Source organism: Candidatus Pelagibacter sp. PS_16, assembly GCF_059417965.1.
This window is the reverse complement of record NZ_CM182074.1, coordinates 114,762-345,447: the sequence shown is the minus strand read 5'-3', so window position 1 is coordinate 345,447 and position 230,686 is coordinate 114,762. Positions and strand designations below refer to the sequence as shown.

Annotated in this window: 239 protein-coding genes, 4 tRNA genes, 3 rRNA genes and 1 riboswitch (2 of these 247 only partly in view); of the genes, 90 read left to right on the top strand and 156 right to left on the bottom strand. The window is 28.0% G+C overall.

Annotation, left to right across the window (positions count from 1 at the left end; translation table 11 throughout):
- A protein-coding gene (locus AC5SL0_RS01815) for a homocysteine S-methyltransferase family protein (RefSeq protein ID WP_494618531.1) crosses the window boundary here: on the top strand, nucleotides 1-405 show its 3' portion. Its footprint begins 504 nt before the window's first position; only the last 405 of its 909 coding nucleotides appear in the window; its start codon lies off the left edge, out of view; the stop codon is at nucleotides 403-405.
- On the opposite strand, the gene AC5SL0_RS01810 is transcribed toward AC5SL0_RS01815, so the two are convergent.
- Nucleotides 398-1,285 (bottom strand): DMT family transporter, encoded by an 888-nt coding sequence (locus AC5SL0_RS01810; RefSeq protein WP_494618530.1) that lies wholly within the window; start codon nucleotides 1,283-1,285, stop codon nucleotides 398-400. The two genes, AC5SL0_RS01815 and AC5SL0_RS01810, sit on opposite strands and share 8 nt — an antisense overlap.
- The gene (locus tag AC5SL0_RS01805; RefSeq protein ID WP_494618528.1) at nucleotides 1,282-1,761 is read right to left on the bottom strand and encodes a YbaK/EbsC family protein; all 480 of its coding nucleotides are present in this window, start codon (nucleotides 1,759-1,761) and stop codon (nucleotides 1,282-1,284) included. Before AC5SL0_RS01805 ends, AC5SL0_RS01810 begins: the two co-directional genes overlap by 4 nt.
- 146 nt (nucleotides 1,762-1,907) lie before the next feature.
- On the opposite strand from AC5SL0_RS01805, the gene glnA reads away from it, so the two are divergent.
- A complete protein-coding gene (gene glnA, locus AC5SL0_RS01800) occupies nucleotides 1,908-3,314 on the top strand; it encodes a type I glutamate--ammonia ligase (protein WP_494618526.1) in 1,407 nt (468 codons plus the stop codon).
- Between the two features lie 6 nt (nucleotides 3,315-3,320).
- On the opposite strand, the gene AC5SL0_RS01795 is transcribed toward glnA, so the two are convergent.
- The 9 genes from AC5SL0_RS01795 to AC5SL0_RS01755 are packed head-to-tail and all read right to left on the bottom strand — an operon-like array spanning nucleotide 3,321 to nucleotide 9,714.
- A complete protein-coding gene (locus tag AC5SL0_RS01795; RefSeq protein WP_006997167.1) occupies nucleotides 3,321-3,491 on the bottom strand; it encodes a hypothetical protein in 171 nt (56 codons plus the stop codon).
- A gap of 58 nt (nucleotides 3,492-3,549) precedes the next feature.
- Nucleotides 3,550-3,882, bottom strand: a complete 333-nt coding sequence (locus AC5SL0_RS01790) for a HesB/IscA family protein (protein WP_020169243.1) — start codon at nucleotides 3,880-3,882, stop codon at nucleotides 3,550-3,552.
- On the bottom strand, nucleotides 3,882-4,178 hold the full coding sequence (locus tag AC5SL0_RS01785; RefSeq protein WP_494617416.1) for an iron-sulfur cluster assembly protein: 297 nt from the start codon (nucleotides 4,176-4,178) through the stop codon (nucleotides 3,882-3,884). The genes AC5SL0_RS01790 and AC5SL0_RS01785 overlap by 1 nt, the downstream gene beginning before the upstream one ends.
- 3 nt (nucleotides 4,179-4,181) lie before the next feature.
- Entirely contained in the window at nucleotides 4,182-4,652 is a 471-nt protein-coding gene (gene sufU, locus AC5SL0_RS01780; protein WP_006997170.1) for a Fe-S cluster assembly sulfur transfer protein SufU, read from the bottom strand.
- Nucleotides 4,652-5,869 carry an aminotransferase class V-fold PLP-dependent enzyme gene (locus AC5SL0_RS01775; RefSeq protein WP_494618525.1) on the bottom strand — a complete coding sequence of 406 codons (1,218 nt, stop codon included), beginning with the start codon at nucleotides 5,867-5,869 and terminating at the stop codon, nucleotides 4,652-4,654. The genes sufU and AC5SL0_RS01775 overlap by 1 nt, the downstream gene beginning before the upstream one ends.
- Complete coding sequence (locus AC5SL0_RS01770) at nucleotides 5,866-7,110, bottom strand: SufB/SufD family protein (RefSeq protein WP_494618524.1); 1,245 nt, start codon at nucleotides 7,108-7,110, stop codon at nucleotides 5,866-5,868. Before AC5SL0_RS01770 ends, AC5SL0_RS01775 begins: the two co-directional genes overlap by 4 nt.
- Nucleotides 7,111-7,845 (bottom strand): Fe-S cluster assembly ATPase SufC, encoded by a 735-nt coding sequence (sufC, locus tag AC5SL0_RS01765; RefSeq protein ID WP_011281907.1) that lies wholly within the window; start codon nucleotides 7,843-7,845, stop codon nucleotides 7,111-7,113.
- Entirely contained in the window at nucleotides 7,845-9,287 is a 1,443-nt protein-coding gene (gene sufB, locus AC5SL0_RS01760) for a Fe-S cluster assembly protein SufB (protein WP_011281906.1), read from the bottom strand. Before sufB ends, sufC begins: the two co-directional genes overlap by 1 nt.
- Nucleotide 9,288: 1 nt before the next feature.
- The gene (locus tag AC5SL0_RS01755; protein ID WP_006997175.1) at nucleotides 9,289-9,714 is read right to left on the bottom strand and encodes an RrF2 family transcriptional regulator; all 426 of its coding nucleotides are present in this window, start codon (nucleotides 9,712-9,714) and stop codon (nucleotides 9,289-9,291) included.
- A gap of 136 nt (nucleotides 9,715-9,850) precedes the next feature.
- On the opposite strand from AC5SL0_RS01755, the gene AC5SL0_RS01750 reads away from it, so the two are divergent.
- Nucleotides 9,851-10,507, top strand: a complete 657-nt coding sequence (locus tag AC5SL0_RS01750; protein ID WP_011281905.1) for an alpha/beta hydrolase — start codon at nucleotides 9,851-9,853, stop codon at nucleotides 10,505-10,507.
- Between the two features lie 2 nt (nucleotides 10,508-10,509).
- Here AC5SL0_RS01750 and AC5SL0_RS01745 read toward each other — a convergent pair whose 3' ends face one another.
- Entirely contained in the window at nucleotides 10,510-11,637 is a 1,128-nt protein-coding gene (locus AC5SL0_RS01745) for an anhydro-N-acetylmuramic acid kinase (RefSeq protein WP_494618522.1), read from the bottom strand.
- 44 nt (nucleotides 11,638-11,681) lie between these two features.
- Between AC5SL0_RS01745 and tyrS the strand changes: the two genes are divergently transcribed.
- Nucleotides 11,682-12,911 (top strand): tyrosine--tRNA ligase, encoded by a 1,230-nt coding sequence (tyrS, locus tag AC5SL0_RS01740; RefSeq protein ID WP_494618520.1) that lies wholly within the window; start codon nucleotides 11,682-11,684, stop codon nucleotides 12,909-12,911.
- Here tyrS and AC5SL0_RS01735 read toward each other — a convergent pair.
- The 3 genes from AC5SL0_RS01735 to AC5SL0_RS01725 are packed head-to-tail and all read right to left on the bottom strand — an operon-like array spanning nucleotide 12,908 to nucleotide 18,528.
- Nucleotides 12,908-15,100 (bottom strand): RNA polymerase beta'' subunit family protein, encoded by a 2,193-nt coding sequence (locus AC5SL0_RS01735; RefSeq protein WP_494618519.1) that lies wholly within the window; start codon nucleotides 15,098-15,100, stop codon nucleotides 12,908-12,910. The two genes, tyrS and AC5SL0_RS01735, sit on opposite strands and share 4 nt — an antisense overlap.
- Nucleotides 15,100-16,149, bottom strand: a complete 1,050-nt coding sequence (prfB, locus tag AC5SL0_RS01730) for a peptide chain release factor 2 (RefSeq protein WP_102029566.1) — start codon at nucleotides 16,147-16,149, stop codon at nucleotides 15,100-15,102. Before prfB ends, AC5SL0_RS01735 begins: the two co-directional genes overlap by 1 nt.
- A 45-nt stretch (nucleotides 16,150-16,194) precedes the next feature.
- Nucleotides 16,195-18,528, bottom strand: coding sequence for a penicillin-binding protein 1A (locus AC5SL0_RS01725; RefSeq protein ID WP_494618517.1), 2,334 nt, complete (start codon nucleotides 18,526-18,528; stop codon nucleotides 16,195-16,197).
- A gap of 102 nt (nucleotides 18,529-18,630) precedes the next feature.
- Here AC5SL0_RS01725 and AC5SL0_RS01720 point away from each other — a divergent pair, with 102 nt between their 5' ends.
- Entirely contained in the window at nucleotides 18,631-20,490 is a 1,860-nt protein-coding gene (locus AC5SL0_RS01720) for an Rne/Rng family ribonuclease (RefSeq protein ID WP_018413966.1), read from the top strand.
- On the opposite strand, the gene AC5SL0_RS01715 is transcribed toward AC5SL0_RS01720, so the two are convergent.
- Both AC5SL0_RS01715 and thiS read right to left on the bottom strand, forming a co-directional pair.
- Nucleotides 20,487-21,260, bottom strand: coding sequence for a thiazole synthase (locus tag AC5SL0_RS01715; RefSeq protein ID WP_006997183.1), 774 nt, complete (start codon nucleotides 21,258-21,260; stop codon nucleotides 20,487-20,489). The two genes, AC5SL0_RS01720 and AC5SL0_RS01715, sit on opposite strands and share 4 nt — an antisense overlap.
- A 2-nt stretch (nucleotides 21,261-21,262) precedes the next feature.
- Nucleotides 21,263-21,481, bottom strand: coding sequence for a sulfur carrier protein ThiS (gene thiS, locus AC5SL0_RS01710; protein WP_494618515.1), 219 nt, complete (start codon nucleotides 21,479-21,481; stop codon nucleotides 21,263-21,265).
- A gap of 16 nt (nucleotides 21,482-21,497) precedes the next feature.
- Between thiS and aroQ the strand changes: the two genes are divergently transcribed.
- The 3 genes from aroQ to accC are packed head-to-tail and all read left to right on the top strand — an operon-like array spanning nucleotide 21,498 to nucleotide 23,697.
- On the top strand, nucleotides 21,498-21,938 hold the full coding sequence (gene aroQ, locus AC5SL0_RS01705) for a type II 3-dehydroquinate dehydratase (protein ID WP_494618514.1): 441 nt from the start codon (nucleotides 21,498-21,500) through the stop codon (nucleotides 21,936-21,938).
- Nucleotides 21,935-22,360, top strand: coding sequence for an acetyl-CoA carboxylase biotin carboxyl carrier protein (locus AC5SL0_RS01700; protein ID WP_006997186.1), 426 nt, complete (start codon nucleotides 21,935-21,937; stop codon nucleotides 22,358-22,360). Before aroQ ends, AC5SL0_RS01700 begins: the two co-directional genes overlap by 4 nt.
- Nucleotides 22,360-23,697 carry an acetyl-CoA carboxylase biotin carboxylase subunit gene (accC, locus tag AC5SL0_RS01695; protein ID WP_271487288.1) on the top strand — a complete coding sequence of 446 codons (1,338 nt, stop codon included), beginning with the start codon at nucleotides 22,360-22,362 and terminating at the stop codon, nucleotides 23,695-23,697. Before AC5SL0_RS01700 ends, accC begins: the two co-directional genes overlap by 1 nt.
- Here accC and AC5SL0_RS01690 read toward each other — a convergent pair.
- The gene (locus tag AC5SL0_RS01690) at nucleotides 23,694-24,101 is read right to left on the bottom strand and encodes a DUF2155 domain-containing protein (RefSeq protein ID WP_494618512.1); all 408 of its coding nucleotides are present in this window, start codon (nucleotides 24,099-24,101) and stop codon (nucleotides 23,694-23,696) included. The genes accC and AC5SL0_RS01690 overlap by 4 nt on opposite strands.
- Nucleotides 24,061-24,420, bottom strand: coding sequence for an NADH-ubiquinone oxidoreductase subunit NDUFA12 family protein (locus AC5SL0_RS01685; protein WP_494618511.1), 360 nt, complete (start codon nucleotides 24,418-24,420; stop codon nucleotides 24,061-24,063). Before AC5SL0_RS01685 ends, AC5SL0_RS01690 begins: the two co-directional genes overlap by 41 nt.
- A 115-nt stretch (nucleotides 24,421-24,535) precedes the next feature.
- Here AC5SL0_RS01685 and AC5SL0_RS01680 point away from each other — a divergent pair, with 115 nt between their 5' ends.
- On the top strand, nucleotides 24,536-25,357 hold the full coding sequence (locus AC5SL0_RS01680; protein ID WP_006997190.1) for a TSCPD domain-containing protein: 822 nt from the start codon (nucleotides 24,536-24,538) through the stop codon (nucleotides 25,355-25,357).
- A 2-nt stretch (nucleotides 25,358-25,359) separates the two neighbouring features.
- On the opposite strand, the gene aspS is transcribed toward AC5SL0_RS01680, so the two are convergent.
- From aspS to AC5SL0_RS01665, 3 genes are read right to left on the bottom strand one after another with little or no spacing between them, the layout of a single operon-like run.
- The gene (gene aspS, locus AC5SL0_RS01675; RefSeq protein WP_494618510.1) at nucleotides 25,360-27,144 is read right to left on the bottom strand and encodes an aspartate--tRNA ligase; all 1,785 of its coding nucleotides are present in this window, start codon (nucleotides 27,142-27,144) and stop codon (nucleotides 25,360-25,362) included.
- On the bottom strand, nucleotides 27,145-27,807 hold the full coding sequence (locus AC5SL0_RS01670; RefSeq protein WP_011281890.1) for a P-loop NTPase family protein: 663 nt from the start codon (nucleotides 27,805-27,807) through the stop codon (nucleotides 27,145-27,147).
- On the bottom strand, nucleotides 27,804-28,883 hold the full coding sequence (locus tag AC5SL0_RS01665) for a hypothetical protein (protein WP_494618508.1): 1,080 nt from the start codon (nucleotides 28,881-28,883) through the stop codon (nucleotides 27,804-27,806). Before AC5SL0_RS01665 ends, AC5SL0_RS01670 begins: the two co-directional genes overlap by 4 nt.
- Nucleotides 28,884-28,894: 11 nt before the next feature.
- Here AC5SL0_RS01665 and purM point away from each other — a divergent pair, with 11 nt between their 5' ends.
- A complete protein-coding gene (gene purM / locus AC5SL0_RS01660) occupies nucleotides 28,895-29,923 on the top strand; it encodes a phosphoribosylformylglycinamidine cyclo-ligase (protein WP_006997194.1) in 1,029 nt (342 codons plus the stop codon).
- Nucleotides 29,901-30,479, top strand: a complete 579-nt coding sequence (gene purN / locus AC5SL0_RS01655; RefSeq protein ID WP_006997195.1) for a phosphoribosylglycinamide formyltransferase — start codon at nucleotides 29,901-29,903, stop codon at nucleotides 30,477-30,479. The genes purM and purN overlap by 23 nt, the downstream gene beginning before the upstream one ends.
- Here purN and ndk read toward each other — a convergent pair.
- Both ndk and AC5SL0_RS01645 read right to left on the bottom strand, forming a co-directional pair.
- On the bottom strand, nucleotides 30,476-30,886 hold the full coding sequence (ndk, locus tag AC5SL0_RS01650) for a nucleoside-diphosphate kinase (protein WP_006997196.1): 411 nt from the start codon (nucleotides 30,884-30,886) through the stop codon (nucleotides 30,476-30,478). The two genes, purN and ndk, sit on opposite strands and share 4 nt — an antisense overlap.
- Nucleotides 30,879-32,336 carry a leucyl aminopeptidase gene (locus AC5SL0_RS01645; RefSeq protein ID WP_018413962.1) on the bottom strand — a complete coding sequence of 486 codons (1,458 nt, stop codon included), beginning with the start codon at nucleotides 32,334-32,336 and terminating at the stop codon, nucleotides 30,879-30,881. Before AC5SL0_RS01645 ends, ndk begins: the two co-directional genes overlap by 8 nt.
- A 61-nt stretch (nucleotides 32,337-32,397) precedes the next feature.
- Here AC5SL0_RS01645 and AC5SL0_RS01640 point away from each other — a divergent pair, with 61 nt between their 5' ends.
- From AC5SL0_RS01640 to rsmA, 7 genes are all read left to right on the top strand, one after another.
- The gene (locus AC5SL0_RS01640; protein WP_494618507.1) at nucleotides 32,398-33,534 is read left to right on the top strand and encodes an LptF/LptG family permease; all 1,137 of its coding nucleotides are present in this window, start codon (nucleotides 32,398-32,400) and stop codon (nucleotides 33,532-33,534) included.
- Entirely contained in the window at nucleotides 33,531-34,604 is a 1,074-nt protein-coding gene (locus AC5SL0_RS01635; RefSeq protein ID WP_494618505.1) for an LptF/LptG family permease, read from the top strand. Before AC5SL0_RS01640 ends, AC5SL0_RS01635 begins: the two co-directional genes overlap by 4 nt.
- Nucleotides 34,594-35,664 (top strand): putative LPS assembly protein LptD, encoded by a 1,071-nt coding sequence (locus AC5SL0_RS01630; RefSeq protein ID WP_494618504.1) that lies wholly within the window; start codon nucleotides 34,594-34,596, stop codon nucleotides 35,662-35,664. The genes AC5SL0_RS01635 and AC5SL0_RS01630 overlap by 11 nt, the downstream gene beginning before the upstream one ends.
- A 116-nt stretch (nucleotides 35,665-35,780) precedes the next feature.
- A complete protein-coding gene (locus tag AC5SL0_RS01625) occupies nucleotides 35,781-37,037 on the top strand; it encodes an LPS-assembly protein LptD (RefSeq protein WP_494618502.1) in 1,257 nt (418 codons plus the stop codon).
- A 6-nt stretch (nucleotides 37,038-37,043) separates the two neighbouring features.
- Nucleotides 37,044-37,961 (top strand): peptidylprolyl isomerase, encoded by a 918-nt coding sequence (locus AC5SL0_RS01620; protein WP_494574216.1) that lies wholly within the window; start codon nucleotides 37,044-37,046, stop codon nucleotides 37,959-37,961.
- The gene (locus tag AC5SL0_RS01615) at nucleotides 37,954-38,916 is read left to right on the top strand and encodes a 4-hydroxythreonine-4-phosphate dehydrogenase PdxA (protein WP_494618501.1); all 963 of its coding nucleotides are present in this window, start codon (nucleotides 37,954-37,956) and stop codon (nucleotides 38,914-38,916) included. The genes AC5SL0_RS01620 and AC5SL0_RS01615 overlap by 8 nt, the downstream gene beginning before the upstream one ends.
- A complete protein-coding gene (gene rsmA / locus AC5SL0_RS01610; protein ID WP_494618499.1) occupies nucleotides 38,917-39,705 on the top strand; it encodes a 16S rRNA (adenine(1518)-N(6)/adenine(1519)-N(6))-dimethyltransferase RsmA in 789 nt (262 codons plus the stop codon).
- Here the strand turns inward: rsmA and gmk are convergent.
- Genes gmk through fabD form a run of 4 tightly spaced genes read right to left on the bottom strand, consistent with a single transcriptional unit; the run spans nucleotide 39,694 to nucleotide 42,284 of the window.
- Nucleotides 39,694-40,326, bottom strand: coding sequence for a guanylate kinase (gmk, locus tag AC5SL0_RS01605; RefSeq protein WP_271726309.1), 633 nt, complete (start codon nucleotides 40,324-40,326; stop codon nucleotides 39,694-39,696). The two genes, rsmA and gmk, sit on opposite strands and share 12 nt — an antisense overlap.
- Before the next feature lie 7 nt (nucleotides 40,327-40,333).
- Nucleotides 40,334-40,573, bottom strand: coding sequence for an acyl carrier protein (locus AC5SL0_RS01600; protein ID WP_006997205.1), 240 nt, complete (start codon nucleotides 40,571-40,573; stop codon nucleotides 40,334-40,336).
- A gap of 48 nt (nucleotides 40,574-40,621) precedes the next feature.
- Nucleotides 40,622-41,359, bottom strand: a complete 738-nt coding sequence (gene fabG / locus AC5SL0_RS01595) for a 3-oxoacyl-[acyl-carrier-protein] reductase (protein WP_494618498.1) — start codon at nucleotides 41,357-41,359, stop codon at nucleotides 40,622-40,624.
- The gene (gene fabD, locus AC5SL0_RS01590) at nucleotides 41,352-42,284 is read right to left on the bottom strand and encodes an ACP S-malonyltransferase (RefSeq protein WP_494618497.1); all 933 of its coding nucleotides are present in this window, start codon (nucleotides 42,282-42,284) and stop codon (nucleotides 41,352-41,354) included. Before fabD ends, fabG begins: the two co-directional genes overlap by 8 nt.
- An 86-nt stretch (nucleotides 42,285-42,370) precedes the next feature.
- On the opposite strand from fabD, the gene rpsF reads away from it, so the two are divergent.
- From rpsF to AC5SL0_RS01535, 11 genes are all read left to right on the top strand, one after another.
- Nucleotides 42,371-42,736 carry a 30S ribosomal protein S6 gene (rpsF, locus tag AC5SL0_RS01585; protein WP_006997208.1) on the top strand — a complete coding sequence of 122 codons (366 nt, stop codon included), beginning with the start codon at nucleotides 42,371-42,373 and terminating at the stop codon, nucleotides 42,734-42,736.
- A 2-nt stretch (nucleotides 42,737-42,738) separates the two neighbouring features.
- On the top strand, nucleotides 42,739-43,017 hold the full coding sequence (gene rpsR / locus AC5SL0_RS01580; RefSeq protein WP_494618496.1) for a 30S ribosomal protein S18: 279 nt from the start codon (nucleotides 42,739-42,741) through the stop codon (nucleotides 43,015-43,017).
- Nucleotides 43,018-43,476, top strand: a complete 459-nt coding sequence (gene rplI / locus AC5SL0_RS01575) for a 50S ribosomal protein L9 (protein ID WP_006997210.1) — start codon at nucleotides 43,018-43,020, stop codon at nucleotides 43,474-43,476. It abuts the gene before it with no gap.
- Between the two features lie 67 nt (nucleotides 43,477-43,543).
- The gene (locus AC5SL0_RS01570) at nucleotides 43,544-44,962 is read left to right on the top strand and encodes a replicative DNA helicase (RefSeq protein ID WP_006997211.1); all 1,419 of its coding nucleotides are present in this window, start codon (nucleotides 43,544-43,546) and stop codon (nucleotides 44,960-44,962) included.
- A 21-nt stretch (nucleotides 44,963-44,983) separates the two neighbouring features.
- Nucleotides 44,984-47,368 carry an efflux RND transporter permease subunit gene (locus tag AC5SL0_RS01565; RefSeq protein ID WP_494618494.1) on the top strand — a complete coding sequence of 795 codons (2,385 nt, stop codon included), beginning with the start codon at nucleotides 44,984-44,986 and terminating at the stop codon, nucleotides 47,366-47,368.
- 7 nt (nucleotides 47,369-47,375) lie between these two features.
- Nucleotides 47,376-47,921 (top strand): CvpA family protein, encoded by a 546-nt coding sequence (locus AC5SL0_RS01560; RefSeq protein ID WP_006997213.1) that lies wholly within the window; start codon nucleotides 47,376-47,378, stop codon nucleotides 47,919-47,921.
- Nucleotides 47,875-49,356 carry an amidophosphoribosyltransferase gene (purF, locus tag AC5SL0_RS01555; protein WP_494617390.1) on the top strand — a complete coding sequence of 494 codons (1,482 nt, stop codon included), beginning with the start codon at nucleotides 47,875-47,877 and terminating at the stop codon, nucleotides 49,354-49,356. The genes AC5SL0_RS01560 and purF overlap by 47 nt, the downstream gene beginning before the upstream one ends.
- An 81-nt stretch (nucleotides 49,357-49,437) precedes the next feature.
- Nucleotides 49,438-50,733, top strand: coding sequence for a glutamate--cysteine ligase (locus tag AC5SL0_RS01550; RefSeq protein ID WP_494574210.1), 1,296 nt, complete (start codon nucleotides 49,438-49,440; stop codon nucleotides 50,731-50,733).
- A complete protein-coding gene (gshB, locus tag AC5SL0_RS01545) occupies nucleotides 50,723-51,652 on the top strand; it encodes a glutathione synthase (RefSeq protein WP_494618493.1) in 930 nt (309 codons plus the stop codon). Before AC5SL0_RS01550 ends, gshB begins: the two co-directional genes overlap by 11 nt.
- Nucleotides 51,649-52,509, top strand: a complete 861-nt coding sequence (locus AC5SL0_RS01540; protein WP_011281877.1) for a DMT family transporter — start codon at nucleotides 51,649-51,651, stop codon at nucleotides 52,507-52,509. Before gshB ends, AC5SL0_RS01540 begins: the two co-directional genes overlap by 4 nt.
- A gap of 58 nt (nucleotides 52,510-52,567) precedes the next feature.
- Nucleotides 52,568-53,890 (top strand): MFS transporter, encoded by a 1,323-nt coding sequence (locus tag AC5SL0_RS01535; protein WP_494618491.1) that lies wholly within the window; start codon nucleotides 52,568-52,570, stop codon nucleotides 53,888-53,890.
- Nucleotides 53,891-53,914: 24 nt separating this feature from the next.
- Here the strand turns inward: AC5SL0_RS01535 and AC5SL0_RS01530 are convergent, their stop codons facing one another.
- Both AC5SL0_RS01530 and AC5SL0_RS01525 read right to left on the bottom strand, forming a co-directional pair.
- Nucleotides 53,915-55,096 carry a BaiN/RdsA family NAD(P)/FAD-dependent oxidoreductase gene (locus tag AC5SL0_RS01530; protein ID WP_494618489.1) on the bottom strand — a complete coding sequence of 394 codons (1,182 nt, stop codon included), beginning with the start codon at nucleotides 55,094-55,096 and terminating at the stop codon, nucleotides 53,915-53,917.
- Between the two features lie 16 nt (nucleotides 55,097-55,112).
- A complete protein-coding gene (locus tag AC5SL0_RS01525) occupies nucleotides 55,113-55,319 on the bottom strand; it encodes a SlyX family protein (RefSeq protein ID WP_027306671.1) in 207 nt (68 codons plus the stop codon).
- A gap of 90 nt (nucleotides 55,320-55,409) precedes the next feature.
- On the opposite strand from AC5SL0_RS01525, the gene AC5SL0_RS01520 reads away from it, so the two are divergent.
- From AC5SL0_RS01520 to AC5SL0_RS01490, 7 genes are all read left to right on the top strand, one after another.
- Nucleotides 55,410-55,895, top strand: coding sequence for a YajQ family cyclic di-GMP-binding protein (locus AC5SL0_RS01520; protein WP_011281874.1), 486 nt, complete (start codon nucleotides 55,410-55,412; stop codon nucleotides 55,893-55,895).
- A 278-nt stretch (nucleotides 55,896-56,173) separates the two neighbouring features.
- Entirely contained in the window at nucleotides 56,174-56,497 is a 324-nt protein-coding gene (locus AC5SL0_RS01515) for a hypothetical protein (protein WP_494618486.1), read from the top strand.
- A gap of 63 nt (nucleotides 56,498-56,560) precedes the next feature.
- Nucleotides 56,561-56,824 carry a hypothetical protein gene (locus AC5SL0_RS01510; RefSeq protein WP_494618485.1) on the top strand — a complete coding sequence of 88 codons (264 nt, stop codon included), beginning with the start codon at nucleotides 56,561-56,563 and terminating at the stop codon, nucleotides 56,822-56,824.
- A 7-nt stretch (nucleotides 56,825-56,831) separates the two neighbouring features.
- A complete protein-coding gene (locus AC5SL0_RS01505; protein ID WP_494618483.1) occupies nucleotides 56,832-57,230 on the top strand; it encodes a hypothetical protein in 399 nt (132 codons plus the stop codon).
- Between the two features lie 127 nt (nucleotides 57,231-57,357).
- Nucleotides 57,358-57,861: a hypothetical protein gene (locus tag AC5SL0_RS01500; RefSeq protein ID WP_494618482.1), complete on the top strand. Its 504-nt coding sequence runs from the start codon at nucleotides 57,358-57,360 to the stop codon at nucleotides 57,859-57,861.
- The gene (locus AC5SL0_RS01495) at nucleotides 57,858-58,136 is read left to right on the top strand and encodes a hypothetical protein (protein WP_494618480.1); all 279 of its coding nucleotides are present in this window, start codon (nucleotides 57,858-57,860) and stop codon (nucleotides 58,134-58,136) included. Before AC5SL0_RS01500 ends, AC5SL0_RS01495 begins: the two co-directional genes overlap by 4 nt.
- A 214-nt stretch (nucleotides 58,137-58,350) precedes the next feature.
- Nucleotides 58,351-58,578, top strand: a complete 228-nt coding sequence (locus AC5SL0_RS01490) for a hypothetical protein (RefSeq protein WP_271564172.1) — start codon at nucleotides 58,351-58,353, stop codon at nucleotides 58,576-58,578.
- Here the strand turns inward: AC5SL0_RS01490 and AC5SL0_RS01485 are convergent.
- Genes AC5SL0_RS01485 through AC5SL0_RS01460 form a run of 6 tightly spaced genes read right to left on the bottom strand, consistent with a single transcriptional unit; the run spans nucleotide 58,571 to nucleotide 64,780 of the window.
- Nucleotides 58,571-59,623 carry a threonine aldolase family protein gene (locus AC5SL0_RS01485; RefSeq protein ID WP_018413944.1) on the bottom strand — a complete coding sequence of 351 codons (1,053 nt, stop codon included), beginning with the start codon at nucleotides 59,621-59,623 and terminating at the stop codon, nucleotides 58,571-58,573. The two genes, AC5SL0_RS01490 and AC5SL0_RS01485, sit on opposite strands and share 8 nt — an antisense overlap.
- Before the next feature lie 2 nt (nucleotides 59,624-59,625).
- Nucleotides 59,626-60,738 (bottom strand): serine/threonine protein kinase, encoded by a 1,113-nt coding sequence (locus tag AC5SL0_RS01480; RefSeq protein ID WP_006997224.1) that lies wholly within the window; start codon nucleotides 60,736-60,738, stop codon nucleotides 59,626-59,628.
- A 3-nt stretch (nucleotides 60,739-60,741) separates the two neighbouring features.
- The gene (locus AC5SL0_RS01475; RefSeq protein WP_006997225.1) at nucleotides 60,742-61,959 is read right to left on the bottom strand and encodes an aminopeptidase P family protein; all 1,218 of its coding nucleotides are present in this window, start codon (nucleotides 61,957-61,959) and stop codon (nucleotides 60,742-60,744) included.
- Between the two features lie 6 nt (nucleotides 61,960-61,965).
- Nucleotides 61,966-62,871 (bottom strand): DMT family transporter, encoded by a 906-nt coding sequence (locus AC5SL0_RS01470; RefSeq protein WP_271564170.1) that lies wholly within the window; start codon nucleotides 62,869-62,871, stop codon nucleotides 61,966-61,968.
- Between the two features lie 48 nt (nucleotides 62,872-62,919).
- Nucleotides 62,920-64,167: a molybdopterin molybdotransferase MoeA gene (locus AC5SL0_RS01465; protein WP_494618479.1), complete on the bottom strand. Its 1,248-nt coding sequence runs from the start codon at nucleotides 64,165-64,167 to the stop codon at nucleotides 62,920-62,922.
- Nucleotides 64,160-64,780: a molybdenum cofactor guanylyltransferase gene (locus AC5SL0_RS01460; protein WP_020169193.1), complete on the bottom strand. Its 621-nt coding sequence runs from the start codon at nucleotides 64,778-64,780 to the stop codon at nucleotides 64,160-64,162. The genes AC5SL0_RS01465 and AC5SL0_RS01460 overlap by 8 nt, the downstream gene beginning before the upstream one ends.
- A 43-nt stretch (nucleotides 64,781-64,823) precedes the next feature.
- On the opposite strand from AC5SL0_RS01460, the gene AC5SL0_RS01455 reads away from it, so the two are divergent.
- Genes AC5SL0_RS01455 through AC5SL0_RS01430 form a run of 6 tightly spaced genes read left to right on the top strand, consistent with a single transcriptional unit; the run spans nucleotide 64,824 to nucleotide 72,438 of the window.
- Nucleotides 64,824-65,222, top strand: a complete 399-nt coding sequence (locus AC5SL0_RS01455; RefSeq protein ID WP_006997229.1) for an iron-sulfur cluster assembly scaffold protein — start codon at nucleotides 64,824-64,826, stop codon at nucleotides 65,220-65,222.
- Nucleotides 65,223-65,224: 2 nt separating this feature from the next.
- Entirely contained in the window at nucleotides 65,225-65,701 is a 477-nt protein-coding gene (locus tag AC5SL0_RS01450; RefSeq protein ID WP_020169192.1) for an HPP family protein, read from the top strand.
- A gap of 4 nt (nucleotides 65,702-65,705) precedes the next feature.
- Nucleotides 65,706-66,548, top strand: a complete 843-nt coding sequence (gene fdhD / locus AC5SL0_RS01445; RefSeq protein ID WP_271481414.1) for a formate dehydrogenase accessory sulfurtransferase FdhD — start codon at nucleotides 65,706-65,708, stop codon at nucleotides 66,546-66,548.
- Between the two features lie 3 nt (nucleotides 66,549-66,551).
- Nucleotides 66,552-68,210 (top strand): NADH-ubiquinone oxidoreductase-F iron-sulfur binding region domain-containing protein, encoded by a 1,659-nt coding sequence (locus AC5SL0_RS01440; RefSeq protein WP_494618476.1) that lies wholly within the window; start codon nucleotides 66,552-66,554, stop codon nucleotides 68,208-68,210.
- The gene (gene fdhF / locus AC5SL0_RS01435) at nucleotides 68,210-70,978 is read left to right on the top strand and encodes a formate dehydrogenase subunit alpha (RefSeq protein WP_271625994.1); all 2,769 of its coding nucleotides are present in this window, start codon (nucleotides 68,210-68,212) and stop codon (nucleotides 70,976-70,978) included. The genes AC5SL0_RS01440 and fdhF overlap by 1 nt, the downstream gene beginning before the upstream one ends.
- Before the next feature lie 8 nt (nucleotides 70,979-70,986).
- Entirely contained in the window at nucleotides 70,987-72,438 is a 1,452-nt protein-coding gene (locus tag AC5SL0_RS01430; protein WP_494618474.1) for a protein adenylyltransferase SelO, read from the top strand.
- A gap of 9 nt (nucleotides 72,439-72,447) precedes the next feature.
- Here AC5SL0_RS01430 and AC5SL0_RS01425 read toward each other — a convergent pair whose 3' ends face one another.
- From AC5SL0_RS01425 to AC5SL0_RS01415, 3 genes are read right to left on the bottom strand one after another with little or no spacing between them, the layout of a single operon-like run.
- Nucleotides 72,448-72,984, bottom strand: a complete 537-nt coding sequence (locus AC5SL0_RS01425) for a class I SAM-dependent methyltransferase (RefSeq protein WP_494618472.1) — start codon at nucleotides 72,982-72,984, stop codon at nucleotides 72,448-72,450.
- Between the two features lie 28 nt (nucleotides 72,985-73,012).
- Nucleotides 73,013-74,116: an NAD(P)/FAD-dependent oxidoreductase gene (locus AC5SL0_RS01420; RefSeq protein ID WP_011281860.1), complete on the bottom strand. Its 1,104-nt coding sequence runs from the start codon at nucleotides 74,114-74,116 to the stop codon at nucleotides 73,013-73,015.
- Between the two features lie 8 nt (nucleotides 74,117-74,124).
- The gene (locus AC5SL0_RS01415) at nucleotides 74,125-74,592 is read right to left on the bottom strand and encodes a TspO/MBR family protein (RefSeq protein ID WP_011281859.1); all 468 of its coding nucleotides are present in this window, start codon (nucleotides 74,590-74,592) and stop codon (nucleotides 74,125-74,127) included.
- A 21-nt stretch (nucleotides 74,593-74,613) separates the two neighbouring features.
- Here AC5SL0_RS01415 and AC5SL0_RS01410 point away from each other — a divergent pair, with 21 nt between their 5' ends.
- On the top strand, nucleotides 74,614-75,375 hold the full coding sequence (locus AC5SL0_RS01410) for an SDR family NAD(P)-dependent oxidoreductase (RefSeq protein WP_494618470.1): 762 nt from the start codon (nucleotides 74,614-74,616) through the stop codon (nucleotides 75,373-75,375).
- Here the strand turns inward: AC5SL0_RS01410 and AC5SL0_RS01405 are convergent.
- The 10 genes from AC5SL0_RS01405 to AC5SL0_RS01360 form a co-directional block, all read right to left on the bottom strand.
- Nucleotides 75,372-75,920, bottom strand: a complete 549-nt coding sequence (locus AC5SL0_RS01405) for a DUF3833 domain-containing protein (protein ID WP_020169186.1) — start codon at nucleotides 75,918-75,920, stop codon at nucleotides 75,372-75,374. The genes AC5SL0_RS01410 and AC5SL0_RS01405 overlap by 4 nt on opposite strands.
- Before the next feature lie 13 nt (nucleotides 75,921-75,933).
- Nucleotides 75,934-77,112: a class I SAM-dependent methyltransferase gene (locus AC5SL0_RS01400; protein WP_494618468.1), complete on the bottom strand. Its 1,179-nt coding sequence runs from the start codon at nucleotides 77,110-77,112 to the stop codon at nucleotides 75,934-75,936.
- Nucleotides 77,112-77,879 (bottom strand): DUF1365 domain-containing protein, encoded by a 768-nt coding sequence (locus AC5SL0_RS01395; RefSeq protein ID WP_027306685.1) that lies wholly within the window; start codon nucleotides 77,877-77,879, stop codon nucleotides 77,112-77,114. The genes AC5SL0_RS01400 and AC5SL0_RS01395 overlap by 1 nt, the downstream gene beginning before the upstream one ends.
- Complete coding sequence (locus AC5SL0_RS01390; RefSeq protein ID WP_027306686.1) at nucleotides 77,872-79,116, bottom strand: NAD(P)/FAD-dependent oxidoreductase; 1,245 nt, start codon at nucleotides 79,114-79,116, stop codon at nucleotides 77,872-77,874. The genes AC5SL0_RS01395 and AC5SL0_RS01390 overlap by 8 nt, the downstream gene beginning before the upstream one ends.
- A 12-nt stretch (nucleotides 79,117-79,128) precedes the next feature.
- The gene (gcvP, locus tag AC5SL0_RS01385; RefSeq protein ID WP_271626001.1) at nucleotides 79,129-81,987 is read right to left on the bottom strand and encodes an aminomethyl-transferring glycine dehydrogenase; all 2,859 of its coding nucleotides are present in this window, start codon (nucleotides 81,985-81,987) and stop codon (nucleotides 79,129-79,131) included.
- A complete protein-coding gene (gcvH, locus tag AC5SL0_RS01380; protein WP_006997244.1) occupies nucleotides 81,988-82,368 on the bottom strand; it encodes a glycine cleavage system protein GcvH in 381 nt (126 codons plus the stop codon).
- Nucleotides 82,365-83,471, bottom strand: coding sequence for a glycine cleavage system aminomethyltransferase GcvT (gene gcvT / locus AC5SL0_RS01375; protein ID WP_271479812.1), 1,107 nt, complete (start codon nucleotides 83,469-83,471; stop codon nucleotides 82,365-82,367). The genes gcvH and gcvT overlap by 4 nt, the downstream gene beginning before the upstream one ends.
- 77 nt (nucleotides 83,472-83,548) lie before the next feature.
- Nucleotides 83,549-83,638, bottom strand: a riboswitch (glycine riboswitch).
- A 24-nt stretch (nucleotides 83,639-83,662) separates the two neighbouring features.
- Nucleotides 83,663-84,544: a DMT family transporter gene (locus tag AC5SL0_RS01370; protein ID WP_011281851.1), complete on the bottom strand. Its 882-nt coding sequence runs from the start codon at nucleotides 84,542-84,544 to the stop codon at nucleotides 83,663-83,665.
- Nucleotides 84,531-85,484: a 5-oxoprolinase subunit C family protein gene (locus AC5SL0_RS01365; protein ID WP_494618465.1), complete on the bottom strand. Its 954-nt coding sequence runs from the start codon at nucleotides 85,482-85,484 to the stop codon at nucleotides 84,531-84,533. The genes AC5SL0_RS01370 and AC5SL0_RS01365 overlap by 14 nt, the downstream gene beginning before the upstream one ends.
- The gene (locus tag AC5SL0_RS01360) at nucleotides 85,477-86,163 is read right to left on the bottom strand and encodes a 5-oxoprolinase subunit B family protein (protein ID WP_020169181.1); all 687 of its coding nucleotides are present in this window, start codon (nucleotides 86,161-86,163) and stop codon (nucleotides 85,477-85,479) included. The genes AC5SL0_RS01365 and AC5SL0_RS01360 overlap by 8 nt, the downstream gene beginning before the upstream one ends.
- 27 nt (nucleotides 86,164-86,190) lie before the next feature.
- Between AC5SL0_RS01360 and AC5SL0_RS01355 the strand changes: the two genes are divergently transcribed.
- The 3 genes from AC5SL0_RS01355 to AC5SL0_RS01345 are packed head-to-tail and all read left to right on the top strand — an operon-like array spanning nucleotide 86,191 to nucleotide 88,249.
- A complete protein-coding gene (locus AC5SL0_RS01355) occupies nucleotides 86,191-86,964 on the top strand; it encodes a 5-oxoprolinase subunit PxpA (protein ID WP_494618463.1) in 774 nt (257 codons plus the stop codon).
- A gap of 3 nt (nucleotides 86,965-86,967) precedes the next feature.
- Complete coding sequence (locus tag AC5SL0_RS01350) at nucleotides 86,968-87,459, top strand: tetratricopeptide repeat protein (RefSeq protein WP_271615864.1); 492 nt, start codon at nucleotides 86,968-86,970, stop codon at nucleotides 87,457-87,459.
- Nucleotides 87,460-87,463: 4 nt separating this feature from the next.
- Nucleotides 87,464-88,249: a putative hydro-lyase gene (locus AC5SL0_RS01345; RefSeq protein ID WP_011281846.1), complete on the top strand. Its 786-nt coding sequence runs from the start codon at nucleotides 87,464-87,466 to the stop codon at nucleotides 88,247-88,249.
- On the opposite strand, the gene AC5SL0_RS01340 is transcribed toward AC5SL0_RS01345, so the two are convergent.
- Genes AC5SL0_RS01340 through AC5SL0_RS01325 form a run of 4 tightly spaced genes read right to left on the bottom strand, consistent with a single transcriptional unit; the run spans nucleotide 88,250 to nucleotide 91,545 of the window.
- Complete coding sequence (locus tag AC5SL0_RS01340) at nucleotides 88,250-88,957, bottom strand: ABC transporter ATP-binding protein (RefSeq protein WP_011281845.1); 708 nt, start codon at nucleotides 88,955-88,957, stop codon at nucleotides 88,250-88,252.
- Nucleotides 88,947-89,669, bottom strand: coding sequence for an ABC transporter ATP-binding protein (locus tag AC5SL0_RS01335; RefSeq protein ID WP_011281844.1), 723 nt, complete (start codon nucleotides 89,667-89,669; stop codon nucleotides 88,947-88,949). The genes AC5SL0_RS01340 and AC5SL0_RS01335 overlap by 11 nt, the downstream gene beginning before the upstream one ends.
- On the bottom strand, nucleotides 89,666-90,676 hold the full coding sequence (locus tag AC5SL0_RS01330; RefSeq protein ID WP_011281843.1) for a branched-chain amino acid ABC transporter permease: 1,011 nt from the start codon (nucleotides 90,674-90,676) through the stop codon (nucleotides 89,666-89,668). The genes AC5SL0_RS01335 and AC5SL0_RS01330 overlap by 4 nt, the downstream gene beginning before the upstream one ends.
- Nucleotides 90,677-90,678: 2 nt before the next feature.
- The gene (locus AC5SL0_RS01325) at nucleotides 90,679-91,545 is read right to left on the bottom strand and encodes a branched-chain amino acid ABC transporter permease (RefSeq protein WP_494618459.1); all 867 of its coding nucleotides are present in this window, start codon (nucleotides 91,543-91,545) and stop codon (nucleotides 90,679-90,681) included.
- A gap of 108 nt (nucleotides 91,546-91,653) precedes the next feature.
- Between AC5SL0_RS01325 and AC5SL0_RS01320 the strand changes: the two genes are divergently transcribed.
- Together AC5SL0_RS01320 and AC5SL0_RS01315 are read left to right on the top strand one after the other, a co-directional pair.
- Nucleotides 91,654-92,910 carry an ABC transporter substrate-binding protein gene (locus tag AC5SL0_RS01320; protein WP_271615865.1) on the top strand — a complete coding sequence of 419 codons (1,257 nt, stop codon included), beginning with the start codon at nucleotides 91,654-91,656 and terminating at the stop codon, nucleotides 92,908-92,910.
- A gap of 97 nt (nucleotides 92,911-93,007) precedes the next feature.
- Complete coding sequence (locus AC5SL0_RS01315) at nucleotides 93,008-93,622, top strand: YjbE family putative metal transport protein (protein ID WP_006997251.1); 615 nt, start codon at nucleotides 93,008-93,010, stop codon at nucleotides 93,620-93,622.
- A gap of 1 nt (nucleotide 93,623) precedes the next feature.
- Here AC5SL0_RS01315 and panB read toward each other — a convergent pair whose 3' ends face one another.
- Genes panB through AC5SL0_RS01270 form a run of 9 tightly spaced genes read right to left on the bottom strand, consistent with a single transcriptional unit; the run spans nucleotide 93,624 to nucleotide 100,931 of the window.
- Nucleotides 93,624-94,397 (bottom strand): 3-methyl-2-oxobutanoate hydroxymethyltransferase, encoded by a 774-nt coding sequence (panB, locus tag AC5SL0_RS01310; RefSeq protein WP_494618457.1) that lies wholly within the window; start codon nucleotides 94,395-94,397, stop codon nucleotides 93,624-93,626.
- A 3-nt stretch (nucleotides 94,398-94,400) separates the two neighbouring features.
- Nucleotides 94,401-94,820: a VOC family protein gene (locus AC5SL0_RS01305; protein ID WP_011281839.1), complete on the bottom strand. Its 420-nt coding sequence runs from the start codon at nucleotides 94,818-94,820 to the stop codon at nucleotides 94,401-94,403.
- Between the two features lie 26 nt (nucleotides 94,821-94,846).
- On the bottom strand, nucleotides 94,847-96,412 hold the full coding sequence (gene guaA / locus AC5SL0_RS01300) for a glutamine-hydrolyzing GMP synthase (RefSeq protein ID WP_006997254.1): 1,566 nt from the start codon (nucleotides 96,410-96,412) through the stop codon (nucleotides 94,847-94,849).
- The gene (locus AC5SL0_RS01295) at nucleotides 96,402-96,839 is read right to left on the bottom strand and encodes a tetratricopeptide repeat protein (protein WP_006997255.1); all 438 of its coding nucleotides are present in this window, start codon (nucleotides 96,837-96,839) and stop codon (nucleotides 96,402-96,404) included. Before AC5SL0_RS01295 ends, guaA begins: the two co-directional genes overlap by 11 nt.
- Nucleotides 96,839-97,915 (bottom strand): IMP dehydrogenase, encoded by a 1,077-nt coding sequence (gene guaB, locus AC5SL0_RS01290; RefSeq protein ID WP_006997256.1) that lies wholly within the window; start codon nucleotides 97,913-97,915, stop codon nucleotides 96,839-96,841. The genes AC5SL0_RS01295 and guaB overlap by 1 nt, the downstream gene beginning before the upstream one ends.
- A gap of 37 nt (nucleotides 97,916-97,952) precedes the next feature.
- The gene (locus AC5SL0_RS01285; RefSeq protein ID WP_006997257.1) at nucleotides 97,953-98,564 is read right to left on the bottom strand and encodes an RlmE family RNA methyltransferase; all 612 of its coding nucleotides are present in this window, start codon (nucleotides 98,562-98,564) and stop codon (nucleotides 97,953-97,955) included.
- Nucleotides 98,565-99,476, bottom strand: coding sequence for a glycosyltransferase (locus AC5SL0_RS01280; protein WP_494618455.1), 912 nt, complete (start codon nucleotides 99,474-99,476; stop codon nucleotides 98,565-98,567).
- Entirely contained in the window at nucleotides 99,477-100,280 is an 804-nt protein-coding gene (gene pssA, locus AC5SL0_RS01275) for a CDP-diacylglycerol--serine O-phosphatidyltransferase (protein ID WP_006997259.1), read from the bottom strand.
- A gap of 3 nt (nucleotides 100,281-100,283) precedes the next feature.
- Entirely contained in the window at nucleotides 100,284-100,931 is a 648-nt protein-coding gene (locus tag AC5SL0_RS01270) for a phosphatidylserine decarboxylase (protein WP_011281835.1), read from the bottom strand.
- Nucleotides 100,932-101,008: 77 nt separating this feature from the next.
- Between AC5SL0_RS01270 and AC5SL0_RS01265 the strand changes: the two genes are divergently transcribed.
- On the top strand, nucleotides 101,009-102,223 hold the full coding sequence (locus AC5SL0_RS01265) for an NADP-dependent isocitrate dehydrogenase (RefSeq protein WP_006997261.1): 1,215 nt from the start codon (nucleotides 101,009-101,011) through the stop codon (nucleotides 102,221-102,223).
- Here the strand turns inward: AC5SL0_RS01265 and alaS are convergent.
- The 6 genes from alaS to AC5SL0_RS01235 form a co-directional block, all read right to left on the bottom strand.
- The gene (gene alaS, locus AC5SL0_RS01260; protein ID WP_027306693.1) at nucleotides 102,216-104,885 is read right to left on the bottom strand and encodes an alanine--tRNA ligase; all 2,670 of its coding nucleotides are present in this window, start codon (nucleotides 104,883-104,885) and stop codon (nucleotides 102,216-102,218) included. The two genes, AC5SL0_RS01265 and alaS, sit on opposite strands and share 8 nt — an antisense overlap.
- Before the next feature lie 97 nt (nucleotides 104,886-104,982).
- A complete protein-coding gene (gene recA, locus AC5SL0_RS01255) occupies nucleotides 104,983-106,134 on the bottom strand; it encodes a recombinase RecA (protein ID WP_006997263.1) in 1,152 nt (383 codons plus the stop codon).
- A 104-nt stretch (nucleotides 106,135-106,238) separates the two neighbouring features.
- Nucleotides 106,239-107,537, bottom strand: coding sequence for a TolC family outer membrane protein (locus AC5SL0_RS01250; protein WP_018413917.1), 1,299 nt, complete (start codon nucleotides 107,535-107,537; stop codon nucleotides 106,239-106,241).
- Nucleotides 107,537-108,463: a uridine kinase gene (locus AC5SL0_RS01245; protein ID WP_494574190.1), complete on the bottom strand. Its 927-nt coding sequence runs from the start codon at nucleotides 108,461-108,463 to the stop codon at nucleotides 107,537-107,539. The genes AC5SL0_RS01250 and AC5SL0_RS01245 overlap by 1 nt, the downstream gene beginning before the upstream one ends.
- Nucleotides 108,464-108,470: 7 nt before the next feature.
- Complete coding sequence (locus AC5SL0_RS01240) at nucleotides 108,471-108,833, bottom strand: GFA family protein (protein ID WP_011281829.1); 363 nt, start codon at nucleotides 108,831-108,833, stop codon at nucleotides 108,471-108,473.
- Complete coding sequence (locus AC5SL0_RS01235; protein ID WP_011281828.1) at nucleotides 108,834-109,403, bottom strand: SOUL family heme-binding protein; 570 nt, start codon at nucleotides 109,401-109,403, stop codon at nucleotides 108,834-108,836.
- A 165-nt stretch (nucleotides 109,404-109,568) separates the two neighbouring features.
- Here AC5SL0_RS01235 and AC5SL0_RS01230 point away from each other — a divergent pair, with 165 nt between their 5' ends.
- Nucleotides 109,569-109,964, top strand: a complete 396-nt coding sequence (locus tag AC5SL0_RS01230; RefSeq protein WP_494618452.1) for a LexA family protein — start codon at nucleotides 109,569-109,571, stop codon at nucleotides 109,962-109,964.
- Nucleotides 109,942-111,222, top strand: coding sequence for a Y-family DNA polymerase (locus AC5SL0_RS01225; RefSeq protein WP_011281827.1), 1,281 nt, complete (start codon nucleotides 109,942-109,944; stop codon nucleotides 111,220-111,222). The genes AC5SL0_RS01230 and AC5SL0_RS01225 overlap by 23 nt, the downstream gene beginning before the upstream one ends.
- On the opposite strand, the gene AC5SL0_RS01220 is transcribed toward AC5SL0_RS01225, so the two are convergent.
- A complete protein-coding gene (locus tag AC5SL0_RS01220) occupies nucleotides 111,215-112,087 on the bottom strand; it encodes a glycosyltransferase family 2 protein (protein ID WP_027306695.1) in 873 nt (290 codons plus the stop codon). The genes AC5SL0_RS01225 and AC5SL0_RS01220 overlap by 8 nt on opposite strands.
- Entirely contained in the window at nucleotides 112,084-113,406 is a 1,323-nt protein-coding gene (locus tag AC5SL0_RS01215; protein WP_034391627.1) for a glycosyltransferase family 39 protein, read from the bottom strand. Before AC5SL0_RS01215 ends, AC5SL0_RS01220 begins: the two co-directional genes overlap by 4 nt.
- A gap of 78 nt (nucleotides 113,407-113,484) precedes the next feature.
- Here AC5SL0_RS01215 and AC5SL0_RS01210 point away from each other — a divergent pair, with 78 nt between their 5' ends.
- Complete coding sequence (locus AC5SL0_RS01210; RefSeq protein ID WP_011281824.1) at nucleotides 113,485-114,027, top strand: TraR/DksA family transcriptional regulator; 543 nt, start codon at nucleotides 113,485-113,487, stop codon at nucleotides 114,025-114,027.
- A 33-nt stretch (nucleotides 114,028-114,060) separates the two neighbouring features.
- Here AC5SL0_RS01210 and AC5SL0_RS01205 read toward each other — a convergent pair whose 3' ends face one another.
- The 5 genes from AC5SL0_RS01205 to AC5SL0_RS01185 all read right to left on the bottom strand — a co-directional run bounded on the left by AC5SL0_RS01205 (nucleotide 114,061) and on the right by AC5SL0_RS01185 (nucleotide 117,654).
- Nucleotides 114,061-114,834, bottom strand: coding sequence for an MOSC domain-containing protein (locus tag AC5SL0_RS01205; protein WP_011281823.1), 774 nt, complete (start codon nucleotides 114,832-114,834; stop codon nucleotides 114,061-114,063).
- Nucleotides 114,835-114,842: 8 nt separating this feature from the next.
- Nucleotides 114,843-115,469: a glutathione S-transferase family protein gene (locus AC5SL0_RS01200; RefSeq protein WP_011281822.1), complete on the bottom strand. Its 627-nt coding sequence runs from the start codon at nucleotides 115,467-115,469 to the stop codon at nucleotides 114,843-114,845.
- Nucleotides 115,466-116,482: an NAD(P)/FAD-dependent oxidoreductase gene (locus AC5SL0_RS01195; RefSeq protein ID WP_006997277.1), complete on the bottom strand. Its 1,017-nt coding sequence runs from the start codon at nucleotides 116,480-116,482 to the stop codon at nucleotides 115,466-115,468. Before AC5SL0_RS01195 ends, AC5SL0_RS01200 begins: the two co-directional genes overlap by 4 nt.
- Entirely contained in the window at nucleotides 116,483-116,803 is a 321-nt protein-coding gene (locus tag AC5SL0_RS01190) for a 2Fe-2S iron-sulfur cluster-binding protein (protein WP_011281820.1), read from the bottom strand. It lies immediately after the preceding gene.
- 83 nt (nucleotides 116,804-116,886) lie between these two features.
- Nucleotides 116,887-117,654 (bottom strand): bacteriorhodopsin-like, encoded by a 768-nt coding sequence (locus AC5SL0_RS01185; RefSeq protein ID WP_011281819.1) that lies wholly within the window; start codon nucleotides 117,652-117,654, stop codon nucleotides 116,887-116,889.
- Nucleotides 117,655-117,870: 216 nt separating this feature from the next.
- On the opposite strand from AC5SL0_RS01185, the gene AC5SL0_RS01180 reads away from it, so the two are divergent.
- Nucleotides 117,871-119,766 carry a propionyl-CoA synthetase gene (locus tag AC5SL0_RS01180; RefSeq protein WP_494618448.1) on the top strand — a complete coding sequence of 632 codons (1,896 nt, stop codon included), beginning with the start codon at nucleotides 117,871-117,873 and terminating at the stop codon, nucleotides 119,764-119,766.
- Nucleotides 119,766-120,098 carry a DMT family transporter gene (locus AC5SL0_RS01175; protein WP_494618447.1) on the top strand — a complete coding sequence of 111 codons (333 nt, stop codon included), beginning with the start codon at nucleotides 119,766-119,768 and terminating at the stop codon, nucleotides 120,096-120,098. Before AC5SL0_RS01180 ends, AC5SL0_RS01175 begins: the two co-directional genes overlap by 1 nt.
- Here AC5SL0_RS01175 and AC5SL0_RS01170 read toward each other — a convergent pair.
- The gene (locus AC5SL0_RS01170; protein ID WP_006997282.1) at nucleotides 120,095-121,399 is read right to left on the bottom strand and encodes a dihydroorotase; all 1,305 of its coding nucleotides are present in this window, start codon (nucleotides 121,397-121,399) and stop codon (nucleotides 120,095-120,097) included. The two genes, AC5SL0_RS01175 and AC5SL0_RS01170, sit on opposite strands and share 4 nt — an antisense overlap.
- Before the next feature lie 43 nt (nucleotides 121,400-121,442).
- On the opposite strand from AC5SL0_RS01170, the gene ygfZ reads away from it, so the two are divergent.
- Genes ygfZ through nadC form a run of 3 tightly spaced genes read left to right on the top strand, consistent with a single transcriptional unit; the run spans nucleotide 121,443 to nucleotide 124,210 of the window.
- Nucleotides 121,443-122,330 (top strand): CAF17-like 4Fe-4S cluster assembly/insertion protein YgfZ, encoded by an 888-nt coding sequence (gene ygfZ / locus AC5SL0_RS01165; protein WP_494618445.1) that lies wholly within the window; start codon nucleotides 121,443-121,445, stop codon nucleotides 122,328-122,330.
- A gap of 51 nt (nucleotides 122,331-122,381) precedes the next feature.
- Entirely contained in the window at nucleotides 122,382-123,371 is a 990-nt protein-coding gene (gene nadA, locus AC5SL0_RS01160) for a quinolinate synthase NadA (RefSeq protein WP_006997284.1), read from the top strand.
- A 5-nt stretch (nucleotides 123,372-123,376) separates the two neighbouring features.
- A complete protein-coding gene (gene nadC, locus AC5SL0_RS01155; protein ID WP_494618443.1) occupies nucleotides 123,377-124,210 on the top strand; it encodes a carboxylating nicotinate-nucleotide diphosphorylase in 834 nt (277 codons plus the stop codon).
- Here the strand turns inward: nadC and ppdK are convergent.
- The 4 genes from ppdK to AC5SL0_RS01135 are packed head-to-tail and all read right to left on the bottom strand — an operon-like array spanning nucleotide 124,207 to nucleotide 130,616.
- A complete protein-coding gene (gene ppdK, locus AC5SL0_RS01150) occupies nucleotides 124,207-126,870 on the bottom strand; it encodes a pyruvate, phosphate dikinase (RefSeq protein WP_494618441.1) in 2,664 nt (887 codons plus the stop codon). The genes nadC and ppdK overlap by 4 nt on opposite strands.
- Nucleotides 126,867-128,936: a glycine--tRNA ligase subunit beta gene (gene glyS, locus AC5SL0_RS01145; protein ID WP_494618439.1), complete on the bottom strand. Its 2,070-nt coding sequence runs from the start codon at nucleotides 128,934-128,936 to the stop codon at nucleotides 126,867-126,869. Before glyS ends, ppdK begins: the two co-directional genes overlap by 4 nt.
- Entirely contained in the window at nucleotides 128,936-129,820 is an 885-nt protein-coding gene (locus AC5SL0_RS01140; RefSeq protein WP_271481051.1) for a glycine--tRNA ligase subunit alpha, read from the bottom strand. The genes glyS and AC5SL0_RS01140 overlap by 1 nt, the downstream gene beginning before the upstream one ends.
- Nucleotides 129,810-130,616: a S49 family peptidase gene (locus AC5SL0_RS01135; RefSeq protein WP_006997289.1), complete on the bottom strand. Its 807-nt coding sequence runs from the start codon at nucleotides 130,614-130,616 to the stop codon at nucleotides 129,810-129,812. The genes AC5SL0_RS01140 and AC5SL0_RS01135 overlap by 11 nt, the downstream gene beginning before the upstream one ends.
- A 112-nt stretch (nucleotides 130,617-130,728) precedes the next feature.
- Between AC5SL0_RS01135 and AC5SL0_RS01130 the strand changes: the two genes are divergently transcribed.
- Entirely contained in the window at nucleotides 130,729-131,742 is a 1,014-nt protein-coding gene (locus AC5SL0_RS01130) for a polyprenyl synthetase family protein (RefSeq protein ID WP_006997290.1), read from the top strand.
- Here the strand turns inward: AC5SL0_RS01130 and pdxH are convergent.
- A complete protein-coding gene (gene pdxH, locus AC5SL0_RS01125; RefSeq protein WP_494618437.1) occupies nucleotides 131,739-132,365 on the bottom strand; it encodes a pyridoxamine 5'-phosphate oxidase in 627 nt (208 codons plus the stop codon). The genes AC5SL0_RS01130 and pdxH overlap by 4 nt on opposite strands.
- 33 nt (nucleotides 132,366-132,398) lie before the next feature.
- Between pdxH and aroC the strand changes: the two genes are divergently transcribed.
- A complete protein-coding gene (aroC, locus tag AC5SL0_RS01120) occupies nucleotides 132,399-133,481 on the top strand; it encodes a chorismate synthase (RefSeq protein WP_006997292.1) in 1,083 nt (360 codons plus the stop codon).
- 11 nt (nucleotides 133,482-133,492) lie between these two features.
- On the opposite strand, the gene dxs is transcribed toward aroC, so the two are convergent.
- From dxs to AC5SL0_RS01105, 3 genes are read right to left on the bottom strand one after another with little or no spacing between them, the layout of a single operon-like run.
- A complete protein-coding gene (dxs, locus tag AC5SL0_RS01115) occupies nucleotides 133,493-135,406 on the bottom strand; it encodes a 1-deoxy-D-xylulose-5-phosphate synthase (RefSeq protein ID WP_018413892.1) in 1,914 nt (637 codons plus the stop codon).
- On the bottom strand, nucleotides 135,406-136,278 hold the full coding sequence (locus AC5SL0_RS01110; protein ID WP_494618435.1) for a polyprenyl synthetase family protein: 873 nt from the start codon (nucleotides 136,276-136,278) through the stop codon (nucleotides 135,406-135,408). The genes dxs and AC5SL0_RS01110 overlap by 1 nt, the downstream gene beginning before the upstream one ends.
- Nucleotides 136,268-136,513, bottom strand: a complete 246-nt coding sequence (locus tag AC5SL0_RS01105; protein WP_018413890.1) for a hypothetical protein — start codon at nucleotides 136,511-136,513, stop codon at nucleotides 136,268-136,270. Before AC5SL0_RS01105 ends, AC5SL0_RS01110 begins: the two co-directional genes overlap by 11 nt.
- A 20-nt stretch (nucleotides 136,514-136,533) precedes the next feature.
- On the opposite strand from AC5SL0_RS01105, the gene AC5SL0_RS01100 reads away from it, so the two are divergent.
- Nucleotides 136,534-137,466 carry an L-threonylcarbamoyladenylate synthase gene (locus tag AC5SL0_RS01100; protein ID WP_494618434.1) on the top strand — a complete coding sequence of 311 codons (933 nt, stop codon included), beginning with the start codon at nucleotides 136,534-136,536 and terminating at the stop codon, nucleotides 137,464-137,466.
- 16 nt (nucleotides 137,467-137,482) lie between these two features.
- On the opposite strand, the gene AC5SL0_RS01095 is transcribed toward AC5SL0_RS01100, so the two are convergent.
- Nucleotides 137,483-137,559, bottom strand: a tRNA-Arg gene (locus tag AC5SL0_RS01095).
- Nucleotides 137,560-137,582: 23 nt separating this feature from the next.
- On the opposite strand from AC5SL0_RS01095, the gene AC5SL0_RS01090 reads away from it, so the two are divergent.
- Both AC5SL0_RS01090 and rpoH read left to right on the top strand, forming a co-directional pair.
- Nucleotides 137,583-138,563: an RluA family pseudouridine synthase gene (locus tag AC5SL0_RS01090; protein ID WP_027306710.1), complete on the top strand. Its 981-nt coding sequence runs from the start codon at nucleotides 137,583-137,585 to the stop codon at nucleotides 138,561-138,563.
- 54 nt (nucleotides 138,564-138,617) lie between these two features.
- Complete coding sequence (gene rpoH / locus AC5SL0_RS01085; protein ID WP_494618433.1) at nucleotides 138,618-139,499, top strand: RNA polymerase sigma factor RpoH; 882 nt, start codon at nucleotides 138,618-138,620, stop codon at nucleotides 139,497-139,499.
- Here the strand turns inward: rpoH and AC5SL0_RS01080 are convergent.
- The 18 genes from AC5SL0_RS01080 to AC5SL0_RS00995 form a co-directional block, all read right to left on the bottom strand.
- Nucleotides 139,496-140,788, bottom strand: a complete 1,293-nt coding sequence (locus tag AC5SL0_RS01080; RefSeq protein ID WP_494618431.1) for an adenylosuccinate synthase — start codon at nucleotides 140,786-140,788, stop codon at nucleotides 139,496-139,498. The genes rpoH and AC5SL0_RS01080 overlap by 4 nt on opposite strands.
- Nucleotides 140,788-141,600 carry a bifunctional hydroxymethylpyrimidine kinase/phosphomethylpyrimidine kinase gene (gene thiD / locus AC5SL0_RS01075; RefSeq protein ID WP_494618430.1) on the bottom strand — a complete coding sequence of 271 codons (813 nt, stop codon included), beginning with the start codon at nucleotides 141,598-141,600 and terminating at the stop codon, nucleotides 140,788-140,790. Before thiD ends, AC5SL0_RS01080 begins: the two co-directional genes overlap by 1 nt.
- A 1-nt stretch (nucleotide 141,601) precedes the next feature.
- Complete coding sequence (glmM, locus tag AC5SL0_RS01070; RefSeq protein ID WP_494618429.1) at nucleotides 141,602-142,933, bottom strand: phosphoglucosamine mutase; 1,332 nt, start codon at nucleotides 142,931-142,933, stop codon at nucleotides 141,602-141,604.
- Complete coding sequence (gene folP / locus AC5SL0_RS01065; protein WP_494618428.1) at nucleotides 142,933-143,709, bottom strand: dihydropteroate synthase; 777 nt, start codon at nucleotides 143,707-143,709, stop codon at nucleotides 142,933-142,935. The genes glmM and folP overlap by 1 nt, the downstream gene beginning before the upstream one ends.
- A gap of 280 nt (nucleotides 143,710-143,989) precedes the next feature.
- Entirely contained in the window at nucleotides 143,990-145,876 is a 1,887-nt protein-coding gene (ftsH, locus tag AC5SL0_RS01060; protein ID WP_027306714.1) for an ATP-dependent zinc metalloprotease FtsH, read from the bottom strand.
- 51 nt (nucleotides 145,877-145,927) lie between these two features.
- Entirely contained in the window at nucleotides 145,928-146,983 is a 1,056-nt protein-coding gene (tilS, locus tag AC5SL0_RS01055; RefSeq protein ID WP_271481035.1) for a tRNA lysidine(34) synthetase TilS, read from the bottom strand.
- Nucleotides 146,943-147,917 (bottom strand): tol-pal system protein YbgF, encoded by a 975-nt coding sequence (ybgF, locus tag AC5SL0_RS01050; RefSeq protein ID WP_494618426.1) that lies wholly within the window; start codon nucleotides 147,915-147,917, stop codon nucleotides 146,943-146,945. Before ybgF ends, tilS begins: the two co-directional genes overlap by 41 nt.
- 86 nt (nucleotides 147,918-148,003) lie before the next feature.
- A complete protein-coding gene (gene pal, locus AC5SL0_RS01045) occupies nucleotides 148,004-148,546 on the bottom strand; it encodes a peptidoglycan-associated lipoprotein Pal (protein WP_494587440.1) in 543 nt (180 codons plus the stop codon).
- A 24-nt stretch (nucleotides 148,547-148,570) separates the two neighbouring features.
- Complete coding sequence (tolB, locus tag AC5SL0_RS01040; RefSeq protein WP_006997307.1) at nucleotides 148,571-149,911, bottom strand: Tol-Pal system beta propeller repeat protein TolB; 1,341 nt, start codon at nucleotides 149,909-149,911, stop codon at nucleotides 148,571-148,573.
- 2 nt (nucleotides 149,912-149,913) lie between these two features.
- Nucleotides 149,914-150,723, bottom strand: coding sequence for a cell envelope integrity protein TolA (gene tolA, locus AC5SL0_RS01035; protein WP_494618424.1), 810 nt, complete (start codon nucleotides 150,721-150,723; stop codon nucleotides 149,914-149,916).
- A 5-nt stretch (nucleotides 150,724-150,728) separates the two neighbouring features.
- Nucleotides 150,729-151,145: a protein TolR gene (tolR, locus tag AC5SL0_RS01030; RefSeq protein WP_006997309.1), complete on the bottom strand. Its 417-nt coding sequence runs from the start codon at nucleotides 151,143-151,145 to the stop codon at nucleotides 150,729-150,731.
- Between the two features lies 1 nt (nucleotide 151,146).
- Nucleotides 151,147-151,821 (bottom strand): protein TolQ, encoded by a 675-nt coding sequence (tolQ, locus tag AC5SL0_RS01025; protein WP_018413880.1) that lies wholly within the window; start codon nucleotides 151,819-151,821, stop codon nucleotides 151,147-151,149.
- A gap of 53 nt (nucleotides 151,822-151,874) precedes the next feature.
- Complete coding sequence (locus tag AC5SL0_RS01020; protein WP_020169141.1) at nucleotides 151,875-152,369, bottom strand: RuvC family protein; 495 nt, start codon at nucleotides 152,367-152,369, stop codon at nucleotides 151,875-151,877.
- Nucleotides 152,369-153,094: a YebC/PmpR family DNA-binding transcriptional regulator gene (locus AC5SL0_RS01015; RefSeq protein WP_020169140.1), complete on the bottom strand. Its 726-nt coding sequence runs from the start codon at nucleotides 153,092-153,094 to the stop codon at nucleotides 152,369-152,371. The genes AC5SL0_RS01020 and AC5SL0_RS01015 overlap by 1 nt, the downstream gene beginning before the upstream one ends.
- A 5-nt stretch (nucleotides 153,095-153,099) precedes the next feature.
- Nucleotides 153,100-153,906 carry a TIGR00282 family metallophosphoesterase gene (locus AC5SL0_RS01010; protein WP_006997313.1) on the bottom strand — a complete coding sequence of 269 codons (807 nt, stop codon included), beginning with the start codon at nucleotides 153,904-153,906 and terminating at the stop codon, nucleotides 153,100-153,102.
- A 100-nt stretch (nucleotides 153,907-154,006) separates the two neighbouring features.
- Nucleotides 154,007-154,450, bottom strand: coding sequence for a 5-formyltetrahydrofolate cyclo-ligase (locus AC5SL0_RS01005; protein ID WP_494618422.1), 444 nt, complete (start codon nucleotides 154,448-154,450; stop codon nucleotides 154,007-154,009).
- Between the two features lie 4 nt (nucleotides 154,451-154,454).
- Nucleotides 154,455-154,901 carry a cell division protein ZapA gene (locus tag AC5SL0_RS01000; protein ID WP_006997315.1) on the bottom strand — a complete coding sequence of 149 codons (447 nt, stop codon included), beginning with the start codon at nucleotides 154,899-154,901 and terminating at the stop codon, nucleotides 154,455-154,457.
- Nucleotides 154,889-155,212, bottom strand: coding sequence for a coiled-coil domain-containing protein (locus tag AC5SL0_RS00995; RefSeq protein WP_006997316.1), 324 nt, complete (start codon nucleotides 155,210-155,212; stop codon nucleotides 154,889-154,891). The genes AC5SL0_RS01000 and AC5SL0_RS00995 overlap by 13 nt, the downstream gene beginning before the upstream one ends.
- Nucleotides 155,213-155,265: 53 nt before the next feature.
- Here AC5SL0_RS00995 and tkt point away from each other — a divergent pair, with 53 nt between their 5' ends.
- From tkt to AC5SL0_RS00930, 13 genes are all read left to right on the top strand, one after another.
- Entirely contained in the window at nucleotides 155,266-157,224 is a 1,959-nt protein-coding gene (gene tkt, locus AC5SL0_RS00990) for a transketolase (protein WP_494618420.1), read from the top strand.
- A gap of 2 nt (nucleotides 157,225-157,226) precedes the next feature.
- Entirely contained in the window at nucleotides 157,227-158,234 is a 1,008-nt protein-coding gene (gene gap, locus AC5SL0_RS00985; protein ID WP_494618419.1) for a type I glyceraldehyde-3-phosphate dehydrogenase, read from the top strand.
- The gene (locus tag AC5SL0_RS00980) at nucleotides 158,234-159,412 is read left to right on the top strand and encodes a phosphoglycerate kinase (protein WP_494618417.1); all 1,179 of its coding nucleotides are present in this window, start codon (nucleotides 158,234-158,236) and stop codon (nucleotides 159,410-159,412) included. The genes gap and AC5SL0_RS00980 overlap by 1 nt, the downstream gene beginning before the upstream one ends.
- Nucleotide 159,413: 1 nt before the next feature.
- Nucleotides 159,414-160,424 (top strand): class I fructose-bisphosphate aldolase, encoded by a 1,011-nt coding sequence (locus tag AC5SL0_RS00975; RefSeq protein ID WP_494618416.1) that lies wholly within the window; start codon nucleotides 159,414-159,416, stop codon nucleotides 160,422-160,424.
- Complete coding sequence (gene thiE / locus AC5SL0_RS00970) at nucleotides 160,411-161,034, top strand: thiamine phosphate synthase (protein WP_494618415.1); 624 nt, start codon at nucleotides 160,411-160,413, stop codon at nucleotides 161,032-161,034. The genes AC5SL0_RS00975 and thiE overlap by 14 nt, the downstream gene beginning before the upstream one ends.
- Nucleotides 161,031-161,591, top strand: coding sequence for an elongation factor P (efp, locus tag AC5SL0_RS00965; protein WP_494618413.1), 561 nt, complete (start codon nucleotides 161,031-161,033; stop codon nucleotides 161,589-161,591). Before thiE ends, efp begins: the two co-directional genes overlap by 4 nt.
- A gap of 5 nt (nucleotides 161,592-161,596) precedes the next feature.
- Entirely contained in the window at nucleotides 161,597-162,337 is a 741-nt protein-coding gene (locus AC5SL0_RS00960; RefSeq protein ID WP_020169132.1) for an inositol monophosphatase family protein, read from the top strand.
- Between the two features lie 35 nt (nucleotides 162,338-162,372).
- Nucleotides 162,373-162,603, top strand: a complete 231-nt coding sequence (gene rpmE, locus AC5SL0_RS00955) for a 50S ribosomal protein L31 (protein WP_415300407.1) — start codon at nucleotides 162,373-162,375, stop codon at nucleotides 162,601-162,603.
- Nucleotides 162,604-163,191, top strand: coding sequence for a cell cycle transcriptional regulator TrcR (locus AC5SL0_RS00950; protein WP_494618411.1), 588 nt, complete (start codon nucleotides 162,604-162,606; stop codon nucleotides 163,189-163,191). It begins immediately after the preceding gene.
- Between the two features lie 51 nt (nucleotides 163,192-163,242).
- Nucleotides 163,243-163,437: a 30S ribosomal protein S21 gene (gene rpsU, locus AC5SL0_RS00945; RefSeq protein ID WP_006997326.1), complete on the top strand. Its 195-nt coding sequence runs from the start codon at nucleotides 163,243-163,245 to the stop codon at nucleotides 163,435-163,437.
- A gap of 6 nt (nucleotides 163,438-163,443) precedes the next feature.
- Nucleotides 163,444-163,520: transfer RNA gene (locus tag AC5SL0_RS00940), tRNA-Met, on the top strand.
- 178 nt (nucleotides 163,521-163,698) lie between these two features.
- Nucleotides 163,699-165,078 carry a hypothetical protein gene (locus AC5SL0_RS00935; RefSeq protein WP_494618409.1) on the top strand — a complete coding sequence of 460 codons (1,380 nt, stop codon included), beginning with the start codon at nucleotides 163,699-163,701 and terminating at the stop codon, nucleotides 165,076-165,078.
- Nucleotides 165,062-166,291 (top strand): DegT/DnrJ/EryC1/StrS family aminotransferase, encoded by a 1,230-nt coding sequence (locus AC5SL0_RS00930; protein WP_494618407.1) that lies wholly within the window; start codon nucleotides 165,062-165,064, stop codon nucleotides 166,289-166,291. Before AC5SL0_RS00935 ends, AC5SL0_RS00930 begins: the two co-directional genes overlap by 17 nt.
- Nucleotides 166,292-166,309: 18 nt before the next feature.
- Here AC5SL0_RS00930 and AC5SL0_RS00925 read toward each other — a convergent pair whose 3' ends face one another.
- The 20 genes from AC5SL0_RS00925 to AC5SL0_RS00830 all read right to left on the bottom strand — a co-directional run bounded on the left by AC5SL0_RS00925 (nucleotide 166,310) and on the right by AC5SL0_RS00830 (nucleotide 180,450).
- Entirely contained in the window at nucleotides 166,310-167,026 is a 717-nt protein-coding gene (locus tag AC5SL0_RS00925) for a methyltransferase (RefSeq protein WP_494618405.1), read from the bottom strand.
- Complete coding sequence (locus tag AC5SL0_RS00920; RefSeq protein WP_494618404.1) at nucleotides 167,026-167,703, bottom strand: SDR family NAD(P)-dependent oxidoreductase; 678 nt, start codon at nucleotides 167,701-167,703, stop codon at nucleotides 167,026-167,028. Before AC5SL0_RS00920 ends, AC5SL0_RS00925 begins: the two co-directional genes overlap by 1 nt.
- Nucleotides 167,704-167,706: 3 nt before the next feature.
- On the bottom strand, nucleotides 167,707-168,615 hold the full coding sequence (locus tag AC5SL0_RS00915) for a 3-oxoacyl-ACP synthase III family protein (RefSeq protein WP_494618402.1): 909 nt from the start codon (nucleotides 168,613-168,615) through the stop codon (nucleotides 167,707-167,709).
- Nucleotides 168,616-168,633: 18 nt separating this feature from the next.
- On the bottom strand, nucleotides 168,634-168,867 hold the full coding sequence (locus tag AC5SL0_RS00910; RefSeq protein ID WP_494618401.1) for an acyl carrier protein: 234 nt from the start codon (nucleotides 168,865-168,867) through the stop codon (nucleotides 168,634-168,636).
- Nucleotides 168,864-169,727 (bottom strand): phytanoyl-CoA dioxygenase family protein, encoded by an 864-nt coding sequence (locus AC5SL0_RS00905; protein WP_494618400.1) that lies wholly within the window; start codon nucleotides 169,725-169,727, stop codon nucleotides 168,864-168,866. The genes AC5SL0_RS00910 and AC5SL0_RS00905 overlap by 4 nt, the downstream gene beginning before the upstream one ends.
- Nucleotides 169,728-169,751: 24 nt before the next feature.
- Nucleotides 169,752-169,967, bottom strand: a complete 216-nt coding sequence (locus AC5SL0_RS00900) for an acyltransferase (protein ID WP_494618399.1) — start codon at nucleotides 169,965-169,967, stop codon at nucleotides 169,752-169,754.
- 23 nt (nucleotides 169,968-169,990) lie between these two features.
- Nucleotides 169,991-170,443, bottom strand: coding sequence for a hypothetical protein (locus AC5SL0_RS00895; protein ID WP_494618397.1), 453 nt, complete (start codon nucleotides 170,441-170,443; stop codon nucleotides 169,991-169,993).
- Nucleotide 170,444: 1 nt separating this feature from the next.
- Nucleotides 170,445-171,779, bottom strand: coding sequence for a hypothetical protein (locus tag AC5SL0_RS00890; RefSeq protein ID WP_494618396.1), 1,335 nt, complete (start codon nucleotides 171,777-171,779; stop codon nucleotides 170,445-170,447).
- Between the two features lie 8 nt (nucleotides 171,780-171,787).
- Complete coding sequence (locus tag AC5SL0_RS00885) at nucleotides 171,788-172,972, bottom strand: hypothetical protein (protein WP_494618394.1); 1,185 nt, start codon at nucleotides 172,970-172,972, stop codon at nucleotides 171,788-171,790.
- On the bottom strand, nucleotides 172,965-173,921 hold the full coding sequence (locus AC5SL0_RS00880) for a glycosyltransferase family 2 protein (RefSeq protein ID WP_494618393.1): 957 nt from the start codon (nucleotides 173,919-173,921) through the stop codon (nucleotides 172,965-172,967). The genes AC5SL0_RS00885 and AC5SL0_RS00880 overlap by 8 nt, the downstream gene beginning before the upstream one ends.
- Before the next feature lie 12 nt (nucleotides 173,922-173,933).
- A complete protein-coding gene (locus AC5SL0_RS00875) occupies nucleotides 173,934-174,632 on the bottom strand; it encodes a transaldolase family protein (RefSeq protein WP_494618391.1) in 699 nt (232 codons plus the stop codon).
- A 6-nt stretch (nucleotides 174,633-174,638) separates the two neighbouring features.
- Nucleotides 174,639-176,033: an NAD(P)(+) transhydrogenase (Re/Si-specific) subunit beta gene (locus tag AC5SL0_RS00870; protein ID WP_494618389.1), complete on the bottom strand. Its 1,395-nt coding sequence runs from the start codon at nucleotides 176,031-176,033 to the stop codon at nucleotides 174,639-174,641.
- A gap of 2 nt (nucleotides 176,034-176,035) precedes the next feature.
- Nucleotides 176,036-176,344 carry a proton-translocating transhydrogenase family protein gene (locus AC5SL0_RS00865; protein WP_494618388.1) on the bottom strand — a complete coding sequence of 103 codons (309 nt, stop codon included), beginning with the start codon at nucleotides 176,342-176,344 and terminating at the stop codon, nucleotides 176,036-176,038.
- Between the two features lie 4 nt (nucleotides 176,345-176,348).
- Nucleotides 176,349-177,437: a Re/Si-specific NAD(P)(+) transhydrogenase subunit alpha gene (locus AC5SL0_RS00860; protein WP_494618387.1), complete on the bottom strand. Its 1,089-nt coding sequence runs from the start codon at nucleotides 177,435-177,437 to the stop codon at nucleotides 176,349-176,351.
- Between the two features lie 9 nt (nucleotides 177,438-177,446).
- Complete coding sequence (locus tag AC5SL0_RS00855) at nucleotides 177,447-177,557, bottom strand: aa3-type cytochrome c oxidase subunit IV (protein ID WP_018413861.1); 111 nt, start codon at nucleotides 177,555-177,557, stop codon at nucleotides 177,447-177,449.
- Nucleotides 177,558-177,562: 5 nt separating this feature from the next.
- Nucleotides 177,563-177,688 carry a type B 50S ribosomal protein L36 gene (gene ykgO / locus AC5SL0_RS00850; protein WP_006997331.1) on the bottom strand — a complete coding sequence of 42 codons (126 nt, stop codon included), beginning with the start codon at nucleotides 177,686-177,688 and terminating at the stop codon, nucleotides 177,563-177,565.
- Nucleotides 177,685-178,572 (bottom strand): NAD-dependent epimerase/dehydratase family protein, encoded by an 888-nt coding sequence (locus AC5SL0_RS00845; protein ID WP_494618385.1) that lies wholly within the window; start codon nucleotides 178,570-178,572, stop codon nucleotides 177,685-177,687. The genes ykgO and AC5SL0_RS00845 overlap by 4 nt, the downstream gene beginning before the upstream one ends.
- A 12-nt stretch (nucleotides 178,573-178,584) precedes the next feature.
- Nucleotides 178,585-178,699 (bottom strand): 5S ribosomal RNA (gene rrf, locus AC5SL0_RS00840).
- Between the two features lie 42 nt (nucleotides 178,700-178,741).
- Entirely contained in the window at nucleotides 178,742-179,740 is a 999-nt protein-coding gene (locus AC5SL0_RS00835) for an NAD-dependent epimerase/dehydratase family protein (protein WP_494618383.1), read from the bottom strand.
- Nucleotides 179,741-179,745: 5 nt separating this feature from the next.
- A complete protein-coding gene (locus tag AC5SL0_RS00830; protein ID WP_494618381.1) occupies nucleotides 179,746-180,450 on the bottom strand; it encodes a glycosyltransferase family 2 protein in 705 nt (234 codons plus the stop codon).
- Nucleotides 180,451-180,516: 66 nt separating this feature from the next.
- Here AC5SL0_RS00830 and AC5SL0_RS00825 point away from each other — a divergent pair, with 66 nt between their 5' ends.
- A complete protein-coding gene (locus AC5SL0_RS00825; RefSeq protein ID WP_494618379.1) occupies nucleotides 180,517-181,902 on the top strand; it encodes a lipopolysaccharide biosynthesis protein in 1,386 nt (461 codons plus the stop codon).
- A complete protein-coding gene (locus AC5SL0_RS00820) occupies nucleotides 181,899-182,777 on the top strand; it encodes a glycosyltransferase family 2 protein (RefSeq protein ID WP_494618377.1) in 879 nt (292 codons plus the stop codon). Before AC5SL0_RS00825 ends, AC5SL0_RS00820 begins: the two co-directional genes overlap by 4 nt.
- Here AC5SL0_RS00820 and AC5SL0_RS00815 read toward each other — a convergent pair.
- From AC5SL0_RS00815 to AC5SL0_RS00790, 6 genes are all read right to left on the bottom strand, one after another.
- Nucleotides 182,774-183,736, bottom strand: coding sequence for a hypothetical protein (locus tag AC5SL0_RS00815; RefSeq protein ID WP_494618376.1), 963 nt, complete (start codon nucleotides 183,734-183,736; stop codon nucleotides 182,774-182,776). The two genes, AC5SL0_RS00820 and AC5SL0_RS00815, sit on opposite strands and share 4 nt — an antisense overlap.
- Nucleotides 183,717-184,094 carry a WecB/TagA/CpsF family glycosyltransferase gene (locus AC5SL0_RS00810; RefSeq protein WP_494618756.1) on the bottom strand — a complete coding sequence of 126 codons (378 nt, stop codon included), beginning with the start codon at nucleotides 184,092-184,094 and terminating at the stop codon, nucleotides 183,717-183,719. The genes AC5SL0_RS00815 and AC5SL0_RS00810 overlap by 20 nt, the downstream gene beginning before the upstream one ends.
- 80 nt (nucleotides 184,095-184,174) lie before the next feature.
- Nucleotides 184,175-185,140 carry a glycosyltransferase gene (locus AC5SL0_RS00805; RefSeq protein WP_494618374.1) on the bottom strand — a complete coding sequence of 322 codons (966 nt, stop codon included), beginning with the start codon at nucleotides 185,138-185,140 and terminating at the stop codon, nucleotides 184,175-184,177.
- On the bottom strand, nucleotides 185,118-185,948 hold the full coding sequence (locus AC5SL0_RS00800; protein WP_494618373.1) for an O-antigen ligase family protein: 831 nt from the start codon (nucleotides 185,946-185,948) through the stop codon (nucleotides 185,118-185,120). The genes AC5SL0_RS00805 and AC5SL0_RS00800 overlap by 23 nt, the downstream gene beginning before the upstream one ends.
- 518 nt (nucleotides 185,949-186,466) lie before the next feature.
- Nucleotides 186,467-187,558 carry a hypothetical protein gene (locus tag AC5SL0_RS00795; RefSeq protein ID WP_494618372.1) on the bottom strand — a complete coding sequence of 364 codons (1,092 nt, stop codon included), beginning with the start codon at nucleotides 187,556-187,558 and terminating at the stop codon, nucleotides 186,467-186,469.
- 160 nt (nucleotides 187,559-187,718) lie between these two features.
- Nucleotides 187,719-187,970: a hypothetical protein gene (locus tag AC5SL0_RS00790; protein WP_494618371.1), complete on the bottom strand. Its 252-nt coding sequence runs from the start codon at nucleotides 187,968-187,970 to the stop codon at nucleotides 187,719-187,721.
- A 156-nt stretch (nucleotides 187,971-188,126) separates the two neighbouring features.
- On the opposite strand from AC5SL0_RS00790, the gene AC5SL0_RS00785 reads away from it, so the two are divergent.
- Nucleotides 188,127-189,803, top strand: coding sequence for an LIC_10190 family membrane protein (locus tag AC5SL0_RS00785; protein ID WP_494618369.1), 1,677 nt, complete (start codon nucleotides 188,127-188,129; stop codon nucleotides 189,801-189,803).
- A 1-nt stretch (nucleotide 189,804) separates the two neighbouring features.
- Nucleotides 189,805-190,818 (top strand): MraY family glycosyltransferase, encoded by a 1,014-nt coding sequence (locus AC5SL0_RS00780; RefSeq protein ID WP_494618368.1) that lies wholly within the window; start codon nucleotides 189,805-189,807, stop codon nucleotides 190,816-190,818.
- Here the strand turns inward: AC5SL0_RS00780 and AC5SL0_RS00775 are convergent.
- The 3 genes from AC5SL0_RS00775 to gmd are packed head-to-tail and all read right to left on the bottom strand — an operon-like array spanning nucleotide 190,792 to nucleotide 194,068.
- Nucleotides 190,792-192,078, bottom strand: a complete 1,287-nt coding sequence (locus tag AC5SL0_RS00775) for an O-antigen ligase family protein (protein ID WP_494618367.1) — start codon at nucleotides 192,076-192,078, stop codon at nucleotides 190,792-190,794. The genes AC5SL0_RS00780 and AC5SL0_RS00775 overlap by 27 nt on opposite strands.
- A gap of 1 nt (nucleotide 192,079) precedes the next feature.
- Nucleotides 192,080-193,027, bottom strand: a complete 948-nt coding sequence (locus AC5SL0_RS00770) for an NAD-dependent epimerase/dehydratase family protein (protein ID WP_494618366.1) — start codon at nucleotides 193,025-193,027, stop codon at nucleotides 192,080-192,082.
- Nucleotides 193,028-194,068, bottom strand: a complete 1,041-nt coding sequence (gene gmd / locus AC5SL0_RS00765) for a GDP-mannose 4,6-dehydratase (RefSeq protein WP_494618365.1) — start codon at nucleotides 194,066-194,068, stop codon at nucleotides 193,028-193,030.
- 72 nt (nucleotides 194,069-194,140) lie between these two features.
- Between gmd and AC5SL0_RS00760 the strand changes: the two genes are divergently transcribed.
- Nucleotides 194,141-195,871, top strand: a complete 1,731-nt coding sequence (locus tag AC5SL0_RS00760) for a carbamoyltransferase family protein (protein WP_494618363.1) — start codon at nucleotides 194,141-194,143, stop codon at nucleotides 195,869-195,871.
- On the opposite strand, the gene AC5SL0_RS00755 is transcribed toward AC5SL0_RS00760, so the two are convergent.
- Nucleotides 195,868-196,992, bottom strand: a complete 1,125-nt coding sequence (locus AC5SL0_RS00755) for a glycosyltransferase (protein ID WP_494618362.1) — start codon at nucleotides 196,990-196,992, stop codon at nucleotides 195,868-195,870. The genes AC5SL0_RS00760 and AC5SL0_RS00755 overlap by 4 nt on opposite strands.
- A gap of 89 nt (nucleotides 196,993-197,081) precedes the next feature.
- On the opposite strand from AC5SL0_RS00755, the gene AC5SL0_RS00750 reads away from it, so the two are divergent.
- On the top strand, nucleotides 197,082-197,846 hold the full coding sequence (locus AC5SL0_RS00750; RefSeq protein WP_494618361.1) for a methyltransferase domain-containing protein: 765 nt from the start codon (nucleotides 197,082-197,084) through the stop codon (nucleotides 197,844-197,846).
- Between the two features lie 37 nt (nucleotides 197,847-197,883).
- Here the strand turns inward: AC5SL0_RS00750 and AC5SL0_RS00745 are convergent, their stop codons facing one another.
- The 12 genes from AC5SL0_RS00745 to AC5SL0_RS00690 all read right to left on the bottom strand — a co-directional run bounded on the left by AC5SL0_RS00745 (nucleotide 197,884) and on the right by AC5SL0_RS00690 (nucleotide 208,704).
- Nucleotides 197,884-199,731, bottom strand: a complete 1,848-nt coding sequence (locus tag AC5SL0_RS00745) for a DUF1420 family lipoprotein (protein ID WP_494618360.1) — start codon at nucleotides 199,729-199,731, stop codon at nucleotides 197,884-197,886.
- Between the two features lie 31 nt (nucleotides 199,732-199,762).
- On the bottom strand, nucleotides 199,763-200,446 hold the full coding sequence (locus AC5SL0_RS00740) for a methyltransferase domain-containing protein (RefSeq protein ID WP_494618359.1): 684 nt from the start codon (nucleotides 200,444-200,446) through the stop codon (nucleotides 199,763-199,765).
- Nucleotides 200,436-201,236 carry a glycosyltransferase family 2 protein gene (locus AC5SL0_RS00735; RefSeq protein ID WP_494618358.1) on the bottom strand — a complete coding sequence of 267 codons (801 nt, stop codon included), beginning with the start codon at nucleotides 201,234-201,236 and terminating at the stop codon, nucleotides 200,436-200,438. The genes AC5SL0_RS00740 and AC5SL0_RS00735 overlap by 11 nt, the downstream gene beginning before the upstream one ends.
- 8 nt (nucleotides 201,237-201,244) lie before the next feature.
- Entirely contained in the window at nucleotides 201,245-201,760 is a 516-nt protein-coding gene (locus AC5SL0_RS00730) for a glycosyltransferase (RefSeq protein ID WP_494618754.1), read from the bottom strand.
- The gene (locus tag AC5SL0_RS00725; RefSeq protein ID WP_494618357.1) at nucleotides 201,724-202,410 is read right to left on the bottom strand and encodes a glycosyltransferase family protein; all 687 of its coding nucleotides are present in this window, start codon (nucleotides 202,408-202,410) and stop codon (nucleotides 201,724-201,726) included. Before AC5SL0_RS00725 ends, AC5SL0_RS00730 begins: the two co-directional genes overlap by 37 nt.
- On the bottom strand, nucleotides 202,377-203,273 hold the full coding sequence (locus AC5SL0_RS00720; protein ID WP_494618356.1) for an SDR family oxidoreductase: 897 nt from the start codon (nucleotides 203,271-203,273) through the stop codon (nucleotides 202,377-202,379). Before AC5SL0_RS00720 ends, AC5SL0_RS00725 begins: the two co-directional genes overlap by 34 nt.
- Nucleotide 203,274: 1 nt before the next feature.
- Nucleotides 203,275-203,928 carry a hypothetical protein gene (locus AC5SL0_RS00715; RefSeq protein WP_494618752.1) on the bottom strand — a complete coding sequence of 218 codons (654 nt, stop codon included), beginning with the start codon at nucleotides 203,926-203,928 and terminating at the stop codon, nucleotides 203,275-203,277.
- Nucleotides 203,929-204,141: 213 nt separating this feature from the next.
- Entirely contained in the window at nucleotides 204,142-204,843 is a 702-nt protein-coding gene (locus AC5SL0_RS00710; protein ID WP_494618355.1) for a class I SAM-dependent methyltransferase, read from the bottom strand.
- A 2-nt stretch (nucleotides 204,844-204,845) separates the two neighbouring features.
- A complete protein-coding gene (locus tag AC5SL0_RS00705; protein ID WP_494618354.1) occupies nucleotides 204,846-206,483 on the bottom strand; it encodes a hypothetical protein in 1,638 nt (545 codons plus the stop codon).
- Nucleotides 206,467-207,381, bottom strand: coding sequence for a glycosyltransferase family 2 protein (locus AC5SL0_RS00700; RefSeq protein ID WP_494618353.1), 915 nt, complete (start codon nucleotides 207,379-207,381; stop codon nucleotides 206,467-206,469). The genes AC5SL0_RS00705 and AC5SL0_RS00700 overlap by 17 nt, the downstream gene beginning before the upstream one ends.
- Nucleotides 207,374-208,471, bottom strand: coding sequence for an ATP-binding cassette domain-containing protein (locus AC5SL0_RS00695; RefSeq protein WP_494618352.1), 1,098 nt, complete (start codon nucleotides 208,469-208,471; stop codon nucleotides 207,374-207,376). The genes AC5SL0_RS00700 and AC5SL0_RS00695 overlap by 8 nt, the downstream gene beginning before the upstream one ends.
- Complete coding sequence (locus tag AC5SL0_RS00690; RefSeq protein ID WP_494618351.1) at nucleotides 208,471-208,704, bottom strand: hypothetical protein; 234 nt, start codon at nucleotides 208,702-208,704, stop codon at nucleotides 208,471-208,473. Before AC5SL0_RS00690 ends, AC5SL0_RS00695 begins: the two co-directional genes overlap by 1 nt.
- A 516-nt stretch (nucleotides 208,705-209,220) precedes the next feature.
- On the opposite strand from AC5SL0_RS00690, the gene AC5SL0_RS00685 reads away from it, so the two are divergent.
- Nucleotides 209,221-209,814 carry a cytidylyltransferase domain-containing protein gene (locus AC5SL0_RS00685; protein ID WP_494618350.1) on the top strand — a complete coding sequence of 198 codons (594 nt, stop codon included), beginning with the start codon at nucleotides 209,221-209,223 and terminating at the stop codon, nucleotides 209,812-209,814.
- A gap of 358 nt (nucleotides 209,815-210,172) precedes the next feature.
- Here AC5SL0_RS00685 and AC5SL0_RS00680 read toward each other — a convergent pair whose 3' ends face one another.
- The gene (locus AC5SL0_RS00680; RefSeq protein WP_494618349.1) at nucleotides 210,173-211,039 is read right to left on the bottom strand and encodes a phytanoyl-CoA dioxygenase family protein; all 867 of its coding nucleotides are present in this window, start codon (nucleotides 211,037-211,039) and stop codon (nucleotides 210,173-210,175) included.
- A gap of 75 nt (nucleotides 211,040-211,114) precedes the next feature.
- Here AC5SL0_RS00680 and AC5SL0_RS00675 point away from each other — a divergent pair, with 75 nt between their 5' ends.
- On the top strand, nucleotides 211,115-212,164 hold the full coding sequence (locus AC5SL0_RS00675; protein ID WP_494618348.1) for an N-acetylneuraminate synthase family protein: 1,050 nt from the start codon (nucleotides 211,115-211,117) through the stop codon (nucleotides 212,162-212,164).
- 113 nt (nucleotides 212,165-212,277) lie between these two features.
- Here the strand turns inward: AC5SL0_RS00675 and AC5SL0_RS00670 are convergent, their stop codons facing one another.
- Together AC5SL0_RS00670 and AC5SL0_RS00665 are read right to left on the bottom strand one after the other, a co-directional pair.
- Complete coding sequence (locus AC5SL0_RS00670) at nucleotides 212,278-213,486, bottom strand: hypothetical protein (protein WP_494618347.1); 1,209 nt, start codon at nucleotides 213,484-213,486, stop codon at nucleotides 212,278-212,280.
- Nucleotides 213,487-214,064: 578 nt separating this feature from the next.
- On the bottom strand, nucleotides 214,065-215,093 hold the full coding sequence (locus tag AC5SL0_RS00665; protein WP_494618346.1) for an SDR family NAD(P)-dependent oxidoreductase: 1,029 nt from the start codon (nucleotides 215,091-215,093) through the stop codon (nucleotides 214,065-214,067).
- Nucleotides 215,094-215,236: 143 nt separating this feature from the next.
- Between AC5SL0_RS00665 and AC5SL0_RS00660 the strand changes: the two genes are divergently transcribed.
- Genes AC5SL0_RS00660 through AC5SL0_RS00650 form a run of 3 tightly spaced genes read left to right on the top strand, consistent with a single transcriptional unit; the run spans nucleotide 215,237 to nucleotide 218,365 of the window.
- Nucleotides 215,237-216,235 (top strand): glycosyltransferase, encoded by a 999-nt coding sequence (locus AC5SL0_RS00660; RefSeq protein ID WP_494618345.1) that lies wholly within the window; start codon nucleotides 215,237-215,239, stop codon nucleotides 216,233-216,235.
- Nucleotides 216,232-217,380 (top strand): DegT/DnrJ/EryC1/StrS family aminotransferase, encoded by a 1,149-nt coding sequence (locus tag AC5SL0_RS00655; protein ID WP_494618344.1) that lies wholly within the window; start codon nucleotides 216,232-216,234, stop codon nucleotides 217,378-217,380. The genes AC5SL0_RS00660 and AC5SL0_RS00655 overlap by 4 nt, the downstream gene beginning before the upstream one ends.
- Nucleotides 217,367-218,365, top strand: a complete 999-nt coding sequence (locus AC5SL0_RS00650) for an N-acetylneuraminate synthase family protein (protein ID WP_494618343.1) — start codon at nucleotides 217,367-217,369, stop codon at nucleotides 218,363-218,365. Before AC5SL0_RS00655 ends, AC5SL0_RS00650 begins: the two co-directional genes overlap by 14 nt.
- Nucleotides 218,366-218,415: 50 nt before the next feature.
- Here the strand turns inward: AC5SL0_RS00650 and AC5SL0_RS00645 are convergent, their stop codons facing one another.
- Entirely contained in the window at nucleotides 218,416-219,543 is a 1,128-nt protein-coding gene (locus AC5SL0_RS00645) for a GNAT family N-acetyltransferase (RefSeq protein WP_494618342.1), read from the bottom strand.
- 164 nt (nucleotides 219,544-219,707) lie between these two features.
- On the opposite strand from AC5SL0_RS00645, the gene AC5SL0_RS00640 reads away from it, so the two are divergent.
- Entirely contained in the window at nucleotides 219,708-220,373 is a 666-nt protein-coding gene (locus AC5SL0_RS00640) for an FkbM family methyltransferase (protein WP_494618341.1), read from the top strand.
- Nucleotides 220,374-220,688: 315 nt separating this feature from the next.
- Here the strand turns inward: AC5SL0_RS00640 and AC5SL0_RS00635 are convergent, their stop codons facing one another.
- The gene (locus tag AC5SL0_RS00635; RefSeq protein ID WP_494618340.1) at nucleotides 220,689-222,404 is read right to left on the bottom strand and encodes a hypothetical protein; all 1,716 of its coding nucleotides are present in this window, start codon (nucleotides 222,402-222,404) and stop codon (nucleotides 220,689-220,691) included.
- Between the two features lie 31 nt (nucleotides 222,405-222,435).
- Here AC5SL0_RS00635 and AC5SL0_RS00630 point away from each other — a divergent pair, with 31 nt between their 5' ends.
- Nucleotides 222,436-223,125 carry a glycosyltransferase family 2 protein gene (locus AC5SL0_RS00630; RefSeq protein ID WP_494618339.1) on the top strand — a complete coding sequence of 230 codons (690 nt, stop codon included), beginning with the start codon at nucleotides 222,436-222,438 and terminating at the stop codon, nucleotides 223,123-223,125.
- On the opposite strand, the gene AC5SL0_RS00625 is transcribed toward AC5SL0_RS00630, so the two are convergent.
- The gene (locus tag AC5SL0_RS00625) at nucleotides 223,112-224,146 is read right to left on the bottom strand and encodes an NAD-dependent epimerase/dehydratase family protein (protein ID WP_494618338.1); all 1,035 of its coding nucleotides are present in this window, start codon (nucleotides 224,144-224,146) and stop codon (nucleotides 223,112-223,114) included. The genes AC5SL0_RS00630 and AC5SL0_RS00625 overlap by 14 nt on opposite strands.
- The gene (locus AC5SL0_RS00620) at nucleotides 224,143-225,399 is read right to left on the bottom strand and encodes a class I SAM-dependent methyltransferase (protein WP_494618337.1); all 1,257 of its coding nucleotides are present in this window, start codon (nucleotides 225,397-225,399) and stop codon (nucleotides 224,143-224,145) included. The genes AC5SL0_RS00625 and AC5SL0_RS00620 overlap by 4 nt, the downstream gene beginning before the upstream one ends.
- Before the next feature lie 57 nt (nucleotides 225,400-225,456).
- On the opposite strand from AC5SL0_RS00620, the gene AC5SL0_RS00615 reads away from it, so the two are divergent.
- Nucleotides 225,457-226,563 carry an aminotransferase class V-fold PLP-dependent enzyme gene (locus AC5SL0_RS00615; RefSeq protein ID WP_494618336.1) on the top strand — a complete coding sequence of 369 codons (1,107 nt, stop codon included), beginning with the start codon at nucleotides 225,457-225,459 and terminating at the stop codon, nucleotides 226,561-226,563.
- 25 nt (nucleotides 226,564-226,588) lie between these two features.
- A complete protein-coding gene (locus AC5SL0_RS00610) occupies nucleotides 226,589-227,170 on the top strand; it encodes a GNAT family N-acetyltransferase (protein ID WP_494618335.1) in 582 nt (193 codons plus the stop codon).
- Nucleotides 227,171-227,503: 333 nt separating this feature from the next.
- Here the strand turns inward: AC5SL0_RS00610 and AC5SL0_RS00605 are convergent.
- The 4 genes from AC5SL0_RS00605 to AC5SL0_RS00590 all read right to left on the bottom strand — a co-directional run.
- Nucleotides 227,504-230,257, bottom strand: a 23S ribosomal RNA gene (locus tag AC5SL0_RS00605).
- Nucleotides 230,258-230,406: 149 nt separating this feature from the next.
- A tRNA-Ala gene (locus AC5SL0_RS00600) sits at nucleotides 230,407-230,482 on the bottom strand.
- A 9-nt stretch (nucleotides 230,483-230,491) separates the two neighbouring features.
- Nucleotides 230,492-230,568, bottom strand: a tRNA-Ile gene (locus AC5SL0_RS00595).
- 98 nt (nucleotides 230,569-230,666) lie between these two features.
- A 16S ribosomal RNA gene (locus tag AC5SL0_RS00590) occupies nucleotides 230,667-230,686 on the bottom strand (it continues 1,455 nt past the right edge of the window).
- The 16S and 23S rRNA genes sit together here with 2 tRNA genes alongside, the layout of an rRNA operon.

Here is a 230,686-nt window from a genome sequence, read left to right as displayed (position 1 = left end):
TACTTAATAGGTGCTCACATTTCTGAGGGAATAAATCTTCCAAGTGGAGAAAAAATATCAGATATTATTAACAATATTAATCATAATAATTTACTAGGATTAATTTTATCCTGTGTTTCTCCTGAAAACTTTTATGAAAATTTAGAAGAAGTAAAAAATTTAGGTGTTCCATTTGGATTTAAGCTTAATGCTTTTGTGACAACTAATCCTAAAGATGGTTATACTAATAGTTATAATGTCAGTAAAACTGGTAACCCAAATGAATTTTTGGGTCAAAGAAAAGATTTAACACCTGAATTGATGGCAAATTTTGTTAAAAAATTTAAAAATGCTGGTGCTACTATTTTAGGTGGATGTTGCGAAACGAGACCTTCTCATATTAAAGAAATGGTTCAGTTTAAGTAGTCTTTTTTTGATCTGCTTTTTTAACAAAGTAAATTCCAACAACGACTGCTAATAAAGATAATAAAATTTTAGATGTTATTATTTCTTTTAAAAAAATATAACTCAATATAGTACCGAATATTGGAATTAAGTAAGAGACTTGTGATTGAAATATAAGACCATTATCTTTTAGAATTTTAAATCTTAGCAACCAAGCAACACCTGTTGAAACCATTCCTAGATAAACTACTGATATTGTAGACTCAACGCTTGGAACCGAGTTCCATGGTTTTTCAATAAAATAAACAAATGGTATTAAGATTAGGACAGCCCAAATTAATATAGAGCCTGTTACATTTTCATTCTTTTTCTTACTAATTTTAAGAGTTAAAACTCCTCCAATAACATAACAAGTTGACCCAAGTAATATTAATAACGCAGAAATAAAATTACTATCATTTATTAATAGATTATCTGAAAACAAATAAATAATTCCTGAAAAACCAATTAGTATTCCAAAAGTTTTAACTAAATTGAACTTTTCATTTTTTGTATAAAAGTGACCCAATATTGTTGAACTCAAGGGTGTTGTTGACATTAAGATTGCTGCCAAATTACTTTGTACAGATTTCACACCATAAGCTATTAAGAAAAAAGGTAATACTAAATTGACAAAACCTATTATAGCAAACCAATACCAATCTTTGGAAAATGCTTCTATCTTAATTTTTTTATAAAAGCATAATAATAATACTGGAATTGCTCCAAAAAAAACTCTCAAGAATGCAATTGTAATTGGTCCAAAAGATTCTGTTGCAATTTTGATATTAAAAAAAGCTGATGCCCATATTAAAGCTAAAACTACTAATAATGTATAATCAATTAACCTAGGTTGTCTCATTCAATTATATCTTCAACATTTCCATTCGTAATTTTTTGAATATCGTTATAGTTTATTTTAAATACACAGTTTGGATGTCCTGCTGCTGCAAACAATTCATTAAACCTTTCTAAAGAATTGTCTATTATAATTTCAATTCTCTCTAAATGCCCAACAGGTGAGACACCCCCTATTGTATAGCCCGTTTGTGTCTTAACTTCTTCTGGTGATGCCATTGAAATGTCTTTTTTATCTTTAATTTTTTTTAATTTATTTAATGAACACCTCTTATCACCTGCCACTAAACATAGTATGAAGCCATTTTCTGATCTAAATAATAAGCTTTTGACAATTGCACCTACATCACAAGCTAAAGCTGTTGCTGCATCCAGTGCTGTTCTTGCTGAATTTTCTAAAACTATTACCTCTAAGGATTGGTCAAAGTTTTTAAGAATTTTTTCAGCTCTTTTAACAGGTTCTTTATCTAATAAGCTCATATTTCAACTAATAATTGATTGATAATTTAACAAATAATGTTGTAATTCATATGTAAAAAACGCATAGGTGATATTTATTATTCAAGCAATATTATTAAAGAAACATTTGTTATTAATCGACTACAAAATTTAAAAAAGGAGAAACTATGACTGCTGCCAATGTTCTAAAATTCATAAAGGAAAAAGAAGTTGAATTTGTTGATTTAAGATTTACTGACCCTCGAGGAAAACTTCAACATTTAACAATGGATCAAACTATCGTTGATGAAGAAATGTTAAATGAAGGTGTATTTTTTGATGGTTCATCTATTGCCGGTTGGAAGGCAATTAACGAGTCTGACATGATTTTAATACCTGATACTTCTAGAATGATTATGGACCCTTTTACATCTCATAATACTCTAATCCTTTTTTGTGATATTCTAGATGCTGTCAAAAGATCTCCTTATGAAAGAGACCCAAGAGGAACAGCTAAAAAGGCAGAAGCATATTTAAAGAAATCTGGCATTGGTGATAAAGCTTTTTTTGGTCCTGAACCTGAATTTTTTGTTTTTGATGATGTTAGAATTAATAATGATCCAAACAACACTGGTTTTAAAATAGATAGTAAAGAAGGTCCTTATAATTCTGGAACAGAGTATGCAAATGGAAATATGGGTCATAGACCTCCAGTAAAAGGTGGTTACTTTCCAGTCCCTCCAGTTGATAGTGAACAAGATATGAGAAGTGAATACTTAAAAAGTTTAAAAGAAGTAGGTATTAAAGTTGAAAAACATCACCATGAAGTAGCACCAAGTCAACATGAACTTGGTATGTACTTTGGAACTCTTGTTGATCAAGCTGATAATGTTCAATTATATAAATATGTAGTTCAAATGGTTACACATTCATTTGGAAAAACAGCAACTTTTATGCCAAAGCCGATTGCAGGAGATAACGGTTCAGGTATGCACATTCATCAATCAATTTGGAAAGACGACAAACCAGTTTTTTCTGGTGATGCTTATGCAGGGTTATCTGAAACAGCACTTCACTATATTGGTGGAATTTTAAAACATGCAAAAGCAATTAATGCTTTTTCAAATGCTACAACAAATAGTTATAAAAGATTAATTCCAGGTTTTGAAGCCCCTGTTCTGCTTGCTTACTCTGCAAGAAATAGATCTGCTTCATGTCGTATACCAATTTCATTAAGTAAAAATGGTGCAAGATGTGAAATAAGATTTCCTGATGCTTCAGGAAATCCATATTTAACTTTTGCTGCTATGCTTATGGCTGGTTTAGACGGAATTAAAAATAAAATACATCCAGGTGAATCTTTTGATAAAGATCTTTATGAATTACCTCCAGAAGAAGTTAAAAACATTCCAACTGTTTGTGGATCCTTAAGAGAAGCAATGGAAAGTTTAGATAAAGATAGAGAATTTTTAACTGAAGGTGGTGTATTTACTGATGATCAAATTGATGCTTACATTGCATTAAAATTTGAAGAGATACATAGATTTGAACACGCACCTCATCCTGTAGAGTTTGAGATGTATTACAGCAGCTAAAACTAATTACTGTCTAGTTGTTGCGATTGTATCTTTGTTAATTCCTTTTTTAACAACGTAATCCTGAGTGCCATTAGCACCAGTGTTTACTTCTTTTCTAAGAGTCTTGAAAAAAGTTCTTTCTTTCAGTGACTTTTCTAGAGATTTAACAAGATTTTTAAATTCAAATTTATTCATAACTATTTAATACCATAGATATGTGATATTTGCAATACTGATATGCGTTTAGGTAATGTTATACTTTAAATGACTCGCCACAACCACAACGTTCAGATTCATTGGGGTTATTGAATACGAATGATGATGAAAATTCTTCTTTTTTATAGTCCATTTCAGTGCCTAATAAGTACATAACAGCTGCAGCATCAACAAAAACCTTAACACCCTTATCTTCAATTATTTCATCTGAAGGATTTATTTCTTTTGCATATTCCATTACATAAGACATGCCAGCACAACCACCAGATTTAACTGCAACTCTAACACCAATTGAATTCGACTCAACTCCAGACATAATTTCTTTAATACGACTTGCAGCATTATCACTTAATTTAATGATAGGGTTCATTATAGATTTAACTCCAATTTAGCAGCTTCAGACATCATTGATTTTTCCCAAGGTGGTTCAAAAACTAAATCTAGATCAACCTCTTCAATGCCTTCTACTTGAATTGCACTATCCTTAACTTCCTGAGGTAAACTTTCTGCAACAGGACAATTTGGTGTAGTCAAGGTCATTATAATTTTAGCTTTAGACTCGTTTACTTTAACATCATAAATTAAACCTAATTCATAAATATTGACCGGTATCTCTGGGTCATAAATTTTTCTAATTTCAGCTATTACTTGTTCTCTTAAATCCATAATTTAATCTAATTTTTCAGTATTAATTTCTTCTTGAGTATTGTCAATTGCAGAAATTAAAGTATGCCATGATAAAGTCGCACATTTTACTCTCATTGGATATTGTTTTACTCCAGACAAGCACATTAATTTAGTTTTTTCATCTTCTTCTAGGTTTTTTGATTTTAATTCAGGATTCTCCTTAATCATACCTAAGAAGTCATTTACAATTTCTTTAACTTCTACTTCTTCTTTGCCTTTAATTAAATCAGTCATAATTGATGCTGAGGCCATTGAAATTGCACAGCCACTACCTTCAAATGAAATATCTTCTACTTTTTTATTTTCATCAAGTTTTAAAAATATATGTACATTATCACCACATAATGGATTCTTACCCATTGCATCTTTATTAAAATTTTCAGTTTTTCTTAAGTTGCGTGGATTTTTACCATGCTCTAAAATTATTTCTTGATAAAGTTCTTTTATATTCATTAGAGATTAAAAATTTTCTTACAGTTATTGATAGAATTATTAAGTTGATCTAAATCATCTTTTGTATTGTAAACACCTAATGAAGCACGTGCACTTGCAGGTATTCCTAATTTGTCATGTAGGATTTGACAACAATGATGACCTGCTCTAATAGCAACACCATCTTCATCCAATATTGTAGCTATGTCATGTGGATGAACACCTTCTATAGTAAAAGATAAAACTGCTGATCTATGTTTTGGGTTACCAATTAATTTAACTGAATTATTTTTTCTTAAAATTTCTTGACCATACTGGATTAATTCTTGCTCATGTTTAATCATGTTTTCAATTCCGATTTTTTCTAAAAATTTTATAGATTGATCAAATGCTATAACTTGTGCTGTAGCCATTGTTCCGGCTTCATATTTATTAGGTAAATCACCATATGAAATGGTATCTTTTTTTACATCTTGAATCATTCCACCGCCGCCTTGATAGGGTGGTAATTCCTCTAGCCACTTTTTCTTTGCATATAAAACACCAAGACCTGTTGGCCCGTACATTTTATGGCAAGAAATAGCATAAAAATCACAGTCTATGTCTTGCATATCAAGTTTTAAATGAGGAGCACCTTGGCATCCATCTACTAAAACCGCAATACCTTTTGAATGAGCAAGTTCTGTTATTTCTTTAACTGGTAAAACTGATCCCGTTACATTTGATAAGTGTGTAATAGCAATTAATTTTGTTTTTGATGTAATTTTTTTTTCAATGCTTTCTAAAGTAATCTCTCCATCATCATTAATTTCTGCAAACTCAATCTTTATACCTTTAGATTGTCGTAAAAAATGCCAGGGCACGTAATTAGAATGATGTTCAAGTTCTGTTATAAGTATTTCATCCCCTTCTTTTAAAAATTTTTGACCATAGGTATTAGCTACAAGATTAATTGCCTCAGTTGCACCTTTAGTGAATACTATTTCATTTTTATCTTTAGCATTAATATATTTTTGAACAGAAGATCTTGTATTTTCATAAAGATTGGTTGCAGCTACCGCTAAGTAATGAACGCTTCTACCTGTGTTTGAAAATTCATTTGTATAAAAATCATTAACTCTATCAATTACAGATTGTGGTTTTTGAGATGAGTTAGCACTATCAAGATATACAAGATCATTATTATGAACTTTATTATTAAATATTGGAAATTCTTTTTTAATATTTTCTATACTCACTCTACAACTCCCATCATCTCTTTGATTAAATTTTTGATTTCTAAATCAGTAATTGTTTCAACTGCATCCATTAGAAAACCATTAATCAATAATTCTTTTGATTGCTGATAACTTAGACCTCGAGACATTAGATAAAATATCGAGTCTTCGTCTAAGTTACCTGAAGTTGATCCATGCGAGCATTTTACATCATCTGCATAAATTTCAAGTTCAGGTTTACCATCAAATTCTGTATTTTCATTTAAAAGTAAAGCTTTACTAAGTTGGTACCCATTTGTTTTCTGTGCTTTTTGATCAACAAAAATTTTACCTTGAAAAATACCTTTAGAATTGTCATTTAAAACCGTTTTGATTAATTGATAGCTTTTTGTATTTTCTGCTAAATGATTTATATTCGTTTTAATTTCATGATGTTGTGAGTTTTTTAAATTTATCACACCATTAATAAATGCTGAACTGTATTGATCATTTAAATTACAATTTACTTCATTTTTGATAAATTTAGATCCTGTCGAAAAAATAAAATTTTCAGAGATGCTATTTTTTTCAAGATTAATATTATTATAAAAATATTTAATATTAGAATTGGTTTTATGATCAATTTTGTAACTTTTAAGGATTGCATCTTGAGCAATATCAAAATTTTGATTTATATTAATGAAATTATTTTGAGACTGATCATCGAATATAGTAACTAATTTCAAGTTACTATTTTTTTCTAACTTGATATCTGTTCTTAAATTGAGTGCAGTTGAATTAACATCCTCAGTAGTAATATTGTATAAAACTAAAGGTTTATTTAATGAATAATTCTCTTTAACGATAATACCAATATGTGCACTAACAAGAGCATGGTTTAAAGATACTAATGGATTAATTCCATTCGAATTGTTGCTTAAATCTAAATCATTATTAATTAAAACTTTAGTGTCATCCTCATACTTGATGTCTACTTTTGAAATAACTCCATTAATAAAAATAATCTTATTATGTTCAAACTTATTAATTAAAGATACTTGATCTTTAGGTTCGTAAGTTTTATCGTTATAAAAACTTAAATTTTTAATATTAGATGATATTATTTGATTTAAATCTGAAAATTTCCAATCTTCAATTCTTTTATTTGGAAAGCCTTTATCAATAAAATTGATTAAATTTTTTTTTCTAAACTCAATATTGTTTTCAGAAAATTTTAAATTTTCTGTCATCTTATTGAAATCTGATTTTAGTTGTTCAATCATTTAACTAAGAGTTTCGTAACCTTTACTTTCTAATTCCATTGCTAATTCAGATCCTCCAGATTTAACAATTTGACCATTAATTAGAACGTGAACAAAATCAGGTTTAATATAATCAAGTAATCTTTGATAGTGGGTAATAATTAAAAAAGAACTATCTTTACTTCTTAATGCATTCACACCCTCAGATACTATTTTTAAAGCATCAATATCAAGCCCAGAATCTGTTTCGTCTAAAATCGACAGCTTAGGATTAAGGATAGACATTTGAAGTATTTCATTTTTTTTCTTTTCTCCACCAGAAAATCCTACATTTAATTGTCTACTTAATATTTTTTCATCAAATTTTAATTCTCCGGCTTTTTGTTTAACTAATTTTAAGAATTCAATAGCATCTAATTCTTTTTCACCTTTAGCTTTTTTAATTGCATTTAAAGATGTTTTTAAGAATATATTGGTATTTACCCCTGGAATTTCTAATGGATATTGGAATGCTAAAAATATTCCTTTATGAGCTCTTTCTTCAATTTCTAATTCTAAAAGATTTTCATTAAAATACTTTACTTCACCAGTTACAGTGTATCCTTTTTTCCCTGAAAGAACATTTGATAGAGTGCTTTTTCCAGATCCATTAGGCCCCATAATTGCATGCACCTCTCCTGGTTTAATTTCTAAATTTAAACCTTTTAAAATTTCTTTATTATCAATATTCGCTTTAAGATCTTTAATTGTTAACATTAACCAACACTCCCTTCTAAACTGATTCCTACTAATTTTTGAGCTTCAACAGCAAATTCCATTGGTAATTGTTGCAGAACCTCTTTGCAAAAACCGTTAACAATTAAACTAACAGCCTCTTCTTGATTTAAACCTCTTTGATTGCAATAGAACAATTGTTCATCGCTAATTTTGGATGTTGTTGCTTCATGCTCAATATTTGAGCTAGAATTTTTATTCTTTATGTATGGAACAGTATGCGCTCCACACTTGTTACCCATCAAAAGAGAGTCACATTGAGTAAAATTCCTTGCATTATCAGCATTTTTTGAAATATCCACTAAGCCTCTATAAGTATTATCTGCAAATCCAGCTGAAATACCTTTTGATATTATTTTGCTTTTTGTATTTTTACCCAAATGAATCATTTTAGTACCTGTATCTGCTTTTTGATGATTATTTGTTATTGCTATTGAGTAAAATTCTCCTACAGAATTATCACCCATCAATATACAACTTGGATATTTCCATGTAATTGCTGAACCTGTTTCAACTTGTGTCCAAGATATTTTTGAATTTTTTCCTTTGCATAAACCTCTTTTAGTTACAAAATTATAAATTCCACCTTTTCCATCTTTGTCTCCTGGATACCAATTTTGTACTGTTGAATATTTTATTTCAGCATCATCTAGTGCAACTAATTCTACATTTGCTGCATGTAATTGATTTTCATCTCTCATTGGTGCTGTGCATCCTTCTAAATAACTTACATAACTTCCTTTATCAGCAATGATCAAAGTTCTTTCAAATTGACCTGTTTCTGTAGCATTAATTCTAAAATAAGTTGAGAGTTCCATCGGGCATCTTACACCTTCGGGAATATATACAAATGACCCATCGGTAAATACTGCTGAATTAAGTGTTGCAAAATAATGATCTGATATTGGAATTACAGACCCTAAATATTTTTTTACTAATTCAGGATGATCTTGTATAGCTTCAGACATAGAGCAAAAAATAATTCCTTTTTTATTTAACTCACCCTTAAAAGTGGTTGCAACAGAAACTGAATCAAATACAGCATCAACTGCTATTCCATTAAGTCTTGCTTGTTCTTGAAGAGGTATTCCAAGTTTATTATAAGTTTCTAATAATTTTGGATCTAACTCGTCTAAACTTTTTGGTTTGTCATCCATGCTTTTTGGTGCTGAATAATAATAAAGGTCTTGATAATCTATTTTCGGATATTTAGGTTTTTGCCAATTAGGTTCTTTTAATTGCTTTAATCTTTCAAAGGCTTTCAATCTCCAATCAAGCATCCATTGTGGTTCTTTTTTAATATTTGAAATAAACTTAATTACTTCTTCATTTAAACCCTTGGGTGCTCTAGTATTTTCAATATCAGTTGAAAATCCATATTTATAATCTTTTAATTTTTCTATTTCTTTTTCTCTTGCATCCATTTTAATTTCTACTTTCTGAAGAATTGCTTATAAGATCTTTTAAATTTTTTTGTTCGAAAAAATGATTGATATGAACTTCAAGTTCGTCCCATAAATTATGAGTGATGCATTTCGTAGTCTTACTATTGCATCCTTTTTTAGATTCCTTCTTGCATTGAACAGTTTTGACTTCTTCATCTACGGCACTAAGTATGTTTGCTAATTTAATTTCTTCTGGTTCTTTGTTTAAGATATAACCTCCATTAGTACCCCTAATACTTTTTACGATATTATATTTTTTTAACTTAGAAAAAATTTGTTCTAAAAAATCCAAAGAAATACCTTGTCTTAACGATATATCTCTTAAAGATACTGGATTAACACTATTGAACTTAGCAAGATCAGCTAAAGCCATTACTGCGTATCTACCTTTTGAAGTTAATTTCATATTATCCTTATTTAAGTGGGCTTTTTATACAAACCTGACTAAATTAGTCAAGTATACAATACATAAAAAAGATAACATATTGTCGCTTAGTTATGATATGTGTATTTTTTTTTGAGAATAATAATCAATATCATTTATGGACAATAAAATAGTTGAAGTTTTTATACCTGGGCCTGCTGGAAGAATGGAGGCCAAGTATTACAAAAGTGAAAAAATTACATCACCAATAGCGTTAGTATTACAACCTCATCCTCAATATGGAGGAACAATGAATAATAAAGTTGTAGTTGATACATTTCATACTTTTATGGAAAATGGATTTTCTGTATGTAGAGTAAATTTTAGAGGTGTTGGAAAAAGTGATGGTGAGTTTGATAATGGTCAAGGTGAACTGGCTGATGCTGCTGCAGCACTAGATTGGTTGGAGCGTGAAAATTTTGATAACTCACAATGTTGGGTTTCAGGATTTTCTTTTGGGTCTTTAATTGCAATGCAATTGTTAATGAGAAGACCAGAAATAAATAGATTTATTGCAATTTCGCCACAACCAAATGTTTATGACTTTTCATTCTTATCTCCATGTCCAACTTCAGGTTTAATGATTTATGGAAAAAAGGATGAGTTAGTTCCTTTAGAGCATATTACAGATTTGGATAAAAGATTGAGCGCTCAAAAAGGAATTAAAGTTGACTTTCAGGCTATAAATGATGCTAATCATTTTTTTACTAAAACAGAAGACGTATTAGTAAAATGTTTAGATAAATATATCAAAAAAGAATCCGCTTTATTCTAATCTTAATAGTTTTTAACTAAAACTCCACCTATTGACGGTTTTTTTACATTTGTAGTATTAGGGAATGAAATTACTTTTTTAAGTGCAGACCTAATTGCAAGATAAGCAAAAGCTTGGGACTCGATGAAATCACCATCAATTTTATAATCATCAATTATTTTTAAAGAAATATTTTTTGGTAGTCTTTTTCTTATGCTCTCCATTAATGAAAGGTTTTTTCTTCCACCACCACAGACTGTTATTAATAACTTTTTATTTTCTGCACTATTGATTGATTTTAAAATTGATTGATAAATTATTATTGCTGTAAAATCTACTAATGTAGATAAGCCATCCTCATATGTGAGACCTTTTACAAAACTTAAATCAAAATCTTTTATATCAAATGAAAGTTTTTTTTGATTGCTTATATTGTCAAAATTATCAATAGCTTGATTTAGAATAACTTCACTTGTTTTTCCTATATTTGATGCTTTTCCATTTTCATCATATTTCATTTGTGTGTGTCTTCTAACCCATTCATCTAAAAGACAATTACCAGGACCTACATCAAAACTTTTTAAATCTTCATTATTTTTTGAGATAACAAGAGTAATATTTGCAATACCTCCTATGTTTAAAACACAAGCAGGTTTCTCTATTTTATTCTGGTTTATAAGTAAGTTGTGAAAGATTGGAGCTAATGGAGCTCCTTGGCCTCCATTATGAATGTCATTTTCTCTAAAGTTATAAACTACATTTTTTTTTAAAAGACTTGATAGTAAATTGCCATCTCCTATTTGTTTTGATATTTTTTCCTGAGCATTGTGAAAAATTGTTTGACCGTGAAACCCAACTATATCTACATCTACTCCTGCATTCTTTATAATTTCTTTGCTAATTTTTGCATGAAATAAGGTTATTTTTCTCTCGAGCTCGTTAATTTGATAAGAATTAGCTTTTATATCTTTTATTGAATTTATTTTATCTCTGAGATTTAGTAAGTTTGAATAAATTACCGCATCATACTCAAAATATTTATCAAATATAGGCTCATAGTTACTTTCACCATCTGATTTAATAATTGATGCATCAACCCCATCCATAGATGTGCCACTCATTAATCCTAAAGAAGTATAAAATTTTTCCATTCTTATTTTTAAAGTAAATATTGTATATTCTAGATAGCATATTTATGAATAAATTTTTAAAAGAATTTAAAGATCGTGGTTTCTTTTACCAGTGTACAGGTGAAGAAAATCTATCTCAATTATTAGATAAAGAAAAAATCAGAGCTTATATTGGTTTTGATTGTACAGCTGAAAGTCTTCACGTTGGTAGCTTACTTCAAATTATGTGTCTTAGATTGCTCCAAAAACATGGCCACCAACCAATTGTTTTATTAGGAGGGGGTACTACTAGAATAGGTGATCCATCCGGAAAAGATAAAACTAGGACAATTTTATCTGAAAAAGAAATAGAAAAAAATATAAATAATATTGAAAAAATTCTAAAAAATTTTTTAGATGATAAAGATCCAGAGACAAAACCTATATTTGTTAATAACTACACATGGCTTAAAAATTTAAATTATATTTCTTTTCTAAGAGATGTTGGAAAACATTTTACAATTAACAAAATGTTGAGTTTTGATAGTGTCAAAATTAGATTAGAGAGAGAACAGTCATTAAGTTATATGGAATTTAACTATATGATTTTACAAGCATACGATTTTTTAGAATTAAACAAAAAAGAAAAATGTATGCTTCAAATTGGTGGCTCTGATCAATGGGGTAATATTGTTAATGGAGTTGATCTTATAAAAAGATATTCAAATAATCATGTTTACGGTTTAACGACACCTCTTATTACATTGGCATCAGGTGCAAAAATGGGCAAAACTGAATCTGGAGCTGTTTGGCTAGATAAAAAATTTCTTTCATCATATGACTACTGGCAATTTTGGAGAAATATTGATGATCGAGATGTCTTAAAGTTTTTAAAAATTTTTACAGATATTAATGTTGATGAAATTGAAAATATTAAAGATGACAATATTAATGAGTTAAAAATTTTACTTGCCAACAAAGCTACTTCTATGTTGCATGGAGAAGATGAGGCAAGAAAATGCCAAGAAACGGCCAAACAAACATTTTCTGAAAATTCATTAGGTGATAATCTACCAACAACTCACATTAATAAAAAAATGTTAGATGATAATATAAGTATTCTAGATTTGGTAATTTTATCAAAATTAGAAAGTTCTAAAAGTGAAATTCGAAGATTAATTAAAGGGAATGGAATTAAAATAAATGGTCAGGCTATTTCTGATGAAAAGTTTTTAATTACAGAGGATTTATTTAAGGGTAATTTAATTAAACTTTCACTTGGTAAGAAAAAACATATTAAAGTTGAGTTAATTTAATTCTTTTTAATTTTTTCTAAAGTTCTTGTTATAAATCTAGGTGTTAGTGTTTTAATTGGATTAACTGTTGTTGATAAATTCTTTGGAGGTCCTTTTATTTTAAAACTTACACCAAAAACACCTTCACCCGTTTTTTCTCCTATTAGTATTTTACCCAGTAGTGGAATTGAGGCTATAGATCTATTTATAGTTGTTGCGGGAACCAATGTTCCTCTCAAGCTAACCAATTTCTTTGATTCAATATAGCCATCCATTAATATAGAAATAGCAGGTCCAATAGCATACATTTCTTCAATATTAGTAAGACCTTTTTGACTTGAATATCTCATTTCAAAATCAGTAAATCTTATTCCCTCACCCGTTAAAAGATCTGCAATACCCTGAAGTGACGCTAGGCTTAAAAGCTTAGCAAAAACAGGTACCTCTTTAACTTTAAAGTTATCAATAATTAATACAGAATTAGAAACACCATCTTTTTTAATAGAATTAAAATTTAGATAACCTTCTTCAAATCCTTTAATAAAGTCATATCTTTTAATCAAAGGTTTCGGGTAGTTTGAAAAGAATTTTGTAATTGTTTCATTCTGGTTATTAGTTTCAATAGATAAGTTCATTTTTTTTTTGTTAGGAAAAGTAGATGCTAGATTTAATTTATCTAATTTATTATTTTTAAAAGTGAAGTATCCAGCTAAGTTTTTAGTATAATCATTTTTATTTATATAAGTTGTACCTATTTTAATATTAAATTTAGAATTTAAATTTTCAAAAATTGTAGTACTTTCATCATCACTCATGCTGTTGTTAATTAACTGTGTTGCATCAAAACTTTTACCATTTATAGAAAAATTAGATTTATTTTTTTTAAGCTCTAAATTGTTAAGAAGATCATTTTTATTTCGATAATTAAGTTTAATGTAACTTAAATCTTTAACTTTAAAATTTTTACTAAACAATAAATCTTTAATTAAAATTTGATTATTTTTTTCTGTTATAGAAATATCTTTTAATATCAATTCTTTATTTTTTTTGTAAATACCTTTTAATAAAATTTCTGAACTGTTTTCTTTTTTCTTCTTATAATCTAAAAAATTTATTGTTAATGGATTATTTTTAATATTAAGGTTTGTATCAAATGTTATTTTTCCATCATCTTTAATAACACTGTAAGATAATTGTTCAGACTCGTCTCCAATATAGATATCTCCATCTCCCCTAATATCCAATATACCTTTTATTAATTTAATTTTAATTTTATGATCTTTAAATTTAATTTGCTCTGCATAATTAGGTAAAAAAGTTTTTAAATTAAGGGGATTTTTAACTATTTGAAAATTTTCTAAGTTCAAGTTGGTCTCTAGTTTTAAATCTTTTAATTTTAATTTTTTGTTAATATTGAAAGAAAAAATATTTACAGAATTAAAGTCAATTTTTTCTATCTCTATATTGTTTGGTAAATCACCAAATATAGGTTTTAATTTTTTTATATCAAAATTTTGTTCTTTATTTGCCACCTCTCCATCAACAAAAAATATATCTTTCTTTTTTTCAATTTTGATTAAGGGCGATTTTAATTTTATACTATTAAGATTTGTTTCTATCTTTTTTAATATTAGTTGATTGTTGCTTATATTAAATGAAAGGTTTAAATCATCAATTTCAACCTTATTAAAAATATTAAATTTTGCTTTTTTGACAATACCAGTTATTTGATAGTTGTTTTTTATTTCTCCATCTAAATCAAATTTAAGATTTATATCTGTAGAAATTAATCCCTCTTTAGTGATGTTATCTAAAACAAAAAGTTGTGGTGATCCTTCAACTGCTCTTGTTAATGAGATTAAATCTTTGATTTTAATTTCTTTTGTTGAAATTTTTAAATCATCAATAGAAAACTGATTACTTATAAAAGATTTTAATGAAATATTGCTAGTAATGTCTTTTAAAAACAAGATTTTATCTTCCAATAATATTTTAGGGTTTTTTGTTGAAATATTAATACTAAAATTCAGTGGGTTTAATAGATAATTAACCTCATTTAATGAAAGGTTAATTTTTTTATTAATTTTTGAAACATTCTTTATAATTTCTTTATTAAACTTGTCAGTTTTTACTCCATAGAGGCTCAAGTAAATAACAATTGTTGCAAGCGTTATTATTAATATTACAAGAATTTTAACTATTCTTTTCATTATTTAACTTTATATAACGAACTTTCTAAAAAATCATCAATCTCACCATCTAAGATTTTATCAGGATTTGAGCTTTCAAAGTTAGTTCTATTATCTTTTACCATTCTGTATGGGTGAAGTACATAAGATCTAATTTGATGACCCCAACCAATTTCTGACTTGGAAGACTCTACTGTTTGGCTTTCTTGTTCTTTTTTTTTTAATTCAAAATCATATAGTCTTGCCTTAAGCATATTCATACAGGTATCTTTATTTTTATGTTGTGATCTTTCATTTTGACATTGAACTACTATTTTAGAAGGTAGATGGGTTATTCTTACCGCACTATCTGTAGTATTCACATGCTGCCCTCCTGCTCCACTTGATCGATAGGTGTCAATACGTAAATCTTTTTCATTAATTTCTATTTCAATATTTTCATCTACGACTGGATAAATCCAGATACTTGCAAAACTGGTATGTCGTCTAGCTCCAGAATCAAAAGGAGATATTCTAACCAACCTATGAATTCCAGACTCAGCTTTTAACCATCCGAAAACATAATCACCCTCAATTTTAATAGTTGATGATTTTATGCCTGCTTCCTCTCCCTTATGTTCGCTAATTAATTCTGATTTAAAATTCTTAATATCTGACCATTTTAAATACATTCTTCTTAACATTTCTGCCCAATCCTGGCTCTCTGTTCCACCAGCACCGGCATGAATTTCTATATAGCAATCTAAACTGTCAGTTTCATTTGACAAAAAACATTTAGTTTCATTTTTTTTAGCTAATTTTTTTAAATTTTTAATACTCTCAAGAACTTCGTTTATGACAGATTGATTTTTTTCTTCTAAAGCAAGTTCGTTCAATTCATCAAGGTCAATTATTGATTTAGATGAATTTTCATATGAATTTATTAATTCTTCATATAATTTTTTTTCTTTAATAACTTTCTGAGAATTTGCTTTATCTTGCCAAAAATTAGTTTCTAATATTTTTTGGTTATTCTTTTCTAATTTTTTATGAATATCATTTTTTTCAAAGGTACTCCTTAACTCTTTGATTGATTTTTTCTATTTCAGATTTGTAATTTAAATATTCATTGTCCATTAGTAGAACCTTAATATATTATTATTTTTTAATCTATTATTAATATCTTTATTTAATAAATTTTCTACTTTCATATCTTTATATGCTTCAATAATTGTTCTTCTTGTCCCAATTTCAGCTTTTTCTCCTGTAACAGGATCAATAACTTTCATTAAAATATTTTTTGCAACTTTAAACGGTCTTGCATCTTCTTTTTTTACAGCTTTTTTTACAAAGCTTTTAAAAATTGGTAATGCTGTTTTTGCTCCTGTTTCATACCTTCCAAGTGATCTTGGATTGTCTGAACCTACATAAACTCCTATTACTAATTTTGAAGTAAATCCTATAAACCATGTATCTGTATTTCCATTTGTTGTGCCTGTTTTTCCAGCCAAATCCAAATTTAAATCTTTTAAATTTTTTCCTGTCCCATTTTGAACAGTGCCCTCCAATATCGAGGTCATTTGATATGCTGTTTCTGGGGAAAATATTTGCTCAAAACTGTCCTTTATATTTGGATAATTGTCACTTAAGTGAGATATTTGATCACAATTTATACACTCTCTCATTTCATTATTAAAAATTGTAATCCCTTCACTGTCTTGAATTCTATCTATCATTATTGGTTTAACTAATTTTCCTCCATTAATAAATGAAGAGTATGCTGATGTTAGTTTCAATAAAGTTGTCTCTGCAGAGCCTAATGAAATTGATAAAAGCTCGCTGGGATTTTCATAAATACCAAGTTTTTTTGAAAAATTAACAATTTTTTTAACTCCAAGATCTTGTGCAATTCTGACAGTCATCAAGTTTCTAGATTTTTCTAACCCCATTCTAAGTGTTGATGGTCCATAAAATTTTTTACCGTAGTTTTCAGGTTTCCACATTTTTAAATCAGATCCTTGCTCTAAAACTAGTGGTGCATCTAGAATTAAAGTTGATGGTGTATATCCATTTTCAAGAGCTAAAGCATAAACAAAAGGTTTGAAAGCAGAACCTGGCTGTCTTAGTGCTTGTGTGGCTCTATTAAATTCACTTTTTTTAAAGCTAAATCCCCCGCTTAGAGCTAATACCCGTCCAGTAAAAGGATCCATAACAACAATTCCTCCATTAACTACTGGCAGTTGCCTTAACGCAAATATGTTTTTATTTATGTTTTCAACATAAATAATATCTCCAATTTTCAATATTTCTTTAAAATCTTTTTTGATCCAAGAGATGTTTTCATACTTAATAATTCCTTTTTTTTCATCTTCTGTTTCAATTTCTAATGAAAATTTATCTATCTTTTTAACTATTGCTAAATCCCAATTAATTGATCTTTCTAATCTAAATTTATCTAAATCTTTATTCCATTTTTCTAAATTTTTAACATTAGTCAATGGACCACGCCACCCTTTTCGTTTATCGTATTCAATAAGACCTTGTCTCAATGAGTCAGTTGCAATTTTTTGCAAGCTAATATTAATAGGTGTACTTATATTTAATCCTTGTTTGTAAACTTTATCAAATCCTAATTTTTCAACCACATCTTTTCTAATATCTTCTACGTAGTAACTCGTATCTTCTGTAAAAATTTTTTTTCTTTTTTTTAATATTATTTTTTTTGACAAAAGTTCTTTTTGATTTTGTTTGCTTATATAATTATTTTCAAACAAATTGTTTATAACTAGATCTCTTCTAAATTTTGCGAGTTCTATATTTTTATACGGGTTATATCTACTTGGAGCCTTTGGCAGAGCTGCTAATAAAGCTGCTTCTTCATAATTCAATTCACTAATTGATTTGTCAAAATATTCTAAGCTAGCAGATGCAACGCCATAAGTACCTTCACCCAGATATATTTGATTTAAGTATAGTTCTAATATTCTTTCTTTTGAAAGAGCTCTTTCTATTCTAAAGGCAAGAATTGCCTCTTTAATTTTTCTATTTAAGCTTACTTCATTTGTTAATAAAAAATTTTTTGCTACCTGTTGAGTTATCGTTGATGCGCCTTCCAATCTTCTTGATGCAACTACATTGGAAATGTTATTAATTATCGCTCTTAACACTCCTTTGGCATCTACACCTGGATGTGAATAGAAATTTTTATCTTCTGCAGATAAGAAAGCATTAATCACTTTTTCTGATATTGATTTGTAGGGTACAAATATTCGTTTTTCTGATGAAAAATCATTCACCAACTCACCATCCCCTGAGTAAACTTTGCTAGAAACTGATGGTTTATAATTTTTGAGGAATTTATAATCTGGTAAATTGTTAGAAAAAGCCCACAAAACAGCTAATACAGAAAATGCAGATAACAAACCAACACTTAAAACTACTATAAATATATTTTTAATTATTCGATGCATTTTAGTTTAATATATATAAGAATTTGTTAAAGTTAAGGCATCAGAATTCAAACAAAATTTAAAATTATTTAAATATAAAATGAAACAATTAATCAAAAATATATGGAAAAAAATTTATACATTGATGCTTCGCATCCAAATGAAACAAGAGTTGTACTTAAGTCAGGTGAAAACATTGAAGACTACGAGTACGAAGGCTTAAAAAACAATTTAATAAAAAATAATATCTATCTTGGCAAAGTAAGCCGAGTAGAGCCATCTTTACAAGCTGCATTTATTGATTTTGGAAGAGATAGACACGGTTTTCTGTCCTTTAACGATATTCAATCTGACTATTATCAAATACCTCAGAGTGATTTAGCAAAAATAAAAGAAGAAGAAGAAAAAGCCAGAGAAGAACTATTAAAAAAGAGTGAGCTAGAAGAACAAAAGAATATTAACGAGGGTAATCTTGATATTAATGATCCAGTTGAAGTAAAACTTGAATCTGAATTTGAAACAAATGATCAGATAACAGAAGGGAGTGATACTCCGATTACAGATACTACTCAAGTAGATGAAGATAAAGAACAACCTTCGCCTGTATTACACGGTAGAAAACCTGAAACAAGATTTAGATCTAAAAGATATAAGATTCAAGAAGTTATAAAACCTAACCAAGTAATTTTAATACAAGTTTTAAAAGATGAAAGAGGACAAAAAGGTGCTGCGTTGAGTACTTTTATTTCTATAGCAGGTAAATATATTGTCCTAATGCCCAATACACCAAAAGGTGGTGGCATATCTCGTAAAATATTTAACCCAGGAGAAAGAAAAAAAATTAGAACTATTTTAAACGATATAGTTATTCCAAAAGAAATGGGGCTTATTGTAAGAACTGCAGGATCAAACAAAACAAAAAATGATATTGATCATGATCTTCAAACTTTGATTAAAACTTGGAATGAAATTAAAGAAAATGCATTAAACTCTATAGCTCCATCATTAATCCATCAAGAAAGTGATATTATAAAAAGAACTTTGAGAGATATGTATGATGAAAGCACAAATAGTATCGTCATTGAAGGTAATGAAGGTTACAAAAAAGCCCAAAACTTTATGAAGTTAATGATGCCCTCTCATGTAAAAAAAATAAAAAAATATAGAGAAAAAGTTCCTTTATTTTTTAAAGAGAACATTGAAGAAAAATTAAATCAAATTTATGACTCAGAAATAAAACTAAAATCAGGAGGTTACCTAGTTATAAATCCAACTGAAGCGCTAGTTTCAATTGATATAAATTCAGGAAGCTCTATTAAACAAAAAAATGTAGAAAGTACTGCTTTAGACACTAATCTTGAGGCAGCAGAAGAGATATCTCGACAAATAAAAATAAGAGATCTGTCTGGTCTAATTATTATTGATTTTATTGATATGTTGAGTTTTGGAAATAGAAGGTTGGTTGAGAGAAAACTTAAAGAACAATGCAGAACTGATAGGGCAAGAATTCAAATTGGAAGAATTAGTACATTTGGACTTTTAGAAATGTCCAGACAAAGATTAAGGGAAAGTGCTGTAAAGTGGAAAGTTACTCTTACAGATGAGTCTTTTGCGATGAAGATTCTTAAATTAGTCGAGGTTAAAGCTGTTTTAACAAAAGCAAAATTTGTAGAACTTAAGATTTGCGAAAAGATATCGGACTTTATGAAAGAAAACTTTATTGAAGATTTAAAGTATTTTGAAGAAAAAAACTTAATTAAGATCGATATAATTGCAGATAACAGTCTTATTATTCCTGAATACATAATTGATCTTCAAAACAAAACTAAAAAAACAATAGAAATAGTTCAACATATAGAAAAGTTAAAAAACCTAGAAGAGCAAAAAAAAGAAGTTAAATCTTTTGAAAGTCCTATTAAAAAAAAGCCTTATAAAAAAAAACCTTTTTTTAAAAAGAAATTTTTTAAAAAACCAGTAGCCTAAATAATTCCAGTTTTTGGAGAAGATGCGCTTCCATATATAGATTTTTCTATACGACCTGCTAAATAAGATTGTCTTCCTGCAATTACTCCATTTTTAAATGCCAATGCCATTTGAAATGGTTTTTTAGCTTTAGCGATTGCAGTATTAGCCAATACTCCATCACAACCTAACTCCATGGCAATAGCTGCGTCTGACGCCTGTCCTAAGCCAGCATCAATTATCAAAGGAAGCTTTGTTTGGCTTCTTATTATTTTTATGTTTGTTGTATTTTGAATTCCAAGTCCAGATCCTATAGGTGCTGCAAGAGGCATAATTGCACAAGCTCCTACATTCTCTAATCTTTTAGCCATTAAAGGATCATCATTACAGTAAACCATTACTCTAAATCCTTCTCTGGTTAAAACTTCTGTAGATTTTAATGTTTCAATCATATCTGGAAATAAATTTTTTTTATCTCCTAAGACCTCAAGTTTTACCAGTTTCCATCCACCAATTTCTCTTGCTAAACGTAAAGTTCTAAGAGCCTCTTCAGAATTAAAGCAGCCAGCAGTGTTTGGTAAGTAAGTTATTTTTTTTGGATCAATGTAGTCCATCAATAAAGGTTTTTTTTTATCAGAAATGTTTACTCTTCTCACAGCAACAGTAACAATTTCTGCTCCAGATAATTTAATAGCTTTTGCACATTCTGCCATACTTTTATATTTTCCAGTTCCAACTATTAATCTGGAATTAAATTTTTTTTTATCAATTATTAATTTATCGTTAACCAATTTTATCCACCTCCAATAAAATGAACAATTTCTATTTTGTCATTTTTTTTTAGTTTTATAGTTTTTAAATTATTTTTATCTATTATTTCTTGATTTAATTCAATTGCTACTTTTTTAAGAGGTATTTTTAGTTCTTTTAAAAAAATTAAGAGGCTTAAATTTTCATTTATTGTTGAAAATTTACCATTTAATTTAATTTTTATTTTTTTTATTTTCTTCATAATGTATAAGAATTTGATGAGTAATAATATTATAATTATTAATGGTCCTAACCTTAATCTATTAGGTGAAAGAGAACAATCACAATATGGATCAATAACTTTTGATAAGTTAAAAGAAAATTGTTTAGGTAAAGCTAAAGATTTAAATATTAATTTAGAATTTTCCCAGTCAAATATAGAAGGTGAAATAGTTACAACCATCCAAGAGGCTAAAAGTAAATTTGATGGTATAATTATTAATGCTGCAGGTTTTACACATACATCTGTAGCTATCAGGGATGCTTTAGATATTTATAAAAAACCAATTATTGAACTTCACATATCAAATATATATAAAAGAGAAGAATTTAGACGCAAATCTTTAATCAGCGATATTGCTACTGGTGGAATTTTTGGTTTAGGTGATAATGGTTATATTTTAGCCATAATTGCAATGCAAAACATGTTACAGAAATGAAAATAGATAAAAATATCATTAAAGAATTAACAGACTACTTAAATGAATTCAATTTAACTGAAATTGAATACACTGATAAAGATACTAAAATAAAAGTATCAAAATCGAATCCAGCTAGTTCAAATCAAACTGTAAGTGTTTCTGCTTCAACACCAGCCCTTGATACAGTTAAGTCAACTGTTGTGTCTGGAACTGAAGTTAAATCTCCTATTATTGGTACAGCTTATCTTGCTGCAGAACCTGGTGGTAAAAAATTTGTAGAAGTTGGTAAAAAAATTAAAAAAGGTGAAACGGTTATGATAGTTGAGGCTATGAAAACTATGAACCACGTTCCATCAACAGCAGATGGAATTATAAAAGAAATCTGTGTAGAAGATGGCCAACCTGTTGAATACGGCCAAACTATTATCATCGTAGAGTAATGTTTAAAAAAATTCTAATTGCAAACCGAGGGGAAATTGCAGTCAGAGTTATAAGAGCTTGCAAAGAATGGGGTATAGCAACTGTCGCTGTTCATTCTGATGTTGATAAAGATAGTATGCATGTAAGACTGGCAGATGAAAGTGTATGCATTGGCTCACACCAACCTGCAAATAGTTATTTAAATATCCCAGCTTTGATGTCAGCAATAGAACTTACAAAAGCAGAAGCGGTTCACCCTGGATATGGTTTTTTATCTGAAAATGCAAATTTTGCTAAGGTACTAGAGGAAAATAATATTAAATTTATTGGTGCTTCTTCTAAACTCATAGAGATGATGGGAGATAAAATTCAAGCAAAAAAAATTGCAAAAGAACATGGTCTACCTGTTATTGAAGGTTCTGAAGGCGGAATAACAGACATAAAGGCAGCCAAAGAACTTTGTAAAAAAATAGGCTTTCCAGTTCTGATTAAAGCATCCGCAGGTGGTGGTGGCAAGGGAATGAAAATCGTTCGTAAAGAAGAAGAATTTGAAACATTATTTTCAACAGCAAAGTCTGAAGCACAAAAATATTTTGGCAATGATGAAATTTATATTGAGAAATTTTTCCAAAATCCAAGACATATTGAAGTTCAGGTATTATCTGGAAAAAATAGAACAGTACATCTACATGAAAGAGACTGCTCAGTTCAAAGAAGACATCAAAAATTAATAGAAGAAACTCCTAGTCCAGTTTTAACAGATCAGATCAGAAAAGATCTTTTTGAAAGAACTGTAAATATGGTTAGTAAAATTGGTTATGAGGGTGCTGGAACTGTTGAATTTATATATGAAGATGGAAAATTTTATTTTCTAGAAATGAATACCCGAGTTCAAGTAGAGCATCCTGTAACTGAAATGGTAACAGGTATTGATATTATTAAAGAGCAAATTTGGATAGCTTACACTGGTGAAACAGCTTTAAAACAAAGTGACATTAATCCTAGGGGACATGCCATAGAATGTAGAATTAATGCAGAGGATGCAAGTAAAAATTTTCAACCATCACCTGGAACTATAGGAATGTGTCACCAACCATCAGGTTTTAGAACGAGAGTAGATGGTGCAATTTTTCAAGGTTATAAAGTTACACCATTTTACGATAGTATGATTTGTAAGGTCATCACACATGGCAGAAATAGAACTGAAGCAATACAAAGAATGAATCGATCTTTAGATGAATTTGTCATTGAAGGAATAACAACAACAATACCTCTTCATAAAATTTTACTAAATCATAAAAAATTTGTTGAGTCAGACTTTAATGTTAGCTGGCTAGATAATGAAAAAGTATTCTAATAACATCTTGTTAACCAAATATCATATACTGGGTGATCAAAAGGATTTACTGCAGGACTAGATGAAAAAGTCCACCCATTAAATATAAACACTTCGTTGTTATCATTTTTAATCGTGTCTTTAACCTGAATATAAGCTGTAATTTCTGGGTTGTCATCAAATTCAGAGTTTTTGCATTTGAGACTTTTTATTAATAAACTTTTAAATCTTAGCTCCTCTCCTATTTTTAATTTTAAAAGATCGGTCTTTGAACTTACTTTATCTAAAATCTTTATTTCAACAAATTTTCCTTCACTATTTTCATTAGCTACTAGGGGTGATGATATGCTTGTTAAAAAAAAATAAATTAAAAGAAATAAGAAACTAACTTTTCCAGATTGTATATTTTTTTTTAATAGGATCATTTTTTTTATTAGGATGATAGGCATTCTCAGTACCCGTTTGATTTGATTGATGCGGTTTTTGCCAATCATATTTTTTCAATTCATGATTGTTTTCAATTCTATTATTAGTGAAATGCATCCAAGAGTACCATTCATTAGGGATTTTCGATGCATCAATTTCATCATTGTAAATCACCCATCGTTTTCCAGATTTACTTTCATAATATTTGTTGCCACTAGAATCTTTTCCAGCAAGTTTTCCATAAAAAATAGTTTTTAATTTTGTACCTAGTGTTTCTTGGTTCCACCAAATGAAAATTTTTTTTAAAAGTGTCAACATATTATTTTATTAATTCTTCAATCCTAAATTGTATTATTTAAATTAGACTAAAGTAAGGATTTGTATATAAATTAATTATCTTACGATTCAAAATAAAAAATTAATTAAAGGAAAAATGGCAAAATATTTAGTAGAAACTTATTATACTTGTAGCTTTAAAGTTAATCATTATCTGGATGATATTAATGAAACAGAGTTGGCAAATCTTGAAAAACGGGACGATGGAAAATTTGAAGTTTTAGACGTTAAACTTGATACAAGAAAAACAAAAAGTTTAGATGCAAATAATAAAGTAACCGAAACTAAAAAAATAGATATTATTACTGAGCAAAGCAAACCTAAGGTCATTTCAAAAGAAAATAATACTAATTTTGTTAAAAAAATTAACGAGGGTGTCAGTAAAAGATTTAGTATGCCTGATAGAAGAAAAGGTTATATCCAAAAAGCGACAATTGGTGACCATAAAGTTTATCTCCACACTGGTGAATATGAAGATGGTAAAATTGGAGAAATTTTCATAGACACAAGTAAAGAGGGTGAACTGGTAAAAGCTTTGATGAACAATTTTGCAATAGCAATTTCACTTGGACTTCAATATGGCGTTCCTTTAGATGAATTCATCAGTGCTTATGTTGATACTAAATTTGAACCATCTGGAAAAGTACACGGTAATGACAGAATAATGAGTGCTTCTTCAATACTTGATTATATTTTTAGAGAATTAGCAATTTCATATCAAAATAGAGAAGATCTTGCTCACACTCCATCAATTGGTGGATCAGATAGATCTTTACCTGAGGAAGAAAATACTGAGGATCAAAATCAATTACTTAAAATTATAAAAGATGTTACCAGCAAAGGTTTTGTTAGAAATAACTACAAAAAAAATCTTGTTGATTTATCTGACGTTAAGATAAGTTTAAAAGGTAAAAAGTAATATTATTTTTTCAGTTTTAAAGCTAAACCAAGCTCTTTAAGTTGCTCTTCGTTAACGTTTGATGGAGCATTCATCATTAAGTCTTGAGCATTTTGATTCATTGGAAACATTGTAACTTCTCTAATATTCTTTTCATTTGCTAATAACATTACAATTCTATCGATACCAGGTGCTATACCACCATGAGGTGGGGCTCCATAACTTAAAGCATTGATCATTCCACTAAATTTTTCATCAACTTGTTCTTTTTGATATCCAGCAATCGAGAAAAGCTTATACATCAATTCAGGCACGTGATTTCTAATTGCACCAGAAGATAGCTCTATCCCATTGCAAACAATATCGTATTGGTAGGCTTTAATATTAAGAGGATTATCAAAATCAATATCTTTTAAGTCTCCTTGAGGCATTGAAAATGGATTGTGACTAAATTCGATTTTATTAGTTACTTCATTTTTTTCAAACATTGGATAATCAACAACCCAACAAAATGCGAAGGTATTTTCATCAATTAATTTTAAATCTTTAGCAATTTTATCTCTAGCTAGAGAGGTTATTTTTTCAACATCATTTATTTTGCCACAAGCAAAAAATATACTATCCCCTATCTCAGCTCCAGTGATTTTCATAATTTCTTCTAGGGCTTCTTTAGAAAAAAATTTTCCAACCGGTCCTTTTGCTGAAATATTTTCTTCTTTTTCAATTGTAAAATAAGCAAGACCAGACGCCCCTTGTTCTTTTGCCCACTTATCAATATTATCAAAAAAACTTCTAGGTTTATCTTTTGTATTTTTTGTAACTATACATCTCACTTTAGAACCAGATTTTACAAGCTTTTTAAATATCTCAAACGTAACATCATCACGTGTAAAAATGTTTGATAAATCTGAAATTATTAATGGGTTTCTTAAATCTGGCTTATCTGATCCATACTTAAGCATAGATTCCTCATAAGGTATCCTTGGAAATTTTTCATACATCAATTTTTTTTCAGAAAATTTCTTAAAAACATTGACTATTAGTTTTTCAACAACTTGAAAGACATCTTCTTGTTCAACAAAAGACATTTCTAAATCAAGCTGATAAAATTCACCTGGACTTCTATCTGCTCTTGCATCTTCGTCTCTGAAGCATGGAGCTATTTGAAAATATTTATCAAAACCAGAAACCATTATAAGTTGTTTAAATTGTTGTGGCGCTTGTGGCAGTGCATAAAATTTTCCAGGATTTAGTCTACTTGGTACTAAAAAATCTCTTGCACCTTCAGGGCTAGAGGATGTTAATATTGGTGTTTGGAATTCTAAAAACCCAAGTTTAGACATCTCGCTTCTAATAAAAGAGATAACCTTTGACCTTAAGATAATATTGTCATGAATTTTTTTTCTTCTTAGATCTAAGAATCTATACTTGAGTCTAATTTCTTCAGCATACTCTTGATCACTAAAAACTGGCATTGGTAACTCCTTGCAAGTACCCAACACTTCAAATGAATTTATATTAACTTCAATCTCTCCAGTTTGAAGATCGTTGTTAATAGTTTCTTTTGTTCTCTCTACAACCTTACCATTTATCTTAATTACGCTTTCTAATTGAATTTTTTCTAATGAATTAAAATTTTGGTTACTTTTATCTATGATGCATTGAGTCATTCCATAATTGTCTCTTAAATCTATGAATAGTAAATTTCCATGATCTCTTTTTTTGTTTATCCAGCCTGATAAAACAACATCTTTACCACTACTATCTATTGTTAACTCACTACATGTATGTGTTCTATATTTATTCACTTATTCCTCAAGAGCTTCATTAATAATTTTAAAATCGATAGATTTCTTTTTTTTTAAACTAATCTTGTCAATTTTATATATGAATTCAAATATTTTGCCATACGATCTCTCAATTCTTTTAATAATAAAGTTAATCAGCTTTTTATCTAAAGTAATTTGTCTGTCTGATAAATTTTTTAATATTAATGCAAACATTAGCTCATCGTCAGGGTTTTGAATATTTGCAAAAAGACAGTTCTTAGTTCTAGATCGAAGATCTTCAAGTTTAAAATTGATCTCAGATATTGGTTTCATTGATGTGACTATCAAAAACTTATTATCTTGATCTATTATATTAAAAAGTGAATAAATCAGTTTCTCATTTATATTTAAATTTAAATCCTCTAAAACAATATTTTGGTAAGGTTTAATGGATTTAATATTTTCGTCATTTAATGAATTAACATCAATCCTAATGCCATTAAATTTTTTCAAAAAAATATTAACCAGGTGACTTTTTCCTGAAAATTTTTCACCATTAATGTTTAAAAAATTTTTTTCCCACTTTGGCCATTTGTTAATCATTTCAAAAGCATAAAAATTACTCTTTCCAACATAAAAATCATCATCTTTAAAGTTTTGTTCATAATTAAAATCTAATAATAATTGATTTAAATTTTTCATTTTAATATCCACATATTATTCTTCATTTCTAATTCAAGGTTCTTTTCTTTCATGTCATTTAAAAATACATTAGGTGTGCCATTATAAGTAATTTTATATTGAATAATCTCACTATTAAAATTCAAAATACTAAAGTCAGAAACTAGATCTAAACTATAAAGCACCTGTTCCAACTCTATAATTTTTTTAGTTTTTTTGGAATTAATAGATATTGTTATAGGAAGTTTTATGGAAGTATTAATTTCATTATTTTTTTTCCATTGATCTTCATAAAGCTGTTTTAAATTTTCAACAATATTAGAAAAGTCATTATTATTCAAAATATCTAATTTGGGATAGTTCTTATTTTGAATTTTCAAGCTGTTATTTAAGTTAATTTTTGAAAGTGTTCTTATTCTGTTGCTTTCTTTGTATATTATTAAAATTATATTATCTCTAATATCATATTTATTAATTAGATTTGAAAAATCATAAGTTTCAATATCTTTTGAGATTTTTTGTAACTCTATCAAATCTTCAATATCTTCACTCGGTAATAAATAATCTAACAAATCATAAGAGTTTTTTTGTTCATTCCATTTATCGTAAAAAATATTGTTATTAAAAAGATATATATTGTTATTTTTAGTTTCTATAAGGATGGGAAATAATAAGACCTTATTTCTTTGGGGTATGGATGGAAAAATATTTTTATTTTCTAAAAATTTAAGAATTTTTTTTTTATTAAATGTTGTTTCTAAATTTGCAAAATACTCATTATTTATAAATTTTTCATCACTAATGGTGAAAGAGTCAATCATGCCCTTAATTTCTTTTATAGAAACATTTTTAATCTTTTTTCTATTACCAGAGGTTGTAATCATTGAAATCAAATCAGAAAAGGAAGTTTGAAATCCTTTGTCAATAACGTTATTTTTTTCAAAATTTAATTCAAATGGAGAGGATATTTCAATTTTAGATACCCTAAATGCATTTGCATTTGAATAAGTTGTGGAAAAAAATACTATTAATAGAGAGAATGAAATAAAATAAATATATACATTCAGTAATTTATAAAATTTATTAATTATTTGCATATACTATACTAATGAAAAAAGAAAAATTTACCTATGAAAAAAGTGGTGTAAACATAAATGCTGCTGATAATTTTGTTAAATTTATATCGTCAATATCATCAAACAAAAAAGGCCAAAAAAAGTTTAATAATATTGGTGGCTTTGGCTCTATAACTAATATTCCAAAAAATCTTAAAAATCCTAAAATTGTAGCTTGCACTGATGGTGTTGGTACAAAAGTAGAGATTGCCAATTTACTCAATAAATATGACACAATTGGCATTGATTTAGTTGCCATGAGTGTAAACGACCTAATTGTTCAAGGAGCAAGACCACTTTTATTTTTAGATTATATTTCTATTAATAAAATTGATTTAAATAAATTAAAATTGATCCTCAAAGGAATAGTAAGAGGCTGTAAAATTTCAAACTGTGAATTGGTTGGTGGCGAAACAGCAGAAATGCCAGGTACCTATGAAAAAGGTAAATTCGATATAGCAGGTTTTGCAGTAGGTTTGGTTGATGAAAAGAAAATACTATCAAAGAAGAATATAAAAAAAAATGACTTAGTGCTGGCTATACCATCTAGTGGTGTTCACTCAAATGGTTATTCTTTAGTTAGGCATGTGCTTAATAAAAAAAAGATTAATTTAAAAAAAAATTCATTTTTAAAAAAAGAATTACTAAGACCTACAAAAATTTATGTCAAAGAAGTTCTAAATTTAATTAATAACAATCTTTTAAATGGGTGTGCAAATATTACTGGAGGTGGACTAGCAGATAATATTAAGAGAGTTATTCCAGATAAATTAGTCGCTGATTTAGATTTAAATAAAGTTAGAACTAAAAAAATTTTTAAATGGTTGAAGCAAAATAACATTGATGACGAAGAAATGTTAAAAACATTTAACTGTGGAGTTGGTTTTTGTTTAATAGTTAATCCTAAAAATTTAAATAAAATTACTAAATTTTTTACAAAGGAATTTAAACCCTATGTTATTGGAAAAATAACTGCAGGAAAATATAAAGTTAAACTTAATGGTAAAATTGACTGGTCCTAAAAAGATTAAAACAGCAGTATTTATATCTGGAACTGGAAGTAATTTAAAAAATTTAATAAAATTTTCTAAAATAAAAAATTCACCTATATCCATAGATTTAATTTTTTCAAATACTTCAAAAGCCAAAGGTTTAAAGTTTTCAAATCAATTTAATATAAAAAAATATGTATCAAGCTTTAAAAACTATAAAATAGCTGAAACAAAAATATTAAATTTATTAAAAAAAGAAAATATAAAGTTTATTTGCCTTGCAGGCTTTATGAAGATTTTATCTAAAAGTTTTATTAAAAAATTTAATGGAAAAATAGTTAATATGCATCCTTCTTTACTGCCAAAATATAAAGGGCTTGATACTCATTTTAAAGCAATACAAAATAAAGATAAGGTAGCTGGTTGTACTGTTCATTTTGTAACAGCAAAGCTTGATTCAGGAAAAATAATTCTGCAAAAGAAAGTTAAAATTTCAAAAAAAGATACTTCTATTTCTTTAGCTAAAAAAGTTTTAAAACAAGAGCACAAGCTCTATCCAGCGGCTATAAAAAAATTATTTAATTAATCTTTAAAGAAAAAATTAATTTCAATTTTAGCGTTTTCAACACTATCAGAACCATGTACAGAGTTTTTATCAATAGAAATTCCATATTTTTTTCTTATAGTGCCTTCTGCAGCATCTTCTGGTTTAGTTGCACCCATTAATTCTCTGTTTCCTAAAACTGCATTTTCTTTTTCAAGTATCATCACGACAATTGGGCCTGAAGACAAATAAGCGCATAAATCATTATAAAAAGGTTTAGTTTCATGAACTTTATAAAATTGTTCTGCTTCTGCTTTTGTTATCTGAATTTTTTTATCTTTGATAATTTTAAAACCTTTATCCGTAAACATTTCTTTGATTTCATTATCTAAATTTCTTTCAACAGCATCAGGTTTAATGATTGATAGTGTTTGTTCTATATTACTCATAATTATCCTCTATTAGTTGGTTTAATAATCTTACTCCATAGCTAGTTGCACCGCCTGAATTTAAAGCACCACCATATTTTGAAAATGCCATACCAGCTATATCTAAGTGAGCCCAAGGCGTTTTATTTAAAATAAATCTTTGTAAAAATTGTGCTGCAGTTGTAGATCCTGCACCACCTACATAATTAATATTTTGCATATCTGCATTTTTTGAGTCTATAAGTTTGTCAAAGTTTTTATGCAATGGCATTCTCCATAATTTTTCTTCAACTTTATCACCTGCTTCTAATAATTGTTTTGACAATTTATCATCATTTGAAAATAGACCTGCATATTCAGAGCCTAATGAAACTATAATAGCACCTGTTAAAGTTGCTAGATCAACCATAAACTTAGGTTTAAATTTTTTCTCAGTAAAAGTTAAAGCATCAGCCAAAACTAATCTACCTTCAGCATCTGTATTTAATACCTCTATTGTTTTACCACTATAAGATTTTACAATGTCTCCAGGTCTTTGTGCGTTTCCACTAACCATATTCTCAACAAGCCCTACAACACCAACAGCATTTATTTTTGCTTTTCTTATTGCTAAATTTTTCATTAAACCCACCACAGTAGCTGAGCCTGCCATATCATAAGTCATATCTTCCATAAACTTTGCTGGTTTTAAAGAGTAACCTCCAGTGTCAAAACAAACACCTTTTCCAACAAAAGCTAAAGGATTAGAATTATTTTTTGCTCCATTCCATTCCATTGTTACAAGATATGATCCTCTAATACTACCTTGCCCTACACCAAGTAACGCATTCATTCCAAGTTTTTTTAATTTTTTTTCATCATAGATATTTATTTTCAATCCAAATTTTTTAAGTGTATTTATTCTTTTTGCATATTCATCAGGGTGTAAAACATTTCCTGGTTCAGACACAAGGTCTCTTGCAAAAAAACTTCCTTCTTCTAGAGCTTTAAATCTTAAATGATCTTGAGTAGATATTTTATTTTTGTTTCCTATAACATTTATGAGAACAGTTTCTTTGTTTTTTTTAGATTTATAGATATTAAACTCATATGATTTTAATTTAAGTCCATGCAGAAAGTAACCAACAAAATTTTTAATTTTATTATTAATTGTATCTGAATTTACAAAATATTCTTTTTTCTTATCATTATTAATATAACTATGAAATTTAGCTCCTAAATTTTCTATATCTGATATTTTTATATCTTTCTTAATGGATACTAAAAATACTGTCTTTTTTGAATTAACTTCAAAAGAAAGTAAATCTTTTTTCAAATCACTATTTTTTAATAAATCAGATATGTAAGAAAATTCTAAATTTGATAGATATTTTTTTAAATTGTTAATATTGAATTTTTCATCAACAAATAAGACAAGGTTGGCTAAGTCTTTTTTTGAACTTATTTTTTTGTAATTAATTTGAATAGTCATAAATTTTAAATACACTCTATGCGAGTTGAGTGGTATATAAGAGCTAATTTACTGTATTTCAATGAAAAAAATTGTTTATAAAAAATTATCTAAAGATTGTGTAAATTTTTTCTTATTAGTTGTATTTACCATCAGTATAATTATTTGGGTATTACAGGCAGTTAATTATCTCGATTTTGTTATAGAGGACGGTCATGGTTTTCTTGTATATTTTAAATATACATTACTTAGCTTTCCTAAAATAATTAGTAGAATTTTTCCCTTTGCTATATTTTTGGCATTTTCATACATATTATTAAAGTATGAGAATAAAAATGAGCTAGTTATATTTTGGAATTTTGGAATTAAAAAAATTAATTTTATAAATTTTTTTATAAAATTTTCGCTTTGGTTCGTACTTATTAGCTTATTATTGAATGCAGTAATAACTCCTTTTGCTCAAGATAAAGCAAGATCCTTTATAAGATCATCTAACTTAGATTTTTTTGAAAGTGTTCTCAAGCCTAAAAAGTTTATAGATATTATTGGAAATTTGACAATTTACTTTGATGAAAAAAATAAAAAAGGTGAATTAATAAATATATTCTTAAATGAAAAAACAGATATTAATAACTCACAAACTACTTTTGCTAAAACTGCAATAGCAAATATAGACAATAATAAAAAGATATTAACATTATATGATGGTAAATCTATCAATGTCATAAATGGGAAAATTTCAGAATTTGAATTCTCAAAAATTGATTATAATATTTCAAAATTTAATTCTAACACAACTACCTACCAAAAGACACAAGAAACAAAAACAATAAATTTAATTAAATGCTCTTTATTTTTTAATGGTTCAATAATTAATTCTACAAATATAGAAATAGAAAATATTAAAAACTGTAGATTAGATAATTTAGAGAATGTCTATAAAGAGCTATACTCAAGATTGGTAAAACCTTTATATATAACTTTTCTAATTTCAATTTCACTTTTATTTATATTAAAATCTAAAAGTGACCATTCATTTAATATTAATAAATTTAAGATTTATTTATTTGCTTTTCTTTTTATTATTTTTTTAGAATCATCTTCAAAATTAATAAGTACGAATTTAATGCAGAACATATTTCTTTCAATTTTTCCATTAATCTTAACATTAATTATCTATCTCTATTTTGTAATAAAATTAAAAATTAATAAAGTATGAAAACCTATATTAAATTTTTAATTAACCTTTTTAATATCTCATTATTAAAAATTTTTATTACTTTTTTTATTATCATTTTAATTACAAATATCCTTGAACAAATTGAATTTTTTAAAAATATAGATTTAAGTTTTTTTTATCTTTTCTTTTTGTCTCTATTAAATACACCTTCGGTCTTATTTGAAATACTTCCTTTTATTTTTTTGTTGGGCACTCAAGTATTTTTTATTCATCTTATTGACAAAAATGAACTACAGGTCTTTAAGTACTCTGGTTTAAATAATATAAAAATCATAAAAATTTTAGGTTTATATTCATTCATTCTTGGCATTATTTTGGTTATTTTTTTTTATAACGGATCATCTATTTTAAAAAACTCATATCTATTAATTAAAAATAACTATTCAGATGATAATAAGTATTTAGCTGTTATCACTGAAAATGGTCTTTGGATCAAAGATGAAATAAATGACAATATAAACATAATTAATGCCCGCCAGGTCAACAATGAATTTTTAATTAATGTTTCCATAACAAAGTTCAATAAAGATTTTGATTTAGTTGAAGTATTACAAAGTGAAAAAGTTGATATTACATCAAAAAAATGGAAAATATTTAATCCAATAACTCTAAAAGGTAATTCACAAAGTACTTTGAATGAATTGATATTACATTCAAATTTTGACTTACAAAAAATAAATAGCTTATTTTCAAACCTTTCTTCTTTAAGTATAATTGATTTAATTACACTAAGAAAAAGTTATATGTCTTTAAATTATTCTGTAACTGATATAAATTCTCATTTGTTGAAAATTGTCTCTTATCCGGTTTACTTAACTCTAATTACAATTTTTTCTGCTATTATTATGTTTAACATTGGCTACCAAAAAAATACCTTTTTTAAGATTACATTAGGAATTTTTTTGTCTGTAATTATTTACTATATTAATAATTTTTTAAGTGTCCTAGGCACAAATGAAAAAATTCCTGTAACACTTTCAATTTTTTTGCCTTTAATTATATTATCAATAATAAATTTCATCTCTATAATAAAATTAAATGAAAAATAAATTTATAACTTTCTTTCTTGTGATTTTATTTACTCTATCTAACTTTAGTCGAGTTCTTGGAGAAGAATTTATTTTTGAAATTTCTGATTTAGAAATTACTGAAAATGGAAATATATATAAAGGCAATAACAGAGGTACAATTAGAACTGATAGTCAGCTTAAATTAATATCAGACAACTTTGAGTATTTAAAAGAAATCAATAGACTGGAAGCAAATGGTGATGTTCAACTTTTTGACTTAAATAACAACATAACTATTAATGCTCAAAAAATTTTTTATCTTAAGAATGAAGAAAAAATTTTTACAGTAGGTAAAACATCAATTAAAATTTCAAATAAATACAATATTGAAGGTTTTGATTTAACTCTTTTTAAAAATAAGATGATTTTATCATCAAAAAAAAATTCAATTATTACTGATAGTGAGTCTAATACTTATAAACTTGAGCAGTTTCAATACTCTATTAATCAAGAAATTCTTAAGGGTGAAAATATAATAGCTATAACTAGTGATAAAGAAAATAAAAGTGATGAATTTTTTCTTAAAACTGGTTTTTTTGACTTAAAAAAAAATGAATTTTTAGGAAAAGATATTGCTGCAAAGTTCCACAAAGATTTATTCGGGGATAACAAGAATGATCCAAGGATAAGTGCAGTATCAGGATTTGGAGACAAGATTAATACCTACTTTAAAAAAGGTGTTTTTACATCATGTAAAAAAACAGATAAATGCCCCCCCTGGAAAATTACATCAGATGAAATTCACCATGATAAAATTAAAAAACAGATTAATTATAAAAATGCTTGGTTAGAAATATATGATTTTCCTGTTGTTTACTTTCCTAAATTTTTTCATCCAGACCCATCAGTAAAAAGACAATCTGGTCTTTTAATGCCTGAATTTGGCAGCTCAAATAATCTTGGTAGCTCAGTTTATCTGCCGTATTTTTTGGCTATATCTGATGATAAAGACCTTACAATAAAACCAAGGCTCTTTGATGATAATAAATTTTTATTACAAAATGAGTATAGACAAAAAAAAAGAATTCAATTACAATAGCAGATTTTAGCTTTGCTAATGGGCATGACTCTAGTTCTCAAGACAAGGGAGATACAAGGTCTCATCTTTTCACTAATACGTTAGTAGATTTGTCGTTGGACAACTTCAAAAAAAGTATGCTTCAAATTAACTATCAAAAAGTATCAAATGATAACTATTTAAAGCTATTTGATCTACAATCTCCTCTTCTACTAGATGACAACAGTGTGCTTGAGTCTAAAATTCAATTTGATCTAGAGCATGAGAGCTATGATCTAACAACCTCATTTGAAATGTACGAAACTTTAAATGGCTCAAATAGCGATAGATATCAATATGTACTACCTAGTTATGATTTTTCAAAAAATTTTAGTTTGAATAATATTGATGGCAGTTTTAATTTCAATTCATATGGAAATAATACTTTAGCTGATACGAATGTTGTTGGATCTACAATTTCAAATGATTTAATTTACTCTGCTTTAAGTAAATTCTTTGATAATGGAATTAAAACAAATTTTGAAATTGCTTTGAAAAATATCAATACTGTTGGTAAAAATAACTCAATATATAAAAATAGTCCACAATCAGAGCTAATGAGCGCATATACATACAATGCTTCATTGCCACTAATTAAAAAAGACTCCACAACATTCAACACTTTAGAACCAAAGCTATCTTTAAGGTTTAGCCCCCATGAAATGAAAGATAATAGAAAGGAGTCTAGAAGAATTGATATTAATAATGTTTTTTCTTCTAATCGATTAAGTTTAGGAAACTCATTTGAGTCAGGTGAGTCTATTACATTGGGCTTTAACTTCAAAAAAGAAAAAGTTAATGTTGATAATAAAATAGATAAGATTGAAGAGTATATTGATTTTAAACTTGCATCAGTTTTTAGATTAGATGAAGAGAAGAATATACCTACAAATAGTACTTTAAATAAAAAAAACTCCAATATATTTGGGGAATTTAATTTTAAGCCTACTAGAAATATTTCATTAGGCTACAATTTTTCTTTAACAGATGATTTGAATACTTTTGAATACAATTCTTTAATAACTAAAATGGAATTTGGAAACTTTATTACTCAGTTTGATTATTTAGAGGAAAGAGGCACTGTTGGCAGTACCAATATAATTCAAAATACAACAAAATATAACTTTGATAATCAAAATTCTATATCATTTAATACAAGAAGAAATCGAAAGCTTGATTTAACAGAGTACTATGATTTGGTGTATGAGTATAAAAATGATTGTTTGGTTGCGGGTGTAAAATATAAAAAGAATTATTATAACGATGCCGATATTAAACCAGTTGAAGAATTATTTTTCTCTATAACAATTGTTCCACTTGGAACTTTTTCACCAGATAAAATGGCTTTAAAATAGGATTATATGAAAAAGAAAATTTTAATATTTTTATTTGTCATAATGTGTGTGCATGCTCAATCAATTGAAACAAAAATAATTCATAATATTCAAAACGAAATTATAACTAACATTGATATTAAAAATGAATTTAAATATCTTGTGGCTCTAAATAATTCTTTAAAAGAGTTAGATCAAGAAAAGATATTAAATATTTCTAACGAATCAATAATAAGAGAGAAGATAAAAAAAATAGAAATATCAAAAAATTTTAAAGAGATAAAACTAAATGAAGACTATTTAGTACTTTTACTAAAGAATATTTACTCAAGGTTAAATCTAAAATCAATAAATGAATTTGAAATTTATTTAAAAGATTATGATTTAAAAATAAGTGATATCGAAAAAAAAATTACTATTGATGCTTTGTGGAATGAACTGATTATAAAAAAATATTCATCTAAAGTTGTAATTAATGAGACTGCATTAAAAGAAGAGCTTCTAAAAAATAGTAAAATTGAATCAAAAGAATATCAATTATCTGAAATTATCTTTGAAGTTAAAAACAAAGAAGAGATCGAAAAAAAATATAAAGAAGTTGTTAAAAGCATAAATGAAATAGGTTTTGAAAATAGTGCTGCAACATATAGTTTTTCCGATTCAGCTAAAATTGGTGGTGATATTGGTTGGATCAATGAAAATTCACTTAATAATAATATTAGAAAAAATATAAGCAGCTTAAAAGTGGGAGAATTTACAAAACCTATAATTTTATCAAATGGTATATTAATATTAAAATTAATAAATATAAAAAATTCCGAAACTACTATTGATATTGAAAATGAATTAAAAAAAGCAATTAACTATGAACGTAACAGGCAGTTGAATCAATATTCAAAAATTTATTATAATAAGATCAAAAAGAATCTAGATTTTAATGGGTAAGGAACCAATAATAATAGTGGGTGGTGAGCCCAACAGTGTTTTTTTAGAAATTTTTTTTAAAAGTTTAAAAACCAATATTTATAAATCACCTTTAATAATCATTATTTCTAAAAAATTACTTCAAGAACAGATGAAAAAATTAGATTTTTATTTCGAAATAAATGATATTGATAAAGAGTTAAAAGATTTCTCTAAACTGACTAATAAAAAAATTAATTTAATTAATGTTGATTATAAGTTTAAAAAATGCTTTGAAAAAATTACTAGTAAATCAAATAAGTACATAGATGAAACTTTTAAAGTTGCTTTAAATTTTATGAAACAAAATAATTTATCCAAATTTATTAATGGTCCTGTTTCCAAAAAGTCTTTTTTAAAAGGAAAAACTTTAGGTATCACTGAATATCTTGCAAAGAAAACCAAAAAAAAAGATTTTGCAATGTTAATATTTAATAAAAATTTATCTGTTAGTCCTCTTACGACCCATCTTGCTTTAAAAGATGTTCATAAAAAAATAACAAAACAAAAAATATATACTCAAGTTAACCTGATTAATAAATTTTATAAAACAAAATTTAATAAACTACCAAGGATTGCAATAACTGGGTTAAATCCCCACTGTGAAAGCAATTTTCAAAATTCTGAAGAAGATAAAGTGATAATTCCAGCTATTAAGAAATTACGATTAAAAAATAATAAAATTAATGGTCCATTTCCAGCTGATACTATCTTTACAAAATTTTTATTAAAGAAATATGATGTAATTATTGGTATGTATCATGATCAAGTACTTTCTCCTATGAAGGCTTTATTTGGTTTTGATGCAATTAATATTACTTTAGGCCTACCATTTACTCGCATTTCTCCAGATCATGGACCAAATTATTCAATGCTGGGTAAAAATTTATCTGATCCAAAAAGCTTAATTCAGGCCTTAAAGTTTTTGGATAAATAAGTGTTCATAAAAGCAAAAAAAAGCCTTGGGCAAAACTTCTTAATAGATAGAGAGGTACTTGAAAACATTGTATCCATAACCGATATTACTAACAAGGAAGTTTTGGAAATTGGACCAGGTAGTGGAAATCTAACCACATACATTTTAAAAAAAAAACCAAAGAAACTCTATGTTGTAGAAAAAGATGATGATTTAGCCATATTGCTAAAAGAAAAGTTTGATACTGAAATCGAAATCATCAATGATGACATCTTAAAAGTATCTGAAAGTACTATCTCAGATCAAAAACTATCTGTCTTTGGTAACTTACCTTATAACATTTCAACAGAAATCTTATCTAAATGGATTCTTAATATTGGCTCAAATTTTTGGTTCGATAGTCTCGTTTTAATGTTCCAAAAAGAAGTTGCTGATAGAATTATATCTGAATTTAATAACTCTAATTATGGTAGATTATCAATTTTATCTAGCTGGAAATTAAATGTAAAAAAGATATTAGACATTAAACCACAAAGCTTTTCACCAAGACCTAAAATAGATAGTTCTTTACTTTTATTCACTCCCAAAGAAAATTTTTTTAAATTAAAGGATCCTAAAAACCTTGAAAAAATTACTAGAATATTCTTCAGTCAAAGAAGAAAAATGTTAAAAAAACCCTTTAACCAAGTTTTTGATAATGGAAAAGAAGTTGCAGAAAAATTCGGTATTGATCTTAATCTTAGACCTCAAAACCTTGAGCCAGAAGTATATTTTAAACTAGTAAAAGAATATGAAGACTTAAGAGGTTAGTTTTTCAACATGTTTTCTGATGAAATCTTTATCGTAGTCTTTTGAGCCATTGTTAATTTCAGCATCAATTAAGCTGCTAATTTTAGAATAACATTCTTCTAGATTGTCATTAATAATTACGTAATCATAATTAATCCAATGCAAAACATCTCTACTAAATTCTTTCATGCGTTCTTCTACTATTAGTTTATCTTTCATGTCTCTATTTGACAGTCTTTCAAATAGTATCTCTTTACTAGGAGGTAAAATAAAAAAAGTAATTAATTTATAATTTAATTTTTTATTCTTGATTTGATCAGCTCCTTGCCAATCAATATCAAATATTACATTTTCACTTTTTTCTAATTTTTCAATAACTGGTGTTCTAGTTGTTCCATAAAGGTGATTAAATACTTTTGCATACTCTAAGAATTCTTCATTTTTTATTAAATTTTCAAATTTATCATGATCAACAAAGTAGTAATCTTTGTCTGCAATTTCGTTAAGTCTAGGTTTTCTTGTGGTATGAGAAATAGAAATATGAAAATTTTTATTCTTAGAGAGGAGTTTTACTAAAGTTGTTTTACCTGCCCCAGATGGGGATGATAAAATTACCATTATCCCATCTTTTTTTATGGACATTTAATTTCTAGTTTGCTTTTCCCGCTATAAAGTTAACAGCGTCACCTACAGTAAGAATTTTTTCAGCTTCACTATCTGAAATTTCTGAACCAAATTCCTCTTCAAAAGCCATTACTAACTCAACTGTATCTAAACTATCTGCTCCAAGATCGTCTATGAAGCTTGAATCGTCTAATACTTTAGCTTCATCAATACCTAAGTGATCTGCTACAATTTTTTTAACTTTGCTTGAAATATCTTCTGACATAATGTTCCTTTTTGTTATATTTCGTTATTAGTTCAAAAAGTAGTTTTGTCAACCCAAATACATGCCTCCATTAACATGTAATGTTTCTCCATTAATATAGTCTGACTGATCTGAGCTTAAGAAATTAACTGCATTAGCAATATCTTCAGGTTTACCCAGTCTATTAGATGGAATTTTAGCGATTATTGTTTCTTTAAATTTTTCATCTATTTGATCTGTCATAGCAGTGCTTATAAAGCCTGGGGATATGCAATTAACATTAATATTTTTTTTTGCATATTCAATTGCTAAGCTTTTTGACATTGCAACTATACCTGCCTTAGATGCAGTATAGTTTGCTTGTCCAACATTGCCAGTATGACCAACAACAGAGGTTATATTGATAATTTTTCCAGATTTATTTTTAAGCATTTTTTTAATTGAATATTTACACATTAGAAATGTAGAGGTTAAATTAATATTTATAACTTTTGACCACTCTTCTAAGCTCATTCTAATAGTTAAATTATCTTTTGTAATGCCTGCATTATTAACAATACAATCTAAGGATCCACCTAGCTCTTTGGTAGCATTTTCTATAAATTCTCCTATTTTATCATGTTGAGAAATATCAAATTTAAGTATTTTTATATTATTAAATTTTTCTTTTAACTCTTCTAGTTTTTCAATTCTTGTACCTGTGGCTAAAATATTTGCACCATTTTGGTTTAACTTCTCAACTATTGAATTGCCAATTCCACCTGAGGCACCTGTGATTATAATATTTTTATCTTTTAAACTACTCATTGATATTAATTAACTTTATATCCTCTTCTGAATTTATTGCACTAACTTTAACATTTTTGTCAATTCTCTTTATTAATCCAGATAAAACTTTGCCTGGTCCTATTTCAATAAACTCTGTAACACCCTTCTCAATCATTAATAAAACACTCTCACGCCAACGAACACTACTTTCAATTTGTTTAACTAGTAATTCTTTTAGTTCATTCGAATTAGATATTTCTTTTCCTGTTACATTTGAAATAAGGATGTTTTTAGGTTCGTTAAAATTTAATTTTGCTATTTCTTCTTTCATTACAAGTGTTGCGTTATTCATCAATTTACAATGAAACGGAGCACTAACTGGTAATTTAATATTTTTAATATTTGAAGCTTTCAAATCAACCATAATTTTCTCTAAGTCTTCAATTTTCCCACTTAAAACGATCTGACCTACAGAATTGTCATTTGCAATAAAGCATTCGTATTCATCTTTATTCTCATCAATAATTTTTTTTATTATTTCAATTTCAGAACCTAAAACTGCAACCATTCCACCCACACCTTTTGGAACAGAGTTTTGCATCGCACTACCTCTAATTTTTAATATTTTTAAAGTATCTGAAAATGACAATGACCCTGCTGCGGTTAATGCAGAGTACTCTCCTAAAGAATGTCCTGCATAAAATTTTGCTTTATCTAAATCAATTTTAAACTCTTCTTTGATTAACTTAAATATTGAATAGCTCAGCAAAAATATTGCTGGCTGTGTATTTTCAGTTAAGTCTAATTCTTCCTTAGGACCATTTAAGATAAGGTTTGATAGTGAGAAACCAAGAGTTTCATCTGCTTCCTTGAATAGATCTTGAACTAAGCTATATTTAGCATGTAGGTCTTTACCCATTCCTACCAATTGTGAGCCTTGACCTGGAAAAATAACAGAAAACATTTAAATATCTAAAGTTTATTATGGTTTTAAGTGTTGTAATTCAATAATTATAATAGTATATCCTCACTTTTTATTAAAGAACAATTATGAATTTATACGAACATACAATAGTTGCTAGACAAGATACTAGCCCGGCGCAAGTTAAGCAATTAACTGAAAAATATTCCAAAATAGTTGAAAAAAATGAAGGAGAAATAGTACAAACTGAAGATTGGGGTTTGTTAAATTTAGCTTACATTATTAAAAAGAATAAAAAAGGCATCTATATGCACTTTAAGATTAAAGGTCCTGGAAAAATTATTGATGAATTAGAAAAAAATGAAGCAATTGATAAAAATCTTCTAAGATATATGACAGTTAAAGTTAAAAAGTTTAATTTAGAGGCTAAATATTTTTCAAAGAAAGATGAATACGAAAAAAAAGAATATAAAAAAGAATATAATAGAGATTAATTATGCCATCAAAAAAAAGAGCAGGAAATAAAAAAAAAGGTAGTCAAAGTAATTTTGCAAAACTAAGTATTTTTCAACCTAATAAATACAAATTTAAGAAAACTTGTCCTTTATCTGCTAAGGGTGCTCCAGAAGTTGATTATAAAAACATCAAATTGTTAAAAAAATACATGTCTGAAAATGGTAAAATTTTACCATCAAGAATTACGAATGTTTCACAAAAAAAACAAAGAGAGCTTTCTCTGTCTATTAAGAGAGCTAGAAATTTAGCGTTAATTTAAATGAAAGTTATACTTTTAGAAAACTTAAGAAGAATTGGATCTATTGGAGAAATCATAGATGTTAAAAGAGGGTTTGCTAGAAACTTCTTAATATCAAATAAAAAAGCTCTTTATGCCTCAAAAGAAAATATTGCAGAAGTTGAAAAGATTAAATCTGAGCTAAGTAAAAAAGATACTGAAAAGAAAAAAGAAGCTCAAAAAATTTCTGAACAAATTAACAATAAAGAATATGAAATTAAAAAATTAAGTACTGAAAATAAAGAATTGTATGGATCGGTTAAACCAACTGAAATTTCAAAACTGATATTAGAAAATGATAAACTAGACATTAAACCTTCAATGATACAACCAATAACTGAAATTAAATCAATTGGTAAATTTAAGGTTAAAATTATTCTACACTCTGAAGTAGATTCTGAAATTACTATCAACGTAGTTACAGCTGATACTATTCAATAATTATACAATTTTTTCCCCAGCATATATTTGTTATTTTTTTAAATCTGAATTGAGATAAGATTTGTTCATGGAAAATAACCTCAGTCTAGTTAAAGATACTTTTAAAGAACTTCCAAACAATATTGAAGCAGAGCAGGCTGTAATTGGATCAATATTAGTTCAAAATGAAACTTTTGATGAAATAAATACTATTGTTTCTAGTGTTAACTTTTATGACCCGATGCATCAAAGTATTTTTTCAGCAATTGAAAGTCTAATTTACAAAGGGATGCTTGCAAACCCTATAACTTTAAAAAATTATTTTGAAAATGAAAAAGACGAATTAAATGTTCCTGAGTATTTAGTAAAAGTTACAAAATTTTCTACTCCTCCAAGACAAGCAATAGAATATTCAAGAATTATTTATGATATGTTCGTCAGACGTGAATTAATTAAGATATCTGAAAATACTATTGATGCTGCAAAACTAAATGCACTTGATGTTAATGGCCAAAATATAATTGAAAATTCGGAAAGATTATTATTTGATCTTGCTGAAAAAGGTTCTTTCAATTCATCACTTATTAAATTTGATGAAGCGATGAAACAAACTATTGAGATGGCCTCAGCTGCTTATCAAAATGATGAGGGGATCGTTGGTGTACCTACTGGTCTAAGAGACCTAGATGATAGACTGGGTGGGCTTCATAATTCAGATTTAATTATTATTGCAGGTAGACCTTCAATGGGTAAAACTGCTTTAGCAACAAATATAGCTTTTAATGCTGCTCAAAAACTACAAGAAAGTGGAAAGAAATCTGCAGTAGCTTTCTTCTCATTAGAGATGTCTTCTGAACAATTATCAACTAGAATTTTAGCAGAACAATCTAGAATTAAATCAAACGATATAAGACGTGGAAGAATTTCTGATGAGCAATTTGATAAATTTATTGAGACATCAAAGAATATTTCTGAACTTCCTTTGTATATAGATGAAACACCAGCTATCAGTATCGCTGCTATGAGCAACAGAGCAAGACGTATTAAAAGATTATTTGGTTTAGATTTGATTGTTGTAGATTACATTCAATTGATGAGAGGATCTGGAAATAATAGAGATGGTAGAGTTCAAGAAATTTCTGAAATCACTCAAGGCCTTAAGGCAATGGCAAAAGAACTTAAACTTCCAGTGATAGCTCTATCACAGCTATCAAGAGCGGTAGAACAAAGAGATGATCATAAACCTCAGTTATCAGATTTAAGAGAGTCTGGGTCAATTGAACAAGATGCTGACGTTGTAATGTTTGTATATAGAGAGGCCTATTACTTAGAGAGAAAAGAACCTAGACCTGCAACTGTTGAGCATGCTGAATGGCAAGCAAAAATGAATGAAGTGTCAAATCTAGCAGAGCTTATTATTGGAAAACAAAGACACGGCCCAACGGGTAATGTTATGGTAGAATTTGAAGCAATGTTTACCAAATTTAAAGATACTCAAATTAACTAATATCCAATATATTAGCTGTGAATGCTTTCTCTATTTTATCAAAATATTGTTTTAAAAAATCCTAAATCAATTTTTATATTACTGTTAATTACTCTCTTAAGTTTTGGGTATTTTTCTAAAGATTTTAGACTAGATGCCTCATCTGATACTCTGTTAATCGAAGGGGACCCTGATCTTGAATACTTGAAAGAAGTCACTGAAAGATATGGTTCTAAAGAGTTTTTAATCTTAACTTATTCCCCTAATGAAGGAATGGTTACTGAATCTTCTATTAATAATCTTTTAAGTTTAAAATATAAAATCCAAAGTCTAGATTGGGTTCATAGTGTTATTACACTACTTGATATTCCTTTATTAAATAATTCAGAAGCACCTCTTCAAGAGAGATTGGAAAGCTTTAAAACTTTAAAAGATGAAGGTGTTGATACTGAAAGAGGATTTAATGAAATATTAAATAGTCCAGTTTTTAGAAATTTTGTTATAAGTGAGGATGGTAAAACAAGTGGCATTATTGTTTATATAAAAAAAGATGAACTAAAAGATATTGAAAATAAATCAGCTCAAGAAATTGAAGAATATAAAGATACTTTAAAAAAGAAAAATCATGAAAATATCACCCAAATAAGAGGGGTTATTAAGTCCTATGGAGATGTTGGAAAAATATACTTAGGAGGTATTCCAATGATCACTGATGACATGATGTCATTTATTAAAAGTGATATTATTGTTTTTGGTCTAGGAGTTCTTTTATTTATTATTGCTACTCTGTGGTTTATATTTAGAAAACTAATTTGGATTATTGTTCCAATTAGTAGCTGCTTTTTTTCAGTTTTAATTATGACAGGTCTACTTGGTCTTTTAGGCTGGAAGGTTACCGTTATATCCTCAAACTTTATCGCTTTAATGTTAATTCTAACTATGGCAATGAATATTCATATGAGCACCCGGTTTCTACAATTAAGAGAAGATTTTCCAAATTTAGATAATTTAAAAATTATTATAATGACAACTAGTAAGATGTTTTGGCCTATTATTTATACAGTTCTTACAACTATATGTGCTTTTCTATCTTTAGTATTTAGTGGCATAAAACCTATTATTGATTTTGGGTGGATGATGACTTTAGGATTAATAACTTCTTTTATAATAACATTTACTTTGCTTCCTACTCTATTGAGCTTTATGTCTAGCAATAAAGTAAAAATTAAAGAAGATGCAGATTCTAAAATTACTTCTTTTTTTGGTAAAATTTCTATTAACAATAAAAGTATAATTTTTTTAGTAACAGGTTTGGTTATTGCCTTAAGTGTTGTTGGGATAAGCAAGCTTGAAGTTGAAAATAGTTTTATAAATTATTTTAATAAAAATACTGAGATTTATAAAGGGATGAAACTTATTGATGAAAAACTAGGTGGCACGACACCTTTAGAAGTTATATTAAAATTTCCTGAAAATATCATAGTAGAGACTACCGAAGATGACGAATTTGAAAGCTGGGATGATGAAGGCAGTAAAGATGATGAAAAATACTGGTTTACAAAAGACAAAATTGAAAAAATTCAAAATGTTCATAATTATTTAGATAATCTTCCTGCAGTTGGAAAGGTTTTATCATTTAGTTCAATTATTGAAGTTGCTACACAATTAAATAATAACAAGCCCCTTGGAACCTTAGAAATGGGTGTGCTTTATTCAAAAATTCCAGAAACTATAAAAAAAGATATTATAGATCCTTATATATCCATAAAAGATAATGAGGCTAGGATAAGCCTTAGAATTATTGACTCACAGGATGGTTTAAGAAGAAATGATTTAATAAACCAAATAAACTATGACCTTGAAAATGAATTAAAACTTAGCAAAGAAGAATTTAAACTAGCGGGTGTTTTAATTTTGTTTAATAATTTACTCCAAAGCCTTTTTAAATCTCAAATACTCACATTGGGTTTAGTAATGGTTGGAATTTTTGCAATGTTTATGATTTTATTTAGAAATTTTAAACTATCTCTTATTGGTGTTGTTCCTAATTTTATTGCAGCTTTCTTTATTTTAGGAATTATTGGCCTGCTTGGAATACCCCTTGATATGATGACTATTACTATTGCTGCAATCACAATAGGAATAGCAGTAGACAATAGTATTCACTACATTTATAGGTTTAAAGAAGAGTTTTTAAAAATTAAAGACTATAACAAAACACTAAAAGTTTGTCATTCAACAGTGGGTGTTGCAATCCTAAATACTTCAATAACCATTGTCTTTGGGTTTTCAATTTTGGTTTTCTCTAAATTTATACCCACAATTTATTTTGGTGTGTTTACTGGTTTAGCAATGTTACTTGCAATGATTTCAGTATTAACTTTACTGCCCTCTCTTATTTTAATAAGTAAACCATTCGGAAAATAATATTATTATGCTTGATGCTTTAAAAGATTTTTATCAAGCGGTGTCTTTAATAGATCTAATATTTCTAATCATTACAATTTTTTCAGTTATCAAGTGTTATAGTAAAGGTTTTGTTTTAAGTTTATTGTCAGCTTCAAAATGGGTATTGGCTTATGTTGTAACTTTACTTCTTTTTCCAAAAGCTAAGCCTTATTTTAAAAATATAATTGATAGTGAATATGTTTTAGATATTGCGCTCGGCATAACTATCTTTATTTTAGTGATCTTTGTTATTCTTATTACAAATAAAGCCATTAGTAAGACGGTAAAATTTGTTGGTCTTGGAAGACTCGATTCCTTATTTGGGTTATTTTTTGGATTTATCCGAAGTTATGTAATCTGTATTTGTTTATTTTCAGCTATAGATATTGTGTATAATTATAGTAAATGGCCAATTAATACTGATAAATCATACGCCTTCCCATATATTGAAAAAGGTAGTAATTATTTGTTGAAAGAGTTTCCAAATGAAAAAAACTATCAAGATTCCAAAGAAAAAATTCAAGATTTATAATCCCAAATTAAAAGAAGAATGTGGTGTCTTTGGCGTAAGTAACAATAAAGATTCAGCCGCACTAACCGCTTTAGGATTGCATGCTCTACAACATAGAGGTCAAGAAGGTTGTGGAATAGTTACATTTGATGGAAAAAAATATTACTCTGAAAAAAGATTTGGCTTAGTTGGAGATAATTTTAATAAAGAGAAAGTGTTAAATAGTTTGCCTGGTGATTATGCTATTGGTCATAACAGATATAGTACAACTGGTGAAAACACTTTAAGAAATATACAGCCTTTTTTTGCAGATACAAATGCTGGAGGTATCGGTGTAGCTCATAATGGAAATTTAACTAATTCAATAACTCTTCGAAATAGATTGGTTCAAGATGGTGCAATATTTCATACTACATCTGACACAGAAACAATTGTTCAATTAATTGCTAAATCAAAAAGAAACAAAACAATTGATAAAGTTATAGATGCCATATTCCAAATACAAGGTGGTTACGCGCTTGTCATGCTAACACAAAATACTTTAATTGGTGTAAGAGATCCTCATGGTATCAGACCATTAGTAATTGGGAAAATCAAAGATAGCTATGTCTTTGCTTCTGAAACATGTGCACTAGATATAATTGGTGCAAAATATATTCGAGATGTAGAAAACGGTGAGGTTGTTTATATAGAAAATAATGAACTAAAAAGCATTAAACCCTTCCCTGCTAGAGAAGTTCGTCCGTGTGTTTTTGAGTATATTTATTTTGCAAGACCAGACAGTTTACTAAATGGTAAATCTGCTTATGAACATAGAAAGCAATTTGGAATTGAACTTGCAAAAGAAAACAAAATCAAAGCAGATATTGTAGTTCCTGTACCAGACTCTGGTAATGCAGCAGCCCTTGGTTTTGCTCAACACTTAGGAATTAATTTTGAATTAGGTTTGATTAGAAATCATTATGTTGGTCGAACCTTTATTGAACCTAGTCAAAAAATTAGAAGTCTTGGTGTGAAATTAAAATTAAATGCAAATCAATCAACTATTAAAAATAAAATAATTATTTTAATAGATGACTCGCTTGTAAGAGGGACAACTTCTCATAAAATTGTGAAAATGTTATATGATGCAGGAGCCAAAGAAGTTCATGTAAAAATTGCCTGTCCGGAAATTAGATTTCCTGATTTTTATGGTGTTGATACTCCTACTAAAAAAGAGTTACTTGCTGCAAATAAAACTAATGACGAAATTTGTGAATATATTGGTGCTAAATCATTAGATTTTTTATCTTTAGAAGGTGTTTATAGAGCAATGGGTTTTAACAAAAGAGATAATAATTATCCTCAATTAACAGATCATTATTTTACAGGTGAATATCCTGTTAAACCTATAGATGAATTAGGGGATGATAAAATTACTCAATTATCATTACTAAGCACCGCTTCAAACAACTAAAGCAACCAATACAAAATTTTCAAAAAGAAGAGTTAAACATAAAGACTTTAAAATGAACTTTAAATCCTTATATATAAATCAATGATCACTCATAAAGAACATATAATCAAATATTTTGAGTCTGGAATTAAAGATGTTAAAAATTTTAAAATTGGCATTGAACATGAAAAATTTTTATTTGATGAAAAAACAAACAAAAGAGTAGATTACCCTACTATCCTTAAAATGTTTTCACTTCTAAGTGAATTTGGCTGGAAGCCAATAATGGAAAAAGAAAATATTATTGGGTTACAGAAACAAGGAAAAAGTATTACTCTTGAACCTGGAAATCAAATTGAACTATCTGGGGATAAACTAAATAATATCCATGAAGCTTGTGCTGAGTCTCATGATTATTTATTTGAGTTACAGCAAGTAACAAAAAAATTAAATTTAAAAATCGTTAGTGCTGGTTTTGATCCAATTTCAACCCTCAGTGAAGTTCCTAATAATCCAAAACAAAGATATCAAGTAATGACTAAGGATATGCCTAATGGTGGTTCTTTAAGCTTAGATATGATGTATAGAACTTGTGGTACACAACTTAACTTGGATTACGATTCTGAAAAAGATTTTATTAAAAAGTTTAAGATAGTTAATTCTATAGTTCCAATATCTATTGCCCTTTTTGCAAATTCTTCAATAATTGAAAAAAAAAATAGTGGTTTCAGTTCTTATCGTTCTAAAGTTTGGCAAGAAACATCGAGAGGAGGTTTACCTGAAGTTTTTTTTGATAATATGGATTTTGAAAAATATGCAGATTTTTCAATAAACTTTCCTTTATTATTTATTCAAAACGAAAAAGAATATTTATCAGGAAGCAATTATTCATTTTCAGATTTCATGAATGGAAAAATTAGTGAAATTAACAACCGACTTCCAACTGAAGACGATTTAACCACTCACCTAAGTACAATTTTTACAGAAAATAGACTTAAGAAATATATAGAGTTAAGATCAATGGACACTTGTGGTTGGGATTGTTTGTGTTCTGGACCTGCTTTTAATACTGGAATATTATATGGAAATTTAGATGAGGCTTACGAATTAATTTCTAAGTGGGATAAGAATAAAATAATTAATGCCTACCTAGAAGCACCTAAAAAAGGGTTTAACACTGAGTTGATGGGAAAAGACCTATTACATTGGTCATCCTTGCTCCTTGGGATTTCTAGAAAAGGATTATTAAACAGAGACATTTTGAGTAAATCTAATGATAATGAGGCTAAGTTTTTAAATCACTTAGATAAACTGATTGATAATAAGACAACAAACGCAGATCATATGATAGATAAATTTTCTAAGAATGAAAATTTAAACGATTTATATGACAAATAAGATAGTTGCAATTCAAGGTGATCATCCTTCAAAACTAAAGCCTCTAACGGATACTAGTATATTTCTAGCCATTGAAGCACAAAGGTTAAAATACAAAATTTTTTATTATAAACCTAAAGACCTTTCAATTATTAACGATAAGGTCGTAGCGAATGGATTTTACGTAGAGTTTAATTATTCAAATAAGCGTTATTTTAAAATATTAAACCAACAAAAACTAGAACTTACACAATGTAAGTATATTTTGATACGGCAAGATCCTCCTTTTAATTTAGAATACATTTCAACAACTTACATTTTGGATAAGATAAAAAATAAAGTTAAAATTATTAATAATCCAACCTCTATTAGAAATATCTCTGAAAAATTATACTCAACATCTTTTCAAAAATATATGCCAGATACAATTTTCACAAAAGATATAAATGAAATTAATAAGTTTTTTTCTAAAAATAAAAAAATGATTATAAAACCTATTCATAGTTTTAGTGGCAATGATATTCACTTATTTCAAAATAAAATAAATACGAAATTGATTAAAAATTTCATAAAAAAACATGGACATATTATGTGTCAAAAGTTTTTACCTAAAATTAAGTTTGGAGATAAAAGAGTTTTTATAATTGATGGTAAAGTTTGTGGTGCGATCTCTAGAGTTCCAAAAAAAGGATCTTTCTTAAGCAACATGAGTAAAGGAGCGATACCTATCTCAGCTAAATTAACAAAATTAGAAAATAAAATTTCAAATATAATTGGTAAAGATCTTAAAAAAAATGACATCTATTTTTCTGGTATTGATTTTATCGACCAAAAATTAAATGGAGATATTAATGTAACCTCTCCTACAGGATTAAAATCTTTTTATGATCTTACAAGCATTAATCTTGCAAAAACATTTTGGAAAGGATTAAAAGCTTGAACAAATTATCCGACCAGCAAAAAGGATCTTTACTCGCATTTGTTGCAGTAATGTTTATTACTCCCGATAGTTTATTTATAAGACTTTCTAATGTTGATACTTGGGGGCTTGTTTTTTATCGAGGCCTTATTCCTTTCATCACTGTATTTTTAGGAATGTTATTAATTTATAAATTAAATTTCTTTAAAATGCTTTTTTCAAGTGGCTATCATGGCTTACTTTATATTGGCACTTTCTCTGTAACCAATATTACCTTTGTTGTTTCAATACAAAATACCAATGTTGCAAACACATTAGTTATGATTGCAATGGCTCCTATGTTATCTGCAGTGCTTGGTGCAATATTTTTAAAAGAATTACCTGATAGAAAAACATGGATTACAATATTTGTAACTTTTACTGCTGCTATTTATATATTCTACGATTCAATACAATTAGGTAACTTTTTTGGAGATATATTAGGCCTAATAACTGCTTTAGGTTTAGCTGTTGGAGCAGTTACTATTAGATCCGCAAAGGATAAAAACTTAATCCCAGCAGCTGTTGTTGGAAAATTAATTGTAGCAATGTTTGCACTTCTGTTCATTGAAAGTTTTGCACTAGTTGATAGTGACCTAATTATTGTTCCTTTAATGTGTGTTATGTGTGTTGCTATACCTTTTGTGCTAGTGACTATAGCTCCAAGGTTCATACCTGCAGCTGAAGTGAACCTATTCTTCTTACTAGAGACTATAATTGGTCCTATTTGGGTATGGTTGATTATTAAGGAACAACCCAGCCTTGAGACTATCCAGGGTGGTGCCGTTATCATCACAGCGATTGCCATTCACTCTTTTATTAAACTAAGAAATTCATAATTTTATCATAATAAAGACTTGATTTACATCTAGATCGCAAATAAGTACGGTCAGTTTTATGAATAAAGTTTTAAAGAACTCTTGGGCATTGTTTTTAGGTATTGGGTTCTTAATGATGGCCTATGGATTTCAAGGGTCCCTATTAGGTGTAAGGGCTGTTCAAGAACAATTTAGTCTAACGGCAACTGGGTTTATGATGTCAGGTTATTTTGTTGGGTACTTTATAGGTGCAATGACAATTTCTAATCTTATTTCCAAAGTAGGTCATATTAGAGTTTTTGCAGCTTTTGCGTCTTTAGCATCTTTGGTTATCTTGGTTCACTCAATATTTATTAATCCTTATGTATGGTTTATTCTAAGAGTTTTAACAGGAATAAGTATGGTTTGTATTTATACTGTTGCTGAAAGTTGGTTGAATGACAGATCAAGCAATAAAAATAGAGGAAGTATTTTATCGATTTATATGGTTATTTTATATGGATCAATGGGTATAGGAATGTTTTTATTGAACTTTAGTAGACCTGAAAATTATCAACCCTTTATATTGGTTTCAATTATTACGTCTCTTGCCCTTATACCTATTCTCTTAACTAAAAAAAAACCACCTACATTTAAAAAAATTCAAGGTATGCCTTTAAAAGAACTTTATGAAACTTCACCATTTGGAATGGTAAGTGCTCTTTTTTATGGAACAATCCAGTCTGCACTATTTACATTGTTAGCAGTATATGCGGCCTCAATGAATTTTACTATTTTTCAAATATCACTTGTGACTTTTCTTTTAGCAATTTCTGGTGCTATCTCTCAATATCCTATTGGAAAACTTTCTGATAAATATGATAGGAGAAAAGTAATAATAATTTCAACATTTGGTGCATCTTTATTTGCTTTACTTGCTATTCTATCATCAGGTCAGATGTACTTACCTGGTGAACTCGCCACAAGTAAAGTATGGTTTTTTATTTTTTTAATTTTATTTTCAATTTGTAGCTTACCAATGTTCTCTTTGATTTGTGCGCACACTAATGACTATATACCAAAAGAAAAATTTGTAGCAGCTGGAGCTGGTATACAATTTACATTTGGCTTGGGTGCTATGAATGGTCCATTCCTTTGTTCAATATTTATGAATATTGTTGGCTCTAATGGTTTTTTTGTATTTTTACTTTTCTTTCATGCTTTAATAGGTGTGTTTGGTGTCTATAGAATGAGTGTTAGAGAAACAGTTGAGAACCCAGACTCTCAATTCATTGCTATGCCATCTACTATCACGCCAGCCGGAATCGAATTAAATCCTACTACCGAACATATTGATGAACCTTATTCTGATAAAGTAAAAGAAATACTGGATAGAAAAGGTGTTGAATATAAAAAAAACTGAGATAATTCCACCAATAACTAGTCTTTAAGCATATTGACCTGCCACATATCCAGAAGACCAAGCCCATTGAAAATTATAACCACCTAAATGACCAGTAACATCTACAACTTCTCCGATAAAAAATAATCCAGGGTGTTTATTGGACATCATTGTTTTAGAAGAAATTTCTTCAGTATCAATACCACCCAAAGTTACTTCAGCAGTTCTATAACCTTCAGTTCCTATTGGATTTATCACCCACGCGTTTATAGAATTACTCAAACTAGTTAATACTTTATTCGATAATTCACATATATTTCCATTAACATTATTTTCATTACAAATTATATGAGCTAACCGTTTAGGGAGAATTTCAGAAACTATAATGCCTATATCTTGTTTAGGACTAGAGATCTTTCTATCATTTAGAAATTTATCTACATCAAGTTTTGGTGATAAATTAACTTTGATATTATCTCCTAATTTCCAATAAGAAGAGATCTGCAATATAGAAGGTCCGCTCAAACCTCTGTGAGTAAATAACATCCCTTCCTCAAAAAAAGTTTTTTTAAATGAAACAACTGCTTCAACAGATAATCCAGTAAGTTCCTTACAAATTGCTAGTATTTTTTCACTAAATGTTAAAGGAACTAGTGCAGGTAATGTTTCAATAACTTTTAAACCAAATTTTTGAGCAATATCATAGCCAAATTTACTTGCTCCAATTTTTGGAATAGATAAACCACCTGTTGCAATAATTAATGACTGACAGAAGTATTTATCACTTCCGACAACTATAAAATATTTATCATTTTGTTTGTCTATATCATTAATAATTGTATCTTTTTTTAAAACTACTTTTGCCATCTCGCACTCTAAAAGTAACATATCTATAATTTGTTGAGCACTTTCATCACAAAAGAGCTGTCCTAATTTTTTTTCATGAAATTTAATATTATGTTTCTTTATTAAATCTATGAAATTATTTTGGGTGTATTGTTTTAAAGCTGATATTACAAATTTTGGATTGTTTGATATAAACTTACTGGGGTGTGTATGTATGTTGGTAAAATTACATCGTCCACCACCCGATATTCTAATTTTTTCTCCTATTTTTTTTGCATGATCGACTAAAAGAACTTTTCGTCCCCGTTTACCAGCTTCTATAGCACTCATCATGCCGGCGGCACCCGCACCTACTACAATAACATCAAATTGTTCTGTCATGGATTAATAATAAAGTTTAATAATGTGGGGGTTTTTTATCAATCATAACCATACCCGCTTCATCACTGCTCTCTAATTCGTTAATTCTTTTTTCAAGATTTGAAACTTGTTTTTTTAAAACTGATACTTCTTTTTGTTGAGAATACATTTCATCACTCATTTGCGATATTTCATTTTGAAGAAAGCTGATCTGTTCTTCTAATTTTTTAACTAAATCTTCCATATAATTGCAACTTAAAAGAGTTTCAAAATAAATCAAATAGTCAATTATGAAAATTTTTGTTAAGGTCAATTCATTATATAATAAAAAATTATGCCTTCATTTGATGTAATCAGTAAAGTTAGTTACCCTGAGTTTGATAACGCTCTTGCAAACTGCCTTAGAGAAATTGGTAATCGATTTGACTTTAAAGGGCTTCATATCTCAATTGAAAGAAAAGATAAGATTATCACCACCTTAGCTCCCGATGAGCTAAAATTAAAACAAGTTAATGAATTATTACAGGTTCATCTTATACGACGAAAGGTAGATCCAAGAGTATTATCAATCAAAAACTCAGAAAATGCTGCAGGTTCATCGATTAGACAGGTTAGTGAACTCCAAGAAGGTATTAGCCAAGAAAATGCAAAAAAAATTATTACTGAAATAAAAAAACTAAAACTTAAAATTCAGATTAAAATTCAAGGAGAAGAGTTACGCGCTGAAGGAAAAAAAAGAGATGACCTTCAAGAAGCAATGTCGGCAATAACTGCTATTGATATTGGTCTTCCCGTAGAATTTGTAAACTTTAGAGATTAATCTCACTTTGATGAACAAAGAAAACACAAGTAAACTCTGGAAAATGATACAGGAAGCTGGCGATTATTTGGGGAGTTAGCAGGACAACCTAACCCACATTAAGCTACATTAAACTACAGTACTTATGTAGGTAATTAAAAATTAACTTAAAATAAATCACTTATAGACTCATCAATTTTAGTAAGAAACTAGGCCACAGACTAGGCCATTTAGAGATAAATCAAATAACAATTTTCAAGCAAATAGACTCATGGTTCAGGATTTGTTAGGCTTGGATAATGTCCAAAAGTTTTTATTTTAAAACTTCAATTAAAATACTTTTATTATGTAGTGGTTTTTTTTTTCTTATTCCCTTTATAGTTATATTTGACCTGAAATATTATGCAGATTTTATCATGGTTTTTTATGCATTTATTGCTTCAGCATATTTTTTACATAGGCGTGAAAGCTTTAAAGATCATTTTTTATTTCCTTATCTTATCGCTATTTCTTTTATAATTGTCTTTGGTATTATTGGGATTATTATTTTATTTGTGGGTGGAATGTTATATTTTGGTTATGAACACATTATGGATGAACTGATAAAATGGATAATTAATTAAAATTAGTATGAAAAAAATTTTAGGGATCATAGTTCTGGGCTTTATGTTGAAGTGGGATGAATAATGACAAAATATAAACAAAATTCTGCAGATAAATTTCTTGGGTTTTTATTTAAAAATAAAATCAATGGTTCTATCACTTTTGTTGTCTATCTAATAATTTATAAAGTTATTGATATGAACACCCTCCAATGGTTTGGGGATGATATATTTATTAAAAATGATGCAAATTTTCTTGAGTTTGCCGTTTGTGCTATAGGATTAGGTTCTGTGGTTTTTTTAATTTTTGGTACAATTTATAAAATTATAACTGGTCAAAAGTTTTGAATTTGAAATGATAAAAACTTTAAACCAACGTATTCAAAAACACTATGCATTCTTTGGCCCTAAATGGTTTTGTTGGTTAATGGTTTTTATGGGGTTTCAAACTTGGATTGTAGAAGGAACTTTTAAAGCTTTAGGTTATGGTGAATATGGCCCTATATATAATTTAATTGAATACACGGATTTAGCTCTAAATACTAAAAATTACTTTTTATTTGCCGTGTTAATAATAATTATTAGTTTTGTTGCCATGTTTTCCATAATCAATTTTCCAAGTTTTATGTTTCTATTAAGTTGGGTTTTTGTCGAATATTATGACTTTAAAGGTAGAAAAATTGCCATCGCTTATTTAACCATTTTACTTTTTCCTTTTTGGTATCTGTATTTAATATTTAGGTTTTTCACCTAAAGATACAAACTAGAGGGTGGACTAGAGGATTTTGAGATAAATAAAATGGTCAATTCTAGGGGTATTTGATAACATTTTAATATGAAAAATCTTTTAGGGATCGTGATTCTGGGATAAAGTTTTTGTTATGTCATTTGCAAATAGCGAACCTGATTTAAAAACAAAAAAGCAACTTTATGAGCTTTATATAAACGTATTCAATAGCTCTATATCAAACCTACATAAAGAAAAGATTCTCGGCACAATTTTTTCTTATGAACCTTGGAGTTGGAGAGTAGTTGGTATATCAAAAAAAGCCTTAAAAGAATTTAAAGATAATAATTATAATTATAAATCAAGAACGTTTAATAGAGATCATTATTTTCAAGGACAAACTGTGACACTTAAAAAGATGTTAGAAAAAATAATGCCTTTTGATGAGTGGTGGTTATGGTTTTGGGATAATGATAAAACTTTATTGATCACTATACCTGAGCATAACAAGAAAAGTTATGATATTAATAAAGATATAATAACTATTGATTGGAAGTTGGGTTATTTCAAATGTCATACAAGAATGGGTTTTATTTGTAGAAAAAAAGATGAGGGAAAATTTTTAGAGGATTTAACTTTCAAATTTAATATTAAATGAAAAAATCCCAAGAGTTAATTAATGATGAAAAAAGAAAAAGAAATGAAAAAATTTCAAACAAATATAAATTAAATCATCCATTTTTTAATATAATTAGCAAAAATGGTCCTGGTTATTTTACTATACCCGCTTTTTTTTTCTTTGGCATTATTGAATTGTTTTTAACAGATACATATGGTTTGTTTACACTTATAACAACAGCTTTAACCTATTATTTGGCAAATTATATTTATAAAGAAGGAATAAAAGAACTTAAAAAATTAGAGAACGAATAAACTCTTTTTTTTAAAAAAATTTTTTAATTTTTTTAAAATATATAGGGGCATAAAACCCAAAAGAATTAATTCAATTAACATAAAATAAATCTATTTGATAAATGTGTTAATATTATTGCCACGCTTCTGTCTTCTTGAATATTGTTATAGGATTTTGTATGATAACTAGGCCACAGACTAGGCCATTTGGAGATAAAACAAAAAAAGTGAATGTGTGAACAAAGAAAACGCAAGTAAACTGTGGAAAATGATACAGGAAGCTGGCGATTATTTACTAGGTCAGTTACCAAGCCATCCAAATCATCCTAAAGGAAGAAACCCCTACGCTCATGTTGCTTTATGTGTCAAAGAGAAGTTTGAGAACTCTTATAAAGATATACCTGACGAACAATTTGATGAAGTTGTTAAATATATTGAATTTTTAAAACAAAATCCTAGTTAGATTTTTTTAAGGTCTCTAATAATTGATCCACATCGCTCTCTTGAGTATTCCAGGCAGCAACTAATCTTACTGCTTGTCCATCAAGCTCATCTTCATTCATTTTGTAGCCTTCAGAATTTAAATGCTCAATCATATTTCTTGGAAATTTTGCAAAAACTTCGTTTGCTTCTGTTGGGTATGCTAGTTTAATACTATTATGTTTTGCTAATCCTTCACTTAATTTTTTTCCCATCTTATTTGCATGTCTTGCATTCCTTAACCAGACATCATTTGAGATATATGCATCAAGCTGAGCAGATACAAAACGCATCTTAGATAATAAATGCCCTGCTCTTTTCATTAAAAAAGCAATATTACCAACTAGATCTTTATTAAAAAAAATTATTGCCTCTGCTGCAAGACAACCATTCTTTGTTGCTCCAAATGATAAAACATCAATGCCTGATTTCCAGGTCATCTCAGCAGGAGTACAATTTAATGCAGTTAAAGCGTTAGCAAATCTTGCTCCATCCATATGCATATTTAAATTATGCTTATGCGTAATTTCAGAAATCTTTTTAATCTCATCTAATTGGTATACTTCTCCTGTTTCACAAACTTGAGTAATACTTACTGAGGCAGGTTGAGTATGATGCACAATGCCTTTACCAGTAATAGCTTTATCCAATTCTTCAGGTGTTATTTTTCCATTTATTCCATTTAAAGTAACTAATTTTCCTCCTCCTGTATAAAACTCAGGTGCCCCACATTCATCTGTATTAATATGAGAAAGTTTATGACAATAAATATTACCATATGATGGTGTCATTGTTGCTAAAGCTAATGCATTAGCAGCCGTTCCTGATGCAGTTGGAAAAACAATTACATCTTTTTCAAATAGTTCTGAAAACTTCTTTTGTAATTCAGCTGATATTTGGTCATTACCGTATGGAGTGCTATCACCATCATTAGCTTTCAATACTGCATCTAATACCTCAGGACATGCGCCCGCTACATTATCAGAAGCAAATTTTATTCGCTCTCTTTTTGTTTTAACTGTTGCCATATTTATTGTTTTGGAAAATAATCTTTTAATTCACCTTCACGGTAAACATCTGCTGTACAACAATGAAGACCTCCACCAAATGCATAAGCATCTCTTAATTCAACAGGGATTACTTCCATTCCTAATTTATCTAATTGTTCTGCCTGATATACTTCACTTTTTTCAACACAAACAGTTTTTGGATCCAATACTAGGACGTTCATTGATAACCAAGTTGAAGAATAACATAATGGTGGTGGCTCATTATGTGCGGGTTGTGCGCTATCAATAATTTCCCATCCATTATTTTCAAATAATTTTCTTTGTTCTTTTGGCAATCTTCTTTGAGGATTATTAATGATTAATCCTTCTTTAATAGGAGTAAAGGTTGCATCGATATGAATTGGATAAGGATCACCTGGAAAATTAACAGCATGAACTCTATGATCTTTAAAATGTCTTTTAAGCCAATCAATTCCTTTAAGATTGGTAGTAAATCCATGTTGAACTACTAAATCTTTTCCAAATCTTAAAACATCTGCTGCATCAAATAATGGTTCTTCTTCAGTTGTTACAAAAAACTTATCTTCAGTCCACTCTAATCTTTTTTGAATACCAATTTTATCTGATAAATAATCTTTCCTATAATCTGCATCAGTTAATCTTGGTTTTGGCGCAGATTCGTGTCTCATATTAGGGTCATCATTATAATATTTCTGTAATAATGGTCGGTAACAAAGGTACTCGAACCATCTACATCTATAACTCATAGTGGCTTCTAAAATTTCACTACCCACAGTTAACAACACATCTCGTGGTGGCATGCAGCCAAACATTGTTTCCGCTTCCCAGTCTGGTGTGGATGTTTTTTGACTAAAATCTATTGGGTCTGGTCTATCGACCTTGATACCTCTTTTTTCAAGCATGTTTGAAAAATTGTCTAAAAGTTCATTTGCCTTATCAACTGTATCTTTTGTTCTTGGTCCAAACTGACCTCGCATATCACTGTCTTCTGGGACTTTAGCATCTAATGCTGGTTCTGGTGCTGGAATACAAGTGCCATCAGCTTTGCCAACAATTACATGTTTTAAAGGATCCCATTCATTCCAACTATTAACTACAGTTTTTTCACTCATAATTTATGATTTGATAATATTATGTTCTGGACCAAAAGGAAACTTAGTAATGTTTTCAGCATTATCTTTTCCTATAACCAAGATATCATGCTCTCTATATCCACCAGCTCCTGGTTTACCCTCTGGTATCATGATCATTGGTTCCATAGAAACCACCATGTTTTCCTCTAAAACAGTATCTATATCTTCACGAAGTTCTAATCCTGCTTCTCTTCCATAGAAATGAGATAGGACACCAAATGAATGACCATAACCAAATGTTCGATAATGAAGATAACCAAGCTCAGCAAATAGTTCATTCAACTCATGACAAATATCAGAACATTTTACACCTGGTTTAATTAGCTCTAATCCTCTTTTATGAACTTTAACATTTGCTTCCCAAGCTTTTAAGGATGCATCATCAATTTTATCTAAAAAAAGAGTTCTCTCTAAAGCTGTGTAGTACCCTGAGATCATAGGGAAAGTATTTAAAGAAAGAATATCTCCTGATTTTAATTTTCTATTGGTTTTGGGGTTATGAGCACCATCCGTATTAAGTCCTGACTGAAACCAAACCCATGTATCCATATATTCTGCATCAGGGTACGTTTTTGCAATTTCACGCTCCATTCTATCTCTACCGGCTATTGCAATTTCAAGCTCGCTTTCTCCAACTTTAATATTTTTGACAATCTCTTCACCTCCAAGATCAGCAATTCTTGCACCATTTTTAATAATTTCTATTTCTTCGGCAGATTTAATCATTCTAAGTTGCATTAAATCTTTTGAAACATCGCTGAAAACTGAAAAAGTAAAAATAGACGTAAGCTTTTCTTTAACATCTAAGGTTACATGATCATTTTCAATACCAATATTCTTAGGAGGTTCGTCTCTTCCAATAATTGAAACAATTGCTTTTAAAAAATTATCTCTTTTCCAATCAGTATAAATAACATTATCACTATGAGATCTACGCCAAGGTTGACTAGCATCAATGTTTGCTGAAATTGTTGAAATTTTATTAGCCGTTACTACACAGCCATAAGGTCTACCAAAAGAACAATAAATAAATCCTGTATAGTAAGCAATGTTGTGCATTGAAGTTAAAATAATCATATCAAGATTATTTTTACTCATTGTGGTTCTTAATTTAGTTAATCGACTTTGATATTCTTGATCTGTAAAAGGTAGTTTAGCCTTTTCACCATTCTTTAGAGTAAAAAAATTTGGTCTTTCCATTTTTGATTAGTTTAGAGCAATAAATCGTCTATTAGTTTTAATTGTAAGACTATAATAAATGATAGACATAAAAAGAAAGAAGCCACCTATTATCGTATTAGTCGATGGGATCTCATTAATTCCTAAAATTGGAATCCATACCCAAAAAATTCCTCCTATAACTTCAGTTAGTGACAATAAAGTAAGTTCTGCAGCAGGGATTGCTTTTGATCCAATAGAATATAAAATTAAACCCATACAAACTAACGTTCCATGTATAGAAAATAGTGCTCCGTTATAACTTGAAGACAAGAAAACCATATCATTAGATAAAATAACTATTGCAGCAACTACAAAGCAAAAAAGACCTGCAAAAGCAACTGTTGTAAATTTTGGAGTTTCTTTTTTCCATCTTAAAGTCACTGAAAAAACAGAAAACCCAATTGAAGAAGTCATTCCAAAAATAAGCCCTAATAAAGAATTTTTTTCAGTATTACCAATGGCTATAATTATTATTCCAACTGTTGCAATAAATATAGCTATCCAAACATTAAGTGAAATTTTTTCTTTTAAAAATAAGAAACCTAATAAAGCTGTAAAAAATGGCATTGCAGCTAAACAGAGTAAAGTAACAGCTGCACTAGTATTTGTTATTGAATAAATAAAGGTAATCATTGCAATTCCAAGTCCAGTTCCACCAATGATACCCGACATTCCAATTTTTAAATAATTCTTATAAAAATCTTTTCCCTCTTCAAAAAAAAGATAAAGATTTAAAATCAAAAAAATTGTAAGACCCCGTGCAAAAATATATTGCCATGGAACTAAATTGGGTTGATCCATGTATCTTACAACCAAAGGTCCAAAGGACCATATAAGACCTGCTAATAAAACTACTGGAATTGCAATTTTTTCATTTTTTAGCTCAATCATAATTCGATACTTAATGCTTATTAATTGGCACTACAATAAAAATGAGATCTATTTAAAAATATTAATATTTGAACCAATTGGAGAATAGCAATCAATAAGTTCGCTCTTTTTAAAATTTGACTGACCATGTTTAAATAGGCCCCAAATATTAGACTCTACAAAAGATTTTATTCTAAAAGATTCCTGACCTTTGAGTACCTTGATTTCTAAATTTCCATTATGAGTTGTAGTAAGCCTTGCTTTTATAAATCTAGTAAAATTTTTTTTCTTAAAGAAAGAATTTTTTAACTTAGCTTTAAAAGGTTTTTCCTCCTTAACTCCAAGGATATTTAAAATATAGGGATATACAAAAAATCTAAAGCAGGCGGAAGAAGAAATAGGATTACCTGGAAGCCCAAAGAAAGCCTTTTCACTTCCTTTAAATTTAGCAAATAAAATTGGTTTACCTGGTCTAATAGCCACCCCTTTGAAAAAATTTGATAAATTAAATTTTTTTACTACATAGGGGATAAAATCATGTTTACCTGCTGAAACAGCACCTGAGGTAATTATGATATCTATTTTTGATCTAAGATTTTTATCAATTTGTTTTTTAAAAAACTGTTCATCTTTATCTCTCAAAATTCCACCTTCTATATAATTAAACAAAAAATTATTAGATAAAGATTTTATATAATGACTATTTGAATTTCTAACCTTCCAATCAGCAATATCTACGTTATTTGAAATTTCATTTCCTGTGGAAAAAAATAGAATATTAAGCTTCTTTTTAACTTTAATACTTTTAATACCCAATGTTTTAAATGCTAAGATATGTGATGGCTGAATAATAGTTCCTTTATTAATAACTAATTCCTTTTTTTTATAATCAGATCCTGCATGTCTTATATGTTGATTAGTTTTAATCTTTTCATTTATTACGATAGACTTTTTATTGTTAGTAAACACAATTTTTTCTATGGGAATAATGGTGTCAAAATATTTAGGAATTAGAGCACCCGTCATCACTTCAACAGCTTGAAATTTTTTTACTTTATTTAATTTAGGATTATCACCTGCTGATATTGATTTTAAAATTTTAAATTCTTTAGGATTTTTTTTACTAATTGTAGATGTATCTTTAGAATTAATGGCAAACCCGTCAAATGCAGCATTAGTTCCTGCAGGATAATTCACAGGACAATAAATATCTTGAACATTAATTCTATTTAATGATTTTGATGTGTTTATAACTTCATCTTTAATGTTTATTTTTGATTTTATTAAAATATTTTTTGCTTTTTTGTAATCAATCATTTTTATCAAGATTTAAAATAGTTTGAGCAACTTCAAGGTCTTCTTTGGTATTTATATTAAAAAATGGATCGTAATTTTTTATTTTAATATCAATTGTGCTCACACCAACTTTATTAGCCCATTCCTCAACTTTTCGATAATTATTTATTATTAAATCTTCTTCTAATTTTTCCATTAAATCAATTGACCATAAACCAAAAATATTATGTCTTTTTTCATTAGATTTAACAAAATATAAACTGCTTTTACTTTGTGCAATTCTTGTTTTGTATTCTTCAATAATAATTGGATCAAAAAATGGAGTATCAGACGGAAAAGTTGCAATCCATTTGTATGATTTTTTATTTTCTTTTATCCACTTCATGGAACTTAGCACTCCTGCTAAAGGTCCTAGATCATTAAAACAATCTGGAATTACTGTGGTATTTTTTGCTTCTTCTATCTTCAATGGATTACTTGAGACAATCAATATTTCTTCAAATTTATTACTAATTTTGAACAAAACATGCTCTAGCAATGTTTTGGATCCAAGTTTTACGCAATTTTTATCTTGCCCAAATCTTTTTGATTTTCCACCTGCTAGTACAACAGCTAAAATATTGTTATCATTCATAAATCAAAATATAAAACATTAATCTCTTAATTAAAGAATTATAATGGACCTAAGAATTCTCGAAATTGCATCTAATACGGCAAATCACAAAATAGTTAAAAATCATACCCATCACTCAAAAAATAAAAACCCCTTGTGTGGTGATGAAATGGAAATCAGATTAATTGTGAAAAATGATAAAATTAAGGATATGGGTTACCAGTGTCGTTCATGTGTGTATTGTCAGGCATCGGTTAGTATGCTTTCTCAAAAAATTATTGATCAAAATATAAGTGATATTAAGTCTCTTATTATTTCAATTGAAGGTTTGTTTAATGAAACAGATATTAAAATTGAAAAAAAATGGAATGATTTCAAAGAAATTATGAATAAAGATAATATCTCAAGAAAAGAATGTCTTTTATTACCGTTTAAAACAATATCGAAGGCATTGAAGTTTTAATCATGATTAACATTACTAAAGAAAAACTTTTAAAAGCATCTATCGCAGGAGTTTTATCAACTATTACTATTGGGTTTCTTACGCTGCTCACATATAAAACTACAATGGGGTTATTTTTGGCGGCCTCTTTTGGTTCTTCAATGGTATTACTATACGGATTTCCTGAAAGCCCATTCGCTCAACCTAAAAATATATTCTTTGGTCATTTCTTAACTGCACTAATAGGAATTTTGTTTATAAACTATGTTGATCTGCCAATATTTATAAATATTGCCTTAGCCGTTGGGTTCGGTATTTTTTTTATGATTGTGTTAGATGTTGTTCATCCACCAGCAGGTGGAAACCCTATTATGGTCATCATTGGAGGAGTTTCATTTGAATATTTAATAAATCCTATAATTTTTGGTTGTCTAATAATTTTAATTTTTGGAATAATCTTAAATAAATTTATTTTAAAAAAGAACTACCCCTTAAGTTAATCCAATGAACTCAAAATATAAAATACAAAAATATAAGTCTAATAATTTAAATAATGTAGAAGACTTAATCTCTATTGAAGAACCTTTAGAAATTTCAATCAAATTTAAAACTAAAGAAACTTGGATACAAAATATAATCTCTATAACAATGAGAACGCCAGGTAATGATGAAGACCTAGTTAGAGGTTTTCTTTTCAACGAAAAAATTATTGAAAAAAATGAATATATTGAGAAAATCGAGAGTGTTGGAGATTATGTAGGTGAATATAAACTTCAAAATAAAATTGTTGTCACATTAAACAATTCTGAAAACATAGATATTGATAAGATTAAAAGAAATTTTTTAACAAATTCATCTTGCGGTGTTTGTGGTAAAACCTCTTTAGATTCATTAGAGATTATCAAAAAAGATAAGGTCTTAAAATCTTTACCTAAAATCTCTAAAGAAATAATTATCAAATCTCCTTCTGTGCTAAGGGATAATCAATCAGAGTTTTCTAAGACAGGTGGCATTCATGCTAGTGGCCTATTTACAAGCGATGGTGGAATAGTGTGTGTAAAAGAGGATGTTGGTCGACATAATGCTCTTGATAAACTAATTGGTTATTCATTAAATAAGGGATTATTAACTCCCTCTTCACAATTTATAACGTGCTCTGGAAGACTAAATTTTGAGCTAGTTCAAAAGGTTTTAATGACCAATATTGGTATTCTAATTGGAGTTGGTGCGCCAACAAGTCTAGCGATCGATTTAGCTAATAAGTTTGACATTACATTGATAGGTTTTGTAAAAGAAGATAGTTTTAATATTTATAGTAACGAAGACAGAGTGATAATTAAAGGTTAATAAGTGTCAAAAAATATAAGTAATTTATCCGGCAGAATAGGTTTAAAGAATAATCTGTTCGAAAAAATATCTGAACGATCATTAAAATCAAATAATGCTGATGGTATTAAGGAAATTGCAAAAGAATATAACATGGGTGTCTCAACTATTCATGGTGCAGAAAGTTTTTATGAATTTTTAAGACCCTCACATAGAGAAAAAAAAGCTTTTGTTTGCAATGGAAGTGCTTGCATGTGTGCTGGTACTCAAGAGCCGCTTAAAAAAAAATTACAAGAAAAATTAGGTGACGATAAAGTTGGTGAAATGTTTTGCCTTGGTCACTGCTATGAAAATAATGCTTTTCATTATGATGGTGAGAATTATGCCGGAAACGATATTAATAAGATTGATCAAATAATTAAAGGTGAAGACATAGTTCAAGAAAAATTCTTTTCTAAAAGTTATGCTTCAACTAGTTTTTTAATGGATGACAAGCTTTCTAATTTAGATCAATTTAAGGAACTGTTAAAAAAATTTATTGCCACTGACAAACAAGAGATAACTAAATCCCTTCTAGACTCTAATTTAACTGGCAGAGGTGGTGCTGGTTTTCCTACTGGTATGAAATGGGATTTTTGTAGAAAAGCTCCTTCTGAAAAAAAATATGTTATATGTAATGCCGATGAAGGTGACTCAGGTGCTTTCTCTGATAGATATTTATTAGAAGATCAACCATTAAAAGTTTTATTTGGAATGGTTATTTGTGGTTATGTTATTGGTAGTGATGAAGGTGTTTTATATATAAGAGGAGAGTACCCAAAATCTATTGAAGCAATTAATGGGGCAATTAATTCTTTAAAAGAAGCAGGCTTACTTGGTGAAAATATTTTAGGAACTAAATTTTCTTTTGATTTAAATATTTGTATTGGACAAGGTGCTTATATTTGTGGAGAAGAAACTGCATTAATTGCATCAATTGAAGGTAGAAGAGCTGAAGTAGATGTAAGACCTCCCTTCCCTGTCACTGAAGGTCTTTATAAGAAACCAACAGTTGTAAATAATGTTGAAACATTAGCTGCAGCTACGGGTATACTTATTAATGGAGCTGATAAGTTTTCTGCAATCGGAAATAAAAAATCTGCTGGAACCAAATTAGTTTGCTTTGATAGTTTTTTCAATAATCCAGGTGTTTATGAAGTTGAAATGGGAACACCAATGAAAAAAGTTTTAAATGATATTGGTGGTGGTTTTAAAGAGCCCATTAAAGCATTACAAATTGGAGGTCCATTAGGAGGTGTAATTCCTATTACCGAGATTGAAAAATTAAATTTAGATTTTCAAGAATTTACTGCTGCAGGTTTTATGTTAGGACACGCGAGCATAGTAAGTATTCCAAAAGACTTTCCTATGGTTGAATATATTCATCATTTATTTGAGTTTTCTGCCGAAGAGTCATGTGGAAAATGCTTTCCTGGTAGACTTGGTTCTTACAGGGGTAAAGAAATGTTTGATCAAGCAAAGAATAAAACTGCTAAAATTCCATTAAAATTACTAAATGAGCTGCTTGTAACTATGCAAAAAGGCTGTTTATGCGCTTTGTGTGGAGCAATTCCTACTCCCATCATGAATATATTAAAATATTTTGGTGATGAAATGAAGGATGATATGGTGAAAGATAATTAATGAGCTCAGAAAAAAGAAAAATCGCCTACATAGATGGAAAACCATATGAAATTGGTCCAAACCATACGTCTGTTTTAAATTTTGTAAAAAGTTATTTGGGTGAAAAAAAAGTTCCAACTCTTTGTGATGATCCAAATTTAGCCCCTTATGGTGCTTGTAGAGTTTGTTCTGTAGAGGTGGCTCTTGTAAAAGATGGTCCAACTAAAGTTGTAGCATCATGCCATACACCAGTTGGTGAAAACCAATACATTTTTACAAATAATGAAAATTTAACGGCTTTAAGAAAAAATATTGTCGAACTAGTTTTAACTGACCACCCAATGGAATGTGGAACTTGTGAAGTAAATAATAATTGTGAACTACAAGATGTTGCAAATGATTTAGGCATTTCAGATCATAGATATAACACACCAAAACAACATAAAGGTATTCCAAGAGACACCTCTCATGATTACATGAGAATGAATTTAGATAACTGTATTAACTGTGGAAGATGTGTTCGTGCTTGTGACGAAATTCAAGGATCTTTTGTTTTAACAATGAGTGGTAGAGGATTTGAATCTAAAATCACAACTGACAACGATGCATTGTTTGGAGATTCGTCTTGTGTATCTTGTGGTGCTTGTGCACACACATGTCCAACAGATGCTATCTCTGATGTTTACCAATCAAAATCTGTTGCAGTAGATAAAAAAGTTAGAACAACTTGCTCTTACTGTGGTGTTGGATGTAATTTAGAAGCATCAATTAAAGATAATAAAGTTGTTGCAATATCTACGCCTAAAGAATCTGAAGTTAATGCAGGTCACACTTGTATTAAAGGAAGATATGCATTTGGATTTTACGATCATCCAGATAGGTTAAAAACTCCTTTAATTAAAAAAAATGGAAAATTTGAAGAAGCATCATGGGATGAAGCATATGACTTTATTAAAAAAGAATTAAATAGAATTACAAAAGAAAGTGGCCCTGATGCTGTAGCTGGAATTTCTTCTGCAAGATGTACTAATGAAGAAAATTATGTATTTCAAAAAATGATTAGAGCTGCAATTGGAACTAATAATATTGATTGTTGTGCAAGAATTTGTCACTCACCAACAGCTTGGGGAATGCAACAAACTTTTGGAACTGGTGCTGCAACTAATTCTACAGAAGATATTTATCACGCAGATTTATTTATGGTTATAGGAGCAAATCCTACAAATGCTCACCCTGTTACTGGAGCAAAAATTAAACAACAAGTAATGAAAGGAAAAAAACTAATAGTTTTAGATCCTATTACTACTGAATTAGCAAAACTTGCTGATTATCATATTAAACTTAGACCAGGAACAAATGTGGCTGTTTTAAATATGATGTTACATTTTATATTAAAAGCAAACCTTTATGATAAAGATTTTGTTAGAGATAGAACTGAAGGTTTTGCGAATTTCATTAAAGAAATTGAGAGACAAGATATGGATCATCTAGCGAAAGTCGCTGGTGTTGATAAACAGTTAGTTAAAGAAGCAGCAATTGCTTATGCGACAGCTAAAAACTCTATGGAATTCCACGGTTTAGGAGTTACTGAACAAGAACAAGGATCTAAGACGGTGATGTTAATTGCTGATCTTGCAATGATTACTGGAAATATTGGTAGAAAAGGTGTTGGAGTTAACCCATTAAGAGGACAAAATAATGTCCAAGGTGCAGCTGATATGGGTTGTCAACCTCATCAAGGTGCAGGTTATTTTGAAGTAGCTGATGAAAAAGTTCAAAATTTCTACACTGAAAAATATGGAGTGGTTCACCCAACCAAAGCAGGATTAAAAATTCCAGAAATGTTTGATGGTGCTATTAATAAAGAAGTTAAAGCAGTCTGGATTATTGGAGAAGATATTGTTCAAACAGATCCAAATAGTGCACATGTAGTTCAGGCAATGAACTCGTTAGAATTATTAGTTGTTCAAGAAATTTTTATGAGTGAAACAGCAAAACTTGCAACAGTAGTATTACCTGGAACAACTTTCTTAGAAAAAAATGGAACCTTTACTAATACCGAAAGAAGAATTCAAAGAGTTAATCGAGCTGTTCCTCCATTACCTGGTACTAAAACTGATGGAACAATTGTAACAGACATGATGCAAAAATTAGGCTTTGACCAACCTGAATATGACGCTGATCAAGTTCTAGCAGAAATAGCAGATGTTGTTCCATTCTTTAAAGGGGTAACAAGAGAAAGACTTGGTAAAATGGGATTACAGTGGCCAGTTCAAGAAGATGGAACAGACACTCAAATTTTACACCAAGAAACTTTCAAACTTGGAAAGGGACGTCTTAAAAACTTTGATTGGAAAGAGTCTACAGAAATTGAAACTAATAAAAAAGAATATCCATTAATTTTAACAACTAGTAGAGTTCTACAACATTACAATGCTGCAACAATGACAAGACGTACAAGTAACATCAATATAGTTTCTGAAGACTTATTATTAGTTCACCCAAATGATGCTAACAAAAGAGAGTTAAATACAGGTGACATAGCAAGACTTTATTCTGGACGAGGAGAAGTTGCTCTAAAAGTAGAGGTTACAGATAAAGTTAAAGAAGGCATAGTATTCACAACATTCCATTTTCCAGAACATATGGTCAATATGGTAACCGGTCATGGTAAAGATGAAGAAACAATGTGTGCAGAATATAAAGTGTCAGCAGTTGAAGTTCAAAAAATCTCAAACCAATTTAAAACTGAAATCAAGCCAAAAGAAAATCAAGCAGAAGTTAACTAATCGATAAAATGACAATTGGTTGGCATTTCGACAATAGTTATTCAAGATTACCAAAAACATTCAAAGAAAATATCAATCCTGTTGCAGTAAATGCACCAGAAATATTAATATTAAATAAAGATCTGGCAAATAAATTAGATCTAGATTTTTCAAATATTAATGATGACGACTTATCAAAAATTTTTTCAGGAAATCTATTGCCTGAAGGATCTAACTCTATAGCGCAAGCTTATGCTGGTCACCAATTTGGTCATTTTACAATGCTTGGTGATGGAAGAGCTGTTTTAATCGGCGAACACCTGACCAAAAATAATGAACGATTTGATATACAATTCAAAGGTTCTGGTAGAACTCCATTCTCACGAAGTGGTGACGGTAGGGCTGTTTTAGGGCCAATGTTGAGAGAATATATAATAAGTGAAGCAATGCATTTTTTAAAAATACCTACTACTAGAAGTTTAGCGGTTGTTAAAACTGGTGAAGATGTGGTTAGGGAACAAATTTCACAAGGTGCAATTCTTACAAGGGTGGCCTTAGGTCATCTAAGAGTTGGAACATTTCAATACATTGCTGCAAAACAAAATATTAGTGATTTAGAAATCTTAATTAATTACACAATTGAAAAGTACTACCCCAATATAAAATCATCAAAGAATAAAGCATTAGACTTACTAAATGTTTTAATCGAAAAACAAACCCAACTTGTAATTGATTGGATGCGTGTTGGTTTTATTCATGGGGTTATGAATACTGACAATATGTCTATCTCTGGTGAAACAATAGATTATGGTCCTTGCGCCTTTATGGATGTTTATGATCCTAAAACAGTTTTTAGTTCAATAGATCAACTAGGAAGGTATGCCTATGAAAATCAACCAAAAATTACCAAATGGAATTTAACAAGGTTTGCTGAATGTCTAATTCCTCTTATTAGTACCAATGAAGATGAAGCGATTAAATTAGCTACAGAGGCTTTAGATAAATTTGAACAAAATTATGAAACAAAATGGTTAAATATGATGAGAGATAAGCTTGGGTTATATGGTGAAGATAAAGAAGATAAAAATTTAATTATGGAATTATTAAATTGGATGAAAGAAAAAAAAGCAGATTATACAAATACTTTTATTTTTTTGATGAATAAGACAATTAAAAATTCTGAAGTTTATGATAATGCGGACTTTCATTTGTGGAAAACTAAATGGATGAAAAGATTAGTAATGTTTGGTAACACTCATGATAAATCTGTGGACTTAATGAGTTCTTGTAACCCGATGGTAATACCTCGTAATCACAAAATTGAAGAGGCTTTAATGTTAGCTAATAATGGTGATTTAACCTTGTTTAATAAATTAATAAAAATATTAAAAAATCCTTACCTAGTTAATAACGGAGATTTAGAGCTTATGTCACATGCTCCACATAGTGATGAAAAATACCAAACTTTTTGTGGGACCTAATCTTTAGATCTATTTAAAAGCTACAACATTTAAACTTATTGGGAAACCATAAGGTTTATAAGAACTTGTATCTTCAAATATATCGAAATTTATTACTTTTTCAATTTTTGTAAATTTAGTTTTTTCAAGAGCAGACTTTAAAAAACCAAAATTCCAACCAAAATAATGAAAATCATAATCATCGGTTTGACCTCCAAAGATCATTCTTAATACATGCATTTTTATTTCACCTTCAGTTTTATCAATTTTAGTTGCATAATCTTTTAGTGGCATTAAAAAAAATTTAAATAAAACATCTATGTCTGGAACAGATACATAAAACTTTCCACCAGTTTTTAAAACCCTATTGATTCCACTTAAAGTACTTATAATTTTTTTTTGTGGCACATGCTCAAAAACATGGCTAGCGTAAATTTCATTAATAGATTCATCTTCAAATTGACTTAAATCAGAAATATCACCAATAAAATCTACACCATCTTTATTTTGAATGTTTAATATTTTCCACCCACTTTTTTGAATTTTACCACCTATATGAAGTTTCATAAAAAACTATACCATTTTTTATAAAAATTTATAATACATAGGGTTCTGGTCTAGCATTATTATCAAGAACTCTTTCAACAGAAAAATCACTAATATCAATCGTTTGATAAGATCCTGTAGAGATTAATTCAGTTAATGCTCTTCCTATTCCAGGTGCTTGCATTAATCCTCTACCGGTAAAACCTGAAGCCATATATACATTTTCATATTTAGGGTGTTTACCAACTACGGCATTGTTGTCTAATTTATTGCAATCATAATAACCAGCCCATCCACCAGTTAATTTTAATTCTTCAAAAGCAGGAATTCTTTGTGCTAATGCAGGCCATACTAATTCTTCAAAATCATTCCAAGCTGGTTCTAGATCAGTAGCATCAAATACTGAATTAGGTGAACCTGCTAAATACTCTCCACCCTCAGGTCTCCAGTAAACACCCGTTGTTAAATCTCCTGTTAATGGCATTTCTTTAATATATTTAGGGCATTTAACTCTAAAAACTGTGTGTTTTTGAGGAACTACTGGGATATCTTTTAGTAATTCTTTAGTCCAACATCCTGCTGCCGAAATAATTGTTTTAGCTTTGATATCTGAAATATTTTTCACTTCACCTTTAATAAATTCAGCACCTAATTCAATTGCCTTACTTTTTAAGGCGCTATGAAACATGAAAGGATCAATCCATCCCTCACTTTGGTTGTCAGTATAAGTTGCTGTTTCAATACCTTCACTATTTATATAAGGAAATATTTTTGATAGTTCAGAACCTTTGATATTTTTAGTTCCAGCTTCACAAGCTTCATGATTTTTTAAGGCTTCATATTGTTCCTCAGCATGCTCTGGACCAAACATTAACAAGTAGCCATTTGTAACCATGCTTGCTGTAGGGTTTGGATTTTTTTCAGTTTTAAGTAATTCTGGTATTTGAAAAATAAATTCTCTAGCAAACTTTCCAAGTAATATGTTTTCTTTTTGAAAAAACTGTCTTCTAAATCCACCAAGGGACAATGGAAATGAAGCTGTTTTATAAGTTGGGTCTCTTTCTATAACTTTTACTTTTCTACCTTCTTTAGATAAAAAATAAGCTGTAGCAGTTCCAATTATTCCACCACCTACTATTACAACATCATCCATAATTTATTTTAATTTAATATGATTAAACTTATATTAAGAAGTAAAGCAAAGAGACACCAAAGTAAATAAGGAATCATTAAATAATAACTATACAAGTTGACACGCTTAAATCTAATTATGAGAATAATTATCAATAAAATTAAAATTACTAATACAATCATAGCTAAAACTATTTTATGAAAAACAAAAAAAACTATACTCCAAGTTGTATTAAAAATTAAATGAATGAAATAAAGGTAAATAGTGTTCATGTCTCTATTTTTACTATGCCAAAATTTCCAGATAGCAATTGTCATAAAAAAATAGAGTGTTGTCCAAACTGGTGCAAAAATCCAATCTGGTGGATTAAATGAAGGTTTGATGATTAAAGAATACCAAGGCTCTTTAAAACCTACAGTAGCTAAACCTCCTATTGCAGATGCAGAAAAAGTTACAAGAGCAAACAATAAAAAAGATAAGAATTTGTTTTTTAACATATTTCTATTATACAATAGAATATGGAAGATAAAAAAGTTATTTGGATAACAGGTGCAAGTAGTGGAATTGGTAAGGCTCTTGCAATCAAATTTGCAGAAAATGGGTGGATGGTTGCTGCATCTGCAAGACGTGAAAATTTATTAAATGAACTTAAAAAAATTAATCAAAATATATTTCCTTTTCCTTTGGATGTTACTGAAGTAGGTGCATGTAAATTAGTCGCAAAAGACATAATCAAACAATTTAATAATATTGATATCTGTGTGTTCGGTACTGGCATGCATGATCCAAAATCAGAAAAAAAATTTAATTTAGACAAGATAAGAGAAATAATGGAAGTTAATTATTTTGGAACCATGAATTCAATTAATTCAATCTATGATTATTTTTCTGAGAAAAAAAATGGCCAAATATCTATAATTTCTTCAGTTGCGGGCTATAGAGGATTACCTGCAGCTGGTGCATATTGTGCTTCAAAATCAGCACTTACTAGCTTTGCTGAAAGCTTAAACTTTGATATGAGAATGAAGAATGTGCGTGTTTCGTTAATCAGCCCCGGTTTCATAAAAACGCCTATGACTGATCAAAATGATTTTCCAATGCCCATGATCAAAACTCCAGAATTTGCTGCAGATGAAATTTATAAAGGATTAGTAATCAAAAAAAGTTTTGAAATACATTTCCCCAAAGCCTTTACCTATTTTTTAAAATTCCTTCAAATGCTACCTAGTAGTTTATATTTTAAACTAGTTGCTAGAGGTATGAAGAAGATTGATTATTAATTTTTTTTAAAGAAAACTGTCAATTCACCAACTTTAAATCCAAACTTTGTAAGTGTAGCTCGATTAATTGCAACATCTTCATCCTGTTTAAAAATCCAATCATCAAAAGAAACTTTAATATTCTTTCCTTTAAATGGGACCATTAAATCGTACTCAAATTTAAAAGCTGATCCATATTGATAACCTTTAGCTGTACCCACGACATCGGGTGCCGTTCCTTCGTAATAATTTTGATCAATCTTTTTGATTTTCCATATACGATTTTGTTTTTCTCCGTCTGTCCAATAAAAATCTTCTTTAAGAGTTAAAATATCTCCCTCAAAACTACCTGTCATATCAGCTTTAAACTGTCTAGTAACTTTACCACTACGGTCTTGTAGTAGACCCCATGCTTTAACCGGACCATTAAAATATTGCTCTATAGTCATAGTTGGTTCAGTATTTTTAAAATCTGTGGGTTTCATAGAGTTATTGTTTATACAACTTGCTGTAAAGAATAAAGCAATTATTAACACTGTTAATCTAATCATCTTAAAGTTTATCATGTAGCTCCTATAGTTATTTATTTTGTAGTGAAAATTGAATTAAGTCTATGTTTTTTGATTTAAAACCAGCTTCACAATATGAAAGGTAAAATTCCCACATTTTTTTAAATTTTAAATCAAAGCCTTGTTTTTTAATTAAGTCCCATTTTTTATTAAATATTTCTCTCCAAATAATCAAAGTCTCGGAGTAATGATTGGCATATGAATTATACTCACCAAATTTTAATCCATTTTTATCAACATAATTTTGTAGTTCACTTTTTGAGGGTAAAAAACCACCTGGGAAAATATATTGTTGTATAAAATCTTTTTTATTTTTATATCTATTAAATAAACTATCATCGATAGTTATGGCTTGAATGCCCACGGTACCCGAGGGTGTTAGATTATTTTTAATCGTATTAAAATAACTATCTAAATAGTTTTGACCTACAGCCTCAATCATTTCTATTGATGCAATATGATCATATTTATCCTTTAAATCTCTATAATCTTTAATTTGAATATTTACTTTTTCATTAAGTCCACATCGATGAATTCTCTCTTTAGCAAATTCATATTGTTTTTTGGAAATAGTAATACAATCTAATTTAACATCATAATTAGTACCTAAATACTCAGCAAAACCACCCCAACCACAACCAATTTCTAAAATTTTATTACCACTTGAGGGTCTTATAAGATCAATTAGTTTTTGATATTTATTGTTCTGAGCTTCAAAAAGTTCTTGTTTGGGGCTTTCAAATATAGCACTGGAATAGGTTAAAGTTTTATCAAGCCATAATGAAAAAAAATCATTTCCTAAATCATAATGTTTGGCAATATTTTCTTTACTTCTATTTTTAGTATTTTTTATAATTTTATTTTTAATAAAATTGATAAAAGGCAAATCGAAGATTCCAGAAAATTTATAAATAGTTTTTATATTCTTTGCTGTTAACTCAATCAAATCAGAAAGATTATTTGTTATAAAAAGATCTTTCATATAAGACTCTCCCAAACCAATACTTCCACTTTTAATCAAATTATAATTTAGGCTTTCATCTTTAATTTCTAAAAAAACTTTTAAATTTTCATCAGGGTTGCCAAACTTTAAAACTTCACCATTTACTTTTTTAATTTCAAGAAAACCATGCTTAATATTTTTTAATACACTAAACACAATTAAATCTGAAATTTTGTAAATTAACATTAGTTTTCGATAGTAATATTATTCTTAATATTTAATTTTTTTTTTATAAATTTAATTCCTTTTGTCCATAATTTAAATGCCTCATAATGTATCGCTATAATGATTTTGAATGTCATTAATGGATGTTTTAAATAAGATTTAAGTAGGTTTCTATTGGTCAATTCACTTTTAATACCATCTTGTGAAGCATATAATACTTTGCCAACTGGATCATTCAGATCAATTATTACAGATATTTTATTACCAGGTTTCAATAGTCTAAAAAAATAAATACAATTCATTTCTATAAATGGAGATACATGAAATTTCTTCTTACACATATGTTGAATCAGATTTTGGTCTTTTTTGGTTTTAAAAACATAAACATGTTGCTCGCCAAATGTGTTTTTTACTTCATATAAAATAGATATTAGATCAAAATTTTTGTCGTAGACATAAAAAACACTTAATGGATTAAATACATATCCAAATATTCTTGGGTAACATAAAAGTTTAATATGAACATCGTTAGTATCAATATTATTTTTTCTAAGATTATCTAAAACCCATTCCTTAAGAGAGCTGCCATCTCTTGCTCCATGGTCTTTATCAAAGAAACTAATAATATTTAGTTTATTGTATGAAAATATCTTTAAAGTTTTGTGTAGTAAATCTATTTCCGATAAATCTATAAGAAGTGAAAATACATTGTAATTAAAACTATGAATTTTGGGCTTAAATCTTTTATGAATTACATTTCCTGTATAAATATAAGAATTTTTAATCATTAAGTGTTTTTAGCATATCAATAGAGGACTTTATTCCATCCTCGTGAAAACCATAACCAAAATAACTACCACAAAATAAAATATTTTTTTTATTTTGAATTTTATGCAGGTTACTTTGATTGGTTAATGCTTCTGTATCGTAATAAGGGTGAGTAAATGCTACTTTTTTAAATATCTTATCATTTGGAATTTCTTTAAATGGATTAATTGTTAAAAAAATATTTCTATCTATCTTTAAATTTTGTAACTGATTTATCCAATATGTTACAGCTGTCTTTTCATTATTATTTGAGTCCATTGAAGAATTCCAAGCACACCATGCTTTTTTATTTTTAGGCATAACACTTTCATCAAAATGTATTACTGCAGTGTTTGCTCTATATTTAAATTTTCTTAATATTGACTTTTCGTCTAGTGTTGGATTATCAATTATCTTTAATGCTTCGTCTGCATGAGTTGCTATTACAACTTTATCATATTCAAAGAACTCATTTTCCTCCCCATAAAAAATTTTAGCACCTAAATCATTTCTAGTGATTTTATTTATATTGTAATTCTTAAAATGTTCTCCACTAACTTGGCCTATTATCTTATCGACATAAGTTTTGCTTCGATTTGTAACCGTAAACCATTGAGGTCTATCTTTAATTTTAAACAGTCCATGATTCTTGAAAAAGCTTAGAAAAAAAGATAATGGCATTTGTTTCGCTTCATATGGAGGCATCGACCATATAGCAGATACCATTGGTATAATATGATAATTAATAAAATATTCTGAAATTTTTATTTCTGTTAAATACTCCCCTAATGTTATCGAACTAATTTTTTTAATTTCTATTTTTTCACAGTTTTTATAAAAGCTTAAAATTTCAAAAAACATTTTTAAGAATTTTGGATTAAATAAATTTTTTTTATTAGAAAAAATTCCACCTAATCCTTTTCCACAATATTCTAATCCACTATTTTCTACAGTAACAGAAAATGACATATCACTTTTTTCAATCTCTATTTTATTTTCTAAAAAAAAATTAATTAAATTTGGATATGTTTGCTTATTAAAAACCATAAATCCAATATCTATTGGAATTTCTTTGTTAGGGTTGTAAGCAACCTTTATTGTATTTGCGTGACCCCCAAATTGATTTTCTTTTTCAAATAAATCAACTTTATGTTTTTTAGATAAGTAATAAGCAGCACTTAATCCTGATATACCAGCACCTACTACAGCAATTTTCATCTTAGTAAATATCTAAGCAGCTGTGTCTTCGTACTCTTCCATAGATGGACATGTACAAAACAAGTTTTTATCTCCATAAACATTATCTACTCTACCAACTGGAGGCCAATATTTATTTGTTCTTAAAAACTCTGAAGGATAAGCGGCCTCTTCTCTTTCATACTTATGATCCCACTTATTGGATGTTAATTCAACGTGAGTATGTGGCGCATTCTTCAATGGGTTGTCAGTCTTGTCATATTCACCAGACTGAATTTTATCTATTTCTTGTTTTATTTTTATAAGAGTAGAACAAAATTTATCAATTTCACTCAAACTTTCGCTTTCTGTTGGTTCAATCATCATTGTACCAGCAACAGGCCAAGACATTGTTGGAGCATGATAGCCAAAATCAATCAATCGCTTTGCAATATCTTCTTCAGTGATCCCTGTTTCACTTTTTATCGTTCTAATATCAATGATACATTCATGAGCTACATTGCCACTTTTACCCTTATATAAAATTGGAAAAGAGTCTTTTAATTTATGGGCAATATAATTTGCATTTAGTATTGCAACTTGTGATGCTTTTCTTAGGCCTTCAGAACCCATCATCTTTATATACATCCATGAAATTGATAAGATACTTGAGCTACCCCAAGGAGCTGCAGATACCGCTCCCATTCCAGTCACTGGACCACAATCTTTTATCACAGAATGTTTTGGCAAAAATATTTCTAAATGTTTTTTACACGCTATTGGTCCCATACCAGGCCCACCACCACCATGAGGTATACAAAATGTTTTATGCAAATTTATATGACAAACATCTGGTCCAAAATTTCCAGGTTTAGCAATACCTACTAATGCATTTAAGTTAGCTCCATCCATGTAAACTTGCCCACCATGATTATGAATTAACTCACATATGTCAGTTATTTTCTCTTCAAATACACCATGTGTTGATGGATAAGTGACCATAAGGGCCGCTAAATTTTCTGAATGTTCTTCAGCTTTATTTTTTAAATCTTCATAGTCTACGTTTCCATATTGATCACATTTAACAACAACTACTTTCATACCAACCATTTGAGCACTAGCCGGGTTTGTGCCATGCGCTGAACTTGGAATTAAACAAACATTACGATTTGTTTCACCATTTTTTTCATGAAATTTACGTATTACCATTAGACCAGCAAACTCTCCTTGAGCACCAGCATTTGGTTGCAATGAAACTCCAGAAAATCCAGTAATTGATCTCAACCAGTTTTTTAAATCTGTAAATAATTCTCTATAACCATCCATTTGCTCTACAGGAGAAAAAGGATGTGGCTGTGAAAATTCTTTCCAGGTAACTGGTATCATTTCTGCAACTGCATTAAGTTTCATAGTGCACGAGCCTAAGGCAATCATAGATTTATTTAAAGCAATGTCAGAGTCTTCTAATTTTTTTAAATATCTAAGCATTTCTGTTTCCGAATGATAACTATTAAAAACTGGATGATCTAAATAAGTTGAAGTTCTTAATAGGTTTTTTGGAATATTAGATAAACTTTCATTCATAGTTTCTTTAATTGTTTCTGAACAATTAAAGATTTTTAGTAACTGATTTGCTCTATAAAGATTTTTTCTCTCATCAAAAGATACTGCTAACATTTCAGAATTCACTTTTCTGATGTTCACTCCTTGATCTAAAGCATTTTTGTATATCTTCTCTGTTTTATCTAGAGTTTTTATTGTAACCGTATCAAAAAATTCATTTGAATAAAGTTCATAACCAGATTGCTTTAGTTTATCTGCAAAATTTTTAGTTAATTGAGAGACACTTTCTGCAATTTTTTTAATTCCTTGTGGACCATGATAGACCGCATATGCTGCAGAAACTATTGCCAATAATGCTTGTGCAGTACAAATATTACTTGTAGCTTTGTCTCTTCTTATATGTTGCTCTCTTGTTTGAAGGGCAAGTCTATATGCTTTTTTCCCATGTCTATCTACTGACACACCTACTATTCTGCCTGGCATTGATCTTTTATATTCATCTTTTGTAGCAAAAAATGCTGCATGGGGACCACCATAACCCATTGGAATTCCGAAACGTTGAGAGCTACCGACAGCAATATCGGCACCTAACTCAGCAGGTGTTTTTAGTTTAGCGAGTGCTAACAAATCACATGCTAAAACTGCTTTTCCATTAAATTTATGTATTTTACTAATAGCCTCACTTGGGTCTTTAATATCTCCAAGAGTTCCTGGATATTGAATGATACCACATATAATATTTTCTTTAATATCTTTATCTTCGTCACCAACTATTATTTCTAGGCCTAAAGGTTCAGCTCTTGTTTTAATCACATCAATTGTTTGAGGATGACAATTTTTTGAAACAAAAACTTTTTTAGATTCAGACTTAGATATTCTATAACTCAATCCCATAGCTTCCGCTGCAGCTGTTCCTTCATCTAAAAGAGAGGCATTAGCGATATCCATTCCAGTAAAGTCAATTATCATTTGTTGAAAATTTAATAACATTTCCAATCTGCCTTGTGCTACTTCTGGCTGATAAGGGGTATAAGAAGTATACCATCCTGGATTTTCTAAAATATTTCTAAGTATTACATAGGGAGTATAAGTTCCATAATAACCCATTCCTATAAAGCTAGAATAAATCTTATTTTTTTTAGAAATATCTTTTAATTTTCTAAGTGCTTTATATTCAGAATTTGGATCACCAATATCCAAATCATCTTTAAGAAGAATTTTTTCTGGTACAGTATCTTTTATTAAATCATCAAGATTTTGGTATCCCAACTCTTTAAGCATAACATTTTGTTCATCAATAGATGGACCTATATGTCTTTGTATAAAATCTTTTTGAGCATTCTTTAACATTTAACTACCACTTTCTTTTGAAAATTTTTCGTATTCTTCTTTATTCATTAATGAATCCATTTCAGACTTATCAGTAATTTTTAATTTAAAAAACCATGCTTCATTTTCTGGATCAGAATTAACTTTTGCAGGATCGTCAACAATGGCTTGGTTATTTTCGATAATTTCTCCAGATACAGGAGTATAAATATCACTTGCAGCCTTTGTAGATTCTACAACTCCAGCATTGCCATCTTTAACTACAGAAGATCCTATTTCTGGTAACTCTACGAAAACTATATCTCCTAGCATTTCGGTTGCATGTTGTGTAATTCCTACAACAGCAGTGTCTCCATCTAACTTTATCCACTCGTGTTCTTTAGAATATTTTACTTCACTCATTTACTAGCTCCTTTCACATAACTTTTTTTATAAAATGGCAAATTACTTATAATTGCCGGATATTTTTTTCCTCTCACTTCTAAAAAAACCTTAGTATCAATTTTAGAAAATGAATTTTCTACATAACCCATTGCAACTGGGGCCTGAACGCTGGGTCCAAAAGTTCCACTTGTAATTTCCCCAATATTTTTATCATCCTCACTAAATATTGAAGTTTTTTCACGGGCTATAATTCTTCCTTCTGGCTTAATACCTACGCGGATTTTGCTTACTCCTTTCTCGATTTGAGATTTAATTTTTTCACATCCAATAAACCCACCCTCAAGAATTCTATTTTTTGATATCGCCCATTTTAAATTTGCTTCTACTGGGCTTTTATTAATATCCATGTCATGACCATACAAACAAAGTCCCGCCTCTAGTCTCAAGGTATCTCTGGCACCTAATCCAATTAAATTAGCCCCTTCATCTATGAGTTTTTGCACAAACGCTTCTGCGTTCTCATTTTTGATAGATATCTCAAATCCATCTTCGCCGGTATAACCTGATCTTGTGATATAAATATCCTCTTTAAGATAATTAAACGTATCACCATTCATAAATTTTAGATCTGATACTCCATTGATTATCTTTTCTAGTATTTGGACTGCTTTAGGGCCTTGAATTGCTATAAGCGATAGCTCTTCACTTAAAATCATTTCATACTTATCTTCTAACAATTTAGTTAAAAGTTTAAAATCTGTATTCTTACAAGCAGCATTTAATACAATGTTAAAACCACCTTCAACTTTTGTGATAATCAAATCATCATAAATTCCTGCTTCATCATTCATTAAAAAACTATATTTGGATTGATTTAATTTAGCCTTACTCAATTCAGCTGGAAAAATTTTTTCAAGATCTTTTGCCAACTTATCATCTCCTTTAATGAATAACTGACCCATATGGGACACATCAAAAATACCTGCATTTTCTCTTGTACTTTTGTGTTCCTCAATAATTCCTTTAGAATATTGAATTGGCATTTGATACCCAGCAAATGGAACAAACTTAGCTCCATGCTTTTGATGTAAACTGTAAAGTGCGGTTTTTAAAATATCCATATTAACTTACTGTACCCATCTGTATGTTTGCCTGAGAGTTTTATTCCGTCGGCGAGAACTTAATCTCTTTCCAGAGTTAATATGTTACGGTCCTTTTGCCTGAGAGATTCCTGGGTGGTTGCTCCTTCGGCGCTACGATTGTTTGTAGTCTCTCCCGTATATAAGAATAATCTACCAGATATGTAACAGAGTCAATTAATAATTTTTTCTTTTTTATTTGAAAAAAGTAGTGAGTAAAATTGCAATAATACAGCAAAAAGAATTACTCCTCCTCCAATTAAAGTAAATAAAGAAGGTCGTTCAGCTGCAAATAAAAAGGCCCACATTGGCCCCAACACAGATTCGGATAACATGATTATACCAACCATTGCAGATGGTGTGCTACGTGCACCCATAGTTATAAATATAAAACCAAATCCTACTTGGAAAAAACCTGCTGTAAAACCTAAAAATATATCATGTGAAGAAATCATAAGCTTCTCAGATAATAAAAATCCAATAAAGCATGAACTCACACCAGCTATAAATTGAGCTGGCACCATGTCAACTGTAGGAAATTTTCTAACAATTATAATTAAGACTGCAAATGTAATTGGCATGCTAAAAGCCGCTAAGTTTCCAGACATCTCTCCTGGTGATAAAGAATTACCTACCATTAATAGGACACCCGTAATTGCTAAAATAATTGAAGCTAAAGTAATAGATGAAATTGTTTCTTTTAAAAATAAATAACCAAATATTGCTAAAAAGAGTATTTGCGTCGAAATAATAAAATTAGTATTGGCAACAGTTGTATTATACATCGCAAAGACGTACCCACAAAAACCAAATGATAAAATAACTCCACCAATAAGTCCTGGTAAACCTGAATCGTAAAACGCTTTAAATAATTTTTTTTTATAAGTAATTATTAAAAAAAGTAAGACTGTTAGCGAAAAAAATAAAGATCTCCAAAATAATATTTGCCATAAGGTTGATCCTTCAAATGATTTAACAATTAAGCCTCCAAAGCTTAAGCAGCAGGCTCCCATAAAAACTAATATAGGACCTGGAATTTTATTAATTACATTCATTTAAATATTTATTTGTATCTTCTGTGTATGCTTTAAATATATTCTGAGCTTCTTCAAGACTTACTTCCTTAAAGTTTATTTTTGTTCCAGGAGTTAATTGCCCAACTAAATCAAGATCAGCAGTAATAACTACTCCAATCTTTGGATATCCTCCAACTGTTCCATGATCAGATAACATTATTATTGGATTACCATCAGCTGGTACTTGAATAACTCCTCTTACCAAACCTTCTGATTTGATATTGGTGTTTTCTATATTTTCTAATTTTGGACCTTTTAATCTTATTCCCATTCTATCAACAAGGTTTGTGATTAAAAAATCTTCATTAAAAAATTTATCTATTGCATCCTTAGAAAAATAGTCAAAATTTGTACCCTTAATAATTCTAATGATATTATCAGTAGAATAATCATAATTTATTTTTTTGTTCATTGCACTTTTGGTATCAATTTTTTTAATAAAAATTTTATCATTTATGGAATATTTTTTTCCATTATTTGGTCCAATATTTGCTTTAGTATTTATGGAATAACTGCCCCAGGTTTTTTCTAGATCAAAGCCACCATTAACGGCTAAATATCCATACGTAGAATTTTTGGTTGATATTATATCTATTTGATCCTCTTCATCTAAAATATAACTTTTGTAACACTCACCATCTTCAACCTCTAAATTCTTTCTAATGATTTTAAAAAAAATATCTCCAGATATTGCAAAATTAATTTTTCCATTCTTTAACTTTAAAAGAGGGCCTTGGTATGCAAACTCTAATACAGGCTCATCTAATTGATTTTCAACTAGTCTATTTGATAATGTATAATTTCTTTGATCAATTGCTCCACTTACTGCAATACCGATATGATATAAATGATTTCTACCTTTGTCTTGAATGGTAGTATTAACTCCTGCCCTTACAATCTCAAAATATGTTTTATTCATTCCAATTTAAATATTCTTCTTTTGTTATTTGGTAAAAACTTACTTTATCACCTGGATTAACTAGAGCCGGTTGAACTAAATTTTTATCATCAAAAATTTTCTTTGGGGTATTACCAATAATATTCCAACCACCAGGACTTTCAAAAGTATAAATATTTGCAAATTGTTCTGTTATTCCTACCGATCCTTTAGGCATCTTTAACCTCGGTGTTTCTAATCGATCACATCTAATATTTTCATTAAGATCTCCTAAAAAAGGCATTCCAGCAATAAAACCAGTCATATAACAAAAATATTCTTTGCCAAAATACAGTTCTAATATTTTATCTTTATCTATATTCAATTTTTCAATTAGCCTTAAAAAATCTAATCCATACTCATCGTCACAACAGACTGGAATCTTAATTTTTTGATTATTGTTTTTAATATCTCTATTAATAGTTAAGCCCTCTATAAAATTTTTAATTTTTTTATAGTTGGTTACAGTCAAATCAAAACTAACAATTAATTTATTATAAGAAGGTGTTAAGTTAGTTATTCCTTCGATCTTTTTATCTTTTATTAATTTTGATATATGGTGAAAGTAATCTATGACGCTTGAATTTATTGCTTCATTAACTTCTGAGCCAAAATCACAATATACCGCTGCATCACCAAGATTTGATATATTTTTAACCATGTCATGTTATACTCCAGACTAAAGAGTATGGAAATTAATATCAATTGTGATTTAGGAGAAAAATCTAAGTTTCATTCTATCAAGAATGATCCAGAATTACTTAATATTGTAAACTCTGCCAACATTGCATGTGGCTACCATGCAGGTGATGAAAAAACAATGGAGATGGTTATTCAAATTTCAAAAAAAAATGGTGTTAGTTTAGGTGCCCATCCATCATTTAATGACCCTGAAAACTTTGGAAGAAAAAGAATGAATTTAAGTTCCTTAGAAATAAAAAAACTAATTTTCGACCAATATGAAATATTACAAAAAATTGCTCAAAAATATAATGAAAATGTTACTCATATTAAACCACATGGGGCTCTTAATAACATGGCTTGTGAAGATCTGGAATTAGCCACAACTCTAGCTGTGGCCATTAAAGAGATTAATAAAGATATTATTTATCTGGTACCAACAGGTTCGCAAATGGAAGTTGCTGCTAAGAAAAATGGTTTGAAAATAGCTTGTGAAATTTTTGCAGATAGAAATTATGAAGATAATGGAAATTTAATTTCTAGAAGTAAACCAAACGCTTTAATCACTGACCCTCAATTAGCAAAAAACCATGTGTTGAACATGGTTAAAAATCAGGCAATAAATTGTCTCAGTGGTAAACAGATACCTTGTGAGATTGACTCGGTTTGTATACATGGTGATAATGAAAGCTCATTAGCAACTGCAAAATCTATCAGAGATAATTTAGTTGATAATGGCTTAGAACTAAAACCTTTAAATAAAATGGATAAATTTAATTAAAATATGAAAAAACTTATTTATACTTTACTAATAATTATAGCACTCACTAATAATTTATTTGCAGCAGGAAGTAGCAGTGATAGCGATTCTACTCCTAAAGCTTCAGACTACACAAAAGCAAAAAATTTAATTAACTCAGCTAAGAAATATGAAAAAAAAGGAAAAATTGACAAAGCACAAGAAAGATATGCTAAAGCACAAAAGCTTCTTTTAAAATCCAATGATGAAAAACCACTGCAGGCAGATACTTTAAATTATTTAGGTTTTACTACTAGAAAACTTGGAGATTTTGAAGGAGGTGAAAAATTTTACTTACAAGGCCTAGAAATTGAACCTAATCATAATGGAATAAATGAATACCTTGGTGAGCTTTATGTGGTTACAAACCGAATAGATATGGCTAAAGAAAGGTTAGAAGTTTTAAAAACCTGTAACTGTGAAGAGTTTGATGAACTAAAAGAAATAATTGAAGGAACTAAAAAATCTAAATATTAAATTTATGCTCGATATTAAAAATCCAATTGAAGCAAGAAAGGTTATTAGAAAAAATGAGTACAGAAATCAAACAGCAGGAACTGCTAATAAATATGTACAGGGAAATCTTTGTATATTGCCCAGCAAATATGCAATGGATTTTGCATCATTCTGTCAAAAAAATCCTAAACCATGCCCTTTAATAGGGTTTGGTACAAAAGGAGATCCATCATTAAAAGATTTAGGGGATATTGATATTAGGACTGATGTTCCTCAATATAGAATATGGGAAAAAGGAAAAATTATTGATGAACCATATGACATCAAAAAATATTGGAATGAAGATTTAACGACATTTGTTTTAGGATGCTCTATGTCTTTTGAGTTACCATTAATTGAGGCAGGAATACCTATCCAGCATATTGAAAATGATACTATTGTTCCAATGTATCGAACTTCAATAGATTGTGAGCCAGCAGGACAGTTCTCAGGAAAATTGGTTGTTTCTATGAGACCTTTAAATTCAAAAGATGCTATTAGATCAATTCAAATTAGTTCTAGGTTCCCAGCAGTTCATGGTGCTCCTATTCATTTAGGTGACCCATCAGAAATTGGAATAAAAGATATAATGAATCCTGAATACGGCGATCCTCCTAAGGCATTTAAAAATAATGAAATTCCTGTATTTTGGGCTTGTGGCGTAACACCTCAATCTGTTTTACAAGATTCAAAACCAGACTTTTGTATAACACATGCTCCAGGAAAAATGCTTATTACGGATAAATTAAATAATGATTTGGCAGCTTTATAACTAGTTCCCTAAAAAAACCTTCTTAACTTTTTCGTTATTAATTAATTCATTAGATTTACCACTAATAACCAACCTTCCACTCTCAAGAACATAACCCCTATCAGCCATGCTTAGTGCCAATCTTACATTTTGTTCAACAAAAAGAATTGATATTCCTTCACTAACCACATTTTTGAATATTTTTATTAAATCTTTCACTACTAGAGGTGATAATCCTAAAAATGGTTCATCTACCATCAAAAGTTTTGGAAGTCCCATCAAGCCTCTTGCTATAGCAAGCATTTGCTGTTCACCACCAGACATAGTGTGAGCTAACTGGCTTGATCTAGATTCTAATTTTGGAAAAATTTTATAAACTTTAGATAAAGAACTACTTAATTTTTCTTTTGCTTTAGGGTGCCAAGCACCAAGAATAAGGTTTTGCATAACAGTAAGATGTGGAAATACTCTTCGTCTCTCAAGAACATGAGAAATTCCTAATTCAGTTCTTTTGAAAGTTGGGATTTCAGAAATTAGATTATTTTTAAAATGTATGCTTCCATTCTTATGACTAACTAGATTACTAATTGTATTTAAAATTGTACTTTTGCCAGATCCATTAGGTCCTAAAAGAGCAACCATTTCTCCATTATCTACATTTATTGATACATCCCAAATAACTTGAAAATCATCATATAAAACATCAATATTTTTTATATCAAGTAGCATCAACAGTTCCTAAATATGAGTCTATTACTTCTTCATTTTGTTGAATTTCTTTTGGTGTACCATATGCAATTCTTTTACCCTGATCTAGCGCTAGAATATTGTCAGAAATTTCCATTATAATATTAATATTATGCTCAATGGTAATTATTGTTACGCCAGATTTTTTAAGTTTTTTAATTAACTCAACTAAACCTGGAATAGTTTTTTGATCAACACCTCCAGTAACTTCGTCCATCAATAGTAGTTTTGGTTCAATTGCCATTGCTCTTGCCATTTCTAATCTTTTTCTTTGACCTGTCGAAAGCTCTCTAGCAAAATGATGTCTCTTTTCTATAAGATCAACAAAATCTATTATTTCTAATGCTTTATCCCTTGCTTTTTTAATATTATCTTCTTTAACAAAAGAGCCAATCATTACATTTTCTAATAATGTTTGATCTGCAAACGGTTTTAATTTTTGAAAAGTTCTTCCAATACCCAAGCTACTAATTTTATCAGGACTTAAGCCTGATATATCTTTATTAAAGAAACTAACTTTACCATTATCAGTTTTTGTATAGCCAGTAATTAAATCAAACAAAGTAGATTTGCCTGCACCATTGGGTCCTATTACTCCCAAAATTGTACCTTCTATAACCTCAAAAGAAATATCATTATTGGCTTTTATACCTCCAAAAGATCTACTTAAATTTTCTACAGATAAAATCTTCATCTTTGTTTTTTTCTTTCTAAAATATTTTTTGGAAAAAAAGATATAAGTCCCTCTGGTCTAAAAATGCAAATTAGCATTAGAATTAAACCATAGAGAATTAAGTCTACAGCCCCACCAGTTCCACCTAAATAAATTCTAGAATATTCTGAAATTGGAATAAGTATAGCTGCACCCACAATCGGGCCCCAAACATTTCCAATCCCACCAAGGACTGTAATCAATAAAACAATAATTGAAATTTCTATATTAAAAACTCTATCTGGATCAATAATAAGTATGTACTGAGCAAATAAACTTCCCATTGGTGCCATTATCATTGCTGAGATTACATAGGCTATGATTTTATAATTAGAAACATTAATACACAAACTTAATGCAGCCTGTGGATCATCTCTTACAGCTCTTAATCTGTAACCTAATTTTGATCTACTTAAGAGCCATACTAAAAAAAATGTAATTATAAAAAATACTAAAAAAATATAATAGTAAGGCATTTTGCTACTATGAAATTGAAGAGCCAACAAAGAGTCTCCTGAGGTCATAGGAACCCATACTCCTGATGCTGCACCTACCCACTCCCACCTTTGAAATATAACTTGAAAACTAATTCCAATTAATAAAGTAGCGATTGCAAAATAATGCCCACTAAGTCTTAACATTGGGATGCCAATTAAAACTGCAGCAACTCCTGAAACAATCATTCCAAGAAAAATACTTATCCATGGGGATATACCATACTGAACATACAGAAATGATGTTGCATAGGCTCCAATTCCAAAAAAAGCTCCATGACCTAAACTGATTTGTCCTGAAAAACCTGCAATTACATTCCAAGACTGAGCCATAACTGCGTGCATAAAAATCATTATCATTAAATGAAGGTAGAAAGAATTCAATCCAAAATGAGGTAAAGCGAATAACAATACAATTAGACTACTAATTAAAGATATTATTCTTTTGTCTGTATTCCAGAGAGGTTCAGATTTAGCTATTAATAATTTATCCATAATTAATACCTTCCAAACAAACCTTGTGGTCTAAAAATTACAACTAATAGATAAATTGCAAAAACATATAAAAGCTTAAATGATGGATCTATCAGCAAACCACCTAATGATTCAACTAATCCAATAATAATTCCTGCATACAAACACCCTATAATACTTCCAAAGCCTCCTAATGCCACTGCAACAAATGCAAATAGTGCAAAATTTATTCCTACGTCAGTAAAGATAAAAAAATAATTAGCCATCATTCCTCCAGCAACACCAACACAACTAAGTCCTATTGCCCAACCGATAGCAAACATTTTATCAGATGGTATACCTAAAATTTCAGCTGCATGCCTGTCTTGTGCTGTTGCCTGTAGTGCTAAACCAGTTTCAGTTTTTGTTACGAATAGATAAAGAAGAATAAAAGCAACCAAACAAACTAAACTAGCAATTAGTTGAGGCTGTCCAATAAACATTCCTGAAATTTCTAATCTTCCTTCTAATAATGGTTTATCAATATTTCTAAAATCTGGTGTCCATAAAAACTGTGCAATTGATCTAATGAATATTGATAATCCAAATGTAGCACAAATCTGGATTAGCATTTTGGCTTTCAATATATATCTAATCAAAAAATAATGAGTTAGCACTCCGCAAAAAGCCATTAATAAAATTGTAATTGGAATTGAAAAAATTGGATCTAACCCAAATAAAGACCATAACCAAAATGATGAAAACATAGATAACATCAAATGTTCACCATGAGCAAAATTTACTATATCCATTAATCCAAAAATTAAACTTAACCCAGCAGCAATTAATGCATAAATTAAACCCATCATTAATCCTGTCACCATTGCTTGTAAGATTATTTCAGATGTCATTTATTTTCTATAAATTTTATACTGTTTGCTGAATAGTAAGTCATTGAATTGATATCATATATAGTATTAGATTATATTTTTAAAAAAAACAAATATGAGGGGAAATAAATGAAAAAAATAATACTTTCAGTATTTACTTTTTTATCATTAGTTTGTGCGCCTACAATTAGTGCTGCAGAAAATGTTAAAATTGGAGTACTTTATCCATTAACAGGGCCTGTTGCTCAGGTTGGAAAAGATGCCGTAGCAGCAGTTCAAACTGCTTTAGATATTATAAACAACAGCCATAATATTCCTGGTATGCCTTTAGCAAAAGATGCTGGCCTAAAAGGTTTAGGTGGTGGAAAAATTTCAATTGTTGTTGGTGATCATGGTGGAAAACCAGATATTGGAGTTGGTGAAACAGAGAAAATGTTAAACTCTGATAAAGTTCATGCAATGTTTGGTGCTTACTACTCATCTGTAACAGGTGCAGCAAGTCAAGTATCTGAAAGAGCTGGTATACCTTGGGTTAATGGTGAGTCGACTTCACCAAAATTAACTACAAGAGGGTTTAAATATTTCTTTAGAGTAACACCACATGATGGTGAGTTTACTCAATTGATGTTTGAATTTATGGACGATTTTAACACTAAGAATGGTAATAAGTTAAAGACACTTGGAATTATTCATGAAGATACTCTTTGGGGAGCTGATAGTGGTGGAACACAAAACACAATGGCTAAAGACAAAGGTTATAAAGTTGTCGAGAAAATTAGCTATAAAGCAAAAACAACTTCTTTAAGTTCTGAAGTACAAAGATTAAAAGCAAAAAACCCTGATGTTTTATTGCCATCTTCTTATACCGCTGATGCTTACTTATTTTTAAACACAGCTAAAGAACTTGATTATAATCCTAAACTTTTAGTTGCTCAAAATGCTGGTTATACTGATCCAAAATTTATAGCTACCATGGGAAGCAAAGCTGAAGGTGTAATTACAAGATCTCCTTTCAACACTGACTTGGCTACTACAATTCCAATGATTGGAACTGTAAATGAAATATTTAAGACACATTCTGGTGGAAGAGATTTATCAGATGTACCTGCTAGAGCATTTACTGGTTTTATGGCATTAGCTAATGCAATTAATAATGCTGGATCAACAGACCCAGAAAAAATTAGACAAGCATTGGTTAATTTAGATATGTCATCTGACTCTCTTATCGTTCCTTACAGAGGTATTAAATTTGGTGCTGATGGACAAAATGAAAAGACAAGAGGTATTTTGATGCAAGTACAAGATGGAAAATACTGTACAGTTTATCCATTTGAGCTAGCAGCATGTAAACTGCAATACCCAATGCCAACTTGGTCTCAAAAATAATTTAGACTAATACTACTAAAGGCGATCATTAACATGGTCGCCTTTTTTTTATAATTTTTTTAATTGAATTATTATAAATTGATATTATAAAAAGCTCTTGATCGAAGAATTCATAATTTTAACTCAAATCATCTTTATTGATATCATCTTAGCAGCTGATAATGCTATTATCATTGGATTAATTGCTGCTAACTTTGTACCAAAAAATAGAAAGCAAATAATTCTCTGGGGTGTAGCTGGAGCTTTAGTTTTTAAAATTATTTTTGCTCTTTTTGCTACTTACTTATTTGAATTTTATTATATTAAAATTTTAGGTGGACTACTTCTAATTTGGATTGTTAATGATTTAAGGAAAGATTTAGTTGAAATGAAGAATAAGATTAAATCACCAGTAAAAAAATCAACAGAACCTTCATTTGTAAAAAGTATTTATAAAGTTTTATTTGCAGATATTACAATAAGTTTTGATAACGTTATTGGGGTAGTTGGTGCTGCAAAAGGTCATTTTGGTTTCATGATATTTGGTCTTGTTTTATCTGTAGTATTAACTGGAGCATTAGCTACTTATTTAGCTAATTATATTCAAAAAAACTTATGGATAGCCTATGTAGGGTTAGGTTTTATTTTAATTGTAGCTCTTCAACTAATAATTGGTGGTTTAAATGATTATGGCGTCTTATCAATTAACGAAACATTCAAACAATATTTTTAATTTAGTATGAATGTTTTTTAGTAGGAAACTTACTTCTAATTACATCTTTCTTAAACTTTAGTGCAGCATCATTTATTTGTTTTTCAATATTTGAATACCTTTTCACAAATCTAGCTTTAATTTTATTCAGACCTATCAAGTCGTCAGTAACTAAAACTTGACCATCACAATGTACTGATGCCCCAATTCCAATTGTAGGAACTTTAACAGTTTTAGTAATTTCTTTTGCTAACGAGCTTTCAACACACTCTAAAACTATTGAAAATACACCAGCATCTTCTAAAAGTTTAGAATCTCTTAAAATAATTTTTCTTTCTGTTATTTCTTTTCCTTTAAATTTAAAATTTGTTGCCGATTGCGGCAGAACACCAAGATGCCCCATCACAGGAATTTTATTCTTAATTAAAGTTTTAATTATTTGAATTACTTTTTTACCCCCCTCAAGCTTGATTGCATCACACTTCGTTTTAGAGATTATTTTTTTTGCATTACTTAAGGCTTCTTTTGAGTTACGGTAAGTGTTATGAGGCATGTCTACTACCATTAAACTTTTTTTAACACCCATTCTTACACTTTTAGAATGTTCAATCATCATATCCAATGTCACTTTTTTTGTAGAAGAAAAGCTATAAAGTACAGAGCCAAGGGAGTCGCCTACCAATACAAGGTCACAGTGTCTATCTATTATTGATGCTATATTTTTAGAGTAAGCAGTAAGACTTATAATTTTGGATTTATTTTTTTTTTTAATAAAGTTTAAGATTTTTTGACTCATTTTTTACCAAACACCTTCATTTTTCATTGAGGCCCAAGGTTCTTTAATTTCTAAATTACCCTCTTGTAAGATTTCTATAGAAATATTGTCTGGAGATCTGACAAATGCCATATGACCATCTCTAGGTGGTCTATTAATTGTATATCCCATATCTTGAAGTCTCTCACAAGTTTGATAAATATTTTCAACACGGTATGCTAAGTGACCAAAATTACGAGATCCATCACCTAACTCATCACCATCCCAATTGTAGGTTAGCTCTAGTTCGGCTTTTTCATCGCCAGGTGCTGCTAGAAAAATTAAGGTAAATCTACCTTGCTCATTTTCCATTCTTCTAGTTTCAATTAAACCTAATCCCTTACAGTAGAAATCTAATGATTTTTCCACGTCTGAGATTCTGATCATGGTGTGTAAATATTTCATAATATTATGTACTCTATAGTAAAGTATTACTCTAATTCAATGGTACTAGGTGGTTTTGAAGTAACATCATAAACAACTCTGTTTATACCTCTAATATTATTAATAATTTGATTAGAGATTGATTGCATAAAACCTTTAGGAAAATCAAAAAAATCAGCAGTCATTCCATCTTCAGAGGTAATTGCTCTTAACAAACAAATATGTTCGTAAGTTCGATTATCACCCATAACACCCACAGTTTTTACTGGTAGGAGTGCAGCATATGCTTGCCAAATTTTATCATATAACCCATGCTCTCTTAAAGCTTTTATAAAATAGAAATCAGCCTCTTTTAAAATTTTAATTTTTTCATTGGTTATAATACCGGGCATTCTAATAGCTAGACCAGGACCGGGAAATGGATGTCTAGAGATTATGTCATTAGATAAATTAAGTTCTAATCCTAATTTTCTAACTTCATCTTTAAATAAAAATTTAAGAGGTTCTACTAATTTTAATTTCATTCTTTTAGGAAGGCCCCCTACATTATGATGTGATTTTATTTTTGAAGTTTGACTACCAGTCACAGATTTACTTTCAATTAAGTCTGGATAAAGAGTGCCCTGAGCAAGAAATTTAACATTCTTAATTCTATTAGCATATCTTTCAAATATTTTAATAAATAGATTACCAATGATTTTTCGTTTTTTTTCAGGATCAGATACATTTGTTAATTTTCTAATAAATTCTTTTTCTGCATTAACATAAATCAAATTAATTTTTAATTTTTTCTTAAAAGTATTAACTACTTGTATTTCTTCATTTTTTCTTAAAAGGCCATTATTAACAAAAATACAAGTTAAATTTTTTCCAATTGCTTTGCTTAATAATTGTGCAACCACACTACTATCCACACCACCCGACAATCCACAAATTACTTTGTTGTCACCTACTTGTTCTTTAATTTCATTAATTAATTTTAATTTTTGATCTTTTGATGACCAGTTTTTTTTAATTTTACAAATAAGAAAAACAAAATTTCTTAATAAAATTTTACCTTTATTAGTGTGTGTTACTTCAGGGTGAAATTGTACACCATAAAAATTTTCTTTAATATTTTCAATAATTGTTAATTTAGAGTTTTTTGTAGAAGCTATAATTTTAAAATTTTTTGGCATCTTTGATACTTGATCAGCATGGCTCATCCAAACATCACTTCTATTATTTTTATTAAAAAAATTCTTAGTTAAAGTACTATTGGATACTTTGTTTATAGTGGCTAAACCAAATTCTCTATGTTTTGATTTTTTAACTTTGCCACCTAATAGTTTTGACAATATCTGATGTCCAAAACATATACCCAGGATTGGAATTCCAAGTTTTAATATCTTCTTATCAAATTTAAATTTATCATTTTCATAAACATTAAGAGGTCCACCAGACAGTATTATTCCAGCAATATTATCTTTTGTAATTTGAGCTATTTTTATTTTTTTATGACTTACAATTTCTGAAAAAACCCCTAATTCCCTTACTCTTCTTGCAATTAATTGTGTAAATTGAGAACCAAAATCGATTATTAAGATTTTACTTAAATTATTACTAAGACTCATTTTTAGGTTCCAAATTCTTTAAGGATTCTAAAATAGAATTTTTCTTATCACACAATTTATTGCAAATTTTTGAAAAATTATCTGCTAGTTCTTTTACTTTGGAATAATTAGATCTTTTTAACTCTATTTCCATAAGCATGTAGTTTGCTTCTTCATTTTTTGGATCAAGTAATAACACTGTATCTATATTTTTTTGTTCTTCTCTTTTGTTCTCTTCAAAATTATAAATTTTTGCTAAATACAAATATGAATCTTTGTCCTTAGGGTTAAAAACAATACTTCTTTGAAATAAAAATTTAGATTCTTCATATTTTTGTTCATCGTATTTATTTTTTCCTTCTTCAAAAAAGTTATTTTCTGCAAAAGAAGAACTTCCAAAATTTAAAATTATAAATAGGACAATTATTAATTTATTTATTGTTCTCATTAATACTTGCTCTCATTTTTAACTTGATCAACATTATGAACCATACTTTCATAAAAACCAGCCTTAGTTATTTTTACAAAATTTGGTTTATTTTTAAGGTTTGGTACTTTTTTTGCACCTAGATATCCCATAGATGATTTTAATCCTCCAATTAATTTATAAATTATACTTTTCACATCACCTTTATATTTCACAAAACCTTCTACTCCTTCTGGAACATATTTAGATATATCTTTTTGTTTGGTTTGAAAATATCTATCAGCTGATCCTTTATTCATCGCACCAACTGATCCCATTCCTCTAAAACTTTTAAATAACTTACCATTTTTTTTAATTAGTTTTCCAGGTGTTTCTAAGCTTCCTGCAAACAAAGATCCAATCATTATAGCATCGGCACCTGCAGACAATGCTTTAGCTAAATCACCTGAATATTTAATTCCACCATCTGAAATTATTTTTACTTTATTGTTTTTAACACCTTTTTTAACTGCAAGGATCGCACTTAATTGTGGTACACCAATGCCTGCGACTAGCCTAGTTGTACAAATTGATCCTGGCCCTATTCCAACTTTAATAATATCTACTCCTAATTTTATTAAAAATTTTGCTGCTTCAGCTGTTGCAATATTTCCAGCACATAGAGTTGTTTTGTTTGTTTTTAATTTTTTTATAGCTTTAATAATTTCAGCTACTTTTTTGCTATGTCCATGAGCTGTATCCACAACAATTAAATCAACTTTTTCTTTTAAAATAGCCTCAGCTCTTTTAAGTTCTAAAGGACCAGCTCCAACTGCCGCACCAACTAATAAGTTTAATTTTTTAACTTTTTTAATTTCTTCAACTTGTTTTTTAATATCCAAATTTCTATGAATTACACCAATGCCTCCTGCTTTAGCTATTGCTATAGCCATTTTACTCTCAGTAACTGTATCCATTGCAGAGGATAATAAAGGTATTTTTAATGTTAAATTAGATGATAATTTAGTGCTGGTATCAACTTCAGAAGGTAAAACTTCTGAGTATTTTGGTGCCATTGTAACATCGTCAAAAGTGAGAGCTTCTTTTATAGGATCCATAATCATTTATATATGATTCCCCTCAAAAAAAAAGTCCCTATCTTAAGATTTTACAAATAATAAAACTTTCCTTAGATTCTTTTCTGCTAGACTTGGGTTTAAACACCTTCACTTCTTTAAATAATTTTTTGCCCAAAGCAACAATTTCGTTAAATGATGAGCCTAGAAAAATCTTAGAGACAAATCGTCCTTCTTTAACCAACATTTCTTTGGAAAAATTCATAGCCTCCATTGCAAGTTCACCAGTATAAATTGCATCTATATCTTTTATACCCGTTGTATTTACAGCCATATCAGAGACAACAACATCCACTTTTGATTTGAATAAAGCTTTTATTTTTTCTTGAGATTCTAAATCAGTAAAATCACCTTTGATTTGGATTGTATTCTCAATTTCTTCCATACCTTTTAAGTCGATTGAAACCAACCTTCCACTTTTTACTGTTCTTGAAATATATTGAGACCAGCTACCAGGTGATGCCCCTAAATCGATTACAGATATTCCATTTTTAAATATCTTAAATTTTTCATCTATTTCTATTAATTTATATGCTGATCTGGCTCGATACCCGTCTACCTGAGATTGTCTAACATAAATATCTCTTTTTTGTTTATTAATCCAGTTTTTAGAAATTCTATTTTTTTTCAATTAATGACCAAACCTTAAGCTTTTTGATAAAATTTTACCCTCTAAAGTTTTTATATCTATCTTTACTTCTCTATGTAATCTCATGTCTTTATCTCCATCCCAAATCCCAGATGCAAGATGTATTATACCCAGTTTATGATTGGGCAAGTAAGGCTCCACAAAGCTTTTTTCTTTTTCATTAAATTTTGGTAAAAGATTACTAACTAACCAATTGCAATTATGAGGTAGGAACTCTGTTTCTAAATCGTCAATGTAAACTGACATGTTAATAGCCAATTGTTCTGAACCAAAAATATTTCCAGCTTTAAGTGTTTGTTCTAAATTTTTTTGCCAAGTCGTCCAGCCAACTGAATTTTTTTCTAAAGAAAAAACACCAATATTAATATGTGGGGCGAAAGCAAGCTTCCGCGCTTTATCTATTCCAATTTTTGACTTTATTGCATGTTTAAAATTTTGAGATTTAATTATTGCTAATTGTCCAAATATCCATTTAACTTTGGACATTATTTTATATCCTGGTGTAAAGGTTTGAGTAATTCCTAATTTTCCATCTTCACAGGCCTTAAAATAAAGCTCTATTGAATTCCAATCCCCTACCCAAGCGTCACAATCTATCCATAAGAATTTTTCATAACTAGGAAAATATTTTGGTAAGAAAGCCCTAGACACTTGACTCTTTAGCCATTCTCTTCCTTTAACTTTAAATGCTGGAACATCAATATCCCATTCAGCTGATTTAATTTCATCTACTTTTTTAGATAATATATTTCTTTGTTGCTCGGATAAACCTGCATCTAGAATGCAAATTGCTGTATCTTTGCTTTGTTCAAAACTTTTAATAGAATCGACCAATTCATTAAGTAATTCAAAGTAATTTGAGTCTGCCAGAGATACAATTACATTTTTTTTCATCTATAGAATGTCTTCAAGGTCTTCTTTAGTGTCACTTTCACCATTTAAAATTTTCTGTTTATAAATTTTTTGATAACTAAAATATCCAACTGGAATTAAGCAAATATAGATTAATCCACAAATGACCAAAACTTTAAATGTGTATATTAACAAAAGTCCAAAAAATAAAACAACACCAAACAATGCAAAAATTGTCAAGTGACGAGGAATAGAAATTTTTTTAAATGCAAATGTAGGTACTTTACTGATCAATAAAAATGATATCAAAATAAACAGTATTGGTACTACTATATCGTAATTAATTTTGATTAAATTTATCTCGCTTAGACTTAATATTAAAGGCATCAATACCAAAATTCCACCTGCAGGTGACGGCACACCCTCAAAGTAATTGTCTTTCCATGATGGTTCAGAGTTTGAACTTACATTAAATCTTGCAAGTCTAAGGGCAACACAAACTACAAAAATCATTGTGAGTAACCAGCCAAATTTACCTAAATTATTTAAAGACCAAAAATACATTATAAAAGCTGGAGCTACTCCAAAACTAATTAAATCCGCCAATGAGTCTAATTCTTTTCCAACTAAAGAAGTTCCTTTTAACATTCTTGCAACTCTGCCATCTAATGCATCAAAAATTGCGGCAAAAATAATAGCTATAATAGATAATTCAAACTTTTCATCTAATGCAAATTTAATGGAACTTAATCCAATACACACATTTATTAATGTCAGTGCATTAGGCAAAAGCATTCTAGCTTTTTTATCTGATACTATTTTAAAATTATTTTTTGGTTGTTCCATAAGCTACTTTTTAGCTAATAGTGTTTCACCAGCAATTGTTTTTTGTCCAACTTTAACTAACGATTCATAATTCTCAAAATAAACGTCAGCTCTACTTCCAAATCTAATCATACCAATTCTTTCACCTTGTTGTAATTGTTGATCCTTTGAAGATTCGCAAACAATTCTTCTGGCAATTAAACCGGCGATTTGAACAACTATTATTTCTTCGCCATGAGTATTTGTTATCTTGTAATAGTTTCTTTCATTGTCTTCACTTGCTTTATCAAGTGATGCATTTAAAAATTTTCCAGGCTTATAAAGTATTTCTGAAATTTTACCTTCACAAGGAGTTCGATTTACGTGACAATCAAATACGTTCATAAAGATACTAATCTTAGTAAATTTTCTATCTTCTAAACCTAATTCTTTTGGACCATCTACTTCATGGACCATCAAAACTTCACCGTCAGCAGGACTGGTTAGATAGTTTTCATCATTTATTGAAATTCGCTCTGGATCTCTAAAAAAATAATAAACCCATATCGATAATACTAGACCAATTAATCCTAGAAAAGTGCTCAGGACATATAAAAATATTGTTACAATGATAGCTATCGCTAAAAATTTGTAACCTTCAGAATGAATTTTTGGGAAAATTTTCTCTAACATAAGCTTCTATTTGATAATTTTTTATTAATATGTATATAAAGCACTAAATTACAATTACTAATATATATTATTCATTTATGGCTAAAATAAAGGTTAAAAATCCAGTTGTTGAACTAGACGGTGATGAGATGACTAGAGTCATTTGGGAATTCATCAAAAGTAAATTGATTTTGCCTTATTTAGATTTGGATATTAAATACTACGATCTTGGTATGAAAAGTCGTGACGATACCGATGATCAAATAACAATAGATTCTGCTAACGCAATTAAAGAACATAGTGTTGGTATAAAATGTGCAACAATTACTCCGGATGAAGCACGAGTTGAAGAGTTTAAATTAAAAAAAATGTGGAGATCTCCAAACGGAACGATACGAAATATTCTTGGAGGTACAGTTTTTAGAGAGCCTATAATTTGTAAAAATATTCCAAAACTTGTTCCAACTTGGACAGACCCCTTAATTATTGGAAGACATGCTTTTGGTGATCAATATAGAGCAACAGATTTTAAAGTACCCGGTAAAGGTAAAATGGAAATAAAATGGACCGCAGAAGATGGCAGTGATGAAATTAAATATGAGGTCTTTAACTTTCCTGGACCAGGAATTGCTTTATCGATGTACAATTTAGATAAATCTATAGAAGACTTTGCAAGATCTTGCTTTAACTATGGAATAATTAAAAAATGGCCCGTTTATCTTTCTACTAAAAATACTATTTTAAAAATTTATGATGGTAGGTTCAAAGATATCTTTCAAGATATTTTTGATAAAGAGTTTAAATCTGATTTTGATAAACTTAACATTACTTATGAGCATAGACTAATTGATGACATGGTTGCTTGTGCTATGAAATGGAGTGGTAAATATATTTGGGCTTGTAAGAATTATGATGGAGATGTTCAATCTGATACTGTGGCTCAAGGTTATGGATCATTAGGGCTAATGACAAGTGTTCTTCTTGCACCAGATGGAAAAACTATGGAAGCAGAAGCGGCTCACGGAACTGTAACTAGACACTACAGAATGCATCAAGAAGGTAAAGAGACTTCTACAAATCCAATTGCTTCAATTTTTGCTTGGACTAGAGGTTTGGCACATAGAGGAAAATTAGATGGTAATGAAGATTTGATTAAATTTTCAACTACATTAGAAAAAGTTTGTATTGATTGTGTTGAAAATGGATCAATGACAAAAGATTTGGCAATTTTAATTGGGCCCTCAAGTAATTATCTAACGACTAATCAATTTTTAGATGAATTAGATGGTCAGCTTAAGAAAAAGCTTAATTAATTAGTTTTTTAATATTTTCAAAAGACTCTTCAATTTTATCAGGCAAAGTTCCTCCAGCTTGTGCAAAGTCAGCTCTGCCACCACCGCCTTTACCCCCAATAACTTCTGAACCAGCTCTAACAATTTTAACAGCATCAAACTTTTCTTCTAATGTTTTGGTAACACCTACAGCTAAGCCAACTTTATTATCATTGATTGCATAAATTATAACTAACCCTTCACCAATTTCTTTTTTGCCTTCATCGATTAGCTTACGTAAATCCTTAAATGGTAAATCCATAATATTTTGAAATCTAACTTTAAATCCATTAATAGTTTGATCGTTGATTTTATTTTTATCTTTATCTTTTAATATTGAGATAACTGAAAGTTGATCAAATTGTCTATTAAGGTCTTTTATTAAAGTTACTTGATCCTTGTTTTGAAGATTAGGTTTTCCTCCTAATTTAATAATCTTTGTCTCTAATTCTTTTATAACTGCCTCATTTTTTTGATCCGACAAATTGGATTGGTTTTCTTTTTCTTTTAAAAAATCAGTTAACTGCACATCTCTTAATGCTTCAACTCTTCTTACGCCTGCAGCAATAGATGATTGGCTAATAATCTTAAATTTTCCAATATCAGCTGTGTTTACAACGTGAGTTCCTCCACATAATTCAGTTGAGAAAAATTTACCTTCTTCATCTCCCATAGACAAAACTCTAACTTCATCGCCATATTTTTCTCCAAATAAAGCTAAGGCACCATTTTCAACAGCTTCTTTAGGTGTCATTATTCTTGTTTTCACCTCTGACTTTTTTTCAATTATTGAGTTTACATAATGTTCAATTTTTCTAATCTCTTCGTCTGAAATAGGTTTCATATGACTAAAATCAAATCTTAATCGATCAGATTGAACTAAAGATCCTTTTTGGGTTACATGCTCACCCAAAACTCTTCTTAATGCTTCGTGCAACAAATGAGTGGCAGAATGGTAAGCTCTAATATTATTTCTTCTCTGTGTATCTATTTTTAATTCAACACTGTCTTTTAGTTTAACTGAACCTTTTTTAACTTTTCCGTAATGAGCAAATAAATCCCCTAATTTTTTTTGAACATCAGACACTTCAAATTCAAAAATCTCTTTAGAGATTATTCCAGTATCTGCAACTTGTCCTCCTGACTCTCCATAAAATGGTGTTTGATTTGTTATTATAATGCCTTCATCGTTTTCTTGTAGATCTTGAACCTCTTTATTATTTTTAAGAATTAAAGTGACTACACCTTCTGCTTTATCTGTAGAATATCCTAAAAAATCAGTTGCCCCTAAACGATCTTTTATATCAAACCAAATTTGATCTACCGAACTATCCCCTGATCCTTTCCAATTTTTTTTTGCTAATTTTTTACTTTCTTTCATTAATAAATCAAACTTCTCCCCATCGACAGTCATTGATTTATTTTTCAAAATATCTTCTGTTAAATCTAATGGAAAACCAAATGTATCATAAAGCTTAAATGCCACTTCACCAGGCAATATCTTTTCTACTTTCTCTAGCTCTTCATTTAATATTTTTATCCCTCTATCTAATAAAACCAAAAACTTTTCTTCTTCTGTTTTTAATGTTTCTTTTATTAAAGATTGTGCTCTTTCAAGCTCTGGATAATTGTTAGACATTTCTTCTAGAAGCGTTTTAAAAATATTATAGAAAACTGGTTTTTTAGAACCAAGTAAATGTGAGTGTCTCATTCCACGTCTCATAATTCTTCTAAGCACATAACCTCTGCCTTCATTAGAAGGTAAAACTCCTTCTGCTAATAAAAATGAACTTGCTCGTAAATGATCTGCTATTACTCTAAAGCTTGATTGATTGTCATCAGTTACTTTAACGTTTAATGTGTCAGATGCAGATAGTATTAGTTTTTTAAAATGATCTGTTTCGTAGTTATCGTGTGTTCCCTGTAATAGTGCGGCTATTCTCTCAAGACCCATGCCCGTATCCACAGATGGTTTTGGTAAATTTATTCTCTTATCTTTTGAAATTTGTTCATATTGCATGAATACTAAATTCCATATTTCTATAAACCTATTACCATCTTCATTTTTAGTACCAGGTAGACCACCCTCTAGATGATCACCGTGATCATAAAATATTTCAGAACATGGTCCACAAGGCCCTGTGTCACCCATCGACCAAAAGTTATCTGACGTTGCTATCTTGATTATTCTATCATCGCTAAAACCAGCTATTTTCTTCCAAAAATTAAATGCTTCTTCATCGTCATGATAAACTGTTACATAGAGGCGATTTTTATCAATTCCGAACTCTTTAGTTATTAAATTCCATGCGTAACTAATTGCCTCTTCTTTAAAATAATCTCCAAATGAAAAATTTCCAAGCATTTCAAAAAATGTATGGTGTCTTGGTGTATAGCCTACATTTTCAAGATCATTATGCTTACCACCTGCCCTTACGCATTTTTGCGAAGTTGTTGCTCTTACATAGTCTCTTTTTTCTAATCCAGTAAATACATTTTTAAATTGTACCATTCCTGAATTTGCAAACATTAATGTCGGATCATTATTTGGAACTAAATTACTAGATTCAACAATCTTGTGATCATTTTTTTCAAAATAATCTAAAAAAGTTGTTCTAATTTGATTTAGTGTTTTGTCAGCCATATAATTAAAATACAGCTTTTTTATTTGATGTCTAGATAAGTGTAGGGAAAAAAGGCGCTTAAATTAAGCGCCTTTTAATAATTAAAGATGACTTTAACTAATTCTTTTTAGATGGAGGTGTTACTTCTTCCTTTGTTTCCAGTTTAGGCTCCTCTATTTGATCTTTTGCTGCTTTTTCTGGATCTAGTGGATTACCTTCAATTTTTTTTGCTATCACTCCAGCCTTTTCTCTAATTGCCATTTCAATTTCTGCAGCAATTTGAGGATTTTGCTCTAAATAAATTTTAGCATTTTCTCTTCCTTGGCCAATTTTTTCACCTTTATAAGCATACCAAGCTCCAGCTTTTTCAACAATGTCAGCTTTTGCACCAAGGTCAACTAATTCACCTACTTTACTAATACCTTTGCCGTACATTAGGTCAAATTCAACAACTTTAAATGGTGGTGCTACTTTATTTTTAACCACTTTAACTCTTGTTGAGTTACCAATAATTTCATCTCCATTTTTAATGGCACCAATTCTTCTAATGTCCATTCTAACAGATGAATAAAACTTAAGTGCATTTCCACCAGATGTAGTCTCTGGACTTCCAAACATAACTCCAATTTTCATTCTAATTTGGTTAATAAAAATCATCATTGTGTTCGTGCTTGAGATTGAGCCTGTTAGTTTTCTTAAAGCCTGACTCATTAATCTTGATTGAAGTCCTACATGGTGATCTCCCATTTCTCCTTCAATTTCAGCTCTAGGTGTTAGCGCTGCAACAGAGTCAATTACGATAACAGAAATCGATCCTGATTTAACTAAAGTATCAGCTATTTCTAGAGCTTGTTCGCCAGTATCAGGTTGTGAAATTAATAATTCTTCAGTATCTACACCAAGTTTTTTTGCATAAATTGGATCTAAGGCATGCTCTGCATCTATAAACGCACAAATTCCTCCAGCTTTTTGGGCTTCTGCTAATACTTGCAATGCTAAAGTTGTTTTACCAGATGATTCTGGTCCATAGACTTCAATAACTCTTCCTTTTGGTAAACCACCTATTCCAAGCGCTACATCTAAACTTAATGATCCTGTTGAAATAGACTCGACGTCCATTGCTCTTCTTTGGCCAAGTTTCATTACCGATCCTTTTCCAAAATTATCGATAATTTGGCTCATTGCCGCGTCCAAAGCTTTGTTTTTTTCGTTGCCTTCTGATTGTTGCGCTTTTGTAGATTTAACTACTTTTAGGTTGTTTTTAGTCATTTTATGCCTTTTTTATTAAATAATTAGTGTTCGAATCGTCTCTTAAATGTACACATTTTGTTCTTATTTTCAATAGTTATTTTTTTTATAATAAAATGGCTTAATTACTGTATTTTTAAGTAATTACTATTCAACAAACCAATGGCTTGAAGAAGTTTAAATTGTGAAAGTAAATAATTTCTTTCAGAATTTGCTAGGCTTATTTTTGAGTTTAATAAAATTGAGTTTGACTGAATAACATCAAGTGTAGATCTTCCAAGACCTGTTTCATATTCAACTGTTATTCCTTCATTTGCTGTTTCTGCCGCTTTAACTTGCGCAGTAACTGAATTCAATAAACTTTTTGATACTTGAAAGCTTGACCATGCACTTGCAATATTTGCATCATTTGTTTTTAAGGTATTATCTAATAATAATTTTTTTCTATTTTTCAAATTTTTACTTTTATTTAATGAGGCAGTATTTTTTCCACCATTAAAAATTGGCCATGAAATAGTTGCTTTTAATATTTCTTTATCACGCTCTCCAATACTTGAACTTACATTGTCTGATTTTGAACTATTAAAGGATAAAGATGCAGACGGTGATAGATCAGATCTGGCTATAGTTACATCTTGTTCAGATTGTTCATACTCTAACCTTGAAATAATTAAATTTGGATTAGTTGTTTTTGAAATTTCAATTGCTTCATTTAAATCTTTTGGTAATTCAAAAGTTAAATCTGAATTCTTGCTCAAAGTATTAGTATTTACAATTGGGCCTATAATTTTTTCATAGGTTAGCTTAGCTGTAATTGTTTCATTTTTTGCTTGTAAAAATTGTGCTTGCGCACCTGCAAGTGAAGACTCAGATTGTGCTAAATCAGATATAGTAATTTGACCTCTTTCTAATCTTGCTTGATTGGTCTCAACTTGCCTCTTTAACAGGTTAACGTTATCTTGATTAATCTTAAGTTTTTCATCAGAAAAAACTAAACCTGAATAAGCTTCAATAGCTTGGTACAAAATCTCCTGTTCAGTTTTTAAAAGTTTTGCCTCAGCTAAAGTTAATCCAATTTTACTTTTTTCCATGCTGGCTATACCTGCAAATCCTTGGAATAATTTTTGCTCAATATTTATTGATTGAGTTTTTGGATCGACATCAGTAAAAGAAGAATTAGCACCTGTTCCATCAGTTAGTTTTTCTGTATTTTCTTGGCTCTTAGAACCTGACAGTGTTACACTTGGTAAAAATTCACTTCTTGATATTTTTACATCTTCTCTAGAAACTTGAATATTTTCACGTTCTGCATTTAATACCGGGTTTTCATTGTACGCTTGTAACAATGCTTTTGATAAAGGTACTGAAAAAGCTTTTCCATTAAAAAGAATAATAGCTAAGGATATTAATATTATTTTTTTCATTATTTTTTAAATTTTATTTTTTCAATCTGATGATTACTATTTAAATTCATTATAACTGATGAGCTTTTTATCGCATCTTTAAACATTTGTTGAGTAATTCTTTGATAAGTCTGCATAAAGTTTATCACATCTCCACTGCTCATAATCTTTAGGTTTTTCTTGTTTTTTGTTTGAACCCAGAGCTTTCTCTCCTGTTTTAATCTCCATTCTCTTAATAAGTTAAAGTTTTTAGCCTTTAGATACAGCAATCCATCTAATTGCTTGAATAAGGTTTTGTATTTAGTTTTTAATTGATTGTTAACATGGGTTCTCCATTTAGTTCCTTGATCATAAACTTTTTCAAGTGAGTTAATTGGTTTTTTAAGCTGGCTACTTGATTGGGCTCTTGCTCCAACGCACCAACCTTCAAAAATGACCACATCAGGCTTTGTTTTGATTTTATACCATAAACTCTTTTGGCACCTATCATCTATTGCTTTATCAAATGTTGGAATTTGTAAACTTTTAAAGTTTTTATCTTTAATCTGTTTAAAAAAATTTAACATTAAATCTACATCGTGAGTTCCTGGTACTCCTCTTGTCATTAATAAAGGGTGTTTATTTTTAGACAATAATATTCTGTCTTTTCTTGTTTTATAAAAATCATCAATAGAAACTTTAAAAACATTTAACTTAAAATATTTTTTTAAAATTAAAGTTAAAATTGATGAGATAGTTGTTTTGCCTGACCCTTGTCCTCCAGCTAAACCTATCATTAATGGTCTTTTTTTATTAACTTTTTTTGCTATCCAAAAACTAACAGGTATTAAAAAGGATTTGATCATCTTATCTTTATTTTTAAATTTATCCTTCTTAGTTTCTTGAGAAGAGATAAATTTAAAACAATCTTTTTTTACTTTTTTAAAACAATCATTAACTGCTTGCATAAAAAAATCACTTATTGTCTAGAGGATGATTTTGTCCATCATTGACTGCAACATTTTCTAATTCAAACGTATTTATTTCATCTACGCATCCAAGATTAAATCCTGTCATAGCTGGATTGGCTCTTGGATTATGATGTGTATAAATTCCGCAGTTCGAACAAAAATAGTGTTTCGCAATTTTTGAATGAAATTGATAAAGTTTTAACTTATCCTCACCTTTAATTATTTTAAAATCTTCGTTCTTAACCATAGACATTATTGCTCCTTTTCTTTTACAAATAGAACAATTACATTTTAAAACTTTTTCTAAGTTATCAGGCATGTTTATTTCTGCTTCTACTTCTCCACAGTGACATGTTAGTTTTTTCATTTATATTTCTCCTTTATTTTTTATATTTATTTCAAACATTGCTTCATTTCTTCTATTCATGGGTAGCGTGAAAGGTCCATCGTAAGTTGCTTTAATAGGTGGGCTCAAAATTATCATATTATCTTTTTTTAATTCATTTTCTAAAATGCTTTTATGTTTAATAAAATTTTTATCAGAAGCCCTTCCTGAATATCTAATAACTGCATAATAACCACCTTTAATATTTAATATTTTAACATCTGGATTAGACGGGCTTGGTATGTTTTCTTTATTAAATCTTGAAGGTAAATAAAATTGCATGGTCATATTTCCTTTTTTTTCCATTTGGGTGACTGGTGTTGTCATCTTAATCTCTTCATTTTTAGTATTGTTACCTGATATGTAGTTAAATAATTTTCTAAAACTGTTGCCTTCATTTGATATATCTGTTTCAATTGCTAAACGATCAGAATATTTTCTGATTTCATAAACTTCATTTTTTTTCACTACTTCATAGTTTGCTTCTTCATATGACATACTGTTAGAAGTTATAATTAAGCTAAGAAACACAATTGATAGAAATTTTTTCATTTTAATATGAAGCTTAAACTATCTCTGGTTGAAGTTATCCACAAGAGCACAAAATGTAGTTTCAATGTTCACGTTTTGATTCACCTTTGATTCAGTTACAGACTCAAAATACAACCTATTGCGTGTACTGCATAACTAGTCTATAGATTAGAACAAAACAAGAACATGAAATTAACTATTCCCTTTTACTTGCATAAAGCTGGAGCTGGCTTTCCCTCTCCTGCAACAGATTACATTGAAGAAGATGTAGATCTTAATGTTCACTTAATCAAAAATGTTCCTGCAACTTTTATCATTAGAGTTCAGGGAAAATCGATGACTGATGTTGATATTTATGATGGTGACTTATTAGTTATTGATAGAAGCTTAAAACCTAAAAATTTTTCAACAGTGGTTGCAAATGTTCACGATGAGTTAGTTGTTAAAAGTTTTGTTAGATCTAAAGATGGACAATTTTTAACATCAGGTTCAAAAAATATTGAAGATAAAATAATCATTGGAGATGAATCTGAAGTATTTATCTGGGGGGTTGTGACTTATGTCATCCATTCAACGTACTAAGAAAATAGCATTAGTAGATTGTAATTCATTTTATGTTTCCTGTGAAAGATTATTCAATCCTAAGATTAGAAATAAGCCAGTTGTCGTATTGTCGAATAATGATGGCTGCATTATTGCAAGATCGAATGAAGCAAAGTTTCTTGGTATTAAAATGGGTGAGCCTTACTTTAAAGCTAAAGAAATAATACTTAAAAATAAAGTTTATGTATTTTCTTCAAATTATTCTTTGTATGGAGATTTATCTAGAAGAGTGATGAGAACTTTAAAAAGATTTAATCCTGAATTAGAAATATATTCAGTAGATGAGGCCTTTTTAGATTTGAGTAATTATCCAGATGATGAAGTAGAAGATGTGGGAAAAGAAATTAGAAGCATTATTTTACAATGGACAGGAATTCCAACTAGCATTGGTATTGCTAAAACAAAAACACTAAGCAAAATTGCAAATCATATAGCAAAGAAAAAACAATCTGGTGTTACAAACTTGATAGGAATTGAAAATATTGATCCACTATTAGAAAAAATAGATATCAACGATGTGTGGGGAGTTGGTAAACAGATGACAAAATTTTATCATCAAAATGGAATTTATAATGCCAAACAATTAAAAAATATGTCAAATACTTGGATTAAAAAAAGTTCTAATGTTTTAAGTTCTAGAACTGCCTTAGAACTTAGAGGTATTCCTTGTATCCCACTAGAAACTAAAACTTCCAAAAGAAAAAGTTGTGTAGTGTCAAGATCATTTGGTACAAGAGTTGAAAAGTTTCAAGAGTTAGAAGAGGCAGTTGCAAGCTATTGTTTAAATGCTTCAGAAAAAATTAGATCAGAATCTTTAATAGCAAAATCAATAACTGTGTCTGTTAGAACAAGCCCTTTTCAAAATAGAGGGGTGTATTATTCAAATGCTAAAACTATAGATTTTCCAATAGCTACCAATAATAGTATTGAAATAGTTAAAACTGCTTTGATTGCATTAAATGAAATCTTTATTAATGGATACAGATATCAAAAAGCAGGCATAACATTGACTGGTTTAGTTAGTTCAAGTGGCAGTAAAAATCTATTTTCCACTGAAAAAGATGAGAAAATTAAAGGCTTAATGAGATCTATTGATAGTACAAATTATAAGTATGGACGATCAACATTAAGTTTAGCTAGCGCTGGAGTAAATAAAAAATGGAATATGAGAAGAGACCACTCTTCAAAGATAGATACAGCTAATTTTCATTCGCTACCAATAATAAAAGCTATTTAAGTTGATCTATGCTGCTAATATTTTCTAAAGAGTTTTCAAATTCTAAAATACTTTCTCTCTGAGAAAGTATAATTACTGAAATCATCATAATAATAACTCCTATAACAGGAAATAATGTAATCCATGATAGATTACTGGCAATTAAAAATAAGTAAGCAATTAAAAAAAATATAGATCTAATCAATAGTGTCATTTTAAAAACAGCTATAATTGATAGTGAGTGTTTTAATAAGTTAATAAAACTCATTTTCGATGGACCAAAAAATCTTTTACCTCTTATTGATGGGATAGATTTTCTATCTTTAAATAGTTTAGCAACAGCACCTGAAAAACTACTCCATGTTGCTTTATCTTTTATCATTTTGTTAACTGCAAATTTAGGTAAGCAAATAAAGTTACCAAACTTAATAGACTGTCCGGTGAAAACAAAAGTTAAATATTTGTGTAAAAGGTAACAAAGTTTAAAGAAAGAACCTTCAGATCTTTTTACTCTATTAGCTGTAATAACTTTATCAGGATAATTATTTATCTTATTAATAAGAAGAGTTATTTCTTCCGGTCTATCTTCACCATCTCCATCCATTGGAATTATATAATCGTAATCTTCATGCTCAGCAATATATCTTAAGCCAGACGCATTACATCTAGCATGTCCCTTATTTGTTTTCATGTTGATTATTTTGATAGACGTAAGGTTATTAAAATTAAAATCATTGGAAGGTTTTTCTTCCGTAGAGCAATCGTTTACAATTATAATTGAGAATTCATGCTTTAAATCATTAACTTGTAAGTCTATATCTTCTAAAAGTTTAAAAGCTGACTGCCAATCATTATATATAGGGATTAAAATTTTTATCTTGCTCATCTATTTCCTACACAAATATTATCAATGCAAATATATTTCGACAATGAATTAAGCTTATCTTTTGTAATCACCCCTTCCCAAACGGGTCTAGAATTTAGGTGATATGATAAATTTCCAGCATGCCATTCATCGCCAAGGACAACATTAATTGGCAATGTATAATTTTGCTTCCATAAGTATTCAGTTTTAATTGCTATTTCTTTACCTAAATAATCTGTTCTTTTGTCAGTTTCAGTAATTGAAATATAAGCATAAGCAAAGGGTGAAAAAATAAACAAGATCAAAAATATTGATATAAACCCATTTAACTTTTTAAGATTTATTTGTGCTTGAAAGATATAGATAATAAATACACCAAAAAATAAATAAAATGGGGTCATCCACATTGTTCTTATTTTAGACCCTGTTAACATGGAGGTTAAGAACATTAATCCAATTGGAATTAGATTAATAAATATTAAGAACAATAGCTTCTTATCTTTTAAAGTTACTTTTAACTTAATTTTTTTTATTAAAAAAAATGACATTAAAAAAAATGGAATTAGTATTCCTATTTGTTTACCTAAAAATATTAAAGGGTAAGTTATATGATCTAATAAACTTGAAGTCTCAAGTCCTGTTCTGGCTAGCCCATATGTAATCGTAATGTAATCATTATTAGTTAACCAAATTAAATGAGGAATTAATAAAACAATAAAGACCTCAAAAGATATTAGATATTTAAAATCAAATTTTTGATATTTTTTTACAAAAATTATATAAAAAAATAATAGAACTATTGATATTAGAAGGTAAACAAAAAGATATTTTGATAAAAAACCTACGGCTGCAAAAACTCCAAGCAAAAAACAATGTTTAAAGTTTATTACTTTTTTATCAAATATTTTCCAAGAATAATAAACACACAACGACCAAAAAGGTAATTGGCAAACATTCACATTAAATTCGGGTGTTGTAAAATTATAGAAATAAATACCCTCTAAAAGAAGTACCGATATTAAGCTTAAAGTTTTATTCTTAAAAAGTTCTTCAGCAAATTTAAAAACAATAATAAATGCAGTTACTACAAACAATTGACTTAACAAATAATAAAACCAGTCCTGCGAACCAAATACTTGATAAATAACTTCTGGAAAAAATGCACTCGCTGGCGGATGTTTATTAAATCCCCAATCTAAATTACTTCCCCAAGCCAAGGCTTCAATTGTATCAAGTGGTAAATTGTTATTTGTTAATGTTGGAATCAATGTCCATAAAATTAAATGAATTATAAGAAAACTATAAAACAATTTATTTATATTGTTTTTATTGATTAACATTTCATTGATTTTATATGAATTAAGCTTGCTTGACACGTATTAATTGCTGAATATACTCCGGCCACTAAATTTATACATATGCCTAAAATCTCAAAACCATCTACTAAAAAACCAACAGCTAAAACAAAAAAAGTTGCTGCTGTAGTCAAAAAAGCTACTAAAGTAATAAAAAAAAATAGTACACCTGAAATCAAAGTAAAGGCACCAATTAAAATTTCAAAAACATATATCCCAAAAGAAACAGAAAAATATATGTGTGATAAGCATTTATCTTTTTTTAAGATAAAACTTACTGAATGGAAAAAAGAATTGGTAAAAGCAAATAATGAAGCTCTTTACAATGGGTCAATGGATGACAATAGTGTTTCAGCAGATATTGTTGATCAAGCAAGTTCTTACACGGATAAAACTGTAGAAATGAAAGCAATTAATAGACAAATCAAATTAATTTCTAAAATTGACCAAGCTTTAATAAGAATAAAAGATAAAACTTTTGGATTTTGTGCAGAAACTGCAGAACCAATTGGATTAAAAAGATTGATGGCTAGACCAGTTGCCCATCTTTGTATTGCAGCACAAGAAAAGCATGAAAAAGATGAAAAGGTATACGCTGATGATTAAACTTAAAAATTGATAGCTAAAACCTCTTTATTATTAACATTCCACTATATTTCCTGCTTCTACTTTGCCTTCATCTAAAGACCTCAAGTAAACACCCATATCACAATGATCGTAGTTTTTTTTTAATAACTTCAGCAAACTCTTATCACTAATATCTGTTTCAGGTTTTAAATTAACTGCAGTACAACGTGGAATATTTTTTTCTATTTTAAAAGAAATATTATTAATTTTTATAATCTTTCCAATCCATTTACGCTCTTCCCAAGCTTCAAGTCCTTCAATGTAAAAATTTCCTCTAAATCTCTCTAATTCAATTTTTTGATTAATTTTTTTTTCAAAATCTTTAATACTATTTAAATTTATAAGGGATATGGAATTAAAGATCTTATTTGAATGAGATGTATCAAAGAAAGGGGCAATATTACTTTGTAATAAGAAAATTGGTTTGGTTAATGAATTTTCTAATTCTAGTATTGTATTTACAAGTATAGATTTTTGCTCTGGATCATCTGCTATTATTGATAATAGCTGCTTGTCACCAAGTTTTAAAATTAATTTATTATTTTTGTATTCAAAATTATATTTATTTAAAACTGGTGAATTTTTTAATGTTAAGAAATTATTAAGCTTTCTTTCACTTGGATTTTTCTCAAGTATAAGAGCTTTTTTTGAGTCAATAATTCTGGTAAATGCAAAACTTCTATCATTTACAATTCCCAAATCTTTTTTAATGATACATGATTTGATATTGGTAAAAGATAAAGATTTTACAGGACTAAAGTATATTGATGAAATCAAAACACTCATAAAGATTATTATGGTTGTGGAATCTTAGAGTTGTTTTTTAATAAATCGTACCCTCTAATAACAGCTTCTCTTCTTGCAATATCTAAATACCATCTAGTTAAGTTGCTATAATTTTTAAGACCAATATCATGCCATTCATGTCTTGCAATCCATGGCCAAGTTGCAATATCTGCAATCGTATATTCATTTCCTGCTAAGTATTTTGATGAAGATAATCTTTCATCCAATTCGCTATAAATTCTTTTTGTAATTTTAAAATATCTTTCTTCTCCAAATTCACTTTTACCAGGATTATAATGATGAAATTGATGATGTTGCCCGATCATTGGTCCAATAATTCCCATCTGTGCCATCAACCATTGATTTATAACATTTCGATCTTTTGTTTCATAAAATTTATTATATTTTTCTGCTAAATATATAAGTATTGCTCCAGACTCGAATAATGACTGTCCATTTTCGTGATCTATAATTACTGGTATTTTTCCAAACGGGCTTATCTTTTTAAAATCTGTTTTAAATTGTTCATCTTTTGACAGATCAATTTTAGTAATTTTAAAATCACAACCTATTTCCTCTAACATTATTGTAATTTTTTTTCCGTTTGGAGTATCTGCTGTAAATAATTCTATCACTTTTTAACGCCAAGTCTTTCTTGGGCCGCCTTTGATGTGGTAGTAAATTCAAATCTTAACTTTTCATCAGGTCTAGCATATTTAAAACATCCTCTAGCAGCTAAAGCTCCTTCATGAAATCCTGAAAGTATCAATTTTAGTTTTCCAGGATAGGTACAAATATCTCCGATTGCAAATATACCATTTAGGTTTGTTTCAAAATTTTCTGTGTTAACGGGAATTGTTTTTTTATCTAAGTTTAAACCCCAGTCTACAATAGGACCAAGCTTCATAATCAGTCCAAAAAAGCCCAAAACATAATTTGTTTCTAACTCTTTTAAACTTTCGTCGTCATGTTTTATTTCTATTGATTTAATATTTTGCTCTCCCTTAACTGAGTTTAATTGGTATTTAGTATAAATTTTTAGTTTTCCAGATTTTTCTAATTCTTTAATTTTATCTATGCTCAATTGAGCTCCTGTAAATTCATCTCTTCTGTGTATTAAGTTTACATATGAGCTTTTTGATAATTCAATTGCCCAATCTAATGCTGAATCTCCCCCTCCAAATATTGAAATTGTTTTATCCTGAAAAATTGTTTTATCTTTAATTGAGTAAAATAAAGATCGATTTTCATATTTTTCACATTCTTTTGGCGAAAATTTTCTTGGCTCAAATGATCCCACACCACCAGCAATAATTATATTAGGTGTTTCAAACTCTTTATTTTTATTTGTTTTTACAATCCACTTATTATTAACTTTATTAACTTCTTCTACTCTTTCATTAAGATGAAATTTAATATTAAAAGGCTTTATTTGTTTGATTAAATTATTAGTTAATTCCTCTCCAGTACATTCTGGAACTGCTGGAATATCATAAATTGGTTTGTCTGGATAAAGTTCAATACATTGGCCTCCAATTTTATCTAAATTATCAACTATCTCACAATTCAATCCAATTAAACCTAGTTGATGAGCACAAAATAATCCTGTTGGACCTGCGCCAATTATTAATGCATCTGTTTTAATCATTTAACCTTGTTTTGATGGAATGCTAACTGTTAGTCCATCTAATTCATCTGAAACTAATATTTGACAACTCAATCTACTGTTTTGTTTTGGTTCAAACGCCATATCTAACATATCTTCTTCCCCATCTTCTTTTTTTGGAAGTTTGTCAAACCATTCTTCTTTGACATAAACATGACAAGTAGCACAAGCCATTCCACCACCACAATCAGCATCAATTCCAGGAATGTCGTTTTGAACAGCGCCCTCCATTACACTCAATCCATTGGAGACTTCTATGGTATGAGACTTTCCATTATCTTCTAAGTATGTAATCTTTGGCATATATCTAAATATAATGAGATAAAAAAAAAGGGCAAGTATGTAAAAACATACCTGCCCTTCTTCTAATTATTTAACGAGTAAAACTACTTAGCTCTACCAGGTTGAGACATTGCTGCTGCCCAAATGATTAGACCAAAAGCGATCTTGTTCAAAAAGTCAGCTGCGTTGTAAATCACGTTTAGTGAGCTTGCGTCCATTCCACCAGTCATGTAACCAAATACATAACCTAATGGGTAGATAGCCCAACCAACTGTAACGATCATTCTCATTGCACCAAATGCAGTAACAAGAGCCTTGTTTCCACTTTTCGCTGCATTTTTTCCTGCTTCGCCTGAGAATACTTCATAAAGAATGTAGAACCATCCAGCCATACCGATTACAAAACCAAGTGTAGTGTTGATGTATCCTGCTTCTCCTAAGTATCCACCGATTAACATTACTAAAGTACCAATCATCAATCTCCAGAAAATTCCAGAGTTTGCTTTGTTTACTGCTGCAAGAACAAAATAGAATTCTAACATCAATAATGGAACTGTAATTAACCAGTCAATATATCTGTATACTGTTGGTGACTCACCAGTCATAACCCACACATCTCTCATGTACATGTAGTGAATAAATGCAATACCAGTAACTAGTCCTGCAACAGTGATTGAAACTCTCCAGCCAGCTGGAACCGATGCTCTTTCAATAAAAAAGAATGCCGTTGACGCTAATAACGCCATTGACACAAGCCAGAATGAAATTCCAACAAAGTCATCAGAAGCTAACAGTGTAGTTTCTGCGTTTGCTACACCTGAAACACCCATTAGGGCTACAGCTGTAAGAGCAAACAATTTTAGTTTTTTCATAAAAAACTCCCTCTTTCGTTAGTTTTTAACTTTTTAGTTTATATAAACTAGACTTAAACAAATGCTTAAGTCATGTTGAGGATTAACTATCAAAATAATTAAGTTTTTAGAAGGTTTAATTGCCTCTAATTTGTGTTGATTTTACTTACTTTTTGAATTTTAATACAATTTTTAATTTAATAAGTCTTAAAATATCAAAATAAAGAATCATTAGTGATGAATAAAAAATTCAATGAAATTTATCAAAACTCTATAAAAAACCCTGAAGATTTTTGGCAAGAAGTGTCTAACGATATTTTTTGGTTTAAAAAACCAACAAAAATTCTAAACAAATCTAATCCTCCTTTTTATAAATGGTTTGAAGATGGGGTGACTAACACCTGTTATAATGCTTTAGACCTTCATATTGATGAAGGTAGAGGTGAAAAATTAGCTTTAATCTATGACAGTCCCATAACTGGCAACAAAAAGCAGTTTACCTATAAAGAATTAAAAGAAAAAGTTTCAAAATTTGCAGGAGCTTTAAAAAACCAAGGGGTTAATAAGGGAGATAGAGTTATAATTTATATGCCCATGATCCCAGAGGCAGTTATTGCAATGTTGGCTTGTGGAAGAATCGGGGCAATTCACTCAGTAGTATTTGGTGGTTTTGCATCTAGTGAATTAGCAAGCAGAATCGATGATAGTAAAGCAAAAATATTAGTTACGGCTTCGTGTGGTTTTGAACCTGGAAGAACTGTTGAGTACAAACCGCTAGTGGATGAGGCCATAAAAATGGCATCACATAAGATAGAAAAATTAATCCTATTTCAAAGATCTGGAAATGAAGCAAATATAAATGCTCCAAAAGAAATCAGTTGGGATGAAGCACTTTCAAATGCAAAAGAAGTAGATTGTGTTGAAATGAATTCAAATGATTTAGCTTATATTTTATATACCTCAGGAACTACGGGTGTTCCAAAAGGAATAGTTAGAGATATTGGTGGTCATATAGTTGCTCTAAAATGGACTATGAAAAATATTTACAATATTGATGCGGATGATGTCTGGTGGTCAGCAAGTGATATTGGCTGGATAGTTGGTCATTCTTATATAGTCTATGCTCCTTTGTTTAAAGGTTGCACCACAGTACTATTTGAAGGAAAACCTGTTGGCACTCCTGATGCTGGTGCTTTTTGGAAAATAATTTCTGATTATAAAGTAAAATCACTTTTTACTGCACCAACTGCTTTTAGGGCTATTAAAAAAGAAGACCCTGAGGGAAAGTTTTTTTCTAAGTATGATTTAAGTAAATTTGAGTCATTGTTTTTAGCTGGTGAAAGGGCTGATCCTGATACCATTAAGTGGGCAGAAAATTTATTAAAAGTTCCTGTAATTGATCATTGGTGGCAAACTGAAACTAGTTGGGCAATTAGTTCTAATTGTACAGGAATTGAAATGATGAAAACAAAGTATGGCTCAGCTTGTAAGGCTGTTCCTGGTTATGACGTTCAAGTTATGAAGCCAGATCAAACTTTAGCAAAACCTAATGAGATGGGAGATATAGTTATAAAATTACCTTTGCCTCCTGGAACTTTTCCAACACTATGGAATGCAGATAAAAGATACAAAGATAATTACATGACCAACTATGACGGTTACTATGAAACTTATGATGCAGGTCATATAGATGAAGATGGTTACATTTGGATTATGTCTAGAACAGATGATATTATTAATGTTGCAGGTCATAGATTATCAACTGGAGCAATTGAAGAAGTTTTATCAGAACACCAATCAGTTGCTGAGTGTGCAGTATTAGGCGTTGCGGATAAATTAAAAGGACAATTACCAATTGGTTTGGTCGTTCTTAAATCTGGTGTTGAAAAAGATCACGCAACAGTTTCCAATGAGTGCATTCAGATGGTTAGAGATAAAATTGGTCCTGTTGCTGCATTTAAGATTGTAATTGTTATTAAAAGATTGCCAAAAACAAGATCTGGAAAAATATTAAGAGGAACAATAAGAAAAATTGCTGATGGGGAAGATTATAAAATGCCAGCAACTATTGATGATCCTGCAATTTTAATTGAGATAAAAGAAGACTTAATGAAAAATAATATTCTTAAATAATGATAAAGACATATTTATTTTTAACTATTGCAATTTTTTGTGAGGTAGGTGGAACAATGTTATTACCCATTTCACAAAATTTTACCAAAATAATTCCAACCACAACACTTGCAATTTTGTATCTATCTTCATTTTACCTTTTAACATTTGTGGTTGACAAACTTCCTATCGCCATTGTTTATGCAACATGGAGTGGCCTTGGTATATTTACAATTGCAATATTAGGATATATTTTCTTCAAACAATCACTATCATGGCAGGCTGTTTTAGGGTTATTCTTTATTGTTACTGGTGTTGTTCTGGTAAATAGCTTTACTATAAAAACTATTTAAAATTTTAAAGGCTTACCGTCAGGTTCACCCAAAATCTTACCATCTCTCATTTTGATTTGGCCAGCAATAATTGTTGACACAGGAGTTCCTTTAAATTCATACCCATCAAAAGGTGACCAAGCACATTTACTTTCAATATTTTCATTTTTAATTGTAATTTTTTTATTCATATCAACAATTGTAAAGTCTGCATCAAATCCTTCTTTAATAAAACCTTTGTCTTGAATGCCAAAAATTTTTACTGGATTTTCACATATAGAATTCATTAATTGTTCTAAACTTAATTTTCCATCATTAACATGGTTTAACATAACCGGTAAAAGTGTCTGAACACCTGGCATTCCAGATGGTGAATTGGGATATTTTTTTTCTTTGTTTTCTTTTAAGTGTGGAGCATGATCAGATCCAATTGTGTCATTAAGATTATTTTTTACTCCATACCATAACCTGTCATAATGAGACTTATCTCTTATTGGTGGGTTCATTTGAGCATATGTTCCAAGTTTATCATAACAATCTGGGGCGTAGATTGTTAGATGTTGAGGTGTTATCTCAAATGTGATGTTACCTTTGTGCTGCGATAAAAAATCAATTTCTTGTTTGGTTGTTACATGAAGGATGTGTGCTTTTTTTTTATATCGCTCAGCTATTCTTACAATTCTTCTAGTCGATGAAATTGCACATTCTTCACTTCTCCAAATTGGATGTGAGTGAACATCTCCATCTTTAATTAATTTTTTATTCCTATTTAAAATTTCTTCATCTTCAGAGTGAACTGAAACAACTTTAGAGCTACTTTTAAATACTTTCTCAATATCTTCTTCAAATTGAACCAATAGATTTCCTGTCGAAGAACCAGCAAAAAGCTTAATTCCACAACATCCTTCTAAGTTTTTTAAGTCTGCTAACTCGTCAGCGTTGTCTGGTGTTGCGCCAAAATAAAAAGCATAGTTGCAATACATTCTATTTTTTGCAAGATCTAATTTCTTTTGAAATTCAATTTTATTAGAAGTTGGTGGATTAGTATTTGGCATTTCAAAAACACTCGTTATTCCTCCAACAATTGCTGCCTTACTTCCAGAATGAAGATCTTCTGTGTCAGTTGATCCGGGTTCCCTAAAATGAGTTTGAGTATCAATACATCCTGGTAAAACAGTTAATCCCTTGGCATCAAAAACTTCTTTTGCTTCACTATCAATTTTACCAATTTCTATGATTTTACCATCTTTGATTGCTATATCTTGATCTTTAAGATCTTTATCTATGTAGCAAGAACCGTTTTTAATTATTAGATCTAACATTTATGAAAAAAGTAATTATATTATATTAAGACATCAATCAATTATGAATAATCAAAATGTATACATTTTAGAAGATAGAGGAATTCTGTATATAAACGGTGCAGATGCTAAAGAATTTTTACAGAATATGATTAGTAATGACATTAATAAAGTAAGTGAAGACAGTAGTTGTTTTGCATCACTATTAACTCCTCAAGGAAAATTTCTTTTTGCTTTTATTATCATAAAACACAAGTCTGGCTACTTCATTGACTGTGAAAAATCTCAAACAGAAGCACTTTTCAAACAACTTAGTGTCTATAAACTTAGATCAAAAGTTGAAATTATGAATCTTAGTAACGAATTTGTTGTAGCTGCGTTTAATAAAGAAAAATTTTTAGAATTTGAAGGATCAAAAGATATTGCTGGGAACACAATTAAATATAGAGAAGATTCTATTTTGTTAGACCCAAGAAATAAAGATTTAGGTGCAAGGCTTATCATCAATTTAGAAAAGCTTTATCTGTCTTTAAAAAAATTAGAGCTAAAAGATTCCTCAATTGCTGAATATTATAAATTGAGTCATCAATTAGGAATTCCTCAAAAAAACATGAATGAATTACAGAATAAGCTATTTGGAATTGAATGTAACTTTGAAGAATTGAATGGAATAGACTTTAAAAAGGGCTGTTATGTTGGGCAAGAGAATACTGCAAGAATTAAATTAAAAAATAAACTTTCAAAAAGATTATTACCTATTTATTTAATTGAAGGAGAAATAAATCAAGATGATTTAATCTATAATGGTGATTTTGAGATAGGAAAAGTTTTAATAAGTAATGAATATCCTTTTGCTTTAATTAAATATTTGGATGATAATTTTAATCAAGAAAATGAGTTTAAAAGCAAAAACGCTAAGTTAAAAATCAAAATTCCTAGTTGGATTAATTAGTGCGTCAGAATAAATGCATGACAAGATTGTATCAAATTGATAGGTTTTAATATGGAGTTTACTGAAGAAGTAAAAAAAGCAACCGATCCAATTTATCAAAAAATCTCTAAGGTTTTACCTGAGATTGAATGGTCAGTTCATGCTCCCTATATTCATAGAATTAATCAATTAAAAAAAGAAAAAAATGCGGTTATTCTTGCGCATAATTATCAAACACCAGAAATTTATCATGGTGTAGCAGATTTTGCAGCTGACTCTTTGGCTCTAGCAGTAGAAGCTTCAAAAACTTCAGCAGACATTATTGTAATGGCTGGTGTACACTTTATGGCAGAGACAGCAAAATTAATGAGTCCACAAAAAAAAGTTTTGTTACCTGATATGCTTGCAGGATGTTCCTTGTCGTCCTCTATTACAGGTAAGGATGTAAGATTATTAAAAGAAAAATATCCAGGTGTACCTGTTGTTTCCTATGTAAATACTTCGGCAGATGTTAAAGCTGAAACTGACATTTGTTGCACATCAGCTAATGCTGTTAAGATTGTTAATTCTCTTGGTGTTAAAAAAGTTATATTTCTACCCGATGATTATTTAGCTAAATATGTAGCTTCTCAGACAGATGTTGAAATTATTGCTTGGAAAGGAATTTGCATTGTTCATGACCAATTTAATGAAAAAGAAATTCACGATATAAGAAAAAATAATCCAGGAATAAAAATTATTGCACATCCTGAATGTCCACCCGATGTAATTAAGGCAAGTGACTTTGCTGGTTCAACTTCAGGAATGATCAAATATGTAGAGGACAATCAACCTAAAAAGGTAATGATGGTTACGGAATGTTCTATGAGTGATAATATTCAAGTGGAAAATCCTAATGTTGAATTTATTAAACCATGCAACCTATGTCCTCATATGAAAAGAATTACTCTACCAAAAATTTTGGCCTGTTTAGAAAATGAAACTGGTGAGATAATTATGGATAATGAAACTATCAATAAGGCTAGAATACCTGTTGAAAGAATGACTGCTATTGGCAGATAATAAATGTGCCTAAAATTAAATTAAGCAACTATTATATCAGGAATAAAGTTAAGCTTGCATTAAATGAGGATCTTTATCCAAATGGAGATATTACTTCAAGTTTAGTTAAGAATAGTAAAGTTATAAAAATCAAATTAATTTCAAACCAACAAGCTGTAATTGCTGGCTTAGAGTTTGTTAAACAAACCTTCAAATTAATTGATAATAAAATTAAATTTATTATTAAAAAAAAAGAAGGTTCAATAGTCAAAAAGAACGACGTAGTAGCAACAATTGAAGGTAGGGCTGAAAATATTTTAATTGGTGAGAGGGTTGCTTTAAATTTTTTAAGTCATATCTCTGGAATTGCTACTAAGACTAATCAATTTGTTAAATTAGCTAATAAAAAAACTAAAATTTGCTGTACTAGGAAAACAATTCCAACCTTAAGAGTAATACAAAAATATGCCGTTACGTTAGGTGGTGGTACAAACCATAGGTTTAATTTAAGTGATGAATTTCTTATTAAAGACAATCATATTGCAAGCTCTGATATTAAAACTTTAGTATCTCTTGCAATCAAAAATAAAAAAGGAAGAAAAATTACAGTAGAAGTTGATAATTTAAATCAGCTCAAAAAAATAATGGGTTTAAAATTTAATACTGTTTTGTTTGATAATATGAACAATAAAACACTCAAGGCAGGTGTTAGAATGGCTAAAAAACATTATGAAACAGAAGCTTCTGGGAACGTTAATTTGAAATCTATTAAAAAAATTGCAGCAACGGGTGTCGATAGAGTTTCAATTGGAAGTGTCACTCATAGTGTGCCAGCTATAGATTTTAAATTTGAAATCTAATTTTTTTTAGAAAGTTCAGCTTGTGCAGCAGCTAATCTTGCTACTGGAACTCTATATGGTGAGCAAGAAACATAATCCAAACCTGCATTAGCACAAAAGTGAATACTTTTAGGGTCTCCACCATGTTCTCCACAAATTCCAAGTTTAATTTTTTTATTAGTTTTTCTTCCTTTTTCAACTGCAATTTCTATTAAATCACCTACTCCGTCATCTATAGAGATAAATGGATCTATAGAAAAAATCTTATTCTCAAGGTAATCATTTAAAAATTTACCACTATCATCTCTACTTAAACCGAATGTTGTTTGAGTTAAGTCATTAGTTCCAAAACTAAAGAACTCAGCGTGTTTAGCTATATCATTAGCTTTAATTGCTGCTCTTGGTAATTCAATCATTGTACCAACTAAATAATCTATTTTAATTTTTTTATCCTTTTGAACTTCTTTTGCAACTCTGACTACTAAATCTTTCATTATTCTAATCTCAGCTTCGGTTGATACTAAAGGGATCATAATTTCTGGAAATGCCGACTTAATTTTTTCTACCTTAAGTTCAGATAAAGCCTCAAAGATTGCTCTACATTGCATTTCATAAATTTCTGGAAAAGAAATTCCCAATCGACACCCTCTATGACCAAGCATTGGGTTTTGTTCATGTAACTCGTTAATTCGAGACTCAATTTCTTTTAATGGTAACCCTACAACTTTTGCTACATCATTAATTTCTTTTTCTGTTTTTGGAAGAAACTCGTGTAATGGCGGATCTAACAGTCTCACTGTGACAGGAAGACCATTCATAATTTTGAATATTTGTACAAAATCTTTTTTTTGATGTGGTAAAAGTTTTGCTAGCGCCCTGTTTCTATCTTCTACTGTTTTTGATAAAATCATTTCTCTAACAGATAAAATTCTCTCTTCATCAAAAAACATATGTTCGGTTCTACAAAGTCCTATGCCTTCTGCTCCAAAGTCTCTTGCAGTTTTTGTATCTAATGGTGTTTCTGAATTCGTTCTTACTTTTAGTTTCCTAAAATTATCTGCCCAGCTCATTAATTTGGAAAAGTCTCCTGAAATTTCTGGTTTAACCGTTGGCACTTCTCCTAGAATAATTCTTCCTGTTGAACCATCAATTGTAATAATGTCTCCCTCTTTAATTTCAATAGAAGAAGTTTTAAAGGTTTTCGCTTCATAGTTAATATCAATCTCACTAGAGCCAGAAACACATGGTCTACCCATTCCTCTTGCAACCACTGCAGCATGACTAGTCATCCCGCCCCTTGCTGTTAAAATTCCTTTTGCAGCGTGCATTCCATGAATATCTTCAGGTGAAGTTTCTACACGTACTAAAATAGTATCCTGCATAACATTGTTTAATCTTTCTGCTTCCTCTGATGTAAAAACAACCTTACCACTTGCAGCACCTGGAGATGCTGGCAAACCGTTTGCTATAACGTTTAGTGTGCTTTTTTCGTCTAATGTAGGGTGTAACAATGTATCTAAAGAAGCTGGATCTATTCTCATCACTGCTTCTTTTTTAGAAATCAACTTTTCTTTAACCATATCAACTGCAATTCTAACAGCTGACTTTGAAGTTCTTTTTCCTGATCTTGTTTGTAGCATCCACAATTTATTATTTTCAACTGTAAATTCTACGTCTTGCATATCTTTGTAGTGTTTTTCTAAAATTTTTAAAATCTTATCTAATTGTTTAAATACTTTTGGCATAGCTTCTTCCATCGAAGCTTCTTTTGCTTTTGCATCTTTTCTTGCTTTTTTGGTTATATACTGAGGAGTTCTTGTACCTGCCACGACATCTTCTCCTTGAGCATTAATTAAGTATTCACCATACACTTCATTAACCCCATCTGATGGATTTCTTGTAAAGACAACACCAGTTGCACAATCATTACCCATATTGCCAAATACCATTGATTGAACGTTAACTGCAGTTCCCCATTCAGCAGGAATTTGGTTTAGTTTTCTATAAACTTTTGCTCTGTTACTTTCCCAAGATAGAAATACCGAACTAATAGCTCCTAATAATTGATCATATACGTTCTGGGGAAATTCTTTTTTGGTTTGATTTTTAATAACTTTTTTAAAATCATTAATTAATCCCTCCCAATCATCTGCGTCAAGATCTGTATCTAAAAGAACACCTTTGGTTAATTTGTAATTTTCAATTAATTCTTCAAAGTGATAGCCCTCAACACCCATAACAACATTGCCATACATCTGAATAAATCTTCGGTAACTATCTTTTGCAAATCTGCTATTAGAAGTTTTTTTTGATAGTGCAAGAACAGTTTTATCGTTTAATCCTAAATTCAAAATTGTGTCCATCATGCCAGGCATTGAAACTCTTGCACCAGATCTAACAGATAATAATAAAGGATTTTTTAAATCACCAAATTTTTTCCCTACTTCTTTTTCGATAATTTTTAATTCCTTTTTTATAGTATTAACAATTTTTGAATTTAATTTTTTCTTATCTTTGTAAAATAATTCACAAACTTTTGTTGAAATTGTAAATCCAGGAGGAACTGGCAGTCCCATTCTGCCCATTTCAGAAAGGTTTGCCCCTTTTCCACCTAAAAAATCTTTAGGATTTTTAATTTTTTTTGAATCTTTTGATTTAAAATTTAAAATTAGCTTATTCACTGTTTGATTTCTATATTTGAAAAATTTATGTAATTATCAAATGTTCTACATAACATTTGTAAAAGTTCCAATCTGTTTTTTTTAATATTTTTATCATCATCATTGACCTTAACATTGTCAAAAAACTCTGAAGTTGCTTTTTTAGCTCCAGCAAGAATTTCAAGTGTTTCTCTGTAGTTTTCATCTTTGCCAATATTTGTAAAATATTTTCTTATTTCATTAATTTTTTTAAATAGGTTTTTTTCATAGTCATTTTTAAAAATACCAGGGTCAGTTGTATTTGAAAGTTCAAGATCTGTATTTTTCAACTCACTTTCAAGTATACTGTAAGCTCTTTTGTAGCTTGTAATAATGTCCTCTCCTATATCTTTGCTGATTAGCTCACTAAGTGTTGAAGCTTTTTTATATATTTGGTTCATATGATCTAATCCATGTGCTTTTATACTGGCTTCTATTACCTCTGGTCTAATCTTTTTCTCTTTCATGTAGTATTTTAATCTGTCCATTAAAAAATCGGATAATTCTTTTTGAGATAACTCGTTTGAAAAAATAAACCCTTGGTCTTTATGTAGTGAAGTAGAATAACTAATAAGATCTTTGATTTTAAACTCTTTATTATTATCAATTAATAGCTTTATTACACCAAGTGCAGACCTTCTAAGCGCATAAGGGTCTTTTGAGCTAGTTGGTTTTTGGTTAATTCCAAAAAAACCTACTAAGGTATCAATTTTGTCAGTTAAAGCTAAAGCAATACTAAATGGTTTCTTTGGAGTTTTACTATCAAGACCTGCTGGTTGATAATGTTCACTTATTGCTAGCGCTATCTCTTTATCAAAACCTTGCACTTCAGCGAAATGTCCACCCATAATTCCTTGAAGCTCAGGAAATTCACCAACAATATCAGAGACTAAATCAACTTTGCAAATCGATGCTGATAGTTCAACTTGATCTTTGCTAATTAATAATTCATCAGAAATCATTCCTCCAAGTTTTCTCATTCTTTGAATCTTGTCAAAATAAGATCCGAGACCTTTAAAATAATTCATATTTTTTAATTTTGAAACTTGTTTAACTAAATTTTGAGATTTATTTTTTTCCCAAAAAAATTGAGCATCGCTTAATCTTGCTTCTACAACCCTTTCATTACCCATCTTAATATAACCTTTTTCATCATTGTTATTTGCCACAACTAAAAATTCATTGGTAATTTTTCCTTTTTTATCAAATGTTGGAAAATATTTTTGATGGTATTGCATTGTAATAATCAAAATTTCTTTTGGAATATTCAAAAATTTCTGATCAAACTTGCACACTAAAATATTTGGTTGCTCAACAATATCTGTAACTTCATCTAAAAGTTTATTATTAGGCTCGACAATGAAATTGTTTTTTCTAGATATTTTTTCAATTTCTTTAACAATAAATTCTTTTCTCAATACGTGATCTATAATTATGCCAGATTGACTAAAGAAATCTTTATAACTTTTAAAGTTTTTAAATATTTTTTTTTTATCTTCAAACTCTTTGTCAATAAATGTTGAGTTAGAGGCTATTAAATGATGAAATTTAAAATTTAAACTTTTATCATCAAAAACTGCTAGGATAGATTTTAATGGTCTCGCCCAACTAAGGTTATAGCTTCCCCAAGTCATAGATTTTTTCCATTGTAATTTATCAAGGATTATAGGTGTATATTCTTGAAGTAAATCTATGGTATTAATTTTACTTGATGCTTTCTTGAAAAAATAAAATTCTCCTTTTTCCAATGTTTTTTTAAGAAGATCTTTTTTTTCTATTTGATTTGACCTTAAAAACCCCTCAATAGCTTTTTCTGGAGCTTTAACATTTGGTCCTTTTATTTCTTCAGCTTTTTGTATTATTTCTTTAGATAGGCCTTCAAATAAAATTATAAGACGATTTGGTGTTGAAAATGAAGAACTTTTTTTGAACAGAATTTTTTTTTCCTCAAATAAATTTTGAAAATTTTCTAATAAAACATTACGTGAGTTTCTCTGTAAACCAGCTGGTATTTCCTCACTAAACAACTCTATAAAAAAATCTGACATTAATTTGTTTGACTGCTTAACCAATTTTCGGCGACTGCTTTTGTAATGTCTCTAATACGCCCTATATAACCCGCTCTTTGAGCAACACTTATAACTCCTCTTGCATCTAAAATATTAAATGCATGGCTTGCTTTTAGACATTGATCATATGCAGGTAGTGAAATTTTTTTAGCTACCAATGCTTTTGCTTCAAGCTCAAACATATCAAACATTTTGAATAGATTTTCTGTATTCGCATGTTCAAAATTATACACTGAAAACTCTTTTTCAGCTTGAAGAAACACATCCCCATATTTTACACCTTCTTCATTCCATAATAAATCATAAACATTTTTCATTTGCTGAGTAAACATGCAAATTCTTTCAAGACCATATGTTATTTCAACTGAAACAGGTTTACATTCAAATCCAGCCATTTGTTGAAAGTATGTAAATTGAGTAATTTCCATTCCATCACACCAAACTTCCCATCCTAAACCTGCCGCACCTAAAGTTGGACTTTCCCAATCATCTTCAACAAATCTAATATCATGTTCTTTATGATTAATACCTATTACAGCCAAACTATTTAAATAAAGTTTTTTGATATTATCTGGTGAAGGTTTTATTAAAACTTGGAATTGATAATAATGTTGTAATCTATTTGGGTTTTCTCCATATCTTCCATCAGTGGGTCTTCTTGATGGCTGAACATAAGCTGCTTTCCATGGCTTAGGCCCTAATGATCTTAAGGTTGTAGCAGGATGAAAGGTTCCTGCACCAACTTCTATGTCATATGGCTGTAGAAGAATACATCCTTGTTTGCTCCAATATTTTTGAAGATTCAAAATAGTATCTTGAAATGATTGAAATTTAGGTTTTATAATTTTTTCCTTAGAAGCCATATCTTTGCCAGATAGATCTTTCCTCTAAAATATTTGCTAGTTGATCTATTTGATTGCTAGATGAAGATAATTTCTTACTTAACCAACCCTTAGATTTTTCAAATTTTTTGATAATCACATCTTCACCAAATTTTTCTTTTAAAATTTCATTAGCATTACCAAGTCCATCAATTAGGCCTAGCTCTTTTGATTTACTACCCGCCCAAAACTCTCCTGAGAACAATTCAATCCCATCCTTTTTAAGTTTAGATCCTCTGCTTTCTTCTACAACTTTAATAAAATCTTTATGCAGATCTAGTTGGATATTCTTAAGTCTCTCAATATCTTCTGACTTCTCTTCTTGAAAGGGATCTAATGAGCTTTTATTTTTTCCAGCTGTATGAACTCTTCTTTCTACACCAATTTTTTTAATTAGTTCTGTAAATCCAAATGATGAATAAATAACCCCTATTGATCCAATAATTGAACTTGAATTTGCATATATCTCATCTCCTGCACAAGCTATTAAGTATCCACCAGAAGCTGCAACATCTTCCGCAAACACTATTACTTTTATTTTGTTTTTCTTAGCTTGAGCTCTAATAAATTTGTAGATTAAATGTGATTGGACTGGTGATCCACCCGGTGAATTTATAGTAATTGCCACTGCTTTTGCTTTTTTTAGTGAAAAAGCCTTTTCTATAATCTCTTCTTGTCCTGCAAAATCTATGCCCTGTTTAAACTTTCCAGCATTGCCAATTACACCATTTAGCTTGATATGAGCTATTATTTTTTTCTTTTTAAAAAAAGAGAACATTGTTAATCCTTATAGAATTTTTGATTTAATATAAAGCATACTTATAGTTGAAGATTAAGGTGCGTCAATTGATAAGTAATAAATATAACTTAATTATACTAACTTATTTTTTATGGGAACTGTAGTTCAACTTAGAAACCAAATAAATAATTCATATTATCAACTAAAAGATTCTGTTGATGAAAAATTAGTTTTAGTTGAAGAAAAGATTAAATCAAAACTCTTGAGTGATGTAGACCTTGTTCAAAAAATGACTGAATATCATATCGACACTGGTGGAAAAAGATTAAGAGCCCTACTAACACTTGGGTCAGCTAAGTTATGTGGCTACACTAAAGGAGGTCGAGATATTAATTTAGCAGCATGTGTAGAAATGATACATGGGGCCACTTTAATGCATGATGATGTCATTGATCTTGGAAATATTAGAAGAGGTAAAAAAACATTAAATTCAATTTGGGGAAATCACTCTTCTGTATTAATTGGTGACTATCTTTTAAGTAGATGTTTTGAAATGATGGTTGATGATGGGAATATAGAAGTTTTAAAACTTTTATCCTCAACTTCTTCAAAGATCGCTCAAGGAGAGGTATTGCAACTACAACACAAAGGTGAAGTAGACATGTTGGAAGAAACATATTTTAAGATTATTACAGCAAAAACAGCTGAACTTTTCTCTGCAGCAACTAAGGTTGGTGCAATTTTATCTAATAAAGAAACAAAAGAAAAAGAGGCACTAGAGTTTTATGGAAAAAACTTAGGCTTAACATTTCAAATTGCTGATGACACATTAGATTACAATTCTGATCTAAAATTTTTTGGTAAAAAAATTGGTAAAGATTTTCTTGAGGGTAAAATTACTTTACCTGTTATTTTGTTATTTCAGAATGTATCGTCAATAGAAAAAGATAAGTTAAAAAATATTTTTAAACAAGAAACAAGATCAAATGAAGATTTAAATTTAACCTTAGAGCTTATTAAGAAATACAACATAATCAATGAATGCTACAAAAAAGCTGAACATTTTATTAACCTTGCATCAAATTCTTTAACTGTATTTAAGGATAGTGATGAAAAAAAGATTTTAGAGAGTCTTACATCATTTAGTCTACAAAGAACCTTTTAGGGGCTTAATAAAGATTTAACCCAGTTTCCCTCAGTATCTTTAGTATATTTAAGTCTTTCATGAATTCTGCTATCTCTATCTAACCAAAATTCTATACTTGTGGGTATCAAATTCCAACCTGACCAATGCTCTGGTCTTGGTACATCATTTTTATTACTATATTTTTTTTTATATTCCTCTATTGAGTTTAAAAGCTCATCTCTATTATTTAATATAGTGCTTTGTTTTGAGGCCCATGCACCAATTCTGCTCTCATAACCTCTACTGTTATAATATTCATCTGCCACTTTATTAGAAACTTTTTGCACTATTCCATTAATTCTTACTTGTCTTAGAAGGCTTTTCCAATGAAAACACATGGATGCTTTTGGATTTTTTTTTAATTCATTTCCTTTTTGACTATTTAGATTGGTATAAAAAACAAATCCATCTTTGTTAAAATCTTTTAATAAGACCATTCTAATTGATGGAAAATTATTTTGATCTGATGTGGCTAAAGCTAGTGCATTTGGATCATTTAACTCTGTTTTTTTTGCTTCATTCATCCAAACTTCAAATAAATCTATTGGATCAATTTTATCTAAAAAGCATTTATTAAGGCCTAATGAGTTTTTTTGATTCATAATTTTAACAAAATAATCTATATACTATAGATAATGTCATTTAATACTTTTGGAAAGCAATTTCGTTTCACAACATGGGGAGAATCTCATGGACCAGCATTAGGCTGTGTCGTTGATGGTTGTCCACCAAATATAAACTTAAAAGAGCAAGATATTCAAGTTGAGCTAGATAAAAGAAAACCAGGACAATCAAAATTTACAACACAGAGAAAAGAAGATGATAAAGTGCAAATTTTATCTGGTGTATTTGAGGGCAAAACGACTGGAACACCTATTTCTTTAATTATTTACAATCAAGATATGAGGTCAAAAGATTATGGAGACATCAAAGATAAATTCAGACCTGGACACGCTGATTTTACGTACTTTAAGAAATATGGAATAAGAGATTACCGTGGTGGTGGAAGATCCTCTGCAAGAGAAACAGCTGCAAGAGTTGCTGCGGGTGCAATTGCTAAAAAAGTTTTAGAGAATAAATTAGGTAAAAAATTTAAAGTTGTAGGGGCTGTTACTCAATTAGGAATATTGGGATGTGATACTAGAAAATGGAACGATCTAACAATTAACAAAAATCCTTTTTTTTGTCCTGATAAGAATATGCTGAAACTTTGGGAAAAATATTTGCTAGATATAAGAAAGTCTGGATCATCTTGTGGAGCAGTTATTGAAGTAAGAGCCAGAGGAATTCCCGTTGGTTTAGGGGCTCCAATTTATTCTAAACTAGATATGGATATTGCCTCTGCAATGATGAGTATTAATGCTGTGAAAGGTGTTAACATTGGTTCAGGAATGAATTCTGCACAATTAAGTGGAGAACAAAACTCAGATGAAATTTCACAAAAAGGTAAAAAATTAAAATTTGATTCTAATAATGCAGGTGGAATTCTTGGAGGTATTTCAACAGGACAAGAAATTGTTGTTTCATTTGCTGTTAAGCCAACATCATCGATTTTAACAACTAGAAAAACTATAAATAAGTTTGGAAAAAATACTACTATTTCAGTTAAAGGTAGGCATGATCCTTGTGTTGGTATTCGTGCAGTTCCTGTAGGGGAAGCAATGATGAATTGTGTTTTGTTAGACCATTACTTAATGAATAAAGCTCAGTGTAGCTAATTTTTTTAAATTTAATTTTTAACTACTTTTATCGACTCTTTTGTAAATAAGATGTCTAGTATTTTTTTTGATATTTGAGATGCGTTAAGACCAGCAACATCATACATTTTTTTTGGACTATCTTGTTCGATGAAAATATCAGGCAATATCATGGTTCTAAATTTTAAACCTTTATCAAATATACCTTTTTCTGATAATAAATTTTCCACGTGAGAGCCAAAACCTCCAATAGATCCTTCTTCTACAGTAATCATAGCCTCATGTTCTCGCGCACACTTTAAAATAAGTTCTTGGTCCAAGGGTTTAGCAAAACGAGCGTCAACTATCGTTGACTCAATTCCTTTATTTTTTAATTCTGCTGCTGCAATTTTACATTCTTCCAATCTAGTTCCTATACTTAAAATACAAACTTGTTTCCCTTCTTGAATAACTCTTCCTTTTCCAATCTCTATGTTCTCATCTATTGATGGTAATTCCACTCCTATACCATTTCCTCTTGGGTATCTAATAGCACAAGGTTTGTTATTGATTGTCATCGATGTATTTATCATTTTAACTAATTCTGCTTCATCACTTGGTGCCATTACTATAAAATTAGGAAGAGTAGAAAGATAAGTAATATCGAATGAGCCAGCATGAGTTGATCCATCAGCACCTACTAAACCTGCTCTATCTATAATAAATCTCACAGGTAAACTTTGAATAGCCACATCATGAACCACTTGATCATAAGCTCTTTGTAAAAAAGTCGAATAGATTGCAACATATGGCTTATAGCCTTCAGTGGCTAACCCTGCTGCAAAAGTAACAGCATGCTGCTCAGCAATTCCAACATCAAACATTCTTTTTGGAAAATCTTTGGCAAAAATATCCATACCCGTTCCACCTGGCATAGCAGCAGTAACTCCTACAACTTTACTGTCTCTTTCTGCATGTTTCACTAAAGTGTTTGCAAAAACCTTTGTATAAGCTGGAAGATTTGTTCCACTTTTTACCTGTTCGCCAGTTACAACATTAAATTTTGAAACACCGTGATAATGATCACTAGCTTTTTCAGCATAAGAATATCCTTTACCTTTTTGAGTTTTTATATGAATCATAATTGGACCTTGATGCTTTGAGTCTCTTGCATTTTTTAAAATCGGTATGAGTGTAGACAAATCATGTCCATCTATTGGACCAACATAATAAAAACCTAAAGAATTAAAAAGAGTACCACCAGTTACAGCTGATCTTAAAAAATCCTCAGCTTTTCCAGCTTTCGCACTAAATCTTTTAGAAAAAGCAGAAACTATTAATTTAAAAGTTTCCCTTAAACTGAAATAAATTTTTCCTGTTAAAAGTTTAGCTAAATAAGTTCTCATAGCACCCACTGGTTTTGCAATCGACATATCGTTATCATTTAAAATAACAATCATTTTAGTTTTTGAAGCACCAGCGTTATTCATTGCCTCATATGCCATACCCGCACTAATTGCGCCATCTCCTATGACTGCAATTATATTATTCAATTTATTTGATAACTTATTTGCTTCCGCCATGCCTAGAGCTGATGATATTGATGTTGAGCTATGTGCTGCACCAAATGGATCATACTCACTTTCAGATCTTTTTGTAAAACCAGACAATCCATTACCTTGTCTCAATGTTTTAATTTTTGATTTTCTTCCAGTCAAAATTTTATGTGGATAAGTTTGATGACCCACATCCCAAATTAGTCGGTCATTTGGAGTATCAAATACGTAATGTAAAGCTACGGTTAGCTCAACAACACCAAGACCTGCACCTAAGTGTCCTCCTGTTTCAGATACTGCATCAATCATCTCTTTTCTAACTTCGTTAGAAACTTCTTGAAGATCGTTCTCTGATAATTTTCTTAAGTCAGAAGGAAAATTAATATCTTTGAGAAATTTATAGTTTTGCATTATTTATTTCTTTTTAAAATGTAGTCTAGGGTTTCATTTAAACTGTTAGTGTTTGAACTATATTTATTTAAATCTTTAATTATTTTAGACTTAATTTTATCAGCATATTTAATAGCATTTTGATATCCTAGTAAACTGATTAAAGTGGCTTTACCTTTTTTCTTGTCCTTACCTGTTAACTTACCAGCAATAACTGTAGAGCCCTTAAAGTCTATTAAATCGTCAGCAATTTGAAATAAAAGTCCAATATTTGACCCTATATTTTCAAAAAACTTTATTTGTGTATTACTTTTTCTCTTAATGATAACTGGGACAGCGCAACAAAAGCTAAAGAGCTTGCCTGTTTTTTTTATTTCCATGTCTATAATTTTACTTTTAGAAACCTTTTTATTTTCAAAACTAAGATCTAAATATTGGCCACCAGCTATTCCTAGATGTCCAGAAGTCTCTGAGAGTTTTTTTACTAGATCTACTTTTATTTTTTCATTTATCTTTAAGCTCGAGCTAACCAAGATTTCAAAAGCCATTGTTAAAAGTGAGTTTCCTGCAAGTACCGCTGTTGATTCTCCAAATTTAATGTGTGTAGAAATTTTTCCTCTTCTTATTTTATCATCATCCATGCAAGGTAAATCATCATGTATTAATGAATAAGCATGAATACATTCAACTGCAGCACCAATAGAAATTAATGTTTTATAATTAATTTTAAATATAGCTCCTATATCAATTAAAATTTTTGATCTAATTTTTTTTCCACCTGGAAATAACCCATATTCCATAGCAGCTATTAATTCTGTTCTTTTTTGTCCTTTAATAAATCGCTTTAAAAATAAGTTTGTATCTTTTGCTATTCTAGCAAGTTTATTTTGCATTTTTTTTTGAACTTATATTGTTAATTTTTTTTTTTGTTTCTTCATTGATCATTTTTGAAGTTTTATAGAATTTTTTTTCAATAATATTATTTAATTTTAACAATTGCTGGTATGAGTCAATTGAATTCTGCAAGTCTTTCTCCGACTCTAAAGATTCAATAATATTATTTGCCTCTTTTGTTAACTCCTCAAGAGACAGTGTGTTATTATCAAGTGGTAAATTTTTATCTTTCATATAATAATAATTATTAATACATGAAATCTAATCAATCAAATATCAAAAAAGCAAAAAAATACCTTGATAAAAATTACTGTATTGGCGTACCTACTGAAACCGTTTATGGTCTAGCCGCTAATGCATACAAGAATTCAGCAGTAAAAAAGATTTATAATTTAAAAAAGAGACCAAAAAACAACCCTCTAATCGTACATTATCACGATATCGATTCTCTTAAAAAAGATTGTTTGATAAATGATAATTTTATTAAACTTTATAAAAAATTTTCACCTGGCCCAATAACATACGTATTACAATTAAAAAAAAACTCTAAGATTTCAAAATATGTAACTAATAATAAGAAAAGTTTAGCAGTAAGATTTCCAAAACACACAATATTTAAAAATTTACTAAAACAGCTAGATTATCCATTAGCTGCACCTAGTGCTAATATTGCAACTAAAGTAAGTGCTGTTAATGCAAAAGATGTTAAAGAAGAATTCGGTAATAAAATTAAATATATTTTAGACGGAGGTACTTGCGCTATTGGAATAGAGTCTACAATAGTTAATCTTACAGCTAGACCAACTATACTGAGATTAGGAGGTCTAGATATTTCAAAAATTCAAAAAACTTTAGGTTTCAATATGAATATATCTACCAATCCTAAGAAAAAAATAGCTCCTGGTCAATCACGGCTACATTACTCTCCTGGTATTCCTTTAAGAATGAACGTCACAAAACCAAAAAATGACGAAGCTTTCATAATAATTAAGAAAAAGAAAACTAAACTCAAAAATTATTTTTATTTAACTTCGAAAAGTAATTTAGATGAAGCAGCAAAAAACCTTTATTCGTGTCTAAGAAAAATAAAAAATGAGGGTTATAAATCGATTGCTGTGGAAAAGATTCCTAATATAGGACTTGGTAAAACTATAAATGATAGATTGCGGAGGGCATCAAAGTATTAGACATTTTTTTTGGTTTTGGTGCGCCTGCTAGGAGTCGAACCCAGAACCTCCTGATCCGAAGTCAGGCGCTCTATCCAGTTGAGCTACAAGCGCATATAGTATTAATATTACATTTTATGGAAAAAAACATTAATTTAATAGTTGGTGAAGATGAAAATAATCTCAGGCTTGATGTATTCATTAATAAAAGAGAAAACTTAATTAGCAGATCCAGAATTAAGAATTTAATTCTTAAAGAAAAATTAAAAATAAATGATCAAATTATTAATAGTCCCTCAAAAAAAGTACTGAGTGGAGATGAGATAAATCTTCAAATTCCAGAACCTAAAGAAGCATCATTAAAGCCATATAATTTTAAGTTACAAATTGTTTATGAAGATGATGATTTGCTAATAATCAACAAACCAGCAGGTATAATTATGCATCCAGGTGCAGGAAATTATGATGAAACAATTGTTAACGCCTTAATGCATTATAACAAGGACTCGTTATCAACAATAGGTGATGAACTAAGACCTGGCATAGTTCATAGGATTGACAAGGATACTTCTGGATTAATAGTTATTGCTAAAAATAATGAAACACACGAGAACTTATCACATCAATTTAGTGAGCACACAATTACGAGAGTTTATCAGCTTTTAATTTGGGGGAAACTTAGACCATCCTCTGGAAAAATTGATACGTTTATAACTAGAAGCTCAAAAAATAGACAGATGATGGAAGTTAGCAATTCTAAAGGCAAAAGAGCAATCACTAATTACAAAACAATTGAGATTTTTGAAAATGATAAAACTCCTACATTAAGCTTAGTGGAATGCAGATTGGAAACTGGAAGAACGCATCAAATAAGAGTTCACATGACACATATGGGTAATAGTATTATGGGTGATGGAAAATATAAAAAAAAATATAAAAAACTTAAAAATATTGATACTAATTTAGAAAATTTAATTTATAAATTAGACAGACAATTCTTGCATGCTCAAACATTGGGATTTATTCACCCAAGAACTAATGAAGAAATGGTTTTTACCTCAATTTTGCCACAAGAACTTGAAAATATTTTAGTATTGCTTAGAAATACTGGCAAATAAAACCTTGAAATAATACTATAGTTAATTAAATAAATACAACTTATGAGCACTACAATGAATAGTAATCTTCCCGCACTTTCTAATGAAGGTGGTTTATCAGCTTATCTGGAACAAATTAAAAAATTTCCTATGCTGGCAGCAGAGGAAGAATATATGCTTGCAAAAAATTGGAAGGCAACAGGAAATGTTAAAGCTGCAGAAAAACTTGTTACTAGTCATCTAAGACTCGTTGCAAAAATTGCGATGGGTTACAGAGGATACGGTCTTCCAGTAAATGAAATGATTTCAGAAGGAAATGTTGGACTAATGCAAGCTGTTAAAAAATTTGAACCTGAGAAAGGATTTAGACTAGCAACTTATGCAATGTGGTGGATTAGGGCTTCTATACAAGAATATATTCTAAGATCTTGGAGCTTAGTAAAAATAGGAACAACAACTGCACAAAAAAAATTATTTTTCAATTTAAAGAAAATTAAAAATCAAATCGCTCCTCAATCTGAAGGCGATTTAAGACCTGAGCATGTAACTGAAATTGCAAACAAGTTAGATGTCAACAAAGATGAAGTAATTTCAATGAACAGAAGACTATCTGGAAAAGAATTTTCTTTAAATGCACAAGTTGGAGAAGATGGTGATGAGTGGCAAGACTGGTTAGTAGATAAAGAGCTTGACCATGATCTAAAATTTGCACATCAAGAAGAAATGGGTCAAAGACAAAGCTTACTTAAAGATTCTATAAAAATTCTTAATGAAAGAGAAAAAGAAATTTTATACTCTAGAAGATTAAATGATGAACCTACAACACTTGAAGATTTAAGTAAAAAATACAAAATTAGTAGAGAAAGAGTTAGACAAATTGAAAATAAAGCATTTGAGAAGCTTCAAAAACACATGTTATTATCTGCTAAATCTAAAAATCTACTTCCAGTAAACTAAACCTCAAAGGGGTTTTCTAAAAGAATAGTATCTTCTCGTTCAGGGCTTGTAGAAATACTTGAAACTTTTGTTCCAATAAAATCTTCTAATGCATAAATATAATTTTTTGCATTTTTTGGTAAATTTTCAATATTCTTTATTCCTTGTGTGGAGCTTTTCCATCCAGGAAAAGTTTTATAAATTGGTTTAATTTTTAACTGATCCTCAACTGCAGCAGGTAAGTAATCCATTTTTTTTCCATCAAGCTCATACTCAACACACATCTTAATTTCATCTAATTCATCTAAAACATCTAATTTAGTTAATGCTATTCCGTCTATGCCTGAAATTTTAATTGTTTGTCTAACCAAAACACCATCAAACCAACCACATCTTCTTTTTCTACTGGTGACAGTCCCAAATTCTTTTCCTCTTGAACCAAGCAATTCTCCAATATCATTTGTTAACTCCGTTGGGAAAGGTCCTTCACCAACTCTGGTAGTGTAAGCTTTTGTTATTCCAAGAACATAATGAATAGAATTAGGACCACAACCAGTTCCTGTTGCAGCCGCAGATGCAACAGTATTGGATGATGTTACAAAAGGGTACGTTCCATGATCCACATCTAGTAGTATTCCTTGTGCACCTTCAAATAATATTCTTTTTTTTTGTTTCTTAAATTCATCAATTCTAAGCCAAACAGGTTGAGAAAACTTTAATATTTCTGGAGCAATTTTTAAGAGTTCTTCTTTAAGTTTATCTTTTTCAAAAATTTTTTTACCTAACCCTTTTCTAATTGCATTATGATGAAGAAGTACTGTTTCCAATCTATGGTCTAGATTAGTCTCAGATCTTAGATCCATAACACGGATTGATCTTCTTCCGACTTTATCTTCATAGGCTGGCCCAATTCCTCTTCTTGTTGTTCCAATTTTTCCTTTTCCAGCAGCATCTTCTCTTATTTCATCCATTTCTCTATGAAATGGTAAAATAAGATTTGCAGATTCTGAAATTATAAAATTATCCACATTAACCTCAACACCCTTAGATTTAATTTCCTCTATTTCCTCTAATAGTGCCCAAGGGTCAACAACAACTCCATTTCCTATAATAGAAATTTTATTTTTTCTAACAATTCCAGAAGGTAGTAATCTTAATTTATAAGTTGTTCCATCAATTACTAATGTGTGTCCAGCGTTATGTCCTCCTTGAAAACGAATAACAACATCTGCTTGGTCTGATAGCCAGTCGACTATTTTACCTTTTCCTTCATCACCCCATTGAGATCCAACAACTACAACATTTTTCATTATCTAAATTTTTTTTCTATTGTTACTGAACTTAAATGGTTGATAGGCCCATGACCTTTACCGAATTTAAGGTTTGAATTTATTGAATTGTGTACATACTTAGTTGCAAGCTCACAAGATCTCTTTAAGGTTTTTCCACATGAAAAGAATGTAGAAATAGCAGAAGAAAGGGTGCAACCAGTGCCATGTGTATTCCTGGTTGTAATTCTTTTATTTTTTATAATGAAAATTTCATTTTTATTTACAAAAATATCTTGGACGATTTTAGATTCTAAATGACCACCTTTTATAAAAACATTTTTTGCTCCTAATTTTATTAATATGCTGGCAGCAAAAATCATATCTTCTTTTGTTCTTATTTTAGTTTTAGTTAATATTTCCGCTTCTGGAATATTTGGAGTAATTAGGCTAACTTTTTTAATTAGTTCATTTTTTAATAACTGAATTGCCTTATCATCAATAAGTTTTGCGCCACCTTTAGCTACCATAACAGGATCTAAAATTATTTTTTTTACTTTAATAAGATTTAATGAATGAATTACTGATTTTATTACTTTTGTAGAATGCAACATTCCAATTTTTATGGCATCAGGTTTAATGTCTTTTGAGGTAAATTCTATTTGATTTGAAATTTCCTTAGGATCAATTGGTACTATTGATTTTACACCTGTTGTATTTTGGATTGTGACAGCTGTTATTGCTGTCATGGCATACGAACCTAAAGCTGTGATAGTTTTAATATCAGCTTGAACGCCAGCACCACCAGATGAATCTGATCCGGCAATAACTAATATTTTAGATTTTGGTTTCAATTTATTTAATTTTTCTTAAAACGATTTTCAAACATTTTTGAAGTAATTTAATATTATCACTCTCTCCCATTACTCTGATTTTAGACTCCGTTCCTGAGCTTCTAACTAATATTCTACCTTGACCTTTAATTAATTTTTCTGCTAATTTTATAGAATTTTTAATATCACTATTTTTAATTATATTTTTGTCTTTAACATCAATATTTTCTAATATTTGTGGAGTTTTCTTAAAGGTATTAAAAAAACTACTAGCTTTTTTTCCTTTTCTTAATGAAAATAAAACTTCTAAAGCAACTAATAAGCCATCTCCAGTAGTTGCAAATTTGCCTAGAATAATATGCCCTGATTGTTCACCACCTAAATTAAAATTATTTTTTTGCATTTTCTCTTTTACAAAGCGATCTCCTACATTTGATCTTAAGAATTTTATATTATGTAGTTTAAAAAACTTTTCTAATCCATAGTTAGACATTAAAGTGCCAACTACACCTCCTTTTAACATTTTTTTTCTTTTCCATCTCATTGCTATTGCAGCAATTATTTGATCTCCATCAATTACAATACCTTTTTCATCACACATAATAATTCTATCGGCATCTCCATCAAGTGAAATTCCTATATGTGCTTTATATTTCTTTACTGCAAATCTGATTTTATTTGGAAAAGTAGATCCACAATTTTTATTAATATTAAGACCATTAGGATTTATTCCGATTGAAAATACTTTAGCACCTAAAGATTTTAATAATTCAGGTCCAGCCTTATATCCAGCCCCATTTGCGCAATCAATTACTATTCTTAAACCTCTTAGATTAAAATCTTTTGGTAAATTACTTTTTAAAATTTTTATATAATCTTTATTTGCAGTTTCTAACCTTTTTACACGACCCAATTTTTTTGGTTTTGATAAAGATTTTTCAATCTTTTGATCAATTAAAGTTTCAATTTTCTTTTCAATTTTATTTGATAGTTTTAACCCATCAGGTCCAAATAATTTTAACCCATTGTCATGATATGGGTTATGAGATGCTGTAATCATAATTCCCATATTGGCTTTCATACTCTTTGTGAGCATTGCTAAGCCATTGGTTGGGAGTGGGCCTAATGTATAAACATGCATACCAGCCGATGTAAGTCCTGATACTAACGCAGGTTCCAAACTATACCCTGAGAGCCTCGTATCTTTAGCAATTATTGCTATTTGTTTCTTTTTTTTTTGAGTTTTAAAGTAAGTTCCTGTTGCAAGAGCAAATTTAAAAAACATGTCTCCATTAATATTTTTACTATTAACGGCACCTCTTATTCCATCTGTTCCAAAATATTTTTTTGCCATTAGTTTTTAATTAATTCTTTAAACACCTTTATACTTTGTCTTAATTCATTCACATCATGAATTCTTAGAATTTGAATTCCTTGCATCATTGCATACATGGAAGAAGCTACTGTTCCACCTAATCTTTCCTTGCTATCATTTTTTCCAGATAAATCCTTAATAAATTTTTTCCTAGAAAGTCCAAGTAATATAGGAAAACCAAGAGTATGAAAAATAGAAACGCTTCTAATTAAATTCATATTATGTTTCAAATTTTTTCCAAAACCAATTCCTGGATCAATTACAATATTATTATGTTTTATACCCATAGATCTTAAAAATTTAATCTTTAGTTCAAAAAAATCATAAATATCTAATAATTCATTTTTGTACTTAGGGTTTTTTTGCATTTTTTCTGGTGTACCTTGTGAATGTTGAATGACAAATGGAGTTTTGCTTTTTATCAATACCTTAACTGTTTTAGGGTCATAACTTAGACCTGACACGTCATTTATAAGTTTAACTCCTAAATGAATCCCTTTAATCATAATTTCTGATTTTCTTGTATCTAATGATAGTGGAATTTTTTTATTAACATCTTTTAATATTTCTTTTATTCTATTCCATTCTTCCTTTTTACTTACAGGTTTAGATCCAGGTCTTGTTGATTCTCCACCAACATCAATAATATCTGCTCCAGATTTAAATAAATTCTTTGCATGAGATATTCCTTTTTTCTTTTTATTAAATTTACCCCCATCAGAAAAACTATCTGGTGTTAAATTTAATATACCCATTATATTAGGTATTTTATTAAAATTTAAACTTGAAAAGTTTTTATTTTTTTTAACGATAGTCTTGAGATCTTTATTAATTTTTTTTTTCAGTAGTTTGGGTAATTTTTTTATATCTTTAAGATCAATTTTTTTGATAGAAGTTCGTGTAAGAATTTCAATTTGTCCAAAAGAAATTTCCTTATTACCATTTAGTGGGAGATTTTTTTTTTCTAACTAATTCAATTGAAAATTGACCATAAGCAAAATTACACGCTCTTGTGTAATATTTTTTCATTTAGTATTAATGAACTATTTTCGGCTTAAGACCCATTGAACTTAAAGCTGAACCTTTGTCTTCATCTTCAACTTTTAAATCCTCTTTATTGCTTGGATATATATTTTTATTTATCAGGTTTTCAATTTCTTCACCTGTAAGTGTTTCATATGTTAAGAGAGCTTTAGCTAATTTATGTAGATCGTCAATTTTTTCAGTTAAAACTGTTCTTGCTCTTTCATAACCTTTATCTACAATTTTTCTAATTTCTGAGTCTACTTTCTTTGAGGTTTCTTCAGACATATTTTGAGTTCTCGCAACAGACCTTCCTAAAAATACCTCTTCTTCATTCGAACCATAGGCAACTGGTCCCAACTCTTTACTAAGGCCTGCTTGCATTACCATAGCTCTTGCTCTTTGAGTTGCTTGTTCAATATCACTAGATGCACCAGTTGTAACTTTATCTTCTCCAAATATGATTTCTTCTGCTACTCTTCCACCCATAGCTATAGCTAATTGAGCATGAAGCTGTTCTCTTGTTTGAGATAGCTGATCTCTCTCAGGTAGTTGCATAACCATTCCTAAAGCACGACCTCTCGGAATGATTGTTGCCTTATGAATTGGATGAGCCGCATCCTCATTAATAGTTACTATTGCATGTCCAGCTTCATGGTAAGCTGTTAATGTTTTTTCTTCTTCTGTCATGACCATGGATCTTCTTTCTGATCCCATCATCACTTTATCTCTTGCTTCTTCAAACTCAGTTAGAGTAACTAGTCTTTTATTTTTTCTTGCAGCAAGTAATGCCGCTTCATTAACTATATTTGCTAAATCTGCACCTGAAAAACCTGGGGTTCCTCTAGCTACTGTTCTTAAATTTACATCAGGTGCCATTTTAATTTTTTTAACATGAACTTTTAATACTTTTTCTCTTCCTATTATATCTGGAAGTCCAACAACTACCTGTCTATCAAATCTACCTGGTCGTAATAATGCTGGGTCTAATACATCAGGTCTATTTGTAGCGGCAATAATTATTACACCTTCATTTGTATCAAAGCCGTCCATTTCAACTAATAACTGGTTTAAAGTTTGCTCTCTTTCATCGTTACCTCCTCCAAGACCAGCACCTCTGCTTCTTCCAACAGCATCTATCTCATCTATGAAAATAATACAGGGTGAATTTTTTTTACCTTGTTCAAACATGTCTCTAACTCTAGAGGCTCCAACACCCACAAACATTTCAACAAAATCTGATCCTGATATTGTAAAGAACGGAACTCCTGCTTCCCCAGCTATAGCTCTAGCAAGTAAAGTTTTACCTGTTCCAGGTTGGCCAACTAATAAACATCCTCTTGGTATTTTTCCACCAAGTCTACTAAACTTTTTAGGATCTTTTAAAAATTGAACAACTTCTTCTACTTCTTCTTTAGCTTCTTCTACTCCAGCGACATCATCAAAAGTAACTTTACCTTTTAATTCATTCATCATCTTTGCCTTAGATTTTCCAAAACCCATGGCTCCACCTTTGCCACCCTGCATCTGTCTCATAAAGAAAATCCAAACAGCGATTAGTAACAACATCGGAAACCACGATAATAAAACACCAAACAAAGACGGCATCTTATCTTCTAAAGGAGCAGCTGATATACTTACCCCTTTTTCAGATAGCTTCTCAATTAAATTTGGATAATTCGGTGAATAAGTAGAAAAAGTATTTCCATTAGCTAATACTCCTCTAATATTGTTTCCTTGAATATCAACTTTTATAACTCCACCATTATCAACTTCTGATAAAAATTCTGAAAATATAATAGAATTACCTTTGCCTACATTAGCTTGAGGGTTCTTAAACATATTATAAAGGCCTATTGTTAGAAAAACAATTACTGCCCACATTGCTAAATTCTTCATATTCATACTTATAAGATAATAATTATTATTAATTAAACAAGTGTCAAATTGTTACAAAACCTTAACTTTATTAGTGTTTTCCCTTGAAATTAATATGGTCTCGTTAACTCTTTCAACAAAACAACCTCCTAAAGTTATTTTTGAAAATGTCTTTAGGATAATTCGGTTAATCAGTTCATTAATACTTTTTCCTCTAACAGGATAGTATTTTTTTCCTATTTTTTGAATAACAAATGTCAAAGATCTAAAAACAACTTCATGCGATTGATCAAAAAAATTATGACTTAAAATATAAGTATCTTTTGTTTTAATATGTGTAGAATTATCCTTCAAATTTTTGTTAACATAAAACTTAATTGATTTGTCTGAGTCTCTTAAATTATCAATGGTTAATTTTAGTTTTTTTAAGTCCAATCCCTCTTTTTCAAGAGACTCTAATAAAGTTCTAATTCTTGTTCTTTTATATATCTCATTAATATTAGATGGATCTTTTATAAAAAATTTAAATACTATTTTAGAAATATTAATTAAATCATTTTTTTTTAAGTTTAGTAATGGTCTTAAAATATTTAGATCTTCATCTTTATATTTTACACTTTTGTTAAAAGATACCAATCCATTTAGTCCACTCCCTCTAACCACTCTAATTAAAAAATTTTCAACTAAATCATTTGAATGATGTCCTAATAATAAGTGCTTAATATTATTTTTTTTACATTCTTTTGATAGTAAAGAATATCTTGCTTCTCTTGCTAAAGATTGAATATTTCTAGAAGGTTTTTTACCTTTCCAGATTAATACTTTGCATGTAATACCAATTTTTTGTAAAATTTTTTTTACTAACGTTGCTTCCTTTGTCGACTCATTTCTAAGTCTATGATCAACTAAAAAAAATTTAACTTTTATTTTATTTTTTATTGAATAGCATTTAGCCAAGTAAGCCAATGCTAAACTATCGGGTCCACCCGAAACTGCTACTGCTAAATTTTCCTCAGAATTTAAAGAGGAAGAGAATTCACTATAAACTTTTGAAATTTTTCGATCTTTTAAAAAACTAAGAATTTGTTTATGAGTTTTGTTTTGAACACTCAAACTTTTTTGATTCATATTTTGCTTTTTGAAGCACAGATTGATTTGCTTTAGGATATTGCTCTTCAACCCCCACAATCATTTTACAACCTTGCTCTTTTTCTCCTATTTGAACCATTGATACACCAAGTTTTAATAAATTTATAGGAGCCTTCTCACCTTTTGGATATTTTTGATATCCTTCAAGATAAGCAGTAGCTGCATCTGTATAAAGCTGTCTTATTCTAAACGTTTCAGCATACCAATATTGAGCATTACCTGCCAATTTATGCTCTGAATTATTTATCACAAATTCTCTAAAAGCTCTCTCTGCAGTGCTGTAATCACCTACCTTTAAAAAACTAGTTGCAAATTCATATTGTTTTTCTGGAGTAGCATTTGGAAGTATATTTTTTTCTGATTCAAAGTTTTCTGTCACTATTGATGCAGTAGTTTCTACTGATTGTATTTGCTGACTAGTTTCTTCACTTTCTGTATCTTTATATGAAATAGACCCTAAGTCTTGAGGTTGTGAAGAGCCTGGTAAAGTTTTGTCTACTTGTTCCTTTGGTATTGAAGTTAATTTTTTTCCAATTTCTCCAGATGATAAGGCATTTTCTAGATCTTGAAATCTAATTTGGTTATCTGCTTGAACCTTAGAAAGCCTATTTGATAATTTGTCTAACTTGAAATTAATTTCTTCAAACTTATTAGTCAGTTCTTGAAATTGTTTTTCAACATCAGACAATTTCAGAAGATGTCTTGTTAAAACATCCTCAGAGTTTTCGTTTGTGCCTGTTTGACTATTTGAATTAATTGACCCTGAGTAAACAGCTTTTTCCAGGGTTTTTAAATCTTTTTGAATTAACTCTAAAATTTCATTTACATTATGATTATCAGCAAAAATAATATTTGGAAAAAATATAAAGACTAATATTAATTTTAATTGAATTATTTTTTTATAATTAAACATAATAAATTGAGTAGTAATTATAATGATGGCAAAAAAAAGACCCTATTCACAAATGTGATAGGGTCTTTTATAATTTATTAAATTGATTAGTTCGCTTTAACAGTAACTGATCTTCTATTTTTAGACCATGCTAAAGGGTTAGATCCAGAATCTACTGGTCTTTCTTTACCATAACTTAATACAGAAATTCTGTCTGAAGAAATTCCATATGTCATTAAATAGTCTTTTGCTGAATTAGCTCTTCTTTCACCTAATGCTAAGTTGTACTCTCTTGTACCTCTTTCATCAGCATGACCTTCTAATACAACATTAATATCTGAATTTTTTCTTAACCATGCAGCTTGTTTTCTTAAAGTTTCTCTTGAAGCTGTTGTAAGTATAGTTTCATTTGTTGCAAAGAAAACTCTATCTGGAACCCCAGAAGCTAAATATTCTACAGAATCTGTTCCTGTATAAACATCACCTTGCATTTGTCCTGTTGTTGTTTTTTTTGTAGCACAAGCAGTTAATACTAAACTTGCTAAAACAATTAGAAATCCATTTTTTAAAATCTTGCTTAAGTTCATTGTTGCTCCTTGATCCTTGTTTTGTAATACTTTATATTTTTCATATTTAATTAGACCTTTCAAGTTAAAAATCAAGTAAAATTAAGACTAATTGCTTAATAAAGACGACCAAGATGGGTCAGAAGCATCAGTTTCGGTTTCAACCATCTTTTCATTGTACCCTGTTAAATCAATAGACCATAATTTGGCTGAAAATCCTTCTCCTTTAGAGTTAGTCTTAGTTTCTCTATAAAAGATAAGAACCCTTCCATTTGGTGACCATGATGGAGCTTCTTGATAAAAGTTCTCTGTTAGCAGTCTTTCACCAGTTCCATCTGTTCTCATTACTCCTATATAAAATTTTCCTTTATGAAGCTTTGTAAATGCAATTAAATCACCTCTTGGAGACCAAACTGGAGTTCCATACAAGCCATTCCCAAATGAGATTCTCTTAACATTTTTTCCATTACTATCCATTACATAAATTTGTTGGTAGCCACTTCTGTCTGAGTTAAAAGTAATTTTTTTTCCATCTGGTGAGTAAGAGGGTGATGTATCAATTGATGGATGATTGGTAATTCTTTCAACAATTCTGTTTTCAAGATCCATAGTATAAATATCAGAATTGCCATCTTTAGCAAAACTCATTATAATTTTTTTTCCATCAGGTGAAAACCTTGGGGCAAATGTCATTCCAGGAAAATCTCCAACTACTTCTTGCATTCCAGTTTCAATATCTAATAAATATACCCTAGGTAAATTTCTAAAATAAGAAAGATATGTGACCATCTGATTTGTTGGGCTAAATCTTGGTGTTAAAACTAATTCATTTCCAAGTGTTAAATATTTATTATTAAAGCCATCTTGGTCCATTATTGCTAATTTTTTTATTCTTTTAGTTTTAGGACCTTCCTCAGAAACATATATTATTCTAGTATCAAAATAACCTTTTTCTCCGGTTAAGCGTTCATACACCTTATCTGTAATAATGTGACCTACTCTTCTCCAGTTACTAGGAACAGTAGTAAATGCTAAAGCCATCATTTCTTTTCCAGCTAAAACATCCCATAATCTAAATTCTACTCTTAGTTTTTCATCTACAAATGTAACCTTGCCTGTTACTAGAGCTTGTGCTTTAATTAAATTCCAATCCTCGAACCTTGGTTTTAAATTAGCCACATCTGGTTCTTGAAGAAATGCATTTTTGTCTAGTGGATTAAATAGACCAGATTGTCTTAAATTATTCTCAACAACTATTGAAATTTCTGATCCTAAATCTTCTTGTTTTAAAATTTTTTTAAAATTTTCTTTTGATTTATTATCTATTGATAAAGGGGATACAGCAACTGGTAAAGGATTTAAATTTCCTCTAGTAATATCAACTTCAATTAAAGCAAAAGCTTTAATGGGAATAATAATAAATAATATAAATAAATATCTTAATAACATTTTTATCCTTCTAACATTTCTCTAGCATCAAAGTTCAGCTGCATATCTTTCCATCTTTCATAACCTGTACTAGGTACTCTAAGAGGTTGGCAAAGCTTTATAGCTCTTAATGCGCTTTCAGCTAACACTTTATAAAATCCTTGTCCAGGCCTATTCATTCTAGCATGATCAAGAATCTCTGTTTTTATAATAGAACCATCTGGCTTTAATTGTAACTTAATTCTAACTAATAAATCTTCGTTAAACGGCAACCCTAGAGGAATACTCCAACAACCAAAAATTTGAGCTTTTAGTGCATCTTCTTCACTTAAAGTTAGTCCAGAAAAATCCATATCTTTATCCTGATCTTGGGTAACTTGATTGGATTTTTTATTTGTTTCTGCACTCTCAGTCTTAGATTTATCAATTAATGCAGCAATACTATTAGTGTCAAATAGTTCTTTTTTTTCAAATTCTGAAATTTGTTTAATTTCTGTTTCTTCTTTTTCAGGGTTTTGTTTTTCATCCTTAATTTTATTTATTTTTTCTATTTTTTCATCTGGCAATGGCACAGCATCTGGCTTTTGTTTTTTTATTTTTTTTGGTGGTGCCTGTTCAGAAACTAATTTTTTTTCTTTTTCTTTGACTTTCTCTATTATTTTTTTTGCTTTTGGTGCAAAAGGAATATTAGTTTTGTCTGTTATTTGAATCAGCTCAACCGATATAATCGGAGGAAGATCAATCGGTTTTTTAGCAAGGAATGGTAAGCTCATAGCTGTGATTACCACAAGAAATATATGAAGCCCAAAAGAAATAACAATATTTCTATTCACTTTAGTTACCTCTCTTTATATGGCTCAGAAATTAATGCTACTTTAGTAAAGCCAGAGCCAGATAGCATTCCCATTATTTCTAAAACTCTACCATAGTTTATCGATTTGTCTCCTCGAACATAAATTCTAGTGTCTGTTCTATTTTTAGATACAGCTAAAATCTTAGCAATAATTTTATCATACTCAACTTTAGATTCTTGAATAAATATTTCACCTTTAGAATTTATAGATAATGTTAATGGTTCTAATTCTTCAGGTAGTGAGTCTGCAGAGCTTTCGGGTAGATCAACTTGTATTCCAACTGTTAATAATGGTGCTGTCACCATAAATATAATTAATAACACCAACATTACATCAACAAATGGAGTGACATTTATTTCACTCATAGGCTCTTTTGATGAACGTTTGAGATTAAAAGCCATTTTATATTATTGATAAAAATCTTTTAGAAAAATTTTCTAATCTTTGTGAATATTTTTTTGAGTCGTTATTAAATTTATTATAAGCAACAACTGCAGGTATTGCGGCTAATAATCCAAGAGCAGTTGCAAATAAGGCCTCAGCTATTCCTGGCGCTACAATTGCCAAACTTGTATTTCTTGAGATTGCTATAGATTGGAATGAGTTCATTATTCCCCATACAGTTCCAAACAAACCTATAAAAGGTGCTGTCGAACCAACCGTTGCTAAAAAAGTAAAACCTTTGTCTATTTTTGAAATTTGTTTTTCAATATTAACCTCAAGTATGCTTGCCATTCTTTCATTTAGGTTAGTTTTACTTTTGGCTTTTAATAAACTTTGCATTGTATCTTTAAACAATAAAGCCGTAGGGTTCTCTACATCAGCTGGTAAACTATTGTAAAAAGTTTCCGCTGATTTTGATTTCCAAAATTTTTCTTCAAATTCCTCAGACTCTAAATTAATTTTTTTAAACAGTCTAAATTTTTCAATAATAACGGCCCATGAATATATAGAGCAGCCAATCAACATAAGTATTACTGACTTTACAATAAAATCTGCTCTTAAAAATAAACTCCACAATGAAAAATCAGTATTTGAGGCAAGGCCTACTGCTTGAGATGTAATATCAGCTTCCATATTGAAGGTTTCACACTTAAATGTGTCATGAATTTGACTTTTAAAGTCTTTATTTATTCTTCTAGTTTATAAGTTTCGTAATAAAAGCTAGCAATCAATATCGCATCAGCTTTATTTGAGTCTTTTTTTCTCGATAACTCTGATGAAAAATAAGGAAATACCTCTATTGCTTTTGTTCTACTAGCGTCTTTTTCTGAATTAATAAGGTTAAAATACTTTTTCCATTTTGTCGGTCTTACAAAATACATTGGTAATTGCATTGCAGAACAAATTCCTTTTAAAATACCAAACGATTGTCCAAAATTAAACATACTAGTAACACCTTGACCTGGCATAGCTGATACTTGTTCAATTATAACTTTGATATCTTCCTTATTTATGTCTTTAATTCTTGAAGAGATTTCATAATAAATTTGAGCACCATTAACTTGTTTTTTATTTTTTTTCCCTTCAGGCATATTGGGCATTTCAATAACATCAATTATTTTACCATCTTGAAAAAAACAAATAGAACCTGTTATCCCTGGGTCTATTCCAATAATAAGCATTAATTATTCTTAAAATTTATATTTGAATAAACACTTTGAACATCATCATCATCTTCTAATGTTTCTAAAAACTCTATTGCAGCTTCCACTTTATCTTTTTCAACATCTACACTATTTAAAGGAACCCATTCAATTTCAGTTGAAATAAAATTTGCAATTGTTTTTTCTAAATTTTTTTTTACATTATAAATTTCACTCATAGGACATTGAATTTCATGAAATTCATCATTTGAAATACACTCATCTGCACCAGATTCAATTGCTAGTTCAAAAATTTGTTCATCTGAGATTTCTTTTTTATCAATTTTAATAATCCCTAACTGATTAAAGTTATGTGAAGCAGATCCCTGAGTTCCTAAATTGCCACCACTTTTTACAAATATAGATCTAACATTGGAAGCTGTTCTGTTTTTATTATCAGTTAACGCCTCTACAATCACGGCTATTTTATCTGGACCAAATCCTTCATATCTTAAATTTTCATAATTTGTCTCAGAATTAACCGAAGATTTAGCAATAGCTCTTTCAATATTATCTTTTGGCATGTTGGCTGATTTTGCTGCTTGAATTGCAGATCTAAGTCTTGGGTTCATCGCAGGATCTTTATCACCTAGTTTTGCTGCTACACTTATCTCTTTAGATAATTTTGAAAATACTTTAGATCTTTGTTTGTCTGCTTTTCCTTTAGAGTGTTTTATACTTGCCCATTTTGAATGACCCGACATAATAATTATTGAGAATTTTTTAATTCTCCTCCATGTATAAAATTTTTTACAGTTTTTGCTAACCCTGTTTCTACATCACATTCAACAATCACACCACATAAACTAGCTTCACCAATTGCTGGAAAGTGTTTTGTGGACTTTTTTTTTAAAAACCTATTAATTGAATTATCTTTATTCATTCCAATAACTGAGTCATAATCACCACACATTCCTGCATCAGTTTGATAAGCAGTACCACCTTTTAAAATTCTAGTATCATTTGTTGGAATATGTGTGTGAGTTCCAACAACCAATGTTGCTTTACCATCAAAAAAATGTCCCATAGCTGACTTTTCACTTGTTATTTCACCGTGAAAATCGACTAATAAAAAATCATAATCTTCTTTAAGCTTATATTTTTTCATAAATTTTTCAGCTGCTTCAAATACATCTTCACATTTCTTCATAAAAACATTTCCCATCAAATTAAGTACTCCTACTCTCATTTCATTTTTAGCAGTAAATATTCCAAAGCCTTTTCCTGGAGATGGTTCAAATAAATTTTTAGGTCTAAGAAGTCGATTTTCTTTTTCAATATGAGCCATTGTTTCTTTCTGATCCCACACATGATTGCCCGTTGTAATAACATCTACACCACAGTTAAAAAAATCTTTACATATTTCCTCTGTAAGACCAACACCTGAGTCAGCTGCATTCTCACCATTAACAACTACAAAATCGATTTTTTCATCTTTAATTTTTGATAGCAAATTATTCAAAACCATCGACCGTCCTGAAATACCAACTACATCACCTAAAAAGAGTATTTTCATTTTATAATATTTTTATTTGTTACAATATAATCTAATTTTTTATCATACATATTAGTTGGTACTTTATCAATTTCTTGAATTGAAAAAGCCAAACCTATCTTTATGATATTTTTTTTTTTGATAATTTTTCAATTAATCTATCGTAGTATCCACCACCATATCCAAGTCTGTTTAAATTTTTATCAAATGCTACCAAGGGAATTAATAAAACGTCAGGGTATACTATATTTTTAGCTTCTGGTTCAGGTATTCCATATTTATTTATTTTTAAAGGCTCAGAAAATGACCATGAATAAAAATCCATTTGAAAGTTTTTCTTAATTATGGGCAAAGAAATATTAAATTTATTCTTTTTAAATTTTCTTAACAGTGTCAAGTCGTCTATCTCAAAGTTTACAGGGTAGTATCCACCTATCATAATCTGATTGGTTATCTTTTCTTTTTTAAGAATTTTTACAATTTGCTTGAAGTTGAGCTGAATATTTTTTGTATTAAATTTTTTTCTTATTTTAAGAATTTTTTTTCTTAATTCAGATTTTAACACAAATCTACTGAATTGGATTTTCTAAATTTGCTTTTTCAACAAAATTTTCAATTTCATCTGCCGCAGCTTCGATTATTTTTTCATAATCTTCTTTATTTTTTTCTATTTCTTTTTTAAAACTTTCATGATCTTGTTGAAGTTCCTTCATCTCTTCTTCTTTTCTATCTCTGTAATCATAAACTAATGATTTCAATTCTCTAAATTTATTTGATAAATTCTGTAATTCAGTTTTTTTTTGCTCTACCTTTTTTTTAGTTTCAAAATATTCATCCATTATTTGAACTGAAGTAATCAATAGAAGTTTATTTTCCCCTATGTTTCCAAGGTCATTCTTTAAATTGCTAAATTTTTGATTAATATGAGTTAACAATTCTTCTAAATGCTCTTCCTGTCCATCATCACAAGATAGAAGAAACTCTTTGCCATTAAATTTAATATTTACATTTGCCATTTGTCTATTTCTTCTAATAAAGTATCTGTTTCTTGATTTAATTCATCTATTTTTTCTGAAAATTCTGTCTCTTTTTTTTGTTCTTCTATTTTTTGCTGGTTAATATCTTCTAATTTTTGATTAAGAGCTTTGTATTCACTTTCTAAATTTTGATATTTTTCTTCTATTTGTTTTTTTTCAATTTCTAATTGATTTTTTTGAATGTTTAAGTTTTCTAAATTAGACTTTAGCGTTGGGTTTTGTAAATTCAAACTCTTCAATTTATTAAGTGCAAAACTAAGTTTTTTTTCTTTTTCACTGTCTGTTTTCATATATATATATTTATATTATTAAATTGAGTCTTCTAAGTCTAGATAGGATATTTTTGAACAAATTACATAAAGATTTATCAAACGCAATAAGGTTTTTATCTATAGATGCTGTGCAAAAGGCAAATTCGGGTCATCCTGGAATGCCAATGGGTATGGCAGACGTAGCAACAGTTTTGTTTAAAAATTTTCTTAGATTTAATCCAAAAAATCCTAACTGGATAAATAGAGACAGATTTGTTTTATCTGCTGGTCATGGATCTATGCTTCTTTACTCTTTATTACATCTAACTGGGTACAAAAGTATTTCTTTGAATGATGTTAAAAATTTTAGACAATTAAAATCTATTTGTGCAGGTCATCCTGAATATCACCCTGGTACTGGTATTGAAACTACGACAGGTCCTCTTGGACAAGGAATTGCTAATTCAGTTGGTTTTGCTATTGCAGAGGAAATTTTGAAGAAAAAACTTGGTAAAGAAATAATAAACCATAAAACTTATGTTTTAGCTGGAGATGGATGTTTAATGGAAGGCATTAGCCATGAAGCAATGAGTTTAGCGGGACACTTAAAGTTAAAAAATCTAGTTATGCTTTTTGATAACAATTCAATATCTATTGATGGACCAACTAGCTTGGCGGTTTCAGATAATTTCAAGAAGAGATTTGAAAGTTATGGTTGGGATTACATACTAATCAATGGTCATAACGAAAGAGAAATTTTTTCAGCATTAAAAAAAGTTCAAAATGCTAAAAGACCAACAGTTATTTCATGTAAAACAAAAATTGGTTATGGCTCACCTAATAAATCTGGTAAAGCCTCTTCGCACGGTAGCCCTATTGGCTTAGATGAAATCAAATTAGTTAGAAAAGTATTAGATTGGAAACACAAACCTTTTGAAATTCCTAAAAGTATTTTGAATGAGTGGAGAAAAATTGGTAATAAGGGTGCAAAACTTGATTCTGCATGGAGTAAAATTTATAAAAGAAAAAAAAATTTAGTAGATAAAGTTTTTAAAAATAATTTCTCTAAAGCTTTAAAAAGTGAAAAACAAAATTCTCTTAGAGAAAACAAAAGTCTAGCCTCAAGAAAAGCTTCTGAATTAACTCTTAATGCTCTTACGAGAGAAAATAATACGTTAATTGGTGGTTCAGCTGACTTAGCGGGATCTAATAACACTAAAACTAAACATCATAACCCTATTAATTCTGTTAATTTTAATGGTGATTATATTCACTATGGTGTTAGGGAGCATGCCATGGCAGGAATAATGAATGGTTTAGCACTTCATAGTAAATTTATTCCATATGGGGGAACTTTTTTAATATTTTCTGATTATTGTAAACCTTCCATTCGTCTATCTGCTTTGATGCAGCAACGTGTTATTTATGTAATGACCCACGATTCAATTGGTTTAGGGGAAGATGGACCAACACACCAACCTATAGAACAACTGTCTGGATTAAGATCTATTCCTAATTTAAATGTTTTTAGACCAGCAGATAGAATGGAAACTATCGAGTGTTGGGAACTAGCATTAAAAAACTCGAAGACACCAAGTGTGTTATCTTTAACTAGACAAAATCTTGAACCTATTAGAAAAAAATATTCAAATATGAACAAATGCTCTTTAGGTGCTTACGAGGTTTTAAGAACTAATAAAAAAATTAGTTTAACAATATTTGCTAGTGGTTCTGAGGTTAATTTAGCAATTGAAACTAGCCATAAATTAGCCAAAGATAAAATTTATTCTAAAGTTATATCAGTACCATGCCAGGATATTTTTGATTTGCAGTCAAAAGCATATAAGAAAAAAATTCTTAATGAAGCAAAATTTAAAATATCTATTGAAGCAGCTTCAACTGATTGCTGGAAAAAATATATTGGAACTAAGGGTTTAGCTTTTGGAATTGATACATTCGGTAAAAGTGCACCCTACAAAGAAATTTATAAATATTTTGGATTAACAGTTCAAAATATTTCACAAAAAACAAAAAAACTAATAAAGAGTTAAATATGACAATAAAAGTTGGTATCAATGGAATGGGAAGAATTGGTAGAATGGTAATTAGAGCTATCATTGAAAGCCAAAACAAAAACATAAAAATCAAACACATCAATAACCGATCAAATTCTGAAGCCAGCTGTTCTTTAATTAAATACGATTCTATTCATGGTAAATTTAATGCAGATTTAGATTATGATGAAAAACATTTAATTATTAATAATAATAAAATAACATTTTCACAAGAATCTAATATTGAAGATATTAACTGGAAAAAATTTGATGTTGATTATGTTTTTGAATGTACTGGAAAATTTAATTCAAAAGAAAAATTATTAGCTCATATAAAAAATGGCGCCAAAAAAGTTATAGTTTCAGCTCCATGCAAAAATGCAGATAAAACAATTGTCTATGGTGTAAATGAAAATATTTTGACAAAAGATGATCAAATTGTTTCTGCAGCCTCTTGTACAACTAACTGTCTTGCACCTGTTGCTAACATTTTAAATGAAACTTTTGGAATTGAAAAAGGGTTTATGACAACTATTCATGCTTTTACAAGTGACCAAAGAATTTTGGACAATTCCCATAAAGATCCTAGAAGAGCAAGATCTGCTAGTCAATCGATTGTGCCAACTTCCACGGGTGCTTCAAAAGCAATCGGTGAAATTATACCTTCATTAAAAGGAAAACTTGAAGGCATTGCAATGAGAGTGCCAACTCCTAATGTTTCCCTTATAGAACTAGTTTTTTGTACAAAAAAAGAGATGAGTAAAGAGACAATTAATGAGGCATTTACTATCGCCTCTAAAGAACAATCAAAGAAAGTTTTAGAAGTTACTTTAGAAAAATTAGTTTCAATTGATTTTAATCATAATTCAGCTTCGGCAATTGTTGATTTGTCTTTAACTAATGTAGTTGGTAAAAATATGGGAAAAATTTCAGCGTGGTATGATAACGAATGGGGCTTTTCAAATAGAATGTGTGACATAGCAGAACATCTTCATCAAGTCTCTTAATGAGAAATATTCAAGACGAGACTAATTTTAATCAAAAAAAAGTATTACTTAGGTTGGATTTAAATGTTCCATTAGATAATGGAAAAATTACTGACACTACTCGAATAGATAAAATTTTACCTACTATTAATTTTTTATTAAAAAATGAAGCAAAGATAATAATACTATCTCATGTAGGTAGGCCCAAGGGCAAAGTGGTAAGTGAACTCTCTCTTAAACCAATATGTGAAGATCTAAAAAATAAACTAAACCAAAATATAAAATTAGTTTCAAAAAATATAAAAGAAATTAAATCTACTGATTTATTTAATGAACATGATGAAAAAATTGTAATCCTTGAAAATCTTAGGTTTTATGAAGAGGAAGAAAAAAATGATAATGGTTTTGCAAAGCATTTAGCAAGTCTAGCTGATATTTATGTTAATGATGCTTTTTCATGTTCGCATAGAGCTCATGCTTCAATTTTTGAAATTACTAAATTTATTCCTTCATACGCTGGACTCCAATTAAATTTAGAAATTGATGCACTAACTAAAATTACATCTGAAATTCAAAGACCTATAACATGCATCATAGGGGGTTCTAAAATATCTTCTAAAATTAATATCATTAAGAACTTAATTGCTAAATTTGATAATATTATAATAGTTGGTGGAATGGCCAATAATATACTTAGATATAAAGGATATGAAATTGGAAAATCTATTCAAGAAGATAATTGTGATAAAATTATTGAAGAAATATTTTTTTTATCAAAAAAGGAAAACTGTAAGATAATTTACCCTGAAGATGTTGCTGTAGGGAAAAATTTAGATGGATCAGCTAAAATAAAAGAATTAAATAATATTTCTAAAGACGAGTTAATTTTAGATATTGGTCCCAAGACAATTAAAGCTATCAATTCATTAATTGAAGAAAGTAGTACTATCTTGTGGAATGGGCCAGCAGGTTATTTTGAAAACTCTAATTTTGCCAAAGGAAGTCTTGAAATAGCAAAAAAGATTATTGAAAAAAATAAGAGTAATACAATTTACTCAGTTGCAGGTGGTGGTGATACCGTTTCTCTTTTAAATGGTATTGGAGCAATTAATAATTTTAATTTTGTTTCAACTGCGGGTGGTGCTTTTTTAGAATATCTTGAAGGAAAAGAACTTCCTGGTATAAAGGCTCTTAATTAACATGTCAGAACTTAACAAAATTGCATTAAAAATATTGTCTAATGGTAAAGGAATCCTTGCAGCAGACGAAAGCAATGGAACCATGACTAAAAGATTAGAATCTGTCAATGTACCTTCCACCCCAGAAAATAGACTTTTATTTAGAGAAACTCTCTTCTCATCAAGTGGGATGAAAGATTTTATTGGTGGTGTTATTTTGTATGATGAAACTATCAACCAAACATCGAACTTGAAGCAGACTATTCCAGAATTAATTTCTAAATCTGGAGCAGTTCCAGGAATTAAAGTTGATACAGGAGCAAAAATTCTAGCAGGCTCTAATGAAGAAAAAATTACAGAAGGTTTAGATGGCTTAAGAGAAAGACTACAAGATTATTACAAGCTTGGGGCAAGATTTACAAAGTGGAGAGGTGTTTATAATATTTCAGATAAATATCCAAGCAAATTATCCATGCACTCCAATGCTCATGCACTTGCAAGATATTCAGCTTTAGTCCAAGAATGTGGAATGATTCCAATTGTAGAACCTGAAGTTTTAATGGATGGAGATCATTCTGCCGAAACTTGTTTTAATAAAACTTCTGAAGTTATTAAAAAATGCTTTGAAGAATTAATAATTAATAAAATAGATTTAAGTGGAATGATTTTAAAGCCTAATATGATTTTAGCAGGAACTACTTCTGATAAAAAAATATCAAGTGAAGAAGTTGCAAAACTTACCCTAAAGTGCTTAAAAGAAAATGTACCAACTGATGTACCAGGAATTGCCTTTTTATCTGGTGGACAAACAGAAATAGAAGCAACAGAAAATTTAAACTTAATTAATAAGTATAATGATACAAATTTTATTATGACTTATTCATATGGTAGAGCCTTACAACAAAGTGCACTTAAATTTTGGTCAAAAGATATTAACAATACTAGTGGCACTCAAAAAATCTTTAACAACAGAGCAAATATGTGCACACTTGCAGCTCAAGGCAAATGGTCAAAAGAACTTGAAACTAAATAAAATAAATAAGAAATTTATTTATCTTATTTCTCCAAATAAAATATCTAATATAAATTTTTATGATGATTTAGCTCTAGTATTTAGTTCAAAAAAAATAAGTTTTTTTCAACTAAGGCTTAAAAAAGAAACAAATTTAAATAAACTAACTATTGGAAAAAAAATTAAGAAAATTTGTAATAAGTACAAAGTTAAATTTTTAATCAACGATGACCCTCTACTTGCTAAAAAACTAAATGCAGACGGTTGTCATTTAGGTCAAAAAGATATGGACTTAATAAAAGCTAGAAAAATATTAAAGAACAAAATTATTGGTGTGACCTGTCATAATTCTATTAATCTAGCAAAGAGAGCTATTAATGATGGTGCTGATTATTTAGCTTTTGGTGCATTTTATGCAACCAAAACCAAGATAGTTAAATATAGAGCCAGTTTAACTGTATTAAAATCTATAAAAAAAATAACCTCCTTACCAATTGTGGCTATTGGAGGTATAAAGCTTAGTAATTATAAAAAACTTTTATTGAATAAAACTAACTTTTTGGCTATTTCAGGCTACATTTGGAATAATAAAAAATACAAACCATTAGAAGCTATTAGAAAATTAAAATGAAATTGTACGCAAGTGAAATTAGAGTTGGAATGTTAATTGAATATAAGAATGATCTTTGGCAAGTCTTAAAAACACAACATGTAAAACCCGGCAAAGGTGGTGCTTTTGCCCAAGTTGAGATGAAAAGTGTTAACAAAAATACAAAATTAAATGAAAGATTTAGATCAAGTGAGTCTGTTGAAAAAGCTTCATTAGATGAAACAAAATTTAATTATCTTTATAGCGATGAAACTGATTATTATTTCATGGACCCAAAATCTTATGAACAAATAAATATTAAAAAAGAAACAATTGGAGAAAAAGGTAAAATGTTATCTGAAAACTTAGAAGTCAGTATAAGTTTTTATAATGAAAAACCTTTAACAGTTGAATTGCCTAATCAGGTAACGTGCACAGTTGATACAACTGATGTTGCTTTAAAGGGGCAAACAGTTTCCTCATCTTACAAACCCGCAACTTTAGATAATGGTGTAAATATTCAAGTCCCTCCATTTATTGAAAGCGGAGATAAAATCATAGTTGATACGAGAACTATGGAATATGTCAAAAAAATATAAATCATATGCAATCAATATCAGCCAATCTAAATGTCATGATAAAGGCTGCAGAAAAAGCGTCTAGAGCTTTAATTAGAGATTTTGGAGAAATAGAAAAACTACAAGTTTCAATCAAAGGCCCTACTGATTTTGTATCAAATGCTGATTTAAAAGCTGAGAAAATAATTATAGAAGAATTAAAAAAAGCAAGACCCTACTATTCTATTATTAGTGAAGAAGATGGTTCTGAAACTAATAAAGATAAAGAACACACGTGGATAATAGATCCTATAGATGGCACTACTAATTTTTTACATGGTGTACCTCACTTTGCAATTTCAATTGCTTTAAAATCTGGTGACGAAATAGTCTCAGGTTTAATTTATGACCCAATAAAAGATGAGATGTTTTATGCTGAAAAAGAAAGTGGAGCGTTCTTTAACAATCAAAGAATTAGAGTATCCAAAAAAAGAGAGCTTAATAGCTGCTTGTTTGCTACAGGCGGTATAACTAAAAATGAAGTTGATTTGCCTTTAAGAAAATCTGGAAGTGCGGCACTTGATATTGCCTATGTTGCAGCTGGTAGGTACGATGGTTATTTTCAAAATGATCTAAATTTGTGGGATATAGCTGCTGGCATAATATTGGTAAAAGAGGCAGGTGGCTTAATTAATGAAATTGATCTCTCACAAAATAAAAACATCAAAATAAGAGCTTCTAGCATGGCAATTAACGATAAAATGCTTGAAAAATTAAAGAACTTTTAATTGTTTTATAAAATTCTTTTGCTATAAGTCTCGATATGAAAAAAGACATACACCCAAACTACCATACAATTAAAGTAGAAATGACCGATGGAACTCAATTTGAAACAAGATCAACTTGGGGAAAAGAAGGAGAAATTTTAAAACTAGAAATCGATCCAAAATCTCATGCGGCTTGGACAGGTGGAAAGCAAAAACTAATGGATAAGGGTCGTGTAAGCAAATTCAATAAAAAATTCCAAAACTTCAGATCAGAAAAGAAAGATTAAATGTCAAACGTACCATTAATGCCAATGGCAACAGCTGTTTGGTTAGTAGAAAATACAACACTTACTTTCAAACAAATTTCAAAATTTTGTAATTTACATGAAGTTGAAGTGCAAGGTATTGCAGATGGTGAAGTTGCAAAAGGAATAATGGCTTACAACCCTATTATATCAGGTCAACTTACTAGAGAAGAAATTGAATTAGCTTCAAAAGATGAAAATAAAGAATTACAGATAAAAAATACTGATATTGAAATTTCAACTGAAGATAAAAAAATTAAAAAATATATTCCTTTATCTAAAAGACAAGACAAACCAGATTCAGCTTTATGGTTAATCAAACATCATTCATTACTAAAAGATTCACAAGTAGCAAAACTAGTTGGGATAACCAAGGCCTCAGTTACTGCAATTAAAAATAAAAGTTATTGGAATTATAACAATTTAAATCCTAAAGATCCTGTAGCATTGGGACTATTTTCTCAAAAGGATCTGGTAGAAGCTATTGAAAAAGCTGAAAGAAGAATAAAAAGAGAAAAAAAAGAAAAAGAGAAGGCAAAACTAACAAGAGAAGTATCGAACATTGAATAATTTTAATAGACACCAAAATTATATGATGGTACTTAGACATTCCAAATAATTATGAAAATAGAAGTTAAAGATAACAATATTGAACAAGCACTTAGAGTACTTAAAAGAAAATTACAAAGAGATGGTTTTTTTAAAGTAGTAAAATTAAAAAGTGTTTATGAAAAACCTTCTGAGAAGAAAAAAAGAATTTTACAAGAAAATATTAAAAGAGTTAAAAAGCTTAATAAGCTTAAAAATAGAATTTAAATATACCGCGGGGTGGAGCAGTCTGGTAGCTCGTCAGGCTCATAACCTGAAGGTCGGCGGTTCAAATCCGTCCCCCGCAACCAATTCAAAAAAAAATAATTAAATTAACAACTCTAAAACTTAATGATGATAATAAATTATTTGAAGATTAAAGTTTTTTTAGTAATTTAATCTTATTAATTAATTTTCTTAATTTATTAACTATAATTATATAACATTAAATTATAAAAAATTATTTTGAAAAACTTTTAAAATCTGAAAATGAAATTAGCAATTATTGGCTCAGGTATATCTGCTTTAACAACAGCACAAACATTTTTGAATGCTGGTTATGAAATTTATTTTTTTGATTCAAATGATTTTAACAAAAAAAATAATCCTAATAAAAAACTTAGCTTTTTTCCAAAGGTTACTACATCCCCAAAGTATAATGATATAAACATTAAAAAATCAATTAGCCGTTTTAAAAAAAAATACAGAATAAAAACTAAAAATTTTTTTTTAGCTAGTTCCTTAATTTCAGGGGGTATGAGCAACTTTTGGGGTGGGGGTATTGAAATTCCAAGTAAAAAATATTTAAATCAATATATTGATGGTGGTTTAATTTTAAAAGAACAAAGACATATTAATAAGATTCTAGGTATTGATAATAAAAATATTTTTAAATTCTATAATTATTTTTATAATCAAAAATTCATTAAAAATTTAATTAATTTTAAAAAGAATAATACTTATCTAAAAAAATTAGCAAGTGCAGCAAATCAAAATGATGAAAATTTAATCTTTAATTCAAAAAATGAGATAAAGAAATTATCAAATAATTCTTTATTTAAATATTTTCCTAATAAATTTATTATAAATATAAAAAAAAATGATAAAAAATATATTATTAGAACAGATGATAATAAAAGATATCACCCTATAAAATTTGATAAAATAATAATATCCGCTGGAACAGTAGGTTCTACCATATTAGTAAGTAAAATTTTGAATATAAAAGAATCATTTAAATTATCACACACACCTACTTTGAAATTAGCATATTTCAGTCCTACACTGCCTTTTAAGATAAAAACAAAAAAAAAATACAAACAACCTTTGCTTAAAATAATATCAAATATTAATCAAAAAATATTTCATGGGTCATTTATGTATGCAGATAATCTTGATAACTATTTCTTTGGTGTAAAAAAGATTAATTTTTTTTTTAATATTATAAAAAAATTTATATTTGTGGGTAATCTTTTTTTTCCATCAGAATACTCTCTTACTTCATTAAAAAATGTAGGAAATAAAATTGAAATAATATCCAATGATAATAATAAAATGAAAAAAGAAATTCCTCTTCTAAGAAAAAAGATTAATGGTTTTTTTAAAAATTTTAATATATTTGAGATTCCATACCAAAATTTAGTAAAACTTAAAAATGGTTCTGACGCTCACTACACAAGTAGCCTTTATGATTACAAGATTAATAATAAAAAAATTTTAAATAAATATTCTGAGCTCTATAAATTTAAAAATCTTTATGTACTTGATGGTTCTTCAATTGCGAGTGGTCTTATTTATCCCACTTATTTTTTAATGCTATATGCTAGTTTTATTGCTAAAAGAATAATACTTAATGATAAAAAAAACTAGAATAAAAATTAATACCAATATAACTGTTTACTTCAAAACATTATTATCTTTTTTTAAAAAAAACTTAAATGAAAATACCTTTTTAGAAAAACTTAAACTTTACCTAAATTCTGATAATTTAATTTTATGCTCACAAGGTAGAGTTGCTGCATATAATATTTTTAAACTATTAATTAATTCAAATCATAAAGAAATAATAATTTCACCATATACTCTTCCCGATGTAATTAATGCCATTGTCTATGCGGGTGGGAATCCAATTTATGTAGATATTGATATTAATACCGGATTGCCAGATCACCAAAAAGTTAATGATCTAATCAATGATAAAACGGCTTGTATTGTTATTACCCACCTGTATTCAAATAATCATGATATTCTTAAATTTAGAGAGGAGTTCAATAATAAAATCAAAATTGTTGAGGATGCAGCAATAAATTTTGGTGCTAAAATTGATAATCAAAAATACCTTGGAACTTTATTTGATTATGGTTTTTTTAGTTTTGGTGTAATGAAAAATCTTTGCACATTTCATGGTGGTGCAATATTCTGTAAAAATAAAAGTGAATTAAATGAAATCCGATCAGGTTTAAAAAAAAACAAAAAATATCCAGAAAAATATGCCTTAAAATTGATCATTTTTTGTATGTTAATTGATATTTTATATAATAAAATTATCTTTCATAATTTTACGTTTTATCTTTTAAAATTATTTAACAAATTAAATATAAAATATTTTGAAAAAATTATATATCCTGGTGTTTATCCTAAGATAATAGAACATAAGCCTGATAGCTATAACTATAACTTTTGTAGAAGATTTATAGAGGCTGGTAAAATTAATATGGATTTATTAGAAATTAGAAAAAATCAAAGAGTTAAAAATGTTAAGTACTATGAAAAATATATAAATAAAAAATTATTAATTAATAATTTTAAAGATCATAGTAATAATTCATTTTTAGAGTATCCAATTTTACTAAAACAAAATACAAATAAATTTGTAAGTAGAATGCTTTTAGAAGATGGATATGACATCAGACATACTTGGTATATTAACAACGTAAAATTCAGACAATTTAAATTCAAAATAGGTCAATTTCAGAATTGTGATCTATTAAACGATTATATTTTAACTCTACCAACAAACATAAACTTTAAAGAAAAAGATATAATTAATATTTGCAATACAATCAATAATCTAGAAAAATAAATAATTAATTAATAATTTTTAAAAAAGCTTAATTATTTTCGTTGTAGCTATCAATAAATTAAATTTTTTTTTATAAAAAATATATTTTTTATTTTTTAATTTTTTCAATTTTTCTTTAAACACCATCATATTCTGAGGTAATGGCCAGCTATTACTCAATAAGATTTTATAACGAATATTATTTTTTTTTAAATATCTAAAAATTTTACTTTCATTTGAAAGCGAAATTATAGGGAAAAAAACTTTGCCATTTTTATTTAAAAAATTTTTATAGTTTTTCAGGAAATTAATTGTAAGATCAGTTCCATCCAAGCCACTTTTACATGAAATATTATTAAACCAAGGTGAAATTTTAGCAACTTCTTCGCTAATTCCTGAAATATCATTTACGATTACATCAAATTTTATTTTTTCAAAATTGTTAAATATACTGGATTCTATATATTTAATTTTCTCTAATTTAATTAAATTTATTCTAACATTTTTTTTACATATAATGAGCGCATCTTTGCTTATGTCTGAAAGTAATAATGAATCAATATTTTTAAATGTTTTTAAAAGTCCAATTCCTAAAACTCCATTTCCACAACCCATATCAGCAACAGATATTTTTTTTTTAGGAAAGTTTTTAATGATTGAATCATAAAGATACTGAGTTGTTTGGGTTGGTTTAAAAACATTTTTTCCTTCATGTAATTTTATTATTTTATCTTTCTGTAATTTAAAATTGATCATTATTTATAAAGATTTCCACCATCTAAATAGATTGTGCTCATATTTATTGTATCAAATTTTATCAATATCTTAATGGTCTGATAAATAGCATCAAAATTACCAGTTTTTTTACTTAATGTGCTTGTAATAAGTTGTGATCTTTTACTTTTTGATAAAGAAAACCACATTTTTGTTTGAAAATATCCTAAAGATATAATGTTAGATGTTATGTTAAAATCTTTGTATTCTTTACTAATTGTTCCAGAGATTCCTTTAAGTGCAGACTTAGAGGCACTATAGCCAATATTTCCAGGATAGCCACTCTCTGCTGTACTGGAACTGATAAAAATTACCCTACCATATTTTTTTTTTATCATATCTGGTAAAAGTGCTTTTATGATATTAACTGTTTTAGTTAAGTTATTATTAATTATATCAGAAAAATCTTTTTCTTTTAAATTTACTATAAGATTACTGTCTCTTTTAGCTGCAAAATTTATAAAAGTTATCTTTTTATGATTTTTAATTAAGTTTTGAATTTTTTTTAGATTACTTTTGTTGCTTTTAAATACAGATAATTTTTTACTCTTCATCCCCGTATAATTTTTATTATAAATACCTATGACAATATTATTTTTTACTAATTTAGGTAGTATTTTTTTTACTATTTCTGAATTTACACCATTAATAATAATCATATTTTAAAATTTTATTGAAGTAATACTTAATGACATTCCAACACCAAAACCACAAAGTAATAAATCATCCCCTTTTTTTATTTCATTTTTTTGAGATGCAATCTTTAGGCTAATAGGTATAGATGAAGAAGTAGTATTTCCTATATTTTTAATATTTTTATAAATAAATTTTTTTCCAAATTTACGTCCTAAATTATCCAGTATGATTCCACTAGCCTGATGAAAAAAAAATTTTCTATAATAATCTTTTACTCTATTAATTTTTTTTAAATATTTATTAATATGCTTAGGTATTTCTTCTAAAGTAAAACCAAATACTTCTTTACCATTCATCGAAAATTCTAATAAATTTTTTTTATTTTTTTTTATTATAATAGATTCATGTTTGGAACCATCTGTATAAAAATAAAAATTATTTATTTTATCTTTTTTAGATTTACATATTATTGTGGCAGATGCTGAATCGCTAAATAAATATCTATTGTTATTATTTTCATTTATATAATCGCTATATGCATCTGAACAAACTAATAAAATTTTTTTAGCTATTTTGTTTTTAATCAAAGAATCTGCAACAGATAATCCATAATTAAAGCCTGAACACCCCATATTTATATCCATTGTATATATATTTTTAGCTTTAATTTTTTTTAAACTATCCTGCAAGATACAAGAGCATGATGGTAGTAAATAACGTGGCGTTTGAGTAACAAATATTATTCCATCAACATTATTAATCTTATTTTTCAGCTTTGAGCAAGCTTTTTGAGCAAGTGTAATTACATCTTCATTTTTTTTTTTTATTCTTGTATTTAAAATTCCAGTTTTTTCATAAATTCTTTGAAAATTTTTTTCATAAAATTTATTTTTGTCAGGTAAAAAATACTCAATAGATTCTATCTTAGAAAACATAAACCGTAGTTAATAAATTCATTTTTTATTTATTAATTTTTCTATGTCAGAGATATATTTAACTTTTTCAAAATAGCTAATTTTAATTGATCCTTTAAATTTCTTATCAAGGGCACTCATTACTGACAAAATGCCTAATGAATCCCACTCTTCAATGCTACTTAACTTTGTTTTTTCAGTTATTTTTTTTTTTGGTAGGTTTAATGACTTACTTACTATCTCAATTATTGCGTCTAAGGATTTTTTTTTCATTTAATGATTATTTTTTTTAAATCTCTTTTCGCTATTATTCCTATATTTTTATTAGAAAAGCAAGGGTTATATATATAATCTAAATCTTTAAAATGATAATGAACTACCTGACTAAATCTTGTTCTCTTTTTTCCACTGATTTTTGTTCCACCATGAAGCAAGTTTGCGGCCCAGATTAATGCATCTCCTTTGTTTAAATAAATTTTTTTTTGTTCTAGTTTTTTTTCATTAACTAATTCTGATAAATATTTTTCATAAATTGAATAATTATTTTTTAATTCTTTTGTTGTTTTTGGAATTTTTAAATTTAAATCAGAAAAATTCACATAATTTAATTTATGACTCCTAGGTACAATTGTTAAGGGACCATTATGCTTATCTACTTTTTCAAATGCATACCAAACACCTGCTAAATATAATTCGGGAAATGAACCAAAATGAATATAATCACTATGTAATGGCTGTTCTGTTCCTGCTAAAAAATTTATAGTTGATATCGGTAAGGGTTTTTTTTGATAAAAAAAACTAAGATATTTCTCAATTTTTTTATTTTTTGCAACTTCTTTAATAAATTTTCCTTTTCTCCATCCCTCTATTACTCTTGGATATTTATTGTAATGAAAATAATCTGGATTTTTTTTAAAAGAATTTGAATTAATAATCTTATTAAAATCATTTAATGCCTTATCTACAATATTCTTGTTAATTGCATTTTTAATTACTAAGTATCCATTTTTGATAAAAAATAAAGCTTCTTTTCTTAATTTTGGTGTAACTTTTTTTTTCTTTAATATATTTTTTGCAAAATCTGATTCGATCCATGGGCATGACATTGAGTGTGCAGAATTTTTATCAAACATCATGATAATATGTGATTACACTAATTATAATCTTGTTGCAATGGGTTTAGCAGGCACCCCTACGTGAATAGAATAATTTTCAGTTGATTTGTTTAAGAAAGAGTTTGGCAATAACATTGATCCTTTTCCCATTACTACACCAGGTGCAATAGTGCAATTCGCTAATACAACAGCATTTTCTTCTAACAGCACTTCGGCATCATTTAGACAATGATTTTCATAAGGTTGTTTTATTATCATGGGATTTAAAATTAAATTTTTTTTTAAAGGAATATTTGTACTTCCTGAAAAAATTTTTGAGCCAGTGGTAAGTGCAGTGAAATTCTTAAGAGTGATTTTTTTTTTCCTCCCAAATAACAATATGGACCTATATGAACTTCATTTCCTATGCTCACATCGCTCATAGGACAATTAATAATAGAATATGTATCAAACCATACTCTATTACCACATGCAATATTTTGAGGAGCTGAAAAAACAACACCTATATCAATCAATACATCTTTACCTATTTTCTTAAAGACCAATCTATAATAAAATCTTCTTATGATGAGACCAAATGGACCTGATATATTTCTTATTAAGCTCTCAATTAAATTTAATAAGCCCTTAATGAAAAAAAAAGGGTAATAAGATATTGGAATTGATTTTCCATCTTTAAAATATTGATACGATTTGATCTCAATTCTAGATATATATTTATAAATATTTTTCATATTAAGACTTTATTATATCAAAATGATTTAAGATGTATTTAGAAAGTTTATGATTTTCTAATTTATAAGTATTGTTATGTTCTATTAAAAAATTTTTTGCAAAAATTGTTCCATTTTGTTTATGAACACTTGTTGATTTTATAAATATACAATTTTCTAAAATTTTCTTTATTAATGAAGATTCTGTTTTTGATGAAAAATCTTTAGATAAGTTAATTACTTTAAATGACCTTTTGCTTTTCATAATAATCTTTAAATCATTTGTGTTAAAAATTAAATTAAACTTAAAAAAAATTTTTTTTTCATTTTTAAAATCTATTAGATAAAATAAATGTTTTTCATAAAAATAAATTTCATTTAAAATTTTTTTCGCATTAAATTTGTCTTTAATTGAGTCAAAAAAAATTGTTGCTCCTGTTGTCATGTTTGGTTCAATTTTAGAATATTTAATACAAAGTAAATTTAATATTGTATTAAAATTTTTTGGTCTGACAGCATATTCTGGATTAATTTTTTTTTGCTCAAATCCGTTAAATACAATTGATGAACTGTAATGATTATCAATAAAATAGATTACTTTAACCATCTCATTTAAATACCAGAAATAATAAGACTCATTTTTTTTTTCATCCCAAAAATTATGTTGATAATGCGCAAATGAATTTAGTGCAATTATTGTGATATCAGACTTTTTAAATTTGATTTCCTTTTTTAGAATGTGCAAAGAGATTAGATCTAAAAAAAAATATAAATTAAAACTTTTTAAACCGACATAAATAAATATTTTAAGGAATTTTAACGAGTTTTTTAATATATAGAAAAAAATACTAGTAAATAAAATTTTTTTGAGAAACATTACTCCATAAAGTAATATTGTAAATTTTTCAACATTTGGATAATTTTTTGCGTAGAACCTGGGTAATTTTAAATATGAACTTAAGTTTTCAGGATATGCTTTTTGAGTAAAACTCCATGGATCAGGAATAAACATGTTAATATTTTTCTTTAATCTAAAACTAGAATTAAATAATCCCCATAGAGATATAGTAAAATTTTTTTTAGCTATTTTTTCCCAAAATTGAATAACGTTTTTTGGAATTTTCTGTCCCATTCTAAATACCCTATGTTTTTTTGAAGGTAAGCCAGTGTGGACAGAAACCCACTGAACCCATGGGTCTAAATTTAATCCTTCAATATTATCTTTTGTGTATGTTTTAATTTTATTTTTTTTTTTAAAAAATTTTTTTATTAATGGGTAGTTATATTTTTTTGAACCATAAGCAAAATATTCAAAATCACATTCATTTATTTCAAATATAACTAAGTCTTTTTTCATTTTAGAAACTATTTTTTTACTTTTTTTATTAATAACAAGATTGTAATAAAAAATATACTAAATAGAAAATAACCTGATAGATATTCATATCGTGTTATATTGTAATATTTGGCAAACCCATCTTGGTTAATGTTTAAATAAATAAATGCAAAATCTACTAAAAAACATAGTGGTAATAAAAAATATCCCAATGACAAAAAATAATTATCAGATATTTTTTTTGTGACAAAGATTAAACTAAATAACACAAAGATAAAAAAGCCCTGATAGTAAACTCTGAAAAAATTTTCACCTATATATTGGTATAAAAAAATTGATATTAAAACAGGTATTGACATATATATAAAAAAAAACTGAAATTTTTTTAAAAATTTTATAAATTCTATATTTAGTATTAAAAATAAATATGGGAAAAAGTAAAAAAGATTCTTGTCTTTAATTAAGCATCGGTAAGCCTCTTCAAAATAATTTTGAAATAAACTAATGTCGTGTAATATTATGCTACTAATATTTAGGTCTTTTAAATTTAAGCTGCCAGCAAAGTTATAATGAATAAAAAATACGATCAATAATATGATTAAATAAATAATATTTTTTTTATTCTTTTCATTAATAAAATTGATTATATATCCACTTATAATTAATATAATTAAAAATTCTTTTGTAAAAATTGCCAAAAAACTAAAAATAAATAGTTGTTTTTTTTTATTAAAAATTGCTCCTTCAATAATCATTATTGAAAAAAGATAAAGCAGTAAATCTAAGAGTTGATAAACATTAAAAATTGTATAAATCACCGCGTTGTTTGAAAAATAAATTATTAAAACAGATGATAGGGCTAAATAACTAGGTAAATTAAAATTTTTAAATAAAAAGAAAGTTTTAAATAATAATATAAAAAAGAATAGATAAGTTAAGAATTTAAATGAATTATAAATATTTAATGAAAGAATATTTCCAACTATTTTAGCAAGGAATGATGGCAAAATTCTCATCGCAACTTGCTGATCTAAAATAAAGTAATTATTAAAATTTTCAGCAAGAAGTATGTAATATCTTGAGTCTTGTCTAGATAATTCAATTTCATAAGTGTATACATGCCCTGCAATTACAATTGTTAGAGCTCCAATAATTGTTAAAATCAAAATTGATAGTTTTGTATCAACCAACTCTAATAAAAATCTTTTAATCATTAAAGTTATTGGGATCATTTTGGCTATCTATAAAAAGAAATACTCCTAAAAATAAAATACTAATGATTAAACTTGTAAAACTTAAAATAACAATTCCAGTTGGTGCTAATAATTTAAGTATAATTCCATATTTAATCCAGTTATATCCACCAAAAAATATTGAAAATAAAAATAAAAAAAATGACGTTATTCCAAAAAAACTTCCTATTGTAAAATTGTTACTAAAATATTGATATATTATTCTTCTCTTAATTCTTGAAATATTTTTATAAAAAAATCTTATTGTTTCTTTTGATATACTCATATTTTGCTTTCTGTCCTTAAAATATTTTATAGTAACAGGGACGTCAGCTACTCTGCATTTAATTAAATTAAGATTAAATAACAAATCTGTTTCAAAAAAATATCCATTATCTACTTCATTAAGGTTAATCTTATTAACAATTTTAGCCTTAATACATGTAAAACCATTCACTGTATCAAATATATTCCAATAGCCAGTCGATAATTTTGAAAGAAAGGATAAAAAAATATTTCCATAAAATCTTACTGGTGGATAATTTATGATTTCAGTTTTATTTAAAAATCTATTTCCTTTCACATAGTCATAGCCTGTTAATAATCTATCAACTAATTTTTTTATTTCATTTGGGTTCATTTGATTGTCACCATCTATTTTAACAATAAGCTCACAGTTATTTTTAACACTCTCTTGATACCCAAACTTAACAGCACCACCAACACCAAGATTTTTTTCATTATACAAAACCTTAATTTTATTATTATTATGATTTAATTTTTCACACTTTTTTCCTGTATTCATTGGACATTTATCATCTACAACATAAATTTGATCAACAAAGCTTGGTATTTTTTCAATTAAACCTATAATTTGATCTCCAACATTATAGACTGGTATTACTATTGAAATTTTTTTTCCCTGTATCATTTAATAATTTATTTAAATCTTAAATTTAGATTTTTTACTATCAATTAAAAAAGCTTTAACAGTTTCTCTTGTTAATTGGTCAAATGTTTTTCCAAAGTTCTCTATTTTCTCAATAGTTGTTGGGGGAATTGTTATTATATGGCAGCCTATTTGTTTTGCTTGTAAATAATTGTAGGGTTCTCTAACACTTGCCCAAAGTATCTCTACATTCTTAAATTTTTTTGCCATTGCTATACTTTTTTTAAATTCTGGAACTGGATCTTTACCAGTATCCCCTGCTCTACCAGCAAATATTGAGATTATAACTTTAGTTTTTTTGTTAATTAATTTTAGAATTTTTTCTGTTTGTTTTGCGCTATAAATCGCAGTTATATTAAGTTTAATCTCTAAATTATTAAGTTCTTTAATAATTTTTCCCATGAAAACACCTTTAGAATTAGCAACTGGAACTTTTACGTAAACATTCTTTCCCCAGGTATTGATCTGAAGAGCTTGTTTCTTCATTGCTTTATGGTCATCTGCAAATACCTCTAATGAAACAGGCTTATTATTACAAATTTTTAATATTTTCTTTGAATAGGATTTATAATTTTTTGCTCCTGCTTTTCTCATTAAGCTTGGATTAGTTGTAAATCCCTTAACAATTTTTTTCTTATTAAATTTCTTTATTAAATCTAATTCTGCAATGTCACAAAATATTTTTGTTGTCATTAACTTTTAAAGGTTTTTAGTAATATCTTCAGTCATTTTTTTAGCATCTGCAAATAACATTAGGGTGTTTTCTTTATAAAATAAGTCATTATCAATTCCAGCATATCCAGGAGATAAACTTCTCTTTACAAATAATACTGATTTACATTTTTCAACATCAAGAACTGGCATTCCATAGATTGGACTTTGTGGATCAGTTTTTGCAACTGGGTTTGTTACGTCATTTGCCCCAATAACAAATGCAACATCAGCGTTAGCAAAATCATTATTAATTTCTTCAAGTTCAAAAACTTCATCATATGGAACATTAGCTTCTGCCAATAAGACATTCATGTGTCCTGGCATTCTTCCTGCTACAGGATGAATTGCATAAGTAACTTTAATATCATTTTTCTTTAAAGTATCCACCATCTCTCTTAGTGCGTGTTGTGCTTGAGCTACTGCCATCCCATAACCTGGAACAATTATAACAGATGATGCATTTTTCATTAAGAAAGCTGCGTCTTCCGCATTACCACTCTTAACAGGTCTTTGTTCTTTATTTCCAGTTGATGCGGACTGTTCTATTGCACCAAACCCTCCTAAAATTACGTTAAAGAAAGATCGGTTCATACCTTTGCACATTATATAAGATAAAATTGCACCAGAAGATCCAACAAGGGCACCTGTTATAATTAATGCAGTATTTTCTAAAGTAAAACCAATTCCTGCAGCAGCCCAACCAGAGTATGAATTTAACATTGAAATCACCACCGGCATATCTGCTCCACCAATTGGGATGATTAATAAAAATCCTATTAAAAATGAAACTGCTATTAATATCCAAAAGAAATTAGAGGACTGGGATGAACAAAGTAAGTAAGATAAAACTAAAATTGAAATTAACAATAAAGCATTAAGAAAATGCTGCCCTTTAAAAGTGATGGGTGACCCTGACATTATTCCTTGAAGTTTTAAAAAAGCAATTATTGAACCTGAAAATGTTATCGCACCAACTGCAGCTCCAATTGACATTTCAATTAAGCTTGCAAGTTTAATAGCACCTACTGATCCTAAGTTAAATGCTTCTGGATTTAAGAAAGCTGATATAGCAACAAAAACTGCTGACAAACCGACTAAGCTATGAAAACCTGCTACTAGCTCTGGCATGGCCGTCATTGGTATCTTGTAAGCTATAAATGCTCCTATGAGACCACCTACTAGTAAAAAAATTAATACATAAATCAGTCCACTAGAAAAACTTCCAACAGATAAAAAAGTAACCGTGATGGCTATCACCATACCCAAAATTCCAAAGAAATTACCTTGTCTTGAAGTTTCTGGCGATGATAGACCTCTTAATGCCAATATAAATAGAACACCTGAAATTAAGTAAAATATTGCTGATAAATTTGCTGACATAATTATTTATCTTTCTTCTTTTTTTTGTACATTTGGAGCATTCTTTGAGTGACTAAAAACCCACCAAATATATTAACTGCCGCAAGTGATATTGCTAAAAAACCTAAAATATTAGAAACTGTAAAAACATTGTCTGTACTTCCTGCTAAACCTGCAATTATAGCACCAACAATAATTACTGACGATATAGCATTGGTAACTGACATTAATGGTGTATGCAAAGATGGGGTCACGCTCCATACAACATAATATCCAATAAAAATTGATAAAATAAATATGCTTAATCTAAATATAAAAGGGTCTATTTCCATAAATCTATTTTATTAAAGTTTTCTCAATTATCTCATCTTCTAAATTAATATTAATCTTTTTATTTTCTTTATCATATAAATTGGATACAAAATTAAATACATTTTTTGAATATAAGTTTGAGGACGAAACAGGAAGCTTATTTAAAATATTTGTTTCACCCATAATCTTTACTCCATTTTTAACTACAACTTTATCAACTTCAGTAAACTCTGCATTTCCACCCTGAACTGCAGCTAAGTCATAAATAACTGATCCAGAATTCATATTATCAATCATAGAACCTTTAATAATTAATGGAGCTTTTTTGCCTGGAATTAAAGCAGTACATATTACAATATCAATTTTTTTTAAAGTTTCCGCTAAAAGATCCTCTTGTTTTTTTTTAAATTCTTCTGAAGCTTCCTTTGCGTAGCCACCCTCAGTCTCAAGATTTTCAGACCCCTCAACAGTTAAAAATTTTCCACCTAAACTTTCAACCTGTTCTTTTGATGCCATTCTAACATCTGTTGCAAAAACTATTGCACCCATTCTTTTTGCTGTAGCAATTGCTTGAAGGCCTGCCACACCTGCCCCCACCACTAATACTTTTGCCGCTGGAATGGTGCCAGCTGCTGTCATCATCATTGGTATTGCTTTTTCAAAATTTGCAAATGATTCGATTACTGCTTTATAGCCAGCAAGATTGGCTTGTGAGGAAAGAATATCCATTGATTGGGCTCTAGTAATTCTTGGCAACATTTCTAAAGAAAAAACATTAATATTTTTTTTAGATAAGTTTTCTATTTTTTCTTTGTTATTATAAGGATTAAATACTCCAATGAGTGTTTGATTTTCTTTTAAATTTGAAAGATTTTCATCAGATAATAATCCCATCTGAATAATAATATTAGCTTTACTTAATATCTCTGTTTCGTTAGTAGAAATTTCAACACCTAAATCTTTGTATTCACTATCCCTAAAACCTAGATGCTCACCATATTTTTCAACTAAAGTAATTTCAAATCCAATAGCTATATATTTTTTTGCAATTTCAGGAGTGATTGCAATTCTTTTCTCAATATTTTGATTTTCTAAAATTGAAACTATTCTCATAGGAGAACTCTATAGCAAGAATATTGCCATTAATACCAAAACACCTATAACAGCGACAGTTCCCCACAACACAAACTTTGTGAAATTATTCCAGGTATTTTTATGGTCTTGATTATCCATAAAAATTACTTCTGTCTTGCTTTAAATTTTGGGTTTGTTTTATTGATTATATAAACTCTTCCTCTTCTTCTAACTAACTTAGAATTAAGGTCTCTTTTTTTTAATGATTTTAACGAACTTTTAATTTTCATAATAATTTATCCTTAATAACCGAAGTTATGTAATCTTTCAAATGTAATTTCCCATATTTCTTAATAATCTTACTATTTTGAGATATATTGGTCAAAGCTGACGCAAATCTCTCTCCAGGTCTTGCTTTTAAGAACTTTATTTTACTGTCAAACATTTTAGCTACCTCTTTTATTGAATAAAATTTTTTATTGGAAATACTATAATGAGCACATTTATTTTTTACCCAAGCTTCATAACAAACGTTAACTGTATCGTTAATGTGAGTGAATCTTCTAGTTTGTGTGCCAGGCTTTACAACGGTTAATGGTTTATTTTTTTTATATTGGTCTTCAAATATTCCAATTACTGTGGCCATTTCTCCAGATTTTATATGTCTTGGCCCATAAACATTATAAAAATAGACTACTTCAAATTTAAAATTAAACCATTTTTTTAAGTTTTCTAATAATTCTAAATTCTTTGATTTTGTAAAGGCATATGGAGAAAGATTTTTATCCATGCCTTTGTTGCCTAAACTAGCAGACGTGGCTGAATAAATTAATTTAATTTTATTGTCTAAACAAAACTTAAACACCTCTAAAGTGCCTAATGAGTTTGATCTAAAGCAGGTATCAAATTTTTCAAAGCTTTGATAAATTCTTGCAAATTCCCCAAAATGAAAAACTGAGTCAATTTTTTTAATATGTTTGGATAAAATCTTACTTATATTTCTGGTATCTTCCTTAATATATTTAACTCTTGGATTTTTTATATGATTTTTCTTATAACCGCTTGAATAATTATCTATACTAATAATCTTTTTATTAGTTTCTTTTAATATCTTTTCAATTAAATTAGACCCAACAAAACCAGCACCACCTGTGATAATAATAATTTTTTTCATTGAGATTTATTAGCCTGGCAATGTCCTACTCTTCCGTGTCTTAAGACAAAGTACCATTGGCGCTGAAGGGCTTGACTTCCGAGTTCGGAATGGGATCGGGTATTGCCCCTTCGCAATAATCACCAGGCATGAAATGTTTATATCAAAATCTATAAATTTACAAATAAATTTAATACTTATTTGTAAATTTATTATGATTTATACCAGTAGTTATTTGATCAAAAATCCATTTATAAGTTTTTTCTAGACCAGTTTTAAGTTTAATATTTGTGTCCCATTGAATTTTCTCTCTTATAAGGGAATTATCACTAGATCTACCTCTTACACCAAGAGGTTTATCTAAAAGGTAATTTTTTTTTAATCTTATGCCTGCTATTTCTTGTATTATTTCTATCATTTGGTTTATAGAAACCTGTTCTTCACTTCCAATATTGTAAACATCTGAACTATCGCTCAAAAAGAGTTTTTTAGTTCCAATTATACAATCATCAATATACATAAAGCTTCTTGTTTGATTGCCATCTCCCCATACATCGATTGTATCTTTAGAATTAAGCTTAGCATTTATTATCTTTCTACAAAGGGCAGCGGGTGCTTTTTCTCTTCCACCATCAAATGTTCCTATTGGTCCATAAACATTATGATATCTTGCAACTCTAGTTTCAAGTTTAAAATCTTCTGTAAAATGCCTGCACATTCTTTCACTAAACAGTTTTTCCCATCCATAACCATCTTCGGGCTCTGCTGGGTATGCATCGCTCTCCTTTAAACCTTTTACAAATGTGTCTTTTTGTTTGGCTGCATTATAAACACAAGCACTTGAAGAAAAAAAATATTTTTGTACATCATTTTTAACTGATGCTCTAAGTAAATTGGTATTTATTAAAACAGATAGCATGCACTCAGCTTTATTATTTTCTATAAAACCCATTCCACCCATGTTACATGCCATATTATATATATGCTCCACACCATCAGTAACCTTTAAGCAATTTTCATACTCTTTTAAATCAAGAGAATAGTTTTTACACCTTTCAAAATGTTGAAACCATAAGTCAAATGGCTTGTTATCAACACAAATAACATCATTTCCTTCATCTAAAAGATTTGCAACAAGATGACCACCTATAAAACCACCTGCACCACAGACTAAAATTTTATTTTTCATAAAGATTATCTTTTATATTTGTCTTTTTTAAATTTGTAATAAATAATACAATAGACCGCTCTGAATGCATCTTTAATTCCAATTTTTTTTCCTTCTTCATAAGATCTACCTGCATAGGATACTGGAACCTCATAAAATATAAATTTTTTATTTGCTAATTTTACAGTGATTTCTGGCTCTACACCAAATGATTTCTCTTCTATCTCTATAGATTTGATTGCATCTTTTTTAAAAGCTTTGTAACCAGTTTCCATATCCGTCATATTTAAATTAGTAAAAAGGTTACATATTAAAGTTAATATTCTATTTGCAATTGAGTGCCAAAAGAAATGCAGTCTATTATATTTTTGACCACCCAAGAATCTTGAGCCATAAACGATATCAGCATCTGTTTCTAAAAAAGGTTTAATAAGTAAAGTATATTCATCAGGATTATATTCGAGATCAGCATCTTGAATAATCACTACTTCTTTAAGGTTTTCCTTTAAAGCAGTGTTGATAGCTTTACCCTTGCCATAGTTCCTGTCATGATACTTTATTTTTATTATAGGATCATTTAAATTATTTAATAAATCTCTAGTCCCATCTGAAGAAAAATCGTCTACAATTATAATTTCATCTCCATCTATCAAATTATTTTTAACATTTTGAATTACAGTTAAAATGGTTTGCTTTTCATTAAAACAAGGTATTATTATAGATTTATTCATAATTTGTTTAAATATTGATTAAAAATGCTAATTAATACTCACATAGCATAAGTAAATATAAAAATCTTGAAAAAATACTTAAAATCAAAATATTTAATAGGCACAGTTTATTACTCCCTGCCCAGTTTGCTATCAATTATTATATCATTAATTTCCATTCCAATTTTTTTAAAAATCCTAACAAATGAGCAGTACGCAAGTTATCTTATGAGTCATTTTATACTGACTTTTGCGATTATAACCAATTTAAGCTTTAATAAAATTGCAACAATAAATATAGCAAAAAAAAATAGCAAAAAAAAAGATATCATTTTTACATCAATATTATTAACAACTATATTTTCCACAATATTTTCACTTATAATTTATACATTAATTTATTACTCAATCCGATATCTAAATTTAGAAAATATTAAAGAATTGCAAAGTATCAAAATATTAATTGGTCTAATTATAACAAATTTTTATTTAACATTAGAGGGTATATTTAAAGGTAATATAAATTATAAAACTTTAAGTCTATTTAATTTATTTTTTTATAGTATATCAATGTCCTTACCTTCAGTTGCGGTATATTATAAAATCAACATAGACATCTTTACATTTTCAATATTAATAAAATTATTCATTATTGTTGCAATGTTTATCATCGTTATAAGCAAATTAGTAAATAGTAAGCCTCAAATATCTAAAGTTTTTATAAATGATTGTAAAAATTATTTAAAGTGGATGACGTTAAATATTTTCTTTAATCAAGTTTATAACTATTTTGATAAATACATAATTAAAATATTTTTGGATAATGTTGCTTTTGTTTTTTATAATATTTCACAACAAATTTCATCAAAGTTTAGCAGTCCAATGATGGGATACAATAACATATTTATAGCAAAAACGAATGTTAATAAGAAAGACAATAAAAACAATCTAAGCATGGCTGCAATTTTTTATTGTGCATACATGTTATCAATTTTTTTAATGTTATATTTATTTTTACAAAAATTTTTAATGATATGGTTGGGTAGTACATATTCAGCAACGTATTATGATTTGATTAAAATTTTTTTACTAATTGTAATAATGAATTCGTTTTCAAGCTTATTAACTGATTATTATGATTTAATTGGTAGATCAAAATTTAATACCTATGTGGAAATTGTGACTTTATTACCATTTATTATTGGAATAATTTTAGCAGTTTTAAAAGAAAATATTTATTATTTTATTTATATAATTTTCTTTAAGGAATTATTAGTTCTAGGAATAAAATTTTATACAATTAAACAACTCTTTTTATTTAAAAATTTAATTATTATTCAATTTTTATTGATTATTTTGAATTCTATTTTCTGGTTTGTTAATTATGATGGTAAGTTATTTATTATAATTCAAATTTTACATTTAATAATATTTCTTCCTTATAAAGAAATTAAAAAATTTTACAAAATATGAGAATATCAATAATTATTCCCACTAAAGATAGGCCTTATAAAATTAAAAGATTATTAAACCAGTTATATAACAATAAGTTTTTTTTTAATGAAATACTAGTCGTTGATAGCTCAAATGTAGATAATAAGAAAAAGTTAATTTTCATAATTAAACAAGCAGAATTAAATATAAAACTTATAAATTCAATAGCATCAATTTCTGTACAAAGAAATAAGGGTTTAAAAAACATGAAAAAAAGTAATAAGTTTTTTATGTTTTTGGATGACGATATTGTATTCAAAAAAAACTCATTTGTTGAAATGAGGAAATTTATTAAAAAAAATGAGAAGTTATATATTGGATATGGTTTTAATCTAATTAGTAAGATTGATTATGGATTTTTAGAAAGCATTAAAAGAAACAAGATCATGGAAAAGCTTGGTATTTATAATACAAATATTGGTAAAATTGTTCGTTCTGGTTGGCAAACTAAAATTAATAATGTGAAGAAAAATCAAGAAGTAGAATGGCTTTCAACTCAAGCCGTGATTTATGCAAATAATAAAAAAAAAATAAATTTTGATAATTTTTTTAAGGGATACAGTTATCTAGAAGATCTTGATTACAGTTATAGGATGAGTAAATTTGGCAAATTAATTGTAGTAAAAAAAGCTATGTACTACCATAACAATAATATTGAAAGAAAGTCTTTTAGTTTTGGTCAAAAAGAATTCGTTAATCGATATCATTTCATTAAAAAAAACAAAATTTATACCAGATACTTTTTTTTAGGTGCTGTTGTTAAAATTTTTTTAAATTTATCAAAACTCCAACTTTTAAAAGTGTTAGGCAACATCTCTGCTTTGACTAAAATTTTAAAAAATAATAAATTTTAATATTTTGCTTCTAAACAATTTAACAATTTTTTATATGTAATAGTGAATTTTTTGTAATCAGAATGAATTATATATTTGTTTGGTAAAACTTTATTTGGTAACGTTTTTTTATCACATAAAACATAAGTTCCATTATTTAAACAATCCATCATAAAAAAAGTATAAAAGTTCTCCGAACTATTTATGGCAATCTTAGATTTTTTTATAACTTCTATACTTTTTTTAAAACTTATATTTCCTAGATTTTTTACACCTTTTACATCTAAGATATCTCCATACGCAATTATGTTAATACCTTCTTTAACTATCCATTGTGTTATTTTTTTAAAAAAATTATTATTTTTATTATTATGTTTTCTAAAATATACAACAACATCGTTTGTCTTTATATGTGTAATATTTTTTTTCTTTTTTAAATATTTTAAAACAAAATTAAATTTTTTATTAGGAAGTTTTTTTTTTACATAATGTTCCAAATTATCTGTCGAAAAAAAAATATTACTATTACGTATATAAATTATTAAAATAGAAATTTTATAAAGAAATGGAATAATAAATTTTCTTATCTTATCTCGACCTAAAATTTTTGACCCTGTTATTGGTCCAATCTTTGTCTTTGGTGCCAACAAAGTAAATATTAAAAAATTCCATAGTGGTAAATAATTAAGATAAACAAAATTTTTTTTTGATAGAAAGTGATACCAAGAGACTAGACATCCTACCAGGGGATAAATGTATTTATAAAAATTACTATTAAAATTAATTTCTTTTTTTTTAATCTTTTTATAAATTTTTTTATTTATAAAAATGTAATTGAGATCAGGTGAAATAACTTTGATATTATTATATTTACATTTTAAATTTTTTTGAACATATAAACGTGCGAGTCTTCCTTCTCCAGAGTTTTCTCTGAAGTCTGAAGCCCATACACATATTGAGTTAGAAATTTTTGTATTCACGACACACCCATTTTTTACCCGCAATAAATATTGATAAAAGTAAACGATTTAATCTCCTGAATGGCTCATCTTGCAATCTCCAAATACTTTCGAAATATTCACTGAAAAAATTGGGAATTTTTAGTTTTTTGCTTTCAAATTCTAAAGCTCCACCAATACAAACTATTTTATAATTTTCATGAATATTTGAAATATAAGCCGCTATGATTTCCTGTTTTGGCGTTGGTAGAGCAAGGATAATTAGACTTTTATTTTTAATTTTTAAAATTCTGTCTTTAATCGTTCTGATAATCAAGTTTATAGGGCCATATGGAGCCTTGATATTGTAAATATTTTTTTTGGGAAATTTTTTTTTTATATAATTTAAATCTCTATTGTTTTTTTTATTTATTAAATAAACATTTTGAAAAGATTCATCATTTTTTAATCTTTTTAATATTATTCTACCAGGTATTTTTTTTTTTTAAAAAATAATTTAGCTGTAATTCCGTCTGGCCATAAATATATATATTTTTTTTTGATATTAATTTTATTATGAACAAATGCCAAATAGGCCAAATTAAAAGCCGATAAGACAAACCTTTTTTGTTTTATTATATTATTAACATTGTTAGTAAATTTATATTTATCATCTTTAAAAAAATTTATGTATTTTTTATCAAAATCATGTTCTATTGTTTTGAATTGAAAAATTTTACTTATTATTTTTAAAAGTATTGTTAAATAATAATATTTAAAAAAAATTTTTGCTACAGATAAATCTTCTGTGAATTTAAGAATGTGATTTGAGCTTATTCCTCCTGCCCTCATTATAGTTATATAACTATCAATATATCTAATTATTTTATTTCTATTAAAAATTTTTAAAATATATAAATAGTCAGCCGAAATTTTATAATTTTCATTATACATTATGTTTTTATTATTTTTAGATATAAACAAGCTTACATGTGGTGGCATCCATCCATATTTTAATTTTTTTTTTTTAAAAGGTTTAGATTTCCAGTTTCTAATTACATCTTCGAAATTATTTTTTTTTGATATTAAAATATTACCATATGCAATATCAAACTTATCTTTAATATAACTTTTCATTACAATCTCTAATGATTTAGACGAGAAAAATATATCGTCACTATGTAATATTCCAATTACATCACCACTAGCATTCTTTAAACCTAAATTAATTGCATTGTATAAATTTTGTTTATTTTGATAAATAATTTTATTTACAATGTTTGAAGATTTTATAATTTTAAGAGTTCTGTCCTCTGATTTCGAATAAACTACAATTAATTCTTTATTTTTATAGCTTTGTTTTTTGAATGACTCTAGAGTATCAAGTAACCTTGGCATTCCATTTCTAACAATGGTTATGATGCTAACTTTGGGTTTTTGTGTCATAATTAATGAAATAAAGAGCTATAATAAAAAAGATATAATCTATACTAAAAACTGCATAACTGCTCTCAACAATCCCTCTAATGAGAAGTGCAAATATTACTAAGACTGCAAATGTAAAGTTGTTATCTTTATATGAGCTTTTTCTTAAGTAATTAATTTTTTTCACCAAAGTCTTAATAATGTTAATTATTATCATAACGTATATTAATAATCCAATTACACCTGAGCTTGCATAAAAATATAAAGTAGCATTTGAGGCTGTTTGCTTTATTAAAAATCTATCAGCTTGAACTCCATTACCTATTAAAATGGATTGAGTAGATTGGACTGTTTTTTTAATTAAATCTTTCCAATGTTCTGCTCTATATGATGTAAAAGATGGATTCTGATTACGCAAAATTTGAATATCTGTTTCAATTTTATTAAATTTAAAATTTTTTGTATTGTCTATGTTTATCTTCTTAAAGTATAGATTTTTGTAATAGTCTAAATTGCTAGGTTTCAATTGAGTTATTAAAACAGAAGTTATCAATGGAACAATAACAAATATTATAAAATTTTTTTTAAAATCATTAAACTGTAAATTGATTAATTTAAAATATTTAGAAAATGATATCACTAATATAATTAACACGTATATCCCTACTATAGCTCTTGATTGGGTCAAGAATATTCCAGGTATTACTACAAAAATTAAAAAAAGCTTATTTTTAATTTTATTTAAATCAACAAATGTGATGCAAAATAAGAAAATTAATAATGCCATCCTTCCTAATCCTGATGAACGCGGCATGTTCATAACAGGCATTAAACTCGATTTACTGGAATGATGTCCATAAAAAAGTTGGTTTTTAATAATTAAATTGTAAAGGTACTCTACTAAAAAACCCAAATATATAAATACAATCAATAAAATAAAAAAATACAAAATCTTTTGTACTTCTTTTTTTTTTAATAAATATTATATTAAAAAATAATATAATATTTAATGCCAAGATATTGTAAATAATATTATAATTATCATTATTACTTAAAATTAAAGAATATATTTGAACTAAGTTATATAAAAAAAATAAAATAAAAAAATTATTAACATTTCTTAAATCACTAAAAATAAAAAAATTTTTATAAATTAAAAATATTAGTATAACAAATTGTACATATCCTCGCATTGAATAGGTCCATTCTAATAAATTTTCATTATTTGAGATATTCAGATAAGAAACATTTACATTAATGCCTAATAAAATTACCAACCATAAAATAGACAGATAAAAGTCTCTAAAGAATACTAGATTATAATAATAAGAAATTTTATTCATTAATTTAGGATTGGCTAAAATATTTATTTATGTTGCGATATATAAAATAAATAAAATACCCAGATAACATAAAATTTAGTCTATCTACTGCAGTTGATAATTGCCATTCTAAAATAGCGGAGTCTTGAATATGAAATATAAATATATTAATTAATAAACTAAATACAAAAACATACAATGTGTCTTTATATAGTTTTTTTGATTTTACTTCTCTATTTGGAAAAATTAAAAAAATAAATAACAATATCCAGGCTGGATATTTAAAATAAGTTATTATGAAATGTTTTATGATTAATAAGAGATCTGTTCCAATTGTTGAAAAATCTAAGCTTTCTCTGATTGTATTACTCAATGTAAATGAGTTTCCTTGGAAACTAAAAGTTCCATTTAACTGTGCACTCATATAGATTCTAAAAACTAAAATAATCAAACATGCAGCTAAAAAATAGAAATTTATTTTATTAAAAATTTTTTTTTGTCTAAAGATGAAAAGTACAATTATCGGTATAATGTAAATAATACCTTCATTTTTTACCCAAATAATTATATTTATTATTAATAACGTATAAAAAAATAAAAAAGACTGATCTTTATCTTCATAATGCAAAACAACATATACATTAATTAAACTAAAAATTAGATATTCCTGATACCCTCTAAATAAATCCAAATCATAGCTAATATAAAAAAGGAAATAAATTATTACTATATTCCTAATAATACTGTTTTTATTAGAAGAAATAATCAAAAACAATGAAGATAGATAAATAAATATTTGAACATATCTTCCAACATACTCATATTTTAATAATGAATACTTCCAAAAAAAAGCCCACACATAACTTCCAAGATGAGGATAATCTGATCTTGTAAATTCATTTAAATTATCAAAACTTCCACCTGAAAAATAGTTATATGCTTTTGGGTACCAAATTGCTTGTCCATCCCATCCAAGAATTGGCTCTATTGTTATTTGAGCAAAAATTACTGAATTAAATAAAATGAAATATAAAAAATAAAAATTTTTTATATTTTTTACAAAATTAAATAAATTTATGAAGATGATAACAATTATAGAATAAAATAATATTATCATCCCATTTTTTAAAAAAGAGAATACTAAAAAAATATTTAGAAATATAATGATAGAGAATATTATTTTTTTAAAAATATTTATATTGTGGTCTTTATAGAATATCAAATTACCACTAAATAATAGAAAAATCATAAACGAACTTATGATTACATTATAAAATTCAATCATTTTTAATAATATAACAATTGAAGTTTTGCTCTAAAATATTTTCATTTGATATCAATTCATTACTATCGATATGAATTATGTATTCATAATCCTTAATTTCACCAAACTGATCGATAAACCAATACGAACTTGGAAAATCATTTTTATTTATAATTTTTGAATTATTAGATAGGTTATATTTTGTTTTAAACTGATCAATAAAACCATAGCCTTGATTATTACAATACCCATAGTTAGCTATCATTCTATCTTTAAAGGGATATTTTATTAAAGTATAAATATTTAGAAAAAAATTACTTTGTATTAATAAAAATAAAAGTAAAATACACTTAAATATGAATTTGTTGTCTACTTTTTTTTTTATAAGGACTAACATGTATAATTTATATTTTTTCTTTAAATGACAATTTTTTTAAACACAGCTTTAATATGTTTTTTTTACTATATCATAGGGCAATCTCACTCGAACTTAAAAAATAATTTCTCTAATTATTGTCTACAAATTATTAATGGCTCTATAATACTTAGTTTTATTGCTCTTTTATCTAATTTTTTTTCAGGTTTAAACCTATTATTTAACTCTTTAGTGTTTTTGGTATTGATATTTTATGCTTTCTATAAAAAGTCTTATAAAATTTTATTTAATAAAACAAACATTAAGACACTTATTTTAATATCATTATTTTCTACCATTCTAATATTTCTTAGCAACTCTAATAGACCAGATTCTGGACTGTACCATTTTCCATTTATTAAACTTTTGAACGATGAAAAAATTATAATGGGGATAACAAATGTTAACTCAAGGTTTGGAACAGTTTCTATTATTCAATATTTGCAGGCAATTTCTAATAACTATATAACAATGACCAATGGTATGCTTTTGCCACTAAGTATTCTACCTTCGGTAATTTATTTATATTTTATTAGTGAAATCAAAAATCAACTAAGAAAAAAAATCACTATTAATCAAACTTATTTACTATATCTTTTTTTTACAATTATTTTTTGTACTTATAAGATGAATAGGTACAGCGAATATGGCAATGATTATATACCTCATTTTTTAGTTTTTTTTCTAATATCTTTATTATTTAAATATAAAAAAAGAATCTCATTTTCAAATATATATTTTTATACAGTGTTTATTTTTTTAAATAAAATCACATTTTTAAGTATTTTTATAATTCCATTCATAACTTTAAAATTAAACTTTAAAAAAAAAAATTTTTTAAATAGAAAAACTTTCTTTGCTTCATTCTTTTTAATATTGTGGATAGTTAAAAATGTAATGAATTCTGGATGCATGTTTTGGCCAATTAATAAATCATGCATAGAAAAATTATCCTGGTTTAATAAAGATAAAAATTCAATACACTATGTGCAAAATGTAAATAATATTACCGAAGCCTGGTCCAAAGCTTGGCCTGATCGCACTAATAACAGTGGTACAATAGAAAGTTATATAAATGGATATGAATGGATTAAAGTTTGGCTTACAAAACATGCTAAAAAAATATTTAACATTCTTGGTGTGTACATACTAATATTAATCATAATATCAATTTTTTTGATTAACAACTCTAAACATAAATTACTTAGAATTCACGATCCATATAGACTTAAATATTTGATTATGTTAATTTCTATATTTACATTTAGTTCTCTTGTCTGGTTTTTAAAGTTTCCCGTATACAGACTGGGGATATCCAACCTAGTTTTAATTATAATATTAACTTTTATAATTATTAATAAAAATATAGTTCTCAATAAAAAAAACATAGATTTAATCAAATATTTAAGTTTATTCTGTGTTGTTATTATTATTTCAAAAAATATGCTTAAGTTTAGTAAATACGATATAAGTTATAACAATCATCCTTGGCCTAAATATTATTCCTTTAGTACTAAAAATGATGAAATTGCATTAACAAAAATAAAAATAAATAACGAGTTTTCACATTATAAAACTAATGGTGGTCTATGCATGTATTCAAAATCACCTTGTACAAATGAGAATATTAGCAAACTATTAAAAATGAAGAATAAATTTTCATATAAAGTATATTATTTTTGATATGAAATACTTTGAAAATATAGATCTAAGAATATTAATAATCTTTTTATCAATATTTTTTTTAAGTTTTTTTATAAAAACAATATCAAAATATTTAAACCTTTACGATAACCCTAGCTCAAAAAGAAAACTTCATCAAAAACCTATCTCAACAATAAATGGTCTTTTGATATTACTAACTCTAAATTTTTATTTTTTATTAGATATTTTTTTATTCTACGAATTCTATTTTACAATAAATATAATTTTTTTACTTCTAATAAATATTTTTTATTTTATTGGATATATTGATGATATTAAAAATCTATCTCCCATAAAAAAAAGCGTAATAATTTTTACAATCTTATTAATTTTAATTCCACTTGATCAAAATCTTATTCTAAATTCATTAATTTTTGAAAATTTAACAAATAAAGAAATATACTTTAATCAATCTTCGGTATTTATAACAGTTTTTTTTATCTACATATTTTACAATTTTCTAAATTTTATAGATGGTTTAAATGGAGTTGCAATATCAGTTGCAATATTTTTTATTTCTGTTCTAGGTTTAAATCGAGGAGTTTTTTTAAATATTGAAATTCTAATTATCCTAAGTCTTTTGTATTGTTTGGCACTCAATATAAAAAATATATCATTTCTAGGTAATGCAGGAGTTGCTGTTCTTGGTATATTTATTTCAATTTTATATGTTTTTGAATACAACTTAAATAAAACTTTATTAAGTGATGAAATATTTCTAATTTTTTTTATACCTGGTATGGATATGACTAGGTTGGTAATTTCAAGAATTAAATCAGGAAAATCTATATCTGACGGCGATCTAAACCATCTTCATCATTATCTTTTGAATATAATAAATAAAAAATATGTTTTTTTAATTTATATACTAATGACTGTCATTCCATTTTTAATGACAAAAATAATAAATAATAATTTAATTATAATCATCTTAAGTTTTCTAATTTACACTATTACAATTATTTTATTAAAAAGATTTTCTAAAAAAACTTAATTTCATATTGCAGAATATGATCGCTAAGCCGAGCCAGTAAAACACACCGTTAAACGTTGAAAAAAAAGAACCAGTTGTTTGAAGTGGAAAAAAAAGAACAATTAAAATACTCAGATTAACTAAATAGAGATTTTTACTGTCTTCTTTGAAAAAACTTACTAAGTTTTTTATTACTAAGAACAATATTAACAAACAAAAAGGGATAAATAAAAAGAAACCGCCTTCCGCTAAAATTTCAAAATATATATTGTGCGGATGGGTATTACATCTTTGATCAGCATATTTCGACTCTATTTTTTTATACTTTGATAACGCGCATACCTTTCTAAATGTTTTAATGCCACTTCCAAAAAATTTATTATCTAAATATATTTCATACGCAGTCAGGAAATGTGCTCCATATCTACTATCCCAAAATGTATCTATTTTATGTCCTTCTTTTGAATTTCTTAAATGTACTTCATTAGTTAATCCTAACTGTAAGGAAGTTGCCTTAAAATATTTGTCATAAGAATAATTATCAAATTTTAAAAATAATGAAATACAAGTAATTATCATTACTAAAAATATAATCTTATGCTTTATGGCGCTATTAAAAAGCAGAATAAAAAATATTGATGAAATTAAACTTATAAAAAAAGCAGATCTTTCTTGTGTAAGAAATATAATTGCAAGTAAAACACCTAAATAATAATAATTAAAATATTCATTTTTTTTTATTTGAATTAAATAAATTATACCTACAAAAATAAGTTTAGACAAATAAGCACCGACAACATATTCATCACCAAATGGACCCGATAATCTTTTTCCATGTGCAGTAGAAAGTTCATACCCAAATATATCTGAACCAAATAAATATTGAATAAGAGTATCAATTACTACAAATAATATAATAAAGAATATTAACCTAAAAAATGCTTTATTATTAGTTTCACTTTCTAAAAAATAGGCAAATGCCAGAAAAAAGATTGAATATTTTAGAATTCCTAAACTTCCCTTTATGCTTAAAAATAAGTCTACACTAAATCCAATATTAACGATAAACAACATTAATAGAAATAACCCAAATTTTAATACATTTTTTTTTATAAGAATTTTTTTTGAAAATAAGAAATATAAAAACAATAAATCTATTAATAGTATATTTAGATTTAGTGCGAAGTTTCCTATAAAAATAGATATTGGTACAATAACTATTAATAATTCAAAAAATTTATTTATATCAAGATATTTTTTAATATTAAAATGATTAGTCAATTTAATGTTTCTGCACTTTGTAGTTTGTTATTAAATCATTATATGTAAATCTAATTGCATCATCAAAAGACGTTTTATATTTCCACCCATATTTTTTTGCTAACGATAAGTCTAACTTTTTTCTCATAACCCCATTGAGTCTTTTGTCATTATTAAATTTTACTTTAATTTTCAACTCTAGAGTCTTAATTATACTTTTTGTGAACTCCTTAATCGTTTTTTCAATATTTGTTCCAATATTAATAATCATATGGTTTGTTTTTTTATTCATAAAAAAAACTATTGCATCAGCCAAATCATCTGCATACATCACTTCTCTTAAAACATTTCCTGTACCCCAAAGTTTAACTATCTTATTATTTTTACTTGCCAAAAAAATTTTTTTTAAGATTGCTGGGATAAAGTGAGAACTATCAAGATTATAATTATCTGATAGACCAAAAATATTACATGGCATTAAGCATCTATAATTTGTTTTGTATTGTTTATTAAAACTCTGACACAATTTTATTCCTGCAATTTTAGCTATAGCATAAGGTTCATTTGTCTTTTCCAACGGACCTTTTAATAGCATTTCTTCATTAATAGGTTTGGATATGTTCGATGGATAAACGCAGCTTGAACCAAGAAAAATTAAATTTTTAACCTTATTTTTAAAACTTCCATGTATTAAATTATTTTGAATCTCAAGATTATCAATTAAAAAATCTGCTCTTTTGTTGCTGTTAGCCTTTATGCCGCCTACTTTGGCTGCACAAATTATAACAATTTTAGGTTTAATTTTATTTAAAAATTCAAAAGTTTTTTTTTGATTTTTCAAATCAAGTTGTGTTTTTTTTCTTACTATTATTTTCTTAAAACCTTTTTCTTTTAGTTTTTTAAAAACTGCTTTTCCAACAAGACCTGTGTGCCCTGCTAAATAAATTTTATCGGTTTTTTTAATTATCATTTATTTTTTTAAGGATGATTTTATCAAATCATAATCCGTTAAGGTCATTTCCTTAACTAACATTTTAAAATTATTTTTAGGTCTCCATTTTAAAACTTTTCTTGCCTTAGCACAATTGCCAAGTAATGTCTCAACTTCAGCTGGTCTAAAATATTTTTTACTACACTGCACAATAACTTTATTCTTTTCATTATATCCTTTGATATTTACTCCCTTTCCCCTCCATTTAATTTTAATGTTCAGATTTGAGGCTGCTTCATTTATAAATTCAAAAACTGAAAATTGCTTTCCTGTAGAAATAACAAAATCGTCAGGTTTTTTTTGCTGTAAAATCAACCACATTGCTTCAACATAATCTTTTGCATGCCCCCAATCTCTTTTTGCGTTTAGATTTCCAAGTAAAAGTTTTTTTTGAATTCCTAATTTTATTTTTGAAAGTCCGATTGTAATCTTTCTGGTAACAAAAGTTTCTCCCCTAACCGGGCTTTCATGGTTAAATAGAATACCACTAGCAGCAAAAATAGAGTGTGCTTCTCTATAATTTTTTGTAATCCAGTGGGCAAAAACTTTGGATACTGCATAAGGGCTTCTTGGGTAAAATGGAGTTTTTTCAGTTTGAGGAACTTCCAAAACCTTTCCAAACATCTCTGATGACCCTGCTTGATAATATTTTGTTTTATTCTCTAATTTTAAAAACTTGATACATTCCAAGATTCTCAAGCTACCTAGCGCCACAACATCAGCTGTATATTCAGGTATTTGAAAAGATACAGCAACATGTGACTGCGCTGCTAAATTATATATTTCATCTGGTTTTACTTTATTTATAATTGATTGAATTGAAAGTGAATCTGTTAAATCTCCATAATGAAGAAAAAAATTTTTTTCTTTTTTACTTTCAAAAATATGATCAACTCGTTCTGTGTTAATTGAAGATGATCTTCTTTTAACACCATGAACTTTATATTTCTTTTTTAATAAAAATTCGGACAAGTATGCTCCATCTTGTCCTGTTACTCCAAATATAAGTGCTTTTTTCATTATTTTAACTAATTTTGAATTTGTGATATTTTAAAATAGATATAATAAATATAAACATCAATCAATTTTATTATGAAAATTATAATAGGTATCAATGCTTATCATGCTGATTCTTCAGCTTGTATTATTGTTAATAATAAGGTGGTCGCAGCAATAGAAGAGGAGCGAATAAATAGAAAAAAACATTTTTCTGGCTTTCCAACAGAATCCATCAGAGAATGTCTTAACATTGCCAAAATTAAAGATTTAGAAGTAACAGACATTGCATTCAATACTAGACCCCTAAGTAATATAATTTCTAAAGGTGTTTTTTTCTTAAAAAATTATAACTTAAAGAATTATAATTCTATCAGCAGATATAGAAAAAAATTAAATATAAAATCTTACCTATCTAAAGATTTTAAATTTAAAAAAAATATCAAAATACACTATATTGAACATCATTTAGCACATATTGCTTCAGCTTATTTTCCATCCAATTATAAAGATGCTATTGGACTTTCCATAGATGGCTCTGGTGACTTTGTAACACTCGCCATTGCAAAATGTCACAATCACAACATTAAGATAACTGAAAAAGTTTTTTTTCCAAACTCATTAGGTATTTTTTATCATGCCATGACTCAATTTTTAGGATTTAAAAATTATGGTGATGAGTACAAGATTATGGGCATGGCAGCATATGGTGAGCCTAAATATTTTAATAAAATAAAAGATAACCTTTTTAAGTTAAATAAAGATGAAAATTTTGAACTCAATTTACATTATTTCAATCATCAAAAAAGTAACTTTAAATATGTGGCTGATGAAAATTTAATCATCGATGATATATTTAATGAGAACCTTTCAAGGCTATTTGTAAACGAATTAAGTAAAGACCATGATCAAGAACAATTTAAAAAAGACTTTGCTTGCTCTGTTCAGAAAACTTATGAATATTTTTTTATAAATATATTAAAAAAAATAAAAAACTTTAAATTTTCAAAAAACCTTGTTTTTGCAGGTGGTTGTGCATTAAATTCATCTGCAAATAGAATCTTAACTAATGATAAAAAATATTTCGAAAATACTTATATACCATTTGCACCTGGTGATAATGGCGGAGCTCTTGGGGCAGCTATGATTGTGTTGGCAAATACTGGTTATAGTTTAGATAATGGAGGATCGCCTTACCTTGGGAAAAAATTTTCTGATGAATATGTTCAAAAGCTAATAATTAATAGTCCTTATAATATCAAAATTACAAGTAAATTTATAAAAGATGAATCTCATTTATTCAAAACTACTGCAAAACTTATCTCTGAAGGAAAGGTAATCGGATGGTTTCAAGACAAAATGGAGTTTGGACCAAGAGCTTTGGGAAATAGATCAATTTTAGCTGATCCAAGAAACCCTAATATGAAAAATATAATTAATATGAAAATTAAAAGAAGAGAATCATTTAGACCCTTTGCACCTTCTGTGCTTGAGAAATTTCAAACTGACTGGTTTAATGATTCATTTATAAGTCCATATATGTCCTCATTGGCATTTGTCAAAGAGGAGAAAAAGAAGCTAATACCAGCCATCACTCACGTAGATGGAACTGCAAGATTACAAAGTGTAAGCTTTAATACCAACCCAAAATTTGCAGGTTTAATTAATGCTTTTTATGAAATTACAAATGTTCCTATACTTTTAAACACATCATTTAATGAAAATGAGCCCATAGTAATGAAACCAGAAGAGGCTATAGATTGTCTTTTAAGAACTGACATGGATGCAGTAATTATTAATAATTTCTTAATAAAAAAAATAACTTAAATCTCTAAAATATTAACTGTTTCATCAATAGTTTTTTTCCAACAAAACTTTTTAAAATGTAGATTGCCACTATTAACAAGTTTTTTTCTTAGCCTGGTGTTAGTTAACAACTTATGCATTAAATCTTTCATTTGAACTATATTGTTAGGATTGAAATATAAAGCTGCATCTTCATTGACTTCTGGTATTGCTGATTTATTTGAAATAAGAACAGGACATTTTTGCGACATAGCTTCTAAAGATGTCATTCCAAACACCTCGCAATATGAAGAAAAAATATAAAATTTTGCATTTCTGTAAAAATTTATCAGATATTTGTTATCTAAATTATGAAAAATCTTAATCTCATCTTCATCAAAATTTAGTTTAACAAAATTCTTGATTTCTAAAAAATATTTTGGATCTAAAACTTGAAGTATAAAAACAAGTTTTAATTTTTTAAAATTATTTTTTTTTAATAGTTTAAAAGCTTTAAGTATGTTGATTATATTATGATATCTTGCACATGACAAAACTGAAATAATATAATTATTATAATTAAAATTTTTTAAATAATAATTTGATTTTTCTTTATTAAGAAATTTTTGATCTACTCCAAGATTAATAGCAAAAATATTTTTTTTTTTAAGTTTTAATATTTTAGTAATTTCTTTTTTTGCAAAATTAGAACAGGTAATTAATGTATCAGATGCATTAATTGATTTTTCCATTATAAATTTAGTGAAAGTTTTTCTTAAAAAATTACCAGGCATTTTTTCAAAAAGAACCCAAGGCAAGTTTGAGTGTAAGCATAAAATAAGTTTTATATTTAAAATCTTTAATACTAAGGGACTAAAATTCATCGGGCTGTATAATTTTTTTATACAAAGATATTTTAATTCAAAAGGCAAAATAAATTGCATCCAAAAAAAACGATAGATTATATTTGATAGATAGTTTTTTTTAAGAATGTATACGATGTTTGAGTTATTATTTTTAATTTCTTTATAATAATTTTGTGTAATAAAAATATAAATTTTACTTTTTAATTTTTTTTTACTCAGGTAGTTACAAAAATTAATATTATATGTTCTTGTGCCACTTCCTAAATTTGTTCCAACCATGTCAATTGCTATTGTCATAAAATATTCAAATTATAATTTAACTTAAAGCAAATAATTATTTTATTGTTATAATATACATTTAGATTTATATAATTTTTAAAAAAAATATGAAAAGTATTAAAAATTTTTATAATAAAGATGGGTGGAAAAATACATTAAATAATTCAAAAGATGCAGAACTTTTTGAGGACTTAAGACCTTCTGCAAAAAAATATGTCTCAAAATGTAGATTGAGAATACTTAAACATATTCCAAAAAATGGTGGATCAAACATTCTGGATTTTGCATCTGGACCAATTCAATATAATGAATATCTAAAATTTTCTAAGAATTTCAAAAAAAGACACTGTGTAGATTTTTCTAAAATTGCTATTGATAAAGCTAAAAAAAAACTTGGTTCAAAGGGTAAATATTATTGTAAGGATTTTTTAAAAATTAACTTTAAAAAAAATTATTTTGATTGTGTGGTAAGTCTTCATACAATTTATCATATCCATAAATCAAAACAGGCGATGACGATTAAGAAATTAATAGATATATCAAAGAAAGATTCTCCTATAATCATCGTTTATAGTAATCCTAATACTTTCATTAATTATATTAAAAAAAAAATTCTTATTAAGAAAAAAATTAAAAAAGATAAATTGTATTTTTTTTGTCATAAAAATAATTGGTGGCAACAATTTTCTGATTTAGCTGATGTTAAACTTTATCCGTGGAGATCGTTTTCATCACAACATCAAAAGCTTCTCATACCGGGAAATAAAATTGGACAACTTATTTTTAAATTACTTTTTTTACTTGAGGAAAGATTCCCTAGTTTTTTTGTTAAATTTTTTCAATACCAAATTATTGTTTTAAAAAAAAAATAAACCAATTATTCAGGTAATATTTAGATAATATATAAAATTAATCGTTCAATAAATTCATGTTAATACAATCAGATAGGTGTTTAGATTTTATTTCATACAATATTCCTGAATATGAGTTTCCTTTATTGAATGGGTTTCTTCCAGTATAAAAACCAACTTCATTTTTTTTTGACATCACTCTTCCTAAACAATTTTCGAATATACTAACGTTTTTGTCTAAATCATCGGTTGAGTTTTGAAATGTCAAAAAATATTTAGGATTATATTTTTGCATATCATTAATATATATTTCAGGGTTGTCGGTTTTGGACAAATAGCTTAAAAAATTAGCTGAAAGTGTTTTATTTTTTCCCAAAGAAATTGACCTATGCATTGATATAATTGTGCCTTCATCACTTATCATAGAATTAGCCCAAGAATATAAAGAATATCCGTTTGCATACTTGTTCATTGTTTTTTCATAAAGTGATTTAGTTAGAGATCCTGGAAATAAATTTAATGTAGCAAATATAAGAAATAAAAATACTACACAAGATTGAATATAAAGTGGGATTCTAAAAAAATTATTTATCTTAATTTTCTCTTTGGATAAAATAATTATTAGCCAAAATATAGGTTCAACAAGAAAACGTCCTGTTATCTGGCCCTTAATAGATACAATTGCTAAGTAAAAAAATATAATTAATATAATTTTTATTCTTAATTCAAATTGAATTCTTGGTATAAAGAATAAAAATATTAGACAAACACCTATTGTATTTGTAAATGTACCCATACTCATTGGTATTAAAAGATATATCAATGGTATGTCTCTTCTGTAATTTGTTAGATAAGATTCAAAATTATTAAATCCAGGTAAATGTGTTGGGAAAGGATTTAAGATATATTGATAGATATCACCCCCCCAATTATAATACTTCCAGTAAATATGTGGAAAATAAAAACAAATAAAAATAATTATAGACAAAGATAAGAATATCATTAAGAAATTTTTTTTATAAAAATATACTAGTGATGCTAAATATAAAATACCCCCACTTAAGATGAATGAAAATTTAGAGTTAATTGAATTTGTTAAAAATACTAATATTATTATTGCTATAGAAAATAAAACTTTCCTATTATGTAAAAAATTGGTTCTATTAAGAAAAATTATAGTAAAAACTAAGGCATTTGAAGCAATTGAAAATAATTGAAATTTAGGTGAAGAGCATAAAAAAATAATTATAGGTGTAGATAAAATTAGTAGAGAAAATAATCTTTTGTCATTACTATTTTTTCTAACTACTCCTATTAAGGATAATAAGCCTGAAAATTGCACTAAATTACCCAATTGTTCTGAATTAAATAAAAAACCTAAAGACATCACGATTTCTCCAGAACCAGATAATAAATTTTCAAAATTATTTAGCTCAGATGGAAATCTTCCACTGCTGGCAATAAATTTTGCAACAGATGCATGATAACCAAGTGCATCTGCATGCGTAATAGGTGATATTGAAAGAACAAAATATCCAAATATAAATAAAATAATAATTATATTTTCTGAATTTACTTTCTTCACTATTTGAATACAAAATTTCCATTTTTTTAGAAATTTAATAAATTGAATAATGCCTAAAATTATTAAACATAATGCAAATGATAAAATAAATTCTTTAGAAAATTGAAAGAATAAAACAATAGGAAACAAAACAATCATAGAAAAATGAACTGCTAGTAAAGTTTTTTGATATTGGATATTTGATAATTCAGAAATTATTGAATAAATATTTTTATTTTTAAGAATTATGGTTCCAAGTTGATTGAAGCCTAAGAATAATAATAAAGATACAAATAATTCAAATAATGGATAATTTGTAGACAGATTGTAAATAAAGTTCATTGTAAATTTTTATCTTTTTAATAAACGCAGCTTATTTTTGAATGATAAGTATTAAGTTAGACGTAAAATGATATATTTTATATGAAATTATTTTATAATTCTTAATTTTGAGCTTTTCACAATGATCTATCAAATCTTTCTTTGATAATAAATTCAAATTCTCTTCTTTAGCAAAAAAACTATGTCCAAATAAATTAAGTATTTTTCTATGAATTTTTTTTGGCAAAAAATGAATAAATGGAATTTTTGTGTGGAAATCTAAAGGAAAATATCTATTTGGAGTTGTTATAAAGATACTTTTTTTTGCAACCCTCACACACTCAGAAATAAACAGCTTTTGGTTATTATGCGATCCTACATGTTCTATTGTTGCATTTGAATAAACAATATCAAATGTATTATCTTTTAATTGATTATTACATCCGTCTCCAATTATAAAATTTTTTATATTCGGATATTGATTTTTTAAAACACTACAGTCTTGATTAGATAAACAAGTTATATTTTTATTATTTGAAATTTTCTGCAAAATTAGATTATGATTTTTTTCTGTATTACCTGTTGTTCCAACATCCAAAAAAGACATTTTATTATTATAATTAATTTTATTATGAAAAATTTTAAGTATTTTTTCTCTGTTTTCTAGAAGTTTTTTCTTAAATAAAGAGTCTAACAATGGAACTTCTTTCCAATATACTTTATTATTATTTACCATTTTTATACTTAATTATTGTATTATAATATTTCATTTTTAATATGGCATTTATTATATATTTTGGTAAAAAAATTTTTATGAACTTTGTTAAAATTATATTAAAAAAAAGAATAAATAGAGAAAATATTTTTCCATTTAACATTTTATTCTTTTTTAAAATATTATAATTTTCATAAAAAACTCTAAGTCTACTACTATCTGATAATCCACCTGAAATAATGATTGATATTATTGGTTTTATTTTTTGAAAAACATGCTTTTTTTTATACAATTTAACAAATAAATTAAAATCTGAACATATTTTATAATTTAAATAAAATTTATTTTTTTTTAATAACTTTGTTCTGGTAAAAACGCTCTGATGACAGAAGGGAATTTGTAAAGTTAAATTATTAAAAAATTTACTTGATTTGTAATAAAGTATATCTTTATTATCTATGACAGTATTGCCAAATACAATGTCACTTTTTTTATTAATAATTTTGTGAACTTTTTTTAATACATTGGCATCTTTAAACAAGTCTCCTGAATTTAAAAAAATTGTCCATTCTCCTTTTGCTTTTTTGACACCTTTATTCATTGCATCATAAATTCCATTATCCTTTTCTATTAGAAAATTTATTCTTTTATCTTTAATTTTTTTTATTAAATCAATAGTTCCATCATTGCTATATCCATCTATAATTATTACTTCATATTTTTTGTAGGTTTGTCGTTTGACTGAATTTAATGTTTTGATAAATTCATCTTTTGTATTATAGGATATGATAATAATTGAAAATAAACTCATAATAAATTTTAAATTTTTAGAGTTTGTACAATTTCAATAAATCTTTTGGCAAAAAGTTTTCTGTTATTGTGATAATTATTAATTAAAGTTTTTAAATTTTTTCTTACTCTCTTTTTGGATTCATAAATTTTTTGAATGCTGTTAGCAAGATCTTTTGAATTATATGGATCAAAATATATCCCTTTTTTTGGGTTTTGCTCAATATGAACATCTATATTGGATAATAATATTTTTTTATCAAGAATTTTCGCCTCTTCAACAACAGTACTCCATCCCTCAAAAAAGGATGGGTTAATAATTATATCTGCATTATATAAAAGGTTGATAATCTTATTGTATGGCAAAATACCTTTGTATTTTATTTGATTTTCCAGTTTATAGAATTTAATTTTTTTCATTAAATCACTAAAATAATTTTGATTACGATGATCATAGCTACTTCCTGTAAATATACATTGTATTTTAATGCCTTTTTTTTTTAAAATATTTAAAGCTTCAATAATACAAATATGATTTTTATGTATCCAGAATTGGTTAGGGGTAAATAGGTATTTTTTTTTAATATCAATTTCTTTTTGTAAATATCTTTTTTTTTTATTTTTGAGAAATTTATTTCTGGAACAAAATTTAAGACCTCAATCCTTTTTTTTTCTTTTTTAAATTTAATTAAATCTTTTTTAGAAGATTCACTGCTAACTAGTAATATTTCTGAATTTTTTATATAATTATTATACAATTTATTTCTTAGCAATATCTCTTTTTTTGAAAAAAAGAGTGGATAGTGCACATGTTGAAAATCTGGGAACCAAGAAATATTTTTAAAACCTTTTATTGGCTTATAATGAGATAAAACATCAATAGAATTTTTTTTTAATAAAAATGAAATTACTGGATCATATCTATCAAACAATTTTCCTAATATCTTTTTAATAAAAGATAAAAACCCACTTGCATTTAAAAAGGATGTTTTAATAAATTTTATTTTCTTATATTTTTTTTGAACTAAATTTTTTTCAAATTCACTTGTAAAAACATATACTTCAATTGGAATAGGTTCATCTAAATTATTAATAGAACCAATAAGACTTTTAAAATAATTGATTTCTCCCAACCAATTTTGATTTGGTGAAATTATGAATGCTACTTTTGTTTTTTTAAGTTTTTTTTGTACCATTGTGCATATTCTTTAAGACCATTAGACAAATTAATTTTAGGTTTCCAGCCTAAATTTTTTAATATAGAATTGTTAAAGATTTGATCTATTGGGTCTCCTTTTTTATTTTTTTTATTAAAATATGGCACTTTGTTTATGTTTAATAGCTTAAACAATTTTTTTACTAAGAATTTATTTTTAACAACATCGTTACCTGAAATATCTAATGTTTGGTTACTAATGCTTCCTTTTTTGATTAAAAATTGTATTAGCCTATTAACATCTTTAATATTAATCCAGCTCCTCATTTCATTTCCGCTACCATAAAAAACATTTATTTTATTATTTATTTTTTCACATACATCCCAAATTAATTGTTTTTTTAGTCCAACACCATATATCGAATAAAATCTTAGAATCATTAATTCAAATCTAAATTTTTTTGATTTTTTAAGCAAAATATTTTCTGACTTAAGTTTATTTCTGCCATACGGTGAAATAGGTTTTAATTGTTTTTTATTTTTCTCACACGAATTCCCATAAACTGCTGCAGTTGAAAACATTATTACTTTAGGTTTTTTTGTTAATTCAGATATGAATTTGATGAGTTCCTTGGTTGTATTAACATTTTTTTCATAATCTATTTTTGGATTCTGTATTGACTTAGTTACAGATCCTGATCCAGCACAATGAATTATAACATTTGGTTTGAAGTTTAAATTAACTAAATTTTTATGTGTAATTTCTTTTTCTATTATATTCTTATATTTATTCTTATAATTTCTATTTTTTCTTCCAATACCAATTAATTCATTTTTTTTCTTTAGTTTCAGATAAAGATTATTCCCAACAAAACCACAGACTCCAGTTATAAGTATTTTCAATTTAAACCTCTTCTAATGGTAATTTAAAAAGAATCTCTTCTTCACTTTTTTTGTCAAGAAATGTTAGTTTTCCCTCTTTATTTCTACTTTCTCTAAATTTATTGTGCACAAATCCTTCGACAGCATCTATTGATTTAATTTTATCGTTTAATAATTCTTTTTTAACAAAAAAGGCATTATTGCCTGCTTCATTACAGTGGACTAGTTCATATCCTTTTTTTTTACCTAATTTAACTAATGCCTTCAAAGATGCACCATAATAAATCATTGAGTAATGTGCTTTTTTTCTCTCAAAGTTTTTTTCATATGGCACCACGTATGATTTTTCAATACCTAGTCGTGAGTTGTATTCTATAATAACTATTGATGGTTCCACAGTATCAATTCCTTGCCATACCCAATAGTCATTACCGTCTATATCAATTGATAATAAACCAATTTTTTTATCAAATTTAGATAATTTAAGCAGATCATTTATGTTTTCTTTATTCACAAACGATTTGACTGCTATTAGTGAATGTTTCCAATAAAGTTCACTATTTTTTATATAGTTTATATTGTTTGTGGAGGAATCCATTATGAGCCCATGCCAATTTTTATTTAATAATAAAAATTTTGTATTCGACTCTTCGTAATTTTCTACACCAAATTCAATAAATGTTTTATTTTCAATATCTAAATTGGATATTAGATAATCAATAATTCCATCCTCTCCCCATTGAGAAAAAACTTTAAACTCTTTTTTTTTATATTTTTCTCTAAAGAACTTGCATTCAACTTGCTTTGAATTTGACCAATAGATAACTTCAAATCTTGTAATTCTGAATTAATAATTTTTTTTTTAAAATTAAAAAAATTTAATAACCTTCTAATCATTTTTATTTTTATTTATTATTAGCCATTTACCAATAGAAATTTCATCTTCCCAGGATGAGTCCAGAAAATAGTAATCTGTAGTTATCTGGTTACATAAATTTGCCCACCATTTTAAAGAGTTGTTAAAATAAGATTGATGATTTACTATCCACCCATTATCTTTTTGATTTCTAGAAACTGGTATCATATGGTAACCTGTATATTTTGTGGCTCTCAAACTTGATTTTAGAAATTTTAGTATCCCCTCTTCAGTAAAATGTTCTAACGAACCAATTGAATAATTGTAGTCAAATTCATCTTTTTTATATGGTAAATTTGTTGCATCGCAGACTTTAAGTTTGTGTTTATCAATTCCCCTACTTACAGCTTTACTAATTAAAAAATCAGATATATCACAACCATAAATTTCATTATAATCGATATTTTTATTAAGAATTTCTATTACCTTGCCTGTTCCACAGGCTATATCCAAAATCTTATTATCTTTTTTATTATGAAATATATGCTGTATCTCTATCCATGCGTTTCTTTCACCCCACATATCTAAAATTTTTGCCATCTCCTTATCATAATATAATTCAAGATCTTGTTTTTTTGGATTCTCAAATAATTTTTTTTTAAAAAAGGTTTTTTTCATATTTCTATATAAGTTCAACAATATTGGAGGGATAAATAATAAAATTAATTTTTTCATTTTTACCTTTCTGCGATAAATTTTTTTTTATTTAATATTGCTCTACAAATTACATCTAAATTTTGGTCTTTGCCATTACTAAGAATATCTAAAAAATTGGCATCAATGTCAAAAGGTGGAAATGTATATTTTTTTTCTAGGAGTGTACCAATTTTTATTGATCTTCTAAAAAAATAATGATGTGCAAATTTCTTAGCATTTATATGAGTCTTTTTATCTAACTTATTTGTAAATGGCAGTTTATCTAATAATAGATAATACTCTTCAATATCTTTTGGCTCAAATACTAAGTTCTTATTTTTAGTTAGAGCTTCTCCAGCAGCAATTACAGGAAATCCTCTAGCAGAATATTCAATATCCATTTTAGTTCCATAAGTTAAGATTGCATTGCATTCATCAAGTATTTTATAAGTACTAATTATTTCTGAAGAATCTATGATAATTATATTTTTTGGTAAATTTGGAAATACCTTTAATATTTCATTTTTAACTTTTTCTCTTGCTGGCCTATCAGCTTTAACTTCAGTCGGATGGACTCTTATAATCAGATTTAAATCACTTCTATTAATAAAATAACTAACTGTTTTAAAAACCCAATCCATCATATTTTTAAATATAGTATTGTCATAATGTAATTGTGCGTCCCATATGACATTGGTTGTCATTCCAATCATTAATTTTGAGTGATCAATATTTTTTGATTGTAGGTATTTTTTTGCATCTAAATCTATATTATTTTTTTGATATACATAATCTTCACTTCCTATTACTTTTGAGTTTAAGTAGTCATCAATTTTTGTTTCAATCTTATCTAAATTAGTATTTTTCCATTCATTTACATTCTCATTTACAATATCTTTGTTGTAAGTTTTATTGTGACTAAAAATAAAAGTATTCTTTCTTGCTCCAGAGGTCCATGTAACAAAATCAATTTTTTTATTTTCGGCTATTTTAGCAACTATACCCTGTGGTATATAAAAACCATGGTTTGATAAAATTATATCAAATTTATTTAAATTAATTATATTTAAAAAAGACTTATAGCTTAGAAGTGCACTAAAAAAATAATCCTTGGTAATTTTTTTTAAATCTGTTTCTGCAGAATAATTTTCCATAGCATAATACCTACAAAGACTAGCATGAATCTGCTCACCTACATCTATGCCTTCTATCTTAAATTTCATAATTTGATCAATTGAAGTTTTTGAAACCGTATCTTTAATTTTGATTATCTCTTCGCTTGATAAAAATTTAGATAAATAAATAATATCTAATTTAGTTTTTTGGATAGTAGTTTTGCCAGTATTAAAACAAGATTGACAGAGTTCTTCATTTAACTTGTTATTATCAGCTAAAGAAACATTTTCTCTCAAAGTTTTCATTATACATGAAGGTAAATAATTATCACATAGTAAAAATGTTACTTTTGCACCTTTTAAACTTAGTGCCACACCCAGTAATGACTCTAAAGATGTTGCTAGCCGGTGACCACCTGACAGTGTTGCAATTAAAATATTTTTACTAGTCTCTTTTTTAAAAAAAAATAAATGTTTCTTTTTTAATAACTTCATCCAATTAGGCATGCTTTTTGGATGATAGTTTATTAATGATTTGACAAAATATTTAAATTTTAAGAGCATTTATATACTTTGCTGATAAAAATTTTAATCTATAAAAAAAATTTTTATTATAAACTGTATTGAAAACATATAGATCTTTTTTAAAATTTACTTTGATTATTTTTGGATGTTTCAAAGGTTTATTTAAATTTTTATTAGAAATATCTAATTTTATATCTAAATTTTTTGTATTAGTTCCTCTGGACAGCCCAAGATTTTTTATGAGATTAATTTTTGGTGTAATTGTAAGCCCTTTATTTTTCCAGATACTAAATAAAAGATAAATCGCCCAAGAATTAAGTTTATTATTTAACACACTTTTATACATATTTTTCCAATATTTTTTTTCTTTTGCTGTGCTTTTCATCATATCAAAGTCTGAGTTAAAAATCTTATTTTTCCAATAGTTATCCTCTCGTTTAACATCGTACCAAGTTTTTTTCCACGTTGCCCACCCCCAAATATGACTATATTTTGAAAAATAATAATCTTCATTTGCTTCTATTTTATTTGAGTTTTGAAAATTATTTCCAGTAATAAACTTTACTTTGTTTGAATTTTTGTATTTTTTGAGCATTGCCTCACAAAAATAAAAGAAATCATCATGTGGTAAGCAATCATCTTCTAAAATTATAGCTTCATTTGCAATATTAAAAACCCAGTCTAAACCAGTAAAGAATCTATTTTTTAAACCAAGATTTTCTTTTGAAAAGTTTTTATACACTTTACATTTCCAGTTAATATTTTGAATAATTTTTTTTACTTTTAGGCAGTTGATTTTATCTTGTTTATTATTTTTTCTAGGACCATCTAATATCAAAAATAATTTTGATGGCTTAATTTTTTTTATACATTTAAATGTTTTATTGGTAAGTTTCGGTCTATTAAAGCACACATATACAATGGGAACTTTAAACATTATATATTTCTTTTATTAAAGAATCTTTTATTTCCAATATTCTTTCACAGTTTTTTAATGCAGATTTTTTGTGTGAAATAATAATAACTGTTTTATCTTTATTAATATTATTAAGATCATTAATAAAATTTTCTTCGTTTTCTTTATCTAATGAACTTGTAGATTCATCAAATATTAATATTTCAGAATCTTTATAAAGAGCTCTTGCTAGTCCAATTCTTTGAAGTTGACCACCTGATATTAAAGATCCTCTCTCACCTATATCTAGTTTTCTATTCTTTAATACCTCTTCCAGCTCGGCTATCTGTGCAGTTCTTAGGGAATCCTTATATCTTTCAGAATTAAAATCTGAAGAATTTTCGTAAAATGTAATGTTATCTCTTATAGATTGATCGTTGATGTAAACATTTTGAGGAACATATCCAATTTTAGAGAACCAATTTTGATAATTTAAATTAATATTTTTATCATCCACAAGTATTTCACCATTATTGGGCTTTAATAAACCAATTAATAAGTTAATAAAAGTTGATTTTCCTGAACCGCTTAATCCAATTATTCCAATTTTGTCACCTTTTTTTATTTTTAAATTTATGTTTTTTAGATTTATATTTTTTTGGTCATAAGAAAAACTTAAATTTTTAAATTCAATCTTTTTGTTAAATGATATTTTATGTGTATTTAATTTTTCATTTTCTTTCGCAAAATTTGAATAATTTTTGTAATTAATTTCATCAAAAAGTAAATCAATTGAAGGTTTGTGAAAATTTAGATTAATAAATGAAGATGAAATTTTACTAATTGATGGTAGAATTTTAGAAAAAATTCCTATCATTAGTGCAAAATATATTGCTATGTCTTTTGTATCATAATCAGCCCATACAAAGTAAAGCATTAATCCAACAATTGAAGTAACTACCATAAACTCTAAAAATAATTTAGGTAATTGATTTATAAAAATAATTAAATAATTTATTTTTTTCAACCCTTTGCTAATTTTTTTAAAATTTTTAATTACTTCTTTTTCTTTTAAATTTACTTTTATTTCTTTTATCCCACCCAAGGATTCCATAATATTTTTTACATTCATTAGTGATAATTTTTGTCTATCACTTCCGAGAGTAGATGTTTTTTTTTTAAATTGGATATAAATAATAGTGAAACTATAAAAATAAAAAATGTAAAAGATAATGTTAATAATGGTTGATATACAGCTAAGATTAATACCAAGCCGATAACAGTTGTGAGTTCAAGCATAATGCTTGTTACAGCACCAACATAACCAACTGCACATTGGTGAATTTCATTTAGTAGATTTCTCATTAAAATTGCTGAATTATTTTTTTGATGATATGAATAACTTTTGTAAATGTATTTAATATAAAGTCTATTTAACAACTTTGTGAAAAAATTGAATACAAAGTGAGATTGATAATAAGTTACAAAAATTCTAAAAACTGTTTTTAAAAGAAAAAAAGTTAAAAAAAAAGTTAATATGCTAGATAGGTTTAGGTATGAAGTTAAAAAATTTAAATTATAGTTGCGTAAAAAACTCTTAATCTCTATAAGGTCACCATTAAATATATTTAAAATCGGAACCAATAATGAAATAGTAAACATTTCCAAAAATGTACTCAGTAAGACAAATATGAATAAAAGTACAAAGTTAACTTTTAACTTTTTACTGAATAATTGCCATGTCTTGTGAATATTTTGCATTAAATTAACGATTTTATAAGGTTAACTCTTTATATATTTTTTTTTAGATAAAAAATAGTTTAAATGCTTTACTTTTAAAATAGCTCAATATGTATAGTAATAATTGTGAATAAATCATCAATGAATAATAGAAAAATAGTTTTTTTAACTCTGGCAAAAGGCCAAAGTTTAAGACTTAAAAATAAAAATACAATTCCATTTAAGGGAAAGCCTTTAATACATTGGGTTATTAAAAAAATATTAAGAATTTCTAAAAACTATTATGTGAATAGTGATAGTAATTTTATTTTAGATTATTCAAAAAAATTAGGTGCAAAAACGATTAAAAGAAATAAAAATTTATTGGATAATTCCATGCCTTCAAGAGTACTGATGATGGATTCATTTTCTTCATTTCCAAAAGACACCTATGCGGTAATACATGTGCAAGCAAATTCTCCTAATTTAGAAATTGAAAAACTTAAGAAAGTTTATAATATTTTAAAATATACCAATATTGAAGATATTTTTTCTATGCATTCAAACGGAGAAACTAATGGTTCTTTGTGGGGTATTACTAAAAAAAAATTAAAAAGTTATGACATGAATGTTAAAATTCATGACCACAAAATATTGAAAACTGAATGCTGGTTTGTTGATGATTCTATTGACATACATTACCGTCGCGAGTTAAAGAATGCAGAAAAAATTTTTTCTAAAAAAAAATTATGCTAATTATTATAACTTGTATGAGCTCTCTCTGCTAAAAAAGCTATTACATCACTTGATTGATTAATTTTGCATCACAACTTCTTGGCATGTATAGAAATAAAAAAATTTTCCTTTCATTTAAAAAATGTTAGAATTAATATAATATACAGACGTGGAAGATATATTTTCTATAAAAATGAATTATGAAATAAATTGTGCATTTTGGGTTATAATTCTTAAAAAGTAAAAAACTTACAATTTTAAGAAAAAGATTCGTGATTACAAAATTTTGAAAAATGGGTGTTAGCTATTGATAATAACGTCAATATTTTACAGACAAAATGAATTTAATATAGCTAAAAAAATTTCACAATAAAATATACTAAATTATTTTAAAAGGATTCTCTCTTGTAAAAAAAGATATTCCATCTCTTATCTGATTAATTTTTGCATCTCCTCTTCTATGGTACCCATGAGTATTTGCGATCATAAAAGAATTTTTTTTACAGAGAATTTCTATTTTTTTTTTTTCAAATTTATCTGAATATTTTTGATCTAAAAAAAATGATAAAAAATTTTTATAAAAAACAGTTTTTAAAGAGTTTGTATACTCCCAAAAAAGTCTATGGAAAGAAAATTTATTTGATCCCACTATATAATTAAAAGGTCCATTAACCTTATTAATATCTGTTAAATAAACCCAAGCTTTATGTGTATTGTGATAAGTGTCTACATGCCAATGAGCATTATCATCATGTTTGAGTTCGTTCTTTGTGATTACTCTTTCCAGTCGCATGAATAATTTAATTTCTTTTTTTCTTTCTGCAAATTTAAAAATATTATTAATTTTATTATTTTTTAATACGTTGTATAAGTTGGGATAATTGTTTTTATTAAAAACACTATCTTCAAATTCATATAGATAATATTCAATAGATGAATTTTTGTTTGAGTTCTCATAGAGTTTTCTAGCCCTCTTCTCTATATCTATAATTTTTAAAAATTCTTTATGCACATTTGAAAACTCTTTTTTAGATAAAAAATTTTCAATTAAAATTATACCATCCTTATAATAATTTTTAACAGTATCATTATTTTGAAAGAAAAAGCCTGAAATAAAAAATGATATTTTAGCTAATAAATACCTCAATATTTGCAAACCAAAGATATTAAGAAATTTAGAGTTTATATTTTTTTGGCTTGTAAAAATTTGAGAAAAATTAAAGCTATCAATATTTTTTTTAATCATATGTCTACATTATTTTGTTATGAAAAAAAAACAATATGTTGTTTTTCTAATACGTTCATATACAAGCAATTATTAATGGCAAAATTCAAAATAAAAAATAAAGTTATAGATAGTGAGAAAAATGATTTTTATCTAATAGCTGAAATTGGCCATAATCATATGGGTGACATAAATCTCGCAAAAAAAATGATTAGGGAAGCAAAGAGTGCTGGCGCTAGCGCTGTGAAACTTCAGAAAAGAGATAATAAATCACTTTATGTGACAAGCTTTTATAACGAGCCTTATGTTCATAGAAATAGCTATGGCAAAACTTATGGGACACATAGGGAAGCCCTGGAATTTAATTTTAGTCAATATAAAATATTATTTAATTATGCAAAAAAATTAGAAATTGATTTCTTTGCTACGCCATTTGATCTTACTAGCTTAGATTTCTTAGAAAAACTAAATCTTCCTTTATATAAAATTGCTTCAGCAGATATTTTAAACTTACCGTTTCAAAAAGAAATAGCAAAAACAAAGAAGCCAATTATCCTTAGTACAGGTGGAGCCACCATGAAAGATGTAGAAATTGCTGTGGAAAATATAACTAAATATAATAAAAATTTATCAATTTTACAATGTACAGCCTCTTATCCAGCTGATTGGAAAGATATGAATCTTAGAGTAATTGAAAACTATAAAAAAAAATTTAAAGGGTTTGTGATTGGATTATCCGATCATGAAGCTGGTATTCAAGCAGCATCAATTTCATTTATGCTTGGTGCTAGAATTTTTGAAAAACACTTCACTTTGAATAGAGCAGCAAAAGGAACAGATCATTCATTTTCTTTAGAGCCAGAAGGACTGAGAAAAATTCATAGAAATTTATCTAGAATACCAATTTTATTAGGCTCTCCAATCAAGAAAAGATTAAAAACTGAAAAGGCACCACTTTACAAAATGGAAAAATCAATTGTTGCTTCAAGGATTATTAAACAAGGACAAAGAATAAGATTTAAAGATTTGGCTTTTAAATCTCCGGGAAGTGGTCTTTCACCTAATTTATATGAGAAAGTAATTGGAAAAATAGCAAAAATTAAATTGCATCCAGAAGAGTTAATACTTCTAAAAAATCTTAAATAAGAAAAAGTAATAAGTTACTCTGAGCTATTTATAAGTTGCGCAGATAATAGTTTTGAATATATTTTTTTTGAAATATAGATATTATTGATCTGTTTAGATGAAAAACTAATATTTTATATATATCCGATTATTTTTGGTTTTTTTCCTGAATTATCTGAAACTATTTTAAATTTTTTAGTTTTAATAAATTCAACCACATTATTATAAACTTCTTTACAATTTTGCTCATTATTAAATTTTAAAAAATATTTATAAAATAATGTTGAATTATAGAGTGTGCCAAGACTTAATTGCGTTGAGAAAAGCTTATTCATGAACGCATAATCAGAAATGCCATATAAATAAAAAAATTTATATATATCATCTCTCATTCTTTCATTCATTTTTAATTTACCTATTTTGTCCAGATTAAGTAGAATATTATTGTATTCCTTAAAATTATTGGGTGTGTGGTTAAAATCATATTTATTATGAGGATTATTAACAGAAGCATTAACTACTGGAATTCCAAAAAGGGGATACTCATGCCCTATAGTGCCAAAGACAGTTAATACACAATCAATTCCATGTGCTATTAGATCGTTATGATTTATATTTTTTGGTAAAATATTTAGTCTTTTATATTTTTTTTTAAATTTTTTAAAATGTTTCAGATTACCATCATAATGAGATGGATGTAATTTTATATACCAGGAGTAATTAGTTTTATCTGAAACTCTTCCTAAATAATCAACCCATTCATAAAAATCAACAAATAGATTATCACCGAAGGCATGGGTAGCATCTGTAAAACAATGTGCCGCAACAAGAACCTTAACCTTTGAATCTTTGTTAAGATCTTGAATCTTTTTTTGACTTTTTCCAAAAGCAACTTCTGAATGAGTATTTTGCAACAACTTTATATCTTTTTTTCCTTGTAACCTATCATGGAGTTTTTTTGATGATATTGAAATGTATTTTTTTTGATTATTTTTAGAAAAAATATTAAAGACTTTTTTATAAGAATCATATCCGGCATTCTTTCTATTAAATTTTTTATTTAAATAAACAGAGACATTATTTCCTACACAGTAAGCAGCTATTTTTTTATCAATCGCTATTTGAACAATCATGCCTGTTAAATATGTTGTGTGAGTTACCACTAAAGATTTAATATTATGATTAGAAAAATAATTATCCCAAAATACAAATTTGTTTATCGATTCTGCTAAAAATAAACGAAATTCTTTTGATTTATAATCAATAGTTATTCTGCTAAAGTTTCTCAAATAGTGATCGTAAATAAACTCTCCTATTAGCAAATTATTTATTTTGATATTCATAATGTCTTCTTTTGAATTTATATTTTTGTAAACTGATTTATAGATTTCACTACTTCTTTTTTGATCGACAGTGAGTGTAAAAATTATTTTTTTAATACCTATAGCTTTGTATAAATAAAAAAAAGGATTTAAAAACAATGAAAAAGATGGCAAATATTTATCTAGCCATGACTTATTAAATTTTACAGCATGAATCTGAGCATTAAATTTTTCAGATAAAGCTCTACAAAAATATGAGAGAGAAATGACTGATGGATAATATTGAAAAAATTCTACTAAAATTATATTTCTTTTACTATTTTTTTCTTTTCTTTTTTTTTAGTAATAAATTTAATAAATTTGATTAGATAATAAACATAAAATAAATTTATAGATCTACTTTTAATATTTTCTATAATACGATACATCATATTTTTAATTTTTTAAATATAAATGTATAGTGCTTACACCTTAAGTCGTAAAGACAAATAAAAAAAGTAATTTAAATTTACTACATAGTTTTTGAACTACTTGATAAATATTTTTTACATAACTAATCTTGTTTTGTTAAGTAGCTAATTCAAAGGAAAAGTACAAATTTATTTTAACTTAAGCTTAACATCATGGATAAGGAATCTTTTTATTTCTTCTATATTTAAATGTCTCGCTGTATTTGAATTAAAAATTTTTAATAGAGCTAAAGTATCAAAATTATTAATAGGATTATTTTTCTTTAAAATTGCAAGATTATCTGAAAAATAAATTTGATTTAAATATTTTTTTTCTAATAATTCCTCATATAATTTTTCACCCTCCCTTAAGCCAATAATTTTTATTTTTTTTTTATATTTAAAAATACTTTTTAAAGCTTTTGCCAAATCTAAAATTTTAAAAACTTTCATTTTTTTTATTGTAAATAACTCGCCACCTTTCATTTTGAAAAGTGCATTAAAAATTTCATGTGTAACATCCTTAATTGTTATAAAAAAACGCGTCATATCTTTATTAGTAACAGTTATCTCTTTATTTTTTTTAATTTGGCTTAAAAAATTAAGCAAAACCGACCCTCTAGAACCTATGATATTCCCAAAACGAATAACTGCAAAATTTGTTTTGGATAAACCATTATTAGATTTTAAAACTATTTTTTCAGCCTCAAGTTTGCTTTTTCCCATTAAAGAAACAGGATTTACTGCTTTATCGGTACTAATAAATAAAAAAGATTTTACTTTTTTTGCTATAGCGGCTTTGATTAATTTTTGTGTTCCATTTATATTAGTTTTTTTAGTTTCTCCTGGATTATATTCACAAATTGGAACATGCTTTAAAGCAGCCGCATGTATGACGATGTCTACACCTTTACATGCCTCCAGATTTCTTTTATAATCTCTAATATCGCCTACTAAATATCTGATCTTATTTATTTTCATTTTATATTGGAAAGAGGTTTTTAATTCAGAGTTTATGTCATTTGATAAATGATAAATCCCATTTTCATCATTACTAATTGCTCTAATAACTTTACAGTTATAGTTTAAGAGTTTTTTTACTATAACAGATCCAATTGATCCCGAAGCACCAGTTATCAATACTGATTTTCCCTTGAAAAATTTTTTTAGTTTAGACATTTATCTATAATGATAATATTAAATTATATTGTTAATAAATAATAAAAATATTTTAGATTAAAATTCTAATAATAGCTACTAAATATATTTTATTAATCAATTATAAGACTTAAAAATAAAATTTAATAATTGAAAATAATTTTGTGAATATAAAAAAAAATTTAATTTTTAGACTAGATTTAGATAATGGCAAATATGCTGGCACAGGTCATTTAACAAGAATAACTAAAATTTATTATTTTTTAAAAAAAGAGTTCCCCAAAATAAATTTTATTTTTTTATACAAAAATTTAGATAACAGTAAAAGTATGCTGGATGCCATAACAAAAAAAAATCATTTTATATTTAATAAAAATTTTGATAAAAAACTAAATTTTTTAAATAAAGATGATGTTATAATATGTGATACTCCATTTGGAATAGACAATGATCTTAAAAAATTTATTACTAAAAAAAAAATAAGCCGAGTTTTGTTAATAGATGATTTGAATAAACCCAAAATAGGTAAATGCACAATTATTAACGGCATTATTTACTTTAAAAAAAAAATAAAGCCCTACAAAAATAATAAAATTTTTCAAGGTCCTGAATATGTTTTTTTAGATAAAATTTATGCACAAAGAACAAATAAAAGTAATCAAAGAAATTTAACAATTTTAGTGTCTTCAGGAGGAACAGACAGAAAAAATGATCTCTTTAAAATCATAAATTGTTTAAAGAATATTTCTAAAATAAAGATACTTTTAATCATTGGAAGTCAGGTTAAAAAAAGTAATAAGGTTTTTAAATTAAAAGATAAGAAAATCACCTTTGTTATGAATAAAAAAAATATTTATAAGTATTTTTGTCAATCTGATTTATGCATCACCGCTGGTGGAATTACTATGTTTGAATCTTTGGCTTTAGAGAGACCAACATTAGTTTATCAGGCACACAACCATCAAAAATATGCTATAAATTATTTTTTAAAAAAAAAATCAATAAAATTAATTGGAAAATATAATAAAATTTATGAGAAAAAGATTGTTAAGATAATAAGTAATTATAAACCAAATAATAAAATTTTAAATTTAAATTCAGATATAAATGGTAAAAGTTATTTTAGAGTTGTAAAAATAATAAATAATTTTATTAAAAAATGAAAAAATATATTCAAGTTGCAAGTCCAATTTTTGATGGTAACGAAATTAAATATCTTAAAAAAACACTTGCTTCAGGATGGGTGGCGCCTGGACCTCAAACTAAAAAATTAGAGATTTTAATAAAAAAAAAGATTAAAGCTAAATATGCAATAGCGGTTAATTCTTGTACAAATGGTATATGGGCATGCTTAACAGCAATGGGTGCAAAAAAGGGTGACGAAGTATTAACACCGGCTAATACATTTATTAGCACAATTAATACGATTCACAATATGGGTTTAAAAATTAGGCTTTGTGATGTGGATATAAAAAAGTGGTCAGTTACAAATGAAATATTTGAAAAAACATTAACTAAAAAAACTAAGTTTTTTATACCAGTACATTTTGGGGGTAATCCAATTGATATTGATAAAATTATAGCTACTGCAAAAAAAAAAATAAAAATTATTGATGACGCAGCAACAGCCATGGGATCAAAAATAAATAATAAATATTTAGGGTCATATAATTATCCTATTACAGTTTTTAGCCTTCATGCTAATAAGATTATTACTAGTGCAGACGGTGGAATAATAACCCTTAATAATAAAAAATTAGCAACAAATTTAAGAAAATTAATCAATTCTGGACTAGAAAAAAATAGCTGGCAAAGAAAAAAAGTTAATAATTTTAAACGCTTAAATGTAAAAATGGCTGGTTATAAATTTAACTATAACGATGTGCTTGCTTCGATTGCAATACCTCAATTTAAAAAAATTGATAAGATTATTAGTTATAGAAAAAAACTTTACACTAAGTACAAACAAAGTTTAAAAAATTTGATAGATATTAATTCAATATATCTTCAAGAAATTGAAAAATCTAATTCTAGTTCTCTATATTGTTTTCAAATTTATATATCAAAAAATAATATTAGAGATAAGCTTGCTTATTTTTTAGAAAACAACAAGATTTCTACTACTGTTTATTACACACCAGCACATAAGCATGACTTTTATAAGAACAAACTCAATTCTAAAAATCAAATAAATTGTAATAAATTATTTAATAATTCGTTAGCCTTACCATTTCATAATAAGTTAACATTTAAAGATATTAAAAAGATAACAGATTTAGTAAAACTATTTTTTAATGAGAATACATAAAGAAGCAACATACATTATAGCTGAAATAGGAATAAATCATGATGGTGATTTACAAAAAATTTCTAAATTAATTAAGCTAGCAAAAAAAGCGGGAGCAAATGCAGTAAAATTTCAACTTTTTGAAGCATCAACACTTGCCAATAAAGCAAATAAAAAAAAATATAAATTATTTAAAAGTTATAAAAATGAAACACTTTTTCAAATGTGGAAGAGATTAACTATAAAAAAAAATTGGCTAATAAAAATTGAATCTTTATGCAAAAATTTTGAGATAGATTTAGGCTTTAGTGTTTTTGATATTAAAAGCTTAGAAATGCTAAATGGTATTAAATATACGTTTTTGAAGATAGCCTCAGGTGACCTAAATGATCACTTTTTAATTAAAAAAATTTTAAGTAAAAAAAAATATAATATTTTATCTACAGGTATGGCTGATGAAAAAGAAATAAAACAAACTTGTAAATTATTTAATAAAAAAAAATTAACTCTATTACATTGTGTTTCGCTATATCCGGCATCTATAAATAATATTAATTTAAGAAGAATGATTAAACTAAAAAAATATTCAACTAGTGTGGGTTTTTCAGATCACACTATTGGAGTAAACTCATCAATTAAAGCAATAACCTTGGGTGCAACAATAATTGAAAAACATTTTACATATGACAATAAGGCCGATGGTCCAGATCACTTATCATCTGCAAACTTTCATCAATTAAGAACAATTTGTGAATTTGCTAAATCGCATCAGAGAATGCTGGGTAATGGTAAAATTAGTCCAAACGAAGAGGAAATAAAAATGAGGATATTTGCAAGAAAGAGTATATTTGCATCACAAAATATTAAAATTGGACATAGATTTAATTATAAAAATATAAAATGTGCTAGGCCTGGAACTGGGATTGATGCTAGTTTTTTTGAAAAGATAATAGGCAAAAAAAGTAAATCTTTTTTTAGAAAAGATGATTTGATAAAATTATTATAAGATTAATACTAGTAGATTAACGAACCTAATAGATTTTTATATATTAGAATTTAAGTGACAAATTTCATTAAAGAAATGAGGGGCTTTTTTTTGAGTAATTGATAGTTGCGAGAGACTTTCCAATTAAATTTTTTATATAAAAAAATTGATTTTTTATTAGCATAAAGATACGCAGATAGTTTAGCAGAGACGATCTCATTCATAGATTTTGCTAGCAAAATATTTGAGATACCTTTTTTGTAATATTCTGGAGAAATTACAAATGCATCAAGGATAATATATTTATCTTTCTTGTTACGACAAAATCTTAAACAATTATATCCAATTAGATTAACACCATTGAAGAGTAAAACGTGGCTATCATTTTTTTTATATGTTTTTAAAAAAAAAGATTTTTGTGACTTTAAACTATATTTCCAAAAAGTTTTTTTGATCTTAAATATTTTATCTTTCTCTTTTATTGTTAATTCACTTGTTTTTTTTATCAAAAAATTAAGGTTATTTTTTTTATTTATTTTATATTTTGATAAGCTTTTACATAAAATTTTCCAGTCAGATTTTATATTATGATTATTTAATTTTTTTTTTAAAAAGAAGTAATCTTCTAAATAATCAAAAGAACATCTAAATATGTCCATTCTTTTTGTAAAAATATTTTTTATATTTAACGTATTATTTGTTTTGTTAAAATTGTAAGTAACATGTTCTTTAGAAAGTTTTGAATTTAAACTATCTTCTCTGAGTAATTTTAGTTTAAAAATTTCAACTGATAAACCATATGGTACATTACTTTCTTTCGGATCTATATACATATAATCATTTTGCTGAGATTGAAATATTTTTAGACATTCGAGAATTAATTTAGAATTTACCATTAAATTATCACCTGTTAATCTCACGATAATATCCTTATCTTTCATGTTGACCATAGAATCTAAAAATCTTTTTTTTACGTTATGTAAGGATCCATTAAAGAAATTTATTTTATATTGCTTTAAAATAAACCGTAAATAAGAATCAGAACTATCGTTTGATGTTAAAACAATTAAATTTTTTTTTAAAGGTGCAATTCTTTTATATAAATAAATTATTGCTGGGATATTCTTTATTAATAAAAAACATTTAAATGGCAATCTCTTTGAGTCACTTCTTGCTTGTAATAAGATTTTAAATTTCATTTTCTTTCTAAGATTTTAAATTTCATTTACTTTCTAAAATTTTTTATTTAAAGTTACTAAATTATGAACATTTTTGTTTAACTAAAAAATAATATTTAAAAGCTTAGTTAATTAATTATTAATACTAAATTAACTTAAAAAAAATTGGGAATAAATAAAATTAAATGAAATTTATCAGAATAATTAAAAACTATATAAAAGATAATTATTCAATATACACAGCATTAAATGAATTAGACAAGAAAATAGAGAAATATCTAAATTATAAAGATGGTTTTTTTATTGAAATGGGAGCAAATGATGGAATAAATCAGTCTAATACAAGATTTTTAGAAAAAAAATATAACTGGCGTGGTATGCTAATTGAACCTTCTGAAAAATTTACTTTATTAAAAAAGAATAGATCAAAAAAAAATATTTTTTCTGATGTAGCTTGCTGCTCTTTTAAAAACAGGGGTAAAAGTATAAAATTTGCCTATTACAACCTAATGACACTAGCTTTAAATCTTAAAACTGATGTTAATATAAAAAAGCATAAAATAAATGCAAAAAAATTTAGCAATAATAGTTATGAGTTTATAAAGAAAGGAATGCCCTTGAATGACTTGTTATCCAAAAATAATACACCTAAAATTATTGATTTTTTTTCACTTGATGTTGAGGGTGTAGAATTAGAGGTTCTTCAAGGAATTAACCATAGAGAATATAAATTTAAATATTTACTTATAGAAGTTCGAAATTTCAATCCCATAAACAGCTTTTTATTAAAAAAAAACTATATACTTTTGAATAAATTTACAAAAAAAGATTATTTATATAAATATAAATAATAAAAAAGATCTATGAATATAAAAAATTTTTTAATTAAATTTACGTAAGAAAAATTTATAGCGTAAATTTTAGAATTAAATCTTTTGAAAATATTTTTGTCAAAAAAATAAAAAGGTAATATCTAAAATATTCTATCTATATTATATTTAAAGAAACTTTATTAATTTTTTTCTCTTTTTTAAGATTAATAAAATTATAAAACCTAAGAAAATAATTAAAAAATATAATTAGATATAAAATATACTCAATCAGGAGGTGAAGTTAATGATAAATTTTTTTAAGAAAGATGATTTGATAAAATATAATTTTTATTATTAGTATTTTGGTTTCCAGAATTGATAATTTTTAATATACTTTTTGTCTAAGCTATTCTTTTTAATAGTTCCCACAAACATATAGTCTCTTTTTAAGTCTAAACCGATTAAATTTAATAACTTAGGATTAATATTAAGAGAATGGTCTGTTACAACTATCCAAGCATTTTTTATGTTTTCAAATGTTGAAATATTAAGAACTTTTGATACTTTTTTAGTTGTGCCAACATATCCTGCTCCCCACCATGGTTCTGTGACAAACCTCGCTCCAGCAATAATATTCAAACCAGGCTGTCTGCCCGTTAAATCAATTAAATGATATCCTTTTTTCCATCCATTTTTTTTGAGAACTTTTTGAACTTCGTTAATAAAATTAAAAGTAGTATTATCAACAAATATTTCTCCATTAAAATTAGTTAAGGTTACTTTTTTTTTTTGTTCATAAATATTATCATGATACCTCCTAGGATTTTCAAAATTATCTATTAAATTGATTAAAACAAAAATAGTTAAAATATAAAAAAATAGATCTAGCTTATTAACTAAAAAAAATTTTTCATTTTTAATTTTTAAGATAAAATTAAAAATAATTAAAAATATAATTAAGGAAGAACTTTTTAATAAAACAACTACATTTGTATTTGTTCCAACTACAAAAGCGTACAAAATAAAAATTAAAATGAAATTATAGAATAAAAAAGTTATATCTTTTTTACTTGTCTTAAAAATTTTTGTTAAGTGCAAATCAAATAATATGTAAAATAATATAATAAATAATAAAGTAAACAAAAGGCTATTTGTGAAAAATAAAGGTAAAAAAATTAACATAAATGCAAAATTATTAAAAAAAATTTTAAATAAAGCTTTACAAAAAAATAATGATGTAAAAAAAATGAGAAGATAAGAGATATTACTATAATAATAAAATAATACTTGTTTTGCTGTAGATATAAAATTACCCAATATTGAATATCTAGGATCCAATAATATTTTTAGCTCAATGCCTAACATTAAATCATTTAAATAAAAATCAATACTACCGAAAAAAATTAATATATAAGCGTAAAAAGTAAATAGACTGAGAATAATAGAAATTAATAAAATTATAAAACTTTTTTTTAAATTAAAAAAATATAATATCCATATTGTATAAATTAAACTTAAAAATATTGCTGTTGGGGGCTTACAAATGAAAGAAATTAATCCACCCAGAATCACTAGTGACATTGGAAATAAAATTTTCCAATTAATATTATTTTTAAATGTGAATCTAATTAGACCATTAATGAAAATTAAAATTCCTATTAAATTATAAAGATTATAATTAGGTGTGATGATCCAATTATGATAATAGCTTAATGTTCCTAGGGTAAATATTAAAATTAAAAATCTTTTGTTGATATTTTTAAAATCAAGTATACTTGATTGAAATTTTGAAATGGGATTTACTAAAAGTATTGAAGTAAACATTAATAATCCCGCACCTAATAGTCTAAAATAGTAAATATTATAATCTACTATTTGCAATAAGAAATTTCCCAAGATGCCAGAATTGTTCGCTCTTCCCATAATATCATTTGGATACATGCTTATTAACAATACATAAGACTCATCGGTAAGCTCTATGCCTTTATTAAAATTAATATAAAAAACTATTGATAAAATTAATGAGAAAAGAATTAATAAATCAATTGAATATTTATTAAATTTTGTCATAAGTAAATAATCTTATATGAATTAATAAAAAATGTACAACAATCGAACTTTGTCAATTATTCTACCTGCGCTTAATGAAGAAAAAAGTATATCAGATTATATTGTTGATTTAAAAAAATTAAATATTTTTGATGAAATAATTTGTGTAGACAATAATTCAACTGACAACACTAAAACTGAAATTATAAAAAATAATGTTACTTACCTGTTTGAACAAAAAAAAGGGTATGGTGCGGCCGTAAAGAGAGGCCTTAATCATGCCAAAACAGATTTGCTTATGGTAAGTGAGCCAGAAGGATCTTTCGTAGCAAAAGATTCATTGATATTATTAAAAAAACTTGATGAATATGACGCTGTATTCACTAGTAGAACTTATAATAAACATATGATTTTTTACCTAAAATATGGCAACAGATTATATGCAAAATTTTTGAGTCATTTATTTAATGGTCCAAAATTATCTGATGTTGGAAGCTCTTTTAGAGTATTCAAAAAAAAAAATTATAACCTCTTCAAAGATACATTAAAATATGATGGGCCTGAATTCCAATTAGAATTAACAATAAACTTATTCAGACAAAATCTAAATATTACTGAAATAAAAATTGAGCATAGACCACGTATTGGAAAATCTCACTATACTGGAAACTTTATAGACTCATCTATTGTAGTTTTAAAATTTACTAAGGTTGTAATTTTAAAGTTTCTTAAGATTGAATAAAATTTTTTTCAGCGTACTCATTGAAATATTCTAGACCTTTCTTTAATTTTATTTTAGGTCTAAATTTAAATTCAGTTGTAAAATTTTTAATTGATGGACATCTTCTCATCGGCTCATCACTTGGATAATTTTTTGGATACGGAATTTTTATGGACATGGAAAAAGACTTTTTTTGCATTTTTAATATTTTGGTGGCTAGATTTGCTGCGCTAATTTCTTCACCAGGGTTGCCCACGTTATAAACAAATTTTTTTCCTTTAAAAATAATTTTACAAATCATAACAATTGAATCAAAAATATGACAATATGTCCTAGTTTGTTTTCCGCTTGAAAAAACTGTAATAGGTTTATTATTTAATAACTGTGAAAAAAATCTAGGAATAATTCTTTCGTCTGAGAATTTCATTCCCTCACCATAAAAGTTAAACGGTCTTATAATTTTTGCATCCACTCCAAAATTATTTTTGTAAATATAAGAGTATGTTTCACCCATTCTTTTACTTTCATCATAACAAGATCTGTCAGAAATTGATGAAACATTTCCATGGTAACTTTCATTTGTCGGCACAAATTTATCAAACGGATTTCCATAAATTTCACTAGAACTAAAATATACAAATTTTGATTTATTCTTTTTACTAATTTCTAATAACTCTCTTGTTAGCTCTGCATTTAAAAAAATTGTCCTTAGTGGGTATTTTTTGTAGTAAACTGGTGAAGGAATTCCCGCTAAATGAATTATAAAATCATACTTTTTATTGGGGATATCACGTCTATTTAATTTATAAAGATCTCTTTTATAAAATGTAAAATTTTTATATTTTTCCTTTAAACCAACAACATCAATTCCATATATTTTTAAGTTTTTTTCTTTAAATGCTTCCACTAAACATTTTACTAAATATTGACCTATAAAACCAGAACAGCCTGTTATGAGTATTTTTTTATTTTTTGGAAAATCATTTAAATTTAAATATTTTTTTAAAAATATTTCAAACTTTTTGTCTGTTTTATTTCTCATTTAATTTTAAGTACAGGTAAGGGTTTAATAAATTTTACTTTTTTTTTAAATATTTTGCTCCATTTGTTATATATCGTATCAAATAAGTGCCAAGCTAATACAATTACATAATCTGGTTCATTTTTTTTCATATTATCACTTGAAAGTATCTTTAAATCAGTTCCAGGCGCATAATAGTTTAATTTTTTTGAAGTTGGCTGCTCTGCAATATATTTTACATTTGTTTTAAGAAAATCATAATAATGTAACAGTATGGATGCTCTTGCAGGGAATGCTTTTGCCACAATATTTTTATGTTTATTTTTATTTATAAATTTTCTTAAATTTTCTTTTGATTGTTCAATTTTTTTAGAAAAATTAAGATATGTTTTTTCCTGATTAAGCTTTTGTTTTTTCTCATTTTTTAAAATCTTTATCACATTTGGACTTTTATTAATTTTACCAAGTGTAAAATGTGCCTGAATATTTCCACCGTATCTATCTGAAGTATATGCATCAACTATATTAAATCCATAATACTTCATTAATTTAATCAAGCTAGTTAATGAATAAGTTCTTAAATGCTCATGATAAAAAGTATCAAATTGTATTTTTTTTATAACATCCAATAAATAATGATTTTCTATAACAAAAACTCCATTTTTTAAAATTAACTTTTTTACACCACATATAAATTCTTTTAAATTATTAGTGTGCGCAAATACATTCGTGGTTGTTATTAACTTTGCTTTACCGTAATTTTTTTTTGCTTTATTTGCTGACCGCATATTAAAAAAGTCTTGGATTATTCTTATACCCTTTTTTTTAGCCAATTTAACTGTGTCTGTAGGGTCAATTCCTAGGACCTTTTTGTATCCACTTTTTTTAAATTGATTTAAAAGCGACCCATCATTGCACCCCAAATCAACAATTAAATCCTTATCTTTATCTAAGGTATAAATCTTAGTTAAAAATTTAGACATTTTTTTGAAGTTTTTTAAAACTTCTTTAGTAATGCCTGGTACATAATGATAACTTTTGGGATAAAGTTTATTATCTCCAACAATATAATCATTTTGTAATAATATACATTTTTTGCAGAAAGATATTGACAAAGGATAATATAAAACTTCTTTCTGACCCTGCTGGATTGGCATTAAATCATCTGCCAAAGGTTGGTGGCCCAAATTTAAAATCTTATATAATTTTTTATTTCCACATATTTGACAAGCTTTAACTTCACCTGTTTTATAAGTGTGCTTTGGAATTTTCATTTTAATCTATTAGTTTGGATTGTAAAATATAATTGATATTATACTTATTTAAAAAAAATGAAAAATTCAATCAATAAAAAAGAGATAAAATTACTTAAACCTCATTATCCAGTAGGTATTGGTAAAAAAGTTGAAGAATTATTTAAAAAAGGTGAATTGACTGAAGGAAAATATTCAGACAAATTTGAAAAAAAACTTTCTGTTTATCTAAGCAATAAGAACTGTGTTTTATTAAATAGTGGCACTTCTGCTCTTACACTGGCTTATAGATTATTAAATTTAAAAAAAAAAGATGAGGTAATTACTACTCCTTTTACATGTATGGCAACAAACGAGCCTTTATTTAATGAAAAAATTAAATTTAAATTTTGCGATATAGACCCAGATACAGGCAACGCTTGCTTAAAAAGTATAACAAAATTAATTAATAAAAATACGAAAGCTATAGTTGTTGTTCACTGGGGAGGGCTGCCAGTTGATATTGTAAAATTAAAAAAAATTATTTATCCTAGAAAGATAAAAATTATAGAAGATGCTGCCCATGCCTTGGGAGCTAAAATTAACGGAAAAAAAATAGGAAATCATGGTGATTTTGTGTGTTTTTCGTTTCAAGCAATAAAACATATTACAAGTGGGGATGGCGGTCTTTTAGTTTGCAAAAAAAAAGCTGATGTCAAAAAAGCTAAATTACTTAGATGGTTTGGTTTAAATAGGAAAATCAAAGGAAATAAGTGGACTCAGGATATTAAATTTTCTGGCTATAAATTTCACTTAAATAATATTGCCTCTAGAATTGGACTTGAGCAGATGAAGTATGTTAGTAAAATAGTCAAAACACATCAAAAGAATGGAAAATATTATGACAAATATATTAATAATAAAAAAATCAAATTGATAAAAAAAGATAAAAATTTAACTTCAGCTTATTGGCTATATTCAATATTAGTTGATAACAAAAAAAAATTTAAACAATATATGAAAAAAAATAAAATTGAGACTGATGAGGTAAGTTTTAGGAATGATAGATATACAGTTTTTAAAAAATTTAGAAAAAAATTAATAGGCACAGATTATTTTGACAAACATATGCTTAATATTCCAACAGGATGGTGGGTTAAAAAAAAAGAAGTACAATACATAGTTAAGATAATAAATAAATATTAAATAAATACTTAAAGTCACAATATAAATGTTTATAATTGAAAACTTTTCACAAAAACATTTTCATAAGATAAATAATTTTTTTTTAAAGGAAATCAAAAAAATTAAACCTGATAGTCTTTTATTCAGTTTTTCAAAAAAGCTATTTTTAAAATATTTTAAATATTTATTAAAAAAAGATGGCCTCATTTTACTTATTAAAAAAGATAAAAAAGTTTATGGTTGTTTGATTTTTGAAAAATGCACAGGAGATACAATAAATTTTTTAAATGATAATTCAATTTCAATTCTTAAAAATTTATTTTTTTCTAGATATTTAATTGACAAAATAATACTCATTAACATCATATTTAATCGGGTATTTTTTAATAAGAAAATTTCTTTATATAAAAATAATATTATTATAATAGCTGTCAAAAATGAAGTTATTGGGCAAGGAATTGGTACAAAGTTAATCCTTTTTTTAAAAAAAAAGGTTAAAAGTAAAATTCATGTAATGACTGATGTGAATAACATTCAAGCACAAAAATTTTATATAAAGAATAATTTTAAAATAAAAAAAAATATTAGATATGGGCTTAGGAAACTAAAGGTATATTGTTATAAGTAAAATTAACTGAACAAACTTCGATTTTTAAAAATTTTAGTATTAAAGCTTCTTTAAGCAATTCAGCATTCTTATAAACTAATGTAACTGCTTTTTATTCAACTTTAAAATTATAAATTCTAGATATATGGTTTCTTATTTCTTTGGTAATAATATTTAATATGAATGTCTTTATTTTATTTAGGACAACATTCCTATTAATAAATATATTCTTCAAAGGCAACTATTTAACGATCTAAAATTTTATTGTAGCTTAAAAAAAACTCTCTATTAGGTTTGGGTTATAAATAATAATATCGTTATCTTTAAAATTACTTAAAAATTTTTTTCAGTGCATAAATCAAGCCAATTGAGCTATTAGTACTGGTCAGCTACACGCATTACTGCGCTTCCACATCCAGCCTATCAACGTGGTGGTCTACCACGGCTCTATAGGAAGAACTAGTTTTGAGGTGAGTTTCCCGCTTAGATGCTTTCAGCAGTTATCTCTTCCATACTTAGCTACCCTGCACTGCGGCTGGCGCCACAACAGGTCCACCAGTGGTATGTTCAACCCGGTCCTCTCGTACTAGGGTCAACTCCTCTCAATTCTTCTACACGCATAGCAGATAGGGACCGAACTGTCTCACGACGTTCTGAACCCAGCTCACGTACCACTTTAATTGGCGAACAGCCAAACCCTTGGGACCTGCTCCAGCCCCAGGATGTGATGAGCCGACATCGAGGTGCCAAACACTGCCGTCGATATGAGCTCTTGGGCAGTATCAGCCTGTTATCCCCGGCGTACCTTTTATCCGTTGAGCGATGCCCCTTCCACTCAGAAGCACCGGATCACTATGACCGACTTTCGTCTCTGCTCGACTTGTCAGTCTCACAGTCAGGCAGGCTTATGCCATTGCACTCTACGAACGATTTCTGACCGTTCTGAGCCTACCTTCGCACGCCTCCGTTACTATTTGGGAGGCGACCGCCCCAGTCAAACTACCCACCATACAATGTCTCGCTGCCGGATGACGGCTAGCGGTTAGATGTCAAGAAAAACAAAAGAGGTATTTCACTGGTGACTCCACAAAAGCTGACGCCTTTGTTTCAAAGTCTCCCTCCTATGCTAAATATGTTTTTCCTAACACCAATGTAAAGTTGCAGTAAAGGTGCACGGGGTCTTTCCGTCTAACTACGCGAACTCCGCATCTTCACGGAGAATTCAATTTCACTGAGTTGATGTTGGAGACAGCGGAGAAATCGTTACGCCATTCATGCAGGTCGGAACTTACCCGACAAGGAATTTCGCTACCTTAGGACCGTTATAGTTACGGCCGCCGTTTACTGGGGCTTCAGAAGTTAGCTTGCACCAACCGCATTAACCTTCCAGCACCGGGCAGGCGTCAGACCCTATACATCCACTTACGTGTTAGCAGAGCCCTGTGTTTTTGATAAACAGTCGCTTCTCCCTGGCTTGTGCCACCCTTCTATAGTTGCCTACAAAAGGGTCTTCCTTATCCCGAAGTTACGGAAGCATTTTGCCGAGTTCCTTCAACATCATTCTCTCAAGCGCCTAAATATACTCTATTAATCTACCTGTGTCGGTTTCGGGTACGGTCTTAATGATGGAGCTATTTCTTGGGACTCTTTCGCGGCAAGTTCAATCCATTAAGAACTCACAACTTACAGAATCCGTCACTACCATCAGGTCAAGGAATATTAACCTTGTTTCCATCGACTACGGCTTTCGCCCTCGCCTTAGGTGCCGACTAACTCTACGCGGATTAACCTTGCATAGAAACCCTTAGATTTTCGGCGACGAAGTTTTTCACTTCGTTTATCGTTACTTATGTCAGCATTCGCACTTCTGATACCTCCAGGATCCCTCACGGGTATCCCTTCGCAGGCTTACAGAACGTTCCGCTACCCCTTACAAAGTTCGAAAACTTTGCAAAGCCACAGATTCGGTACATGATTTTAGCCCCGTTACATCTTCGGCGCAGAAACTCTATTAGACCGGTGAGCTGTTACGCTATCTTTAAAGGATGGCTGCTTCTAAGCCAACCTCCCGGCTGTTAAGGAATTTCCACATCCTTTCACACTTAATCATGATTTTGGGACCTTATCTGGTGGTCTGGGCTCTTTCCCTCTCGACCATGGACCTTAGCACCCACAGTCTGTCTGCCGAAGAACAATGTCTAGCATTCGGAGTTTTATTAGGTTTGGTAAGAATCTCTTCCCCCTAGCCCATTTAGTGCTCTACCTCTAAACATCTATTTATTCGACGCACTACCTAAATAGTTTTCGCGGAAAACCAGCTATCTACGAATTTGGTTGGCCTTTCACCCCTTACCACAAGTCATCCAAAGACTTTTCAACGTCAACTGGTTCGGTCCTCCGGTTGGTGTTACCCAACTTTCAACCTGCTCATGGTAAGCTCATTCGTTTTCGGGTCTAATTCATTAAACTAATCGCCCTATTAAGACTTGCTTTCGCTGCGCCTACACCTAGATGGCTTAAGCTTGCTTAATAAATTAAGTCACTGACCCATTATACAAAAGGTACGCCCTCACCCTAAAAAGGGCTCGGACTGATTGTAGGCATGCAGTTTCAGGTTCTATTTCACTCCCCTAATAGGGGTTCTTTTCACCTTTCCCTCACGGTACTAGTTCACTATCGGTCACTGAAGAGTATTTAGGCTTAGAGGGTGGTCCCCCTATATTCGAGCAGGATTTCTCGTGTCCCGCTTTACTCAAGAATTTTGTTAGACATTACTCATACGGGACTATCACCCTCTATGGTTAGCATTTCCAAACTATTCAAATTTTTCTAACAAAACTACTGGCCTACTCCGCGTTCGCTCGCCACTACTAACGGAATCTCAATTGATTTCTTTTCCTCTGGTTACTTAGATGTTTCAGTTCTCCAGGTTGTCTCTTTAAACCTATGTATTCAGTTTAAAGTACCACATAAAGTGGTGGGTTTCCCCATTCGGAAATTTTCGGATCAAAGCTTACATACAGCTCCCCGAAACTTATCGCAGTATATCACGTCCTTCATCGGCTTTCAGTGCCAAGGCATCCACTACACGCCCTTAAACGCTTGATTTATGCACAGAAAAAAATTCTTTTAACAGAAAATTTATCTATGTTGTGATCAAATTTTTATTTTGAACATTAAATAATAACTTTTAATGTTCGGATATAGATATTGATATAAATTATTTTTATTTACAGTTTTAATAACTAAATGTTTCCTGGTGGAGGATAGCGGGATCGAACCGCTGACCTCCTGAATGCAAATCAGGCGCTCTCCCAGCTGAGCTAATCCCCCAGTTAAGTATGGTGGGCCGAGAAAGACTCGAACTTTCGACCCCACCCTTATCAAGGGTGTGCTCTAACCAACTGAGCTACCGGCCCTACAAGAAGGAAACATTACTTTAAGAAGAGAAATGAGGACGGTCAACATTACCGATGTATATTATTTAGAGTGAAATTTTACTTTCACTCATCCTTAGAAAGGAGGTAATCCAGCCGC

What these genes read in the sequence shown, in the direction of transcription:
- AC5SL0_RS01810 (WP_494618530.1), bottom strand. Translation starts at nt 1,285, where the DNA reads ATGAGACAACCTAGGTTAATTGATTATACATTATTAGTAGTTTTAGCT.
- AC5SL0_RS01805 (WP_494618528.1), bottom strand. Translation starts at nt 1,761, where the DNA reads ATGAGCTTATTAGATAAAGAACCTGTTAAAAGAGCTGAAAAAATTCTT.
- glnA (WP_494618526.1), top strand. Translation starts at nt 1,908, where the DNA reads ATGACTGCTGCCAATGTTCTAAAATTCATAAAGGAAAAAGAAGTTGAA.
- AC5SL0_RS01795 (WP_006997167.1), bottom strand. Translation starts at nt 3,491, where the DNA reads ATGAATAAATTTGAATTTAAAAATCTTGTTAAATCTCTAGAAAAGTCA.
- AC5SL0_RS01790 (WP_020169243.1), bottom strand. Translation starts at nt 3,882, where the DNA reads ATGAACCCTATCATTAAATTAAGTGATAATGCTGCAAGTCGTATTAAA.
- AC5SL0_RS01785 (WP_494617416.1), bottom strand. Translation starts at nt 4,178, where the DNA reads ATGGATTTAAGAGAACAAGTAATAGCTGAAATTAGAAAAATTTATGAC.
- sufU (WP_006997170.1), bottom strand. Translation starts at nt 4,652, where the DNA reads ATGAATATAAAAGAACTTTATCAAGAAATAATTTTAGAGCATGGTAAA.
- AC5SL0_RS01770 (WP_494618524.1), bottom strand. Translation starts at nt 7,110, where the DNA reads ATGATTGAACAACTAAAATCAGATTTCAATAAGATGACAGAAAATTTA.
- sufC (WP_011281907.1), bottom strand. Translation starts at nt 7,845, where the DNA reads ATGTTAACAATTAAAGATCTTAAAGCGAATATTGATAATAAAGAAATT.
- sufB (WP_011281906.1), bottom strand. Translation starts at nt 9,287, where the DNA reads ATGGATGCAAGAGAAAAAGAAATAGAAAAATTAAAAGATTATAAATAT.
- AC5SL0_RS01755 (WP_006997175.1), bottom strand. Translation starts at nt 9,714, where the DNA reads ATGAAATTAACTTCAAAAGGTAGATACGCAGTAATGGCTTTAGCTGAT.
- AC5SL0_RS01750 (WP_011281905.1), top strand. Translation starts at nt 9,851, where the DNA reads ATGGACAATAAAATAGTTGAAGTTTTTATACCTGGGCCTGCTGGAAGA.
- AC5SL0_RS01745 (WP_494618522.1), bottom strand. Translation starts at nt 11,637, where the DNA reads ATGGAAAAATTTTATACTTCTTTAGGATTAATGAGTGGCACATCTATG.
- tyrS (WP_494618520.1), top strand. Translation starts at nt 11,682, where the DNA reads ATGAATAAATTTTTAAAAGAATTTAAAGATCGTGGTTTCTTTTACCAG.
- AC5SL0_RS01735 (WP_494618519.1), bottom strand. Translation starts at nt 15,100, where the DNA reads ATGAAAAGAATAGTTAAAATTCTTGTAATATTAATAATAACGCTTGCA.
- AC5SL0_RS01725 (WP_494618517.1), bottom strand. Translation starts at nt 18,528, where the DNA reads ATGCATCGAATAATTAAAAATATATTTATAGTAGTTTTAAGTGTTGGT.
- AC5SL0_RS01720 (WP_018413966.1), top strand. Translation starts at nt 18,631, where the DNA reads ATGGAAAAAAATTTATACATTGATGCTTCGCATCCAAATGAAACAAGA.
- thiS (WP_494618515.1), bottom strand. Translation starts at nt 21,481, where the DNA reads ATGAAGAAAATAAAAAAAATAAAAATTAAATTAAATGGTAAATTTTCA.
- aroQ (WP_494618514.1), top strand. Translation starts at nt 21,498, where the DNA reads ATGAGTAATAATATTATAATTATTAATGGTCCTAACCTTAATCTATTA.
- AC5SL0_RS01700 (WP_006997186.1), top strand. Translation starts at nt 21,935, where the DNA reads ATGAAAATAGATAAAAATATCATTAAAGAATTAACAGACTACTTAAAT.
- accC (WP_271487288.1), top strand. Translation starts at nt 22,360, where the DNA reads ATGTTTAAAAAAATTCTAATTGCAAACCGAGGGGAAATTGCAGTCAGA.
- AC5SL0_RS01690 (WP_494618512.1), bottom strand. Translation starts at nt 24,101, where the DNA reads ATGATCCTATTAAAAAAAAATATACAATCTGGAAAAGTTAGTTTCTTA.
- AC5SL0_RS01685 (WP_494618511.1), bottom strand. Translation starts at nt 24,420, where the DNA reads ATGTTGACACTTTTAAAAAAAATTTTCATTTGGTGGAACCAAGAAACA.
- AC5SL0_RS01680 (WP_006997190.1), top strand. Translation starts at nt 24,536, where the DNA reads ATGGCAAAATATTTAGTAGAAACTTATTATACTTGTAGCTTTAAAGTT.
- AC5SL0_RS01670 (WP_011281890.1), bottom strand. Translation starts at nt 27,807, where the DNA reads ATGAAAAATTTAAATCAATTATTATTAGATTTTAATTATGAACAAAAC.
- AC5SL0_RS01665 (WP_494618508.1), bottom strand. Translation starts at nt 28,883, where the DNA reads ATGCAAATAATTAATAAATTTTATAAATTACTGAATGTATATATTTAT.
- purM (WP_006997194.1), top strand. Translation starts at nt 28,895, where the DNA reads ATGAAAAAAGAAAAATTTACCTATGAAAAAAGTGGTGTAAACATAAAT.
- purN (WP_006997195.1), top strand. Translation starts at nt 29,901, where the DNA reads ATGGTAAAATTGACTGGTCCTAAAAAGATTAAAACAGCAGTATTTATA.
- ndk (WP_006997196.1), bottom strand. Translation starts at nt 30,886, where the DNA reads ATGAGTAATATAGAACAAACACTATCAATCATTAAACCTGATGCTGTT.
- AC5SL0_RS01645 (WP_018413962.1), bottom strand. Translation starts at nt 32,336, where the DNA reads ATGACTATTCAAATTAATTACAAAAAAATAAGTTCAAAAAAAGACTTA.
- AC5SL0_RS01640 (WP_494618507.1), top strand. Translation starts at nt 32,398, where the DNA reads ATGAAAAAAATTGTTTATAAAAAATTATCTAAAGATTGTGTAAATTTT.
- AC5SL0_RS01635 (WP_494618505.1), top strand. Translation starts at nt 33,531, where the DNA reads ATGAAAACCTATATTAAATTTTTAATTAACCTTTTTAATATCTCATTA.
- AC5SL0_RS01630 (WP_494618504.1), top strand. Translation starts at nt 34,594, where the DNA reads ATGAAAAATAAATTTATAACTTTCTTTCTTGTGATTTTATTTACTCTA.
- AC5SL0_RS01625 (WP_494618502.1), top strand. Translation starts at nt 35,781, where the DNA reads ATGCTTCAAATTAACTATCAAAAAGTATCAAATGATAACTATTTAAAG.
- AC5SL0_RS01620 (WP_494574216.1), top strand. Translation starts at nt 37,044, where the DNA reads ATGAAAAAGAAAATTTTAATATTTTTATTTGTCATAATGTGTGTGCAT.
- AC5SL0_RS01615 (WP_494618501.1), top strand. Translation starts at nt 37,954, where the DNA reads ATGGGTAAGGAACCAATAATAATAGTGGGTGGTGAGCCCAACAGTGTT.
- gmk (WP_271726309.1), bottom strand. Translation starts at nt 40,326, where the DNA reads ATGTCCATAAAAAAAGATGGGATAATGGTAATTTTATCATCCCCATCT.
- AC5SL0_RS01600 (WP_006997205.1), bottom strand. Translation starts at nt 40,573, where the DNA reads ATGTCAGAAGATATTTCAAGCAAAGTTAAAAAAATTGTAGCAGATCAC.
- fabG (WP_494618498.1), bottom strand. Translation starts at nt 41,359, where the DNA reads ATGAGTAGTTTAAAAGATAAAAATATTATAATCACAGGTGCCTCAGGT.
- fabD (WP_494618497.1), bottom strand. Translation starts at nt 42,284, where the DNA reads ATGTTTTCTGTTATTTTTCCAGGTCAAGGCTCACAATTGGTAGGAATG.
- rpsF (WP_006997208.1), top strand. Translation starts at nt 42,371, where the DNA reads ATGAATTTATACGAACATACAATAGTTGCTAGACAAGATACTAGCCCG.
- rpsR (WP_494618496.1), top strand. Translation starts at nt 42,739, where the DNA reads ATGCCATCAAAAAAAAGAGCAGGAAATAAAAAAAAAGGTAGTCAAAGT.
- rplI (WP_006997210.1), top strand. Translation starts at nt 43,018, where the DNA reads ATGAAAGTTATACTTTTAGAAAACTTAAGAAGAATTGGATCTATTGGA.
- AC5SL0_RS01570 (WP_006997211.1), top strand. Translation starts at nt 43,544, where the DNA reads ATGGAAAATAACCTCAGTCTAGTTAAAGATACTTTTAAAGAACTTCCA.
- AC5SL0_RS01565 (WP_494618494.1), top strand. Translation starts at nt 44,984, where the DNA reads ATGCTTTCTCTATTTTATCAAAATATTGTTTTAAAAAATCCTAAATCA.
- AC5SL0_RS01560 (WP_006997213.1), top strand. Translation starts at nt 47,376, where the DNA reads ATGCTTGATGCTTTAAAAGATTTTTATCAAGCGGTGTCTTTAATAGAT.
- purF (WP_494617390.1), top strand. Translation starts at nt 47,875, where the DNA reads ATGAAAAAAACTATCAAGATTCCAAAGAAAAAATTCAAGATTTATAAT.
- AC5SL0_RS01550 (WP_494574210.1), top strand. Translation starts at nt 49,438, where the DNA reads ATGATCACTCATAAAGAACATATAATCAAATATTTTGAGTCTGGAATT.
- gshB (WP_494618493.1), top strand. Translation starts at nt 50,723, where the DNA reads ATGACAAATAAGATAGTTGCAATTCAAGGTGATCATCCTTCAAAACTA.
- AC5SL0_RS01535 (WP_494618491.1), top strand. Translation starts at nt 52,568, where the DNA reads ATGAATAAAGTTTTAAAGAACTCTTGGGCATTGTTTTTAGGTATTGGG.
- AC5SL0_RS01530 (WP_494618489.1), bottom strand. Translation starts at nt 55,096, where the DNA reads ATGACAGAACAATTTGATGTTATTGTAGTAGGTGCGGGTGCCGCCGGC.
- AC5SL0_RS01525 (WP_027306671.1), bottom strand. Translation starts at nt 55,319, where the DNA reads ATGGAAGATTTAGTTAAAAAATTAGAAGAACAGATCAGCTTTCTTCAA.
- AC5SL0_RS01520 (WP_011281874.1), top strand. Translation starts at nt 55,410, where the DNA reads ATGCCTTCATTTGATGTAATCAGTAAAGTTAGTTACCCTGAGTTTGAT.
- AC5SL0_RS01515 (WP_494618486.1), top strand. Translation starts at nt 56,174, where the DNA reads ATGTCCAAAAGTTTTTATTTTAAAACTTCAATTAAAATACTTTTATTA.
- AC5SL0_RS01510 (WP_494618485.1), top strand. Translation starts at nt 56,561, where the DNA reads ATGACAAAATATAAACAAAATTCTGCAGATAAATTTCTTGGGTTTTTA.
- AC5SL0_RS01505 (WP_494618483.1), top strand. Translation starts at nt 56,832, where the DNA reads ATGATAAAAACTTTAAACCAACGTATTCAAAAACACTATGCATTCTTT.
- AC5SL0_RS01500 (WP_494618482.1), top strand. Translation starts at nt 57,358, where the DNA reads ATGTCATTTGCAAATAGCGAACCTGATTTAAAAACAAAAAAGCAACTT.
- AC5SL0_RS01495 (WP_494618480.1), top strand. Translation starts at nt 57,858, where the DNA reads ATGAAAAAATCCCAAGAGTTAATTAATGATGAAAAAAGAAAAAGAAAT.
- AC5SL0_RS01485 (WP_018413944.1), bottom strand. Translation starts at nt 59,623, where the DNA reads ATGGCAACAGTTAAAACAAAAAGAGAGCGAATAAAATTTGCTTCTGAT.
- AC5SL0_RS01480 (WP_006997224.1), bottom strand. Translation starts at nt 60,738, where the DNA reads ATGAGTGAAAAAACTGTAGTTAATAGTTGGAATGAATGGGATCCTTTA.
- AC5SL0_RS01475 (WP_006997225.1), bottom strand. Translation starts at nt 61,959, where the DNA reads ATGGAAAGACCAAATTTTTTTACTCTAAAGAATGGTGAAAAGGCTAAA.
- AC5SL0_RS01470 (WP_271564170.1), bottom strand. Translation starts at nt 62,871, where the DNA reads ATGATTGAGCTAAAAAATGAAAAAATTGCAATTCCAGTAGTTTTATTA.
- AC5SL0_RS01465 (WP_494618479.1), bottom strand. Translation starts at nt 64,167, where the DNA reads ATGATTGATTACAAAAAAGCAAAAAATATTTTAATAAAATCAAAAATA.
- AC5SL0_RS01460 (WP_020169193.1), bottom strand. Translation starts at nt 64,780, where the DNA reads ATGAATGATAACAATATTTTAGCTGTTGTACTAGCAGGTGGAAAATCA.
- AC5SL0_RS01455 (WP_006997229.1), top strand. Translation starts at nt 64,824, where the DNA reads ATGGACCTAAGAATTCTCGAAATTGCATCTAATACGGCAAATCACAAA.
- AC5SL0_RS01450 (WP_020169192.1), top strand. Translation starts at nt 65,225, where the DNA reads ATGATTAACATTACTAAAGAAAAACTTTTAAAAGCATCTATCGCAGGA.
- fdhD (WP_271481414.1), top strand. Translation starts at nt 65,706, where the DNA reads ATGAACTCAAAATATAAAATACAAAAATATAAGTCTAATAATTTAAAT.
- fdhF (WP_271625994.1), top strand. Translation starts at nt 68,210, where the DNA reads ATGAGCTCAGAAAAAAGAAAAATCGCCTACATAGATGGAAAACCATAT.
- AC5SL0_RS01430 (WP_494618474.1), top strand. Translation starts at nt 70,987, where the DNA reads ATGACAATTGGTTGGCATTTCGACAATAGTTATTCAAGATTACCAAAA.
- AC5SL0_RS01425 (WP_494618472.1), bottom strand. Translation starts at nt 72,984, where the DNA reads ATGAAACTTCATATAGGTGGTAAAATTCAAAAAAGTGGGTGGAAAATA.
- AC5SL0_RS01420 (WP_011281860.1), bottom strand. Translation starts at nt 74,116, where the DNA reads ATGGATGATGTTGTAATAGTAGGTGGTGGAATAATTGGAACTGCTACA.
- AC5SL0_RS01415 (WP_011281859.1), bottom strand. Translation starts at nt 74,592, where the DNA reads ATGTTAAAAAACAAATTCTTATCTTTTTTATTGTTTGCTCTTGTAACT.
- AC5SL0_RS01410 (WP_494618470.1), top strand. Translation starts at nt 74,614, where the DNA reads ATGGAAGATAAAAAAGTTATTTGGATAACAGGTGCAAGTAGTGGAATT.
- AC5SL0_RS01405 (WP_020169186.1), bottom strand. Translation starts at nt 75,920, where the DNA reads ATGATAAACTTTAAGATGATTAGATTAACAGTGTTAATAATTGCTTTA.
- AC5SL0_RS01400 (WP_494618468.1), bottom strand. Translation starts at nt 77,112, where the DNA reads ATGTTAATTTACAAAATTTCAGATTTAATTGTGTTTAGTGTATTAAAA.
- AC5SL0_RS01395 (WP_027306685.1), bottom strand. Translation starts at nt 77,879, where the DNA reads ATGATTAAAAATTCTTATATTTATACAGGAAATGTAATTCATAAAAGA.
- AC5SL0_RS01390 (WP_027306686.1), bottom strand. Translation starts at nt 79,116, where the DNA reads ATGAAAATTGCTGTAGTAGGTGCTGGTATATCAGGATTAAGTGCTGCT.
- gcvP (WP_271626001.1), bottom strand. Translation starts at nt 81,987, where the DNA reads ATGTTAAAGAATGCTCAAAAAGATTTTATACAAAGACATATAGGTCCA.
- gcvH (WP_006997244.1), bottom strand. Translation starts at nt 82,368, where the DNA reads ATGAGTGAAGTAAAATATTCTAAAGAACACGAGTGGATAAAGTTAGAT.
- gcvT (WP_271479812.1), bottom strand. Translation starts at nt 83,471, where the DNA reads ATGGATATTTTAAAAACCGCACTTTACAGTTTACATCAAAAGCATGGA.
- AC5SL0_RS01370 (WP_011281851.1), bottom strand. Translation starts at nt 84,544, where the DNA reads ATGAATGTAATTAATAAAATTCCAGGTCCTATATTAGTTTTTATGGGA.
- AC5SL0_RS01365 (WP_494618465.1), bottom strand. Translation starts at nt 85,484, where the DNA reads ATGAATAAAACATATTTTGAGATTGTAAGGGCAGGAGTTAATACTACC.
- AC5SL0_RS01360 (WP_020169181.1), bottom strand. Translation starts at nt 86,163, where the DNA reads ATGGTTAAAAATATATCAAATCTTGGTGATGCAGCGGTATATTGTGAT.
- AC5SL0_RS01355 (WP_494618463.1), top strand. Translation starts at nt 86,191, where the DNA reads ATGGAAATTAATATCAATTGTGATTTAGGAGAAAAATCTAAGTTTCAT.
- AC5SL0_RS01350 (WP_271615864.1), top strand. Translation starts at nt 86,968, where the DNA reads ATGAAAAAACTTATTTATACTTTACTAATAATTATAGCACTCACTAAT.
- AC5SL0_RS01345 (WP_011281846.1), top strand. Translation starts at nt 87,464, where the DNA reads ATGCTCGATATTAAAAATCCAATTGAAGCAAGAAAGGTTATTAGAAAA.
- AC5SL0_RS01340 (WP_011281845.1), bottom strand. Translation starts at nt 88,957, where the DNA reads ATGCTACTTGATATAAAAAATATTGATGTTTTATATGATGATTTTCAA.
- AC5SL0_RS01335 (WP_011281844.1), bottom strand. Translation starts at nt 89,669, where the DNA reads ATGAAGATTTTATCTGTAGAAAATTTAAGTAGATCTTTTGGAGGTATA.
- AC5SL0_RS01330 (WP_011281843.1), bottom strand. Translation starts at nt 90,676, where the DNA reads ATGGATAAATTATTAATAGCTAAATCTGAACCTCTCTGGAATACAGAC.
- AC5SL0_RS01325 (WP_494618459.1), bottom strand. Translation starts at nt 91,545, where the DNA reads ATGACATCTGAAATAATCTTACAAGCAATGGTGACAGGATTAATGATG.
- AC5SL0_RS01320 (WP_271615865.1), top strand. Translation starts at nt 91,654, where the DNA reads ATGAAAAAAATAATACTTTCAGTATTTACTTTTTTATCATTAGTTTGT.
- panB (WP_494618457.1), bottom strand. Translation starts at nt 94,397, where the DNA reads ATGAGTCAAAAAATCTTAAACTTTATTAAAAAAAAAAATAAATCCAAA.
- AC5SL0_RS01305 (WP_011281839.1), bottom strand. Translation starts at nt 94,820, where the DNA reads ATGAAATATTTACACACCATGATCAGAATCTCAGACGTGGAAAAATCA.
- guaA (WP_006997254.1), bottom strand. Translation starts at nt 96,412, where the DNA reads ATGAGTCTTAGTAATAATTTAAGTAAAATCTTAATAATCGATTTTGGT.
- AC5SL0_RS01295 (WP_006997255.1), bottom strand. Translation starts at nt 96,839, where the DNA reads ATGAGAACAATAAATAAATTAATAATTGTCCTATTTATAATTTTAAAT.
- guaB (WP_006997256.1), bottom strand. Translation starts at nt 97,915, where the DNA reads ATGGATCCTATAAAAGAAGCTCTCACTTTTGACGATGTTACAATGGCA.
- AC5SL0_RS01280 (WP_494618455.1), bottom strand. Translation starts at nt 99,476, where the DNA reads ATGAAAAAAAATGTAATTGTATCTCTGGCAGACTCAAATTACTTTGAA.
- pssA (WP_006997259.1), bottom strand. Translation starts at nt 100,280, where the DNA reads ATGGAACAACCAAAAAATAATTTTAAAATAGTATCAGATAAAAAAGCT.
- AC5SL0_RS01270 (WP_011281835.1), bottom strand. Translation starts at nt 100,931, where the DNA reads ATGTTAGAGAAAATTTTCCCAAAAATTCATTCTGAAGGTTACAAATTT.
- AC5SL0_RS01265 (WP_006997261.1), top strand. Translation starts at nt 101,009, where the DNA reads ATGGCTAAAATAAAGGTTAAAAATCCAGTTGTTGAACTAGACGGTGAT.
- alaS (WP_027306693.1), bottom strand. Translation starts at nt 104,885, where the DNA reads ATGGCTGACAAAACACTAAATCAAATTAGAACAACTTTTTTAGATTAT.
- recA (WP_006997263.1), bottom strand. Translation starts at nt 106,134, where the DNA reads ATGACTAAAAACAACCTAAAAGTAGTTAAATCTACAAAAGCGCAACAA.
- AC5SL0_RS01250 (WP_018413917.1), bottom strand. Translation starts at nt 107,537, where the DNA reads ATGAAAAAAATAATATTAATATCCTTAGCTATTATTCTTTTTAATGGA.
- AC5SL0_RS01245 (WP_494574190.1), bottom strand. Translation starts at nt 108,463, where the DNA reads ATGCAAGCAGTTAATGATTGTTTTAAAAAAGTAAAAAAAGATTGTTTT.
- AC5SL0_RS01240 (WP_011281829.1), bottom strand. Translation starts at nt 108,833, where the DNA reads ATGAAAAAACTAACATGTCACTGTGGAGAAGTAGAAGCAGAAATAAAC.
- AC5SL0_RS01235 (WP_011281828.1), bottom strand. Translation starts at nt 109,403, where the DNA reads ATGAAAAAATTTCTATCAATTGTGTTTCTTAGCTTAATTATAACTTCT.
- AC5SL0_RS01230 (WP_494618452.1), top strand. Translation starts at nt 109,569, where the DNA reads ATGAAATTAACTATTCCCTTTTACTTGCATAAAGCTGGAGCTGGCTTT.
- AC5SL0_RS01225 (WP_011281827.1), top strand. Translation starts at nt 109,942, where the DNA reads ATGTCATCCATTCAACGTACTAAGAAAATAGCATTAGTAGATTGTAAT.
- AC5SL0_RS01220 (WP_027306695.1), bottom strand. Translation starts at nt 112,087, where the DNA reads ATGAGCAAGATAAAAATTTTAATCCCTATATATAATGATTGGCAGTCA.
- AC5SL0_RS01215 (WP_034391627.1), bottom strand. Translation starts at nt 113,406, where the DNA reads ATGTTAATCAATAAAAACAATATAAATAAATTGTTTTATAGTTTTCTT.
- AC5SL0_RS01210 (WP_011281824.1), top strand. Translation starts at nt 113,485, where the DNA reads ATGCCTAAAATCTCAAAACCATCTACTAAAAAACCAACAGCTAAAACA.
- AC5SL0_RS01205 (WP_011281823.1), bottom strand. Translation starts at nt 114,834, where the DNA reads ATGAGTGTTTTGATTTCATCAATATACTTTAGTCCTGTAAAATCTTTA.
- AC5SL0_RS01195 (WP_006997277.1), bottom strand. Translation starts at nt 116,482, where the DNA reads ATGATTAAAACAGATGCATTAATAATTGGCGCAGGTCCAACAGGATTA.
- AC5SL0_RS01190 (WP_011281820.1), bottom strand. Translation starts at nt 116,803, where the DNA reads ATGCCAAAGATTACATACTTAGAAGATAATGGAAAGTCTCATACCATA.
- AC5SL0_RS01185 (WP_011281819.1), bottom strand. Translation starts at nt 117,654, where the DNA reads ATGAAAAAACTAAAATTGTTTGCTCTTACAGCTGTAGCCCTAATGGGT.
- AC5SL0_RS01180 (WP_494618448.1), top strand. Translation starts at nt 117,871, where the DNA reads ATGAATAAAAAATTCAATGAAATTTATCAAAACTCTATAAAAAACCCT.
- AC5SL0_RS01175 (WP_494618447.1), top strand. Translation starts at nt 119,766, where the DNA reads ATGATAAAGACATATTTATTTTTAACTATTGCAATTTTTTGTGAGGTA.
- AC5SL0_RS01170 (WP_006997282.1), bottom strand. Translation starts at nt 121,399, where the DNA reads ATGTTAGATCTAATAATTAAAAACGGTTCTTGCTACATAGATAAAGAT.
- ygfZ (WP_494618445.1), top strand. Translation starts at nt 121,443, where the DNA reads ATGAATAATCAAAATGTATACATTTTAGAAGATAGAGGAATTCTGTAT.
- nadA (WP_006997284.1), top strand. Translation starts at nt 122,382, where the DNA reads ATGGAGTTTACTGAAGAAGTAAAAAAAGCAACCGATCCAATTTATCAA.
- glyS (WP_494618439.1), bottom strand. Translation starts at nt 128,936, where the DNA reads ATGTCAGATTTTTTTATAGAGTTGTTTAGTGAGGAAATACCAGCTGGT.
- AC5SL0_RS01140 (WP_271481051.1), bottom strand. Translation starts at nt 129,820, where the DNA reads ATGGCTTCTAAGGAAAAAATTATAAAACCTAAATTTCAATCATTTCAA.
- AC5SL0_RS01135 (WP_006997289.1), bottom strand. Translation starts at nt 130,616, where the DNA reads ATGTTCTCTTTTTTTAAAAAGAAAAAAATAATAGCTCATATCAAGCTA.
- AC5SL0_RS01130 (WP_006997290.1), top strand. Translation starts at nt 130,729, where the DNA reads ATGGGAACTGTAGTTCAACTTAGAAACCAAATAAATAATTCATATTAT.
- pdxH (WP_494618437.1), bottom strand. Translation starts at nt 132,365, where the DNA reads ATGAATCAAAAAAACTCATTAGGCCTTAATAAATGCTTTTTAGATAAA.
- aroC (WP_006997292.1), top strand. Translation starts at nt 132,399, where the DNA reads ATGTCATTTAATACTTTTGGAAAGCAATTTCGTTTCACAACATGGGGA.
- dxs (WP_018413892.1), bottom strand. Translation starts at nt 135,406, where the DNA reads ATGCAAAACTATAAATTTCTCAAAGATATTAATTTTCCTTCTGACTTA.
- AC5SL0_RS01110 (WP_494618435.1), bottom strand. Translation starts at nt 136,278, where the DNA reads ATGCAAAATAAACTTGCTAGAATAGCAAAAGATACAAACTTATTTTTA.
- AC5SL0_RS01105 (WP_018413890.1), bottom strand. Translation starts at nt 136,513, where the DNA reads ATGAAAGATAAAAATTTACCACTTGATAATAACACACTGTCTCTTGAG.
- AC5SL0_RS01100 (WP_494618434.1), top strand. Translation starts at nt 136,534, where the DNA reads ATGAAATCTAATCAATCAAATATCAAAAAAGCAAAAAAATACCTTGAT.
- AC5SL0_RS01090 (WP_027306710.1), top strand. Translation starts at nt 137,583, where the DNA reads ATGGAAAAAAACATTAATTTAATAGTTGGTGAAGATGAAAATAATCTC.
- rpoH (WP_494618433.1), top strand. Translation starts at nt 138,618, where the DNA reads ATGAATAGTAATCTTCCCGCACTTTCTAATGAAGGTGGTTTATCAGCT.
- AC5SL0_RS01080 (WP_494618431.1), bottom strand. Translation starts at nt 140,788, where the DNA reads ATGAAAAATGTTGTAGTTGTTGGATCTCAATGGGGTGATGAAGGAAAA.
- glmM (WP_494618429.1), bottom strand. Translation starts at nt 142,933, where the DNA reads ATGGCAAAAAAATATTTTGGAACAGATGGAATAAGAGGTGCCGTTAAT.
- folP (WP_494618428.1), bottom strand. Translation starts at nt 143,709, where the DNA reads ATGGGTATATTAAATTTAACACCAGATAGTTTTTCTGATGGGGGTAAA.
- ftsH (WP_027306714.1), bottom strand. Translation starts at nt 145,876, where the DNA reads ATGAAGAATTTAGCAATGTGGGCAGTAATTGTTTTTCTAACAATAGGC.
- tilS (WP_271481035.1), bottom strand. Translation starts at nt 146,983, where the DNA reads ATGAATCAAAAAAGTTTGAGTGTTCAAAACAAAACTCATAAACAAATT.
- ybgF (WP_494618426.1), bottom strand. Translation starts at nt 147,917, where the DNA reads ATGTTTAATTATAAAAAAATAATTCAATTAAAATTAATATTAGTCTTT.
- tolB (WP_006997307.1), bottom strand. Translation starts at nt 149,911, where the DNA reads ATGTTATTAAGATATTTATTTATATTATTTATTATTATTCCCATTAAA.
- tolR (WP_006997309.1), bottom strand. Translation starts at nt 151,145, where the DNA reads ATGGCTTTTAATCTCAAACGTTCATCAAAAGAGCCTATGAGTGAAATA.
- tolQ (WP_018413880.1), bottom strand. Translation starts at nt 151,821, where the DNA reads ATGGAAGCTGATATTACATCTCAAGCAGTAGGCCTTGCCTCAAATACT.
- AC5SL0_RS01020 (WP_020169141.1), bottom strand. Translation starts at nt 152,369, where the DNA reads ATGCTTATTATTGGAATAGACCCAGGGATAACAGGTTCTATTTGTTTT.
- AC5SL0_RS01015 (WP_020169140.1), bottom strand. Translation starts at nt 153,094, where the DNA reads ATGTCGGGTCATTCAAAATGGGCAAGTATAAAACACTCTAAAGGAAAA.
- AC5SL0_RS01010 (WP_006997313.1), bottom strand. Translation starts at nt 153,906, where the DNA reads ATGAAAATACTCTTTTTAGGTGATGTAGTTGGTATTTCAGGACGGTCG.
- AC5SL0_RS01000 (WP_006997315.1), bottom strand. Translation starts at nt 154,901, where the DNA reads ATGGCAAATGTAAATATTAAATTTAATGGCAAAGAGTTTCTTCTATCT.
- AC5SL0_RS00995 (WP_006997316.1), bottom strand. Translation starts at nt 155,212, where the DNA reads ATGAAAACAGACAGTGAAAAAGAAAAAAAACTTAGTTTTGCACTTAAT.
- gap (WP_494618419.1), top strand. Translation starts at nt 157,227, where the DNA reads ATGACAATAAAAGTTGGTATCAATGGAATGGGAAGAATTGGTAGAATG.
- AC5SL0_RS00980 (WP_494618417.1), top strand. Translation starts at nt 158,234, where the DNA reads ATGAGAAATATTCAAGACGAGACTAATTTTAATCAAAAAAAAGTATTA.
- AC5SL0_RS00975 (WP_494618416.1), top strand. Translation starts at nt 159,414, where the DNA reads ATGTCAGAACTTAACAAAATTGCATTAAAAATATTGTCTAATGGTAAA.
- efp (WP_494618413.1), top strand. Translation starts at nt 161,031, where the DNA reads ATGAAATTGTACGCAAGTGAAATTAGAGTTGGAATGTTAATTGAATAT.
- AC5SL0_RS00960 (WP_020169132.1), top strand. Translation starts at nt 161,597, where the DNA reads ATGCAATCAATATCAGCCAATCTAAATGTCATGATAAAGGCTGCAGAA.
- rpmE (WP_415300407.1), top strand. Translation starts at nt 162,373, where the DNA reads ATGAAAAAAGACATACACCCAAACTACCATACAATTAAAGTAGAAATG.
- AC5SL0_RS00950 (WP_494618411.1), top strand. Translation starts at nt 162,604, where the DNA reads ATGTCAAACGTACCATTAATGCCAATGGCAACAGCTGTTTGGTTAGTA.
- rpsU (WP_006997326.1), top strand. Translation starts at nt 163,243, where the DNA reads ATGAAAATAGAAGTTAAAGATAACAATATTGAACAAGCACTTAGAGTA.
- AC5SL0_RS00935 (WP_494618409.1), top strand. Translation starts at nt 163,699, where the DNA reads ATGAAATTAGCAATTATTGGCTCAGGTATATCTGCTTTAACAACAGCA.
- AC5SL0_RS00930 (WP_494618407.1), top strand. Translation starts at nt 165,062, where the DNA reads ATGATAAAAAAAACTAGAATAAAAATTAATACCAATATAACTGTTTAC.
- AC5SL0_RS00925 (WP_494618405.1), bottom strand. Translation starts at nt 167,026, where the DNA reads ATGATCAATTTTAAATTACAGAAAGATAAAATAATAAAATTACATGAA.
- AC5SL0_RS00920 (WP_494618404.1), bottom strand. Translation starts at nt 167,703, where the DNA reads ATGATTATTATTAATGGTGTAAATTCAGAAATAGTAAAAAAAATACTA.
- AC5SL0_RS00915 (WP_494618402.1), bottom strand. Translation starts at nt 168,615, where the DNA reads ATGTTTTCTAAGATAGAATCTATTGAGTATTTTTTACCTGACAAAAAT.
- AC5SL0_RS00910 (WP_494618401.1), bottom strand. Translation starts at nt 168,867, where the DNA reads ATGAAAAAAAAATCCTTAGACGCAATAATTGAGATAGTAAGTAAGTCA.
- AC5SL0_RS00905 (WP_494618400.1), bottom strand. Translation starts at nt 169,727, where the DNA reads ATGTTTGATAAAAATTCTGCACACTCAATGTCATGCCCATGGATCGAA.
- AC5SL0_RS00900 (WP_494618399.1), bottom strand. Translation starts at nt 169,967, where the DNA reads ATGATAATAAAACAACCTTATGAAAATCATTGTCTAAATGATGCCGAA.
- AC5SL0_RS00895 (WP_494618397.1), bottom strand. Translation starts at nt 170,443, where the DNA reads ATGAAAAATATTTATAAATATATATCTAGAATTGAGATCAAATCGTAT.
- AC5SL0_RS00890 (WP_494618396.1), bottom strand. Translation starts at nt 171,779, where the DNA reads ATGAAAAAAGACTTAGTTATATTTGAAATAAATGAATGTGATTTTGAA.
- AC5SL0_RS00885 (WP_494618394.1), bottom strand. Translation starts at nt 172,972, where the DNA reads ATGATTAAAAGATTTTTATTAGAGTTGGTTGATACAAAACTATCAATT.
- AC5SL0_RS00880 (WP_494618393.1), bottom strand. Translation starts at nt 173,921, where the DNA reads ATGATACAGGGAAAAAAAATTTCAATAGTAATACCAGTCTATAATGTT.
- AC5SL0_RS00875 (WP_494618391.1), bottom strand. Translation starts at nt 174,632, where the DNA reads ATGACAACAAAAATATTTTGTGACATTGCAGAATTAGATTTAATAAAG.
- AC5SL0_RS00870 (WP_494618389.1), bottom strand. Translation starts at nt 176,033, where the DNA reads ATGTCAGCAAATTTATCAGCAATATTTTACTTAATTTCAGGTGTTCTA.
- AC5SL0_RS00865 (WP_494618388.1), bottom strand. Translation starts at nt 176,344, where the DNA reads ATGGAAATAGACCCTTTTATATTTAGATTAAGCATATTTATTTTATCA.
- AC5SL0_RS00860 (WP_494618387.1), bottom strand. Translation starts at nt 177,437, where the DNA reads ATGAGAATAGTTTCAATTTTAGAAAATCAAAATATTGAGAAAAGAATT.
- AC5SL0_RS00855 (WP_018413861.1), bottom strand. Translation starts at nt 177,557, where the DNA reads ATGGATAATCAAGACCATAAAAATACCTGGAATAATTTCACAAAGTTT.
- ykgO (WP_006997331.1), bottom strand. Translation starts at nt 177,688, where the DNA reads ATGAAAATTAAAAGTTCGTTAAAATCATTAAAAAAAAGAGACCTTAAT.
- AC5SL0_RS00845 (WP_494618385.1), bottom strand. Translation starts at nt 178,572, where the DNA reads ATGAAAAAAATTATTATTATCACAGGTGGTGCTGGTTTTGTTGGGTCT.
- AC5SL0_RS00835 (WP_494618383.1), bottom strand. Translation starts at nt 179,740, where the DNA reads ATGAAAAATAAAATTTTAGTCTGTGGTGCAGGTGGTTTTATAGGTGGT.
- AC5SL0_RS00830 (WP_494618381.1), bottom strand. Translation starts at nt 180,450, where the DNA reads ATGAATAAATCTATAATAATACCTTGTTTTAATGAAAAGCAAACCATT.
- AC5SL0_RS00820 (WP_494618377.1), top strand. Translation starts at nt 181,899, where the DNA reads ATGAGAATATCAATAATTATTCCCACTAAAGATAGGCCTTATAAAATT.
- AC5SL0_RS00805 (WP_494618374.1), bottom strand. Translation starts at nt 185,140, where the DNA reads ATGACACAAAAACCCAAAGTTAGCATCATAACCATTGTTAGAAATGGA.
- AC5SL0_RS00800 (WP_494618373.1), bottom strand. Translation starts at nt 185,948, where the DNA reads ATGCCTGTTATGAACATGCCGCGTTCATCAGGATTAGGAAGGATGGCA.
- AC5SL0_RS00795 (WP_494618372.1), bottom strand. Translation starts at nt 187,558, where the DNA reads ATGATAATATTATTTTATTCTATAATTGTTATCATCTTCATAAATTTA.
- AC5SL0_RS00790 (WP_494618371.1), bottom strand. Translation starts at nt 187,970, where the DNA reads ATGATAGCTAACTATGGGTATTGTAATAATCAAGGCTATGGTTTTATT.
- AC5SL0_RS00785 (WP_494618369.1), top strand. Translation starts at nt 188,127, where the DNA reads ATGACAATTTTTTTAAACACAGCTTTAATATGTTTTTTTTACTATATC.
- AC5SL0_RS00780 (WP_494618368.1), top strand. Translation starts at nt 189,805, where the DNA reads ATGAAATACTTTGAAAATATAGATCTAAGAATATTAATAATCTTTTTA.
- AC5SL0_RS00770 (WP_494618366.1), bottom strand. Translation starts at nt 193,027, where the DNA reads ATGATAATTAAAAAAACCGATAAAATTTATTTAGCAGGGCACACAGGT.
- gmd (WP_494618365.1), bottom strand. Translation starts at nt 194,068, where the DNA reads ATGAAAAAAGCACTTATATTTGGAGTAACAGGACAAGATGGAGCATAC.
- AC5SL0_RS00760 (WP_494618363.1), top strand. Translation starts at nt 194,141, where the DNA reads ATGAAAATTATAATAGGTATCAATGCTTATCATGCTGATTCTTCAGCT.
- AC5SL0_RS00755 (WP_494618362.1), bottom strand. Translation starts at nt 196,992, where the DNA reads ATGACAATAGCAATTGACATGGTTGGAACAAATTTAGGAAGTGGCACA.
- AC5SL0_RS00750 (WP_494618361.1), top strand. Translation starts at nt 197,082, where the DNA reads ATGAAAAGTATTAAAAATTTTTATAATAAAGATGGGTGGAAAAATACA.
- AC5SL0_RS00745 (WP_494618360.1), bottom strand. Translation starts at nt 199,731, where the DNA reads ATGAACTTTATTTACAATCTGTCTACAAATTATCCATTATTTGAATTA.
- AC5SL0_RS00740 (WP_494618359.1), bottom strand. Translation starts at nt 200,446, where the DNA reads ATGGTAAATAATAATAAAGTATATTGGAAAGAAGTTCCATTGTTAGAC.
- AC5SL0_RS00735 (WP_494618358.1), bottom strand. Translation starts at nt 201,236, where the DNA reads ATGAGTTTATTTTCAATTATTATCATATCCTATAATACAAAAGATGAA.
- AC5SL0_RS00725 (WP_494618357.1), bottom strand. Translation starts at nt 202,410, where the DNA reads ATGGTACAAAAAAAACTTAAAAAAACAAAAGTAGCATTCATAATTTCA.
- AC5SL0_RS00710 (WP_494618355.1), bottom strand. Translation starts at nt 204,843, where the DNA reads ATGAAAAAATTAATTTTATTATTTATCCCTCCAATATTGTTGAACTTA.
- AC5SL0_RS00705 (WP_494618354.1), bottom strand. Translation starts at nt 206,483, where the DNA reads ATGCTCTTAAAATTTAAATATTTTGTCAAATCATTAATAAACTATCAT.
- AC5SL0_RS00700 (WP_494618353.1), bottom strand. Translation starts at nt 207,381, where the DNA reads ATGTTTAAAGTTCCCATTGTATATGTGTGCTTTAATAGACCGAAACTT.
- AC5SL0_RS00695 (WP_494618352.1), bottom strand. Translation starts at nt 208,471, where the DNA reads ATGAATGTAAAAAATATTATGGAATCCTTGGGTGGGATAAAAGAAATA.
- AC5SL0_RS00690 (WP_494618351.1), bottom strand. Translation starts at nt 208,704, where the DNA reads ATGAGAAATCTACTAAATGAAATTCACCAATGTGCAGTTGGTTATGTT.
- AC5SL0_RS00685 (WP_494618350.1), top strand. Translation starts at nt 209,221, where the DNA reads ATGAATAATAGAAAAATAGTTTTTTTAACTCTGGCAAAAGGCCAAAGT.
- AC5SL0_RS00680 (WP_494618349.1), bottom strand. Translation starts at nt 211,039, where the DNA reads ATGATTAAAAAAAATATTGATAGCTTTAATTTTTCTCAAATTTTTACA.
- AC5SL0_RS00675 (WP_494618348.1), top strand. Translation starts at nt 211,115, where the DNA reads ATGGCAAAATTCAAAATAAAAAATAAAGTTATAGATAGTGAGAAAAAT.
- AC5SL0_RS00670 (WP_494618347.1), bottom strand. Translation starts at nt 213,486, where the DNA reads ATGAATATCAAAATAAATAATTTGCTAATAGGAGAGTTTATTTACGAT.
- AC5SL0_RS00665 (WP_494618346.1), bottom strand. Translation starts at nt 215,093, where the DNA reads ATGTCTAAACTAAAAAAATTTTTCAAGGGAAAATCAGTATTGATAACT.
- AC5SL0_RS00655 (WP_494618344.1), top strand. Translation starts at nt 216,232, where the DNA reads ATGAAAAAATATATTCAAGTTGCAAGTCCAATTTTTGATGGTAACGAA.
- AC5SL0_RS00650 (WP_494618343.1), top strand. Translation starts at nt 217,367, where the DNA reads ATGAGAATACATAAAGAAGCAACATACATTATAGCTGAAATAGGAATA.
- AC5SL0_RS00645 (WP_494618342.1), bottom strand. Translation starts at nt 219,543, where the DNA reads ATGAAATTTAAAATCTTATTACAAGCAAGAAGTGACTCAAAGAGATTG.
- AC5SL0_RS00640 (WP_494618341.1), top strand. Translation starts at nt 219,708, where the DNA reads ATGAAATTTATCAGAATAATTAAAAACTATATAAAAGATAATTATTCA.
- AC5SL0_RS00635 (WP_494618340.1), bottom strand. Translation starts at nt 222,404, where the DNA reads ATGACAAAATTTAATAAATATTCAATTGATTTATTAATTCTTTTCTCA.
- AC5SL0_RS00630 (WP_494618339.1), top strand. Translation starts at nt 222,436, where the DNA reads ATGTACAACAATCGAACTTTGTCAATTATTCTACCTGCGCTTAATGAA.
- AC5SL0_RS00625 (WP_494618338.1), bottom strand. Translation starts at nt 224,146, where the DNA reads ATGAGAAATAAAACAGACAAAAAGTTTGAAATATTTTTAAAAAAATAT.
- AC5SL0_RS00620 (WP_494618337.1), bottom strand. Translation starts at nt 225,399, where the DNA reads ATGAAAATTCCAAAGCACACTTATAAAACAGGTGAAGTTAAAGCTTGT.
- AC5SL0_RS00615 (WP_494618336.1), top strand. Translation starts at nt 225,457, where the DNA reads ATGAAAAATTCAATCAATAAAAAAGAGATAAAATTACTTAAACCTCAT.
- AC5SL0_RS00610 (WP_494618335.1), top strand. Translation starts at nt 226,589, where the DNA reads ATGTTTATAATTGAAAACTTTTCACAAAAACATTTTCATAAGATAAAT.